Source organism: Ensifer sp. ENS03, from assembly GCF_014852035.1.
Taxonomy (GTDB): domain Bacteria; phylum Pseudomonadota; class Alphaproteobacteria; order Rhizobiales; family Rhizobiaceae; genus Ensifer; species Ensifer adhaerens.
The window spans coordinates 1-228,427 of sequence record NZ_JACVAV010000009.1 but is presented as its reverse complement, the minus strand read 5'-3'; the positions used below and the strand labels follow the sequence as shown (position 1 = coordinate 228,427).

Genomic DNA, 228,427 nt, shown 5'->3' with positions numbered 1-228,427 from the left:
CACGCTCCCGCCTGCTTCTTCGCGATCAAAGCGTTACTCGGCGCGTGCCAGTTCCTGTTCCACGAGGGTCGACCAGAAGGTGGCGCCCGGACCGATCGCGTCGTCGTTGAAATCATAGGCAGTGTTGTGGTGCAGCGCGCCGTCGACGGCGGGGCCGTTGCCGAGCCAGACGTAACAGCCGGGCGCTTCCAGCCCGAAGAAGGCGAAATCGTCGCCGGCGGTCGACGGCGGAAATGACGTCCGGGTCTTCTTGCCGAACACCGCCTGAGCGGCGCTCAACGCCCGGGCAGTGGCATCGGCGTCGTTGACGACGGGCGGAATGCGGCGTTCGAATTCGTAGTCGACGGAAATCCCATACATCTCGGCGGTACCACGCGCGAGCCGGCCGATCTCGGTTTCGAGCTGATCGCGCACTTCGGGCGTATAGGCGCGGGCGGTGCCGCCGATTTCCACCGTATCGGGGATGACGTTGAGCGCCTTCGGGTCGCCGGCGCGCACGGAGCAGGCGCTGACGACGGCTGGCTGTAAGGGATCGACGACGCGGCCGACGATCGACTGCAGCGAGGCAAGGAAGGTGCCGGCGGCCGTCACCGGATCGCGGCCGAGATGCGGCTTGGCGCCATGGGTGCCGACGCCGCGAAAGGTGAGCCGCCAGCTATCCGAAGAGGCAAGCTGCGGACCGGCGACGACGGCCATCTCGTCCGGGTCAAGGCCCGGCATGTTGTGCAGGCCGTAAACCGCGTCGCAAGGGAACAGCTCAAAGAGGCCGTCTTCGACCATACGTTTCGCACCGCCACGCCCTTCCTCGGCCGGCTGGAAGATGAAGTGCACCGTGCCGGAGAAATTACGGGTCTTCGACAGATGGCGGGCGGCGCCGAGCAACATGGTGGTGTGACCATCATGGCCGCAGGCATGCATCTTGCCGGCCTCGCGGGATTTGTAGGGACGGTCGGCGATCTCCGGCATGGCGAGCGCGTCCATATCGGCGCGAAGGCCGATCGAGCGTGTGCCGTTGCCGACCTGCAGCGTGCCGACGACGCCGGTTTTTCCCAAGCCTCGGTGGACCTTTAGACCCGCTTCCTCAAGCCACTTGGCAACGAGATCGCTGGTGCGTACCTCCTCGAAGCCGAGTTCCGGATGGGCATGCAGGTCGCGACGGAAGTCGGTGAGGAAGGTGAGGTCGTCGGCTATTCCGTCTGGCAGGCGCATCGTCAGGCATTCCCATGTTTCATTGCGCGAAGGGCTTGTGAATTCCGCGTGCTTTGCTTGAGCCGCAGCGCCCTTTCGGTTTGATCGAAGTCGCAAACGGTATAGACGAAAACGGCCGGAACCAGAACAGCAAGCCGGCCTTTTTGATCGCCTTTCATTTCGGGCGAAAGCGCGCAGACGAGGACCGGACCGATGCAGCCCCACGACTTCTGGCAGGAAATCTACCCGCCGAAAAGCTTCGATATTCAGGCGGGTTATCGCGATTTCTTCCCGGCGTCCCTCGGCGATGGCAGGCAGATTCTCCTGCCGATCCGTCAACTCGCCGACGGCAAACATGCGCTGGCCTCGCTGATCGTCAATCAGGCGAGCTTTGCTGTTGAGGACGCACTGGCAACGGAACTTGCGGCGAAGCTCGCACCCTATGAGCCCGAAGTCGTCGCCGGTCTGCCGACGCTCGGCCTCACGCTTGCGTCTGCCGTTGCCCGCAAGCTCGGCCATAGCCGCTACGTGCCACTCGGAACGTCCAAGAAGTTCTGGTATGTCGACGATCTCTCCGTGCCGCTCTCCTCGATCACCACGCCCGACCAGAAGAAGCGTCTCTACGTCGATCCGCGCATGTTGCCGTTGCTTGAGGGTAAGCGCGTGGCTCTGATCGATGACGTCATTTCCAGCGGTACGTCGATCCTTGCCGGGCTGACGCTGATGGAAGCCTGCGGCATCGAGCCGGTCGCGATCGGCGCGGCCATGCTGCAGACCGAGCGCTGGCACCAGCCGCTTGCGGACCGTGCACCGCATTGGGCGGAGCGTGTCGTCGGAGTGTTTCAAACGCCCTTGCTTCAGCGGGGTGAAGACGACAGCTGGCGCGCCGCCTGAATTTCTTGGCTTCCGCGCGGCAGCGAAGATAGATTTGTCTATCTGCTCGGGACGTTACGAAAGGACTTGCATGCGGTTCATCAATCCGATCCCTTTCGTCCGCGACATCGATCACTCCCGGGAATTCTACGAGAAGATTGTTGGCCTGACGGTTCGCGAGGATTTCGGAAACTTCGTCCTCTTCGAAGGCGGCTTCGCGATCCATGAAGGACGTTCGCTGGAGCGGACCGTCTGGCGAACAGAGTTTGGTTCGGATGAGCCTTACGGGCGGCGAAATCTGCTGCATTATTTCGAGCACGAGGATGTCGATGCGGCCTTCGCGCGCATTGCGCCGCATGTGGACCTGATCCATCCGGTCGAGCGTCAGGCATGGGGCCAGCGTGTGTTCCGCTTCAGTGACCTGGACGGGCATGCGGTTGAGATCGGAGAGCCGCAGGTGCTGGAATCGCCAATCGACCCGGAGAACCCCTAACTTATTCAGGCGCTGGCTTCATTGAAAGCCAAGGCGCCCTCGCCGTCGCGAAGGCGTCTTGGATTGTGTGCTCTCCTTTAGAGGGCGAAGCGCGGCTTAGTTCGCCGGCCTGACCTGATAATAAACCGTCGACTTCGCGCCGCCCGCCTTGGCGATGGTGTAGACATCGTACGAGGCCTGCGGATCGTTGCCCATGCCGAGCGAGCCTGAAGGCATGCCGGGAACCGCGATGCCGGCGACATCCGGCTTTTCGGCCAGCAGCTTCTTTACCGCTTCGAGCGGTACATGGCCCTCGATGACATAGCCGTCGATGACGGCGGTATGGCAGCCCTCCATGTCGGCCGGAACCGCAAAGCGCGTCTTGATCACCGACATGTCGGCCTCATCGCGCACCTCGACCTTGTAGCCGGCCGCTTCCATTGCGTCGGCCCATTGTTCGCAGCAGCCGCATTGCGGATCCTTGTAGACGGCCATGGTGCCGGTTGCCGCGACGGCGCCCGTCGCAAAGAGGGTGATGCCCGCGATCGTGCCCGCCACGAAATGCCTGCGTAATACGTTCATCGAACATTCCTTTCCATTCTTGCCTGATCTCAGGATTGTGGCGCCCGGGCCGCGCAAAGTCGACCCGGGCAGTTTGTCGCTGCTACTTGATCTCGGTCACGGTCAGCTTGCCGTTGACACGGTCGGCGACGAATTCGATCGACGCGCCTTCCTTGAGCTTGGCAAGCACCGCGTCATCGACGCGGAACACCATGGTCATGGCCGGCATGTCGAGGTTCTTCAGATCCTCATGGTCGATCGTCACCTTCTTGGCCTTGGTGTCGATCTTCTTGACCACGCCCTTGGTGAACTCCGCGGCCTGGGCGGGTAGGGAGAACGTGGCGGTGGAAACAGCCAATGCGAGCGCTGCGAGGAGTTTGCCTACGGTTTTCATGGTTTCATCCTTTCCTGTTTTCTCGGGTTACTTCTTCACTACGTCGAGTGGGCCGTGCATGCCGGCGTCGTAATGGCCCGGCACCAGGCAGGCGAATTCGAAGGTGCCGTCGTTGGTGAACGTCCAGTAGATGTCGCCGGACTTGCCCGGCTCGAGCCGGATGGCGTTCGGGTCGTCGTGCTCCATGTCGGGGAACTTCTCCATGGTGATCTTGTGTTCCTGGATCGTCGCCTTGTCGTCGAGCACGAATTCGTGGGCGAGTTCGCCGGCGTTCCTGATGGCGAAATGGACCGTCTGGCCCTGGCGAACCTTGATGGTTGCCGGGGTGAAGATCATCTTGCCGTCGTCGGTTTCCTTCATGGTGACGCGGATCGTCTGCGTCGACTTCTTGCTGTCGCCGGGCTCGCCGATCGACACCTTGTCGTGGCCGCCGGCGTGGCTGCCGCTGGCGAGCGCCTGGGAGGAAAGGGCGGAGGCGATAACGAGCGCCAGAGCGAGTGCTGATTTCTTCATCGTAATGTTCCTGATGGATTTGAAAGAGGTCATTGCAGTCGGCCGCCCTCTCACGGTTTGGGCGTGAGCACGGTCTTGGCATCCTTGGCCCGCGTCGGTTCCGGCAATGCGCCGGTCCATTCCCAGGCCTGTGTTCCCGGCGGGTTTTCGTACCAGCCGGGATCGCTGTAATCGCCGGCGGAGATGCCTTCGCGCACCTTCACCACCGAGAACATGCCGCCCATCTCCAACGCGCCGTGCGGACCCCAGCCGGTCATCATCGGGATCGTGTTGTCGGGGAGCGGCATTTCCATTTCGCCCATGTCGGCCATGCCGGCCGTACCCATGGGCATGTAGTCGGGCTTCACCTTGCGGATCTTTTCCGCGACCGATTTCTTGTCGGCGCCGATGAAGGTCGGGATATCGTGGCCCATCGCGTTCATCGTGTGGTGCGACTTGTGGCAATGGATCGCCCAGTCGCCCTCGTACTTGGCGTCGAATTCGTAGGCGCGCATGGCGCCGACGGGAATGTCGATCGACACTTCCGGCCAGCGTGCCTCCGGCCGCACCCAGCCGCCATCGGTGCAGGTCACCTCGAAGTCGTAGCCGTGCATGTGGATCGGATGGTTGGTCATGGTGAGGTTGCCGACCCTGACCCGCACGCGGTCGTTCTTGGACACGACCAGCGGGTCGATGTCCGGGAAGATCCGGCTGTTCCAGCACCACATGTTGAAGTCGGTCATTTCCATGATGCGCGGCACATAGGTGCCGGGATCGATGTCATAGGCATTGAGCAGGAACACGAAATCCCGATCGACACGCATGAAGTTCGGATCCTTCGGGTGCACCACGAAGAAGCCCATCATGCCCATGGCCATCTGTACCATTTCGTCGGCATGGGGGTGGTACATGAAGGTTCCGGACTTCACGAGGTCGAACTCGTAGACGTAGGTCTTGCCGGCCGGAATATGCGGCTGCGACAGGCCGCCGACGCCATCCATGCCCGAAGGCAGGATCATGCCGTGCCAGTGAATGGTGGTGTGTTCCGGCAGTTTGTTGGTGACGAAGATCCGCACGCGGTCGCCTTCGACCGCCTCGATTGTCGGGCCTGGCGACTGGCCGTTATAGCCCCAGAGATAGGCGGTCATGCCGTCGGCCATCTCGCGTTCGACCGGCTCCGCGACAAGGTGGAATTCCTTGACGCCGTTGTTCACACGGTGCGGCAATGTCCAGCCGTTGAGGGTGACGACCGGGCTGTAGTCCGGTCCGCTCGTCGGCACGAGCGGCTTCTGGGTCGAGGCATTGTCCATGCTTGCCGCTTCGGGCAGGCCGGAATTTGAGGTTTGGGCCCAGGCGGCGGTCGAAACGAGAGCAGCACCGGCGCCGAGGAAGTTTCTTCTGTTGAACATATCTGATCCTTTTTTGAGTTAGGGCGGGATGCGTACGGAAAACCGCACACACTTTTCCTGCTCCCGCCCTAGTGTCCGGCGCCGGCTTCCGCTGCCGCGGGCGCTGCCGCGCCTCCAGCCGAGCCGCCCGATCCGCCGCCGTGGATTGCGGTCATCAGATCGGCATCGGCCAGCCAGAAATCGCGCTTCGCGTTGACGGAGAGCACGGTCGAATTGACCTTGGCCCTGACGTCGGCAAGCAGCTCGAAGGTGCTGGTGATCATGCCGTTGTAGCTGAGCGTCGCTTCTTCCTCGATCTTGGTGCGCAGCGGCACGACGTTGTTGCGGTAGTGCCGGGCGATGTCGTAGCGCGAGCGATAGGCCTCGTAGGCTGAGCGTGCTTCCGAGCGGATGTTGACCGCCTTTTCCGCCAACAGGTTCGCCGAGCGCATATGGGCAAGCTCGGCCTTGCGCATGCGCGCATTGCCGCTGTCGAAGATCGGGATCACGAATTCGAACTCGAACTGGCCGGTCGTCTCGACCTTGGTGCCATGATCCTCCTTCTCCCGTTCCGCCTCCGCACCGGCGACGAGTTCCAGGTCGGTCACGTAGCGGGTCGCCTCGGTGAGGCTGTAGGACTTGGCCACGGCTTCGAGGTCGAGGCGGGCGATCTGCAGGTCGACGCGGCGCTTCAGCGCTTCGGCCTCGATGCTGTCCTTGCGGGCCAGCGTCTTCGGCATGTTCGGCAGGCGGTTCGGCACCTGGTAGTCGACATCGCTACCCCAGAGACCCATCAGTCGCGTCAGATTTTCCTTGGCAAGACGGGCTGCAAGCCGGGCTTCGGCTGCCTGGCCGGCGAGTTCGGCGTTGAAGACGTGCTCGCGCGCCTGGTTGCCCTTGCCCATGGCGCCGGTCTCACCCAGTTTTGCGGCGAGTTCCGAGGAGGCGTCCGCAGCCGCCTGGGCCTGGTTCAGTTGCGCGACTGTTTCCCATGCGGCAACCGCTTCGATCCAGGCGCGGCGGGTTTCGGCGGCCAGCTGCAGCGTGCTGAGCGCGGCGTTGAGCTGCGCCTGGCGGAAACGCGCGTCGGCGACCGCGATGGTCTTGTCGCGGGTCAGGAGCGCCAGGATGTTGGTGGTGACCAGCCCCTCGATCGCCTTGTAGGCCTGCAGTTCCGGTGTGCCGATCCCGGTGGTGCCGATCGAGACAGTCGGGTTGAGAAACAACGTCGCCTGCCAGGCATCCGCCGACGCGTCGCCGAGATCGGCATAGGCGGCCTGCAGGCCCTTGTTGTTGAGGAGTGCGACCTGAACGGCGGTGTCGGCGTCGATTGTCTTGCGCTTCAGGAGCGCCTTGACCTCGGCATTGACCTTGTCTGCCTGTTCGCGGTTCTGGATCCAGACGCTTTTCTTGGTCGCGGCCGTCGAGACCTTGGCATCCACGGTGGTGAAGCCCGCGTCCTTGGCCGAGTATTCGGTCACGCAGCCGGCGAGCACGAGGGGCAGACCGATGGCTGCCGCGAGGTTGAGCTTGCGAAGCCTCATGACGCGTCTCCCTTGGCGGTCGACTGTTTTTCGTTGAGGGGGCCCCAGGCCTTGGGGCCGGTGGGTTCGCGGTGGGTGTAGCCCGAAATGGGGCTGCGATACTGCGTGCTTCGAATACCGCTCGTGCTATTGGCGGGATCGCCAAGGCTTGAGACCTCGGCAGGCAATGTGGCAGCGCATCCGCCCAGGATGATGGGCAGGAGCGCCATGGAAAACAAACGTTTCATGGTCAAACCTGAAATGTGAATGGCAGAGGCCGGCGATCGACCGGATGAAACCGGGCGGGCCTTGTCGCGGACGGCGCTAGAGGTGGTCGAGCGTCACATCGGACACGCGGAAACCACGGCAACGCTTCGCACCACTGCAGATCCTTCCGTCGGCCAAGACCAACGGAGACCCGCAGCAGCGGTCACGGATTCACGAAATCAGGCTCTTGGGGGACGATGAAGGCCGTCGAGCTCACCGGGGGTGAGCTGCGGGTGCGGGCCGAAATTGCGGATGGAGCGCGGGAAAGCCGGATGGCTTCCGTCGACATCGCCGAGCACCGCCACGGCGGCGCAGAAGGTCTTGCAGCAATCCTTCTTGTCCGACTTGCCGTTTTCCTGTGCCGGCTTCACCTTGCCCTTTTCTAGGCTCGGGCAATGCTCGGTCGCAGCTTGCATCGGATTGGCGGCTGCCTCGATCTGCATCGAGCCGTGCGCGGCCGCATGCATCATGCCGGAGGCGGTGGAAAAAGGCAGCACGGCCAGCGACAAAGCGATCGCCAGCTTCAGCACTATCAGCAAACGCAGATATGTGGTTCGCACCTTCTCCATGATCGATCCGTAGAAACGCCTTTGATTCCTGTCAATGATGCTTGCGCCTGGCGCCGTCACGAATGCGTGAGGCTCCAGGATGCGCACTCGTCGTCACCCGTGCCGCCGGTTGCGGACCGGATCGATGCCGGCCGTACCGAAGCGGGCGGGCTCGGTTGCCTTCGTCGGCGCGTTCGTGGCGTCTGCGAGATCTTCGAGAATGGGACAGTCCGGGCGGCCGTCGCCATGGCAATGGGCGGCGAGATGTTTCAGCGTCCGGCTCATCGCCTTCAGCTCCTCGGCCTTGCGCTCCAGGATCTCGACATGTTCGAGCGCGATCTTCTTGACCTCGCCGCTGGCGCGCTCACGGTCGCGCCAGAGCGCCAAGAGGTCCGCCATCTGCTCGACAGTGAAACCGAGATCGCGCGAGCGGCGGATGAAGCGCAGCGTATGGACGTCGTTGTCGCCATAGTTGCGATAGCCGGCTTCGCTGCGGTCGGCCTGCGGGATGAGGCCGATTGTCTCGTAGTAGCGGATCATTTTCGTCGAGACGCCGGAGGCGCGGGAAGCTTCGCCGATATTCATGATGTCATCCTTTTTACCGCCGTGCGGCCATTCCCTTGAGAATATAAGGGCTCTCCCCGGCTTCCGCCATGCTGGCGAGAGCCGGGGAGACGATCGAACCTAGGCCGCCTGTGCTGCGGCAACCGGGCGAAAGGCCCGAAGCCGCAGGGCATTGCCCAGCACGAAGACGCTCGACAGCGCCATGGCACCGGCCGCAAAGATCGGCGACAGCAAGAGGCCGTAGACCGGGTAGAGCGCGCCGGCGGCAACCGGGATCAGTACCGCGTTATAGGCAAAGGCCCAGAACAGGTTCTCCTTGATGTTGCGGATCGTCGCCTTGGACAGCGCGATCGCATTCGGCACACCCAGGAGATCGCCGGACATCAGCACCACGTCGGCGCTCTCGATGGCGACGTCCGTACCGGTGCCGATCGCCAGGCCGACATCGGCTTCGGCGAGCGCCGGCGCATCGTTGATCCCGTCGCCGACGAAGGCGACCGCGCGTCCGCCTTGCTTCAGCTTCTTCAGAGCCGCGACCTTGCCATCTGGAAGCACTTCGGCGATTACCTCGTCGATGCCGAGCTTGGCCGCGATCGCCTCTGCGGTGCGGCGGTTGTCGCCGGTGATCATCGCGACCTTCAGGCCGAGATCGTGCAGCATGCGGATCGCCTGATGCGTCGTCTCCTTGATCGGGTCGGCAACGGCGATGATCGCCGCCAGCTTGCCGTCGATCGCGGCATAGAGCGGGCTCTTGCCTCCCGAGCCAAGGCGGGCCGCCTGGTCGGCGAAGGCCGACACGTCGAGCTTCAGCTGCGTCATCAGGCGGTCGGCACCGACATGGACGGTCCGGCCCGAGACTTCGGCGCTGGCGCCGAACCCGGGGATTGCTTCGAACCTGGCCGGTTCGGCGATCGCCAGTCCCTTTGCTTTGGCTGCGTCGACGATTGCTTCGGCGATCGGGTGCTCGGAGCGGGTCTCCACGGCGGCGACCAGCGTCAGCACGGTATCACGATCGAAGCCTTCGGCGGTTTCGAGGTCGGTCAGTTCCGGGCGGCCCTTGGTCAGCGTACCAGTCTTGTCGACGGCGATGACGGCGGCGTTGCGCAGCGTCTGCAGTGCCTCGCCCTTGCGGAAGAGCACACCCATTTCGGCGGCGCGGCCGGTGCCGACCATGATCGAGGTCGGGGTGGCAAGGCCCATGGCGCAAGGGCAGGCGATGATCAGCACGGCGACGCCGTTGACGAGCGCGAAGGTGAGCGCCGGATCCGGACCGAAGACCAGCCAGACGCCGAAGGTCAAAAGCGCAATCGCGATGACGGCTGGCACGAACCAGGCGGTGACGCGGTCGACCAGCGACTGGATCGGCAGCTTGGCGCCCTGGGCCTGCTCGACCATCTTGATGATCTGCGCCAGCACCGTATCGGCGCCGACCTTGGTGGCCCGGAAGGTGAAGGAGCCGGTTTTGTTGATCGTGCCGCCGACGACTTCGCTGCCGGCCACCTTTTCGACCGGAACCGGCTCGCCGGTGATCATCGATTCGTCGACATAGGAGTTTCCGTCGAGGACGCTGCCGTCGACAGGAACCCGGTCGCCCGGGCGCACGACGACGGTGTCGCCAGTCTGCACGTCGGACAGCGGCACCTCGACCGTCTCGCCGTTGCGGATGACGCGGGCGGTCTTTGCCTGCAGGCCCATCAGATGCTTGATCGCCTCGGAGGTCCGGCCCTTGGCGCGCGCCTCCAGGAACCGGCCGAGCAGGATCAAGGTGACGATGACTGCAGCTGCCTCGTAATAGACGTTGGCCGTACCGTCTGGCAGAAGCTCGGGCGCGAATGTGGCGACGACCGAATAGATCCAGGCGGCGGAGGTGCCGATCGCGACCAATGAGTTCATGTCCGGCGCCAGGCGGAAGAGGGCGGGGACACCCTTCTGGTAGAAACGCAGGCCCGGGCCGAAGAGCACCAGCGTCGTCAGCGCGAACTGCAGATACCAGCTTTCCTGCATGCCGATATTGTTCATGACGAATTCGTGCACGCCCGGGATGAAGTGCGAGCCCATTTCAAGCACGAAGATCGGCAGCGTCAGGACGCCGGCAATCAGCAACGCGCGCCCAAGCTTTCGCGTCTCCTGTTCGCGCTTCTCGCCTTCGCGGTCGACGCTTTCGTCGCCGGTGATGCGCTTGGCGGCATAGCCGGCAACGCGAACCGCCTCTTCGAGTGCGGCGGCGGTGGCGATGCCCCTGGTTATGCGCACCGACGCGCGCTCGGTCGCCAGATTGACGTTGGCTTCGGTGACGCCCGGCACGGTCTTCAGCGCCTTTTCAATGCGGGCGACGCAGGACGCGCAGGTCATGCCTTCGATGGTGAGCTCGACCGTGTCTTCGGCCGCACCATATCCGGCATTCTCGATCGCCTTGACGATGTCGGCCGACTTGGTGCTGGCATCGAAGCGGACGTCAGCGCGTTCCGTTGCAAGGTTGACCGAGGCTTCGGTCACACCAGGCACAGCGCGAATAGCCTTTTCGACGCGCGCCACGCAGGATGCGCAGGTCATGCCCTCGACGGGAATGCTGGCGCTCAATGCGGCGGCGGACATCGCTTCGAGGTCGTTTGTTCTAATGGGGGTCACAGATCCCATGATCGTGCTCCTTTCTCTGTCTTTTGTCACAACATGGGGCTTCCAACGATGGGAAGGTCAAGGGCGCAAAAGAGATTTCTGCACGCCATCTTCAGAGCGGCTGGGAGAGGTCTGCCACCGCAGCGATAATGGCCCGCGATGCACGATGAAGCCGCCTCGACCAAGTTCAGCCGCGAGGCCCGGCAGGTTTGTCAAAGCGCAGTTCGAATGGCTCCCGGTTTGCCGGCGATCGCAAGGCTGCGACCGTGCTTCGCCTGCCTCTTGCGAGTGAACTGCATCGGATCCATCCTGTAGAAGTTGCGTCCCATAGGGAGGTTAGGATGACGGCTTATAATTGTGTCCGTTTCCGCGTGAGACCCGGTCAAGAGGAACGGTTTGAGCAGCTGTTTCGCAGCGCTGGTCGCGACTTTGAAGGCTTGAGGAAGATGGCGCTCAGCAAGTCAGCGGATGGATCGTATTTCTCAATTGCCGAATGGGAAAGCCTTGAGGCGATCGCCGCGGCACGGCCCATGATGAAGGCGAACCTCGACACGTTCCGCGATACGCTCCTGGAACTCAGCCAGGATCTCGGGGTCACGGACCCGATTTCCGGCGAGGCGATCTTCGAAATGACGCGTTAGAGCAATATGCTGCGCAAGGCGTGACGGCAACAGCTCCGTCGGTTGGTTGACGGGGAGGTCGGCCTTGGCTGCTAAGGTCGCGGACCTGATGACAGTGATGTCGTCGGCTTGCGAACGCGTGGGGCAGCATCAGGACGGGCACGACATCTAGCGCCGGATTTTGGATAGCTTGAGGGCAGAACACTGCGACGAAGGCGCGATGACGGGTTGAGGTCACCGCGGGCAATGGCTATGTCGTGCCGCACACACGCGTCACGAACCATAAGGCCATTCGGAATGATCCCAGACTTTCTCGTTACCCATTCCGGTGGTTTCCACGCCGACGAGCTGCTTTCCAGCGTCATCCTTACGCGGCTTTTCCCTGAGGCTCGCCTCGTTCGCAGCCGGGCGTCGGAATGGCTGAAGCCCGGGGCGGACCGCATCATTTATGATGTTGGTGGCCAGTATGATGCCGGGGCCGGGCTGTTCGATCATCATCAGCGCGGGGCGCCGGTTAGAGAGGATGGCCAGCCCTACAGTTCGTTCGGCTTGATCTGGAAGCATTACGGTCGCGCCTATCTGGCAGCGTTCGGCGTTCCTGAGGCCCATGTGGAGGCGGTCCATGCGGCCTTCGATGCGCGCTTCGTGCTGCCGGTGGATCTGGTCGATAACGGCGCGCTCGACCCCTCCGTGGCCGGCCCCTTGGCGGGGCTGACGCTGTCGGCGCTGCTGGAAACCTTGAAGCCTGTCTTCGACGAATCCGGCCAGGAGGCCGAGGACCGCAGCTTCCATCAGGCCCTTTCGATCGCGCGCGCCTTCGTCGAGGCTGGCGTGTCGCAACGCGCCGCCAAGCTTCGGGCCGAGGCGCTCGTGCTGCAGCAGATCGCCCTTGCCGGTGAGAGCCGAGTGCTCGAACTGCCGCGGGGCATGCCGTTCCGCCCGGCGATCGTGAAAGCTGGCGCCGACCACCTGTTGTTCGTCGTTCATCCGCGCGAGAATGACTGGTGCCTGACGGGCATTCGCAAGGCCGATGAAGGGTTTGAGCTGCGCGCCGATCTGCCGGCTGCCTGGGCCGGCCTGACGAACGGCGAGCTGGAGGCGGCTTGCGGCGTGGCTGGCGCGCGGTTCTGCCACAACGGCCGCTTCATCGCGGCGGCAGCGACGCGGGAGGCAGCACTGGCCATGGCCGAGCTCGCCGTCAAGGAAGCAGTATCGGCGGGCAGCGGTCAGGCCTGAGGAAACTGATGAGCCGACGGCGGCGGCTATGGCCAGTGCGCTGTCGGCAGGATCGCCTGTGACGGGTCACGCCGAAAGCGTGGCCCTGAACTTGCTCGGCGATTGACCGTAGGTTTTTGCAAAAATCCGCGAGAAGTGGCCGGCGTTCTCGAACCCGACTTCGAGCGCGATGTCGATCAACGGCGCCTTCGTCTGCGTCAGCAGATGCTTGGCGCGTTCCAGCCGAAACTTCCGATAGACGAGCGCCGGCGACATTTTCGCCTTGTCCATGAACAGGCGTTCGAGCTGCCGTCGGGACAAGCCGACGGATGCGGCCAGCTCCGGGATCGACAGCGTGTTGTCCGTGTGCTGCTCCATGATGATGAGAGCGGCATTCAGGCGTGGGTCGTTGCTCTCGATCGCCAGCGGTTTTCTCGGCTGGACATGAAGATGCGAGCGGGCCTTGTCGATCTGCAGCACTTCGAGCGCATTTCGCTCGGCTTCCTTGCTGATATGCAGGCGCACGATATGGGCCGCCATGTCGGCGGCACTGCTGCCGCCAGCGCAGGATCCACGGGTGCGATCGAGATTGAAGAGACGGTCCGAACGAACCTTGAGATCGGGGAACCGCTCGCGGAACGCCTGATAATGAAGCCAGCTCACGCAGACGGTGTGCCCCGTCATCAGGCCCGCTTCGGCAAGGACGAATGTCCCAGTACAGAGACCGATCAGAGGCACCTTGCGCGCCGCCGCCTTCTGGAGGAAGCGGACGGTGTCGTCGTCGATCGGCTGTTTGCTGTTGAGCAGGCCGCCGACCACGACGATGTAGTTGAACCCCGCTGGATCAACGAGGTCGGATGTCGGCGCCACCTGCACGCCGCAACTGGAGGCGATGAGATGCCGCGTGTTGCCCAGCACCTGCCAGTCGGCACGGATGCGGCCGGACTTGTCGAGCTCGTCGCTCGCAAGTCGCAGCGTGTCGATGAAGAGCGCGAATGCCGAAAGGGTGAAGGACCGCGCCAGAACGAAGCCGATCTTGAGACGTTCGGGCTGTGTCTCGTTGGATTTGATGGTCGTCGTCATGTGCCCTTCATGCTCGTGCCGCCAAGACCTCCCGTTCCCTATCGAGCATGCTCGGACATATCAGGAGAGGTAGCCGCTGGCGGCCGAGACTTGCCTTTCGCTGTCCATGGGGAGCCTGGGTTCCGTTCTTCCGGCACCCCATGGTGTGGCGCGGGAGGTCGACGCCCGGATGAAGGCGTCTTCGTCCGCATCATAACGAAGAGGACGGGCTCAAATTGCTCTCGTCACGACCTGCGCCGCTACGGTTACGAACATTGCGGCCAGTGTCAGCGCCGCACTGAACCGTGCGACCTTCATCCGCCGTTCGCGCGAGCCGCTCCAATCATACCCCATCACTTCCCTCCCTCCCGACCGGGCCAGAACGCGTTTGCTCGGTCTTCCGACGAACTGCAGGTCTCGCCAAGTCACGGCTTTGAGTTACCCCTCATGCTGCCGCGATGCCGCCGATCGTGTCAAGTTTGCCTCGGCGCGAGCAATGTTCAGGTGCCCGTCATAGCTCTGCGCAAAGGCGGCTGCGCAAAGGAATTTGCTGTTCGAGGGCGCAAACCCCCTAGTTGTGCGGGGAGCCTCTTTCCGCCGTTGTGATAGTTTTCTCTTTGGTGTGATTTTTTAAAGGGAGGGCGAAGAATGCCCGGCACATTCTCTACCGCCGACATGGACGTGATCAAACAGCAGCACGAGGATTGGTGTCGCGCGAACGACACCGACCCGAACAGTCCCGCGGGAATAGAGAAAGCCATGCAGATGCTGGTGAATTATGGCGGCAGCGCCAGCCAGCAACCGTCCGCGCAGCCGCAGAAGGTGCGCGCCAAAGCGCGCGCCTGATCTCCGCATCCACCCACGTCATTTAGCGGTCCGCGCCTGTCCTCGATCGCCTTGAACGAAGGCGCCTGGTCATAGTCGGGTGCGTGGGGCGGGCCTCCTCACGCGCCTGTCGGCGGCGCCGTCGCGATCAGGCGTTGCCCCATCTGCTTGGGGTGCGCACGTCAAAGATGCACTCTCCGAGGGTCAGAGGTTCTCCTTGAGGAGGACCTCTATTCTGATCTTGTCCTGTGCGGCGTGCGGTTCGCGAAAATCCGTTCGCGCGCGCATGATGCGGATGGCACTGCGCACCGCGTGTCCCGGGTCCTGGGCGATGACGGCGTCAACGCTGGCGTCGCGCAGGCCACGTTCGCTGAAGGGGGTGCGTTCGTGGACGACCACCGTGATCTTTTGCAGATCGGTGAAAGATGCGGCGCCCTCGAGCGGGATCCGGGCCTCGGAACTCAACACGTAGATCGCCGCAACCTCTTGATTGTTTTCAAGGACTCGCTGGAGGATCTGGGTGGCCCTGCGCTCGTCGCCGTGGGTTTCGACCGAGGGCAGACATTGCAGGTGAGGGAACTGTGAGTTGACGATATCGTCGAAGCCGAAGCGTCGCTGGATGCTGTCGAGCGACTGCATCGTCTCGGCCACGATCAGGACCTTTCCCGCCCTCTTGCCGACAAACCGGCCGATGATCTTGGCCGCCGTCGCGCCGGCGGCGTAGTTGTCGACGCCGACGAAATCGGCGGTCGGGAGCTTTTCCTGGCCGGACAGAAACTGCACGAACTTGACGCCGCGTTCGATCAGACGGCCGATCGCGTCGCGCACTTGCGGCGATTCCGGCGCCATCATCGCGATCCCGTCGAATTCGTTCTCGTCTATATCTGCGAGGTATTTGGCAACCTTGTGCGGGTCGTCGATCGGGATCTGGACGACGTCAAGGTCGATGAGATCCCCCTTCATCGACACCCGCGCCTCTTCCACCCGGTGGATGAGTTCCGCCAGATAGAGATCGCCGCTCGTCGGCAGCACGAACCGGAACCGGTAGCTCTTGTTGCGGGCAAGGCTGACGGCTGCCGGGTTTCGAATAAATCCAATGCGCTCAATGGCTTCGTTAACACTGCGAACGGCCTTCGGGCTGACATTCGGCCTGTCGTTCAGCACGCGGTCGACGGTTGCGAGGCTCAAGCCCGCTGCCTCAGCAAGATCTTTGGCTGTTGGCCGCATGCGGAACTCCCAGTGTGTATCGTTCCCAATCTACTCCACCAAAATCGCCGCGAAATCAAGAATTGATGTGCGCACCTCAAAAATCGCTTGCGTTGAGGTGCGCACCTCAGTTATGAATCCTTCAGCGAAGAACGCAGGCCCTGAATGCGGCCGCGCCCACCGCTAGTGCCAAGAGGATTTAGGTACGCCAACCGCCCGGTCAGGGCGCTTTCCTTCTGATGGAGGTCAGAAGGTACAAGGGGGAGGAACCCAATGATGAAACGGATTCTGTTGAGCTCGACAGTCATGGTCGGAGCGTATTTTGCCATTGCGGGTGCGTCCGGTACGCACGCTTCCGCAGCCGAACTGACCCTTTGCTGGGCCGCCTGGGATCCGGCCAATGCGCTCGTCGAGCTCAGCAAGGATTTCGAAGCAAAGAGCGGCAACACGATGAAGTTCGAATTCGTGCCGTGGCCGAACTTCGCCGACCGGATGCTGAACGAGCTGAATTCCGGCGGCAAGCTCTGCGATCTGATGATCGGCGACAGCCAGTGGATTGGCGGCGCCGCCGAGAATGGCCAGTACATCAAGCTCAATGATTTCTTCGACAAGGAAGGGATCAAGATGGACGACTTCATTCCCGCAACCGTCATCGGTTACGCGGAATGGCCGAAGAATTCGCCGAACTACTGGGCTCTGCCGGCGTTCGGTGACGTGGTCGGTTGGACCTATCGCAAGGACTGGTTCTCGCGTCCCGAACTCCAGGCGGAGTTCAAGCAGAAATACGGCCGGGATCTCGCCGTGCCGAAGACCTTCGCCGAACTCAAGGACATCGCCGAATTCTTCCAGAAGCGCCAGGTCGACGGCAAGACCGTCTATGGCGCTGCCATCTATACGGAGCGCGGCTCAGAAGGCATTACCATGGGCGTGATGGACGTGCTCTACAGCTACGGCTTCGAGTACGGAAATCCGAAGAAAGCCTATGAGCTCGACGGCTTCGTCAACTCGGCGGACGCGGTCAAGGGTCTGGAATTCTACAAGGCGCTCTACGATTGCTGCACACCGCCCGGCCATTCCGACGCCTACATGTCGGAGGATATCGACGCCTACAAGTCCGGCCAGGTCGCCCTGCAGATGAACTTTGCCTTCACCTGGCCCGGCATCCATGCCGACGCCAATGTCGGCGGCGACAAGTCCGGCTACTTCCCCAATCCTGCTGGTCCGACCGGTGTGCAGTTCGCCCAGCTGGGCGGCCAGGGCATCTCGGTCGTCGCAGCGTCCGACAAGCAGAAGGAAGCGCTGGATTACATCAAGTGGTTCGCGCAGCCTGAAATCCAGAAAAAGTGGTGGGCGCTCGGCGGATACTCCGCGCTGCGCTCGGTGGTCGAGGACCCGAGCTTCGCCACGAGCCAGCCCTATGCGCAGACCTTCCTGGATTCGATGGCAATCGTGAAGGACTTCTGGGCCGAGCCGTCCTACGCCTCGCTGCTGCAGGCCTCGCAGAAGCGCTTCCACGATTACGTCGTTGCCAACCAGGGCACGGCGAAGGATGCGCTCGATGGTCTCTCTGAGGACTGGAAGGACATCTTCGAAGACGAAGGCAAGTATTGACGCAAACACCCGCCGCCTCCCGGCGGAAGCGTCCATGCGGGGCCGGCCGGCCGATCTCTCGCGCCGGCCCCGCATGCCCATTCGTCAATGCCTTAGGGGAATACCATGCTCCATTCTTCGATCGATCGCGCTGCGCACGCGACGCCGCCCGTGCTTGCACGGCGCATCAGAGGGTTGTCGGACCGCGCGATCGCCTGGATCTTCGTCGCACCGTCCATTGTGCTTTTGCTTGCGATCAACATCTTTCCGCTGATCTGGACCGTCCGGCTGAGCTTCACCAATTTTCGCGTGAACCGCCCGAATGAACCTGTTCAGTTCGTCGGTCTGCGCAACTACCTGAACATACTGACCGACAAGGATATCTGGCTGACGATGCAGGCGACGGCCCATTTCCTGATCTGGACGATCGTCCTGCAGGTGCTGATCGGCTTTGCTCTCGCCTATCTCATCAACAAGAAGTTCCGCGGCAATGACCTGTGGACGACCATCATCGTGCTCCCGATGATGCTGAGCCCGGCCGTCGTCGGAAACTTCTGGACCTTTCTCTACCAGCCGCAGATCGGCCTGTTCAATTACGCGATCGGGTTCCTGACCGGAGCAGACCCGTCCAGCTTCTCGATGATCGGCGACACGTCGCTGGCGCCCTGGGCGATCATCATCGTCGACACCTGGATGTGGACGCCGTTCGTCATGCTCATCTGCCTTGCCGGGCTGCGCTCCATTCCGAGCAGCATCTATGAGGCGGCGGAGTGCGACCGGGCCAGCAGCTGGCGCCAGTTCTGGACCATCACCATCCCGATGGTGCTGCCGTTCCTGATGCTGGCCATCCTTTTCCGCGGCATCGAGAACTTCAAGATGTTCGACCTGGTCGTGCAGCTGACGGGCGGTGGCCCGGGCTCGATCACGGAGCTGACGTCGATCAACCTGAAGCGTGAAGCCTTCGAGAAATGGCGCACCGGATACGCGTCCGCCTATGCCGTCATCCTCTTCGTGACCGTCTTCGGCCTTGCGTCGATCTATGTCAAAGCACTCAACAAGGTGAAGCAAAGATGAGCAGCTTTTCTGTAACGGAGCCATCCGCACGGCAGAAGTGGTTCGCAGGCGCCCTGGTCGTGCTTTATGCGGTGATCACCATTCTCCCGTTGCTCTGGATCATCGGAACGGGTTTCAAATCGCCCTCTGACGCGATCGCCTATCCGCCGAAGACCTTCTTCGAGCCGACGCTCGAAGGCTATGTGAACCTCTTCACGACGCGCACTCGCGTTTCGGAAGAACAACTGAAGGAAATGGGCGAACCGAAGACCTGGTACGAGCGTCTCGTTCGCAAGGATGGGCTGATCATCGCCGGCCCGTCGCGGTTCCCGGAGCGCTTCTACAATTCCGTCATCATCGGGTTCGGCTCGACGGTGCTGTGCATCGTGCTCGGAACGGCCGCGGCCTATGCCTTCTCGCGCTTCAAGGTGCCGCTCAAGGACGACCTGCTGTTCTTCATCCTTTCCACGCGCATGATGCCGCCGATCGCGGTCGCCATTCCGATCTTCCTGATGTTCCGCTCGCTCGGGCTGAACGACACCCATGCCGGCATGATCCTGCTCTATACGGCAGTCAACCTGTCGCTCTCGGTCTGGCTGCTCAAGGGCTTCATCGACGAGATCCCGATCGAGTATGAAGAGGCAGCGCTGATCGACGGCTACACTCGCTTCCAGGCTTTCTACAAGGTCGTGCTGCCCCAGGCGGCGACCGGCATCGCGTCGACGGCTATCTTCTGCCTGATCTTCGCCTGGAACGAATACGCCTTCGCCGTGCTGCTCACGTCGGGCACCGCGCAGACCGCACCGCCCTTCATCCCGACGATCATCGGCGTCGGTGGGCAGGACTGGCCGGCGGTAGCGGCCGGTGCGACCCTCTTCCTCGTCCCCGTGATGGTGTTCACGATCCTGCTTCGCAAACACCTCCTGCGCGGCATCACCTTCGGAGCGGTAAGAAAATGACAGCTTTCCTCAACCAGTTGCTCCGCCTTCGCCGTGGCGCATGGGAAATGGTGGCATCGGTGCTCATCGCGCTCGGCGTGGTCATGCTCATGCAGCCAGTGTCGCTCACGCTCTACTCCTTCTCCTTCCTCGTGACGCTGCTTGGAACAGTCATGTTCATCATCGTCAGCCATTTTCCGGAGTGACCCATGGCACAGATCAGAATTGAAAATGTGCGCAAGGAGTTCGGAGCGTTCACGGCTGTTCAGTCTTCGAGCTTCACGGTGGAAGACGGCGAGTTCTTCATGCTGCTCGGCCCATCGGGATGCGGCAAGACGACTACGCTTCGGATGATGGCGGGACTGGAGCTGCCGACGAGCGGCCAGATCTATATCGGCGGCGAAGAGGTCGGCATGAAGCGGGCGAGGGAGCGCGATATCGCCTTCGTCTTCCAGATGTTCGCCCTCTATCCCCACATGAACGTACGCAAGAACATCTCCTATCCGCTCGTCAGCCAGGGGATGAAAAAGGCGGATGTCGCGGCGCGTGTCGCCGAGGTGGCAAAGATCCTCAGAATTGAAGGCATTCTCGACAAGCCGGTCGGCGGGCTCTCGGGCGGTGACCGCCAGCGTGTTGCGCTCGGCCGGGCGATTGTCCGCAACCCGAAGGCCTTCTTCATGGACGAGCCGCTCGGCGCGCTCGACGCGGAGTTCCGCGAACATATGGCGGGGGAACTGCGGGCGCTGCACGATCGCATGGGCGCCACCACCGTCTATGTGACCCACGACCAGCTGGAAGCGATGCAGATGGGTGACAAGATCGTCGTCATGAACCACGGCGTCATCGAGCAATTCGGCCGGCCGCAGCAGATCTACGACTGGCCGGCGACGAAGTTCGTCGCCAAGTTCATCGGCTCCCCGTCCATGAACTTTCTGGAGTTCGAGGGCATGATCGGTATCGGCGGCGACAGCATCGATCTCGGTGGGAAAAAGGTGGCGGTGCCGGCGTCGCGTGAGGGCAGGGCCGGCACGCTGTCGCTCGGTGTGCGTCCCGAGCATGTCCGTTTCGTCGACGACTCCAGCTACAGAGGCCGCGTGATCGCCGTCGAGTATCTCGGCACGACACAGATCGTCACGATCGAAACGCCCAACGGCGAGATCAAGGCGCGCACGCCCTCCAGTCAGGCAGCCCGTACCGACGAGCTTCTCGGTCTCGATTTCAACGCGCGGACCTTGACGCTCTTCAATGCGGAGACGGGTCGTGCTCTTGTCTCCGAAGCCAACGAGGGAGTGCTGCGCCGTGGCTGAAGTCATCCTAAGAAACGTGACGAAGACATTCGGCACCCACACAGCGCTGGACGATGTCTCGATGACGATCCCGGACGGGTCGTTCGTGGTTCTCCTGGGCCCGACAGGCGCCGGAAAGACGACGACGTTGCGCATGGTCTCGGGGCTCGACACGCCTAATAGCGGCGAGATCTTTATCGGCGGGATGTCCGTGCAAGGACTGACGCCGGCGCAGCGCAACGTGGCGATGGTATTCCAGCAATATTCGCTCTATCCGCATCTATCCGTCCGGCAGAACCTGGAATTTCCGCTGAAATCCCCGCTCTTGAAAACGCCGCAGAAGACGATCGACGAAAAGGTGAACGCCATCGCCGAGGTCTTGCAGATTTCGCATAAGCTCGACAACAAGGCGACCGCCTTGTCCGGTGGCGAAATGCAGCGCGTGTCGATCGGGCGTGCGCTTGTCAGAAACCCGCAGATATACCTGATGGACGAGCCCTTGAGTTCGCTCGACGCGAAGCTTCGAGCCGATCTGCGCGTCGAACTGAAGAACATTCAGGCAAAGTCCGGGGCGACGCTTCTTTACGTCACCCACGACCAGATCGAAGCGATGACCATGGCAACGCATATCGGTGTGCTCGAAGAGGGCAGGCTTGTTCAGTTCGGATCACCAAGAGAGGTGTACGAAGCGCCGGTCAGCGTTTACGCCGCGACCCGCCTCGGCCAGCCGCGCATCAACGTCCTGCCTGCCAAGCTTTTTGCGGGCGCGCCGGACAAGGCGCAGTCGATCGGCCTTCGCCCCGAAAATATCGTCCAGGGCGCCGGAGAAGATGCACTCGTGACCCGTGTCGAACATCTGGGCGACCAGACGCGCCTGCATCTCACGTTCAAGCAGCACAACCTCGTGACGGTCACGGACCCCCATACTGGGTTCCGCGGCGGCGAGACTATCAAGATCCAGCCAGACAAGCCGCTCTTCTTCGACGCGGCCGGAATGCGCATCGCTTAGGAGGCGAACATGAATCAGTTTATCAACCGCAAGGAAAATGCGGTTACGGAAGCGATCGACGGGGTTCTTGCCGCATCCGGCGGCGCGCTCAGCCGCCTCGACGGATATCCGCACATTCGCGTCGTCCTGCGCTCCGACTGGGACAAGGGCAAGGTCGCGCTCGTCTCCGGTGGCGGCTCGGGACACGAGCCCGCGCATATCGGCTTCGTCGGCAAGGGCATGCTGACGGCCGCCGTCTGCGGCGACGTCTTCGCATCGCCGAGCGTGGACGCGATCCTCGCCGGTATCCTGGCGGTGACGGGACCTGCCGGCTGCCTGCTGATCGTCAAGAACTACACCGGTGACCGGCTGAACTTCGGCCTCGCGGCCGAACGCGCCCGCGCCTACGGCCTCAATGTGAGCATGGTCATCGTCGATGACGACATCGCGCTGCCGGACCTTCCGCAGGCGCGCGGTGTCGCCGGTACCCTTTTCGTCCACAAGATCGCCGGAGCGCTCGCAGAAAGCGGGGCGGACCTCGATACGATCGCCAATGCGGCGCGCAAGGTCATATCGGGCACGAGCACCATCGGCATGTCGCTCGATACCTGCACCGTTCCGGGTTCGCCGAAGGAACATCGCATCCCCGAGGGCCATGCGGAACTCGGCCTCGGCATCCATGGCGAAGCTGGCGTCGAACAGATTGTGCATTCCGATGCGAGAAGCGCTGTTGCCGCTATGGTCGAGCGCCTGCAGGCGGCGATGGAGGACAAGCCGCACGTGGTGCTCGTCAATAATCTCGGCGGAACGTCTATCCTGGAAATGTCTATTCTCATGCACGAACTCGCCCAGTCGGCGATCGCCGATCGGATCGTGCATCTCGTCGGACCTGCGCCGATGATGACGTCGCTGGACATGCGCGGCTTTTCCGTCTCCGTCTACCCGGCCGACAAGGCCGAGCTGGAGCTGTTGTCCCGGCCCGTGGCGCTTCCGGCCTGGCCAGGCGTGACCGCCGTCAGGCCGGTGAATGTTCTCGCCCTGCCTGATGGCCTGACGCCGATTTCACCTCTGCCTTCGCGGCACGATGCGACGCGGCAGTTCCTGCTTGCCTGCTGCAACCTGCTGATCGATGCGGAAAAGGACCTGAATGCACTCGATGCCAAGTCCGGAGACGGAGACACCGGCTCGACACTCGCCGGCGCCGCACGGGCACTCATTCAGGCCCTCGATCGCCTGCCGCTATCCGACCACACGCAGCTCTTCCGCGCCATCGGGCAGGAGTTGAGCCAGACGATGGGCGGCTCTTCGGGCGTGCTTCTGGCGATCTTCTTTGCCGCCGCCGGGGATGGCGCCTCGAGCGGGCTTTCGATCCGCGAAGCGCTGAAAGCCGGGTTGGCGCGCATGCAGGAAATCGGCGGGGCGCAGATCGGCGACCGCACCATGGTCGACGCGCTTTCTCCGGCACTGGACGCGCTCGACGCGAGCATCGGCGCGGCCTCCAAGGCGGCGCGCGACGGCGCCAATCTGACCGCGACGCTGGTGCGGGCAAGGGCAGGGCGTGCCGCTTACATCAATGCCAAGCAACTCGAAGGGCACATCGATCCCGGCGCCGAAGCGGTCGCTCGCCTGTTCGAGCACCTGGCACGGCATCCGGATATGCTCGGGCGCCAGCCGGAGGGGGCTGCAGCCGTCGCCGGCTGACGGTGACCGAAACATTGCCCTGACAACAAAACGCCCCGGAAAGCCGGGGCGTTTCGTGACGGGAGGTGTCGGAGGGGAGCGTGCGCTCAGAGCGCGCGGCTCTCGTATCCGGCCGCCTTCAGGGCGTCTGCGATCGGCCCTGCCGCTGCGGCGGTCTCGACGCTGACTTCCCGATTGCCGAGATCGACCTTGATCGTTGCCTGCGGGTCGACGCTCAGGATCGCCTTCTGGACGACGCCGGCGCAGTGGCCACAGGTCATGTTGTCGATCTTGTAGTTCTGCATGCTTGTCTCCTTGGTTCGGTTGTGAGACAAACATGGCGTCTCCCACCGTTGGAAGGTCAATAGGCCTTCAAGATATTTGTTCACGGCATTTCCAGTCGCGCGAACGGTGGAAAATACCCCCGCAAGCGTAGGCCAGCAGCCTCTCAAATTCTCCGAAAAATTTGAAAGTCTTTCCTCATCGATCCCGGGAATGGACGGCTAGCGGTCTGCGTCCGGAAGTCGCACAATCCAAAGGCTGTGCAAGAGGCATTCGCGTCGTCCGAAAGAGGGCGGACGATCGCCAGCCGGCACGAAGCCTAAAGCGAAGCGATCGTTCCGGGAACATCCGGGCGTTCGAAATGCACTGGTCGGGAACTGGAGGAGACGGTTTCCCGCTCACTGTCGTTCGGCTGCGTCGTGGTGACGCCGCCAAGGGAGGAAAGATGTTTGAACGACTATTCAAGCTGAAAGAGCATCAGACGACGGCGCGCACCGAGGTGATCGCCGGTATCACGACATTCCTGACGATGTCCTACATCATCTTCGTCAACCCCGACATCCTGTCGAGCACGGGCATGGATAGGGATGCCGTCTTCGTCGCAACCTGTATTGCCGCGGCACTCGGCTCTGCGGTCATGGCGCTCGTCGCCAACTGGCCAATCGGCATGGCGCCGGGCATGGGCCTCAACGCCTTCTTCGCCTTCACCGTCGTTGCGGCGCTTGGCTTCACCTGGCAGCAGGCGCTGGGTGCTGTCTTCATCTCGGGCGTGATCTTCCTGATCCTGACCGTGACGGGGGTCCGAAGCTGGCTGATCGCCGGCATTCCGCATTCGCTTCGAAGCGCGATCGCCACCGGTATCGGCCTCTTCCTTGGCATCATCGCCCTGAAGAACGCCGGCATCGTCGTCGACAACCCGGCAACGCTCGTCGGTCTCGGCGACCTCAAGCAGACTGGCCCGCTACTCGCGATCCTCGGCTTCTTCGTGATTGCCGTTCTGGACTCGCTAAAAGTTCGCGGCTCGATCCTGATCGGCATCCTGGTCGTCACCGTCCTGTCGATGATCCTCGGCGTCAGCGAGTTCAAGGGCATCGTCTCGGCACCGCCGAGCATCGCGCCGACCTTCTTGCAGCTCGACATCATGGGCGCCCTGCACGGCGGCCTGCTGCATGTCATCCTCGTCTTCGTGCTCGTCGAAGTCTTCGACGCTACCGGCACGCTGATCGGTGTCGCCAAGCGCGCCAAACTGGTGGAAGAAGGCAAGCCGAACCGTCTGGGCCGCGCGCTTCTCGCCGACAGCACCGCGATCGTCGCCGGCTCGCTGATCGGTACCAGCAGCACGACCGCCTATGTCGAAAGTGCCTCGGGCGTCCAGGCCGGCGGCCGCACGGGTCTGACCGCGCTCACCGTCTGCGTGCTCTTCCTGGCCGCGCTGTTCTTCTCGCCGCTGGCAGCTGCCGTTCCGTCCTATGCGACGGCCCCGGCTCTGCTCTACGTTGCCGGCCTGATGATGCGCGAACTGACGGAAGTCGAGTGGGACGACCTGACGGAAGCGGCTCCGGCAGCGCTTACAGCACTCGCCATGCCCTTCACTTACTCGATCGCCAACGGCCTCGCCTTCGGCTTCGTCAGCTATGTCGTCTTGAAGGTCTTCACCGGTAAGTGGAGCGTCATCCACCCGGCAACCCAGCTCGTGGCAGCGCTCTTCATCGTGCGCTTCGCGTTCTTCGCCGAATAACGAAAATCGGCCGGGGCATGCCGCCTCGGCCGATCAGAACTTCCCCGTAAGTGCTGGCCGGAGCAACGAAATGTTGCTTCGGCCTTTTTGCCTCGATCTGGCTTAAAGAGCGCAAATCCGAACGGAAAGCCGCTTCACACTTTTCCTGGATTTGCTCAGTATTGCCCGGCGGGCAGATGCACCACAAGGCCGTCGAGTTCAGCCGACACCGTGATTTGACAGCTCAGGCGGCTGCGCTCGTTCGGATTGACGACGCACTCGATCATGTCCTGTTCCTGGAACTCGGGCGCCGGCAGGCGGTCGCTCCATTCGCCGTCGATGTAACAGTGACAGGTGCCGCAGGCGCAGGAGCCGCCGCATTCGGCGGCAATGGCGTCGATGCCGTTCTGCACGGCGGCTGACATCAGCGATTGGCCGATCTCCGCATGAATTTCTTTCGTCGTGCCGTCCGCGTCGATGAAGACGATCTTGGGCATGGGTATTCTCCGATTGCGTATGTTGGTGTCGAGGATATGGGATCAGGCCGGCCGGATGGCGATCTTCAGCCGCTTGGGTCCACGGACAGAAAGACCGCGCTTGTATTCCGGCTCCCGGTCGACGAGTTCGATGGTTGGGAAACGGCGAAGCAGGGTGCTGAAGATGATATCCATGTCGAGGCGCGCGAGGTGGTTGCCGAGACAGAAATGCACGCCGCCGCCAAAGGCGAGATGACGGTTGGGCGTCCGGCCGATGTCGAACGTGTCGGCATTCTCGAACTGCTTGGGGTCGCGGTTGGCGGCGCCATAGAGCAGGCCGAACTTGGTGCCGCGCTCGAAGCGACGGCCGAAGATCTCGATGTCCTCGACGCAATGGCGGTGGAAGAACGGAAGCGGCGACTCGTAGCGGAACATCTCCTGCACGCCGGTCTGGATCAGGCCGGGTTCGCTCCGCAGCCGCGCCATCTGCTCGGGGAAGCGCAAGAGTGCATGCATGCCGCTGCCAAGCACATCGATAGTGGAACCGTGGCCGGCCATCAGGATCAGCATGCAGGTGGAGATGAATTCGTCGAAGTTCATGGCGCCGGTGCGCTCCGCCTCGATCAGCACCGAGATGAGGTCATCCTTCGGCGCCCGCTCACGTTCGGCCTTCAAGGCCGTCAGGTATTCGTAGAACTCGGTCGTATTGCGCTCGGCGAGCTCCTTGCGCGCGTCGGATCGGTCGACGTCGAAGAACTGCACGATGTTTTCCGACCAGATCCGCAACTGCGGACAGTCCTCGTCCGGCACGCCGAGCAGGCGGCCGATGATATGGCCGGGAACATGGGCGGCCAGATCATCGACAAAGTCGATCTCGCCGCGATCGGCGAGGCTATCGATCAGCCGATCGACATAGGCCTGGATCTGGTCGCGGAGCTTCGCAATCATCGCAGGCGTGAATAGTTTGAAGACCTGCTTGCGCAAGCGGTCATGCACGGCACCGTCGCTGTCGAGCAGGCTGAACTGCACGAAACGCTCGTGGTGTGGCATGTCGTGCCAATTGGCGGCGCGCTGCAGTTTTGAGAGCTCTTCCTTGGTCGCGAGGTCTTCGAGCGAGCGCACCATGCGCTTGTCCATGACGATCGCCGAGACGTCCTCGAAGCGCGAGGCAAGCCAGATGTCGAAATCCGCAAAGTAGTGCAGCCCCTCCTTTTCGCGCAGCGCGCGATAGGTCGGATAGGGATCGCGAGCAAAATCCGGGGACAGCGGCGCGAAGGTGAAATTCGCGCCATCGCCATTCGGCGCGGCTTCGGTCATGGGCAATTCTCCGTGCATAAAGCTGCATGATAACGTCACTGCCGTAGCTCTGTGAATGGCGCCTTGTCGCAAGATGATGGACAAAACTCGCATCGGATGCCAGAAAATGGCATGCTGACTGAAAGCGAAGAGATCCATTTCCACACCCCGGCAAAATTCGCAGGTGCGTTTCCCTATCTGGCGCTGGTGGCCGGAAGCCGGACGGCGCGCCCTGACGAGGCGCCGATCCGCAAACGGTTCCACCAGCACGTCTTCGTCTACACAACAGGCGGACGCGGGTTGATCGAGGTGCACGGTCAACGTTTCCCGGCCGAAACCGGCAGTGTTGCCTGGCTCGATACCTCTCAGGCCTATGCGCATAGCTGCGCTGCCGACAGCGAAAGCTGGCGTTATCTCTGGATGGGGATCGAGGGACACGGGCTTGATGCGCTCTACCAGTTTCTCGGCGTGCAGCAGTCGCCATTGTTCGTGCCGAGAGACCCGCGGAGGGCACAGGCGGCGTTCGAAAGTGTGAGCGGATTTCTTGCCGAACGCTCGCCGGCGACGGACGCCCTGTCGAGCGCCGCGATCGCGGGGCTGATGGCGGACATGATCGCGCCACGGCTGATCGGAGCCGAACCGGCCGAGGACAGGTCTGGTGAAGACCGTTTGCTTCAGGTGCTGTCGGTGATGCGCGGCGATCTCGCCAGGCGCTGGACGATCGACGATCTTGCGGCGCTTGCGCGGCTGAGCCCGTCGCAACTCTTTCGTCGCTTTCGCGACATGGTGGGAACGACGCCGATGGACTGGCTGCGCCACGAGCGGATCAACCAAGCGAAACGCCTGCTGGTTGGGCCCGATGCCAAGGTCTCGGCGGTGGCCGCCGTCTGCGGCTATCCGGATCCCTATCATTTCTCGCGCGATTTTCGCCGCGTGACCGGATACACGCCGACGAAATTCCGGCGGGATGGCGGCTATTGAGGCCGCAGCCTTCGTCCGATTTCGGCGGCCAGCGAGGCCCTGGCGCACCGATAACCCGACCGGACGACCGGGTCATGCATTCATTCACACGATCAGGAACGGCTCCTTGAAGAAATGTTCCTCGAGATTGACGCCTTCGCCGCCGCGATCGACCACCGCGAAATCCGAGACGTCATCGAGCGGCGTCAGGATGCCGTGCCAGACATTGCGGGCGATGTTGACGCCCTGGCCCGGGGTGGTCTTGAAGGCGATCGGTTCACTCGGGCCTTCGTCGGTTTCCCGGGAGACGACGATCAGAAACGGATTGTCGCTCAAGGGGATGAAGGCCTGGCTGCCGAGGGGATGACGCTCGACCATGGTGAGTTTCAGCGGCAGAGGATAGGGTACGCCGCGCACCAGGCTGATCATGGGCCGGGCCTTTTCGCCTGTTGTATCGATCTTGGCGAGGTCGTGGTAGCGGGTTGCATTGCCCCCGTTGATGGGGAAGTTGTTGGCATTCTCCGTTTCGATCACGTCACCGAAAGGCGCAAAGGCCTCCCGGGTCAACGGCTGTATGACGATCTCCTTCATGTGACGCTCCTCCGTCCAATGTTGATGGGTTGCCTGGAAGTTTGATCGCTTCGCCTCCTCGGCGAAACGATCTAGATGCCGGCTTTCGCAATACGCCCGAAGACACGCAGCCGGCTGACGCCGCCGTCGGGGAAGATGTTGAAGCGCACGTGGGTTACCGGACCCGCGATCGCGAGTGCGCTTGCTTCATAGGTGTGGATGCTGTCGGCGGCGAGTTTCTGCGGCGGCAGGACCTCGCGCCAGAACATCGACGATGCCGTAATGGATGCGGTCACTTCGCAAGCGTTCGCTCCAAGGTCTGCCGCCTGCAGCGAACAGGCGTCCGGGTAGTTGCCCTTGAAGTGGGCGGTATCGACCACGATCCGGTCGATCTCGCCGCGCGCGGCGAGTTTCACCACGATCCAGTCGTTGCCGGGCTCGCGCCGCCGGCGGGTCTCCCAACCGTCGCCCATGTTGATGCCGCGTCCGGGCGCAAGCAGCCGCTGGTGGCCGTAGTGTCCGTTGGAATAGGCGATGATGCGCCCGCCGAGCAATGATGAGGCCAGATCGACCACCGTGTCGCCGATCGCTGCCCGGTCTAGCGCAGGCGCGCCGTAAACCCGAAGGCGGGCGACGCCGCCGTCGGGATAGATGCGCAAGCGCACATGGCTCCAGACAGAATCCGACCGCGCTTCGAAGTGATGCAGCGCGCTCGGGCCAAGCGGCCGAGGGCAGACCAGCTCCGTCCAGACCGTCCGATCGTCCGGGCCATCCGGTGCCAGGCAGGCGTCGATGGCGCAAGCGCTCGGGTAGTTGCCGGTGAAATGAGCGGTATCAACCTCGAAGCCCCGGATGAGGCCGTTCGTCGCGAGTGCCACGATGGCGTGGTCGTTGCCGGGGCCGCGGCGTCGCCGCGTCTCCCAGCCGTCCATCCACTTGCCGTTCTCGTCATAGACACCGGGATGATAGACCGGCGGCGCGTCCTGCAGCATGCGTTCGAGCGGCGCGAAGAACTCGTCGGTTGCAAAGACCGGCCGCGCGCCGAGACCGGCGGAGGCAAGGTTGATCGCGTTCAGCGCGAATTCGGGCGGGTTCACGCCGTCGATCGTCATCGCGAGACCCTCAGCTCGGCAGCATGTCCTTGAGGCGCAGATAGGCGATCCGCTCCACCTGCCGGCACGCGGTCTCGAACTCCGTATCGCGATCGTTGCCGATCCGGCTTTCGAAGGCGGCGAGGATCTCGTCCTTGCTGCGGCCCTTGACCGCCATGATGAACGGGAACTTGAACTTCTCGACATAGGCGGCGTTGAGCGTGGTGAAGCGTTCACGCTCGGCATCGGTCAGCGCATCGAGGCCGGCACCGGCCTGCTCGTTGGTCGAGCTTTCGGTCAGGCGCTTGGCCTGCGCCAGCTTGCCGGCGAGATCGGGGTGGGCGATCAGAACAGCAAGCCGCTCCTCGGCCGAAGCTTCGCGGAAGACTGCGGAAAGGGCGGCGGCAAGGCCGATCGCGGTGTCGTTGGCCGGCGAAAGTTCGCCCTGGAAGGCGCGCTTCGCGATCCACTTCGAATGTTCGAAGACGCCGCCGAACCTGGCGACGAACGCCTCTTCGCCAAGCCGCGACGGACGATCGTCCCAGGCCTTGTACGGGTAGTTTTCGGCCCAGTGGCGGGCGATATCGACGCGTTTTGCGAGCCACACCTTCTCGTGGCCCTGCACATAATCGAGGAAGCGGGCGAGTGCCGCGGCGCGGCCGGGCCGGCCGACGAGGCGGCAGTGCAGCCCGATGCTCAGCATCTTCGGCGCACCGGCCGTACCTTCGGCGTAGAGCACGTCGAAGCTGTCCTTGAGGTAGCTGAAGAACTGGTCGCCGCTGTTGAAACCCTGCGGCGTGGCAAAACGCATGTCGTTGCTGTCGAGCGTGTAGGGGATGACCAGCTGATGGCGCCCCGCATGCTCATGCCAATAGGGCAGGTCGTCGGCATAGGCGTCCGATACATAGTCGAAGCCGCCGGCTTCCGTCACGAGGTCGAGCGTGTTGTCGGAACAGCGCCCCGTATACCAGCCGCGCGGGCGCTCGCCGGTGACGATGGTGTGCAGCCGGATCGCCTCGGCGATCTCCTGGCGCTCGCGCTCCGGCGAAAAGTCCTTGTGTTCGATCCATTTCAGGCCGTGCGAGGCGATTTCCCAGCCGGCGTCCTGCATGGCGGCGACCTGTTCCGGCGAGCGCTTCAGCGCGGTTGCGACGCCATAGACGGTCGCCGGCACGCCGCGCTCGGTGAACATGCGATGCAGCCGCCAGAAGCCGGCGCGTGCGCCATATTCGTAGATCGATTCCATGTTCCAGTGGCGCTGGCCCTGCCAGGCCTGCGCACCGACGATTTCCGACAGGAATGCTTCGGAGGCTGCGTCGCCATGCAGCACGCAGTTCTCGCCGCCTTCCTCGTAATTGATGACGAATTGCACGGCGATCCGCGCGCCGTCGGGCCATGTGATCTTGAAGTTCGGGCCGTGGCCGTGAAGATCGCGGGGGTATCTCATCTAAGCAGCTCCTCCAGACATTTTCGTCTCTGCATCCAATTTCTAGCGGCTTTTGTTTCGAGCCATTCCCCTCAAAAAATTTGAAAGTCTCGAATGATCCGGTCGCTACCAAGCGGGTGGGAATGCCGGAATACTGCGAGGTGGAAAGCTGACTTCGGGAGGAGCGAAAACTATGCAATCTCAGGGTGGAAACGCCGGCCGTTTGACGACGCACGTGCTGGATACGGCCAGCGGCAAACCGGCCGAAGGGCTGCGCATCGAGCTCTACCGGGTCGATGGCGATCGCCAGACGCATATCAAGTCCGTCAAGACCAATGACGACGGCCGCTGTGACGAGCCGCTTTTGAGCGGCGAGCGCATGCAGACCGGCACCTACGAGCTGCAGTTCCATGCGGGCGATTATCTCGGCGGCGCAGCCAAGCGCGGTGACAACCCGTTCCTCGACGTGATCCCAATCCGCTTCGGCATCGATAACCAGGGCGCGCACTATCACGTGCCGCTATTGCTTTCGCCCTATGGCTACTCCACCTATCGCGGGAGCTGAGCAATGACGATCCAAATCCGCAACACCATCCGCTTCATCCTGAACCACCGCCTCGTCCAACTTGCCGATGTTTCGCCGGTTCAGACTCTGCTCGATTTTCTGCGCATCGACCGCAATCTGAAGGGCACGAAAGAAGGCTGCGCCGAGGGCGACTGCGGTGCCTGCACCGTGCTTATCGGCCGCCTGCTCGACGGCAAGCTCAAGTATGAATCCGTCAATGCCTGCATCCGTTTCGTCGGCTCGCTCGACGGCTGTCATATCGTGACGGTGGATAGTTTGGCGCAGCCGGCTGGCCCGTTGCATCCGGTGCAGCAGGCAATGGTCGACACGCATGCCTCGCAGTGCGGTTTCTGCACGCCGGGCTTCGTGATGTCGCTCTATGGCCTCTGGATGGAGAACTCGAAGCCGTCGATCGCCGAAATCGAAAAGGCGCTGCAGGGCAATCTTTGTCGCTGCACCGGCTATGCCGCGATCATCCGCGCCGCCGAGGCGATCTCGACGATCGGCGACATCGGCAAGGATCCGCTGGTTGCCGAACGCGACCGGATCGCAGGCGAACTGGCAGCACTTCAGGATGGCCGTCGCGTGGAAATCGGCTCCGAGACTGAGCGCTTCATCCTGCCGGGCTCGGTCGATGATTTCGCCGCCGTGCTCGAAGCCAACCCGAAGGCGACGATCGTTGCCGGTTCGACCGATGTCGGCCTCTGGGTCACCAAATTCATGCGCGACATCTCACCGGTCATTCACCTGACCCATCTTGAAGAACTGCGCCGCATCACGGTCGATGCCGACGGCGTGACGCTCGGCGCCGGCGTCAGCTACGCCGAAGCCTACCCCGTTATCGTCGCGCACTTCCCTGAACTGACCGAGCTTTGGGATCGCATCGGCGGCCAGCAGGTCCGCAACATGGGCACCGTGGGCGGCAACATTGCCAACGGCTCGCCGATCGGCGACACCCCGCCGGCGCTGATTGCGCTTGGCGCCGCGATCACGCTGCGCAAGGGCGATCGCCGCCGCACGGTGGTGCTCGAGGACTTCTTCATCGCCTACGGCAAGCAGGACCGCGAGCCGGGCGAGTTCGTGGAAAGCGTGCGCATTCCTTTCGTTTCGGATAAGGCGCGCGTGGCCGTCTACAAGGTGACGAAGCGTCTGGATGAGGACATTACCGCCGTCTGCGGCGGCTTCAACATCGCCTTCGAGGCAGGTCGGGTCAGCGACGCCATCATCGCCTTCGGCGGCATGGCCGCTACGCCGAAGCGAGCCGCTCATGTGGAGGCGGTGCTAAAAGGCGCCGAGTGGAACGAGGAGACGGTCGAGCGCGCTGTCGCAGCCTTCGATCAGGACTTCACGCCGCTCACCGATTGGCGCGCCTCGGCGGAGTACCGCCAACTGGTGGCGAAGAACCTGCTTCGCCGCTTCTATCTCGAAACGCAGTCGAGTGGCGGCCAGCTCCGTCTCGATCGCACCATTGCTGTCGCGGTTTAAGGGAGGAAGCCATGAACGTGATGCAGCCCATCGACCGCATCCGCGGCGGCGTACACGAAAACGAACGGCACGAGTCCGGCCACAAGCATGTGTCCGGAACGGCCGAATATATCGACGATATTCCTGAGCCCCAGGGCACCCTGCACGGCTATCTCGGCCTCTCGCAGCGGGCGCACGCCGACATCCTGTCGATTGACTTTGAGGCCGTGAACGCCAGCGAAGGCGTGATCGGCGTTCTGACGGCCGCCGACATTCCCGGTGAAAACGACATCAGCCCGGCGCACAAGCACGACGAACCGATCTTCGTCACCGACAAGGTGGAGTTCCACGGCCAGCCGATCTTCGCAGTCATTGCCACTTCACGCGAGGCCGCCCGCCGTGCCGCAGCCAAGGTCAAGATCGAATATCGCGATCTGCCGCATGTGACCGACGTGCTCGAAGCGGCTGCCGCCAACTATCCGCTGGTCATCGATCCCTTGAAGCTCGAGCGTGGCGACATCGACGCCGGCTTTGCCAAGGCGAAGAACATTCTCGAAGGCGAGATGCGCATCGGCGGCCAGGACCACTTCTATCTGGAAGGCCAGATCTCGTTTGCCATTCCCGGTGAGGACGACGAGGTGCTCGTCTATTCCTCGACCCAGCACCCGGCCGAGACGCAACACATGGTCGCGACCGTGCTTGGCGTTCCGTCGAACGCGGTCACCGTGAATGTGCGCCGCATGGGCGGCGGTTTCGGCGGCAAGGAAACCCAGGCCAACATTTTCGCCGCCGTTGCGGCCGTCGCGGCCAAGAAATACCGCTGCCCGGTCAAGGTCCGGCCGGACCGCGACGACGACATGAGCGCCACCGGCAAGCGTCACGACTTCCACGTGGACTACAAGCTCGGCTTCGACGACGAGGGGCGCATCGAGGCGGTGGACGCCGTTTTCTCGGCACGCTGCGGTTACTCGGCTGATCTCTCGGGTCCGGTCACCGACCGCGCGCTCTTCCATGCCGACAACTGCTATTTCTATCCGAACGTGCGCCTGCGCTCGCGTCCGCTGAAGACCAACACCGTTTCCAACACCGCGTTCCGCGGTTTCGGCGGCCCTCAAGGGATGGTCGGTGGCGAACGAATGATCGAGGACATCGCCTATGCCGTCGGCAAGGACCCGCTGGAAATCCGCAAGCTGAACTTCTACGGCGGCGAGGGCCGAAACCTCACGCCCTATCACCAGACCGTGGAAGACAACATCATCGGCCGCATTATCGAGGAACTGGAAACCTCCGCGGATTATGCCAAGCGTCGCGAAGCGGTGATCGCGTTTAACCGCGAGAACAATGTGGTGAAGCGCGGCATCGCGCTGACGCCGGTAAAGTTCGGCATCTCCTTCACCAAGACCGAGTACAACCAGGCCGGCGCGCTGGTGCATGTCTATACGGATGGCTCGATCCATTTGAACCATGGCGGCACCGAGATGGGGCAGGGGCTTTATACCAAGGTCGCCCAAGTGGTGGCCGACGAGTTCCAGGTCGATCTCGACCGGATCAAGGTGACGGCGACGACGACCGGCAAGGTGCCGAACACGTCTGCAACCGCGGCGTCCTCCGGCTCCGATCTCAACGGCATGGCCGCTGCCAATGCCGCCCAACAGATCAAGGAACGGCTGGTCAAGTTTGCTGCCGAGCGCTGGAACGTCGCCGAGGCCGATGTCGCCTTCGAACCGAACGTGGTGCGGATCGGAGCGGAACGCTTGAGCTTCAACGAGTTCATCAAGATCGCCTATGGCGCCCGCATCCAGCTTTCGGCCGCCGGTTTCTACAAGACGCCGAAGATCCACTGGAACCGCGCCGAAGGCCGGGGTCGCCCGTTCTTCTACTACGCCTATGGCGCCTCGTGCTCCGAGGTCAGCGTCGATACGCTGACCGGTGAATATCAGGTCGACCGCACCGACATCCTGCACGATGTCGGCCGCTCGCTGAATCCGGCGCTCGATCTTGGTCAGGTCGAAGGCGCCTTCGTTCAGGGCATGGGCTGGCTGACGACGGAAGAGCTCTGGTGGGATGCCAAGGGCCGGCTGCGCACGCACGCGCCCTCGACCTACAAGATCCCGCTGGCTTCGGATCGGCCACGCGTCTTCAACACCCGGCTTGCCGAGTGGTCGGTCAACCGCGAAGAAACGATTCGCCGCTCGAAGGCTGTCGGCGAACCGCCTTTCATGCTCGGCATCTCCGTGCTGGAAGCCTTGTCGATGGCGGCCGCGAGTGTTGCGGAGTATCGTATAGCACCGCGCCTCGATGCGCCGGCAACGCCGGAAAGGGTGCTGATGGCGATCGAGCGGCTGCGGGCGGCCGCACGGCAGAAAGGGTAAGAGGGGCTGATTGTCATGGTGGCGAGCCGCGAGGATATCAGGGACTTTCTCCGACGCGAGCGCGACTGCGTGCTTGTGGAGGTGACCGGTGCCGCCGGTTCGACGCCACGCGATACCGACGCCTGGATGCTCGTCGCCGCCGATAGCCTGTTCGGCACGATCGGCGGCGGGCAACTCGAATACATGGCGATCGACCATGGCCGGCGGGCGCTGAAGCGCGGCGACGCGCCGGAGGCGATGACGATCCCGCTCGGACCGGAGATCGGCCAGTGTTGCGGCGGGCGCGTGGCGCTTGCCTTTACACGAATCGATCGGGAGAAAGCCGCCATGCTGATTGAACGCAGCGACCTGGAAATCGCCAGCCGGCCGCATGTCTATGTCTTCGGCGCGGGCCATGTCGGCGATGCACTGGCGATGGCGCTCTCCCTGGTGCCGGTGCGCACCGTTCTCGTCGATACCCGCGAGAACGAGCTTTCGGCCGTTGCCGACATTCCCGGCATCGAGACCTGCCTGACGGCGATGCCGGAGGCAGTGGTGCGCGACGCGCCTCCCGGCAGCGCCTTCGTCATCCTCACCCATGACCACGCGCTCGACTTCCTGATCGCGTCAGAAGCGCTTCGCCGCGACGATGCCTCCTATGTCGGCATGATCGGCTCGAAGACGAAGCGCTCCACTTTCAAGAACTGGCTGTCGCGCGAGATCGGTCGACCGGACCTCTTCGACCGGCTGGTCTGCCCGATCGGCGGCACGACGGTGAAGGACAAGCGGCCAGCGGTGATCGCTGCGCTTGCCGCCGCCGAAGTCATGGCGGCTGCGCTCAATTTTCGCCAGCCGGTGCAAGCGGACATCTCGCGTCGGCCGGCTGCCGCCAAGCTTGCTCGCTAGCAAATCCGCCCGTCAGCGGAGCGCCGTTTCGCCCCGGTGCGCACCGTTGAGGTGGAGCGCAAAGCCGTTGATGCGCGGGTCGCCGACCTCCGGTCGGAGTTCAAGCGTCGGGATCGCATAGTCCCCGCCGTTCTGCCGGCGATAGGGAATGGGCGCAGTTGTCGCGAGCGTGTGCATTCTTTCTTTCAGTTGATCCGCTGTGGCTTGAAAACCAGCGTCGTCAAGGCTGTCGACGCGGTAGGCGACGAACGGCGGGAGCACGTCGTAACCGGGATAGAAGAGGATCCCGTGGTTGATCGGGAAGAGCAGGTCGTCGATCGGCCCGTTCACGCCCCGCGGCGAATAGTGCTCCTCCCAGCCGCCCGTCGTCACGACAAGCATGGCGCGTTTGCCGGCCAGCGTTCCCTCGCCGAAGCGCCTGCCCCAATATTTGTCGCTGTGCTCGCCGACGCCATAGGCAAAGCCGTAGGCATAGACGCGATCGACCCAGCCTTTCAGGATCGCCGGCATTGAATACCACCACAGCGGAAACTGCAGAATCAGCGCGTCGGCCCAGAGCAGCTTTTCCTGCTCGGTCTTGACGTCGGCGGTCAGCGTATCGGTGGCAAAGGCCTCCTTCGACGCGCGGCTCGGCTTGAACCGGGCATCGGGGGCAAGGGCCGGAAAATCGGCGCGACCGATCTCGGACTTCCATCCCTCGGCATAGAGATCGGTGACACGAACCTCATGGCCTTCCGCCTCAAGCGTCTTGACGGCGATATCGCGCAGCGCGCCGTTCAGTGAACGCGGTTCGGGGTGGGCATAAACAAGCAGAACTTTCATGGTCGATATCCTCGGTGCCATCAACTGAGACTCTAGGTAGACCGCCCCATCCCTATGCGGTAGATATTCGAAATGCATAGGATCATGCCGAAAAATGGATAAATCTGATGTTACGCTTGAACGCATGCGCACCTTCGTGCGCGTCGCCGAGCGGGGCAGTCTTTCGGCTGTTGCGCGTGAGTTCGGCATCGGCCAGTCGACGGTGACGCGGCAGCTGCGAGAGCTCGAGGAAGCGATCGGCGTGCCGCTGCTTAGCCGCACCACCCGTCGCGTCACGGTGACCGACGAAGGCAGCCGTTACTACGCCGATAGCGTCCAGATCCTGCGACTGGTAGAACAGGCCGGCGACGAAGCGCGCGGTGCGCGTGGGGCTGCTGCCGGTACCATTCGTGTGTCCTGCACGTCCGCATTCGGAGTGCTGCATGTTACCCGGCTGATCTTTGCTTTCCAGGACAGGCATCCCGACATCGGCGTCGATCTGAGCCTGACCGACGAGCGCATCGACCTCGTGCGGGAAGGCATCGACGTCGCGTTGCGGCTCGGGCCGCTTAGCGACAGCTCCATGAAGCTTAGGCCGCTTGGGCGGAGCCGGCGTCTTCTGGTGGCTGCTCCGGCCTACCTGGCCGCGCGCGGATTTCCGCGCGCCCCAAGCGACCTCTCGGCGCATGAGGGGATCCGCATGTCGAACATTGCCGGCAGTGACAGGCTCAACTTCGAAGCCACAGACGGGCGGCATCTGTCCGTGCCCTTCGGTGGACGCCTTCGCATCGATCATGGGCTTGCTGCACGTGAGGCCCTCGTCGCCGGCCGGGGCATCGCGCCTGCCCACCGATGGCTCGTCGACGATCTGATCGAGGCCGGCCTGTTGGTGCCGCTGCTTCCGGACTATTCATTGCCTGCGGTGCCGCTCAGCCTGCTGATCGTGCCGGAACGCTCTGGCATCGCCCGTGTTCGTCTGTTGGTTGATTTCCTGGTCGAGGCGATCGGCAACCTTCCGGGGATCGAGAGGTCCAGGGCCTAGCGGCCTCGGCCGTCCGCCAGCTGCGACAGCGTGATCCCTAACCCGAATGGATCGGTCGCATGACCCGTGCGCCGTAAGCCATACCACAAATGTGTCGCTTACCCTTTGCTTCCGGATCTGTCTATCATCAGTAGTTTCTAAAATAAGGTTGACGCTGAGGTCGACCTTAGCGGAAGTAACGCGTCCAGGATTTTCTTTAGTGCTTTTCAGACGAATCGCGTTTTACGCAATTGCACAGAGACGGGGACGCATCAGATCGGGAGACGACTATGAAGAAACTGACGCGTGCTCTGCTCTTGTCCACGGCATTCGCGGTGCTGACGCACTATAGCGCGCCGTTCATGATCGGCGTTGCCCACGCCGATGGGGGTACTACCGGTGGTGAAGGCAGCACGGGCGGCACCGGTGGCGACGGCGGGACTGGCGGCACCGGAGGAACCGGTGGTGATGGTGGTACGGGCGGTGATGGCGGTACGGGTGGTACCGGCGGTGACGGTGGAACGGGGGGCGATGGCGGCACGGGCGGCACCGGTGGTGATGGCGGCACGGGCGGCGATGGTGGTGGCACCGGCGGCGATGGCGGTGGCACCGGTGGTGACGGTGGTGGCACGGGCGGTGATGGCGGCGGCACCGGTGGCGATGGCGGCGGCACGGGCGGTGACGGTGGTGGTACGGGCGGCGATGGCGGCGGCACTGGTGGCGATGGCGGCGGCACCGGTGGCGACGGCGGTGGTACCGGCGGCGATGGCGGCGGCACGGGTGGTGATGGTGGCGGCACCGGTGGCGATGGCGGCGGCACCGGCGGTGACGGCGGCGGTGGCGGCAAGCCCAAGCACGCCAACAACGGCTTCGGCAACGGCGGCGGTGACGGCGTTCCCGGCAAGTCGAAGCACAGCGACGTGAAACGCTGATCTCTGAAAAATATTGAGGGCGCGCCGCATCGGCGCGCCTTCTTTCTTTTGCAAACTACTTTGAGATCGCCCCGTGCCGGGCGAAAGAATCGGCTCTCCGTCGATAGGAGCCGCCGGCAGCCCCCGGCGATGCCTAGGGCGGGCAGTCTTGCTCCTTGGTCCAGGCCGAAACGGCCGGAAGACGAATGGTCAGGCCAGCATTCCGTTGATCAGGCGCTGACAGCGCTCGGCCATGTAATCGATCATCAGTCGCACCTTCGGGTCCTGGAACCGCTTGTGCGGATAGATCGCCGCAAGCTGCACGCTGAGCGGCGGCGTGTCGACGAGGATCGGCACGAGTGCGCCGGAATTGATATGCGCCTTCACCTCGAACAGCGGCTTGTTGATAATGCCGCGGCCGTCGAGCGCCCACTGCGTCAGCACGTCGCCGTCGTCGGAATCATAGGGTCCGGTGACTTCGAGCTTGCGCACGCCTTCCATGGTCTGGAGCGTCCAGAAATACTCTTTCGAACCGGGATACCTGAGCAGCAGACAGTCGTGCTTGTCGGCGATGAGTGCGTCGGGCGTCTGAGGGATGCCCCGCTTCTCGAAATAGGCAGGCGCACCGCAGACAACGCGCTCGCAATTCATGATGCCGCGCATGCGCAGGTTCGAATCTTCGAGGATGCCGAGCTTGAAGGCGACGTCGACGCCTTCCGACAGGATATCGACATTGTGGTCCGACAGGCGAAGCCGCACTTCGATGTCGGGATACTTGTCGTGAAACTCCGGAATGCCGGATGCAATCAGCCGCCGACCTATCCCCAAAGGAGCGGTAATCTTCAGCGCGCCCTTCGGATTGCGCGAGAGATCGGCGATCGCATTTTCTGCTTCGTTGACAGCCTCGAGGATCTTCACCGCGCCGTCGTAAAAGACGCGACCGTGCTCCGTCGGGGTCAGCTTGCGCGTCGTCCGATTGAACAGGCGAACGCCCATATGACGTTCCAACTCTTTGATTCTATTGCTTGCAACCGCCGGCGTCACGCGCTGGTCGCGACCCGCTGCCGACAGGGTTCCAAGCTCTACGACGCGTACGAAGACGCGCACATTGTCCAGATAAGACATGCCTCCGTCCCACTCCTTCAGGCTCTCTCTAGCCTATCCATTCCGTCGCTATTTTATAGATTTTTTTGAAAGTGTTGGTGAAGCAGCGACGTTCCCGCGACCTCCAGCAATGACACATAATGGTCCGAGGAGAAATGGGAGAATTTCATGTACGACTATGCCATCGCCTGGGATTGGCTGACCTTTGCCGTGAGATGGCTGCACGTCATCACCGCCATTGCATGGATCGGTTCGTCCTTTTACTTCGTCGCCCTCGACCTCGGTCTGAAGAAACATCCCGGCCTGCCGGCCGGCGCCTATGGCGAAGAATGGCAGGTGCACGGTGGTGGCTTCTACCACATCCAGAAATACCTGGTTGCCCCGGCCAACATGCCGGAGCACCTGATCTGGTTCAAATGGGAGTCCTATGTCACCTGGCTCTCCGGCTTCGGCATGCTCTGCCTGGTCTACTACGCCGGCGCCGACCTCTATCTGATCGACCCGAACGTGCTCGACGTCTCGAAGCCGGTGGCAATCGCCATCTCGCTCGGCTCGATTGCCTTCGGCTGGCTCGCCTATGATACGATCTGCAAGTCGCCCTTCGGTCGCGACAACACCCGACTGATGGTGCTGCTCTACTTCATTCTGGTCGGCATGGCCTGGGGCTACACGCAGCTCTTCACCGGCCGCGCAGCCTTCCTGCATCTCGGTGCGTTTACCGCAACGATCATGTCGGCCAACGTCTTCTTCATCATCATTCCGAACCAGAAGGTGGTCGTCGGCGACCTGATCGCTGGCCGCACGCCCGACGCCAAGTATGGCGTGATCGCCAAGCAGCGCTCGACCCACAACAACTACCTGACGCTGCCGGTTCTCTTCCTGATGCTGTCGAACCACTATCCGCTGGCGTTCGGTACCCAGTACAACTGGATCATCGCCTCGCTGGTCTTCCTGATGGGCGTGACCATCCGCCACTATTTCAACACCCGTCACGCGAACAAGGGCAACCCGACCTGGACCTGGCTGGTCACTGCGCTGCTCTTCGTCGTCATCATGTGGCTGTCGACCGTGCCGAAGATTCTTACCGGCGGCGAGGAGGCGAAGATTTCCGCCGCGCAACAGCCGTTCGTCACCGCGGAAGCCTTTCCGAAGGTCCGCGACACGGTGCTTGGCCGCTGTTCCATGTGCCATGCCAAGGAGCCGGGCTGGGAGGGCATCGTCGTCCCGCCGAAAGGCGTGATGCTCGAGACCGACACTGAGATCGCCAATCACGCGCGTGAAATCTACCTGCAGGCCGGCCGCAGCCACGCGATGCCGCCCGCCAATGTCACCGGCGTATCGGACGAGGAGCGGCAGCTGCTCGTCGCCTGGTACGAATCCGTCGTGAATGGAGGAAAGACCCAATGACCGATCTGCTGATCCGCGGCCGTGTGCTGACCTTCGTCGAGGAACCAAAGGGCATCGACGACACCACCTCCTATCGCTACTTCGAAGACGGCGCCGTGCTCGTGCGCGGCGGCAAGGTCGCCGATATCGGCGATCATGCCGATGTCGCCCGTCGTGCCGGTGCCGGCGTCAAGGTCGCCGACCATCGCCCTCATCTGGTGTTGCCAGGCCTGATCGATACGCATCTGCATTTCCCGCAGACGCAGGCGATCGCCTCCTACGGCGCCCAGCTTCTCGAATGGCTGAACACCTACATTTTCGTCGAGGAGCAGAAGTTCCGCAAACCGGAGCATGCCGACTTCATCGCCGGCCGTTTCCTGGATGAGCTTCTGGCGAACGGCACGACGACGGCGGCCGCCTATTGCTCGGTGCATCCGGAGAGCGTCGACGCCTATTTCGGGGCCGCTGAAGCGCGCGGCATGCTGATGATCGGCGGCAAGGTGATGATGGACCGCAATGCGCCCGATGCGCTGCGCGACACGGCGCAGCAGGGCTATGACGAGACGAAGGCGCTGATTGCCAAGTGGCACGGCCGTGGCCGCGCGCACTACGCTATCAGCCCGCGCTTTGCCATCACCTCGACGCCGGAGCAGATGGAGGCGAGCCGCACGCTCGTCGCCGAGCATCCGGAGTGCTACGTCCAGACGCATCTCTCTGAAAACAGGGACGAAATCGCCTTCGCCACGTCGCTCTATCCGGAAGCGAAGGACTATACCGACATTTACGCGCGCTACGATCTGCTGACGCGCAAGACCTTGCTCGGCCACTGCATCTATCTGAGCGACCGCGAGATTTCGGTACTCGCCGAAACCGGTGCCGTCGGCAATTTCTGCCCGACCTCGAACCTGTTCCTCGGCTCGGGTCTCTTCGATCGCGATCGCTTCGACAAGCTCGGCGCCCGCTGGTCGGTCGCGACCGATGTCGGCGCCGGCACCAGCTTCTCGATGCTGGAGACGATGGACGAGGCCTACAAGGTTCTGCACCTGCAGGGCCAGCGGCTGACGCCATTCAACTCCTTCTACCGCATGACACTCGGCAACGCCCGGGCGCTCGATCTCGACGACCGTATCGGCTCGCTGCATGTCGGCGCCGATGCCGATATCGTGGTGCTTGATAGCCGCGCCAAGCCGTCGATGGACTTGCGCATGCGGGTTGCCGGTTCGCTTGTCGAGGAACTCTTCATCCTGCAGACGATGGGTGACGACCGATGCGTGGCCGAGACCTATGTCGCCGGCAAGCCGATGAAGGGAGCTGCACGCGCTGCGAAGGACGCAGCCACCTCGGCAGTAAAGAGCCTCGAAACGGCCTAAGGCGCGTCCGCCCCTGCTGGCTCGCCAGCATTGCTTATTATAACGCCGCGTGTCCGGATCGGACGCGCGGCGTTTCAGTTGGTCGGGGTTTAAAGCTCTTCCGGTCGCTTGCCGCCCATCGCCTTGGTCAGCGCATCCGCGCGTTCGCGCACGATGGGGCCGAAGGTTGAGAGCTTCTGATCGCTGACGCGGACCGACGGGCCCGAGATGGATATGCCGGCGATCGTTTCGCCATATTCGTTGAAGATCGGAGCGGCGACGCAGCGCATGCCGAGCGTGTGCTCCTCGTCGTCGACCGACCAGCCGCGGTGGCGGATCTCCTGGATATCCTTCAGCAGCGCCGGCAGCGTATCGCGCGTCTTGTCGGTGAAATGCGCGAGTTCGCGACCGTGGAGCAGTTGGGCGATCTCCTTGTCGGACCAGGTGGACAGGATGGCCTTGCCGATGCCGGAGGCATGAACCGGACCGCGGCGGCCGGGACGGAAGAAAGCGCGCATCGGCGCGTGGCTTTCGACCTGCGAAATGAAGACGACGTCGCCGCCTTCCTCGATGCCGATATTCGCCGTCTCGCCGCTTTCCTCCATCAGTCCTTTTAGAAACGGCCGACTGATGGTGCCGAGCTTGCGGAAGCGCAGATAGGCGTTGCCGATCTCGAACGCCTTCAAACCGACTGTCCAGGCGCCCGTGTCCGGGTCGTGCATCACCATGCCGTGGCCGGCAAGCGTTGCCAGCAGCCGGTGCACGGTCGACGGCGCCATGCCGGTCTCGTCGGCGAGCTGGGTGAGGGTTGAGCCGTCGCCTTCGGCCACGACCGTCAAAAGGGCGAGACTGCGATCAAGCACCTGGACGGATGAAGGGGCGGCGTTCTCGCCCGCCTTGCGTCCGCGTTTTCCCCTGCCGTTGCCGTCCATAAAAGCCTCTCTGCAAATCACGTGTCTCGCCCATCATCCTCTATCAGGCCATGCCGCGATTTTCTCCGAATTATTGAAAATCTTTATTTCCACATGATGGAAATGAATTCCATTTGCGTGTTGCGTATCGACGATAATGGATTATTGTTTCAGGAAATTGGAGGAGTTCCCATGGCTAAGATGCGTGCCGTTGACGCGGCTGTTATTGTTCTGGAAAAGGAAGGCATCGACTGTGCCTTCGGCGTACCGGGTGCCGCCATTAATCCGTTCTACTCGGCGCTGAAGGCGCGCGGCTCGGTTCGTCATATCCTGGCGCGCCACGTCGAAGGCGCTTCCCACATGGCCGAAGGCTATACGCGCGCCAAGCACGGCAATATCGGAGTCTGCATCGGCACGTCGGGCCCGGCCGGCACCGACATGATCACCGGCCTCTATTCGGCCTCGGCGGATTCGATCCCGATCCTCTGCATCACCGGCCAGGCGCCGCGCGCCCGTCTCGACAAGGAAGATTTCCAGGCTGTCGATATCGCCAAGATCGCAGCACCGGTCACCAAGTGGGCGGTTACCGTCATGGAGCCGGCGCTCGTTCCCTTCGTCTTCCAGAAGGCGTTTCACATCATGCGCTCCGGCCGTCCCGGCCCGGTGCTGATCGACCTGCCGGTCGACGTCCAGCTTGCCGAGATCGAATTCGATCCGGACACCTACCAGCCGCTTGAAGCCTACAAGCCGAAGGCGACGCGGGCCCAGGCCGAGAAGGCGATCGCGATGCTGAACGAAGCGGAACGCCCGCTGATCGTTGCCGGCGGCGGCATCATCAACGCCGATGCATCGGACCTTCTGACAGAATTTGCCGAAATCACCGGAATTCCGGTTATTCCGACGCTGATGGGCTGGGGCACGATCCCGGATGACCATCCGCTGATGGCCGGCATGTGCGGCCTGCAGACCTCGCATCGCTACGGCAATGCCAACATGCTCGCCTCCGACTTCGTGCTCGGCGTCGGCAACCGCTGGGCAAACCGCCACACCGGCAACGTTCCGACCTACACGGAAGGCCGCAAGTTCGTTCACGTCGACATTGAGCCGACGCAGATCGGCCGCGTTTTCGCGCCCGATTTCGGTATCGTCTCGGATGCCGGCGCTGCGCTGAAGCTCTTCCTCGATGTCGCGACGGAATGGAAGACGGCGGGCAAGCTGCGTGACTGGTCCGCCTGGGCGGAAGAGTGCCGCGAGCGCAAGCGCACCATGCTGCGCAAGACCCACTTCGACCAGACGCCGCTGAAACCGCAGCGCGTCTATGAAGAGATGAACAAGGCCTTCGGCCGCGACACCTGCTACGTTTCGACCATCGGCCTCAGCCAGATCGCCGGCGCCCAGTTCCTGCACGTCTACAAGCCGCGCAACTGGATCAATTGCGGCCAGGCCGGACCGCTCGGCTGGACCTTGCCTGCGGCCCTCGGTGTTCGCGCTGCCGATCCGGACCGGACGATCGTGGCACTCTCAGGCGACTACGACTTCCAATTCCTGATCGAGGAACTGGCTGTCGGCGCCCAGCACAAGCTGCCTTACCTGCATGTGGTCGTGAACAATTCCTATCTCGGCCTCATCCGCCAGGCGCAGCGCGGTCTCAACATGGACTTCGAAGTCAGCCTCGCCTTCGACAACATCAACGCGTCGGGCGATGCGGAGAAGGGTTACGGCGTCGACCACGTCGCGGTTGCCGAAGGTCTCGGCTGCAAGGCGATCCGGGTGCGCAGTCCGAACGAGTTCCAGGAAGCCTTCGACCGGGCGCGCGCGCTGATGGACGAGCACCAGGTTCCCGTCGTCATCGAGTTCATCCTCGAGCGCGTCACCAACATCTCCATGGGCGCCGACATCAATGCAGTCGTCGAGTTCGAGGAACTGGCGCTGCGCGGCGAGGACGTGCCGACCGCGATCACGGCCCTGCTCGACTGAGCCTTGAATGACTGAGGAGATGCGGGCGCTCCGCCGCCCGCATCGCTCACAAGACAAACACAAGGAGGAAACATCGCATGGCGAAGTTCGCTGCGAACCTGACAATGCTGTTCAACGAGGTGCCGTTCCTCGATCGTTTCGCCCTTGCTGCCAAGGCCGGCTTCGAGGGCGTGGAATATCTGTTTCCCTACGAATTCGAAAAGGTGAGCCTGCGCGCAGAGCTTCAGCGCCATGGCCTGACCCAAGTTCTGCACAACCTGCCGGCCGGCAACTGGGCGAGCGGCGAACGCGGCATCGCCATCCTGCCTAACCGGGTCGACGAGTTCCGCAAAGGCGTGGCGAGCGCCATCGACTACGCGACGGCGCTCGACTGCAAGCAGGTCAACTGCCTGGTTGGCATCGCGCCTCACGGTGTCTCTGAACAGGTGCTGCGCGACACGCTGGTCGCCAATCTCAAGCTTGCTGCAAGCGAACTCGGCAAGCAGGGCATTCGCCTGCTCATCGAACCGATCAACGACTTCGATATTCCGGGCTTCTATCTCAACACGGTCGAGCAGGCGGCTTCGATCATTGAGGAGGTCGGCAGCGACAACCTGTTCATCCAGTACGACCTCTACCACCAGCAGCGCACGCAGGGCGAGTTGATCGGCACCTACAAACGCTTTGCCGATCGCATCGTTCATGTCCAACTTGCCGACAATCCGGGCCGCAACGAGCCGGGCACCGGCGAGATCAACTATCCCTTCGTCTTCGACGCGCTGGAAGCGGCCGGCTACGACGGCTGGATCGGTTGCGAATATAAGCCGCGCACCACGACTGCCGAGGGCCTTGGCTGGCTCGGCGCCGAGCGCCAGCGCACCCAATCCGCAGACATCATCAAGATCAGGAGCTAAACACCATGGCAACAATCGGTTTCATTGGACTGGGTATCATGGGCACGCCGATGGCGCGCCACCTGCAGGATGCCGGCCACACCATCGTCACCTCGAAGTTCGTCATCCCGCCGCGCCAGGAGCTGCTCGACAACGGCCTCAAGTTCGTCGACTCGCCGAAGGCGTTGGCCGAAACCGTCGACACCATCATCCTGATGCTGCCGGATACCCCTGAGGTCAAGGATGTTCTCTTCGGCGAAAACGGCGTCGCCTACGGTCTTTCCAAGGGCAAGCTCGTCATCGACATGAGCTCGATCTCGCCGATCGAGACGAAGGAATTCGCCAAGAAAGTTCGCGAGACCGGTGCCGAATACATCGACGCCCCGGTTTCCGGCGGCGAAGTCGGCGCCAAGAATGCTTCGCTCTCGATCATGGCGGGCGGCGCCCAGGAGAGCTTCGACCGCGCCCTGCCGCTCTTGAAGTTGATGGGCAAGAACATCACGCTCGTCGGTGATTGCGGCGACGGCCAGGTCACCAAGGTCGCCAACCAGATCATCGTTGCGCTGACGATCGAAGCGGTCTCGGAAGCGCTTGTCTTCGCCTCCAAGGCGGGTGCTGATCCGGCGCGCGTCCGCGAAGCGCTGATGGGCGGCTTTGCCTCCTCGCGCATTCTCGAAGTTCACGGCGAGCGCATGATCAAGCGCACCTTCGATCCGGGCTTCCGCATCTCGCTGCACCAGAAGGACCTCAACCTGGCTCTCCAGGGTGCCAAGTCGCTCGGCATCTCGCTGCCGAACACGGCGGCAACGCAGGAACTCTTCAACAACTGCGCAGCCAACGGCGACAGCGGCCTAGACCACTCCGGCCTCGTCCGGGCGCTGGAGCGCATGGCGAACCACCAGGTTGCCTAAGCAATTCCAGGGAACGTGCGAAGCGGTTTTCCGTTAGGAATTGCGCCGCTTTGAAAAGATCAGGCGACGACCTTAAATGCGCATGACTCGTCCGGCGTCCCATTGTGCCGGACCGGTCATGCGTCCGGGCGGCGGTTGGAGGAACCGCCGCCCGAGACTTTCATGCAGTTCCAACCGCGATTTGCGCTGGGATGACATATAAGGATGGAGCGACGCGACATCCTCCAGGGGGAGACCAATGCCAACCATCACCGATCCACGCCGTTTCCTCGAAGCGCTGTTCACCTCGGCCGTTGCCGCGGCTGATCCGGAGAAAGTGATCGCGGCCAACCTGCCGGCGCGACCGAAGGGGCGGACGGTGGTGGTTGGGGCCGGCAAGGGTGCGGCCCAGATGGCAGCCGCCTTCGAACGCCATTGGGATGGTCCGCTCTCGGGCGTGATCGTCACCCGCTATGGCTATGCTGCCCCATGCGAGACGATCGAGGTGCTGGAAGCGTCGCACCCCCTGCCTGATGAAAACGGTTTACTGGCCTCGAAGCGCTTGCTCGCCGAAGTCGGCGGCCTGACGGCGGACGATCTTGTCGTCGCGCTCGTCTGCGGCGGTGGCTCGGCGCTTTTGCCCTCGCCACCACCCGGCTTGACGCTGGAAGACGAGATCGCCGTCAACCGGGCGTTGCTTGCCTCCGGCGCGCCGATCAGCGCCATGAATGCCGTGCGCAAGCACGTCTCGATGATCAAGGGCGGTCGGCTGGCTGCCGCGGCCTATCCGGCCAAGGTCGTTTCGCTGATCGTTTCCGATATTCCGGGCGACGATCCGGCGCTGGTCGCCTCCGGCCCGACACTGGCGGACGCCAGCACGCGCGAGGATGCGCTGACGCTGATCGAGCGCTACAGTCTGAACCTGCCGGCAAAGGTTATGGCGTGGATCAATAGCCCGGAAAGCGCCGCGCCATCTCCTGATGACCCGCGTTTTGCCCGTAACGAAGTCCGGCTGATCGCATCCGCATCCGTCTCGCTCGAGGCCGCGGCTGCAGAGGCGCGTGCCGCCGGCATCGACGCGATCATTCTTTCCGATGCGATCGAGGGCGAGGCGCGCGACGTTGGCGGTGTGCATGCGGCGATCGCCCGGGAAGTCGTCGGCCGCGGTCGACCGTTCACCAAACCGGTCGTCGTTCTCTCGGGCGGCGAGACGACCGTCACCATCCGCGGCAAGGGCAAGGGCGGACGCAACAGCGAATTCCTGCTGGCGCTGGCGCTCGGCATCGACGGTGCCAAAGGGGTCTCGGCGCTGGCCGCAGACACCGACGGCATCGACGGCTCCGAGGACAACGCCGGCGCTTTCGCCGACGACACCACCATCGCCCGCCTCGCGGCGCAACGGCTGGATGCCGCGACATTCCTGCAGAAGAACGACAGCTGGTCGGCGTTCGATGCGCTCGGCGATCTCTTCAAGCCGGGGCCAACGGGCACCAACGTCAACGACTTCCGCGCCATCCTGGTGCAGTGATATCCGCGCGGCGGGTGTGTAGCCTGCCTGTCGTTATACACTTCACGCGAAGTGGCAACTGACCGAGCCATAAGCGCCGAAATCGGCGACGATCGTGTCGCCGTTCCTGGCTTCGAGCGTGCGGATGAAAGAGCCTGAGAGAACGATCTGGCCGGGCTCGATCGCGTCGCCGCATTGCGCGAGACGATTGGCGAGCCAGGCGATGCCGCGCGCCGGATGGTTGAGCACACCGGCCGCAAGTCCCGTTTCCTCGATCACCGCATTGCGCGAGACGATCGCCCCCATCCAGCGCATGTCGACCGTATCGGGGCGCACGGCGCGGCCGCCGAGGATGAGGCCGCCATTGGCGGCATTGTCGGCGATCGCATCGACGAGGATGCGCGCCTTCTTTGTTTTCGGATCCGTGCGGACGATCCGGCTGTCGAGAATTTCCAGCGCCGGCATGACATAATCCGTGGCGTTCAGGACCTGGACGATGTTGACCCGCGGGCCTTTGAGCCCGGTTTTCATGATGAACGCGATCTCCGCTTCGACCCGTGGCTGGATGAAGCGATCGGCGGGTATGCTTGCGCCGTCGTCGAACAGCATGTTGTCGAAGAGCACGCCGGAATCGGGCGTGTCGATGCCGAGCGCCTGCTGCATGGCATTGGACGTCAGCCCGATCTTCCAGCCGATGATGCGGTGGCCGTCGTCGCGTTTGCGCCGGACCAGAGCCGCCTGGATCGCATAGGCGTCGTCGACCGTCATTTCGGGATGCTTGAGCGACAGGAGCCCGATCTGTTTTCGATCGCGTTCGGCCTGATGCAGGCTTTCGGCGGCCTTGGCGATCTCGGTTGCATTCAGCATGGCGCCCCCCGACTTCAGCGCCCTTAAGGATACACCAAGGTCGGACCCGGCGCGCGCACCGTCTTTGGGCGATCAGATCGGCTGACTTGCCAGCATCAGGCCGAGGCCGATGAGGATCGAACCGCAGGTGCGCGGAACAAGATTGCCGGCGCCACCAACCAGCCGACCGAGCGTGAAGGAGGCGAGGAAGACGGCCGCGATATCGGCGACCGACAGGGCAAGGTTCACCAGCAGGCCGAACATCAGGAACTGCAGCGACATCGGCATCGCCACGGCCGGATCCACGAACTGCGGCAGGAAGGTCACGAAGAACAAGGCGGTCTTGGGATTGAGGACCTCCACCACGATGCTGTCGCGCAGGACGCCGGGTTTCGCAGCCTCGGCGTGGGCGGCATGTTTGCCGACCCCGAGCAGCATGGTCGCGCCGAGCCAGACCAGATAGACGGCGCCGGCAAGCTTGATCGCCCCATAGAGAAGCGGTGCATGGTGAAGCAGGGCGGCAAGCCCGAGCGCCGCGGCGGCGATGTGGATGTAGCAGCCGATATGAATGCCGAGCGCCGCCAGGAGGCCGGCCTTGCGGCCATGCGCCAACGTCTGCGCCGTCATATAGAGAATGGCAGGACCCGGCATGAAGGCGAAAATCGCCGTTGCCAGTGCGAACGAAATCCAATGCTCCAGCGACGGCATGGGGGCTCCTCCCGAAATAGCCGGAACGCCCCCGGGCCGACGTCTTGGCGTCGAACCATCTCGGTGGCGCGATAGAGCGGGAGAACTACGCTTGGTTGTATCCGATTGACATACGGCAGGTGCCGTATTTCGGCGTTGTGGCAGGATCGCCTGTTTTGCCGTGGTTAAGGGAAGGTGACTTCCGGAAAGACCGGCGAGGACTGCGATATCAACCGATCGGCAGGCCGATGCGCAGCGCATAGGCCGCGATCTCTGCCGTGTTGTGCAGACTGAGCTTGCGCATCAGGTTCTCGCGATGCTTGCGGGCCGTGAGCGGGCTGATACCGAGGCGATCGGCGGTCTCGCGCGCGGTCAGCCCCTGGGCGGCGAGAGAGAGGATCTGCATTTCGCGGCGGGTGAGGGGGATGGGGGAGAGCGCCGTATCGGTTGTCGGCGGCGGCTGGTGGCTGCGGGGATCGTCGATGGCGAAACGAACCGATTGGCTGAGATAAATTTCGTTTCGCAGCATTGCGTCGAGTGCTGCATTCAGTTCGGCCGGGTCGCCGGTCTTCGTCAGGTAACCGCTGGCCCCGGCGGCGATCACGGCCCGCACGGTTCGCGGCTCGATGTTTGCGGTCAGCGCCAGGATCTTCATGCGCGGCGCGACCGCCCGGAGTTCGTTGATGAACTGCACGCCGGCAACCCCCGGCATGCCGAGGTCGAGGATCACCAGATCAGGACTGCTGGCGCGAACGATGGTCGTCAGCGTCTCGCCGTCGGCCGCTTCCGCAACCACCGATACGTGGTCCATGGTGGAGAGCAGCAGCTTCAGGCCCTCGCGAACGATGGCGTGATCGTCTGCCACCACGATCGTCAGCAGTTTGCGCATGTAAGCAATCCTTCATCGAAATCGGCAATTCTCCGCGGACATGGCGTTGCATCGAGACAGGAGCGGCAATGGAGACTCGCGAACACCTGCAACCTCTCCTGATAGGCTTATTATTTCGTCAATCTTACGCGGTGCTTTTTGCCAATTTCGCAATTCCACTGCTGGTTGCTTATGTCCTGCGCGATCTTGTGTCGCGGGATCTGCTGTTTTCATGGGGTGCCGCACTCTATCTGCTGACGTTCGCGCGCATTCTTCTCGACTGGCGATATCGGCGTCAGACCGATGAAGGGCGGACGCGGGACTGGCGGCGATGGGCCTGGCGCTTCACGCTGCTTTCGTGGGTTTCCAGCGGTCTCTGGGGCGCGCTTGGCTGGTTTGCCTTCCATCCGGACGAGCCGCAGACGCTTGCCTTCGTCTGCATCGTGATCACAGGCATTGCCAGCGGTGCGGTGCCGTCGCTGTCTGCCTTTCCGCTCGCCTATGCCGGCTCGCTGGTTGCGATCCTCCTGCCCTTCGCGATCCGCTGCTTCCTCGGCGAAGGGCCGATCTACGACACCTATCTGATTTTCACCATCTGCCTCTTCGGCGTCGACCTCTACTACAGCCGCGTCACCCACAGGACGCTTGCCGAAACGGTGCGGCTGCGTTTCGAGAATCTGTCGCTGATCACCAGCCTTGAGGCAGAGCGCGACAAGGCGCAGAGCGCCGATCGCTCCAAGTCGCGGTTCCTCGCTGCCGCAAGCCACGACCTGCGTCAGCCGATCCACGCCCTCAGCCTTTTCACCTCGACGCTCGCAGCACTCGGTCGCAACGGTGACGTTCCGGCCAAGAACGCCCGCGACCTCGCCGATCGCGCGCGCTCGGTTATCGGCAATCTCGGCGGTCTGCTCGACGCGTTGCTCGACATTTCCAAGCTTGACGCGGGAATCGTGACCGTCGCGCGAGAACCGGTGTCCCTACGGCGACTGTTCCACGACCTCAAGGCGGAGTTCTCCGGCATTGCGAAGGACCAGGGCCTCGGATGGCGCGTGGTGATGACGGATGTCTGGGTCGATACCGACCCGATGATGCTGAAGCGTGTCCTCGACAACCTCATTTCCAATGCGTTCCGTTACACACGGACCGGCAAGGTGCTGATCGGTTGCCGACGCCGCGGTGCGGCGGTGGAGGTGCAGGTCTGGGACACCGGTGTCGGCATCCCCGATTCAGAGCAGGAAGCGATCTTCGAGGAGTTCGTGCAACTGCAAAATCCTGCACGCAACCGGGCGCAGGGGCTCGGGCTCGGCCTTGCCATCGTGCAGCGTACCGCCGCTCTGCTCGGCCACCCGATCAAGGTAGTCTCGACGGAGGGTCGCGGTTCGATGTTTTCCATCACTTTGCCGGTGGTCGCGCCGCCTTCGCTGGCAAAGCCCGGACGCGCCCATCCGACCGCTGCGACGCAGCAAGGGGGTATCGTCGTCATCGACGACGAGCGCGACGCGCTGGATGCGACGGCGCTGTTGCTCCGCACGCTCGGCTATGCGGTCTATGCCGGGCGTTCGGCTGCCACGGCCCGAAAGGAGCTGGCGAAGGCTGCGCGCCTGGGAGAGGCGCCGGTCGATCTTGTCATCACCGATTACCGTCTCGAGGCCGGCAAGACCGGGATCGATGCGATCCGGGAGATCAGGGCCCATCTCGGGCGGGAGGTGCCGGCGCTGATCCTTTCCGGCGATACGTCGCCGACACGGCTGAAGGAAGTGACCGCAAGCGGCCACCGTCTTCTCCACAAGCCGCTCGATGCGGTGCGGTTGGAGGAGGAGATCGAAGCGCTCCTCGCCGAGCGGGCTGAAGACGCGGCACGCGAGATCCGCACTGTTACTCGATGAAGACGCGCACGCTGGCGGCGCGGCCGACGGAATCGATCACCGTCAGCGTCGAATAGCCGGCACCATCCGGTTGCCACTGCGTGACCCGCCGGCGGGTGAGCTCCGGCAGAGGCTTGCCATTGGCAAGCCAGCGGAACGGCGCGCGTCCGCCCTGGAGCTTGAGTGTCAGCGGCGAAAGCGCCTGATGGTTCGCACTGAGCTCGACGCGTGCGCCCTCGGGCGGAAACACGATCTGCGGTGCCGGCTCGCGGGCCGAAGCGTTGACGAGGCCGCTTGCCGTCAGCGAGAAGCGGCGCTGGCTGATCGGCAGTTCGGCTTGAGAAATGCGGATCGCGCCGGCCGGCGCATCGGGCAGCGGCGTGATGCCGAAGCCGGATTTGGCGAAGCCTTCGAAGAGAATGGGGGCGGCGCTGCCATAGCCGGTGAGGCCGGGAACCGCCCCATTGTCGGGCCGTCCGACCCAGACCCCGAGCACATGGCGGCCGTCATAGCCGACCGACCAGGCATCACGGTAGCCATAGCTGGTGCCGGTCTTATAGGCGATGCCGCGCTGGCGACTGCCAGCGGGCGGCAACACGCCGGAGAGCGCGTCGGAGACATTCCAGACGGCGACCGGCGAAAGCACCGGTTCCGCTTCGATCAGGCCCGCCTTGCCCTCAACGCCGTCGCCGAGCCGGAGGGGGAAGCCGCGATTGGCAAGCGCCGCATAGAGCTGCACGAGATCGCGCAGGGAAAGTCCGACGCCGCCAAGACCGATCGCAAGGCCGGGTGCTTCGCCGGCAGGAAGTGCCGGCTTCACCTCGCCGCGGCGAAAGCGCATCATCAGCTCGGCCGGGCCGACCGCGTCGAGCAGGCGGATCGCCGGAACGTTCAGAGACAATTGCAGCGCCTCGCGCACGCTGACATCGCCCTGGTAGCTCATGTCGAAGTTGCGTGGGCGGTAGCCGAAGAAGTCCGCCGGCCGGTCCTCGATGATCGTCTCCTGGCTGACGAGCCCTTCTTCGAAGGCAAGGCCATAGATGAAGGGCTTGAGGGTAGAGCCCGGTGAACGCGTGATGCGCGTCATGTCGATCCAGCCGGAGCGGCTCGCATCGAAATAGTCGGCCGATCCGACCGAAGCGACGATCTCTCCGGTCTTCGCATCGGCCATCACCATGGCGACCGAAACCTTCGGTCCGAGCTTGGCTGCCCCTTCCTTTGCCACGGCTTCGAGGTTGCGCTGGACGGCAAGGCGCAAGCTCGTCTCATGCCGAACCGCCTTCGGATCTTTGCGCAACGCCCGTTCGGCGAGGTGCGCGGCATAGGCCGGGAGTTGCAGCCGGCGCGACGGAACGGACGTGGCGATCGCGCGTTCCGCTTCGCCGTCGCCAATCACGTCAGCAACGGCGAGACGCGTCAGCACCCGTTCGCGGGCGGCGACAGCGGCGGCATGGTTGCGGTCCGGGCGGCGCTTCTCCGGCAATTGCGGTAGTGCCACGAGCAGGGCCGCTTCGCCGGCCGTCAGCCGTTTCGGCTCCTTGCCGAGCCAGGAGAGGCTCGCGGCGCGCACGCCCTCGATATTGCCGCCATAAGGCGCATGGGTGAGATAGAGATTGAGGATCTGGTCCTTCGATAGCCGTCGCTCGATCTGGATCGCGCGTGCGATTTGCAACAGCTTGGCGGTTATCGAGCGCTGCTGCCGCGGCTCGATCAGCCGGGCGACCTGCATGGAAAGCGTCGAGGCGCCCGAGACGATCCGGCCATTGCTGACGAATTGAAGCGCGGCGCGGCCAAGCGCCAGGATATCGACGCCGGAATGCTCCTCAAAACGCTGGTCTTCGTAGGCGATCAGCATCTTCAGGAACTGCGGATCGACATCGTCGACCGTGGTCTTCAGTCGCCAGAGGCCATCCGGCGTTGCGAAGGCGCGCAAGAGCTGTCCGTTGGCGTCGTCCACCTCGCGCGAGACGACGTCCGCCTCCGCAAGCGGCGGCGGGAAGGCCTCGTCAGCCTTTTCGATCGCAAAGCCCGTCAGCCCCGTCACCAGCAGGCAGACGGGCAAGGCGATCAGCAGTTTGCGCCCAATCGACATGATCTTGCCTATTGCGCGGCCAGCACCTCCATGCGCCCGGTCGCGGTGCGGGCCGAAAGCTGCGGCCGGTACATGTCCTCGACAGTTGCGGCCGGATGGTCATAGGTGCCCGGCGTTACCGCGCGCACGACATAGGCCAGCGTGACCTCGCGGCCGGCGCCGATGCTGCGGTCGAGTGCTGCGACGAAGCGGTCGTTACGGAACTCCGTATGGGTCGCGGTGATTTCGCCGAGCCACTCGAAATTGCTGAGCTGGGCACTGTCGACGAGGCTCGGATTGTCGATCTGGAAACCGGCCGGCAGCAGGTCGGTGACCAGCACGCGCGACGGCCAGTCGTTGGCCTCCGTGACTTTCAGCACGACGACGTAGCGTTCGTTCTGCCGCGCTTCCATGACGTTCGCCTCGGCTCCGTCGAGCGTGTAGTAGGTGCGCTCGATGGTGAAGCCGTCGCCGCCGGCCGAAAGCGGCTGGGCGGGGGCGGCGACCGTGGTGACCACGGCCGAAACCGGATCGGCACCCTGGTTGCGGATCACCACCGGGTGGGTGATGAGCGCGTCGCCGGTCATCTGGGCGGCATAGCTGCCGGACTTCGATGCGCCGTTGACGTCGAGCGCCATGTCCTCGTCGCCATTCTGGATGGCGCGGGCGGCAAGCAGCATCCAGGCCTGTTCCTGGGTGCTGGTATAGGTCTTCTGTTCCCATTCGCGGGCGACCATTTTTGATAGCTCTGGAACGATCGGCGGGACCGGTCGGCTTTCGGCCGCAAGCGCCAGCACCGCCGCGCCGTCACGCAGCGACGAGCCGTAGTCGGAGCGCGACAGGCTGACATTGACGAGGCCCGTCGACATGTTCGCCGCGTTGGCAAACGTGTCCTGCGCCCCTTGAGCATCGCCATACAGCGAAAGCGCTGCGGCGATATGAGCCTTGGCGAGCGGCGTCGGGAAATCGTTGATCAGCGTGTTTGCGTAATAACGCAGGTCGTTGATCGCCGCCTTGCGATTGCGGGCAAGCACGTAGAGCGCATAGGCGATCTCGTTGCCGCGATCCTTGGCGTTGGTGTCGTAGCTGACGCCGTTCTGCAGGTTTTCCAGCGCCTGAACCATTGCGGCCTCGGGCACGTCATATTTCTGCTCGCGGGCGCGGGTCAGGAAGTCGGTGACATAGGCGTCGAGCCAGAGGTCGCCGTAGCCCGGCCCCCAAAGCCCGAAGCTGCCCGACGAGGACTGGTTGGAGAGCACGCGGTAGATCGCCTCCTGCACCCGTTTCGTCACGCCCTCGTCATCGGCAAGGCCGGACTGCTTGGCGAGTTCGCTCAGGTAGAGCAGCGGCAGCGCGCGGCTGGTCGTTTGCTCCGTGCAGCCATAGGGATAGCGATCGAGGGTCATCAGCAGTGCCGGCATATCGAAGGCGGCAGAGCGGGTGACGCTGAGGTTGACGGAAGCGCCCTGCAGGATGCTGTCGGCGAGCAACTGCCCGTCGACCGTCAGGCTGCTTCCTGGCGCGATCGAAACCACTTGTCGCTGTGTCACCGGCAGGGTTGCCGGACGCACGAGCAGGTCGAGCGACTGCTCGAGCGAAAGGCCGTTGGCGCCGGTCAGCGCCACGGTGACGACGCCGTTGCCGGGATATTGCCCGACGACCGGCAAGGTGATGGAGGAGCGACCGCCCTGGTCCAGGGTGACCGTGCTGCCCGTCCCCGGTTGCTCGACCGTGGCTTGGCCACTGGTCGTCACATGGATCTGGTAATCGCCGGCCGGTGCGTCGGTATTGGCGATATCGAGCCTCAGGTCTGACCGGTCTCCGGGCGCCAGGAACCGCGGCAGGCTGGCGGTAACGACGACGGGGTCGCGGATCACCACGTCGCGCGTGGCGTGGCCGACACCGGATTTCGTCCAGGCAACGGCCATCAGTCGCGCCGTTCCGTTGAACTGCGGGATGTCGAAGCTGACGGTTGCCTTGCCGTCGCCGTCGAGCTGTACCGGTCCTTCGAAGAAGGCGACCAGCTTTTCCGTGGGCGGGCTGCCCTGAAGCGCGACCTGGCCGCCATCGCCGCCGGTGCGCAGTTTTCCGGTCGCGCCGAGCGAGCCGTCGATCAGGCGACCGTAAAGGTCGCGGATTTCAAGGCCGAGCTGTCTCTGGCCGAAATACCAGGCTTCCGGGTTCGGCGGCTCGTAGCGGGTGAGATTGAGAATGCCGACATCGACGGCGGCGATCGTCACATAGGCTTCCTCATTGGCACCGGCACCGGCGACCTGGAGGCTGATGTCGAGCGGCTGGCGCGGCTCCATCTTTTCGGGCGCGTTAAGCGTGACGGCGAGCTTGCGCTCGGCCGGATCGACGGTGAGCCATTTGATGCCGATGGCGCGCATCGGCATGCGGCTTTCCTGGGCATCGCCCGGCCGGTAGAGCGTGGCGGTGACATAGGCGCCGGCGCCCCAGGCGTCGGTGACCGGCAATTCGACTTCGCCGCCTTCAGCCGCAATCGATACCGTCTCGGTCGTGATCAGGTTCTCTGTGCCGACGGTGACCAGCAGTTCGCCGGCAAAACGCGGCGAGACCTTCAGCTTGGCCGTGTCGCCGACCGCATATTTTTTCTTGTCGAGCGCGATTTCCAGGCCGTCAGGCGTTTCCGTCGAGGTGGCGGCGACATACCAGCCGGCGTCGAATTCCACGCTCGAAGTCGGGCCATCGACCGCGGCCGTCTCGACTTCCAGGCGATAGCGCCCCCAGCCGACGGGCACGGAGATATCGCCGCCGTCTTCCGTCAGGTCGACGCTGCCGTTGGCCACCTGTTTGGTGGTAACGACGGGCTCGTATTTCCAGGCGCTGCCGTCGCGATACCAGTGATAGTTCCGTTCGACGCTGATCAGCTTCCAGAGGAGCCCCTGCATGGCGACCTTGCTGCCGGCCGGATCGACGGCGATGACGCGGAACTTGCCGACGGAGTTTTCGGCGAGCTCACCCTCGAATTCCGGCTTGATGCCGAGCATCGGGCCCTCGGCGCGCACCGGCAGTTTCAGCGAGCGCTCGACGGCGCGGCCGCCGGCTTCACGCATGCGAACGGTCACGGTGGCATTTAGCAGCTGCGTGGTCGAGGGCACTTCGTCGATGAGGACGTCGAAGCTGGATTTGCCTTCCTCGTCGAGCGACGAAAGCTCTTCGAGCGGCAGGCGCGTGTCTTCGCTCGCCTCTTCGTCGGCAAGACCGAAGGAATAGCCCTTGAAGGCGGCGTTTTCGCGCGTCGGCTTGATCGTCACTTCGCCTTCAAGTTCGAGGCCGGCAGCCGGTGCGCCATAGAGATAGCGCCCGTCGACTGCCACGCTTGCCGTCTCACCGACGGCGATTTCCTTGGCGTCGCTGGTGAGATCGAATTCGGTGCGATCCGGCACGAAGTCATCGATCAGGAACTGCTTCTCGCCGATCGCAGGCGACTTCGGGTCAGTGAAGATCTGCATCGTCCAGGTGCCGCGCATGGCGTTTGCCTGGGTGTCGAGGTCGAGCGTATGGCCGCCGAGCTTGCCGCCGGCACTGGTCATGCGGCGATATTCGACACCATCCGGGCGGAGGAAGACGAAGGTCAGCGGCAGGTTCTCGATCGCCATGCCGTCAACGTCACGGGCAAGCGCTGCCGCATGCACGGTTTCGCCGGCACGATAGATGCCGCGCTCGGTCCAGGCGAGAATGTCGATGGCGCCAGGAGCCGCGCGCCCGGTGACGCCACGATCCGAAAGGTCGAAGCCGGCGCGGCTCATGTCGAGGAAGACATAGTCGTCCTCGCCCTTCTTGGCGGTGATGACGGCGGGCGTGAGCCCGGCCGTGCCGCGGATCAGGCCAGCTGTGAAGGTCACGCGGCCGTCATCATCGCTCACCGCCGTGCCGAGGATCTCGTTGTTTTTGGCGACGAGCTGCAGTTCGACGCCTTCGATCGGCTCGGCAGTCGCAAGCGAGCGCACGAAGACGTTCAGCCCGTCTGTGCCGGCATAGGTGGAGATGCCGATATCGGAAACGACGAACCATTGCGTCGCGCGCGCATCCCATTCCTGGCTGATACCGGTGGTCGGTGCGGCGGTGAGGACGTAGACGCCGGGCTTGCGTTGAGGCAGTGCCTCGTCGACCGGGAAGCTTGTGACGACCTCTTTGTTGACGTCGCGCTCGATGTCGATCGAGCCCTGCCAGACGAGTTCGCCGATCTCATCCTCGATGCGCTGGGCGCTGTAGCCGTCGAGCTGGGTCAGGAACTGCGAGCTCTGCAGCACCTGGGCGATGCTGCGATCGCCGACGCGGTAGAGTTTCAGCTTGGCGCTGTCGGTGTTGACGGAAACGAGCGGGATGCCGCGGCGCGCGGTCGACGGCAGCACGAAGCTGTCGCCGGTGAAGCGCACCATTTGGGCGCGGTCCGCGACATAGATATCGAGGGTGACGGGCGCTTCGAGCATTTCGTCGACGGTGGACGGCAGGCCGGCGCGAAGGGTCAGCTTGTAGCGCTCGCCATGCGATAGGCCTTCGATGCAGATCTGGTCGCCCTTCGCCTCAAGCGCCTTTGGCGCAGCACCATTGACGGTGACGAAGGAGGCATAGTCGGCGCCGCTCTTCAAAAGCTGCTCGGAGAACTGCACGCAGGCGCGCGGCGTCGCAGCGTCGGAATCGATCGTATGTTCGACGACGCGGAACCCCTTGCGCTGCTTAAGGTCGAGATAGGCTGCCTCGACCGATTTTGCCTTCACCAGTTCCAGGCTCGCCTTGTAGGCGTTCAGTGCGGCGCGGAAATTCTCGGCGCCTTCCAGCGATTTGGCCATGACGGCAAGCGCATGCGCCCGGCTCTCGGTGGTGCGGGTCAGCTCGTAGCCGTTGATCGCGGCGATCGCCGCCTGGATCGATACGCTTGAATTGTTGGTGATGCGGTTCGCGGTTCGCGCCGCCTCCAGCCAGAGTTCGGCGTCATCAGGATTGATCGCCAACGCGCCCTGGAAGGCCTTCAGCGCATTTTCGATATTGCCCATGCCGGCCTGGCCGCGTGCCATGTCGATGAGCGTATTGACGCCCATGCCCTGCTGATCGTCGGCAAGGGTAAGATTGGCCTTGGTGTTGCGGGCGTCCTGCAGCAACTGATCCGACAGGAATTTCAGGCGCGGCGGCGCCCCGATGTCGGCTTGTGTGACCTGCGGCTGCACGACCTTGCCGGCGATGGCGCCGGGGAAGGTGTTGAGCTGGTTATAGTCGGACTTGAGGAAGCACCACTTCACCTTGGGATTGTAGGTGAAGGCGCGGCAGGCCTGGTCCGCGATGCATGTCTGCTGGCATTCGTCGAGCGAGACGTTCTGTTCGGTCCTGAGGTCGAAACCGAAATAATCGCCGTCCTGAGTGATCTCGATCTGCCGTCCACTCTCCTGGGCAACGGCGGGGATGCCGGCGGTCAAAAGCGACAGGAAGAGGGTGGAAAGGCCGAAAAACGCGCGCACAGACATCAAGTCCTCCCAACGCTGCCGGTCTCGATAGAGGCTTCACTTTTCAGGCTTCCGCCCCGCTTGTCAACCGGAGAGCAGTCGACGTGCGGCGCAATTTCAGCGGGAGCACTGCTGTGAAGGATCGAACATCGATCCGGAATGAAACACGATAAAACGATATGTAAATCAAACTATTATGACGGTCGGCCAAAGCCGCGGGAGAAACCGCGCCGCTAGCCTCGTTGTTCTCTCAGGAAGACGGTCAGCGAGCGACCGGCATCGAGGATATGATCGCGCGTCAAGGCGCTGGCCCGCTCGGCGTCGCGCGCCACACAGGCATCCAGGATCGCCTTGTGTTCGCGGCGCGCGCGCGCAACGCCCGAGGTTAGCGTCAGCTGCGCCCGCAGGTAACGGTCGATGCGATCGAGAGAGGCGCGAACGATCTGTAGGTAATAGGGGCGACGTGCTGCCTCGTAGAGGCTGTAGTGGAAGTTGCGGTTGATTTCGCCCCAGCGGTCGGAATTTTCCTCCTGCTCGAATTCCTCGCAATGCTGGCGTGCAAGGTCCAGCGTACGGCGGTCGAGACTGGGTACGGCAAGCCGAATGACCTCCGCCTCGATCAGTGCGCGGAACTCGAAAATCTCCTCGATTTCCTCAATCGAGAGGCCGGCGACAACGGCGCCCTTATAGCGCTCGGTGGTAATCAGCCCATGCTGCTCCAGCCGTGAAAGCGCCTCGCGCACCGGAATGCGGCTGGTGTTGAACATCTGGGCGATGTGGTCCTGGCGCAGGTTCTCGCCTTCGGCGAGGTCGCCTTCGATGATCGCCTTGCGCAAGGCCTCATAGACGATATCGGCCGCTGAGGCGGCTTGCCTGACATCGACGGCGTCGAGTTTCATCCTGTTCAAACCCCGCTGGCCAAGCCCCTCGGCACGGCGAATTCGGAAGCGTTTTCGCGCTGTTGGTCAACGGTCATAGGTCCAATCCGGGCGCCGGGCAACAGAGCTTTGGAAAGTAGGCGCGACGATCTCGTCGCCGGAACCGGAAATCGTCTGACGGAGGAAAGGTCTCTGATGAAGCGGAGCGGCAGAGCGTGATATGGTCGAGCTGCGAAGCCAGCCTTGTCTTGGAAACCTCTCGTGGTGTTACCAATGCCGCTCGTTTACAGGCCCGCTCGAGCCGACGAATTGGCTGCGACCGATGCACTGGTCGTCTCAAGCATCAACGATCTTACCATTCGGCACGGCTTCGGCCCGATGGCGGCGACAAGCCCTCCCAATTTTCAGCTTTTTTGCCTTAGGGACGATCCGGACGGCCTCTGGGTGGCCGAAGAGGGCGGGGGCATCGTCGGATGCGCCTGGAGTTGGACTTGCGGGGATCTCTGGTTTCTCGCCCAGTTGTTCGTCGATCCCGCTCAACAGGGCCGGGGCATCGGAAATTCGCTGCTGGAACGAACTCTGGAACATTCGCGCAAGTCAGGCGCAGCCCACAAGGCGCTGATCACCTTCACCTTCAATCGGGTGTCGCAGGGGCTCTACATGCGGCACGGCTTCTTTCCGCGCACGCCGATCTATTTTTTCGATGCCAGGCGAGAGGCAATGCGGATGTTGCCGGAGACGGTCCTGCGCGCCGTGCCGATCGAACCCGATGCAGCGACCATGGAGACGCTGGCGACGGTCGATCGCTGCGCCATCGGCGTATCGCGGGACAAGCATCATCGCTACCTGCTTGGCGATCTGGCAACCCGAGGGTTTCTGTTTTACGCCGGCAGCGATCCTGCCGGATACGGCTATATCGGCGCCAACGGGCACATCGGCCCACTCGCCGTCCTGTGGCCCGACCATGTTCAAGATGCCTTCGCGGCCGCGTTGCGATTGGCCGCCGCGGGCACGTCTGAGAGGATTTGGGCCTTCTTGCCCGGGGCATGCGACGGCGCTTTGAGCCTTGCGGTCAATCAGGGGATGCGGATCACGTTTCCAATGCTGCTGATGGCGTCTCCCGGTTATGGCGACTGGACGCGCTATCTGCCCCGCAATCCGGGGTTCATGTGAGCTCTTGAGGTGTGCTCGAGGCGCTTCCATGTCGCTGATCGAACTCAAAGCGCAGCTATTTCGACGTCGCTGCCGACAAGCCGGTCGGCGGACTGTCACGGCGTACGTTTGCAGGCCTCTCTGGCCGGATTTGGATTATGAGTATTTTCAGATTGTATATTGGATCCAATTTTTCTAATAGTCGTTTCGTCGACGGGCGACGCCATCGCGTCACCCGGTGAAATGGGGGAGCGGCCGCAAGTGAAGGGCGCGCCCGGGTGGCGTCCGTCCACCGTCACGGAAGGAGAAAGCGCATGCGCAGCAACAAGGTCGTTCATATCGTTTCCTGCCACGCGGAAGGGGAAGTCGGCGACGTCATCGTCGGCGGTGTCGCGCCGCCGCCTGGAAACACGCTCTGGGAACAGCGCCGCTTCATCGCCGAAGACCAGACGCTGCGCAATTTCGTGCTCAACGAGCCGCGCGGTGGCGTCTTCCGCCACATCAATCTGCTTGTGCCGCCGAAGGACCCGCGCGCGACCATGGGCTTCATCATCATGGAGCCCGAAGATACGCCGCCGATGTCCGGTTCGAATTCGATCTGCGTCTCCACCGTTCTGCTCGACAGCGGCATCGTACCGATGCAGGAGCCGGAAACGCGCATGGTGCTGGAAGCGCCCGGTGGACTGGTCAACGTCGTTGCCGAGTGCCGCAACGGCAAGGCCGAGCGCATCACCGTCACCAACGTGCCGTCCTTTGCCGACAAGCTCGACGCCAAGCTTGAAGTCGAGGGTCTGGGCACGTTGACGGTCGATACCGCCTATGGCGGCGACAGCTTCGTCATCACCGACGCTCGCGCTCTTGGTTTCTCGGTGACGCCAGACGAGGCGCGCGAGCTTGCCGAAACCGGTATCAAGATCACCCGCGCGGCCAACGAACAGCTCGGCTTCACCCATCCGGAAAATCCGGAATGGGATCATATCTCCTTCTGCCAGCTGACGATGCCGGTCGAAGAAAAGGACGGCATTCTGCATGGCCGCAACACGGTGGTCATCCAGCCGGCCAAGCTCGACCGCTCGCCGACAGGCACCGGCTGCTCGGCGCGCATGGCGGTGCTGCACGCGCGTGGGCTGATGAAGGTCGGCCAGCGCTTCAGCGGCCACTCCATCATCGACTCGACCTTCAATTGCCGCATCGTCGGCGAAACGACGGTCGGCGGACGCCCAGCGATCGTGCCTGAGATCTCCGGACGTGCCTGGATCACCGGCACGCACCAGGTGATGCTCGACCCGGCCGATCCGTGGCCAGCCGGCTACCGCCTTGCCGACACCTGGCCGCGCAAGCAGTAAGGTCTGCCTTTGCGGGCCGCCTCGTTGCGGCCCGTACCTTTCGGCCCAGGCCTTTGGATTGTTCTGCCGGTTCAGTCTTCCTTGATGATCCGGGTGGTGCCGACCCAGAGTTCGCGGGCCGGTCCCGCGCCGACATTGCGGGCGCGGTGCGGCAGCGAGGCGGGGAAGTGCAGCGTGTCGCCGGCCTTCAGCAGATAGTCCTTGCCATCGATCTGGTAGAGCATCTCGCCCTCGATCAGGTAAAGGAAGTCCTCGCCCTCGTGGCTGGTCAGTTCCGACGCATAGCCCGGCGGCATATGGGTGATGCAGCCGTTGAGCGCCGCGCCCGGAAAGCCGCGTTCGATCAGTTCGTAGACGCGCTCCTTGGTCTCGACATTGTAGCCGGGGCGTTCCCCTGCGTGCGAGACCATCGAATGCGAATGCTGCGGCGGCTGCGACAGGAAGGTGTCGACGCTAGTGCCGAGCGCATTGGCGACGTTGTACAGCGAGATTAGCGACGGGGTGGAAATGCCGCGCTCGATCTGGCTGATGAAGCCTTCCGTCAGCCCGGCCTCGCGCGCCACGTCCTTCATGGTCTTGCCGATTTCCTTGCGGCGGGCTCTGAGCATTTGCCCGAGCGAGGCGGGTGTCGAGGCTTCCGGGAGGGAGGCGCCTTCATGGGCTCCGGGCGCCTCTTCGATCTTCAGGGGCATGACTTTCTTTCCGCTTGACTCACGTCTATCGATGTACTTTAGTCCAGCTAAAGTTGGTTCGGCAAGCCGATCAGATCGTATGCCAGCCTTCTTGAAAAGGGGAACTACAAGAACGTCTTCGCGGCAATCCGTCGGCGGCAAAAAATACTAAGAAAAATTGGATCCAATATCCAATAAACGTGTTCAGCGCGCGATCGATGTCGGCTGCGGTCAAAAGGAGGAGTGAGATGAAACCTATATTGCCTATTCTGCTCGGCACGACGCTGGGTCTGCTTGCGGCCACCTCGGCGTTTGCGATCGAACGCGGTGGCGCGATGACATTCGCCCGCTACGACGACTCGACCGTCATCGATCCCGTTTACGCCGACCGCAATCCCGATCTCTGGATGGTGAACGGTCTCTACGAAACGCTGCTCCGCAACGGTCCTGATGGTTCGATCGTGCCGGGTCTCGCCGAGGCTCACGAGGTTTCGGCAGATGGCAAGACCATCACCCTGACGCTTCGAAGCGGCCTCAAGTTTTCCGACGGCTCCGACCTTACCGGCGCCGACGTCGTCTTCTCGCTGGATCGGGCACGCAATGCCGAACTCGGCCCCTGGGCGGGGCTGCTCGGCGCAGTCGACGCGGTCACGGCCGATGGCAACAAGATCACTGTGTCGCTGAAAAATCCCGACCCGACGATCATCTCGATCCTTGCAACTTTCAACACCGGCATCATGCCAAAGGCAGCCTTCGAAAAGGCGGCCGGCGCGACCGACCAGGAAAAGGCGCGCGCCTTCTTCTCGGCTGGTCCGGTGACATCGGGGCCCTTCGTCATGAAGAGCCATGTGCAGGGCTCGAGCATGAGCTTCGAACGCAACCCGAACTACTGGCGCCAGGGCGAAGACGGCAAGCCGCTGCCCTATCTCGACCGGGTGGAATTCCTCGTCATTCCAGATGACGCGACCCGCATCCTCAAGCTTCAGGCCGGCGAAGTCGACGCCGCCGAGTTCATTCCGTTTGCCCGTGTCGGCGAGCTCGGCGCCGATCCGAACCTGAAGATGGAGCTCTTCCCCTCGACCCGCATCGTCTACGCGCCGATCAATACGCGCGAGGCGAAGAAGGACGGCGCGAAGAACCCGCTTGCCGACGTCAAGGTGCGCCAGGCGCTGAACTATGCGACCGACAAGAGCGTGCTGATCAAGCTCGTGACCTTCGATACCGGCAAGCCGATGACCTCGCTGATGTCGGCTGCGACGCAGCTGCATTACGGTCCGGCGCCGCTTTACCCCTACGATCCGGAAAAGGCCAAGCAGTTGCTGTCGGAAGCCGGCCTCAGCGGCGGCTTCGAGGTTAAGCTCACCACGCTTGCCGGCAGCGCCGACGATGCAACATTGTTTACCGCACTTCAGCAGATGTGGGCGCCACTCGGCGTCAACCTCAAGGTCGAGCAGGTCGACAACCCGACCCGCGGCGAGAAGAACCGGTCCGGCGATTTCGACATCCATACGTATGGCTGGGCGAACGACGTCAACGACCCGGCGCAGGTGACCGGCTGGCTCGGCTATTACAAGCAGCGTCAGGCCGTCGGCACCGGCTGGAACAACCAGGAATTCAACACGCTGTTCGAGGCCTCCAACGTCGAGACCGATCCGGCCAAGCGCAAGGACGAATACAAGCGCATGCAGGAGATCTACGCGGCCGAGGCACCGTTGCTCTTCCTGTTCGAAACGCCGTTTGCCGTCGCCGTCTCGAAATCGATCGAAGGCTACGTCCAGACGCCGCTCGGCGCCAATGACTTCTCTGAAGCCTGGCGCGCCGACTGATAGCGGAACGATCTGCGAAAACCGGGCGGCAAGCCGCCCGGTTCTCCGTTGAAGGTTGGAACCATGCCCCCACTTTCCTATCTCGTGGCACGGCTGCTGCAGATCATCCCGACGTTCCTGTTGGTGATGATCTTCATCTTCCTGCTCGTGCGCCTTTTGCCGGGAGATCCGGCCATCGCCATGGCCGAGGCCAAGGCGACCGATGCGCAGCTTGAACAGATCCGGCACAATCTCGGTCTCGATGAGCCGTTGCCGGTGCAGTTCCTCGTCTTCGTCAAGAACACGCTGACCGGCGATCTCGGCCGCTCGATCATGTTGAAGGCCCCGGTGACCGAGGTCATTCTCAGCCGGTTGCCGACGACGATCTTCCTGGCGCTCTATGCGGTCGTGCTCGCTGTGTTCCTCGCCGGGCCGCTCGCCTTCCTTGCGGCAGCGCGCGTCAACAGCCCTGTCGATGTCGCCATCCGCAGCGTCTTTCAGGTCGGTCTTTCCATGCCCGTCTTTTACATCGGGCTCCTGCTGCTCACCGTGCTTGCGGCGCAGTTGCGCTGGTTTCCGGTCGGCGGCTACGGCAAGACCTTTTTCGCCAATCTCTATCACCTGATCCTGCCCGCACTCAGCGTCGCGCTCTATACGTCGGCGATCATCCTGCGCAATCTGCGCGCCTCGCTGATCGAGGTGCTCGACGCCGACTATGTGCAGTTCGCGCGGGCCAAGGGCCTGTCGCCGCGCATCATCATGACCCGGCACGTGTTGCGCAATGCGCTCGTTTCGACGGTCACTCTGCTGGGGTTGTCGATCGGCAACCTGATGAGCGGCACGCTGGTGACCGAGACGGTTTTTGCCATTCCTGGTGTCGGCCGGCTGATGCTGGAGGCGATCTTTGCCCGCGACTATCCGCTGATCCAGGGCCTGACGCTCACCTTCGCCGTGCTCGTCTCCGTCGTCTTCCTCTTGACGGATGTCGTGCAATCCTGGCTCGATCCGAGGCTTCGCCAATCATGACGGTCCTGACTCTCACCCATTCGCGGACACGGGGACGGCTCGCCGCCTTTCTGGCACGCGCCTTCGCCCGTCCTTCTTTCGTGATCGGCATTGTCATTCTCGGCCTGTCGCTGGCGCTTGCGGTGTTCCCTCAGCTCTTTGCTCCTTACGACCCGCTTGCCTTCGACCTCCAGGCGATCCAGCAGGGGCCGAGCCTTGCGCATCCCTTCGGCACCGACAATTTCGGCCGCGATGTGCTCTCGCGCGTCATCTGGGCCTATCGCGTCGACATGCAGATGGCCTTCTTCGCGACGATCTTCGCGCTTTTGATCGGCCTCACCGTTGGCGCCTTCGTCGGTTACTACGGCGGCATTGCCGACGTGATCTTCGGCCGTTGCGTCGACGCGATCATCACCTTTCCCTTCCTGGTGCTGGTGATCGCGATCGTCGCGGTGCTGGGCCCTGGCCTCGTCAACATGTATGTGGCGATCACCGCGGTGAACTGGGTCTATTACGCCCGGCTGACGCGCGCCGAAATCATGGCGCAGAAGGCCAACGACTATGCCGCGGCCGGCCGGGTTCTCGGCTACTCCGATCGCCGCATCATCTTCCGCCATCTGCTGCCGAACGCGATCTCGCCAATCCTCGTCTATTGGATGACCGATATGGCGCTCGCGATCCTGCTCGGCTCGTCGCTCGGCTATCTCGGCCTCGGCGCACAGCCGCCGGCTGCCGAATGGGGCGTCTTGATCGCGGAGGGCCGCAACTTCCTGATGACGGCCTGGTGGATGAGCCTGATGCCCGGCATCGCCATCGTTCTGACCGGGCTCGGCTTCAGCCTCGTCGGCGACGCGCTGGCCGATCTGCTTCGGCCGAAGGGGCGCTGAGATGAAAAGCACAGAAAAACCGGTCGTGCTCGACGTCAGGCACCTTCGAACCGAGTTCGGCCCGCAAGATCGCCCACTGGTCGCGGTGGACGACGTCTCGTTCCAGGTGGGGCAGGGCGAGATCCTTGGGCTGGTCGGCGAATCCGGCTCGGGCAAGAGCATCACGCTGCGCTCGATCCTCGGCATCATCCGGCCGCGCGGCCGGGTCGCCGGCGAAATCCTCTGGAACGGCCGCGACCTCGTTCCGCTCGACGAGGCGCGTCTCCGGCGCATCCGCGGCCGCGAGATTGCGATGATCTTCCAGGAGCCGATGTCGTCGCTCAATCCACTGCTGACGGTCGGCCTGCAGATCCAGGAAAACCTCGTGGCGCATACGAACCTCGACGCAAAAGCGCGGAAGGCACGCGCGATCGAACTGCTCGACCTCGTCGGCATCCCCGGCGCCCGCAATCGTCTCGACGATTTCCCGCACGAGTTCTCCGGCGGCATGCGCCAGCGGGTGATGATCGCCATTGCGCTTGCCTCCAATCCGAAGCTGCTGTTGGCCGACGAGCCGACGACGGCGCTCGATGTCACCATCCAGGACCAGATCCTCAGGCTCATCCAGTCGCTGAGCCGCGATCTCGGCATGGCGGTGATCCTCGTCACCCATGACATGGGTGTCGTCGCCGAGACCTGCGATCGCGTGGCCGTCATGTATGGTGGCAGGCTTTGCGAAGTCGGTACGACGACGGATGTGATCGCCGACGCGCGCCATCCCTATTCCTTGGGGTTGTTGCGCTCGATCCCGCGCGACGTTGCGCCGCGAACGCCGCTCTATTCGATCCCCGGCGCGCCGCCGGCGTTGAACGCGCTTCCAGGCGGCTGCGCCTTCAGCGCCCGCTGTCCGGTCGCAGGACGCGAATGTCCTGACATTCGGCCAGCGCTCGAAGTGATTGGTTCGTCGCGGCTCGTTGCCTGCCATCATCTTGAAGATGCCCAAGCGCATTTCGGACCGCGGGAGGCGGCGCAATGATCATGCCCACTTCAGCAAGCACAACGCCTTTGCTTTCGCTGCGTGCGCTGTCGATCCAGTTCGAGAAACGGCGCTCGCTGTCCGACACGCTCGCCCGCCGTCCGCAGCAGGTCGTCTCGGCGGTCAACGGCATCGATCTCGATGTGATGCCCGGCGAGACGCTCGGGATCGTCGGTGAATCCGGCTGCGGCAAGTCCACGCTTGCGCGCCTGATCGCCGGCCTGCACCGGCCGACATCAGGCGATATCCTGTTCGAGGGCGAGAGCGTCGTCGGCCTCAAGGGGGCACGGCGGCGCGCCTATAACCGGCGCGTCCAGATGATGTTTCAGGACCCCTATACCTCGCTTAACCCCCGCATGACCGTGCGCGATACCTTGCGAGAGGCGATCACGGTGCATCGCATGCGCGATGGAGCGGCGATCGATCGTCGCGTCGACGAGCTGCTGGATCTGGTGCGGCTGCCCGAAGGGGCCGCGGATAAGTTCCCGCACGAGTTCTCCGGCGGCCAGCGCCAGCGCATCGGCATTGCGCGGGCGCTGTCGCTGGAACCGACTTGCCTGGTCGCCGACGAACTCGTTTCCGCGCTCGACGTTTCGGTGCAGGCGCAGGTCGTCAATCTCCTGATCGAGCTTCAGGACGAGTTGGGGCTGACAGTGCTGTTCGTTGCCCACGACCTTCGTCTCGTACGCCATGTCTCGCACCGCGTCGCCGTCATCTATCTCGGCGCCATCGTCGAAATCGGCCCGTCGGAGGCGCTGTTTTCGAAGCCGATGCATCCCTATTCCAAGGGACTGCTTGCTGCCGCACCGTCGCTTGACCCGGGCGCCAGGCGTCGCACGCCGGCACTGTCGGGTGAGCTGCCGAGCCCGCTCGCCATCCCGCCCGGCTGCCCCTTCCACGTGCGCTGCCCGCACGCGACCGAACGCTGCCGCCGCGAAAAGCCGGCGTTGCGCCCGGTCGGATCGGGCATGACCGCCTGCCATTTCGCCGAGACGATCGGCGGCGCCTCAAACTCCACTCGATAGGAAAGACATCATGGATACGAGAGCAAGGCCGGATATCTCCGGCCGCATCGGCGCGCTGCGGCGCAAACTTGCGGAAGCGGGGCTCGACGGCTACGTCGTGCCGCGCTTCGACGAACATCAGGGCGAATACTGCGCGCCACACGACCATCGACTGGCCTTTGTCACCGGCTTCACTGGCTCGGCCGGCGTGGCGATCGTCATGCGCGACCGCGCCGCGATCTTCGTCGATGGTCGCTATCAGGTGCAGGTGCGCGACGAAGTGGATCTCGGCACCTTCGCGATCGAACACTTCTATGACGCACCGCTCAAGGATTGGCTGAAGAACAATCTGCGCAACGGCGAACGCGTCGGCTTCAATGCGATGCTGCTGCCGTCCACCTGGGATGCGGATTGCAGCCGCTCGGTCGAGCTGGCGGGTGGCGTCTGGACGCCTGTCGACGGGGATCTTGTCGACGCGATCTGGACCGACCAGCCGGAAAAACCGCTCGGCAAGATTACCGCCTTCCCGGTCGCCAATGCCGGCGAAAGTGTTGGAGAGAAGAGGCGCCGCATCGCCGCCATGCTGGCGGAGCAGGGGGCCGATCTTTTGATCGAGGCGCAGCCGGACAATATCGCGTGGTTCCTCAATGTCCGCGGCCGCGACGTCGCCTTCAACCCGATGCCGCAGTCCTTCCTGATCTTCGACCGCGCCGGGCAAACGGAGTGGCTGGTCGATCATCGCAAGCTTCCGAACGACCTCTCGGACTTCGAGCTTGACGATGTTGCCATTGCCGAGCCTGGCAAGCTGCTCGACCGCGTCAGGGCGATGGCGGCCGGACGCACGGCGCTGATTGATCCCGGATTTGCCCCGTCGGCCACGGCCCATGCCACACGTGCCGCAGGTGGCACCGTGCAGCTCGCGAAGAGCCCGATCACGCTCGCCAAGATGCACAAGAACGCGACCGAGCTCTCGGGCTTCCGCGATTGTCACCGTCTGGACGGCGCCGCCTGGGTTCGCTTCTTTGCCTGGCTCGAGCGGCACGCCGCCGAACGGGAGGCGAGCGGCAAACCGGTGACCGAACTGGAAGCGGAAGAGCGTATCCTCGCCTATCGCCAGATGGCCGAAAGTTTCGTCGAGCCGAGCTTCCGCTCGATTTCGGCAGCCGGCGGTCATGCCGCCATGTGTCACTATGCAGCCACCGAGGCGAGCAACGGGCTGATCCGCAAGGACGGTGTCTATCTGCTCGATTCTGGCGGGCAGTATCTGACCGGCACCACCGATGCCACGCGCACGACGGCGATCGGTCCGGTCAGCGACGAGATCCGGCGGGCCTACACGGCCGTCCTTAAGGGGTTGATCTCTATGGCATCGCTGAAATTCCCCAGGGGAAGCTTCGGCCACCAGCTCGACGCCTTTGCCCGCCGCCCGCTCTGGGATCTTGGTCTCGACTATGACCACGGCACCGGCCATGGGGTCGGTCACTTTCTCTCGGTCCACGAACAGCCGCAGCGCTTCGATCGCCGCGTCAACGAGATCGAGTTGAAGCCGGGCATGGTGACGACGATCGAGCCGGGCTACTACAAGGCCGGCGCCTACGGCATCCGCATCGAAAACCAGGTGGAGGTGGTCGACGACGGCGACGGTTTCCTGAGCTTCCGCAGCCTGACGCTGGTGCCGATCGATCTGCGGCTGGCCGATTTCGGCTTGCTCACGGCGGCTGAGCGGACCTGGATCGATGCCTATCACCGTCGCGTCGCGCAGGAACTGGACGGCTTGCTTGAACCGGAGACGGTGGGCTGGCTTTCCGACCGGACGGCTCCGATCAGCGCGTGATAGCGCCTCGTCCGCTTCTTCTCGCGGATTAATATGACGACAGTGGAGCGGCGGGCCGGTAGGTCCGCCGTTGTCATTTCTTGGCGATGGGCTCCCCGGCCGCGATCAGGTCGCTTTCAATCAATGTGACTCCTCTTGCTTGGGGGAGATAGTTTGTGATATTTTTCACAAAACCTGTTCACGCCATGAACGGCTGCAGAACTCGTCGGACACGGAAGAAATCATGGTCAGCCGCAAGACAGCCCGCATCATCCAGCTCGCCGATGCCCTTTCAGGACGGAGAGTCTTGCACTTGCGCGACGCCGCGGCCCTGCTCGGCGTCTCTGAAATGACGATCCGTCGTGACGTTGCCGACAATCCCGGCCAGTTTGCTTTTCTCGGCGGACATATCGTGCCGGCGTCGGAGATCGAAGGCGATGTGCCCTACGAGCTGGCACGCGAGGCCGACAGCCACGCTGCCGCCAAGCGCGAGGCCTGTGTCCACGCGGCGCGCCATATCCGCCCGGACGAGACGATCTTCATCGATTGCGGCACCACACTCGAATATCTCGTCGACCTCGTTCCCGAGAATTATTCAATAACAGCAGTATGTTATTCCCTGAACGTGGCAGAGAAGCTGACCCATAAGCCGAATGTCCGGATCGTCATGCTTGGTGGCGTCTATCACCCTTCGTCTGCGTCTTTTTCCGGCAACTCCGGTCTGGAGACTCTCGATTCGCTCGGCATCAACGTCGCATTCCTGTCGGCCGCCGGCATCGATCCGGCGCGTGGTGCGACCTGCGTGCATTTCCACGAAGTGTCGGTGAAGCAGAAGGTCATCTCGCTGGCGCGCGAGAGCCATCTGGTCGTCGACCTCAGCAAGATCGGCAAGCTGAAGCCGGCTTTTTTCGCGCCAATCGGCGTTTTTCGCTCTATCATCACCGAAGAGGGTGAAACGCAGCTGCCGGGCCTGTGAAGGCGGCATCCGCAAAAATATTACGAAATCGTCAAAACGGCGGTGTCTCGCTTGACACTCTCTGTTCTTGATGGAATAGTCACAAAAATTCGATAGAAAAATAACAAAAATGAGTTCTCGGCGGCTGTGCTCGAGTGCGGCTGGTCGTGACAGGGAGTTCAAGGAGCCATCGCTTGGAAGACCTTGCTGTGAAAACTGGCGCGCCGAAGGCCGCGCATTCGCCGGCGGCGGGCCATAACTGGCCGCGCAACAACGGCATCGATCTCGATCTTGGCTGGGTGCTGGACCAGCGCGTCAACCTGTCTGCCGCTGAGCGCCGTGTTGCGACGCTTCCCGGCCGCCGGACGGTCAAGAAGGACGCGCAGGCCGCCTGGCTTTTGAAGGCGGTTACCTGCATCGATCTGACGACCCTCAACGGCGACGATACGACCGAGCGCGTCAAGCGCCTCTGCGCCAAGGCCCGCCAGCCGGTGCGCCAGGATCTGCTCGATGCGATCGGCATGGGCAGTCGCGGTATCACGACCGGTGCCGTGTGCGTCTATCATCGTTTCGTTTCCACCGCCGTCGAGGCGCTCGAAGGTTCCGGTATCCCGGTGGCAGCCGTCTCCACCGGTTTTCCTGCCGGCCTGATCCCGCATGACGTGAAGCTGCGCGAGATCGAAGCCTCTGTCGCCGATGGCGCCAAGGAAATCGATATCGTCATCACCCGCGAGCATGTGCTGACGGGCAACTGGCAGGCACTCTATGATGAGATGCGCGATTTCCGTGCCGCCTGCGGTGACGCTCATGTGAAGGCTATTCTTGCGACCGGCGACCTGAAGACGCTGCGCAACGTCGCGCGCGCTTCGCTCGTCTGCATGATGGCTGGCGCCGATTTCATCAAGACCTCGACTGGCAAGGAAGGCGTCAACGCCACGCTGCTGGTGACGCTCATCATGCTGCGCATGATTAGGGCCTATCAGGAGCAGACCGGCCTCAAGGTCGGCTACAAGCCGGCGGGCGGCATTTCTGCGGCAAAGGACATCCTGAACTACCAGTTCCTGATGAAGGACGAGCTCGGGCGCGAATGGCTCGAGCCGGATCTCTTCCGCATCGGCGCATCGAGCCTGCTTGCTGATATCGAGCGCCAGCTCGAACACCACGTTACCGGCGCCTACTCGGCCCTCAACCGTCACCCGATTGGATGATCCCGATGACTGTCGCAAGGTATTTTGACGAAATGTCCTATGGTCCAGCACCGGAAGCCGACACGGAAGCCCGCCAGTGGCTGGCGCGCCACAAGGGCGAATTCGGCCACTTCATCAACGGCGCCTTCGTCGCCTCCGCGTCCGGCAAGACCTTCGAGACGAACGAGCCGGCAACCGGCAAGCTGCTCGCAAAGATCGCGCTCGGCGGTGCCAAGGATGTTGACGATGCCGTCGCCGCTGCCCGCAAGGCGCAAGCCGCCTGGGCGAAGCTGCCGGGCCATGCCCGCGCCCGCCATCTCTATGCGCTCGCCCGCGTGATCCAGCGCCATGCGCGCCTGATCGCCGTGGTCGAGGCGATCGACAACGGCAAGCCGATCCGCGAAACCCGCGACATCGACGTGCCGCTGGCCGCCCGCCACTTCTATCACCATGCCGGCTGGGCGCAGCTGCAGGAAACCGAATTTGCCGATCAGGTTCCGGTCGGCGCCGTCGGCCAGATCATTCCCTGGAACTTCCCGTTCCTGATGCTCGCCTGGAAGGTCGCGCCCGCTCTGGCGCTCGGTAACACGGTGATCCTGAAACCGGCGGAATTCACGCCGCTGACGGCGCTGCTCTTTGCCGAACTGGCCGCTGCAGCAGGTCTTCCGGCCGGCGTGCTCAACGTCGTTACCGGCGAAGGTGAAACCGGCGCGCTGATTGTCGAGCATGCGGACATCGACAAGATCGCTTTTACCGGCTCGACCGAAGTCGGCCGCCTCATCCGTGAGCGCACCGCCGGCACCGGCAAGTCGCTGACGCTCGAACTCGGCGGCAAGTCACCCTTCATCGTCTTTGACGACGCTGATATCGACGGCGCCGTCGAAGGCGTGGTTGACGCCATCTGGTTCAACCAGGGCCAGGTCTGCTGCGCCGGCTCGCGCATCCTCGTGCAGGAAGGCGTGGCACCGCTGTTCTACGAGCGCCTGAAGCGCCGCATGCAGACGCTGCGCGTCGGCCATCCGCTCGACAAGGCGATCGACATGGCAGCGATCGTCGCGCCGGTGCAGTTGCAGCGGATCGAAGACCTGGTCGCCAAGGGCGTCTCCGAAGGAGCAGCGCTGCATCAGCCGAAGATCGAACTGCCGCAGGGCGGCAGCTTCTATCCGCCGACCCTGCTCACCGGCGTGCAGCCGACCTCGATCGTTGCGACGGAAGAGATCTTCGGCCCCGTCGCCGTCTCCATGACCTTCCGCACCCCGGAAGAGGCGATCCAGCTTGCCAACCATACGCGCTACGGCCTTGCCGCCAGCGTCTGGAGCGAGACCATCGGCCTGGCATTGCATGTCGCGGCCAAGCTCGCCGCCGGTGTGGTTTGGGTCAATGCGACTAACCTCTTCGATGCGTCTGCCGGTTTCGGCGGCAAGCGCGAATCCGGCTTCGGCCGCGAGGGTGGTCGCGAGGGCTGCTACGAATATCTGAAGCCGAAGGCTTGGGCCGGCCGCAAGCCGCGTCCCGCCGCCGTCGAACCGGCATTGAAGCCCGTGGCTGGCGATTTCGCCATGCCTGACGTCGACCGTACCGCCAAGCTTTTCATCGGCGGCAAGCAGGCACGGCCGGATGGCAACTATAACCGCAACGTGCTCTCGCCCAAGGGCAAGGTGCTTGGCGAGGTCGGCGAGGGCAACCGCAAGGACATCCGCAACGCAGTCGTCGCAGCGCAAGCCGCATCCGGCTGGTCGTCGGCAACGACGCACAACCGCGCGCAAATCCTCTACTACATCGCCGAAAACCTGAGTGGCCGTGCGGGCGAATTCGCCGATCGGATCGCCGACATGACCGGCGCGTCTGCGGCCAACGCCAAGGCGGAAGTCGAAGCCTCGATCGCACGCCTCTTCACCTATGGCGCCTGGGCCGACAAGTACGAAGGCGCGATCCACCAGCCGCCGCTTCGCGGCGTAGCACTTGCGATCCCCGAGGCGATCGGTGTCGTCGGCGTCGTTTGCCCGCCGGAAGCGCCGCTGCTTGGCATGATCAGTCTGGTCGCGCCGCTGATCGCCACCGGCAACCGTGTCGTCGTGGTGCCGAGCGAACAGCATCCGCTGGCGGCCACCGATTTCTATACGGTGCTCGAAACATCAGACGTCCCGGCCGGTGTCGTCAACATCGTCACCGGTTCGACGATCGAACTGGCAAAGACGCTCGCAAGCCACAACGACGTGGATGCGCTCTGGGCTTTCGGCTCGGCGGAACTTTCGACCCTCGTGGAGAGGCTCTCGGTCGGCAACCTGAAGCGCACCTTTGTCGACTACGGAAAGGCGACGAACTGGCTCGATCGCGAGGCGGCAGAAGGCCCGGCCTATCTGCGCCGCGCGACGGACGTCAAGAACATCTGGATCCCCTACGGCGAGTAGGAGAGCCACCACGCGCGGGGCGGGGGGAGCCGGCCCGCGCTGTGGGACAAGTGAACAGTAGGGAGACGCGTTCGCCTGCAAGGGGGAATGCATTGCGCGCCACGGAAACCGGAGCGCGCCAGGAGGAGGACTGTATGCTGAAGAATATCGATCCGGCGCTGAACGCCGATGTGCTGCACGCGCTCAGGTCCATGGGACACGGCGACACGCTGGTCATTTCCGACACCAACTTCCCGTCCGACGCCATTGCCCGCAAGACCACGCTGGGCACGCTGTTGCGCATCGACAACGTCTCGGCCGCGCGTGCCGTCGAAGCGGTGCTTTCCGTGCTGCCGCTCGATACGCCGCTGCAGCCTTCGGCCGGGCGCATGGAGGTGATGGGTGCGCCCGACGAAGTGCTGCCCGTGCAGCAGGAAGTGCAGGCGGTAATCGATCGCGCTGAGGGTAAATCGGCGCCGATGTACGGCATCGAGCGCTTCAAGTTCTACGAGGAAGCCAAGAAGGCCTATTGCGTCATCACCACGGGCGAGACGCGCTTCTATGGCTGCTTCCTCTTCACCAAGGGCGTCATTCCGCCCAAGACCTGACGGACCGCGCGGTCGCCGCGCGGCACGAGACGACAGATGAAATCGCGAGAGATTGCCTGGGCACGCCGCTTTGCTTGCGGTGCGGTCGCAGGGGGAGGCTTGAATGAAGACTGGTGTTTCGATCCTTGGCATCTTCGTGGCCGACACGGCCTATCTGGCGCGGCGCATGCCGGTTGTCGGTGAAACGATTACCGGCAGCGGCTTTTCCGTCGGGCCGGGAGGCAAGGGCTCGAACCAGGCGGTCGCCTGTGCTCGGGCGGGAAGTCCCGTTTCCTTCATCTCCAAGCTCGGCCGCGACACCTTTGGCGAGATGGCGCTGCGCACCTATGCCGAGGCCGGCGTGACGCCGAAGATCGTTGAGATGGACGATCTGCCTACGGGGGCTGCCTTCATCTATGTCAACGACCAGAACGGCGAAAACGCTATCATCGTCTATCCGGGAGCCGCCGGCTCGATCGGGATCGACGATGTCGAGGCCGCGCGCGAGACGATCGAAGGTTCGCGCATCTTCGTCACCCAATTGGAGCAGCCGGTGGCCGCCGCTCGGCGGGCGCTCGAAATTGCCCATGCGGCCGGCGTCATCACCGTCTTCAACCCGGCACCGGCCGAAGCCTTTCCGGATGCGATCTATCCGCTCTGCGATTATCTTGTGCCGAACGAGACGGAAGCCGCAGCCATCGTCGGTTTTGCGCTCGCCACGGAAGACGACGTTCGTCGTGCCGGTGACGCGATCCTGAAGAAGGGTGCGAAAACGGCGCTGATCACGCTCGGTGAACGCGGCGTGCTCTATCACAACCACGAGCAGTCGGTGCTGGTGCCGGCGATCGCCAGCGGGCCGGTAATCGACACGACCGGGGCGGGGGACGCTTTTGTCGGAGGCTTCTCCGCAGCGCTCGCCCGCGACCTTTCACCGGTTGACGCTGTACGCTTCGGCTGCGCCACCGCCGGCATCGCGGTCACCCGCCGCGGCACCGCGCCCGCCATGCCGACGCTTGCCGAGATCGAGGCGCTGCTTGCGCGCGGGGCGTCCGCATGACGCGCAACGACCCGATCAAGCACTTCTTCATCTGGCCGGCGCTGATCATCGTGCTGATGATCTCGATCTTCCCGCTCGTCTATTCGCTGACGACCAGCTTCATGAGCATGCGGCTGGTGCCGCCGACGCCGGCCCGCTTCGTCGGCTTCGGCAACTATCTCGATCTCCTGCAGAACCCGCGGTTCTGGCATGTGGCGGGAACGACGACGCTGATCGCCTTCATCTCCGTCGGGCTGCAATATGTGATCGGCCTTTCGGTGGCGTTGGCGTTGAATTCAAGAGTGCCGGGAGAGGGCATCTTCCGCGTCAGCTTCCTGCTGCCGATGCTGGTGGCGCCGGTCGCCGTCGCGCTGATCGCCCGCCAGGTGCTGAACCCGACGATGGGCCCGCTCAACGAGCTGATGACGGCAATCGGGTTCCCCAACCTGCCGTTCCTCACCCAGACCAGCTGGGCGCTCGGCTCGATCATTGCCGTCGAGGTCTGGCAATGGACGCCTTTCGTCATCCTCATGCTGCTTGCCGGGCTACAGACCTTGCCCGACGACGTCTACGAGGCGGCCGCGCTCGAAAATGCCACGCCCTGGCAGCAGTTCCGCGACATCACCTTTCCTATGCTCCTGCCGATCTCGGTTGCCGTCGTCTTCATCCGGCTGATCGAGAGCTACAAGATCATCGACACGGTCTTCGTCATGACCGGCGGCGGGCCGGGGATATCGACCGAGACGCTGACGCTGTTTGCCTATCAGGAAGGCTTCAAGAAGTTCAACCTCGGCTACACCTCGGCGCTTTCGTTCCTGTTCCTGATTGTCATCACAGTCATCGGTCTCGTCTATCTCGCCATCCTCAAGCCCTATCTGGAGAAGCACAAATGAGCGTGCGCACTCTCAAAGGGAAACGGCGCTGGCTGGCGCTCGGCGGCTGCCTCGTCTGGCTCGCCATCACCTTCTTTCCGCTCTATTGGGTGCTGATCACCTCGTTCAAGACGCCGATCGCCGTCGTCGGCGGGCCGACCTATCTGCCCTTCGTTGATTTCGAACCGAGCTTGACGGCCTGGAGCGAGCTGTTGTCGGGCCAGCGTGGCCAGTTCTTCAACACCTTCCTGGCCTCGACAATCATCGGCCTTTCGGCGTCGATCGCCGCGACCTTCATCGGCGCCATGGCAGCCTATGCGCTGGTGCGCTTCACCTTCCGCTTTCGCCTGCTCTCGGCACTGATCTTCGTGGTGATCGCCTTCGGCGGCTTCCTGCTCGGCCGCCATGTGCTTGGCTACGGCCAGGGCATCTCGCTGGTCTATGCCTTTGTCGCAGCGCTCGCGCTTGCGGTGATCTCGAGCCGCTTTCGCCTTCCGGGGCCGGAACTTGGCAACAACGACATCGTCTTCTGGTTCGTCAGCCAGCGCATGTTCCCGCCGATCGTCGCTGCCTTTGCGCTCTACCTGATGTACACCGAGATGGGCAAACTCGGCTTCAAGCTGGTCGACAGCTATATCGGCCTCACTTTCGCCTATATCGCTTTCTCGCTGCCGATCGTCATCTGGCTGATGCGCGACTTCTTCGAGGCGCTGCCGGTGGAGGTCGAGGAGGCGGCGATGGTCGACAACGTGCCGTCGTGGCGGATCTTCTTCGGCATTGTGCTGCCGATGTCGAAGCCGGGTCTGATCGCCACCTTCATGATCACGCTCGCCTTCGTCTGGAACGAGTTCCTGTTCGCGCTGTTCCTGACCAACTCCAAATGGCAGACGCTGCCCATTCTCGTTGCCGGCCAGAACAGCCAGCGCGGCGACGAATGGTGGGCGATTTCCGCTGCCGCCCTCGTTGCCATCATTCCGATGATGGTCATGGCCGGGCTTTTGAGCCGGCTCATGCGCTCCGGCCTGCTTCTTGGAGCGATCAAGTAACCAACCGCTTTGGCATGCATTCATTCACAGGGAGGATAGAATGAGGAAATTGCTACTGGCATCTGCATCTCTCGCCGCACTCGCATCGGGGAGCGCGGGAACGGCGCTCGCCTGCGACCCGGACTACACCGGCGTCGAGCTGACGGCGACCACACAGACCGGTCCTTACATTGCCTCGGCGCTGCAGCTTGCGGCCAAGGGCTGGGAGGAAAAGACCTGCGGCAAGGTCAAGGTCGTCGAGTTCCCGTGGTCGGAGCTCTATCCGAAGATCGTGACCTCGCTGACCTCTGGCGAAGACGCTTTCGACGTGATCGCCTTTGCACCGGCCTGGGCCCCTGATTTCACCGACTTCCTGTCGGAAATGCCGGCCGACATGCAGAAGGGCGCCGACTGGGACGATATCGCGCCCGTCTACCGCGAACAGCTGATGGTCTGGAACGGCAAGGTGCTGTCGCAGACGATGGACGGCGACGCCCATACCTACAGCTACCGCATCGACCTCTTCGAGAACGCCGACAACCAGAAGGCCTTCAAGGAAAAGTACGGTTACGATCTGGCGCCGCCCAAGACCTGGAAGCAGTATCTGGACATCGCCGAATACTTCAACCAGCCCTCGAACAACCTCTGGGGCACGGCGGAAGCCTTCCGGCGTGGCGGCCAGCAATTCTGGTTCCTGTTCAGCCACGTCGCCGGTTATACCAGCCACCCGGACAACCCGGGCGCCATGTTCTTCAACCCGGAAACAATGGATGCGCAGGTCAACAATCCCGGCTGGGTCCGTGGCCTCGAGGAATACATCCGCGCCTCAAAGCTCGCGCCGCCGAACGCGCTGAACTTCTCCTTCGGCGAAGTGAACGCCGCTTTTGCCGGCGGCCAGGTGGCGGAATCGATCGGCTGGGGTGATACCGGCGTCATCGGCGCCGACCCGAAGCAGTCGAAGGTGGCCGGCAATGTCGGCTCGGCATCGCTGCCGGGATCGGACGAGATCTGGAACTACAAGACCAAGGAGTGGGACAAGTTCGACCACGTCGTCCAGACCTCCTTCATGGCCTTCGGCGGTTGGCAGGCCGCGGTTCCCGCGACCTCGACCAAGCAGGAAGCGGCCTGGAACTACATCCAGTATCTGACGAGCCCGGCCGTCTCGGGCCAGGCGGCGATTGCCGGCGGTACCGGTGTGAACCCTTACCGCATCTCGCACACGACCAATCTCGATCTCTGGTCGAAGATCTTCTCCGAGCGTGAGGCGAAGGAATATCTTGGTGCGCAGAAGGAGGCGGTGACCGCCAAGAACATCGCGCTCGACATGCGCCTTCCCGGCTACTTCTCCTATACCGAAGTGCTGGAGATCGAGCTTTCCAAGGCGCTTGCCGGCGAAGTGACGCCGCAAGAGGCGCTCGATAGCGTCGCGGAACAGTGGAACAAGCTGACCGACGAGTTCGGCCGCGACAAGCAGCTTGCCGCCTATCGCGCCTCGATGGGCCTGCCGCAGCAGTAACGAACCCACGCCCGCCCCGAAACGATCGGGGCGGGCGCCACCGTCCCCGGCGAGACCGGGCACAGACAGCATCAGAGGCTACAGCATGTCACAGGTCCGATTGCAGCAGATCACCAAGTCCTTCGGGAGCGTCACCGTCATTTCGCCGCTCGATCTCGACATTGCCGATCGTGAGTTCGTCGTGCTCGTCGGTCCCTCCGGCTGCGGCAAGACGACGACGCTCAGGATGATTGCCGGCCTCGAAACTGCGACTTCGGGTTCGATCCGGATTGGCGATCGCGACGTGACCGATCTCAGACCGGGCCTGCGCAATTGCTCCATGGTGTTTCAGAATTACGCGCTCTATCCGCACATGACGGTCGCCGAGAACATCGGCTACGGCATGAAGGTGCGCGGCACGCCGAAGGCGGAGATCGAAAAGGCGGTAACGGATGCCGCTCGCATCCTCAACCTCGGCGCCTATCTCAATCGCAAGCCGAGCGCACTTTCGGGCGGCCAGCGCCAGCGCGTGGCGATCGGCCGGGCGATCGTACGCCAGCCGGATGTCTTCCTCTTCGACGAGCCGTTGTCGAACCTAGATGCCAAACTTCGCATCGAAATGCGCACCGAAATCAAGCTCTTGCACCGGCGTCTTCAGACGACTGCCGTTTACGTGACCCACGATCAGGTGGAAGCCATGACCATGGCCGACCGCGTCGTCGTCATGAACCAGGGCCGCATCGAGCAGGCGGCCGATCCGATCACGCTCTATGAGGCCCCCGCCAATCTTTTCGTCGCCGCCTTCATCGGTGCGCCGAGCATGAATTTCCTCGAGGGGCGGCTGGAGCGCGGCGATGGAGGGATGCAGTTCATAGCGGATGGGGACGTGGCCGTGGCTATCCCGGAAAACCGCGCCGAAAAACTCGGCGCCTACGTCGGAAAAGCGGTCGTGCTCGGCATCCGGCCGGAACATACGATGGCGACGGACGCCAATGCGCCAACAGTCAGGCTGATCGTGCGCGATATCGAACCGCTCGGCCCGCATACGCTGGCTCTTGGCCGGGTCGGGCCTGCCGCTTTCACGGCGCAGGTTCACGCCGCGTCACGCATCGGCCCCGACGATCAGATCGCGGTGCCGATCGAGACGGAGAAAATGCATTTCTTCCTGAAGGAAACCGGTGGGGCGATCGGCCGCTGAGCGGATGGATGGCCGAAGGCGATGACGCCTCCGGCCTGCTGTCTTACTTCTTCTCGGCGCGTGCTGCGGCGAGGAAGGCGAGCTTCGCCGGCAGCTCCAGGTGCTTTGAGAGTGCCACGCGCTCCAGCGTGTAGTGATGCTCGACGTCGAGGCAGTTGACGGTGCCGAGCAGCTCGCCGCCGACAACGACCGGGATGTTGGCAACCGAGCCGCAGCCGAGCGACCAGATCGTCTCGTGGTCCGGGAAAACCTTGGCGATATCGGCGATGGTGTTGGCGACGAAGGTCTGGTGCGCCTTGTGCACGATGTCGAACCAGCTGTCGTAGCGGATCGGCTTGGTGCCCGAGGTCGGGTACTCCGCGGGGTGCGAGGTGTAGGCGCGGCGCGCGACTTCGTTGACCATATCTACGGTCATGATGGTGAAGAGCTTGGCGCCGATCACCTGGCGGCTAAGCGTCTGCAATGCGGTCCATACCGCATCGGCATCGGTGGTCTTGGCAATGGCCGCGTCGAATTCCGCCAGCGCGGCAGCGATCTGTTCACTGTTCATGCTATGTCCTTGGGGTTACTCGATATCTTAGAAGGGGACAGACGATAAATCGTCGGTGTTGTCCCATCCTAGTTGGCATGCGCGGCGCTGATCTGCATCAGCTCGCGCGAATAGGGATCCTTGAGGTCACCGCGCTTGAGGTCGGCGACATCGGCAATCTCGACGATCCGGCCCTGGCGCATGACAGCGAGGCGATCGCAGAGGAAGGAGACGACCGCCAGGTTGTGGGTGACCATCAGGAAGGTGAGGTTCTGCTCGCGCCGGAGGCGCTTCAACAGGTTGAGGATTTCGGCCTGGACCGAAACGTCGAGCGCGGATGTCGGCTCGTCGAGTAAGAGCACCTTCGGCTTCAGCATCAGCGCCCGGGCGATTGCCACGCGCTGGCGCTGGCCGCCCGAGAGCTGGTGCGGAAAGCGGAAGCGGAACTTGCGATCGAGGCCGACCGAGGTCATGACCTCCTCGATGCGGGCGTTGCGGTCGCCGATGCCGTGGATCGTCAGCGCTTCGCCGAGCGTGGCGTCGACCGTCTTTCGCGGATGCAGCGAGCCGTAGGGATCCTGGAACACCATCTGGCACTGACGCGAAAAGGCGCGGTCGATGCCGTGGCCGCGGGGCGAGCCGAGCACGGTGATCTCGCCGGTCCATTCCGGCGCGAGACCTGCGATTGCCTTCAGCACCGTCGATTTTCCCGAGCCGCTTTCGCCGACAAGGGCAAAGCTCTCGCCGTCGGCGATATCGAGATTGACGTTGTGGGTGATCTGCACGTCGCCGTACGAGATGTCGAGGTTCTTCAGAGAGAGCGCGGTCATGCCTTGGCCCATGCGCTGCGGTCGAGCACCGGCAGCTCGTCCCGTGTTTCATCGAGGCGCGGAATGGAGGCGATCAGCCCGCGCGTATAGGGGTGCTTGGCCGCCATCAGTTCGCCGGCCTTGCATTCCTCGACCACCTCGCCGGTGTTCATCACGAGGATGCGGTCGCAATAGCTGGAGACGAGATTGAGGTCGTGGCTGATGAAGATCAGGCCCATGCCCTTGCGTTTCACCAGTTCGTCGATGATGTCGAGCACCTGGGCCTGGACGGAAACGTCGAGCGCCGAGGTCGGCTCGTCGGCGATCAGAAGGTCCGGCTCGGGGATCAGCATCATCGCGATCATCACGCGTTGGCCCATGCCACCGGAGACTTCGTGCGGGTAGAGCTTGGCGACGCGTTCCGGATCTGCAATGCGCACCGATTCCAGCATCGTAAGCACGCGCGCGTTGACCTCGCGGCGCGGCAGCTTCTGGTGCGTCAGCAACGCTTCGGCGATCTGCTCGCCGATGGTCATGACCGGGTTCAGCGAGAACTTCGGGTCTTGCATCACCATGGAAATGCGGGCGCCGCGGATGGCGCGCATCTGCCGCTCGGACTGCTTCAGGAGGTCGACGCCGTCGAAGACGAGCTTGTCGGCGGTGACCCGACCCGGTGCCCGGATCAGCTGCAGGATCGAGCGACCGGTCATCGACTTGCCCGAGCCGCTCTCGCCGACGATGCCGAGGCGTTCGCGGCCGAGGGTGAAGGAGATGCCGCGCACGACTTCGAGATCACCGCGGGGCGTCGGGAAGGTGACGCGCAGGTTTTCGACTTCGAGAAGATTGCTCATCAGCGCTGCTCCCCGCTCTTCGGATCGAGCACGTCGCGCAGGCCATCACCGAGGAAGCAGAAGCCGAGGCTAACGAGAATGATGGCAAAGCCGGGCATGGTCGCGACCCACCACTGATCGAGAATGAAGGAGCGACCGCGCGAGATCATCGCGCCCCATTCGGGAAGTGGCGGCTGAGCGCCAAGTCCGATGAAGCCGAGACCGGCAGCCGTCAGGATGATGCCGGCCATGTCGAGCGTGACGCGGACAATCATCGATGAGGTGCAGAGCGGGAGCACGTGGCCGAGATTGACCCGGAGGCTCGACGCGCCGAGCAGACGCACCGCCGAAATGAATTCGGAGTTCTTGAAGGTCAGCGTCTCCGCACGAGCGACACGGGCATAGCCGGGCCAGGAGGTGATCGCGATGGCGATGATCGCGTTCTCGATGCCGGGGCCAAGGGCTGCAACGAAGGCAAGCGCCAGGATGAGCTTCGGCAGCGACAGGAAGATATCGGTAATGCCCATCAGGATACGGTCGACCCAGCCACCGAAATAACCGGCGGCCACGCCGATCACCAGGCCGGCGGGGGCTGCGAGCACTGCAACCAGCGTGACGATGGCCAGCGTGATGCGTGAACCGTAGACAACGCGGGACCAGATGTCGCGGCCGAGTTCGTCGGTTCCCATCCAGTGGGCAGCACTCGGCGGCAGCAGGCGTTCGCTCAGCGACTGGCGCAGCGGATCATGGGTGGCGAGCCACGGCGCAAAGAGCGCGGTCAGCACCAGAACGAGGATGATGACGGCGCCGACAACGGCGAGCGGATTGCGCATCAGCGCGCCGAAGATGCGATAGAAGCGCCCGAGGCGCGCCTGCATCGGCGAGGCGGGGCTGTCGTCGATCAGCCAGTCGCGAAGTGTGGTCATGGTCGCTCCTCCCTTAGCGTGCACGCGGATCGAGCACGCGGTAGAGCACGTCCGAAATCTTGTTGATGCCGATGAAGACCGCGCCGATGACGAGGGTCGAGCCGAGCACGGCCGACATGTCGGCATTGAGCAGAGCGACGGTCAGGTAGTTGCCGATGCCGGGCCAGGAGAAGATCGTCTCGATCATCACGGAGCCTTCGAGCAGGCCGGCATAGGACAGGCCGATAACGGTGATCAGCGGCACGCGGATCGGCCGGAAGGCATGGCGCCAGATGACCAGGCGCTCCGGCACGCCTTTGACCCGGGCGGTCGTCACATATTCCTGGCTCAGCTGGTCGAGCATGAAGGAGCGCGTCATGCGGGCGATATAGGCGAGCGAGAAGAAGCCGAGGCAGGACGCCGGCAGGATCAGGTGCCAGACGGCGTTGCGGAAGATCTCCCATTCGCCAGCAATGATGCTGTCGACAAGGATCAGGCCCGTGACCGGCGACACCATGCCGTCGTAAAAGATGTCGACACGGCCGGGGCCGCCGACCCATTTCAGCTTCGCGTAGAAAATCGCCAGGCCGACGAGACCGAGCCAGAAGGCAGGCACCGAATAACCGAGCAGACCGATGACGCGGATGCCCTGATCGAGCCAGGAGCCACGGCGGGCGGCGGCAAAAACACCGAGCGGCACGCCGATCAGCACGCCGAGCATGATGCCGAGCGTCGCCATTTCGAGTGTTGCCGGGAAGACGCGAGCGAGGTCCTCGATAACCGGCTTGCCCGTCGAAACCGATGTTCCGAAATTGAAGGTGGCGACGTCACGTACGTAGCTGACGAACTGCGTGATCAGCGGCTGGTCGAGCCCCATTTCCTGGCGCACGCGCTCATAGACGGCGACGGGTGCGCGGTCGCCGACGACAGCCAGAACCGGGTCGATCGGCACGATGCGGCCGATGAAGAAGGTGATTGCGAGCAGGCCGAGGAAGGTTATCGCAAGCGTTACCAGGAAGCCTGCCAGTGAAAGAAGGCGCTGCCGTCCCCGACTGGGTCTGGCGGCGCGGCGCGCCGGCGCTGCTGCTGTCGTGCTGTCGTTTGCCACGTGGCGTCACCATCCCTCTTCGCTTGCGGTCTCACTTGTCGATACCGCAAAAATTTGCTTGGAGTATATAAATAAGTTTGCTTAAATCAAAAAAATTTTACTGGGGCGGAAACGGGAGGAATAACCGCTGTGAGCGATCCGTCAGAGGATACGCAGGCCGCTTCGGGCAAATCGGCCGGGGCAGGGCAGCCGAAGGTGGGCGCGCTGGTGCGTGCGCGCCGCCGGCAGATGCATATGACCCTGCAGACGCTCAGCGACGCAGCGGGCGTTTCGGTCGGCTATTTGAGCCAGATCGAGCGCGATCTTGCCATGCCCTCGCTCGGCACACTGGCCCAGATTGCGCAAGGCCTGGGCGCCGAACTCAACCATTTCATCCTGGCACCGGCGATCGACACCGGGCTTTCGCGCGCCGAGGGGCGCATGGTGTTTTCGGTCGGCGGCTCGCCTGTTTCCTATGAGCGCATTGGCGCGGATTTCGCCGGCAACCAGCTTTCGAGTTTCGTCATCACCATTCCGCCGGGGCATCGCTCCGAGGTCTTCAGCCATGAGGGCGAAGAGCTCGTCTACATGCTCGAAGGCGAGATCCTCTTCGGGCTCGATGGCGACGACACCATGCTTTCGCCTGGCGACGGCCTGCACTTCCGCGGCATCCAGCCCCACTACTGGTGGAACAAGACAGACGCACCCGTGCGGTTGATCTGGACCGGCACCCTGCCGCTCTTCCGGCCCCGCGCTTCCCAATCCAACGAGACCGGTCAGCCGCAATCGGCGCTGAAGCCGGCACCGACAAAAACCAAGCCTCATCGAAAATAGGAGAATGATGATGAGAATGTTCAAGGCCGCGGTCTTCGCGGCGTCCCTGATGATGAGCGTGGCGCCGGCCGCACTCGCCGAAACGCCAGCCGATGTGTTGGTCGTTGCCCAGAATATCGACGACATCGTCAGCATCGACCCGGCCGAGGCCTACGAGTTCTCCTCGGGCGAATACGTCACCCAGACCTATGACCGCCTGGTGCAGTACGATGCGCCCGACGTGAAGAAGCTGGCGCCGGGTCTTGCCTCCGAATGGACGGTCGACGATGCGGCAAAGACGATCACCTTCACGCTGCGTGATGGCGTTACCTTTTCCTCCGGCAATCCGCTGCGTGGCGAAGACGTCGTCTACTCCTTCAAGCGCGTCGTCGTTCTCAACAAGGCGCCGGCCTTCATCCTGACGCAGCTCGGCTGGACGCCCGAAAACATCGACAAGATGGTGACCGCCGAAGGTAACAAGGTCACGGTCAAGTATGACGGCGACTTCTCGTCGGCCTTCGTTCTCAACGTTCTCGCCGCTCGCCCGGCTTCGGTGATCGACGCGGAAACCGTCAAGGCCAACGAGGCCGATGGCGACTTCGGCAATGCGTGGCTCAAGGCCAATTCGGCCGGCACCGGCCCGTTCGTGCTCAAGGCCTTCCGCGCCGGCGAGCTGCTCAACCTTGCGAGCAACCCGAACTACTTCGGCGGCGCTCCTGTTATCAAGGGCGTCATCATCCGTCACGTGGCCGAAGCCGCAACCCAGCAGCTGATGCTGCAGACCGGCGACGTCGACATGGCGAAGAACCTGACCCCGGACCAGGTTTCGGGTCTTGAAGGCAAGGACGGCGTGAAGGTCGAATCCTATCCGCAGGCCGCCGTACACTTCCTGTCGTTCAACCAGAAGGACGCGGCACTGCAGCCGGAAGCCGTCTGGGAAGCCGCCCGCTACCTGGTCGACTACAAGGGCATGACCGACAGCTTCCTCAAGGGCCAGATGGAAGTTCACCAGGCCTTCTGGCCGAAGGGCTTCCCGGGCTCGCTCGACGAGACCCCCTACAGCTACGACGTCGAGAAGGCGAAGAAGATCCTGGCCGATGCCGGCATCAAGACGCCGATCAAGGTGACCCTCGACGTCATCAACTCGACGCCGTTCACCGACATGGCGCAGTCACTGCAGGCGTCCTTCGCCGAAGCCGGGATCAACTTCGAGATCATCCCGGGCACCGGTAGCCAGGTCATCACCAAGTACCGCGCGCGCACCCACGAAGCGATGCTGCTCTATTGGGGCCCGGACTTCATGGACCCGCATTCGAACGCCAAGGCCTTCGCCTATAACGAAGACAACGCCGACGACAAGTATCAGTCGACGACCACCTGGCGTAACGGCTGGGCGGTTCCGGCGGAACTCAACGAAGCGACCAAGGCAGCCCTCAAGGAAGCCGATCCGGCCAAGCGCGACGCGCTTTATGTCGACCTGCAGCGCAAGGTGCAGGAAAAGTCGCCGATCGTGATCATGTTCCAGGCCGCGACCCAGGTCGCGATGAAGGACAAGGTCGAAGGCTACGTCAATGGCGCCATCTCGGACTATGTCTTCTACCGCCTGGTGAAGAAGAACTGATCCGCCAGCGATCGCCCTTGCGCCGATGAGAAAAAGGCGCACATATCAAAACGCCCTGGGCCTTCCGGCCCGGGGCGACGTGTTTCTACCGATCGGTTTGATAAGTTCTGGGAAGGTTTTACGACATGGCGGATGTGAAGGTGAGAACGCGGGAAACCGGTGCGACGGCTGTGGTCGGCAAGACCGGCTTTCCGCATGTGACCTCGGTCACCGGTGGTGAACTCGATATCGTCACCGGCCCGTCGCAGGCGGGCTACGGCCCGCTCGATCTGCTCTATGCGTCGCTCGCAAGCTGCCTGGTGCTGAGCGCCCGCATCGCCGCCAGCCGTTTTGGCGTGCTCGACCGGCTGACGGAAGTGAGTGCCAAGGTGACGGGCGAGAAAGCCCATGACGAGCCGTCCCGCGTCGCAAAATTCAACATCGTCTTCGACATCAAGGGTGATTTTGACGACACGGTCCGCCATGCGATCGCGGAAGCCGCCGAAAACGAGATCTGCACCGTTAGCAATACGATCCGCGGCAATCCGGAATTCGTGACCGAGTTTGCCCACTGACGTTCATTGGGTCTCAGCGTCCAACAAAAGGGCGGGCTGCCATTGGCAGCCCGCCCTTTTCGATGCAACTGGCAGAAGGACTCAGGCCGGTTGCGGCGTAAGCGCCTCCGGTTGACGCCGACCGATCGTCAGCACCAGCAGGGCCGCGACAATGCAGAGCATCCCGGCGGCAATCAGCGCCGGCGTATAGGTTTCAAGCGACGTCCGGCTGGCGCCTGCGAGGAAGGTCGCACTGGCCGCACCCAGCTGGTGACCGGTGAAGACCCAGCCGAAGACGAGGGCGGCGCGTTCCGGACCGAAGCGTTCGGCCGAAAGTTTCACCGTCGGCGGTACCGTCGCGACCCAATCCAGGCCGTAGAAGATCGCAAAGATCGACAGCGTGTAGATGTTGAAGCCGCTGAACGGCAGGAACATCAGCGACAGGCCGCGAAGGCCGTAGAACCAGAAGAGCAGCCAGCGGTTGTCATAACGGTCCGAGAGCCAGCCGGAACCGATGGTGCCGATCAGATCGAATACGCCGATCAGCGCCAGCAGGCTGGCTGCTGCGACGGGGGCAATACCAACATCGCCGCAGATCGAAACCCAATGGGTCTGGATCAGCCCGTTGGTGCTGAAGCCGCAGACGAAGAAGGTCGCAAACAGCACCCAGAAGGTGTTGGTCTTGGCGGCGTCGGAAAGCGCCCGGATCGGTGCCATCAGCAGTTCCCCGAAGCTCTTCGCCTTCGGCGGCGCCGCCACCATTTGCTTGCCGCCGAAGGGCGCAAGGCCAAGGTCCCCAGGGCGATCCTGCATCAGAAGCAGGACCAGGGTGAAGGCCGCAAGCAGGATGACGATGATCAGCGTCAGCGCCGAGCGCCAGCCGATCGTTTCGGTGAGAGAAGCGAGCAACGGCAGGAAGACCAGCTGGCCGGTGGCGTTGCTGGCGGTCATCAGCCCGACGACGAGCCCGCGCCGTTTGTCGAACCAGCGCGTTGCGACCGTCGCGCCGAGCACCAGCGCCGTCATGCCGGTACCCACGCCGAGCACGACGCCCCAGATCGCCACCAGGTGCCAGAGTTCCGTCATGTAGAACGAGGCGGCGATGCCGGAGATGATCAGGATCAGCGCCGTAGACACGACCGGGCGCACGCCGAAATGGTTCATGAACGAGGCTGCGAACGGACCGAGCAGACCGAAAAGGCAAAGCCGGATGGCGAGCGCCAGCGAGATTTGCGCATTGGTCCAGCCGAATTCGGTCTCGAGCGGTTTGATGAGCACGCCGGCCGAGCCCATGGCGCCCGCTGTCGAAAGCATGACCAGGAAGGTGACGGCGGCGACAGCCCAGCCGTAGTGGATATTGCGTCTGGCAAGATAACGCGCAAGCGCCGGACCGAGCATCGTCGACTTCCTTTCGTCGGTGTTTTTAGGGCGTGCGACAGCGCTGCGCGGGCTTTCGGAGCGCAGGTCGCAGATTGAACTGTTGTTTGGCAGTTTTCTGCCGGTTCCTGGCAGCTTAGGCTGCCCGGATTCTTCTGGCCTCAAGTCGCAGACTGCGACCAGAAAGTTGGTCTGGAAACGAGGCGCTAGAGCGCCAGCAGCAGGTCCTCCAGCTGGGCGGCGGCGTCGGCTCCCAGCCGCGCCTCGATCTTGTCCTGAGCGGCCTGCCAGAGCGGCGCGCCGTCAGCCAGTATCCGGTGGCCGCTCTCCGTAAGCTCGACAATGGCCTCCCGCTGATCCTTTCCGCTTCCAGTTGCGGTCAATCCCATTCCCTCCAGCACTTTGACGTTGCGGCTGACCGTCGATCGCTCGAGTTCGATCTTGCGGCCAAGCTCGGTCATCGAGATCGGTTCATCGCGCGCGATGTGTCGAAGCAGGCTGAACTGGGCAAGGTTAAGACCAATCGGCTGCAGCGCGTCGTCATAGACTGACGTCACTCGCCGGGTGGCTTTGCGTAAGAGGGCACAATAGCAACGAGACATAATGTGTGTATATACACGCAAGCGATCGACGTCAACCGTTTCTTGGTGTGAAGGCGCTGTTCGAAGCGATCAGCGGTCCAAGCGAAACTGAAGAACGTGGTTGGGGTAAGCCTTGTCGCCGATCGTGAAATGGGTTTGTCCCGCCATCTCAAAGCCACTCGCGAGGTAGAAGGCCGTGGCTTTTTCGTTTTCGGCGTTCACCGCCAGCCAGGTGCCTGGCTGGCCCGTGTCCAGGCAGAATTGCAGGCCGGTCTTCAGGAGCGCCTTGCCGAGGCCGCGACCATGGTGACGGGGCTGGACATAGAGCGTCGTGATTTCCAGGTCGGAGGCGATATCGACCGGTGCCGGCGAATTCGCGGACATGCGCAAGAAGCCGTCGATACCGACAACGTTCTGCGAAACCCAGACGGTCTCGTTGCGGTCGCCCAGAATTTCTTCGAAGCGCGCGGTGGTAAAGTGCTGCAGCGCATAATCGGCAAAGAATGCGTTGACGCCATCCCTGATATACGTGTTCAGCCAGACTTCCAGGCTGATCGCCGCAAGGCTTGACGCATCCGCGACGGTCGCGCGCCTGATTGTCATATCGTTTGTCACGCTGCTCTTCACTGTCTCAATCGACGAAGGGTTCCAGTTCCTTGTCGAACTCCACTTCGACGACATTGTTGAAAAGCGCCGTCGCCACCATGATACCGGAGAAAGCGACGAGGTCGACCAGCGCCTTGGCGTCGTAGCGTGCCTTGAGGCCAACCCAGATTTCCTCCGTAACGGCATTGCTGTCGGCGACGATGGCGCGGCCGAACGCGATCAGGCGCTGTTCGTCTTCGCTCGGCACGTCCGTGTGAAAATCGATGCCGGCATTGGCGAAGGCGCGACGAAAGAAGCCCATGGCGATTGGGGATTTCATGGCCTCCGAAATGGAATGGGAGAGGAACCAGATCGCCCTGTCGTCGAGGGTAGGGCGTAGTTCCTCGCGGAGCGTGAACCATTCCGCATAGATCCGGTGCGCGACCGGCGAATGTAAAAGCGTGCGCTTCATGTTGGTCATGCGGCCACGCACGCGCACCTCCTCGTCGTGGGCGGCGCGGATTTCATCCGAGGCGGTGTCGTAGTCGATCTGGGGGATATGGCTCATGGTCATGCCTGTCTTGGTCGTGCGCGAGCTGCGCAGATGATGGGTAGGAGCGTCAGACGGTGCTGAGCAGAATGCTCGTTTCGCTGTTCGACACGCCCTCGACGTCGCGCACTTCGCGCAGGATGCGGTCGAAATCGCTGAGGCTGTTGGCGCGGATTTCGGCGACCAGGTCCCAACCGCCGTTGGTGGTGTGCAGGGCATAAAGTTCCGGCAGGCCGCGCAGGTATTTGATCACCTTGGTGGTGTTTCGGCCGCTCACCTCGATCATCATGATCGCACGGATGGCGCGATCGTCATAATCCTGCCGCACGCGCAGCGTGAAGCCCAGGACCGCGCCGCTTTCGAGCAGCCGGTCGATGCGAGTCTGCACGGTCGCCCTCGATATGCCGAGCACCGCAGCGATCTTGGAGTAGGGCGCGCGCCCGTCTTCTCGCAGGAGCGAGATGAGCTGGTGGTCGAGGTCATCGAAGATATGCATGAAAGGTGTATATTACGATTGCGCAAATTGCTCAATATGTCCTGTAATTTTGCGCAGGTTTAAAATTTCAACTCACTTCTTGCAAGCCTAGGCTGACTTCATCGAATTTCTCCGATGGAGTTTTAAACGTGGTTCAGTATGTCGGTGTCGGCAACGTAATCGAGCTGGTCAAATCGATCGGCATTGAGACGTTTCTTGTGGGTCTTGCGGAATACATCGAAGACGATTTCCGCCGGTGGAACGTTTTCGAAAAAACTCCGCGGCTGGCCAGCCACTCGAAGACCGGCGTCATCGAGTTGATGCCGACCTCGGACGGCGAGCACTACGGCTTCAAATACGTCAACGGCCATCCGAAGAACCCCAATGTCGGCCTGCAGACGGTGACCGCCTTCGGCGTTCTTTCCGACGTCAGCACCGGCTACCCCTGTCTCGTTTCCGAAATGACGATCATGACGGGACTGCGCACGGCGGCGACATCGGCGCTTGCCGCGAAGTACCTCGCACGTCCTGATGCCCGCTCGATGGCGATCATCGGTCTCGGCGCCCAGTCCGAATTCCAGGCGCTCGCCTTCCGCGCCCTTCTTGGCGTCAAGCGCCTTCAGGTCTTCGATATCGATGCGGAAGCCGCCGCCAAGTTCTGCAACAACCTCTCGGATATGGACTTCGACATCGTCGTCGCAACCACGGCGGAAGAAGCGGTTGCTGGCGCGGACATCATCACGACCGTCACGGCCGACAAGCGCAATGCCACGATCCTCTCCGACAACATGGTGGGCGCCGGCGTTCACATCAACGCCGTTGGCGGCGATTGCCCCGGCAAGACGGAGTTGCAGGGGGACATCCTGCGCCGCGCCGACGTCTTCGTCGAATATCCGGAACAGACCCGCATCGAGGGCGAGATCCAGCAGATGGCGCCGGACTTCCCGGTCACCGAACTCTGGCAGGTGATTGCCGGCGAGGCCGAAGGCCGTCGCTCGAGCGCCCAGATCACCATCTTCGATTCCGTCGGTTTTGCTACCGAAGACTTCTCGGCCCTGCGCTTCCTGCGCGACAAGATCCAGGGTACCGCATTCTACACCGAGCTCGACCTGACGACCCAGCCGGACCATCCGCGCGATCTCTACGGCCTGTTCCGGCAGCAGCCGGCGGTCCCTGCCGAGCGGAGTGCCGCATAACATGAAGAGACTGTCCGTACAGGCGCCGAAGGGCGTCGTGATGATCCGCCCGCACCACTTCGGCCCCAACCCGATGACGGCCAAGGACAATGCCTTCCAGGCGACCGACGCGGCGCGCCAGCCGACTGCGATCGCCAAGGCCGCCTATGACGAAGTCAGCCGCATGGCCGACGGGCTTTCGAACGCCGGCGTCGCAGTCCATCTCTTCGAAGACGAGACGACGACGCGGCCGGACTCGGTGTTCCCCAACAACTGGTTCTCGACCCATTCGGGTGGCCATGTCGCGATCTATCCGATGTATTCGGAAAGCCGTCAAAGCGAGCGCCGCTCCGACATCATCGAGATGCTGAAGAACGAGTACCGCGTTCAGGACGTGATCGATTACTCCGGCCTTGAAAAGGACGGCGTCTATCTCGAAGGCACGGGCGCCATGGTGCTCGACCATATCGGTCGCGTCGCCTATGCCGCACGTTCCAACCGCACCAATGAAGTGGCGCTAGAACGCTTCTGCACCCACTTCAATTTCGAGCCGATGATCTTCGGCGCGGTCGATCGCCAGGGCAACTCGATCTACCACACCAACGTGCTGATGTGCATCGGCACCGAGTTTGCGCTGATCGGCACGAGCATGATCCCGGATCTCGCCCGTCGCCAGGAGATCTGCTTGCGGCTTGAGGAAACCGGCCGCCAGGTCATCGATCTGACGCTGGAGCAAATCGAGAACTTCGCCGGCAATGCCATCGAACTCGACGGTGCCGATGGCCGCGTCGTGGTCATGTCGGCTCGCGCGCTCGCCTCGCTCCGCGCCGACCAGATCAAGGCGCTCGAAGTCTCTGCCCGTGTTCTCGCCTTCGACGTTCCGACCATCGAGCTCGCGGGCGGCTCCGTGCGCTGCATGCTCGCTGGCGTTCACCTGTCACGTCGGGAAAACGTGAACAAGCAACCGCTTTACGCCGCCATGTCCGATCGATAGAAGCACCTCATCCAAGCCAAAGGTACTACAAATGTCGCAGTCACGCCCCGTCTACCAGTTCAACAACATCATCGTCCGCACCCCGTCGAAGTCGGTCGTCAACGGCCTTCGCGCCGATGACCGCGGCAACCCCACCTTCGAAGGTGTAAAGGCAGAACACGATGCCTATATCGCGGCGATGAAGGACGCGGGCGTCAAGGTGACGGTGCTGCCGGCGCTCGAAGCCTTCCCGGACTCGATCTTCGTCGAAGATCCGGCGCTGGTCTTCACCGAAGGCGCGATCCTCTTGCGTCCGGGTGCCGAAACCCGCGTCAAGGAAACGCCGGAGATCGAGCCGACGCTTCGCGCCATGTTCGAAACGGTTCTCGATCTGCCAGGCACCGGCTTTGCCGATGGCGGCGACGTTCTGACCACCCGCGAAAGCGTGATGATCGGTCTTTCGGCCCGTACCAACAAGGTTGGCGCCGAAGCACTTCAGGCCTGCCTGACCAAGCTCGGTCGCAAAAGCGAGATCGTCGCCACGCCTGAAGGCGTGCTGCACTTCAAGACCGATTGCTCGCTGCTCGACGACGAGACCGTGCTTTCGACCGCGCGCCTCGCCAAGTCCGGCGCCTTCGAGCGCTTCAAGCAGGTGATCATTCCCGAAGGCGAAGAGCCGGCAGCGAATGCGCTGCGCGTCAACGACGTCGTCATGGTCGGCTCGGACTTCCCGCGCACGATCGAGATGCTCGACAAGCTCGGCTACAAGGTCGTGCCGATGAAGACGACGGAGATCGGCAAGATCGACGCAGGTCTTTCCTGCATGTCGCTACGCTGGTTCAGCAACACGCTCTGACCCGACGCAATCCCCGAGGAGGAACATTATGAAGACGTTGAAGACCGCCCTGTTCGCAGGGATCGCCCTTTCCATGGCTGCCGGCAGCGCGTTTGCCGAGGAGACGCTGCGCCTCGGCATGACGCCGGAGCCCTACATGCCCTTCACCCAGGTGAACGCCGGCGGCGAGTGGGAGGGCCTTGAAGCCGATCTCTCCCGCGCGCTCTGCGAGAAGATGGCCGTCAAGTGCGACATCAACCAGATGGCCTGGGACGGTCTCATCCCGTCGCTGAAGGAAAACAAGGTCGATTTCATCATCGGCGCCTTCTCGATCACCGACGAGCGCCGCCAGGTCGTCGATTTCTCGACGCCCTATTACACCGAAGGCACGTCCTTCGTTGGCTCCAAGGGTGACACGAGCGAGATCAAGACGGCCGACGCCGCCGACGGTTCTGGCAAGATCATCGACCCGGCAAGCGTCGAGGGCAAGATCATCGGCGTGCAGACGTCGAGCGTGCAGTCGGCCTATGTCGCCAAGTACCTGACCGGCGCCGAAGCCAAGAGCTACGACACCGCCGACAACTCGGTCGCCGACCTCATCGCCGGTCGCGTCGACTACGTGCTCATCCCCGACCTCTACATCCAGACCTTCCTGAAGACGCCTGAAGGCGCCGACTACGAGGTCAAGGTCGAAGTGCCGAAGAACGTCACGCTCGGCGAAGGCGTCGCCTATGCCGTCCGCAAGGGTGACGCTGCGACCCTCGACAAGGTCAATGCCGGCCTTGCCGCGCTCGAAAAGGACGGCACGACGCAGAAGCTCGTCGACAAGTGGATCTTCGGCAAGAAGTAAACCGAATTTCGGAGGGCGGCGGCCAGCGTCGCCGCCCTCATTCGCCAAAACCGGCCGCAGCGCCGGGGCACCATCGCAGCAACCGCTACAGCCACCTTGCCCGCACCGATCGGGCAGCGGCGTAGGGGCTGACGAGACAATCGGGAACAGGTAACGACGGATGGACTATTACTGGCAATTGCTTGCCTGGGGCGGCGAGGGCTGGGGCGACGATTTCGCCTGGGGCCTGGTGATGACCCTGCAGGTCTCCGTGGTCGCCTATGCGGTTGCGGTTCTCTTCGGCTTCCTGGGCGCTGCCGGCAAACTGTCGAAGCACCGGATCCCGCGTTTCCTTGCCGATATCTACACGACGGTCGTGCGCTCGCTGCCTGAGTTGCTCGTCATCCTGCTTCTCTATTTCTCGGTCGCGAGCGGTGCCGAGCGGCTGTTGAAGCACTTCGGGCTCGTTGCCGAAACCTTTCAGTTCAGCTCGTTCTGGGCGGCGATCATCGCGCTCGCCTTTGTTTCCGGCGCCTTCATGACCGAGGTGCTGCGCTCGGCCTTCCTCTCCGTGCCGCCGGGCCAGATCGAGGCGGCGGTTTCGATCGGCATGAACAGGCGCAAGGTCTTCACCCGCATCATCTTCCCGCAGATGATGCGCCACGCGGTCCCCGGCATGGGCAATCTCTGGCTGTCTATCACCAAGGAAAGCGCCATCATCAGCGTGCTCGGCTCCTTCAGCGAGCTGCTCTACACGGGCTATCGCGCGGCGGCAGGCACCAAGCAGTACATCTTCTTCTACGGGCTGACGGCCATTCTGTTTCTGGCAATTACGCTCGTTTCCGTCCTGGTGATCGCCCAGATCGAGCGCCGCCTCAATCGGGGGCACAACTGATGGAAACGATCTCCAACGTCGTCGGCTTCCTGCCGGCGCTGATCAAGGCGACACCGCTCACGCTGCTTCTGACGGCGGTCGCCGGCGTCTTCGGCCTCGTCATCGGCACGCTCGTGGCGCTCGCCCGGCTTTCCGGTCGCCGCGTGCTTTCGGTTCCGGCCTATGTCTTCACCTTCGCCTTCCGCGGCACGCCGCTTCTGGTGCAGATCTACCTGATCTATTACGGCCTCGGGCAAATCCTACCCGGCACCTGGGTGCGCCATAGCTTCCTCTGGCCCTATCTGCGTGACGGCCTGTGGTATGCGATCTTTGCACTCAGCCTCAACCAGGCTTCCTACAATGCCGAGGTCATCCGCGGCGCGATCAAGGCGATCCCGCGCGGCCAGATCGAGGCGGCAAAATCGATCGGCATGCGCTCGTCGATGGTCCTGCGCCGCATCACCCTGCCGCAGGCGTTCCGCTCGTGCCTGCCGGTTTTGACGGGTGACCTGATCATCCTGCTGAAGACGACGTCGCTTGCCTCGACCATCACCATTCTTGAGGTCATGGGCACCGCCCGCATGCTGCAGCGCCAGTCGCTGCTGATCTTCGAACCGCTGATTGCCGCCGGCATCATCTATTTCACCGTCGTGTTCATCCTGACGCGCATCATGGGCGTCGTCGAGAAGCGGCTCACGCGCTACCGCACGGCGAAGGCATAAAGAGGAGACGCGCCACGGCGCGCGAGAGGAATGAACATGGTCGCATCAGCGCTTTCGGTGAAGAACATTCACAAGAGCTTCGGGTCCGTCGAGGTGCTGAAAGGCGTCTCCTTCGAGGCGAAGTCCGGCGACGTCATCTCGCTGATCGGCAGCAGCGGCTCGGGCAAGAGCACGCTTCTGCGCTGCATCAACTATCTGGAGACGCCGGACGAGGGCGAGATCTCCGTCTCGGGCGAGGTGATCCGCACCGTCAAGGGCAAGGACGGCAAGTTCCATGCAGCCGACAAGCGGCAGCTCGAACATATCCGCACGCGCCTCGGCATGGTGTTCCAGAGCTTCAACCTCTGGTCCCACAAGACCATTCTCGAAAACATCATCGAAGGGCCGATCCACGTGCTCGGCATGACCAAGAAGGATGCGATCGGCGAAGCCGAACTGCTGATGGAGAAGGTCGGCATCACGCCCAAGCGCGACCATTATCCCAATCAGCTCTCGGGCGGTCAGCAGCAGCGCGCGGCAATCGCCCGCGCGTTGGCAATGAAGCCGGAAGTGATGCTCTTCGACGAGCCGACCTCGGCGCTCGATCCGGAACTCGTCAACGAGGTGCTGCTCGTCATCAAGAAGCTTGCCGAAGAGGGCCGCACCATGGTGATGGTCACCCACGAAATGTCACTCGCCCGTGATATCTCCAGCGAAGTGATCTTCCTGCACAAGGGTTTGGTCGAAGAACGCGGCGCCCCCCAGCAGATGATGCGTGACCCGCAATCGGCGCGCCTGCGCCAGTTCCTGCAGATGGCTTGAGGAGGCCCCGATGCGCGACACCAATTTTTCCGAGTTCCTGCCCGAACTCGTCGATATCCGCCACAAGCTGCACGAAATGCCCGAGATCGGCCTTTCCGAGGTGAAGACCTCCGAGTTCGTTGCGGAACTGCTGCAGTCCTGGGGCTTCGAGGTCACCCGCGGTCTTGCGACAACCGGCATCGTTGCAACGCTGAAGCGTGGCAACAGCAACCGCGCCATCGGCTTTCGCGCCGACATGGACGCGCTGCCGATGCAGGAGGAAACCGGTCTTGCCTATCAGAGCAAGCATCCGGGCGCGATGCATGCCTGCGGCCATGACGGTCATACCAGCATGTTGCTCGGGGCTGCCTGGGCGCTGTCGAAGGACGAAAGCTTCAACGGTACGGTTCATCTGATCTTCCAGCCGGCCGAGGAAAACTTCGGCGGCGGCAAGCTGATGATCGAAGACGGCCTTTTCGAGCGCTTCCCTTGCGAGCGGGTCTATGCGCTTCACAACTGGCCGGGTCTTCCAGTCGGCCAGTTCTCCAGCCGCGCCGGTGCCATGGCGGCATCGATCGACGTGCTGACGCTGACGATCAAGGGTAAGGGCGGCCACGGCGCCCAGCCGGAACTGACGGTCGATCCGGTCGTCATCGGTTCCAGCGTGGTGATGGCGCTGCAGACGCTGGTGTCGCGCAATGTGTCGCCGCACCAGCCGTCCGTGTTGACGGTTGGTTCGTTCCAGGCGGGTTCGGCCTCGAATATCATTCCGGATACCGCAGTGCTGGAAATCAGCATGCGCGCGATGGATCCTGTTGTCCGCAAGCAGTTGCAGGAGCGCGTCGAGCAGGTCGCCCGCCTGCAGGCGGAAAGCTACAACGCCGAAGCCGTCTTTGACTGGCAGGTCGGGTATCCCGCGACGATCAACGATGCTGAGGCGGTCGAGGATGCGCGTGCGGTGATCGCCGACACATTCGGCGCGGATGCCTATGTCGAACTGCCCGAGCCGCTGATGGGCAGCGAGGACTTCTCCTTCCTGCTGGAAAAGGTGCCGGGCGCCTATGTGCTGATCGGCAATGGCGACAGCAGCGGGCTGCACACAACCCGCTACGATTTCAACGACGACATCCTTGAGCGCGGCGCGACCTATTTCTACCAGCTCGCACGCGCAGCGCTCGTTTAAGCGCGCGGCATCAATTGCCCGGCCGTTCAGGTGGCCGGGTGCAGGTCGCCGAAGACCGTCGGGATCAGTTCCGACACGGTTGGGTGGATATGAACTGCGTGCGTGATCGTCGTGTAGGGCTTGCCCGCATACATCACGTCGAGGATGCTCTGCACTGCCTCGTCGCCGCTCGTTCCGAGGATCGATGCACCGAGGATCTCCTTGCTGTCGGCGTCGACGATCACCTTCATGAAGCCTTCAGTCTCGCCCTTTTCCACGGCGCGGCCGACGCGGGTCATCGGCCTCGTACCGATGAGCAGCTTGCGCCCCGACTTGCGCGCCTCGGTCTCGGTCATGCCGGCGCGGCCGAGCGGCGGATCGATGAAGAGGCCGTAGGTTGAAATGCGATCGCTGACCTTCCGCGCCTCTCCGTCGAGCAGATTGGCGGCGATGATCTCGAAGTCGTTATAGGCCGTGTGGGTGAAGGCGCCGCGACCGTTGCAATCACCCATCGCGAAGATGTGCGGCACGTTGGTCTTAAGCGTCTCGTCGACTTCAACATAGCCGCGGGCGTCAGTCTTGACGCCGCTCCGGCCGAGATCGAGGTCGTCCGTGTTCGGCCGGCGGCCGGTTGCCAGCAGCAGGTGAGAGCCGACGATCTCGGGTGCGCCCGCCGTGCAATCCACGCCGGCGACGACATCGTCGCCGCTCCTGGCAAAGCGGATGCATTCGGCATTGAGGCGAAACTGGATGCCCTCTTTTTCGAGGATCGCGAGAATGGCGTCTGAAACGTCCGCATCCTCCCGGCCGATTAGCCGCGGCCCCTTCTCGATTACGGTGACCTCGGAGCCGAAGCGACGGAACATCTGCGCAAACTCGAGTCCGATATAGCTGCCGCCGACGACGATCAGGTGGCGGGGCAGGGTGTCGAGATCCATGATCGAGACGTTGGTGAGATAGGGCACCTCCGCGACACCAGGGAAATCCGGGGTTGCGGCGCGTCCGCCGACATTCAGAAAGATCTGGTCGGCCGAGAGCAGCGCGGCGCCGACTCGGATCTCATGCGGGCTTTCGAAGCGCGCATGGCCTTCGAAGACTGTGCAGTTCTCCATGCCTTTCAGCCAGTTTTCGATGTTTCCCCGGGACGTGAACCGCACCGTGTCCTTGCGCGCCATGACGCGGGTAAAGTCGATGGTGATGGGACCGGTCGTCACGCCATAGTCCGCGCCCCGTCGCGCCAGATGCGCGGCATAGGCGCTCGCGACCATCGCCTTGGTCGGCATGCAGCCGGTGTTGACGCAGGTGCCGCCGAAGTGCTTGCGCTCGATCAGCGCGACGGTTTTGCCCGCTGCCGTCAGCCGGCCGGCAAGCGATGGGCCGGCCTGGCCGGCACCGATGATGATTGCGTCGAAATGTTTCGTCATGAGACCGAGGACACCACCCAGAGTGCGAGGAGAACGGCAACAGCATCCTCGAGAAGGGCGATCGGCAGGTCCTTGCCGCCGATGGCCGCGACGAGGCGCTTGCGGGCTTCATAGCCGCCGAGCGTGCCGATGACGGCACCGATGACGCCGGCGACCAATCCTTGGAGCATAGCATGTCCGGTCAATCCGAGCGCGGCCCCGCAGAACGCGCCGCTGACGATGCGGGCGCCGAACTGTTGCGGCACCTTTCGGCTCGGTGTGCTCGGCAATTGGTCGGTGACGAACTCAACTAGGGCCAGGAGGCCGAAGATGTAAGGTGTGAAGCGAAAGCCCATGAAGGCCGCCCAGGTACCGCTGAGCGGCAGCCATCCCGCGGCTGCGCCAATACTGACGGCGGCGGGTGCGGTCATGGTGCGCAGGCCAGCGACCACGCCGATAATGAGCGTCAGAAAATAGATCGACATCGTGTCCCCGAACGTTCGCCGGGCGAACCCAAGCCACCAGCCCCCAAGCGGTTCGGGTCGAGCGGCATCGCAACCAAGAGTGAAAGCGGATGTTTCTGGCGGGCCGCGATCAGAGTGGCCGACAACGCCGGCGATTGCAACGCCCAATCAGCTACCGCCATAAACGGTAGTCTATGCTTTCGATCGTGTTTATCAATGTAGGAAAATATTCGCCTGCCACAGTCTCTGGATGCAACCCTATTTTTTGCCGGGGGCTGACATATATGGAATGGCTTGCCCCGACGGAGCGGACGTTCCGTGATCAAACTTGCGCATCGAAATCCGAGGAGAAACCTATGCGCCTGACCAGACTGCTTATCGGAACTGCCCTTGCCTTGACCTTGACTGCCGCGGCGGCGAGCGCCGATGTGGTCGTATCCTCGAAGATCGACACGGAGGGCGGGGTGCTTGGCAACATCATCCTTGCCGTGCTCAACGCCAACAACATCAAGACGGTCGATCGCGTCCAGCTTGGGGCGACGCCGGTCGTACGCAAGGCGATCACCGCCGGCGAGATCGACATCTATCCGGAATATACGGGCAACGCCGCCTTCTTCTTCGAAAAGGCCGACGATCCGGTCTGGAAGGATGCTGCCAAGGGTTACCAGACGGCCAAGAAGCTAGACTACGATGTCAACAAGATCGTCTGGCTGACGCCATCGCCGGCCAACAACACCTGGGCGATCGGCCTGCGCAAGGAAGTCGCTGACGAAAACAAGCTGAAGACGCTGAGCGATTTCGGCAAGTACATCGCTGGCGGCGGCAAGGTCGTGCTGGCGGCGTCGTCGGAATTCGTGAATTCGGCCGCCGCACTGCCGGCGTTCCAAACCACCTACGGCTTCACCTTGAAGCAGGACCAACTGATCACGCTTTCCGGCGGTGATACCGCGGCGACGATCGCGGCCGCGGCAAACCAGACGAACGGTGCGAACGCAGCCATGGTCTATGGCACCGACGGCGGCATCGCCCCGTCCGGCCTCGTGGTCCTGGAAGACGACAAGGCCGTCCAGCCCGTCTATCAGCCGGCCCCGATCATTCGCGAAGCGGTGCTCAAGGAAAACCCGCAGATCGAGGAACTCTTGAAGCCCGTGTTCGAGAAACTGGACCTGGTGACGCTGCAAGACCTGAACGGTCGCGTGCAGGTCGGCGGCGAACCGGCCAAGGCGGTCGCCGAGGACTTCCTGAAGAAGAACGGCTTTCTGAAATAAGTTGACGGAGATCCGGGACGCTGGTCGGATGGCTGGCGTTCCGGGGATAGGCCTGCAGGTGCCGGAGATGCGCCGGCACAGGCGGGGAGGGAATGTGGTTTGAAAGCACTCCGCTTTGACAAGCTCGGAGCGATCATTGCGGCCCTGGCGCTCGGCGGCGCCTTCATAGCGCCTTTTGCAACGTTTCGTGCCAACCGTATCGTCGCCGGTGAGGTCAAGTCGGTGGCCGACGCCCTGCCTGCGGGGTGGAGTGCCGTGCTGCTGGGCATCGTGGTCTGCGCGGTCATCGTCGCGCTGGTCCGATCGCCCGCTTACCTGCGTCTCGCTGCCGCCTTTGTCGCGCTCGCCGCGCTGGCGCTCGGCATCGGCGTTGCCGCCACGCATCTGACACCCGAAGCCAACACCTATGCCCGCGTCTCGCCGGCTTCGGGCTTCTGGATCATGCTCTTTGCCTTCGGGCTGCTCGCTGCCGACGCCTTGACGCGACTGCGCCCGGCGCCCTTCGTGCGCATCGTCGTTCTCGCCGTCGTGCTGGCCTTTGCTTCGGCCATCCTTCTCGCCGGCGCCTGGGACGGCCTGTCGATTCTCAAGGAATATGCAAGCCGGGTGGACACGTTTTGGGCGGAGGGCCGCAAGCATGTGACCCTGGCGCTCGGTTCGCTCGTGGCTGCGACCCTCGTCGGCATCCCGCTCGGCATCCTCTGCCACCGCGTCACGCGGCTGCGCGATGGGTTGCTCGGCGTCCTGAACGCGATCCAGACGATCCCGTCGATTGCGCTCTTCGGCATTCTCATCGCGCCGCTCGGCTGGATCGCCCTCCATGTGCCGGGTGCGGCTGCCATCGGCATTCGTGGCATCGGTGTTGCCCCGGCCTTTGTTGCGCTCTTTCTCTATTCGCTGCTGCCTGTCGTCGCCAACACCGTCGTCGGTCTGGCAGGCGTTCCGCGGGACGCGAATGATGCCGCGCGTGGCATCGGCATGACCGATTGGCAGCGGCTGGTCGGCATCGAATTTCCGCTGGCCTTCCCGGTGATCCTCACCGGCATCCGCATCGTGCTCGTCCAGAATATCGGCCTTGCGACCATTGCCGCGTTGATCGGCGGCGGCGGCTTCGGCGTCTTCGTCTTTCAGGGCGTCGGTCAGACCGCGATGGACCTCGTGCTGCTCGGCGCCGTCCCGACGGTCGTGCTGGCGTTCGCCGCGGCGATCGTGCTCGACGCGGTGATCGAGATGGCCACACCCAACACCAGGCAGGCAGAGGCCGCATGATCGAGATCGAGAACATCACCAAGCGATATGGCGAAAGCACCGTTGTCGACGACGTCAGCCTGACGATCGCGCCGCGCACCGTCACCGTCGTCGTCGGCACCTCCGGCTCCGGCAAGACCACGCTCTTGCGCATGGTCAACCGGCTGGTTGAGCCGACCTCGGGCGCGATCCGTCTCGATGGCGAGGACAATCGTTCGCTGCCCGGTTATGAGTTGCGCCGGCGGATCGGCTACGCAATCCAGGGGCACGGTCTGTTTCCCCATTGCACCGTCGCCCAGAACATCGCGACCGTGCCGACCTTGCTCGGATGGGAACGGGCGCGCATCGATGCGAAGGTGGAAGAACTCCTGCGCCTTTTCCAACTCGATCCCGCAGATTTCGGTCCACGCTTCCCACACGAGCTTTCCGGCGGCCAGCAGCAGCGCGTGGGCGTTGCCCGGGCGCTTGCCGCCGAGCCGAAGGTGCTCTTGATGGACGAGCCCTTCGGGGCGCTCGATCCGATCATCCGCGCCAAGGCGCAGGACGACCTGCTTGCCATCCAGAAACACTTCCAGACGACGATCATTCTCGTCACCCACGATATGGAAGAGGCCTTTCACCTCGCCGATCGCATTGCCGTCATGGACAAGGGCAAAGTGGTGCAGTACGCGACCCCCGCCGAAATGCTGCTGAAACCGGCCACGCCCTTCGTCGAAAGCCTGATCGGGACGGGCGAACGGCCCTACCGCCTGCTCGCGATCGCGCCGGTCTCGAGCGCGGTTGAGCCCGGGGCCGCCGAAGGCGCGCCGATATCGAGCGATGCCAGCCAAAGGGAAGCCCTGGCCGAACTCCTCTGGTCCGGACGAGATGCGTTGCCGGTGGCAGGTCCCGACGGCGCCGTAATCGGCAGGGTCAGCCTGGAGGGGTTGGCCAAACGCGCGGCCGGTCCAGCCTGATGCCGAAGCTCGCCACTCTCATTCGCATCGCGGTTTTCCTGGTTCTCGTCGCGTTCCTGCTGCAGCCCCATTGGTTCGAGCCGCTGCTGCGGCCGCTGGTGCAGGACAACGCCCCCGTCATCTACAACCAGGGAAGCCTGCTGCAGCTGACGTTCTTGCATCTGCGCACGGTGGCGCTGGCGGTGGCAGCGGCCGCGCTGGTTGCGCTTGCGCTTGCCATTCTCGTCACGCGCACGTCCGGAGCAGAATTCCTGCCGCTGTCGCGCAGCCTGGTGAATATCGGTCAGACCTTTCCGCCCGTCGCGGTTCTTGCGCTCGCTGTTCCGATCTTCGGTTTCGGCGAAAAGCCGACGCTGATCGCGCTTTTTCTCTATGGCCTGCTGCCGATTTTCGAGAATGCGCTGACGGGGCTGACGACCTTGCCTTCCTCCGTCATGGAGGCGGCGCGCGGCGCCGGCATGACCAGCGGCCAGCGGCTTCTCAAGATGGAGTTGCCGCTGGCGATGCCGGTGATCCTGGCGGGTATCCGGCTTTCGGTCGTCATCAGCCTGGCAACCGCCACGATCGGATCGACGGTCGCCGCAAAAACACTCGGCGAAGTAATCATCGCCGGGCTGCAATCGAACAACCTTTCCTTCGTCGTCCAGGGCGGCCTGATCGTCGCAACGCTTGCGGTGCTTTTGCACGATGGGTTGCAGGCGGCGGAGCGGAAGCTTGCCGCGCGGATGGGGCGCTAGGCGCAGGCGGTGGAGATGCGCAACCGGGCAATCGGCCGGCTGTCTCAGCAAACTGCCGTTCCCCGTGTTAGGATGGCCGATGCTCTACCGCGGCGCCAAAAGTCCTATTGTCAGGGACATGGGTGGATTCAAGGTCAGGCTCAACATGCCCGGCTGGCTGTTGCCATGGCCGCGCGACCATGGCTACGGACCGCTCGCGATGGTCGCTGAAACGATATTGGATCCTGGCAGGCTGGTCGCCATGCACGAGCACAGGAACGACGAGATCCTGTCATGGGTGCCGGAAGGGGTCATGCGCCACGACGACCGGGCGACCGGCAGACTGGTCACCGATCGCGCGCATCTGATGGTGATGAACGCCGGGCAAAGCTTCTGGCATTCGGAGGAAACCTTGTCTGGTGATCCTCCGCTGCGCATGCTGCAAATTCTCGTGCGCCCCCATAGCGTCGATCTCCCGCCAAACATTCAGTACGGTCCGATCGAGCCGGCGCCCCTCAATTGCTGGCGGCATCTCGTTGGGGCCGAGGGGGAGGGAGCGCCATTCTACTTCCGCAACGCCATCGATTTCTTCGATCTCAGGCTCGAGGCGACGGCAAAGGTGGCGTTTCCCCGGAAGGAGGGGAGGCACCTTTACTTCTATGTGTTCTCCGGTTCGGTGGAAGTCGGGGGCGTCCGGTTTGACGAGGGAGATCAGGGGCTCCACCAGTCGGACGGACCATTGGACCTCGTCGGCATCGGCAACGCGCTGATCGTCGCGTTCCTGATCGATCCGCGGGCGCCGGCAGCGCGCAAGGGGACGGTCGGCGATCATCCCAAGATCCCGTCACCCGTTCTGGCGCGGACCTTGCTGACACTGCTACGCTTGCGCGATCGTCTCCGACGGAGGAGCTAAGTGGATCAGCGACCCCTCACGCAACGTGCAGTGGTCTGGACCGCTTTCCTCCTGCCGTAGAGTTGCGATGCGTGCACCCTTCTTGGTTGTCTGTAGAATGCCTGCTTTGTCGGCATTTGCCTGAGGTATGAAAATGAATTTCACAATTTTACAAAATATGCGGATTTGAGTTGACGGCCTGAAAAAACTGTCCCAGTCTGCGAAAATAAATTACGCCAAAAGGCAGGGGAACAGGACGAGCATGAAAGTTGGCATCATCGGACTCGGATTCCGTTTGGGTTATCTCGGCTATGTCTTCAAGGCCATGGACGAGAGCTTCGAAATCGCCGGATACGTCGATCCGAACCCGGCCGGTCTGGCCACGCTCACCGAAAAAGGCATCTCGCCTGGCAAGGCCTACGCGACGCCCGAAGAACTGATCGCCAACGAGAAGCTCGATCTCCTGATGATCGGCTCGCCCAACCACATGCACCTCGACCACATCCGGATCGGCCTTGAAGCCGGCCTGAAGGTCTTCAGCGAAAAACCGATCGTCACCACGATCCAGGAAAGCCTGGAACTCGCAGCGCTGATGGCGAAGTTTGGCCATGAGCGGCTGATGGTCGGTCTCGTGCTGCGCTACGCGCCGATGTACCGCGACCTCCGCCAGGCGCTTGCCGAAGGCAAGCTAGGGCAGGTGGTCTCGATCGAGGCTTCCGAGCACATCGAGCCCTACCATGGCGCCTTCTTCATGCGCGACTGGCGCCGCTACGAGCGCTATTCCGGCAGCTTTATGCTGGAGAAATGCTGCCACGACCTCGACCTCTACAATGGCGTCGTCGGAGCCCGGCCGGAACGCGTCGCAAGCTTCGGCGGCCGCAAGAGCTTCATCCCTGCCAACGACCCGGCCCGCGAAGGCATCAACGACCTCGAACTCTTCCATCGCAAGCCGAGCGGCTGGATGGGGTCCGACAAGGTCTTCGACAGCGACGGCGACATCATCGACTACCAGGTGGCGATCGTCGAATACGCCAACGGCGTCGGCATGAACTTCCACACCAATCTCAACGTGCCGGATCAGTTCCGCCGCTTCTGCATCATGGGCTCGCGCGGCATGGCCGAGGGCGATTTCATCCGCGGTTACTTCGACGTGCACGAGATGCTGACCGGCAAGAAGGTCATCGAGAACAAGTACAAGGCCACCGAACTGTCGCAGCACTATGGTGCCGACGAGCAGATGGCAACCGACATCATCGGCCACGTCCGCGACGGCCGACCTCTGCCGGTTTCGACGCGCGATGCGCTGGAAGCCGGCATTCTGGCGCTCTCCATGGACGAGGCTCGGCGCAAGAAGAGCGTCATAGACCTTCGGCCCATATGGGACCGTTTCGACGAAGCCCTGCATTCCCGCGCGGCGTAAGGGGAGGCGACGGATGAGTGTTCAACGCAGCACAGTCATCTTCGCCTGGATCCTGCTTCTTCCTGCTGTTCTTTACGTCACGGTGATCGTCGCCTATCCGCTGGTCGACACCTTCATCCTGTCGTTTACGGACGCGTCGCTGAAGAAGACGACCAATTGGGTCGGCTGGACCAACTATGACAAGATCTTCAACGAGACCTTCGCCGAGGTCATCTTCCGGACCTTCATCTGGACGTTTTTTTCGGTGTCGATCAAGATGATCATCGGCGTTTTCGGCGCAACGATGCTGAACGCGGCCGTGCCCGGCCGGGCGCTTTTCCGCCTGCTCACCATGCCGCCATGGATCGTGCCGATGGCCATCGGCATCTTCATGTGGGGCTGGATGTACAACGGCCAGTTCGGGATGATCTCCGGCGTGCTGCAGAACATGGGGTTGTCGAACGGGCCGATCGCCTTCCTCGCCCGCGGAGAGACTGCCTTCTGGGCGACGATCATCACGGACGTGTGGATCGGCGTGCCGCTAGTGACGCTCTATATGCTGGCAGCCATGCAGGCGATCCCGCAGGATCTCTATGAGGCCGCGTGGACCGATGGGGCAGGGCGTTTCTATCGCTTCCGCCGCATCACGTTGCCTCTGCTCGTGCCGTCGCTGATCACCATGTCGATGCTGTCGCTGATCGCGACCTTCAACTCGTTCGATATCATCTGGATCCTCACCCAGGGTGGACCCAACGGTGAGACGACGACGATGATCATCGACACCTATCGCACCGCGATCGGGTCGAAGAAGTATGGCGAAGGGGCAGCGCGCGCCGTGCTGATCTGCATCTTCCTGTCGATCTTCTGCTTTGCCTATTTCCGGGTGACGAGCCGCCTTTCTCAGGGGGAACAGAAATGAGCCAGCCTGCCCTGATCAATCGCTACCGCTGGTACGAGCTTGTCGGAATCTATGCCGGTATCTTCGTGTTCCTGTGCTTTATCCTGGCGCCCTTCGTCGAGGGCTTTCTGGTGTCGCTGAAGCCGCTCGGGCTGCTGTTCTCGTCACCCTATCGCTTCTGGCCGGAAAACGGCTCGTTCGCCGCCTACTTTACGATGTGGGAGAGCGTGCCGGGCTTTGCCCGCTACATCTTCAATTCCTTCTTCATCTCCACCATCGTCACGGCCATCGTGCTGGTGCTGGTCATACCCGCTGCCTATGCCTTCGCCCGCTTCAACTTCCGTGGCGCCGGCGTGCTTTTGGGGGCATTCCTTGCCGTCAACATGTTTTCGGGGGCGGTGCTGCTGATCCCGCTCTTCCGGCTGATGCGCACCTTCGGCGTCCTCAACACCTATCTGGCCATGATCGTGCCGGGCGTTGCCTTCCTGATCCCGTCGGCGATCTGGCTGTTGCGCACCTACATGATGCGCATCCCGCGTGAACTGGACGAGGCCGCCTTCGTCGACGGCGCCAGCCACTTCTATACGCTGCGCCGGGTGATCCTGCCGATCGCCATGCCCGGCATCACCGTGGTGGCGATCACCACCTTCATCGGCGCCTATGCCCAGCAGTTCATCTACGCGCTGACCTTCAATTCCAAGAGCGAATACATGCCGCTTCCCGTCGGGCTGTTTGCCTATTTCGGACGCCAGGAAGTGGTCTGGAACGAACTGATGGCGGCAAGCTTCGTCGGCATCGCGCCGGCTGTCGTCGTGATCTTCCTCTTGCAACGCTATCTCGTCAGCGGGCTCACCGCGGGCGCGGTGAAACAATAAGACTTAAGTCAACCACCAGAGAACGGGAGCATAAAAACGTGTCTATTCAATTCAAGACGGGGGTGCTCGCCCTTGCCCTGCTCGGCTCGACCGCGCTGGGCGCCGTGACCGCCAAGGCGGCCGACCAGGAGATCAGCTGGATCTACTGCGGCGACACCATGGATGCGGTCCACCAGAAGTACATCAAGCAGTGGGAAGAGAAGAACCCGGGCTGGAAGGTAACGCCTGAAGTCGTCGGCTGGGCCCAGTGCCAGGACAAGGCAACGACCCTTGCCGCCGCCGGCACACCGGTCGCCATGGCCTATGTCGGGTCGCGCACGCTGAAGGAATTTGCACAGAACGACCTTATCGTTCCCGTGCCGATGACGGACGACGAAAAGAAGACCTACTACCCCAACATCGTCGATACCGTGACCTTCGACGACAACCAGTGGGGCGTTCCGATCGCCTTCTCGACCAAGGCGCTCTACTGGAACAAGGACCTGTTCAAGCAGGCCGGCCTCGATCCGGAAACGCCGCCGAAGACCTGGGCTGAAGAGATCGAATTCGCCAAGACGATCAAGGAAAAGACCGGCATTGCCGGTTACGGCCTGCCGGCCAAGACCTTCGACAACACCATGCACCAGTTCATGCACTGGGTGTACACCAACAACGGCAAGGTCATCGACGGCGACAAGATCGTCATCGACAGCCCGCAGGTGCTCGCAGCGCTGCAGGCCTACAAGGACATCACGCCTTTCTCTGTTGAAGGCGCCACCGCCTACGAACAGAACGAAATCCGCGCCATCTTCCTTGACGGCAAGGTCGGCATGATCCAGGCGGGCTCGGGTGCCGCAACGCGCCTGAAGGAAACCAAGGTCAACTGGGGCGTAGCACCGCTGCCGCTCGGCCCGGAAGCAAAGGGCGAGGGCACCTTGCTCATCACCGACAGCCTGGCGATCTTCAAGGGCTCGGGCGTTGAGGAGAAGGCGATCGAATTCGCCAAGTTCATCACCTCGCCAGGACCGCAGGGCGAATACGAGCTTCAGGGCGGCGCTGGCCTGACGCCGCTGCGTCCGTCGCCGATGGTCGATGAGTTCGTCAAGAAGGATCCCTATTGGAAGCCGTTCATCGACGGCATCACCTATGGTGGTCCCGAGCCGCTCTTTACCGACTACAAGGGCTTCCAGAACGTCATCATCGAGATGGTTCAGTCGGTCGTGACCGGAAAGGCTGAGCCGGCCGACGCCTTGAAGAAGGCGGCTTCCAGCCTCGAAGAGTACAAGTAAGGCCACCGGGGCCGCGCGCCGACAAGATCGGTTCGCGGCCCCACCTAACTCTGCTATAAATGAGCCGCTTCTCGCCGGTGGCCGGAGACAGTTTCTTGGGACAGCTCAATCTCAATCGGGTTCAGAAATTCTACGGGACGTTCGAGGTGCTGAAAAGCATCGATCTCGAAGTCAGGAACGGTGAGTTCGTCGTTTTCGTCGGGCCCTCCGGTTGCGGCAAATCGACCTTGCTCAGGATGATCGCTGGTCTCGACGAGACCAGCTCGGGGGACATCCTGATCGAGAACAAGCGCGTCAACGATCTGCCGCCGGTCAAGCGCGGGATCGCCATGGTCTTCCAGTCCTACGCGCTCTATCCGCACATGTCGGTCTTCGAGAACATCGCCTTTCCGCTTCGCGTGGAAAAGATGGCCGAGGAGAAATTGAAAGCCAAGGTGGAGCATGCCGCGCGCATCCTGCACCTGGACCAGCGGCTGCAGCAGAAGCCGGGCATGCTTTCGGGCGGCCAGCGCCAACGTGTCGCGATCGGGCGGGCGATCGTGCGCGAGCCGAAGATCTTCCTCTTTGACGAGCCGCTCTCAAACCTCGATGCGGCCCTTCGGGCCGACATGCGCATCGAACTGGCGAAACTGCACCGGCAACTGAAAGCAACGATGATCTACGTCACGCACGACCAGGTCGAGGCGATGACGATGGCGGACCGGATCGTCGTTCTCAATGCCGGTGAGATTGCCCAGACGGGCGCGCCGCTGGAGCTCTACCACAAGCCTGCCAACACCTTCGTTGCCGGCTTCATCGGCAACCCGAAGATGAACTTCCTGCCGGTCACCTGCAAGGGCGTCAGCGATGCCGGCGTCGAGGTCGACTACAAGGGGCAGACGGCGGTCATCCCCGTCACCCCGCAAAGCGGCCTTGCCGGGCGCACGCTGACGCTTGGCGTGCGGCCGGAGCACATCATGCTCGGGTCCGGCGACCTGACCCTCAAGGTGACGCCAACGGTCATCGAACGGCTCGGCGCCCATACGGTTGCCTATGCGGCTATCGGTGGTGAGGGCGAGAACTTCTGTGCCATGCTGCCGGGAACAGCAGCTGTGCGACCGGAGGAGACCATCCAGACAGGTATCAAGGCAGCCGATTGCCACCTGTTCGACGAGGCTGGCCTCGCGCTCGAACGTCGCGTCGAGTTGACCGACATCGATATGGGCGTGCTCGACCCCGCGGCTGCCTGACGTCGTCGAAGGCAGGATCATGGTCTCGGCCAATCAGGGCGCGGCCAGTGCTTGGCCGTTGTGGCTGGATATCCGGCAGCTCTACCTGTAAGGATTGCCCGTCGCCGACGCCCTCTATTCAAAGGCGATCAAGCGCACTTGGATAGAGCATCATGACGCTTGGCCGTTATACGGAACTTCCCCATCTGGCCGACGCCAATGCCGGGATCGAAGCCGTCTGGGCGTCTGTCAGTCGCAACGAGGGCAGCTACCGGGTCCTGCCGGATGGGCGATGCGACATCATCCTCCGATTTACGCTGAACGCCCTGCCCCTCTGCGAGCTGACGCCGATCGTGACCGGTCCAACCACGGGCTATTACGATGTTCCGCTGGAACCCGGCGCCGCCTTCGTCGGCGTGCGCCTGCGGCCTGGCCATTTCCAGAGAATTCTGGGCCTGGAGCCGATCCGGTTGCACGGTGACGCCCTGATCGGCGCAGCGGCTCTGGGTCAATGGCCCGACATGGCCGCCCTTTGCGTGCCGGCATCGGACCAGCAGGAGCTTGCCGGCCGCCTGGTGCGGTTTGTCCGCAAGCGTGATGCCGAGAGCGACTTTGAGGTGGCGCCGCTCGGCCGCAACATCATAAGCGCGCTGCACGCCTCCGGCGGGCGGCTGCGCATCGCCGAGCTTGCCGCGATGCACGGTGTCTCCGAGCGCACCGCCAGGCGCATTCTCCTTCGCGCAACTGGGCTCACGCCGAAGGCGTTTGCCGCCATCATCCAGTTTCATCGTGCATTGCGGCTGTTGCGGGATCACTATCTCAGTCCTGCGGATGCCGCGTTCGAAGCCGGTTTCGCCGACCAATCCCACATGACCCGCGTCTTCCGGCGCCTGGGCGGGTTCTCGCCGGCGCGCTTGCCCGAAGTCACACTGGTGACGATCTCGGACTGATGTCCGAATTGTTCAAGATCAGAGCCTGGCAATGAATGATGATCGCCCGCAACCCTTCGCGCTGCTTCGGGTAGCGCGCTTAGCGCGTTGCCGACTTCGGCGGCGAGTAACCCTTGGAGACGAACCATGGCCGTCCGTTTCGGATACACAATCCTCTATGTTCCCGATGTGCCGGCAACGGTCTCGTTTTATGAGGCTGCCTTTGGTCTGAAGCGCAGGTTCGTACACGAAAGCAGCCTCTATGCGGAGATGGAGACGGGTGTGACGGCTCTGGCCTTTGCCAGCGAAACCATGGCGGAGCTGAATGGTCTTGCTGTTCGCGCGAACCGCAGGAGCGATCTTGCCGCCGCGTTCGAAATCGCGCTGGTCTGCTCTGCACCGCACGAGGCCTATGAAAAGGCTGTTTCGGCCGGAGCATCGCCGGTGAAGCCGCCGGAAGAAAAGCCGTGGGGGCAAGTGGTCGGCTATGTTCGCGATCTCAACGGCTGCCTTGTCGAACTCTGTTCCGCCACGCCCGCCTAGCCGCCCGGCCCGACCACGCAACCCACGAACGCCATGACTCAGGAGGAGCCCACCTGTGCGCCCGACCACTGCCTCGCCCTGCATCACGACCACCCAGATTGCCGCGTCGCGAGACTTCTATCAGACATATTTCGCCGCACGGCTGACGTTTGACTGCAGCTGGTACATCAGCCTGGAACTCGGCCAAGGCCTGTCCCTCCAGTTCATGGAACCGCAACAGGGGCAGCCTGTGTGCAACACCGAAGGCCTCACCTACAATTTCTGCGTCGCAGACGTCGACGGCGAGTATAACCGGATCAGGGCAGCAGGCCTTGCCCCGGCGTTGCCGATCGAGGATCACCCATGGGGAGATCGTGGCTTCGCCGTAAAGGATCCGAACGGTGTCCTGCTCTATATCTACTCAAATCGCGAACCCGCGCCGGAGTTCAAGCCGTTTGTCATCGCTTCGGGTGCGGCATGATGGATGACCGGATCCAGACCCTTCTGCGGGAGATCGAGCTTCATCGCGGCGATCAGTTCGTGATCGTCACCCGACTACGGGAAATCGCGCTTGCCTCGGGCCCTGCAGTCACCGAAGAGGTAAAGTATGGCGGCATCCTGTTTTCGTCCAAGGACAGCTTCTGCGGCGTCTTTTCCTACGCCCAACACGTGACGCTGGAGTTTAGCCGGGGCGCCGCTTTGCCCGATCCACATGCCGTCCTGGAGGGTTCAGGCAAGCTTCGCCGCCACATCAAGCTCCTGGGCCCGGCGGATATAGATGAGAAACAAGTCGCGCTATACATCAAGATGGCTCGCGAGGCTGCCGATCGCTGAAGGGTCGGTTGCGCCCGGCGACGGTGCCGCAAACCTCAGGCCGCGCCCTTCTCGGTTCCGTGCGGGTTGTCGACCTTCGGCCAGATGTTCTTCGGCGCGCGCTTGTAGTCGGTCTTGGCGGGATTGTTCGGGTAAGGCGTGCCGGCCGAACAATAGAGGATTTCGGACGCGATCTTGGAGAACGAGGCGTAGAAGTGGTTGGTCGACTTGATGACCAGGATCTTCTTGCTTGTCGGGTCGATGCCCATCACCGAAAACAGGCTTGGATCGAAGCTCTGCGCGCGGGTCGAGTTGAGGATGATGTCGATGCCTTTGAAGCGAATGTGGGCCGCATCGCCGAAGGGGGCGAAGCTCTCGCCGAAGCGCATCTCGGCGTCGCGCACCAGCTTGACCACCTTGACCGTGCCATCGACCGGATTGCCGGTTCCCGGCGCCGACTTGGCGCCGAAGCGCAAGGGGATGTCGGCGCCTTCGCCGGCCGCCATGCAGATCTGCACCGCCATCGGGTCCCAGATCGTGCCGACCGCAACGTCGGTTGCGCCGCGAGCCAGCAGTTCTTCGAGCAGAACTGTCGCGTCGCCGGCCGTACCACCGCCCGGGTTGTCCCAGACATCGGCGATGACGACGGGACCTTTGGTTGCTGCGAGTGCCTCATCGACCGCCTGCCTCTCGTCGATCTGCGGCATGATGAAGGTGCCGCGGTGGGAGAAGAGTTCCAGACCCAATTCCCGTGCGAGGCTCGCGCCTTTCTCCGGCTTGCCGTCGGTGACGGCGAGCAGCTTCGTTCCCATTTCCGGGACGTCGCCGGCCATGAAGCCGTGGATCACGGAGAGCGAAAGCACGTCTGCGTCTTCCTTCTCGATCCGCATCAGCTTGTCGACGAAGGAGCGCATCGGATCGCGAGATGTCGGGTAGACGTCGATCATCCGACAGTCGAAGATCGACATGACGGGCGTGATGCGGCCTTCGAGCGTGTCGACAGCGATCTTCCAGAGGTCCTCCGCGCGGTCGACGAAGTCGGTGTGCGGGAATTCCTTGAAGTAGACGAAGAAGTTCGATGCGGCGGCGCGGTTGGCCGTCAGGTGGCTGTGGGGATCAAGCTCGGCGCAGACGAGGATATCGGGACCGACGATCGCACGGACGCGCGTCAGCAGGTCGCCTTCGGGGTCTTCGTAGCCGTCGGCGACCATGGCGCCGTGCAGGCCGAGCACCACGGCATCGACGGGCATGGCGGCGCGCAACTGGCCGAGGATCTCGTCGCGCAGGCACTCATAGGTCTCGCGGTTGACGAGGCCAGCCGGGTCCGCCCAGGTCGCGGTTCCCTCGATCAGTTCCCAGCCCTTCTCAACGCAGACGCGCCGGCCGACGGTGATCGGCGCCGTGCAAAGCGTCGGTGTTTCCGGGTGTTCTCCCGGCGGGGCGTAGAGCGAGGCTTCGAAGGCCCGGCGGTCGATGCAGATCGGGGAGAAGGTATTGGTCTCGGTCGCAAGCGCCGCTGTGAAGATCCGCAATGCCGTTGCCTTTTCTATTGCGTCACGCCTGCAGCGCCGCTCATCCGGCCGGATGTGCTAAGGTCGCTGCGGGCTCTAAGTCTGGCGCATGATTTTTCCCGGATGCATGGCGATCCAGGAAACTACGCGGAAGCCGCGCCCATCGGGTTCGGCAGGTAGCCGGTAAAGCCGGCAATCTTCCAGCGTCCTTCGTGCAGACGGCAGTAATAGACCGTCTGCCATTTCAGGATGTCGACGCTGCCGTCCGTCTTCTTCAGGCTGCCATCGAACTTCTTGCGCGCCAACGCCTGGTCACCGTTGATCTCGATGTCCTCGAGCGTCGTCGTGGTGAAGATCGCCGTGCGCGGGTCTTCGGCGAAGCTCTGTGTCGCGAAATCCTGCGCCTGGCGCAGCCACTCTTCGCGATAGGCGGCCAGCGACGGGAAGGTCAGCCGCCAATTGTCCGGATTGGTTTCGCGGCGGCCGTCGATGCCGATGAAGCTCTCCCCGACGAAATCGTCTGCAACCATCGACCAGTCGGCTGCCAGAAAGGCAGTGATGTCGCGGGAGACCAGCATCTCCCAGATCGAGTGGCGTGCAGCATCGGAAGAGGGGAATGGATTGAGAAAAGGATCCCGCATATTCGCGCCCTGGATTGAAATTCTTTTCATGAATGGCGTTTTTCGCTAGCCAAATTCGGCTTTCTATGGTCACTTGTCAACGATCAAAGAAAATAATTTGCAAGAAGGCTCATGATGACGATCAAGCGCTATGGTGCGGAACAGGTCGGCGCTGGCGGCAAACCTTTGCCCTTCGCGCGCGCTGTCGAGGCGGACGGCTGGCTCTATGTCTCTGGTCAGGTTGCCATGGAAAACGGCGAGATCATCGAGGGCGGGATCATCCCCCAGACCCACAAGACGATCGCCAATGTGATGGCCATCCTGACGGAAGCCGGCTACGGTCCGGAGCATGTGGTTCGTTGCGGCGTCTGGCTCGACGATCCCAGGGATTTCTGGACATTCAACAAGATCTACCAGGAGTATTTCGGTGCTCATCCGCCGGCGCGGGCCTGCGTCCAGTCGTCGATGATGGTCGATTGCAAGGTCGAGATCGACTGCGTCGCCTATAAGCCGAAAGAAGGCTGATCCTGGAGCGGGAGCGGTTTTCTGCCCGCATCCCGCTCTCACTCGTGATCCGAAGCAAGGCATAAGCGGGCGATGGACATCTTCGCGACATTGCAGGAAGAAAAGGGGCGGCTCTCCCAGTCGGAAAACCGCATCGCCGATATTCTCCTGAACGATTTCGAGTTCGCGGTAAACGCCTCCATCATCGAGCTCGCGAGCAAGGCGGACGTTTCGCCGCCGACCGTCACCCGCTTCTGTCGGCGGTTGGGTTGTGACAGCTTCTCCGACTTCAAGGTGCAGCTCGCGCGGACCGCCTATATCGGCATGCGCTACCTGAAGCCCGAGCCGAAGAGCCGGGAGACCGGCGATGTCGCCCAGGACATCATCACCAAGTCGCAGAACGCGCTGTTTCTTCTGCATCGCTCGCTCGATCTCGCCGCGATCGAGCAGGCGGTCGAGCGGATTGCCTCAGCGGAAATGATCTACGCCTTTGGTTCCGGCGGCAATTCGTCGATGATCGCCGGCGAGCTTCAAAACCGGCTCTTTCGTTTCGGCCTGCGCATCACATCGAGCTCGGATCACAGCATGCAGTTGATGATGACGGCGGCGGCCCGGCCGACGGACGTGCTGATCGGCTCCTCCTTTTCCGGCCGCAACGCCGAACTCGTGCGCGCCTTCACGCTTGCGCGCGAACTGAAAGTGCCGACCATCGCGCTGACGCAGAGCGGCAGCCCGGTGGCCACCGCTGCCAGCATCACCGTTCCGGTCGATCTGCCCGAGGGCAACAATATCTACCGCCCCACCTCCACCCGCATCGCCTATCTGGCGCTGCTCGACATCCTCTCCAGTCTCGTCGCTTATCGGGTTCAGCCGCAGGCGACAGCCACACTTCGGCGCATCAAACAGCAGCTGGTGACCCACCGCGACGGTGACGACCGCCAGTTGCTCGGAGACTGACGTGCCGCGAAAGGTCAACGCATGACGCAATCTCTCGCGATCGTCACCGGCGCCGCCGGCGATATCGGCCGTGCTATCGCCCGCAAGCTTGCCGACGACCATGACGTGGTTCTGCTCGTCGACATCGATGCGGAGGCCGCCGAAAAGGCAGCGCGGGCGCTTGGCGACGGCAAGCGCTTCGTCGCAGTCGCCTGTGACGTCACCAATGCCGAAAGCGTGGCGGCGATGGCAGCGAAGGCCGCAGAGAAGGGCGCTGTCCGCACCCTCGTCAACAATGCTGGTGCTGCCCGTGCCGTCAGCCTGCACGACACGACGCCGGAGATCTGGCGCATGGACAATGCGCTGAACCTCGAGGCGGCCTTCCTCACTTTTCGCGCCGTCGAGGACATGCTGAAAGAGACCCACGGCTCGGTCGTCAACATCGCCTCGGTCAACGGCATGAACGTCTTCGGCCATCCGGCCTATAGCGCCGCCAAGGCCGGGCTCCTGCACCTGACCCGGCTGATTGCGGTCGAATACGGCAAGTTCGGCATCCGCTCGAATGCGGTGGCACCCGGCACGGTTCGCACCCAGGCCTGGGAGGCGAGGGCGGCATCGAACCCGGATGTCTTCGAAGAGGCGCGCCGCTGGTATCCGCTGCAGCGCATCGTCAATCCGGATGACGTCGCCAATGCCGTGCATTTTCTCGCAGGCCCGCTCGCGGCCGCCATTTCGGGCGTCTGCCTGCCTGTCGATTGCGGCCTGACCGCCGGACAGGCTGAGTTGGCCCGCACGTTCTCGCAATCAAACCACTACTGACATAGAGCATTCTGGAGGAAGAGCATGCACCCGGTTTCCTACCGTCTCGAGGCGTCCTGGCAGCCGGATGGCGGGCCGTTCGGGCGGTTTACCTTCACGCTGTTCAATTTCTCCGGCGCGCCACTTTCCGGCTTCAGGATCGTCTACACCTCGCTCACCCGGGTGATCGATCCCAAGGCCTGCGACAATGCCGTGTTCCTGCGCCGTAACGCCAATTTTCACGAATTCGCGCCGCCTGCGGGGCTGACGATCGAAAACGGCGGGAGCTGGACCTTCACCGTCAGCGGCCTGCACCGCAACGCGCGCCACTGCACCGACGGTGCCAAGTCCGCCTATCTGACGCTTGCCGATGGTGGTCACGTGCCGGTCGCTGTCTCCGATCTGTTGCTTGAAAATGCCGTCAGTGAACCGCCGCCGGTGCGGCTACCGGACGGCAAGCTCGATCAGCCCTATGCGTTGCAGCCCTGGCCAGCGAAGCTTGAGCTTCGTCCTGGAGACGGTTTTCCAGTGGTGCTCTATCCGGCGGTCGGCTCGACGGGCGAGGATGTCGCTGCCATCGATACGGTTCTGGCGATGTACCATCGGCTGTTCCCTGCGGGCCACGCCCCCTTCAGCCTGGCAGCCTCGAAGCAGGGGCGGGCGATTGTCTTTACCGCCGACGCTGGTCTTAAGGCTGAGGCCTATCGGCTCGACCTCTCTGAGACCGAAATCCGGCTTAGCTTTGGCGGCAGCGCCGGCCGGCAATATGGTTTGACCAGTCTGGCCCAGCTTCTGGATGGGGCACGCAACCATCCGGAAAAGTTCCGCTTTCCGGCGAGCGGCAAAATTTCGGATGCGCCGCGTTACAGCTGGCGCGGTTGCCATCTCGACGTCTCCCGCCAGTTCTACCCGACGGCGGATGTGGCGCGGCTGATTGACATTCTCGCCTGGTTCAAGCTCAACGTTTTCCACTGGCACCTGACCGACGACGAGGCCTGGCGCCTGGAGATCAAGGCCTACCCGCAGCTGACGACGCTTGGCGTCCTGCGCGGGCCGGATGAGCCGCTTCTGCCGCAGCTTGGTAATGGCGCTGAGCCTGTCGGCGGCTTCTACAGCCAAGCGGACGTGAGGGCGATCGTCGCGCAGGCGACGGCGCTGCATGTCGATGTCGTGCCGGAGATCGATATCCCTGGCCATAGCACGGCGACCTTGGTGGCGCTGCCGGATCTGACAGACGGTCAGGAGGCCCCGGAGAGCTACCATTCGGTTCAGGGCTATCCCAATAACGCGCTCAACCCGGCCGTTGCCTTTACCTACGAGTTTCTGGAGAAGGTCCTCGACGAAATGGTCGAGCTTTTCCCGAGCGCCTACATCCATATCGGCGGCGACGAAGTGGCGAACGGTTCTTGGCTCGCTTCGCCGCTGGCCAAGAAGCTGATGGAGCAGGAGGGCATCTCCGGCACCTTCGCGCTGCAGTCCTATTTCCTGAAGCGGGTGAAGCAGATGTTGACGGCGCGTGGCCGCAAGCTCGCCGGCTGGAACGAAGTGGCGCATGGCGGCGGTGTCTCGACCGAAGATACGCTGCTGATGGCCTGGGAGCGGCCGGAGGTCGGCATCGAGCTCGCCCGCGAAGGCTATGACGTGGTGATGACCCCCGGCCAGGCCTATTACCTCGACATGGCGCAGGCCGATGCCTGGCAGGAGCCAGGTGCAAGCTGGGCCGGCACGGCGACACCCGCCCACACCTACGGCTACGAGGCCGAGGGCGAATTCCCGGACGAGCTGAAGGCCCGCCTCAGAGGCGTGCAGGCGTGCATCTGGTCCGAGCATTATCTTTCGCGCGGCTACTTCAACCGGCTCGTCTTCCCGCGGCTTCCGGCGATCGCCGAGGCGGCATGGACACCGAAGTCGGCGAAGGACTGGCTGCGCTTTGCGGCCATCGCGCCGCTCAGCCCGAACCTCTGAGAGGAACGCTCATGCGCATCGCCGTTGGTGGCATCCATACCGAATGCAGCACCTATTCGCCTGTTCTGATGACAGAGGAAGATTTTCGCGTTCTGCGCGGCCAAACGCTGCTGGACGCCGAGTACTTCAGTTTCATGAAGGCCGAGGGTGTCGAGCATCTGCCGCTTTTGCATGCCCGCGCCGTGCCCGGCGGCCCCGTGTCGCGCCCAACCTACGACGCCTTCAAGGCCGAGTTCCTCGAAATGCTGCGTGACGCGCTGCCGATCGACGGGCTTTATCTCGCCATGCATGGCGCCATCAAGGTCGACGGGATGGACGACGCCGAAGGCGACTGGATCTCCGCCGCCCGCGCTGTCGTCGGTCCCAATTGCCCGGTGGCGGCGAGCTACGACCTGCATGGCAATGTCAGCCAGGAGATCATCGACCAGCTCGATATTTTTGCCGCCTACCGCACCGCGCCGCATATCGATACGCCGGAGACCATGACCCGTGCCTGGTCGATGCTGGTATCTGCGCTGAGAGACGGGACGCGCCCGGGCATCGCCTGGGCACCGGTCCCGGTCCTGCTTCCCGGCGAATGCACCTCGACCGAGGACGAGCCGGCAAAGTCGCTCTACGTGCAACTGCCCGAGATCGATAAGCGGCCGGGCGTTCTCGATGCCAACCTGATGGTGGGCTACGTCTGGGCCGACGAGCCGCGGGCGACCGCCTGTGCGGTCGTAACGGCCACCGACAGGGCGGCGGCCAAACGGGCAGCGGAAGAGATTGCCGCGGGCTACTGGTCGGAACGTCGAAACTTCCGCTTCGGTCCGGTCACCGGACCGCTCAACGAAATGCTGGATATCGCCGAGCGGGCGACGACGACGCCGATCATTCTTGCGGACTCCGGCGACAACCCGACCGGCGGCGGCGTTGGTGATCGCGCAGACGTGCTGAAGGCGCTGCTCGCCCGCGGCTGGCGGGGCGCGTTGATCGCCGGCATCACGGACCTGCCGGCGGTCGAAGCCTGCTTTGCCGCTGGGGTCGGCGAAACGTTGATGCTCAAGATCGGCGGCAGCCTCGATCCGGCAAGCCCCCGTGCGGAGATGCTGGCCGAGGTCGTCACGCTGGATGATCCCGGGCCTGCGAAAGAGCGGCAGGCGGTGGTGCGGGTCGGCGCGATCGATGTCGTTATCGCGGCACGGCGCAGGCCCTACCACAACATCGAGGACTTCCGGCGGCTGGGCCTCGACCCTGAGGCGGTGCGGCTGCTCGTCGTCAAATCGGGCTACCTGTCGCCCGAACTGGCGCCGATCGCCAACCCCAACCTGATGGCCCTGACTGAAGGGGTCGTCAATCAGGACATCCAAGGGCTCGCGAGCCTCCGCCGTCAGCGGCCGGCCTACCCCTTCGATCAGGACTTTTCCTTTGAACCCGTCGCCCGCTTTTCGGCGCGTTGGTCGAGCGGCGCCTGAGACATGCTTCGCACATTTCCTACCCGAGTTTCGGGTAGGGGCTTCCCTCAAAGCACCGCGCGTCGTTCGACGCGCATGGGCGCTGAAACGCCTTAGCCTTCCGCATAACACCGTCCTTAAATCGATCACAATTTAAGCGATTGTGCGATATCCTCCACCCGCTTCGCGGACACATTCTAGCATGACCTCCACCATTCTCAGCGCCATGCGCAACCCGGCCATGCGGATCAGCATGCTGGCAATCTTCCTGTTCGGGTTTGCCGGTGCGGCCACCTCGCCCTACCAGTCCGTCGTCGGCATCAACGAGCTGGGGCTCAGCGATGCCGTCTATTCGCTGCTGATCCTGCTTGCCTCGACGGTGAACGTCATCGTCAGTGTTTCGATCGGCATTCTGGCCGATCGCGTCGGCAACTACCGGCTGCTGATGTCGACGGCGATCTTTTTCGGCGTTGTCGGCTACGGCATCGTCTATGTGCTCCCGCATCAGATGAGCTTCGTCGTTAGCGTCTTGTTGCTGTTGCCGATCTACGGCGCGGTCTACACGCTGCTCTTTGCCAATGTGCGCAGCATCGCCCGGCGGATGAGCGGCCATGACGCCGCCTCGCTCACGACGGGCGCCCGCGCGGCCATATCAGTGTCCTGGGTTCTGGTGCCAGGACTGGTCGGCTTTGCACTCGCCGGCGGCGACAGCATGCTGCCGGCCTATCTGCTCGCCTGTCTCGGCTGCCTCGCCAATCTGCTGATCGTCTATTTTAAACTGCCCAACGAAAGCGGGGCCGACGCATCGCTCGGCAAGCGGCTTTCTTACTGGACGTCTTTTCGGGAGATCCTGGCGCCAGGGATTTTCCTGCGCGTCATCGCCGTTGCGATCATCACCTCGTCGCTGCACGTCAACGCCGCCGTGCTGCCCCTGATCATGACTGACGAGATCGGCGGCAGCGTCACCGATATCGGCATCATCGTTGGGATCGTCGCTTTCCTCGAAGTCGTGTTCATCTTCGTCTGGGCGCGCATCCAGCTGAGCCTTGTTCCATTCAAGGCGCTGGCGCTCGGAACCGCGATCTACATCGGCTACATGGTGCTGCTCGGCTTCTCGACGGCGACCTGGCAGATCTACGCGCTCACCTTGATCAGTGCCTTTGGTGCCGCCGCGTTGATCACGATCCCGATCAGCTACCTCCAGGACCTGATTGCCGACCGCCCGGGCCTCGGAAGCTCATTGCTCGCCGTGAACCTCTTCCTGAGCGGCGGCCTTTGCGCCGGGCTTTTTGCGCTCGGCACGCGGATCAGCGACTATTCGGGCACGGCGCTGCTTGGCGGCGCCGCAGGCCTTGCCGGGCTGGTGCTGCTGCTCGCGCTCGACGGCGATAAAACAGGGAAGAAAACATTCCGCCGCTCGTGAATTAGTCCCAGGGCTCATCGACAAAACTGCAGGTGAACTTTGTCTGGTTGTCCTGGAGACATCTCTTCTTTTGATCGGCGAGGATCATGATCCTCGCGAAGAAGCGCGAAAAGTCGGCCTTGCTGGAGGTAAACGTGGCTATCCCCAAAGCGTGCGCCTGGGCCTGCGCCACGCAGGTCGCCAATTCCTGATCGGGGACATCGCTGTTTGCAACGATGACAGCGCGGTCAAATCGCCCTTCCGCGGAATAGTTCACGGCGGAAGCGCAATTTGGTACGCCAGTTGCTGCAGTATCGTTCAGCAGCCGCTCGTAGTAGGGGTCGAAGCCGAAATCTTCAATTTTGCTGACGTCGACCCGGCCATTCTTGACGACATCCTTTCTGAAGATCACGCCGATGGTGTTTCTTCCGAGGCCCGGTTGGGCCTTGGTCTCAATTCCGGCGGCCATGGCGATCATTTGAATTGTCGAGAAGACCACGTCCCTCTTCTTGGTCTCCCCTTGGCTCATTCCGACGCCAATAAATTCCGGGAAGGCGGTAAAGTGCCGTTCTCCGTTGCGAACAGGGCCGAAGAAACTCACGTTTTGAGCGACCGCAGACGAGGCAACAAAGACGCTCGCAAGAAGCCCGGTGGCAAACATAAGATGTCTAATGGTTCTTCTCCCGTACCCGCCCCAGCGCATGAAGCCTTCTCATAAAAAACCAGCGCTCGCGTGAGCGAACAGAGATGTTCTGCAACGCGTCGCCAGCAATGCGATGGCATCTCGATTTTTCTAGCATTGCTATCAACAGCTGCAAGGCGCCGGAGCGAGGAAGACGCAGTCCTGACGCTAGTCTCATCAAAAAGTGATTGGGGCGCCTTTCGGCGCCCCAATCAGTATGTCCGTGAGTATGTCGGTCGAGAGCGGATCAGTTGCCGAGAATGCCCGGCAGGCGCAGGCCCTTTTCCTTGGCGCAATCGAGCGCAATGTCGTAGCCCGCATCGGCATGGCGCATGACGCCGGTTGCCGGGTCGTTCCAGAGCACGCGTTCGAGGCGCTTGGCCGCATCGTCGGTACCATCGGCGCAGATGACGACGCCCGAATGCTGCGAGAAGCCCATGCCGACGCCGCCGCCGTGGTGCAGCGACACCCAGGTGGCGCCCGATGCGGTGTTGAGCAGGGCGTTGAGCAGCGGCCAGTCCGAAACAGCGTCCGAGCCGTCCTTCATCGCTTCGGTCTCGCGGTTCGGCGAGGCGACCGAGCCGGAATCGAGGTGGTCGCGGCCGATGACGACCGGCGCCTTCAGTTCGCCGTTCTTGACCATTTCGTTGAAGGCGAGGCCGAGGCGGTGGCGATCGCCGAGGCCGACCCAGCAGATGCGCGCCGGCAGGCCCTGGAAGGCGATGCGCTCACGTGCCATGTCCAGCCAGTTGTGCAGGTGCTTGTTGTCGGGAAGCAGTTCCTTGACCTTGGCGTCGGTCTTATAGATGTCTTCGGGATCGCCGGACAGGGCCGCCCAGCGGAACGGGCCGACGCCGCGGCAAAAGAGCGGGCGGATATAGGCCGGAACGAAGCCCGGGAAGGCAAAGGCGTTTTCGAGGCCTTCTTCCTTGGCCATCTGGCGGATGTTGTTGCCGTAGTCGAAGGTCGGGATGCCCATGTCCTGAAAGGCGATCATCGCTTCGACGTGGTCGCGCATCGAGGCGCGCGCGGCCTTTTCGACGGCCTTCGGATCGCTGACGCGCTTCTCCTTCCACTGGCCCATGGTCCAGCCCTTCGGCAGGTAACCGTTGACCGGGTCGTGCGCCGAGGTCTGGTCGGTGACCATGTCGGGACGGATGCCGCGGCGGACCATCTCCGGCAGGATTTCGGCGGTGTTGCCGAGCAGGCCGACGGACTTGGCTTCGCCGTTCTTCGTCCAGCGGGCGATCATCTCCATCGCTTCGTCCAGCGTCTCGGCCTTTTCGTCGAGGTAGCGGGTGCGCAGGCGGAAATCGATCGAGTCCGGGTTGCATTCGACGGCCAGGCACGAAGCGCCTGCCATGACGGCGGCGAGCGGCTGGGCGCCACCCATGCCGCCGAGGCCGCCGGTCAGCACCCACTTGCCCTTAAGGTTGTCGCCATAGTGCTGACGGCCGGCTTCAACGAAGGTTTCGTAAGTGCCCTGAACGATGCCTTGCGTGCCGATATAGATCCACGAGCCGGCCGTCATCTGGCCGTACATGGCGAGACCCTTCTTATCCAGCTCGTTGAAGTGATCCCAGGTCGCCCAGTGCGGCACGAGGTTGGAGTTGGCGATGAGAACGCGGGGCGCATCCTTGTGGGTGCGGAACACGCCGACCGGCTTGCCCGACTGCACCATCAAGGTTTCGTCGTCGTTGAGGTCCTTTAGCGTCTCTACGATCTTGTCGAAATCGGCCCACGTGCGGGCGGCACGACCGATGCCGCCGTAGACGACCAGCTCGTGCGGGTTTTCCGCGACGTTCGGGTCCAGATTGTTCATCAGCATGCGAAGCGGCGCTTCGGTCAGCCAGCTCTTGGCATTGAGCGTGGTGCCCTGAGGGGCGCGCACGTCGCGAATATTGTGGCGCGGATTGTTGATGGTCATGCCTCGCTCCCTGTCAGTGTCTTGAGGTCAAATGCGATGGTTTCGATGCGGTTCAGGATCGCACCCAGCGGCTTTCGCAACAGGGCGGATCGTGTGGCGTCGAGCGCGAAAGGCGGCTCTTCAGCGGCGAGATGGGTCGATTGCGCGAGCTCCATCTGGATGGCATGCACGCCGGTTTCCGGGCGGCCATAGTGGCGGGTGGTCCAGCCGCCCTTGAAGCGGCCGTTGAGAATGCTGCTGTAACCTTCCGCAGCGGCAGCGATTGCGGCCGTCGCCTTCTCGATGTCAGGCGCGCAGGTCTTGCCCATGTCGGTGCCGATGTTGAGATCCGGCAGCTTGCCTTCGAACAGGAACGGAATGCGCGAGCGGATCGAGTGGCAGTCATAAAGCACGACCACGCCATGGATCGCCTTGACCCGCTCGATCTCGGCGGCAAGGGCCGCGTGATAGGGCGCATGGAATGACCGGAGCCGTTCGGCGATATCCGCTTCAGTCGGTGCCTCTCCGTCCTTCCAGATCGGCTTGCCGTCGAAGTCCGTTTCCGGGATCAATCCGGTCGTGTTCTGGCCGGGATAGAGGCTGACGCCCTCGGGATCGCGGTTGGCGTCGATCACGTAGCGGTGGAAGGTGGCGCGAACGACGGTCACCTCCGGCAGCAGGCCATCATAAAGTTGATGGATATGCCAGTCGGTATCGGCGAGGATCCGACCGTTATCGTTCAGCCGATCCCAGATCGCAGCCGGCACGTCGGTGCCGGTATGCGGAAAGCCGAGAATGACCGGCGAGTTGCCTTGTCTGACTTCGACGACCGCCATTTCAGGCCTCCAGGCTTGGCAGGATGCCGGCGGAGACGGCGGCGTTCAGACGGCCCGAGGCGATGAGGTCGCCGGCGGCCTTGAGGTCGTTGGCCATGTAGCGGTCCTCTTCGATCGTCGGCGAGACGGCGCGAAGGGCGGCAGCGGCCTTCTGTAATTCAGGGCTCGTGGCGAGCGGCGCGCGGAATTCGACGCCTTGGACGGCGGTCAGTGCTTCGATGCCGACGATTGAGAACAGGTTCTCGGTCATCTGCAGCAGGCGGCGCGCGCCGTGGCAGGCCATGGAAACGTGGTCTTCCTGGTTCGCCGACGTCGGCGTCGAGTCGACAGACGCCGGATGCGAGAGCTGCTTGTTCTCCGACATCAGCGCCGCCGAGGTGACTTCCGCGATCATCAGACCAGAGTTCAGGCCCGGCTTCTTGGCGAGGAAGGCCGGCAGGCCGTAGGAGAGAGCCGGGTCTACGAGCAGCGCGATGCGGCGCTGCGAGATCGCGCCGATCTCGCAGACGGCAAGGGCGATCTGGTCGGCGGCAAAGGCAACCGGCTCGGCGTGGAAGTTGCCGCCGGAGACGACCGAGTTGTCTGAAAGAACGAGCGGGTTGTCGGTGACGGCGTTGGCTTCGGTTTCAAGCACGCGGGCGACCGAGCGCAGCAGATCGAGGCAGGCGCCGTCGACCTGCGGCTGGCAGCGGATGCAATAGGGATCCTGCACGCGCTCATCGCCTTCGATGTGGCTTTCGCGGATTGCCGAGCCGGCAAGCAGCGCGCGGAGAGCCGCGGCCGTATCGATCTGGCCGCGATGACCGCGCAACGTATGGATATCCGGATGGAAGGGCGCTGACGAGCCCATGGCCGCATCGGTCGACATGGCGCCGGTGATGAGTGCCGCCTGTGCGGCACGATGGGCGCGGAAGAGACCGGCGAGTGCCAGCGCCGTCGACGTCTGGGTGCCGTTGATCAGCGCAAGGCCTTCCTTGGCGGCCAGCACCACCGGTTTGAGGCCGGCGGCGGACAGCGCTTCGCCGCCGGACATGCGACGGCCTTCGAAATAAGCTTCGCCGTGGCCCATCATGACTGCGGCCATATGGGCGAGCGGGGCGAGGTCGCCGGAGGCGCCGACCGAGCCCTTTTCGGGAATGACAGGGATGACGCCCTTTTCGAGCATGGCTTCGATCAGCCGCACGAGTTCGAGGCGGACGCCGGAGGCGCCGCGACCGAGGGAGACGAGCTTCAGCGACAGGATGAGGCGAACGACGTTCTCGGCGAGCGGCTCGCCGACTCCGCAGCAATGTGACAGGATCAGGTTGCGCTGCAGCGTTGCAACGTCGGCGCTGTCGATCTTGATCGAGGCGAGTTTGCCGAAGCCGGTGTTGATGCCGTAGACCGGCGCGTTACCGGCGACGATCTCGGCAATGCGGGCGGCAGCCTTGTTGATGCCGGCGTCAAAGGACGGATCGAGGCGGGCCGGCTCGCCGGACCAGTAAATGGTTTCGAGATCGCGGAGGGGCACGGAGCCCGGGTGTAGAGTGATGGTCATTGACCGATCCTTTGCCCTCTAAAGATGCGTTCATGAAGCGGATTGAAGCCGATGCGGTAGACGAGCTCGGCCGGATCCTCGATGTTCCAGATTGCCAGATCGGCGGATTTTCCGACTTCGATCGTGCCGGTTTCGGCCAGTAGGCCAAGCGCGCGGGCGGCTTCGCGCGTCGCACCGGCAAGGCATTCGGCAACCGTCAGCCGGAAGAACGTCGCCGACATGTTCATGGTGAGAAGCAGCGAGGTCAGCGGCGAGGTGCCGGGATTGCAGTCGGTGGCGATCGCGATACGCGCGCCGGCATCACGCAAAGCCTGGACCGGCGGCAGGCGCTCTTCGCGCAGCGCATAGAAGGCGCCGGGCAAAAGCACGGCGACCGTACCTGATTTGGCCAGGGCCGCAGCCCCTTCGGCGTCGAGATATTCGAGGTGGTCGGCCGAAAGCGCGCCGTAGGAGGCCGCGAGCTTTGCGCCGCCAAGGTTGGAGAGCTGTTCTGCGTGCAGCTTGACCGGCAGGCCGAGTGCCTTGGCGCGGTCAAAGACGCGGGCGATCTCGGCAGTCGAAAACGCGATGCCCTCGCAGAAACCGTCGACCGCATCGACCAGGCCTTCGGCATGGGCGGCGTCGAGGCCGGGCAGCACGACATCGGTGACGTAGTCATCGTTGCGGCCCTTGTAGTCCACAGGCGTTGCGTGTGCGGCGAGATAGCTCGTCATAACGCGCACCGGCCGCAGCGTTTCGAGTTTGCGGGCGGCACGCAGCATGTTGAGCTCGGCCGTGACGTTCAGTCCGTAGCCGGATTTGATTTCGACGGTCGAGACGCCTTCGGCAAGAAGCGTGTCGAGCCGCGGCAGGGTGCTTTCGACAAGCTGGTCGACGGTCAGCGCATTGGTCGCCTTGACCGAGGAAACGATGCCGCCACCGGCACGCGCAATCTCTTCATAGGTGGCGCCTTCGAGGCGCATCTGGAATTCGCGGGCGCGGTTGCCGCCATGAACGAGATGGGTGTGGCAGTCGATGAGAGCGGGCGTCACTACGCGGCCCTCGTAGTCCGTCGCTTCAAGGCTGCGTGCGAGGTCGGCGGGCAGTCCGCTCTCCGGCCCGGCATAGGCGATACGCCCATCGACGACCGCAACGGCCGCATTCTCGACGAGGCCAAGACCGTCAACGGTTTCGCCAAGCGTCACGAGACGCACATTGCGCCAGATGCCGGATGTCTGCCTGCGGGTCGAGAGTTCGTTCATCAGGTCGCCTCCACTGAATATAATGTATATACATATTAATTCGCTCCACAAGGGGAAATTTATGGAGCCTGCGGAAAAGGAAAGGGTGATCGGCCGAGTGAAACAGAACGGGGGCTTTGAGGAGATGACCGTAGAACTCTGATTTCTCGGGAATTTCTCACCCCGGGTTCGTCATCACCGCAGGCAAAAAGAAAAGGCCCCGAGCCATGAGGTTCGGAACCTTTGTCTGTGTCCTTGGAATGGGGATCGCGACGCGTGCCCGCGAGCCGAAATCCTGCCGGGCCGCGAAAACAGATCACGCTAAACCGCGTGATCCGCCTTAGTGCGCAGCCGTTCAACCACCTCGACGAAGCGATTTCCGGCAATGTCGAGGCGACCGCTGTTGTCGATCACGCTGACATCCGGGCCTGAGGTCACGTCTGGAGCCTGGCGGCTGAGGCGTCGCAAAACTTCCTCTTCACTTTCGCGGCCGCGTTCGGCAAGCCGCTTTGCAAGCACAGGCGTCTCGGCTGTAACAACGACGACGGCGATCTCGCCGAAGGCTTCGCGGAACGCCGGCAGGGCACCACGGCTGCCATTGACGATCGCCGTCATGCCGTCCCTGACATTCCTGAGCACGACGACGGGGATGCCGTATTTCAGCCCATGCGCATCCCAGAAAACGGCGAAGGCGCCGTCCTTCTGCATCTCGACGAACTCGTCTTCCGAGACGCTTTCATGTACCTCACTGCCGGCATCCGACGGACGGGTAATGACGCGGCGGACGAAATGCACGTCGTGACAATCCGCGAAATGCCGGGCGGCAAAGCCCATGACGCTGTCCTTGCCGGCGCCGCTCGGTCCAACAACGACGACAAGCGCGCCGCCCTGGTTGTTCGCGCTCATGCGACACGCCGTCCTTCGCGCCAGACGGAGCGCACGACCGGGATGCCTTCCTTGCGATGGACGCGAGCGATATCGGCGCGAAGGCCGACGCCGATGCGGCCGCGGTCATCGAGACCGACGGTACGCGCCGGCGTCGACGTCACCATGGCGATTGCCTTTGGCAGGTCGACGGCGTCGAGTTCGTCGGAGAGCACGAAGGGGGCGTGGATCAGACTGAAGGGCACATAGTCCGACGACAGCACGTCGAGCACGCCGCGCTCGGCGAGATCGCGGGCGGCGATGTTGCCGGAGTGCGACTTGCCGCGCACGATGTTCGGCGCGCCCATCAGAACGCTGAGGCCCGCGCGGTGCGACGCCTCGGCGGCCTCGAAGCTCGTCGGGAACTCCGCAAGCTTGATGCCGAAGCCGATCGATTCCTCGACGTGGTCGATGGTCGCGTCGTCATGGCTGGCGATCGTGATGCCGCGGGCCGCACAGGCCTCGGCGAGCGCGGTGCGGTGCGGACCGGCATACTTGGCCGACAACGCCTGCTGCCGCTCGACGAAGCGCGCGAATTCTTCGTCCGAGAAGCCGCGCTTGGCTTTATAGTAGAGCGTGTACTGGTCCATCGTCTGGAACTGGCGCTGGCCCGGCGCATGGTCCATCAGCGAGACGAGCTTGACCTGCGGATCGTTCTGGAAGTCCTCGTAGTGTTCGAGCACGTCGGACGTTGAAACTTCGCAGCGCAGGTGGATCAGGTGATCGGCGCGAAGGCGACCCTCTTCCTTGGCCTGGGCCAGCGCGTCGGCCATGCTGCGCATCTCGCCCTTCTGGAAGCCGCCATCCTCGTCGGAGCCGAGACGCAGGCAGTCGAAGACCGTGGTGATGCCGGAGGTGACCACCTGTGCGTCATGGGCCTGGATTGCCGCGATCTTCAGCCAGCGCACGCCCGGGCGCGGCGAGTAGTGGGCTTCGAGGTGGTCGGTGTGCAGCTCGATGAGGCCGGGGATCAGATAGTCGCCTTCAAAGTCCTCGCCGCTGGCAACCGTGCCCTCGGAAATGTCGGCAATCTTGCCGTCGCGGATCAGCACCGAACCGTCGAGGATACTATCCTCGAGGACGATGCGGGCGTTGGTCAAAACCTGTTCTTTGCTCATCTCATGCGATCTTTCGTTGGGTGTCGCTGCCGAGCGGCAGCAGGGAGCGGACAGTAAAGGGTGCGCCGCGCTCCGGTTCGACGAAGAGCGCGACTGACGTGACGTGAAGTGGCTTGCCGATATGCTCGGCAAAGGTGGTTTCGAGCGCGGTACGCATCACGCCGCTGGTTTCCGTGGGCACCGGGCCAGTCAAGGTCAGGTGGAACTGGAACTCTTCGAAAACATAGGGATAGCCCCATTCTTTGAGGTAGCGCCTCTGGCGCTCAGGCAGGCTGTTTGGCTTGCGGCGGGCAAAGTCGGCGTCCGACAGCGGCGCGCGGAACGGGTCGAAGCGGTGAACGGCGTCTTCGGCCAAATCCAGCAGGTCGACGCAAGGCGCGGACGGCACGAGTCCGAAGAACGGGCCCAACTGGTGCAGCACGATTTCGGGGATCTCGAACGGGTCGAGGTCGGCGGCAAAGCACTCGAAAATACTTAGGAGCTCGTCTTCGTCCCGGCCTTCGGCAAGCTCGAAGGGAGCCTTCAGCGTACCGTGGAAACCGTAGCGCCGCGGGTCAGCCGTCAATGTGCGTTGCGTCTCTTCGTCAATCCCGGCGATCGTCGGAAGCGTGAGGTCCTCACCGGTAAAGGCGTCGCGCCCCAGCCAACGGGACGCGACCTGCGACAGCCGGTCGTCCGCCGGCGGCGCGAAATAGATGGCATAACGCACGGTCTTCACTTTCTTATAGCGACCGGCCCGCCAGGGCGGCGGGTCGATTGTTTGCGGGGATGCGATGCGCAGCTAGCCGATTTCCATGACAACATCATGATGGCGGACACGCAAATGCTTGGCTGTCGTCAATGTGCCTTGCTGCCCATCAGGCGCGAACGGCACGCGTTCGAGATGCTGTCGAAAATAAAGACAACCAGCAAGATCAGAAGCACCATATAGGCGACATTTTCCCAATCGGAATTGGTACGCATCGCTTCCCAGAGTTTGAGGCCGATACCGCCGGCGCCGACGGCGCCGATGATCGTCGCCGAGCGAGTGTTCGATTCCCAGAAGTAGAGCGCCTGGCTGGCAAAAACCGGCAGCACCTGCGGAAGCACGCCGAAGCGCTGCACGGCAAGCGGCGTCGCTCCGACCGACTTCACGCCCTCGCGCTGCTTGTCATCGATGTTTTCCAGCGCCTCGGAATAGAGTTTGCCAAGCGTACCGGTGTCGGTGAAGAAGATCGCGGAGATGCCGGCAAGCGGTCCGGGGCCGAAGGCGCGGGTGAAGAACAGTGCCCAGATGAACATGTCCACCGACCGCAGGAAGTCGAAGAAGCGCTTGACCACCTGGTTGGTCAGGAAGCTCGGCGTGATGTTTCTGGCGGCAAGGAAGCAGAGCGGGAAGGCGATCAGCGACGCAAAGAGCGTGCCGACAAAAGCCATGACGACCGTCTGCAACAGCTTCGTCCAGACGTCCAGATGCTGCCATTCGGCGTTATAGAGGATGTTGTTCCAGGCGAGCGAAAGGTTCGAGCGGGTCGGGTCGATCTGTTCGCCGGATGTGATGAGCGCGACGACCTCGCCATAGCTTTTGCCGAAGAAGGGCGAGTTGGTGTCGAACAGGAAGTTCGCCCAACCGAAGAAGCGGTTGCGGACGGAAACCTCGTCGCCTTCCACTTCAGCCCACCCGGTGGCGCCAAAGGCAAGCACGATCTTTTCGCCGGGCCGCTTCTGTGTCGCCCAGGCGGGCAGTTGGCCCTGCGGCCTCACCGTGTCGACGCCGTCTACGGTCATAACAAACGTGTCACCGCCATGGGTAGCCTTCACCAGGCCATCGGCGATCTCGATCCTGGTCGAGCGGTCGTAGGTTACGACGACGCGCGTCAGCACGTCTTCCGTCCGGGTTTCGATACGGTTCTGCGTTTCGGCAGCGGCTGTGCCACCGAGCGCGGAGCCGGGCGCCATGAAGCTGAACGACGAGCTTGCCTTCGGCTTGACCGCCTGCGCGGTGGAGGCCGGTATCTCGACCTGGCGCGTCACCGTCTGCCTGTCGAGCTCCACCCAGTCCGGATTGGGATTGGGCCCGAGCGGCGAATTGCGCTGATAGTTGAGACGCATCGTACGGTCGGGGGCGACGTGGATTTCCGGGCGTACCTCATAGGAAACCCAGTCGGCCAGGTAGGTGCCAGCGATGCCCCAATTGGCATTGCCGAGCACGTGGCCGATCGAGAAGAACCACCAGCTGAAGATGAGGTAGACGACGACGCCGCCGGCGATGGCTGCGGTGCGCACGCGGCTGGAGGTCGAGGATTTGAGGAGGTCGGGATGGCGGCTCGCGATCGCGTCCATTTCCATCGGGTTCAATCGTGTGGTCGTGGTCATGGTACGCACCTACTGGGCAAGCTGGAAGGCCTGCTCGCCAACGAGGCGGCGGCGAAGCCAGGCGGAAAACTGGTCGACGGCAAAAATGGTCGCAAACAGCAGGAGGACGATTGCAAGGGTCTTGGCCTGGTGTCCCTGGCCGATCGAAAGGCGCAGCAATTCGCCGATGCCGCCGCCACCGACGGCGCCGATGATCGTCGAGGCGCGCACGTTGATCTCGAGGCGTAGCAGGAAATAGCTGGTGAAATTGGGCAGCACCTGCGGCACCATGCCAAACCAGACACGCTCGATCCAGTTGCCGCCGGCAGCCCGCAGGCCCTCGTCCGGCTTCATGTCGGCGTTTTCGACCACTTCATAAAAGAGCTTGCCGAGCGCGCCGATCGTGTGGATCGAGACCGCGGCGATCGCCGGAATGGGGCCGAGCGAGAGGATCGCGAGGAAGAAGCCGGCGATCACCACCTCCGGAAAGGCCCGGAGCACTTCCATGATGCGGCGAACGATGCCGCGGATCCATGGATTGGGCATCAGGTTGCGCGCGGCAAGGAAGCAGAGCACGAAGCCGAAGGCCGTACCGATCACCGTCGAAAAGATCGCGATGTTCACGGTCTCCAGCATCTTGTGCACGTATTCGGGGATGTAGAAGCTTTCGGTCAGGTACAGCCGGCCCTCGGGGTAGTTGTACTTGAAGCTGCCATCGTCATAGGGCGAGGGCAGGTCGAACATGGCGCGGAAAATTTCTAGCCCGTCGCGCGGCGCGAGATCGCCGACGAAATCGAAGAAATGCGGCAAACGGTCGAAGAACTTGCCGGCATTGGAATCGTTGGCGAACCAGAGCGAGCCCGATAGCGCCAGGAGGAGAACGCCGAAGCCAAGCCAGGAATAGAGCCGGCGGCGGGAACTGAGTTCCTGCCAGTGACGCTCGATGACGGCGCCGTTGTCGCTCAGATGTCGCGGGAGCAGGGAAGTTGCCATGACCGTTCCGGCTTTCGCCGGCCTCTTGAGCATTTCCAAGTAAAGTGCGAAGCGGTTTTCCGCCCCGGAAATGCGTGAAAACAATGCGGCGAAGGATGCGAAAGCACCCCTTCAAACAGGGAAACGCTGGCCGTTTGGGCGGCCAGCGTTCCCGAGTGGTGCGGGTCTATCAGCCGCCGATCGTCGCCTTGCGGGCGTCGATGATCGGCTTGTAGAAGTCGGCGTTGACTTCGGTGTAGCCGGTGAAGTCACCGCCCTGGATGGCCGAGAAGCAGGCCGCATCGGTCTTCGGCAGGTCCAGCATGAACTGCTTGAACTTCGCCTTCATGTCGTCGTTCATCGTGTTGCGCACGACGATCGGGCCGTTCGGGATCAGCGGCGACTTCCAGAGCTCGACTAGGTCGTTCATGTCGAGGATGCCCTTGTCGACCATCTTTTTCAGGTTGCCCGAGGTGTAGCCGTCCTTGAATTCGCCGACGCCCGAGCCGAAGGTCGTGCCGGCATCGAAGGTGCCCTTGACGACTTCGAGAACGAGGTTTTCGTGACCGCCGCCGAAGCCGGTTTCACCGAAGAATTCCTTGACCGGGGCGCCGATCGCTTCCGGGAGCGTGACGAGCGGGACGAGGTAGCCCGAGGTCGAGTCCGGGTCGGCGAAGCCGAGCTTCTTGCCCTTCAGGTCTTCGATCTTGGTGATGCCGGAATCTTTGCGGGCAACCATGATCGAGTGGTAGCCGGTCGAACCGTCGGTCTGAACGGTCGTCAGGATCGGCTCGACGGCGTCAGCCTTGGCGAGGTAGATCTTGGCGTAGCCGGAAGCGCCGAGTTCGGCGTAGTCGAGCGTGCCGCCGAGCAGGCCCTGGATGACGCCGTCATAGTCGGCGGCCGGGAACAGCGAGACCTTCTCGACCCCAATGGCGGCCGGCAGCTTGTCGACCAGGCACTGGAAGTTGCGCAGGCGGTCGGCTTCGTTTTCGCCGCCGAGGATGCCGATGCGGAATTCCTTCAGGTCTTCAGCCTGGGCGTGGCCGACGAGGGCGAGGAGCGCTACGGCGCCCAGAAGAGCTTTCTTCAGCATAAGGTTCTCCCGTGTCCGGCTTGGCCGGATCCTATTGGGTTTCAAAGAGGTGCCCTTGACGCGGGCTTTCGATCATGGCGGGCGTCAGATGCCGGCCAGTGCCAGCGGCTTGAGGCCGGCCGATGCCGTTTCTTCCTGCGGTACTGCCGCCGGAATGTTGATGCTGGTGGAGGTCATCGATTCCTCGATGCCTGTGTCGGCGCCGTAGATCTCGGCAACCGCTGCCGCGGTCAGATCCTTGGGTTGGCCGTCGAAGACGACGCGGCCATGCGCCATGCCGATGATGCGTTCGCAATAGTTGCGGGCGGTATCGAGCGTGTGGAGGTTGGTGATCACCGTGATGCCATCGCGCTCGTTGATATCGCGCAGCGCATCCATGACGATCTTGGCGTTCAGCGGGTCGAGCGAGGCGATCGGCTCGTCGGCAAGCAGAACCTTCGGCTGCTGCATCAGCGCGCGGGCGATCGCGACGCGCTGCTGCTGGCCGCCGGAAAGCGTGCCGGCCGGCTGGAGCGCGGTCTGCTCGATGCCGAGGCGCTCAAGTGCGCCGATCGCCATGATGCGTTCTTCGCGGGTAAACATGTTGAGGATGCTCAAGACGGTCGAGCGGTGGTTGAGACGCCCGAGAAGCACGTTGGTGAGCACGTCGAGGCGCGGCACCAGGTTGAACTGCTGGAAGATCATCGCGCAGTCGCGCTGCCAGGTGCGAAGGGCAGCACCGCGCAGCGACGAAACTTCCGTGCCATCGAAGACGATCGAGCCGGACGACAGATCGACGAGGCGGTTGATCATACGCAGAAGCGTCGACTTGCCGGCGCCCGAGCGGCCGATCACGCCGACCATCTGGCCTTGCGGTATGTCGAAGGTAACCGAACTCACGGCTGTCTTCTTGCCGAACTGGCGGGTTACATTCTTCAACTGAAACATGTCTAGCAGGTCCTCTTCCGGGGAGACCGGTCATCGGTATGACCCTGCCATATCGGCGCTTCATGAAGCCGGAATGTCAGTTTGTTGTAAGTTCTGTTACAGTTCACAGCCCCGCATGTTTGGTTAACAAATTTGAATGGCTGCGCGCAGGCGCCTGCGCTCCCCGTCAACTTCAAGGGGCGCGCATCAACATCGAGCGGATATTTGTGGTCGGAGCCGCCGTCGCGGCGCAGGACCGGCGCAGTCGCTAGCTCTGTGGACCGGGGTCCAGCGTCGCGCCGGGAACATAGAGCGCAATCGGCCGGATCTCGTAGATCGCGGTCGGATTGGAGCGGCGCAATTCGCGCGCGGCGTCAACTGCCGCGTCGATGGCCGGGAAGTCGACGACGTAGAGGCCGAGCAATTGCTCCTTGGTTTCGGCAAAGGGGCCATCGGTGACAATGCCTTCGCCCTTGCCCCTCAGCGTCACAGCACCTTCGGTAGGCCCGAGCCGTGCGGCCGGGCCAAAGGCCTTCTGCTGGACGAACCGGTCATGAACTTCAAGCAGGTCGGACATCAGCGCTTCGTCCTCCTCCTCGGTCCAGGATTCGACGACGCCTGCTGTATGGTAGGCCAAGATTGCGTAATACATGAACCGTCCTCCCGCGCGTATTCCTGTCAGGTTTTGCCGGCCGCATCAACGCCTCGTCGTGCGGACGGTGTCACCGAGCGTGCCACCGGAGTGGGGCGCGTGTTCAGCGGATCAGCCCCAGGCCGCCGCTGCCCAGCGACAGGCCTGCCTGGCAATCCGAGAACGGCGCTTGATCTCGCCGCGGGCTGCTGCGTCGCGGGCCCTCCAGACGAGGCCGCGGGCGAGCGAGCGGGCAACTTCGCGCCCGGGTGGATATCTTCGGCTGAGCGCGCGCAGGCCTTCATCGATCGCGGCATTGCCGAAGACCTCGTCACAGTCGTGTTTCGACCCCGCCGCGGCCCGCAGTATCGTGCTGGGCGTGGCCTTCCTCGCCTGCGGCCAACTCTGCTCGGGCTAGCGTTCCAATCGAGCCGGGCTGAACTTTGCGGCATCGAGGCCGGTCGCTTCGAAGGCCTCGGGCGCTGGTGCACCCACGAGGAGGCTTGCGGCGAATGCGCCGAGCGCCGGTGAGGTGAGGATGCCGTAGCCGCCCTGGCCGGCGAGCCAGAAGAAGTCCGAACGCTCGCGGGTAAAGCCGATCACCGGAAGCTTGTCCGGCGAGAAGCTGCGCATGCCGGCCCAACTCTTGAAGATGCGGCGCACCGGCACGGTCGTTGCCTCCTCGACGTAGTGCGCAGCCCAGGCGACGTCGATCTCCTCCGGCTGGACGTCGGCCGGATCGCACGGCGTTGCGTCGGCGGGCGAGGAAAGCAGCCGCCCGCCTTCGGGCTTCATATAGAAGTCTTCATCGATCTCGTTGATTTCGGGCAGCGTCAGCGCGTCGATGCCTTCGGGCAGGTCGACGGTGATTGCGGTGCGGCGATGCGGCACGATGCCGATGGGGGCGACGCCGAACGATTGTGCGACGGGATCGGCCCAGCCGCCGGCAGCATTGACGATCGTCTTTGCACTGACTTCGCCGGCACTCGTCGCCAGCACCCAGCGGTCGCCGTCCCGGCGCGGCGCCAGCACGTCCGTGCGCTCGATAATTACCGCGCCATGGCGGCGCGCGCCCCGGACGTAACCCTGCAACAGGTTCTCGACTTCGATGTCCCAGAACTGCGGATCGTAATAGGCCGCAGCCACATAGTCGCGGCGCAGGATCGGCACACGCGCGATCGCCTCGTCGACGGTCAGCCGTTCAATTTCGGCGTTGGCACGGCTCTCCGCGGCAAACACCTCTTCGAACCGGGCAACTTTCTCGGCATTGGCGATCATGACGCCACCGCGCTGCTTTAGCAGCGCGACGTCCGAGAAGCCTTCGGGCGGATTATCGAAAAAGCTCTTGGATATCGCCGCCAGCGCACAGACCTCCGGCGCGTTATAGCGCAGCACGAACTCTGCCGCCGAGCGGCCGGTGCTGTGATAGCCGAGCCCTTCTTCCCGCTCGATCACCACGACGGAGCGATGCGGTGCCAGGAAATAGGCAAGCGACAGGCCGGCGATTCCACCGCCAATGATCGCCACGTCGTAGTCTTGCATGTCCGCCTCCGTTGGTTGTCGGCCGGACCATAGGCAAGGCGTCATCTGTGTTCAAATTTATAACTGGAAAGGTGGCTATCAATCCTGATGATGGTCAGCCCGATCGTCGAGGCAGTGGTCCAGCGGCTCCGTATCGGCCACATGGGCAAGAAATGCGGCTTCTGCCGGATTGAGGATCGCATTCGGATTGGAGATGCGGAAGACATCGGTGGTGGGCAGATCGCTATAGGGCGGCAGCTGCCACAGTTGGCCCGCCGCGACGGCTGGCGATGCCAAGTGATCCGGCAGCATGCCGATGCCGACATTGGAGGCGATCAGCCGCATCACCTCCTCGACATTGCAGGAGACGGCGCGGACCTGCTGGCCAAAAGACCCGATCGCGCGCACGGCGGTTACCGAGTTCATGTGCTGGCCGCCCAAAACGTCGGCGATGAAAGCGATATAGGGATTGCCCCTGAGGTCGTTGAAGTCGACGCCTTCGACCCCGAAAAGCGGATGGCTTCTGCCGCAATAGAGCGCATAGCGCTCGCGCACGTGAAACCGCCTGTTCAGCCAGTCGGGAATGTTGCCGTCGCATAGGCCCATGGTCGCAACATTGCGCTCGACGGCGCTCAACACATCCACGGTAGTTGCGACCGTGACCGACAGCGTGACCTTGGGGTGCAGGCGAAAGAAGCTTTCGAGCTTGCGGTCCCAGGCGGGATTATGCGCGTGGCTGACCGAGTGGATGTTGAGATGGCCGGTGATCTCCTCGCCGGCGGTTTCAAGAACATTCGGCAGGCGGATGACGGCTGCGAAGATATCGCGGCACTGCGCATGCAGGCGCGCACCGGCGTCGGTCAGGTTGAAACGCCCGGGACGCCGGTCGATGAGTTTCTGGCCGACGGTTTGCTCCAACCGCTTCAACGCCATGCTGACGGCCGGCTGTTGCAGGAGCAACCGGTTGGCGGCGGCCGTGATGCTGCCTTCCTCGACGAGCACGACGAAGGTGCGCAGCAGATTCCAGTCGAGATTGTGGGCGAAGCGTTCGAGGCGGTCATTGGCCATGGTCGTGGCTTGCTTCTGATCTCTGGCGTTGAACTGGCCCTTTGTTCTGCAAGGAGGGAAGCGGAGCGAAGGACGTCCGTTCTTGTCGTCATATTCCAGCGAATTTGCAACATGGGCTGCTCGATGGCGAACGAGGGGCCATTCCCCGGACGCATGAGGCGGTGCCTCAATTTCGTTTGAAACGGCATGCACCCCTTGCGATAACGTGAGCCGAATAATCCGATGGGAGAGAAACATGGCCGGCAAGACGCAATTTCAATGGGATGATCCGTTCCTCCTCGACGATCAGTTGACCGAGGACGAGCGTATGATCCGCGACACCGCGCGGGCCTATGCGCAGGACCGGCTGCAGCCGCGCGTCATCGACGCCTACCGCGAAGAATCGACCGATCCGGAGATCTTCCGCGAGATGGGCGAGCTCGGTCTGCTCGGCGTCACCGTTTCCGAAACCTATGGCGGCGTCGGCGCTTCCTACGTCGCCTACGGCCTCGTTGCTCGCGAAGTCGAGCGCGTCGATTCGGGCTACCGCTCGATGATGAGCGTGCAGTCGTCGCTGGTGATCTATCCGATCTATGCCTATGGCTCCGAGGAGCAGAAGCAGAAGTACCTGCCGAAGCTCATCAGCGGCGAGTGGATCGGCTGCTTCGGCCTGACCGAGCCGGACGCCGGTTCTGACCCGGCCGGCATGAAGACGCGCGCGATCAAGACCGAGAGCGGCTACCGCCTCGTCGGCTCGAAGATGTGGATCTCTAACGCACCGATCGCCGATGTCTTCGTTGTCTGGGCAAAGTCGGAAGCGCACGGAGGCGCCATCCGCGGTTTCGTGCTCGAAAAGGGCATGAAGGGTCTTTCCGCCCCGAAGATCGCCGGCAAGCTGTCGCTGCGGGCGTCGATCACCGGCGAAATCGTCATGGACAATGTCGAGGTCGGCGAAGAAGCGCTGCTGCCGAACGTCGAGGGTCTCAAGGGTCCGTTCGGCTGCCTCAACCGTGCCCGCTACGGCATCTCCTGGGGTGCGCTCGGCGCTGCCGAGTTCTGCTGGCATGCGGCGCGTCAGTACGGTCTCGATCGCAAGCAGTTCAACCGGCCGCTGGCGCAGACGCAGCTCTTCCAGAAGAAGCTTGCCGATATGCAGACGGAGATCACGCTCGGCCTGCAGGGGTCGCTGCGCGTCGGCCGCCTGATGGACGAAGGCCGTATGGCCCCGGAAATGATCTCGATCGTCAAGCGCAACAATTGCGGCAAGGCGCTCGACATCGCCCGCATGGCCCGCGACATGCACGGCGGCAACGGCATCTCAGAGGAATACCAGGTCATGCGCCACATGGTGAACCTCGAGACCGTCAACACCTACGAGGGCACGCATGACGTCCATGCGCTGATCCTCGGTCGCGCCCAGACCGGCCTTCAGGCCTTCTTCTGAGCGGTGCCGTCATGGAAACGCCGCTGAAGGGCATTCGTGTCCTGGAACTGGCCCGCATTCTGGCGGGCCCATGGATCGGCCAGACGCTGGCCGATCTCGGTGCCGACGTCATCAAGGTGGAAAGCCCGGCCGGCGACGACACCCGCACCTGGGGCCCGCCCTTCGTCGCGGGCGAGGAAGGCGAGAAGCTCGACGCCGCCTATTTCCACGCCTGCAACCGCGGCAAGCGCTCGGTGGTGCTCGACTTCACGACCGAGGAGGGGCAGGAGGCCGTGCGCCGCCTTGCCGCCCAGTCGGACGTGCTGCTTGAGAACTTCAAGGTCGGCGGGCTTACGAAATACGGGCTCGACTACGAGAGTCTGAAGAAGATCAATCCGCGGCTGATCTACTGCTCGGTCACTGGCTTCGGCCAGGATGGTCCCTATGCGCACCGCGCCGGCTACGACTACATCGTCCAGGGCATGAGCGGCATCATGGATCTGACCGGTGAGCCCGATCGCGAGCCACAGAAAATCGGCGTCGCCTTCGCCGATATCTTCACCGGTCTTTACGGCGTGATTGCCGTGCAGGCAGCCCTTGCTCAGCGCGAGCGCACCGGCGAGGGGCAGCAGATCGACATGGCGCTGCTTGACTGCATGACGGGCGTGCTTGCCAACCAGGCGCTCAATTTCCTCGTCTCGGGCAAGGCGCCGCGCCGGCTCGGCAATGCGCACCCGAACATCGCGCCCTATCAGGTCTTCCCCACCTCGGACGGTCACCTGATCGTCGCTGTTGGTAACGACCGGCAGTTCGTGAAGTTCTGCACCCTGCTCGGGCGTTCGGATCTTGCGACCGACGAGCATTATCTGACCAACGCGCTTCGCGTGCAGAACCGGGACACGTTGACGCCGGAACTCGCCGCCGAAACCGCGAAGATCGAGCGCGACACGCTGTTGAAGTTGCTGGAGGACGCAGGCGTGCCCGGCGGACCGATCAACACCGTTGCCGACGTCTTTGCCGATCCGCAGATCGAGCATCGCCAAATGCGGGTGGATACGCCGCATTCGGGGGCCGCTGCCGGTACGTCGCCCGGGGTCCGGACGCCGATCCGGTTTTCGGCCGCCGAGCTTGCGCTCGAGCGTGGCGTGCCGCGGCTTGGAGAGCATACGGCCGAGGTGTTGGCCGAAATCGGGATGGACGCGTCGAAGAGCGATTAACGCAACGTGAGACGCTGAGTGTCTCGTTGAGGCCTGACCTGAAGAAAATAGCGAAAGCCCTGGAAATCGGAGAGATTTCCAGGGCTTCTTTGTTAAGCCTTGAGGGCGCGATCAAAGACGCGCGACAGCCGTTCGGCGAAGCCGCGCGGGTCCTGCGGCTTGTCGCCATCGAGCACGCGCGCCTGGTCGAGCAGGAGTTGGACGGCGTCCGTGCGGAACGCCGTATCGCCGGCGGGGCTCGCGGCCATGGCGGTGATCAGAGCGTGGCTCGGGTTGATCTCAAGGATCGGCTTGGGGGCGTCGTCGAGACGGCCAGCACCTTGCAGCATCTTTTCGAGCTGGCGGTCGGGGCCGTGTTCGGGTGCCACCAGGCAAACGGCGCTTTCCGTCAAGCGGTCGGAGGTGCGCACGTCCGAGACGGACGCACCGAGCGTCTCCTTGGCGAAAGCGACGAAGTCGATGACCAGCTGGCTGGCCTGCGGCGCTTCTTCCTTGGCCCCCTCGGTCTTGGCGATGGCGCTGAGATCGGCCGCACCCTGCGTGATCGACTTCCACGGCTTTCCGTCGAAATCGGGCGCGGATGTGACCCAGAAGCTATCGACCGGATCGGTCAACAGCAACACCTCGATCCCGCGGGCGCGAAAACCTTCGAGCTGTGGTGAGGCCTTGAGCTGGGCGAGGTTGTCACCGGTCAAGTAATAGATCGCCGACTGGCCGTCCTTCATGTCCTTGACGTAATCGGCAAGGCTGCGCTGGCTCTCATCCGAAGTAGTGGTGCGGAAGCGCGACAGCGCCACCAGCTGCTCGCGGCGCTCGTAATCCTCATAGATGCCTTCCTTCAGCACGCTGCCGAAGTTTTCCCAGAGCTTGTCGAAGGTCTCTGTCTCGTTTTCCGCAAGCTTCTCGATCGCCGTCAGCACGCGATTGGTGACGCCCTTGCGGATGCTGGCGAGCAGCGGGCTTTCCTGGATCATCTCGCGCGAAACGTTTAGCGGCAGGTCCGACGTGTCGACGAGGCCGCGCACGAAACGCAGGTAACGCGGCAGCAATTCCGCTTCGTCGGTGATGAAGACGCGCTTGACGTAGAGCTTCATCCGGCCCTTGCGGTCCGGGTCGAACAGATCGAATGGCTTGGAGCCGGGCACGAAGGCAAGGGCCGTATATTCATGGCGGCCTTCGGCGCGGAAATGCACGGTCAGCGCTGGGTCGTCATACTGGCCGGCGACGCCGCGGTAGAAATCGGCATAGTCTTCCTTGCTGATCTCGCTCTTCTGCTTGGTCCAGAGCGCGGTGCCGTCCCCGACCTGGACAGGCTCGGCATCGGGCTTTTCGAGAATCGAGATAGGCACCGGCACGTGGCCGGACTGGTCCTTGACGATGCGCTCGACGGTCCAGCGCGACGTGTAGGTCTTGGCGTCTTCCATCAGGTGCAGCGTGATGCGTGTGCCGCGCGCCGGGGCGTCCGCAAGTTCGGCTGCGGAAACGGTGTAGCTGCCCTTGCCGTCGGACGACCACAGGAAGGCATGCTCCGAGCCGGCGCGGCGCGAAACCACATCGACCTTGTCGGCGACCATGAAGGCGGAATAGAAGCCGACGCCGAACTGGCCGATGAGCTGCGCGCCCTCCTTGCCCTGGGCGGCTTCAATGCGCTCCATGAAGGCGCGTGTGCCCGAGCGGGCGATGGTGCCGAGCGCTTCGACAAGCTCGTCGCGACCCATGCCGATGCCGTTGTCCTCGACGATGAGCCGGTTGTTTTCCTCGTCCAGCGTCAGGGTGATGCGCGGGGTCGGGTCGCCCGCCAGAAGCTCCGGCGAGACGATCGCCTCATAACGCAGCTTCTCGCAGGCATCCGCCGCGTTCGAAATCAGTTCGCGGAGGAAGACGTTCTTGTCGGAATAGACCGAATGCACCATCAAATGGAGCAGTCGCGCCACATCGGCTTCGAAGACATGTTTCTCTACGGACATTTCGGTTTCGCTCATTGCCTGGCAACTCCTTTGGGTTTCGCCCCAATTGGCAAGCTGTGTCCTGAATTTCAAGGCCCGACTTGCGCACTCCCCATTTCTGGACAATGCTGCACTGCGAAAGATCACTCAACACCAGCGAAACGATGCTTCTTCAACGGGGTCGAAGGCGAGGAATTCGCAAGGGCGACAAGTCGCCGTAACACTCCGCTGTTATGTTCCTGCGACCCGGACAGATGGTCCTGGGTCATCATGCCGAGTTCATATCGCGCTCTGCCGCCAGTCGATTTGACTAAGGTCAATGCGCGACAAATTGCGTTGCTCTATTGGCCTTGGCGACGGGGCTGACCTTCAATCGCACCGAGGAGTGGACATCATGCCCAAGCATTCCACGAGCCCGACAATCCCGACTTTCGCAGATGCCTATTCCTTTTCGCTCGATGCCTGGCAACGTTCGATCCTTTTTCTCGATGTCATGCGTCAGCGCGGCGCGCAATACGAGGAACATCGCACGCAGACCGCGCCGAACGTGCTGGAGTTCGAGGCCCAGCTTGTTACCGATGGGCGCACGCTCGCCCGGCCGGTGAACTATGCGCTGGTCAGCATCGTTCCGCCCGAGGGCGTCACGGTCGATCCGACCAAGCGTCCCTTCGTCGTCGTCGACCCCCGGGCCGGCCACGGCCCCGGCATTGGCGGCTTCAAGGCCGACAGTGAAATAGGTGTCGCGCTGAAAGCGGGCCATCCGTGCTACTTCATCGGCTTCTTGCCGGATCCGGTTCCTGGACAGACGATCGAGGACATCGCACTGGCCGAAGCCGGCTTTCTCGAAACCGTCATCACCCGCCATCCGCAAGCGGACGGAAAGCCCTGTGTGATCGGAAACTGCCAGGCGGGTTGGGCGGTCACGATCGTCGCCGCGCTGCGTCCCGAACTCTTCGGCCCGATCATCATTGCCGGCGCACCGCTGTCCTATTGGGCAGGCGTGCACGGGCAGAACCCGATGCGCTATTCCGGCGGGCTTCTCGGTGGCAGCTGGCTGACGGCGCTGACCGGCGACCTCGGCGGCGGCATATTCGACGGTGCCTGGCTGGTGCAGAATTTCGAGAACCAGAATCCGGCCAACACCCTCTGGACCAAGCAATACAATCTCTATTCGAAGATCGACACGGAAGCCGCGCGCTACCTCGGGTTCGAACGCTGGTGGGGTGGCCACGTCACGCTCAATGCCGAGGAGATGCAGTTCATCGTCGACGAACTCTTCGTGGGCAACAAGCTTGCCGCGGGCGAAATCCGAACATCGGACGGCACGGCGATCGACCTTCGCAACATCCGCTCGCCGATCGTGGTCTTCTGCTCCAAGGGCGATAACATCACCCCGCCGCAGCAGGCGCTCGACTGGATCCTCGACCTCTATGACAGCGTCGACGAAATCCGGGCCTACGGCCAGACGATCGTCTACACCGTCCACGAGACCGTGGGACATCTCGGCATTTTCGTCTCCGCCGGCGTCGCGCGGAAGGAACATGACGAATTCGCCTCCAACATCGAGTTGATCGACGTGCTGCCGCCTGGGCTTTACGAGGCGGTGCTGACGCCGGCGAGCGAGGCGGCCGAGGGCAGGGCGCTCGTCTCCGGAGAATGGCTGATGCGCTGCGAGCCGCGCACCCTCGAGGACATCCGCGCGCTTGGCGGCAACGACATCGAGGATGACAGGCGTTTCGCCACCGCGGCGAAGCTTTCGGAGATCAATCTGGCGCTCTATCGCACCTATCTGCAGCCGATGGTCAAGGCAGCGGCAACGCCGCCCGTGGCGGAGGCGATGCGCAACATGCACCCGCTGCGTCTGCAATACGCGCTTTTCGGGCCCGACAACCCCTTCATGGCCTGGACGTCGGCGCTCGCGGACTATGTCCGTGAAAACCGCGAACCTGCTGCCGCCGGCAACCCGTTCATCGGCTGGCAGGAGGCGCTGTCGCAGCAGATCGTGGACGGGTTAGAGACCTGGCGACGGACGGCTGAATATCTTTCGGAGCAAAGCTTCCACGCCATCTACGGCGCTCCGACCCTGCAAGCGGCACTCGGCATCGACACCAACTCAGACCAGCCGCCGCGCAAAGCGGAGAAGAGCCTCTTGCACCGCGAGCTCGTCAAGGCGCGGATCGCCGAACTCAAGGCCAGAATGGCCGTGGGCGGAACCTGTGAAGGTCTTGCCAGAGCCCTGACCTTCGTCGGCATGGCGCGCGGAGGCGCGGACGAACGCGGCTTCGAGGCTGTGCGCCGGCTCCGGCTTTCCCATCCGGAAGCAAAGCAACTGAGCCTGGCCGACTTCAAGACCGTTATGCGGGAGCAGTATTTCATGCTGCTGATCGACGAGGCTGCGGCGCTCGCCGCTCTTCCGAAGCTGCTACCGGAGGCGGTCGAGGAGCGTCGCAGTGCCTTTACGGCCCTTCGTGAGGTACTGGAGGCATCCGGAGCCGTGACGGGCGTGGCTGCCGAGCGGTTGCAGCAGGTTGCCGCGCTCTTCCGCCTGGACAGCGAGCCGCCGGTTCCGATCGCGGCGGGCAAGATCATTCGCAATCGCACCGCTACCTGATGGGGGAGTATCGACGTGTCCGAGGTAACCGAACTGACGATTGAGCAGTCCAAATACGATCTCCTGATTGCCACCGCGCGAGACGAAACGCCGGCGGTCACCATTGTCGCGCATCCCTGCGACGAGACCTCTCTGCGCGGTGCGTTGGAGGCCGCGCAAATGGGGCTGATCGCACCCGTTCTCGTCGGGCCAGAGGCAAAGATCCGCAGCGTGGCCGCCGAACACGGCCTCGACCTCGGTCGGTGCGAGATCGTCGACGCGCCGCATAGCCATGCGGCCGCGGCGAAAGCGGTGGCGATGATCCGCGAGGGTCGCGGCGAGCTGCTGATGAAAGGCAGCCTGCATACCGACGAACTGATGAAGGAGGTCGCGGCGTCGGCGACCGGGCTCAGGACCGATCGAAGGATCAGCCACGTCTTCATCATGGACGTACCGGGGCATTCAGAGACGCTCTTCATCACAGACGCCGCCATCAACATCTTTCCCGACCTCGAAGCCAAGCGCGACATCGTGCAGAATGCCATCGATCTCTGGGTGACGATCGGCCTCGGCGAGCCGCGCGTCGCCATTCTTTCTGCGGTCGAAACGGTAACGACGAAGATCCCGTCAACGATCGAGGCGGCAGCACTCTGCAAGATGGCCGAACGCGGCCAGATCACCGGCGGCCTGCTCGATGGTCCGCTTGCCTTCGACAACGCGATCGACCCGGAGGCAGCAAGGATCAAGGGCATCACGTCGCCCGTGGCCGGCCGCGCCCAGATTCTGGTGGTGCCGGACCTTGAGGCGGGCAACATGCTCGCCAAGAACCTGACGTTCCTGTCCCATGCCGACGCTGCCGGCATCGTGCTTGGAGCGCGCGTGCCCATCGTGCTGACGTCGCGGGCGGACTCCGTGCGCACGCGCCTCGCCTCCTGCGCGGTCGCCGCGCTCTATGCGGCGCGCCGGCGGACCTCGCAAGTTGCGGCGGTATGACCATGGATGCGCTTCTCGTCGTCAACGCCGGCTCGTCGAGCTTGAAGTTCCAGGTTTTCGGGATCACGGATCAAGGGCTCGAACGCCAGATAAAGGGCCAGATCGGTGGCATCGGCACGCGTCCCCGCCTGCAGGCGAAAGCGGCCGACGGCACCATTCTGACCGACAAGAGCTATGATGCCGACGTCGTTGGCGATCTGCCGGCGGCGATCGCGGCGGCACGCGACTGGTTGCTGACGCTCGAAGGCTTCACCTTACGGGCGGTCGGCCACCGCGTAGTACATGGTGGCCCCGATTATGCGGCGCCGGTGCTGATCGATGCGAACGTCCTTGATCGCCTCGCGAGCTACCAGGATCTGGCACCGCTGCACCAGCCCAACAATCTTGCTCCGATCCGTCAGGCGATGGCGATCAATCCGGATGTACCGCAGGTCGCCTGTTTCGATACCGCCTTCCATCATGGCCACCCGGAAGAGGTGAACTGCTACGCCATGCCGCGCAGCTTCTATGAGGATGGTGTGCGGCGCTACGGCTTCCACGGCCTTTCCTATGAGTACATTTCAGAGCGTCTGCGGGATGTGGCGCCTGCGGTCGCAGGTGGTCGCGTCATCGTCGCCCATCTCGGCAGCGGCGCCTCTATGTGCGCCTTGCGCGATGGTCACAGCATCGAGAGCACCATGGGCTTCACCGCGCTCGACGGCCTGCCGATGGGAACGCGGCCCGGTCAGCTCGATCCAGGCGTCGTGCTCTATCTGATCCTGCAGCGCGGCATGAGTGCCCAGGCCGTTTCCGACCTGCTTTACCACGAGGCCGGCCTCAAGGGGCTCTCCGGCGTCTCGAACGACATGCGCGACCTGCTTGCAAGCGCGGATCCCCATGCCAAGCTCGCCATCGACCACTTCGTCTATCGCTCAGGGCTCAATGTCGGGATGCTTGCAGCCGCGCTCCGTGGCATCGACGCCTTGGTTTTCACGGCGGGCGTCGGGGAGAACTCCGCGCAGATCCGCGCCCGCATCGCCGAGAACATCGCCTGGCTCGGGGCCGAACTCGACCCAGCCGCCAACGAGGCCGGCGCGACGCTGATTTCGACGCCTTCGAGCCGCGTTGCGCTTTACGTCATCCCGACCGACGAGGAACTGATGATCGCCCGCCACACGCTTGCACTGCTTAAAACCCGCGCAGCCTGATCCATCGGAGACAATTGATGTCCATTCCTGTCGCAAAGGCCAAACTTCTCGATGGTCGCAAGGGCCTGATCGTCGGCATTGCCAATGATCGATCGATCGCCTGGGGCTGCGCCCGTGCCTTCCGCGCTTTCGGGGCGGAGGTGGCGGTCACCTATCTGAACGACAAGGCGAAACCTCACGTCGAACCCCTGGCGCGTGAAATCGAAGCGCCGATCTTCCTCCCGCTCGACGTGGCCGTGCCAGGGCAAATGGAAGCGGTGTTCGAGGAGATCGAGAAGACCTGGGGTGAACTCGACTTCGTCGTCCATTCGATCGCCTTTTCGCCGAAGGATACGCTCGGCGGCCGCGTCGTCGATGTCCCGCGCGAGGGCTTCCTGAAGACTATGGACATTTCCTGCTGGTCCTTCATCCGCATGGCGCATCTCGCCGAGCCGCTGATGAAGAACGGCGGCACGCTCTTCACCATGACCTATCATGGCTCACAGGTGGTGGTGGAAAACTACAACATCATGGGTGTCGCCAAGGCCGCACTCGAAAGTGCCGTCCGATACCTCGCCTCCGAACTCGGCCCGAAGGGGATCCGCGTGCACGCCATCTCGCCTGGCGCGCTGGCGACGCGCGCCGCTTCCGGCATTCCGGAATTCGACGCGCTACTCGAAAAGACCAAGGTCAAATCGCCGAGCCGCGAGCTGATTGACATCGACGACGTCGGCGCGGCCACCGCCTTCCTTGCGCATGACGCCGCCCGCCTGATCACGGGCCAGGTGCTTTATGTCGACGGCGGCTACCACATCATCGACTAGCCGCCGGGTCTCCGCATGGGTCAGATATTGCCCATGCAGAGATACTTCATCTCGAGATAGTCTTCGAGCCCGTGGCGGGAGCCTTCGCGGCCAATGCCCGATTGCTTGATGCCGCCGAAGGGGGCGGCTTCGGAGGACATGCGGCCGGTGTTGATGCCGACCATCCCGTATTCCAGTGCTTCCGCCACATGCCAGACGCGCTTCAGATTTTCGGCGTAGAAATAGGCTGCAAGACCGTAGATCGTGTCGTTGGCTTCGGCGATCACCTGCTCGGCGGTCTCGAAGCGGATGATCGGGGCGATCGGACCGAAGGTCTCTTCCTGGGCGACGCGCATGTCTGTCGAAATGCCTGTTAGCACCGTCGGCTCGAAGAAGGTGCCAGACGTGCCGATCCGGTGGCCGCCGGCGCGCACCTTGGCACCCTTCGAAACGGCGTCGGCGACATGGGCCTCGATCTTTTCGATCGCGTGCTTGTCGATCATCGGTCCGATGGTGATATCAGGCGTGAAACCGTCGCCGACAGTCAGCTCGGCGACGCGCCGGACGAACTTTTCGGCAAAGGCGTCGTGCACGCCCGCTTGCACATAGATGCGGTTGGCCGAGACGCAGGTCTGGCCGGCATTGCGGAACTTCGCCTGGACAGCGCCATCGACCGCCTCGTCGATGTCGGCGTCGTCAAAGACGATGAAGGGGGCGTTGCCGCCAAGCTCCAGGCTGACCTTCTTGATCTGGTCGGAGCATTGCCGCATCAAAAGCCGACCGACCTCGGTCGATCCGGTGAAGCTGATCTTGCGCACCTTCGGGTTGCTGCAAAGTTCGCGGCCGATTGCAGCGCCTTCTGCGGCATAGAGCAGGTTGACGACACCGGTCGGGAAGCCTGCCTTTTCGGCGAGCAAGAACATCGCGCCGGCAACGAGCGGTGTCTGTTCGGCGGGTTTCAGCACGATGGTGCAGCCGGCGGCTAGCGCCGGCGAGATCTTGCGGGCGACCATCGAGGCCGGGAAATTCCACGGCGTGATCGTGCCGACGACGCCGACGGGCTGCTTGATCACAAGCATGCGGCGGTCGTTGGCCGGGGCGGGGAAGGTTTCGCCATAGATGCGTTTCGCCTCTTCCGCATACCACTCGACATAGGCCGCGGCATGCAGCACTTCACCCTTCGATTCGCCAATCGGTTTCCCCATCTCGGCCGTCAGGATGGCTGCAAGGTCGTCGGCATGCGCGACGATCAGGTCGTACCAGCGGCGAAGCACGGCACTGCGGTCTTTGGCAGGCTTTGCCGCCCAGAGAACTTGCGCCTTGGCCGCAGCTTCGATTGCCGCATGGGCTTCGTCGATGCCCATATCCGGCAGCGTCGCCAGCTTTTCGCCGGTCGATGGATTGAAGACGTCGAAGGTTGCGCCAGCCCAATTCTTGCCGGCCGTGGGGATGGAATGAAGCGAAGCGAACAGGTCGGCGTCGCGCAAGTGCTTGGTCAAGGCGGGGGTCAAGGTCATGGCGGGCATCCTCCGGCGATGGCCTGCCGCGAGACGGCAGGCCCGCTTTTGCTTGTTCTTGCGGGTGCCGATCAATCCCGGCACCCGAGCATTGCGCGTCTGAATTGGCGCGCAGCACCTACAGCGCCGCGCATCCCTCAGGATGCGCTAAGGCCGCCATAGCACTTTGAATTGCTGCATAATTTTGCCCTCAAGTCGATCCTGAATTGAGGAATTATGCACCGGGCAACCCGCGTTGCTGGTCGCCCGGTCGAGGATCAAGCACGCGCTGCGAGGATCGACGCTTCGAGAATGTCGAGCGCTTCGGCGAAGACTTCGTCCTGGATGGTGATCGGCGCCAGGAAGCGGATGACGTTGCCGTGCACACCGCAGGTAAGCAGGATCAGGCCCTTTTCCAGAGCGATCAGGCGCACCTTGTTGGCAAAGTCAGCGCTCGGCAGGTTGGTCTTCACGTCGTTGAACTCGACGGCGTTCATGAAGCCGGGGCCGCGGATGTCGGCGATTTCGGGCGCCTGCTCGCGGATTGCGGCAAGCCGCTGCTTCAGCCGGCCGCCAAGCTGCTCGGCGCGCTCGCAGAGCTTCTCCTCAGCGATAACGTCAAGGACGGCGTGCGCTGCGGCGATGCCGAGTGGGTTGCCGCCATAGGTGCCGCCAAGGCCGCCCGGCGCTGGAGCATCCATGACTTCGGCGCGGCCGGTAACGGCGGCAAGCGGGAAGCCGCCGGCAAGGCTTTTCGCCATGGTGATGAGATCGGGCGCGACATCATGGTGGTCCATGGCAAACATCTTGCCGGTACGGGCAAAGCCGGTCTGAACTTCGTCGGCGATCAAGAGAATGCCGTGCTGGTCGCAAATTTCGCGCAGCGCCTTCATGAAGGCGGCAGGCGCCGGATAGAAGCCGCCTTCGCCCTGCACGGGCTCGAGAATGATCGCGGCGACGCGACCCGGATCGACGTCGGCGGCAAAGAGCTTCTTCAGCGCAGCGAGCGACTGTTCGGTGGTGACGCCGTGCAATTCGATCGGGAAGGGGGCGTGGAAGACGTCGCCCGGCATCGCGCCGAAGCCGACCTTATAGGGAACGACCTTGCCGGTGAGCGCCATGCCCATGAAGGTCCGGCCGTGGAAGCCGCCACTGAAGGCGATAACCGCCTGACGGCCTGTCGAGGCGCGGGCGATCTTGACGGCGTTTTCCACGGCTTCGGCGCCGGTGGTCACGAAGATGGTCTTCTTGGCGAAGTCGCCGGGCGTCAGTGCATTGAGGCGCTCGGCGAGATGCACGTAGCATTCGTAGGGAACGACCTGGTGGCAGGTGTGGGTGAAGCGATCGATCTGCGCCTTGACCGCCTCGATCACCTTCGGGTGGCGATGGCCGGTATTGACGACCGCGATGCCGGAGGCGAAGTCGATGTAGCGATTGCCTTCCTTGTCCCAGATTTCCGAATTTTCCGCGCGGTCGGCGTAGATCTGGGTGGTCATACCGACGCCGCGCGAGATGGCGGCGTTCTTGCGGTCGGGGAGGCTGGTCATGGCGCGTTCCTGTCGTCTGGAGTTAATATATTGCATTTTTTCTGCAAGTTTATTGTGGAAGTGGTACACCTTTCACTGTCGATTGCAAATCAAATTTGGTGATCGAGACACCACGGTTGCTGATGCGCCGTTCTTGTCAGATCTCGATCGCGGCGGCTAAGGTTGCGGACACGCCGGAATTGCAAGGATTCGGGCAGCGCCGCTGGGCGGTAAAGGGAAATTGGAATGGGCGCAGTGCGCTACAAGGTCGCTGAAGCGGCGCGACTGGCGGGGGTTTCCGCCTCGACGCTGAGGCTATGGGAGACGCAAGGTCTCGTCGTGCCCGAGCGCTCGCCGACGGGGCATCGGCAGTATACCGAGAACGATCTTGCCCGATTGAAGCGCATCTCCTGGTTCCGGGCCGAGCGTGGTCTCAATCCGGCTGCGATCCGTGAGGCGCTGGACGCCGAAGGGGCTGCGGACGACCAGCCCCCATCGGCGACGAGCGACGGGCCTGAAAACCAGATCGGGCGCAAGCTACGCAGCCTCAGGCACGCCGCCGGCAAGACGCTGGAGCAGGTCGCCGGCGAGATCGGCATCGCCGCCTCGGTGCTCTCGACGCTGGAACGCACGTCGCAGGGCGTCTCGGTCGCTGTGCTGCACAACATCGCGGAATTCTTCGGAACCACCGTTTCCAGCCTTGCTGGTGAAGAGGAGGCGGATACGCGCGCCGTCGTTCGGGCCGGCGAATGGCGGACATGGCCGCGCACGACCCCCGGCGTCACGGTGCAACTGCTTGCCGATGGCCGCAACCAGATGGATTGCCACCGCTTCGTGCTGGAGCCGGGCGCGTCCAGCGAAGGCGCCTACGGGCACGAGGGCGAGGAGTTCGTCTATGTGCTTTCCGGCCGCGTCGAGTTCATTCTCGACAGCGACCAGTTCTACGATCTCGGTGTCGGCGACTCGCTCTATTTCGAGAGCAAGAGGCGACACGCCTGGACGAACCGGCATGACGGCGAAACCGTGCTGCTCTGGGTCAACACGCCGCCGACGTTCTAATCGTCGGCCGATCACGCGGCATTCCCAATTGAAACGAAATCGGCGCGCGGTGCGAATAGAACCGCGCGCCGATCGGTGTTGTGAGCCTAGGCAAGCCGTCTGCTCCCCGATCCGGTGGCCCGGAGCGGGGAGGGATTGTCGGATCAGCCGGCCGCGTAGCGCTTTGCCATTTCCGGCAGGCGCAGCGTGCGGATCTTCGAGGCCTTGCCAGCGGTGCGGAAGGCTTCGAAGCGCTCCTTGCAGACTTCGGTCATCAGCGCGGTTGCCGGCTTCAGGTAGGTGCGCGGGTCGAAGTTTTCCGGGTTCTCGGCGAAGTTCTTGCGGATCGTGCCGGTCATGGCGAGGCGCAGGTCAGTGTCGATGTTGACCTTGCGAACGCCGAGCGGGATCGCCTTCTGGATTTCCGAGACCGGAACGCCCCAGGTCGGCTTCATCTTGCCGCCATAGGTGTTGAAGAGATCCTGCAGATCCTTCGGCACCGACGACGAGCCGTGCATGACGAGGTGGGTGTTCGGCAGCTTCTTATTGATCTTGGCGATCGTTTCGATCGACAGGATGTCGCCATCGGGCTCGCGGGTGAACTTGTAGGCGCCGTGGCTGGTGCCGATGGCGACGGCCAGTGCGTCGACGCCGGTCTTGGTGACGAAGTCGAGCGCCTGCTCCGGATCGGTCAGCAGTTCTTCACGCGACAGCTTGCCTTCGAAGCCGTGGCCGTCTTCCTTGTCGCCGGCGCCAGTTTCGAGGTTGCCGAGGCAGCCGAGTTCGCCTTCGACCGAAACGCCGGCCGCATGTGCAATCTTCACGACTTCTGCGGTGACGGCGACATTGTATTCATAGCTGGCAACGGTCTTGCCGTCCTTCTCCAGCGAGCCGTCCATCATGACGGAGGTGAAGCCGTTGGTGATGGCCGAAATGCAGGTCGACGGCTGGTCGCCGTGGTCGAGGTGCAAACAGACCGGGATATGCGGGTATTCTTCCGCCGCGCCGAGGATGAGGTGGCGCAGGAACGCGTCACCGGCGTAGGAGCGGGCGCCACGGCTTGCCTGAAGGATGACCGGACTGTCGGTCGCATCGGCGGCGCGCATGACGGCCTGAATGTATTCCAGATTGTTCACATTGAACGCCGGCAGCGCGTAGTCGTTCTCCGCCGCATGGTCGAGCAGTTGCCGCAATGTGATCAATGCCATTCGCTATCTCCCTTTGGATACTCGGTGCAACCTATGCGGCGCACCACAAAAACAATCCGGCCGTTGAACCGCACGAAATGCATCGATGGCAAAGTCGATGGCCGGCTTTTTCGTGCGGCGTGACGGCGCGCGCGAATTGGTCGCGCCCACCGAAGTCAGGCGCACAATAGTTCATCGAAGTGGTTTGACAACCGGGCAAAAGGCAGGTTGCCAGAGGTCGAAACTCGCTTCAATCGATTTTACTGTGGACTGGATGCAACACCTTCAGTGTGAAGTGTTTTCACTTTCTGGTGGTGCCTGAGAGGAGGGGGAGCCGAGGGCAGTGAATGCAACCATTGGGCGCTGGTTTTGTCTGCTACACCACCGCGGTGGATGCCCTCTCGGAAACAGTCTGTCGACAGGAGGTGAACGTCTCGCAAGAAGATTGCGGCAACGCCCCTCTTTCTTTGCGCAGATTACGTAAACTGCCGCTAAAATTCACAAACTTTGCATCGCGGATGATTCGAGGCCCAATCCGGCCGACAAAAAGCGCGGACCTAAAACGTTGCAGTAGATTTCGCAAAAATGCCCTGTTCACGTCATATGCCCGTCGCAAAGGCGACGAAAAGAATCGCAAACAAAATACAACCTATGGGATAGGTCGATTCCCCTCCTATAGATAAAGATGCAGACAGCCGCAGAATCCGCCTTGCGTTCGCGAACGATTTGCACTTCTCTCCTGCGATCACAAACCCAAAACAAGGGGAAGGAGAGAAACAAAATGGCATCACTGAAACTCAACCTCCGCGCTGCCGCGCTGATTGGCTCGCTGCTCATCGGAGCAAGCCCGGCACTTGCCGAAGCTGTCCTGCATCGCGGCAACGCAGGTGAGCCGCAGACGCTCGACCAGCACCACACCTCGATCAACATTGAAGCGTTCATCCTCAAGGACCTCTACGAAGGTCTGACGATCTATGACGCCTCTGCCAAGATCGTCCCCGGTGTTGCTGAGACGTGGGAGCTTTCGGACGATGGCACGGTCTACACCTTCAAGCTGCGCGCCGATGCAAAGTGGTCGGACGGTTCGCCGGTAACGGCTGAAGACTTCGTCTTCTCCTTCCGCCGCGTCGAAGATCCGAAGACGGCTGCCGGCTACGCCAACATTCTCTTCCCGATCAAGAACGCCGAAAAGGTCAACAAGGGCGACCTGCCGACCGATCAGCTCGGCATCAAGGCGATCGACGAAAAGACCGTCGAAATCACGCTCGAGCGTCCGACCCCGTTCTTCCTGGAGCTGCTCGCACACCAGACGGCACTTCCGGTCAGCAAGGCCAGCGTCGAAAAGAACGGCGCGGACTTCGTCAAGCCGGGCGTCATGGTATCGAACGGCGCCTTCACGCTGCAGGCCCACGTTCCGAACGACAGCCTGACCGTCGTCAAGAACGCCAACTACTGGGATGCGGCCAACGTCAAGCTCGACAAGGTCATCTTCTACCCGATCGACGACCAGGCGGCTTCGGTTCGTCGTTTCGAAGCCAAGGAAATGGACCTCGTCTACAACTTCTCGGCTGACCAGATCGACCGTCTGCGCACGTCCTATGGCGAGCAGGTCCATGTCTCGCCGTCGCTTGCGACCTATTACTACGCCTTCGACACCCGCCAGGAGCCCTATAGCGACGTTCGCGTCCGCCAGGCTCTCTCCATGGCCGTCGACCGCGACTTCCTCGCCAAGGAAATCTACGCCGGTTCGCAGCTCCCCGCCTATTCGATGGTTCCTCCGGGCATCGAGAGCTACGGTGAGCCGTCCAAGGCCGAGTTCGGCACGCTGTCGCAGCTCGACCGCGAAGACAAGGCCATCGCCCTGATGAAGGAAGCCGGCTACGGCGAAGGTGGCAAGCCGCTCGACATCGAGCTGCGCTACAACACCAACCCGAACCACGAGCGCGTCGCAACGGCTGTCGCCGACATGTGGAAGAACACCTTCGGCGCCAAGGTGTCGCTGGTGAACCTCGACGTGTCCTCGCACTACGCCTACCTGCAGGAAGGCGGCAAGTTCAACGTTGCCCGCGCCGGCTGGCAGGCTGACTACGCGGATGCCGAGAACTTCCTGGCGCTCAGCGTCGGCTCCAACAAGACCTTCAACTACGGCCATTTCGAAAACGCCGAGTTCGACGGCCTGATGAAGAAGTCCTACGACGAGCAGGATCCGGCCGCTCGCTCGAAGCTGATGCATGAAGCCGAAGCGCTGCTGATGAAGGAACAGCCGATCGCTCCGCTTCTGACCCAGGCCGACCTGTGGCTGGTTGCCAGCCGCGTCAAGGGCTGGGCGGACAATGCTCCGAACGAGCACCTCAGCAAGTTCCTGAGCATCGCCGAATAACGAACAGAGACGACGCGCGGTCATAAGGTCGCGCGTCGCCTCCGGAGCACGTCCATGATTTCCTTCATCCTTCGCCGATTGGCGAGTGCGGTGCCGACCTTGTTTATCGTCGTCACCATTTCGTTTTTCTTGATGCGGTTCGCCCCTGGTGGCCCCTTCAACCTCGAGCGTCCTCTTCCGCCACAAACGATGGCGAACCTGATGAAGACGTACCAGCTCGACCAGCCTCTTTGGCGCCAATACACGCACTATCTCAGCAATGCGGTGACCGGCGACTTCGGCCCGAGCTACGTCTACAAGGACAACAACGTCGCTGAATTGATCGGCAAGGGTCTGCCCTATTCGATGGAACTCGGCTTCTACGCGTTGCTTATTGCGCTGATCGGCGGCGTCACCGCCGGAACGATTGCCGCGCTTCGGCAAAACAGCGTCCTCGATTTCACCATCATGTCGTTTTCGACGATAGGGGTCACCGTGCCCAACTTCGTCGTCGGCCCGGTGCTGACACTGGTCTTTGCGATCGTGCTCGCATGGCTGCCGGCCGGTGGTTGGGGGGATGGATCGCTGCGCTTCCTGATCCTGCCGATGATCGCGCTGGCGCTGCCGCAGCTTGCGGTTTTTGCGCGGCTCACGCGCGGCTCGATGATCGAGGCGCTGCATACCGACCATATCCGAACGGCCAAGGCCTATGGCCTGCCATCGCGAACGGTCGTCGTTACCCATGCGATGCGTGGTGCGATGCTGCCGGTCGTGTCCTATCTCGCGCCCTGTGCTGCGGCCCTTCTGACCGGCTCGGCCGTCGTTGAGACGATCTTCACCATCCCGGGCGTCGGTCGCTACTTCGTCCTTGGCGCCATCAACCGTGACTACACGCTGGTGATGGGCACAGTTATCCTCGTTGCCATCTTCGTCATCGTTTTCAATCTCCTGGTCGACATTCTCTACGGCCTGCTCGATCCGAGGGTTCGCCATGACTGATATCGCCCAGACCCCGGCGGCGACGCCGGAAACAAAGGGGCGCAGCCTCTTCCAGCTCGCCGCCATGCGCTTCAAGCGCAACCGTGCCGCCATGGCCGGCTGCTTCATGCTGGCGCTTATCGCGCTGTTCTCGTTCCTCGGTCCGTTCTTCGTCCCGCACACCTACGATCAGGTGTTTCCGTCCTACGTCTCGATCAGCCCGAGCCTGGAGCCGCGTCCAGATACGTCGACGCTTCAGGACGTGATGGAAGGCGTCGCCACACGGGCACGCGTCACGCTCAAGGAGTTCAATCTCGAGGGTGAAACCTTCACCGCGACGATTACTTCCGAACAGCCGATCGATTCCCGCGCCACGCGCTACTTCGACCGCGCCAACGAATTCCGCGACACCCAGGTGGTGGCAACGGAAAACGACGGAAAGACGCTGAAGGTGACCGGCCAGGTCGACCGGGAATACTTCCCCTTCGGCACGGATTCCAACGGCCGGGACCTCCTGGTTCGCGTCATGCTCGGCGGCCAGATCTCGATCGCCGTCGGCCTGCTTGCGAGCCTCGTGTCTCTCGGGATCGGCGTGGTCTACGGCGCGACATCGGGCTACATCGGCGGTCGCGTCGACAACGTCATGATGCGTCTGGTTGAGATCATGTATTCTCTGCCCTTCGTGTTTCTGGTCGTCGTTCTCGTCGTGTTCTTCGGGCGCTCGTTCATCCTGATCTTCCTGGTGATCGGGGCAGTGGAATGGCTCGACATGGCCCGTATCGTGCGCGGTCAGACATTGGCGTTGAAACGTCGAGAATTCGTCGGCGCCGCGCAGGCGCTCGGTCTCACGGATTGGCAGATCATCCGCCGGCACATCATCCCCAACACGATTGGCCCGGTCATCGTTTTCGTGACCGTCGTCGTGCCCAAGGTGATCCTGCTCGAGAGCTTCCTCTCCTTCCTCGGCCTCGGCGTTCAGGCGCCGCTGACGAGCTGGGGGGCGCTGATCTCGGAAGGCGCAAACAACATCCAGTCGGCGCCATGGCTTCTGATCTTCCCGGCCATCTTCTTCGTCCTGACGCTGTTCTCGCTGAACTTCGTCGGCGACGGCCTGCGCGACGCGCTCGACCCGAAGGATCGCTGACATGGCAGATACCAAGGAAACCATCCTGGCCGTTCGCGGTCTCAAGGTGAACTTCTCGACGCCTGATGGCACGGTCGAAGCGGTCAAGGGCATCGATCTCGATGTGCGCACCGGCGAAACGCTCGCGGTCGTCGGCGAGTCCGGCTCCGGCAAGAGTCAGACGATGATGGGCATCATGGGTCTGCTTGCCAAGAACGGCACCGTGACCGGCTCGGCAACCTACCGCGGGCAGGAGCTCGTCGGACTGCCGGCTAAGGCCTTGAACCAGGTCCGCGGCGCGAAGGTCACCATGATCTTCCAGGAGCCGATGACCTCGCTCGATCCGCTCTATCCGGTCGGTCGCCAGATCGCCGAGCCGATCGTTCACCACCGCGGCGGCACGTTCAAGCAGGCGCGGGCGCGCGTGCTCGAACTGCTGGAGCTCGTCGGCATTCCGGAACCGGCGCGCCGCATTGACAGCTATCCGCACGAGCTATCGGGCGGCCAGCGCCAGCGCGTGATGATCGCGATGGCACTTGCGAACGACCCGGATCTGCTGATTGCGGACGAGCCGACGACGGCGCTCGACGTGACGATCCAGGCACAGATCCTCGATCTCCTGAAATCGCTGCAGAAGCGATTCGGCATGGCGATCGTGCTGATCACCCACGACCTCGGCATCGTCAAACACTTCGCCGACCGTGTCGCCGTGATGCGTCGCGGCGAAGTGGTTGAAAAGGGCACGACGGCCGACATCTTCGAACGGCCGCAGGCCGACTATACGAAGATGCTGCTTGCCGCCGAACCGAGCGGCCGCAAGGCGTCTCCGCCCGACAGTGCGCCGATCATTCTTGAAGGTCGCGACGTCTGCGTCGATTACCAGATCGGTGGCGGCCTCTTCCGCGGCGGCAAGTCCGTCTTCCGTGCGGTCGACAGCGTCAATCTGCGCCTGAAGGAAGGGCAGACGATCGGTGTCGTCGGCGAGTCCGGTTCGGGCAAGTCGACGCTCGGCCGCGCGCTTCTTCGGCTCCTGCCGAGCAGCGGCCACTACCGCTTCGGCACGACGGATATCTCCGGCTTCGACCGCGGGCAGATGCGGCCGCTGCGGCGCACCCTGCAGCTCGTCTTCCAGGATCCTTACGGCTCGCTTTCGCCACGGCGCACCGTCGGCGAAATCATCACCGAAGGCCTGCACGTGCACGAGCCCGAGCTCACCCGCGCCGACCGCGACCGCCGGGCGTCGGAAGCGTTGAAGGAAGTGGGGCTCGATCCCGCCTCCCGCAACCGCTATCCGCACGAGTTCTCGGGCGGCCAGCGCCAGCGCATCGCCATTGCTCGTGCCATGATCCTGAAGCCCAAGGTCGTCATCCTCGATGAGCCGACGTCGGCGCTCGACCGTTCGGTCCAGGGGCAGGTGATCGAGCTGTTGCGCGACCTGCAGCGCTCACACGGGCTCTCCTACATCTTCATCAGCCACGACCTTTCGGTGGTGAAGGCGATGTCGGACTACGTGATCGTCATGAAGAACGGCAAGATCGTCGAGGAAGGCGAGACCGATGCGATCTTCGAGGCGCCGAAGCAGCCCTATACCAAGACGCTGATCGGCGCTGCCTTCAACGTTTGAGCAGGCACAGGCCTTCAAAATTTAGCGGGGACGCGAGCGATCGCGTCCCCGTTTTCGTTCGCGGGCTCGGAAACGTCAGGTCTCGTTCTCTGCGGAGAAATCGGAAGCGACGAGTTTCTTGTCGAGCCCGAACTTCTGCATCTTCTCGTAGAGCGTCTTGCGCGAGATGCCGAGGGTCTCGTAGACCGGCTTCAGCGCGCCGCCATGGGCGGCGATTGCGCTGGCGATGAGGCCTTTTTCATAGGCCGCCACCTTGTCGGCAAGGCGGTTGCCGTTTTCCGATCGCGCGCTGTCGTCGGGAGCCGCATCGAGCCCGAGCACCAGCCGCTCGGCGGCATTGCGCAACTCGCGCACGTTGCCCGGCCAGTCGCGCTCGGCGATTTCGGCCAGCATCGATTGGGAGATCTCCACCTCATCCCGGCCGTAGCGAGCGGCCGACTCCCTGACCAGTTGCAGAAAGAGCAGCGGAATGTCGGCGCGCCGCTGGGCAAGCGAGGGGACGCGGAGCGTCGCGACGTTGAGGCGATAGAGGAGGTCCGCCCGGAAGCGCCCGGCGGCGACTTCCTTTTCGAGATCGACCTTGCTGGTGGCGATGAAACGGACGTCGAGCGGGACCTGCTCGTTCGATCCGAGCCGGGTGATGACGCGTTCCTGCAGCACCCGCAGAAACTTAGCCTGGAGGTCGAAGGGCATCGAGCCAATCTCGTCGAGCAGGATCGTACCGCCGCGACCATGTTCGAACTTGCCGTAGCGCGGACGGATGGCGCCGGGAAAGGCGCCGGGCTCATGGCCGAAGAGCTCGCTTTCGATCAGGTTTTCGGGCAGTGCGGCGCAGTTGATAGCGATGAACGGGCTGTTGGCGCGGGTGCTCAGATCATGCAGCGTGCGGGCCAGCACCTCCTTGCCGACGCCGGTATCGCCGATGATCAACGTATCGGCATCGGCCGCGCCGAGCGCGCGGATGCGGTAGCGCAGATCGACCATGACCTGGCTTCGACCGGGCAGCCGCTGTTCGATGTCGTCGCGCTTGCCGGCAACCGCCTTCAGCCGGCGGTTTTCAAGAACGAGCGCGCGCCAGTCCAGTGCCCGGCGGATCGTGCCGGCGAGCATCTGCGCTGCGAAGGGCTTCTCGACGAAGTCATAGGCGCCTTCGCGCATGGCCCGGACCGCGAGTTGCACATCGCCATGGCCGGTGACGAGGATGACCGGTACCTCCGCATCGATTTCGCGGATGCGCTGCAGGAGGGTCATGCCGTCCATGCCCGGCATGCGGATATCGCTGATCACCACGCCAGGAAAACTGTAGCTGATGAATTCGAGCGCGTGTTCGGCGGCCGAGAAGGTATCGACGCGGAAACCGGCCAGCTCGAGCGCCTGGGCGCTCGAATGGCGCACATCCTCTTCGTCATCGACGAGCAGGATCCGGCTCTCGATCATTCGGCGGCCTCCCGGGCATTGCTGTTTTCGGCAGCGAGTTCGATGCGGAACTCGGCGCCGCCTTCCGCAAGGTTAGTGGCGACAAGGCTTCCGCCGAAATCCTTGATAATGTTATAGGAAATCGAAAGGCCAAGGCCCAGCCCCTTGCCGACGCCCTTTGTGGAAAAGAATGGGTCGAAGATACGTTCGGCAATCGCCGGCGCAATGCCGGGGCCGCGGTCGCTGACGGTCAGCACGACTTTGCCGTCTTCCTGCTTCGCACGCAGGCGGATGGTGCGGTCGTCAAGGCCCTCGACGGCATCGGCGGCATTGGAAATGATGTTGACGAGCACCTGCTGCAGGCGGACCGAGCCGGCCCGGACGACGAGCGGTTCGTTGCCGAGATCGATGTCGATGGTCGCCGCCGCCGCCTTCAGCCGAACCGACACGATCTCCATCGTGTCGCGCACCACTTCCTCGACCGGGACCCGCCCGAGTTTCTCGTTCGGTTTGCGGGCGAAATTGCGCAGGTGCTTGCTGATCGCCGCCATGCGGTCGACAAGCCCGGAGATGCGGCGGATATTGTCCGTCGCCTCGTCGGACCGACCCCGCTCGATCAGCAGTGCGGCGCTGTCAGCATAGGTCTTGGCGGCGGCGAGCGGCTGGTTGAATTCGTGCGAGAGGGCGGCGGACATCTGCCCGAGCCCTGCCAGTTTTCCGGCCTGGATCAGATCGGCCTGCGTCCGTCGCAGTTGCTTCTCCGTCAGCCGCCGTTCGGCGATCTCTTCCTCGATCTGGCCGTTGACGCGGGCAAGGTCAGCGGTGCGTTCGTCTACGCGGCGTTCCAGCTCGGCCTGTGCTTCCGCCTGCATCGACAGGCGCTCGTTGAGCCGCGCGCGCCGCTGGAGAATGATGGCGACGCCGAGACCGGCAAGGCAGAGCAGAAGCAGAGCGGCGATAACAGTCGTCAGCGCCTGTGTTCGCACCGACGCGGTGTCGACCAGCACATTCACCGTCCAGTCGGCGTCGGGCATCCGCTGCGAAAGCATAAGGTATTCGCGGCTTGAGTTTTCGGCCGAGACGGTGAGGAAATGACGGTCGGACGAAACGCGCTCCGACACGGGAAGGGCATGTACGGTCGCATCGGCGTAGCGCCTGGAGGCCTCGGTTCGTGCAAGCCGGTCCGACGTCAGCGGCAGGATCGACGCGTAGCGCCATTCCGGATCGCCGGACATGAAGACGATGCCTTCCGGGTCGGAGACGAAGATCTTGTACTCGCCGCCCTGCCAGGACGCTTCGATGCGCTCGACATCGACCTTGAACACCATGACGCCGCGGATCTCGTTGCCGACCCGGATCGGGGATCCGAAAAAGTAGCCGCGTTTCAACGACGTGGTTCCGAGTGCATAGAACCGCGATTGCTCGCCGCGAAGCGCTTCCTGGAAGTAGGGCCGGTAGCTGAAATTCTGCCCAACGAAGCTCGTCGGCCCGTCATAGTTGCTGGCGGCGATGGTGTTGCCATCCGGCGTGATCACGTAGATGTCCGAGGACTGCAACAGGCCGTTGATGTCCTTGAGGTAGCTGTCGACGGCCTCCCGCAGTCGCCGGTCCCGTGGGCGGGTGACGAGCTCGCGGACATCGTCATGATCCGCGATCAGTGCCGGCAACGCCTGGTAGCGGTTGAGGTGGCCGTCGAGCGCGGTGACGGCGAGGCGCAGCGCCGTGGTCGCCTGAGCACCTGCCTCGCGCAAGTAGCTGTCGGTCGTGACCGCATAGCCTTTCCATGCCAGCATGGCTGCAAGCAGCGGCAACAGCAGGAACGCAAGGACCAAGCGATGTTTCACAGATATGCGCGCCCCTCCTCGCGTCGTTGCAGCAGATGCCGCCCGCCGATCTTAAGCATCGGGGCGAGGGCTCACAAGTCGCCGCTGCAACTCGCTTCTGTTGACGAGTTTTAGGTGTCGTCAACGATCTGTTGACAATGCGTTTGGTTGCGGCCGTCTTTCGCCGAGAAGCGGATAGGCGCATCTAAGACCCAACGGAGCGCCCGGTGGCGCCGGAAGAAAGGATCACGGCAATGCTCAATCAGATCAAGGGTCTGCATCACGTCACCTCGATGGCGGACGATGCGCGCGAGAACAACCTGTTCTTCACCAAGTCGCTCGGCCTGCGCCGTGTCAAGAAGACGGTCAACTTCGACTCGCCGGATGTCTACCACCTCTATTACGGCGACGAAGCCGGCACGCCTGGTACCGTCATGACCTATTTCCCGTTCCCGCAGATGCCGCGTGGCCGCGCCGGTACTGGCGAAGTCGGAACCACCGTCTTCTCCGTGCCCGAAGGTTCGCTCGGTTTCTGGAAAGAGCGGCTGGCGACGCTCGGCGCCACCGGTCTCAAGGATGAAGAAACCTTCGGTGAAAAGCGCCTGAACTTTGCCGGTCCTGATGGTGACGGCTTTGCGCTTGTCGAGGTCAGGGACGATGGGCGCACGCCCTGGACGGAAGGCGGCATTTCCGCTGATCATGCGATCCGCGGGTTCCATTCGGCAGCACTGCGCCTGCGTGACGAAGGTGCGACGGCGGAACTTCTGAAGTTCATGGGCTACGAAGAACTTGACCGCAAGGATGGTGTAACTCGTCTAATCGTGCCCGGCGGCAACGATGCCCGCGTCATCGACCTCGAAACGATGCCGAATATCGGCCGCGCCTCGCAAGGGGCAGGCTCGGTGCACCACATCGCCTTCGCGGTCGATAACTGCGAAAAGCAACTCGAGGTGCGCAAGGCACTGATGGACACGGGCTATCAGGTGACGCCGGTCATCGACCGCGATTACTTCTGGGCGATCTATTTCCGCACGCCGGGCGGCGTCCTGTTCGAGATCGCGACAAACGAGCCTGGCTTCGACCGGGACGAGGACCTCGCCCATCTCGGCGAGGCGCTGAAGCTGCCGCAGCAGCACAAGCACCTGCGCCCGATCCTCGAAAATCACCTGCAGAAGATCGACTAAGACGCCAAGAAGGCTCGCCGCCGCGGCGAGCCTTCGCTACCCGATCTTGCACAGGTCGGTTCACAGTTTCGTCGAAACCGTGAAGCCAACGCTTTGAAATCAGGCAGGTTCGCACGAGGCTTCGACCCGTCGGAGGCCTGCCCCAGGAGACAAAAATGGTAGATCATGGCTATGTTCACAAGCTGAAGGCCGGAAAGCCCGGCCAGCCGATTTTCTTCGTGTTCCACGGGACCGGCGGTGACGAGAACCAGTTCTTCACTTTCGCATCCGAGTTGCTGCCCGACGCGACGATCGTTTCGCCACGAGGCGACGTTTCGGAATTTGGCGCCGCACGCTTCTTCAAGCGCACCGGCGAGGGTGTCTACGATATGGCCGACCTTGCTCGCGCCACCGAAAAGATGACGGGCTTCGTCAAGGCGCTGGCTACGGAGCATCAGGCTTCTCAGGTGATCGGCCTTGGTTATTCCAACGGCGCGAACATCCTTTCCAATGTGCTGATCGAAGGTGGTGTTTTCGACAAGGCGGTGCTGATGCATCCCTTGATCCCGTTCCGCCCGAAGGACAGTGCGGGGCTGAAGGGGCGTGGCGTCCTGATCACCGCCGGCGAGCGTGACCCCATCTGCCCGGCACCGCTGACCCAGGCGCTCGCGGACTTTTTCCAGGGGCAGGGCGCGGCAAGCGAGATCGAGTGGCATTCGGCCGGGCACGACATCCGCCAGAATGAAATCGCGGCGATCGCGCGCTTCCTGAAGGATTGATCACTCCAGCCGGCGACGGAAGAGCCAGGAGGCGGCCGAGAGGGTGACGATGGCGATCAGAAACAATGGGATCGTCTGTCGCGCCACCTCGACCGCCGGAATGTCCTTGAGGAACACGCCCTTCACGATCACGAGGAAGTAGCGCAGCGGATTGACATAGGTGATCGGCTGCAGCCAGGAGGGCATGTTCTCGATCGGCGTGGCGAAACCCGAAAGCAGCATCGCCGGCACCATGAACAGGAACGCGCCGAGGATCGCCTGCTGCTGCGTCATCGACAGGGCAGAAATGAACAGGCCGAGGCCGACGACGGAGGCGAGGTAGAACACCGCGCTGCCGTAGAGCAAAAGCAGCGAGCCGCGCAGCGGCACGCCGAAGATGAATACGGCCGCCAGGATGTAAATGGTGATGTGGAAGAGGCCGATCATCATCGGCGGGATCAGCTTGCCGATCAGGATCTCGTGGGTTCGAAGCGGCGAGACCATCAGTTGATCGAAAGTGCCGAGCTCCCGTTCGCGCGCGATCGATAGCGCCGTGACAATAAGACCGATCAACAATGCGATGCTGGCGACGAGGTTCGGAACCATGAACCACTGGTAGGTAAGGTTTGGATTGAACCAGTTGCGGGCAACGACGGTGACCGCCCCCGATGCCATGCGCTTGCCGGCGGGCGTCTCGGCGGCAAGCGTGCCGACGATACGGCCGAGATAACCGGAGACGATCTGCGACGCATTGGAGCGGCGGCCGTCGAGGATGACCTGCACCTCCGCCGGCCGGCCGGCCTCGATATCGCGCGAGAAGGTGGGGCCGATTTCGATCGCCGCAATGACCTGCTGGGTGTCGATCGCCAGGCGCACCTTCTGCTGACTGTCGGTGAAGCGGATGCTTCGGAAGGTTGGCGAGCCGTCGATCCCCTCGATCAGATCCTGGCTCCAGTGGCCGTTGTCGCGGTTCAGCACCAGCACGTCGATATTCGTGACCTCCAGCGTCGCAGCGTAGGAGAACACCAGAAGCTGCAGGATCGGCGGTACGATCAGCACGGTGCGCCCCTTGGGGTCGCGCAGCACCGCCAGCAACTCCTTGACGATCAGGGCCTTCAGTCTCGTCCACCACATGTCAGCCGATCCTCTTGCGGGTACTGCGGGCGGCGAGCGCGAAGAACACGCTGCCGATCAGGAGCATGGCGGCAATGGACTTGCCGAACATCGGCCAGATGTCGCCAGCCAGAAACACCGTCTGCAGGCTCGGGATCAGATAGCGCGCCGGCACGATAAAGGTGATACACTGGATGACCGTCGGCATCGAATTGATCTCGAAGAGAAATCCCGAAAGCAGAAAGGCCGGAAGAAACGCCGAAATCAGCGCGAGCTGCGAGGCGAGGAATTGGTTCTTGGTCGCCGCCGAAATCAACAGGCCCTGACCGAGCGCCGGCATCAGGAAAGTCGCTGACAGCGCGTAGAGCGCTGCGACCGAGCCGCGAAAAGGAACGCCGAAGAGGAAGACGGCAAGGAGGACGCAGAGCGTCATCGAGGTGAGCCCGAGAATAAAATAGGGCAGCAGCTTGCCGGCAAGGAGTTCGGCTGCCGAAACCGGCGTCGCCATCATCGCCTCCATCGTGCCGCGCTCCCATTCACGTGCAACGACGAGCGAGGTGAGCAGCGTCCCGACCAGCGTCATGACGATGGCGATCGAGCCCGGCACCAGGAAGTTCCGGCTGGTCAGCTCCGGGTTGAACCAGAAGCGCTGCTCGGCCGAGATCGCCGGCGGCCGGCCGGCGCTGTCGCTCAACCGCTGGCGCTCCCAATTGGCTACGGTCGCCTGCGCATAGTTCTGGACGAAGTTCGCGGTGTTGGGATCGGAGCCGTCGACGAGCACCTGCAAGGCGGGGTGCCGACCGGCCGAGTAGTCGGCCACGAAGCTCTTGGGGATTACAACGATGCCGCGGACCCGGCCAAGCACTAGGTCTTCCTCGAACTCGCGGCGGTCCCGACCGACCGCCACCGTGAAATAACGCGAGGCCTGAAATCCCGCAGCAAGATCGCGCGTCAGCGGGGCCTCTTCTTCGACGACGAGGCCGATGCGGGTCTGCGTCGTGTCGAGCGAAACACCATAGCCGAAGAGAAACAGGAGGATCATCGGCAGCACGAAGGCGATCAGGATGCTGCTCGGGTCGCGAACGATCTGATAGCTTTCCTTGCGCACCAACGCGGCAAAGCGTCTGGCTCTCGTGGCCCGGCCCTCGGTCGTTGCGGCGCGCGCGCTCATGCGGCCTCCTTCTCCTCCGAGCCTTGAACCAGAGCGATGAAGGCATCCTCCATCGTCGGGTCCGGAAGCTCGGGGCTAGCGACCTGCGCCTTCAATTCGTCCGGTGAGCCGAGCGCGATCGACCGGCCGCGATAAATCAGCGAAATGCGGTCGCAATATTCGGCTTCGTCCATGAAGTGGGTGGTGACGAGTACGGTGACGCCCTTTTCGACAAGGCCGTTGATGTGGGTCCAGAATTCGCGCCGGGTGATGGGGTCGACGCCGGAGGTCGGTTCGTCGAGAAACAGCGCTTCCGGTTCGTGCAATACGGCGCAGGCGAGTGCCAGACGCTGCTTGAGGCCGAGCGGCAGATCTTTCGCCGACATGTCGAGCAGGCGGGCGAAGCCGAAGATTTCCGTCATCAACTGGATGCGTTCGCGTTTGCGCGCGCCGGCAAGACCGTAGACGCCGGCAAAGAAGCTGAGGTTCTGGCCGACGCTCAAATCGCCGTAGAGCGAGAATTTTTGCGCCATGTAGCCCAGCCGGTTGCGTGCTTCCGCTGCGTCTCGCCGTAGATCGAAACCGGCGACGCGGCCTTCGCCGGCTGTGGGCTTCAACAGCCCGCACAGCATCTTGAAGGTCGTGGATTTGCCGGCGCCGTTCGGGCCTAAGAGCCCGAAGATCTGGCCGCGTGGTATGTCGAAGGCGATCGCATCCGCGGCGGTGAAATCGCCGAAGCGTTTCGTCAGTCCGCGCGCTTCGATGACCGGCCGTTCGTCGTCGGTCGGGAAGGGGGTCTGGGTTTCCGCGAGCTTGGAGCGGCCGCCGGGGCCGCCGCCCAACATGTCGATGAACGCATCCTCGAAACGTGGCGTGGTGGTCGCCACGCCCGATGCGGACGAATGTCCGCCCGGGGATGGCGGTTTGGTCCCTGGCTTCATGACCAGGCGGATCGCTTCGCCCTGGATGACCCCGTCGACGACATCGTCGTCGTCGAGATAGCTTGCGAGCTTCTGGCGCCGCCCATGGGTAATGCCGGAAACCTTGAAGACGCGATCGGCAACCCTGGCGGTCAATTCGGCGGGACTGCCCGTGAACAGGAGCTTGCCTTCGTTCAAGAGCAGAACGCTGTCGCAGGCCTCCGCCTCGTCCAGATAGGCCGTAGACCAGACGACGCCGATGCCTTCCTTCGTCAGGTTTTCGACCATCTTCCAGAGATCTCGGCGCGAGATCGGGTCGACGCCGACGCCCGGTTCGTCGAGGAGAAGCAGCCTCGGCTTGCGCAGCAGGGCGCAGGCAAGGCCAAGCTTCTGCTTCATGCCGCCGGAGAGCTTGCCGGCAAGGCGGGTGGTGAAACGCTTGAGGTCGGTAAATTCGAGCAGTTCGTCGAAGGTCGCTGCGCGCTCGCCAAGCGGCAGGCCGCGCAGATCGGCGTAGAGATTGAGGTTTTCCTGAACGGAAAGGTCCTCATAGAGGCCGAAGCGTTGCGGCATGTAGCCGATGGCCGCCTGGATATCGGCAGCATTCGCCACCGTATCGAAACCGAGAACCTCGACCTTGCCTTCGTCCGGCACCATCAGCCCGGTCATCAGACGGATCAGCGTGGTCTTTCCGGCGCCATCCGGGCCGACGAGCCCGGTGATCCGCCCGCCCAAGATTTCGCCAGCGATATGGTCGAGCGCCGGCGGGGCATCGCCGAAGCGCTTGACCACATCCGCGATGCGAACGAACGGCACCTCGTCGCTCATTGCGCGGCTCCAGCCTTTTCCGGCAGATGCACGGTCACGGGCATGCCCTGCCGGAGATCGGGGCCCGGCTTGTCGACCACGATGCGCAGGCGGTAAACGAGATCGGTGCGCAGTTCCGGCGTTTCCACCGACTTGGGCGTGAATTCGGCGACCGGTGAAATGAACCCGACCTTCGCCTTGTAGCGGTGGTCCGGGGCGCTGTCGGACGTGACCTCGACGGCCATGCCGGGATGCACCCGGCCAAGGTCCGGTTCCGCCACATAGGCGCGCACCCAGACGGGTTCGTTCAGCGAGACGACGTAGACGGTGTCGGAAGGCGCGACGATGGCACCAGCCTCGCGCACCCGCGACAGGACCGTGCCGGCGCTCGGCGCGAACAGTTGGGTATCGGCAAGCGAGGTGCGGGCGCTTTCGAGCTTGGCTTCGGCGGCAAGCACCTGCGCCTGGGCGGCTTCAATATCCTCGATCCGGCTTCCCTCTTCGATGAGCGCCAAGGCCTCGCGGGCGGAGGTGGCGCGCGCTGCCGCTGCCGCCCTGTTGGCATTCGCCTCGTCGAGATTGGCCTGGGAGATGGTGCCGTTCGGGCGCAATTGCCGGGCGCGTTCATAAGCGAGATTGGCGTTTTCGAGATCGGCCAGACGTTCCTCATGGGTCGCGCGCGCCTGGGCGATCTCGGTCGGGCGTGCCCCCGCCCTCAGTTTTGCAAGGTTGGCCCTGAGCGCACCGAGATCGGCCTGCGCCGCGGCGACCGCCTGCTCGAACGGGACGGCGTCCAGCGTCGCCAGAACGTCCCCGGGCTTGACCACGTCTCCTTCGTCGACGCCAAGGCTTGCGATGCGGCCGCTGACGCGGAAGCCGAGTGAAACCTGCCGAATGTCGACATTGCCGTAGAGCACCGAGGTCTGCTCCGTGCCGATCCAGCCGAGCCGCTGCGGCACGTCGAACCACCAGGCACTGGCCGCGGCTCCGGCAAGCAATACAAGGGCTACTGCCGGCTTGTTCATGACCGGTCCTCCCGCTTGCTTCCAATGGTCGCGACCAGCTCGGCAGCATGTCGGCGCAAGAGGTCGAGCTCGTCAGGACCGACCGCCTGCCATTTCATCTGCCGAAGCACGGCTGCGTGGGCCATGCGGAAGACCAGGATGCTGCCGACGAAGGACAGGGTTTTCAGCCGCACCTGTTCCGATTGAGGAGGCTCGCCAAGGATGGTGGCAACCAGCCTGGCGGCCATGCCGATCATCGGGCCCATGACGTTGGAATAGACGCGCTCAAAGGCTTCCGTCGGCTCCATCTGTTCGCGGATGATGAAGCGCGCCCAGCTTTCGGACTGGCGGCTCACGAAGAGGGCGACCATGTGCTGCGCCAGCTGGGTGAGCATGTCGCGGGCTTCCTGGGGTTCCAACGGCTGGCCTTGGCTGTCGAGGTGGGCAAGGCGAGCAAGAACCGCGTTTCGAAGGTCTGCGACGTGGTCGATGATGATCGAGGCAAGGTGCTCCGCAGCGGCGATATGGAGGCCTTCCTTGCCGCCGAAGTAATAGGGGATTGCCTGGAGGTTCACGCCTGCCGTTTCGGCGAGCATGCGAGTGGTTGCGCCGTCAAAGCCGTAGCGGCCAAAGACGTCGATGGAACTGGTCAGCAGTTTCTCGCGGGTGACATCTCCGCGGTCCTGCTTGGTCGGACGGGGCGAGGTTTCTTTTTTCATGACATACTGAAATTACATCATTCCATTGAATAAGTCAATCGAATGAATTTACGTGACGGATGACGACATGCCTTGCATCGATGAGGTCGTGTTGCAGAATGCAAGTCGCACAAAGGCGCACACCGGTTTTGCCGTGGCGCTCTATTTTGCGGGCGAGGAACCTCCGGTGAACCTTTTGGCCTAAGCGACGTCGCGCTCTTCGCCCCGTTCGAGGCGGCGCTGAAAGAGGGCGGCGATGAGATCCGATTGGGTGACGACGCCGAGCAGTCGGTTATCCGGATCGACCACGGGCATATGGTGCAGCCCCATGTCGGACATCGGCGGCACGAGTTTGGCGATCATGGTTTCCGGCAGGGCGGATTGCACCTTGCGGGTCATGATGTCGGATACGAGCCGTGGTGTTTTCGGCCCGAAACCGATAACGTTTCCGAGCCGCTGGCGGATGCCGCCCTGCGGTGTGAGCATTGCGTGTTTCATGAAATCGGTTTGCGTGACGATACCGACGAGGCCGTCCTTTTCAGTCACGACCGGTAGCGCCTTGATGTGATGATTGATCAGGGTCTGCCAGGCCTGGCGCAAGGTCGTCTCGGGCGTGGCCGTGGCGACGTCGCGCGACATGATCTCGGCGCAGGTGATTTCGCCGGAGCGGCGGTTGAAGGCGCGGATCTGCGCCTGGTGGATCAACGCGTCGAGCTCTTCGGGACTGACGTCGACCACTTCACCATATTGGGCGAGAACGGCCTGCAGGTCTTCGGGTACGATGCCGAGCCTGTGCGTCGGCGCGGGGTCGCTCGTTCCATGCAGCGTCGGCGCCTGCGCAAGATGCGGGTAGCGGCGACCGGTCACGTTGTTGAACGCCAGCGCGATCAAGAGGATGACGACCGAATTGATGGCGACCGGAGACAGGACGAACCAGTAGCCCGCCTCGTGGATCGCCGGGCCACCGAGCACGGCGGTCAGCGCAACCGCCCCGCTCGGCGGATGAAGGCAGCCGAGCAGCAGCATGATCGCGATGGCGAGCCCGACGGCGACTGCGGCTGCGACGACCGGATCCGGGATCAGCAACGCCGCGGTCACGCCGATCAGCGAAGAGATGGTGTTGCCGCCGACGATCGACCAGGGCTGGGCGAGCGGGCTGGCCGGGGCGGCAAAGAGAAGGACGGCCGAGGCGCCCATTGGCGCGATCAGCAGCGGCAGGCTGGCGCCCGCCCCGAGGGCATAGCTGCTGATCAAGCCGGTAAGCAGGATGCCAAGAAGAGCGCCCAAAGACGCACGCAGGCGTTCCAGATGGCTGATCGGAACGAGCGATGGGATGAAACGCTTGATGTACGCGCGGGCCTTCGACATGGAGCCTCTCGGGAGGGGAGGTACGGACTTGGGCACGCCATTAGCACATGGCGCAGCATTGGGCATGAAATCCGCATCCAAAAACCGGCGTTGGATTGAAATATATGCATCGCGCCTAAAAAATGTGCGATGCACACGCGGGCGCGTGCTGTCCCTGTCGTCGGGCTCGTCAGCCCGACAGGGCGGCGGAAAAATCGATCGAGAACCGGGTGCCACGGCCAGGCGTCGTATCGACCGCGACGGTTGCCTGGTGCAATTCGCTGATACGCCGCACGATCTTCAGGCCGAGGCCGAGCTGCCCGGAGCTTTTTACATAGCCGAGGTCTTCGTTGTGCTCCGGAAGGTCTATCAGCCCCTTGCCGTCATCCTCGACAGAGACGACCGGGCCGGGGCCACAGGTCAGGACGATCCGGGTTCCCGGCGGGTTGTGCTTGACGGCGTTCTCGATGAGGTTGCGCAGCATGTTTTCGACGAGCGCCGGAATGGCGGTTATCTGTGGCGTGCCTTCGTCTACGAATTCGAGGGACTTGTCGTGGTCGAAGACGAAAGGTGCAATCGCCTCCGCAACGGCGGCGCCGATCTGAGACAGGCTGGTGCGCTGGTAGGCGGAGGGATCGACGGCATCGGCGCGCGCGAGCGAGGTCAACTGCTCCAGAATATGGGTGAGTGCGTCCAGGTCGCGCTCCGCATTGCGCGCCCGCGGGTCGTCGATGCGGCTCAGTTCCATCTTGGCGATCGACACCGGTGTGCGGATTTCATGGGCGATCGACGACGAGAACAGCTTTTGCGACTGGATGAGATCGGCAACCCGGGTCAGCATCCGATTGACTGCGGTGACGAGACGGGCGATTTCCTGCGGCATCCGCGTCAACGGCAGGCGCGCATTGCTGTCGCGCGGGTCGAGGGCGTCGGCGGCCTGCGCGGCCATGGCGACCGGCCGCAAGGCGCTGCGCACCGACCAGATCGTCGCGCCGATCACGAGACAGAACATTAGCGTCATCGGCACGATCATCGAATCGAACATCTCGTGCAGCAAGGCGCCGTACATGAAGCCGTTCGGATCGTTGAGGATCGCGAGTTCGACCAGGACGACCAGGCCGCCCCGTTCGAAAGTCTGGCCGCCGGCAACGCTGAAAGGTTTGCCCGGCGCGATCAGGCGTTTCCAGAATTGCGGCGCGTCGACGTTGAGCGGCAGGAAGTGCTGGGCACATTCGGCCGTGCAGTTCGAATGGATCATCTCGCCGGACGCAGTGCGGATACGCAGGAAAATCGCGCCGTTGTCGTCGGACCGGTCGAGATAGCGTTCGCGCACGTCGCGATTGGGCTCGTAACGCGCCACGCCGTCGCGCACCTGGACATACTCGATCAGGTTTTCGGTTTCCTGCTGCAGCATGAGCACGCTCAGCTTGTCGTCGTCGAACCAGTAGTCGGCGAAGACGACGCCGATCTGGATCGCCATGGCCAACAGCGAGAAGGCGATGATGCGGCGGGCTACGATACCGATCAGGGAAGGGTTTCGGCTCCTCATGGAGCTTGCCTGAGGAGGTAGCCGATGCCGCGCACCGTCTCGATCTGAACGCCGCTATCGAGCGGCTGCAGGCGTTTGCGCACCCTTGAAACAGCCAGTTCCAGGGCATTGGGCGTGACTTCCTGGCCATATTCCGAAAGGGCCGTTTCGAGCTTCCGCTTCGGCACGACGCGACCGACCTCGCGCATCAGGATCTCGATCAACGACCGCTCGCGCGGCGGCAAAGGCACCACCGTGCCGTCGCAGGTGAGGTCGGCGGTTGCCGGGTCGTAGCGCAATGTCCCAGCTTCCAGTACCGGCTGTACGGCCTGGGGATTGCGCCGCAGCATCGCGCGACAGCGCGACAGCAGCTCGCGATGGTGGAACGGTTTTACGAGATAGTCGTCGGCCCCGGCGTCGAGCCCGGCGATGCGCTCGTCGACAGAGCCCTTGGCCGTGATGATCAGCACCGGCAGCCCGGGATACTCCAGGCGGACGCGGCGAAGCAGCGACAGGCCGTCGCCATCGGGCAGCCCGAGGTCAAGCAGCACCAGGTCATGCTCGCGCGCCGCGATCGCCGTTTCGGCATCGGCCACGCTTGAAACCGCATCGAGGCGCCAGCCCGCATCCCGCATGGTTTCACCGACCAGTTCAACCAGTCGCGGACTGTCTTCGACCAGGAGCAGGCGCATTGATTCGTCTCGATATTACAGGGCCACCGCCGACCATATGGGCTTTCGCCGGGACTGCCAACTGCCTGCGCGACACCTACCAGCGCGCGTATCGGCGCAACAATGAGCAATCTTGACGGGGTTTGGACAGCTTGTCCGTCGTATCTCAACGGCTGAGGGGGAGGCTGCAACCTAGCAGGTGGCCGCCACGCGGCCTCCATCTCGATTGAATGCCCGTGCCTGCAACGCCCTTCCCAGGCGCTCTTGCAGTCACCGCAGGAGACTACAGTTTTGAGATTTTCAGGTATTCGCCGCCCCGAAATCGGCAGTATTGCGCTCAGCGCTCTTGTCAGTGCCTATCTGCTCCTTGCCACCAACAAATCCTTCTGGACACACACGGTCGCCTATTTCGACGATTCCCTCACGGCGCGTCTGTCTTTCAGCGCGGCTCTGTGTCTGCTGACCTTCGCAGGCCTGACGCTGGCCTCCGTCAAATATGTGATGAAGCCGGTGATGATCTTCCTGATCATGGTATCGGCCGCCGCCTCCTACTTCATCGATACTTTCGGCGTCATCATCGACAAGGACATGATCGGCAACGCGGCGGTGACGACGCAGGCCGAAGCCAGCCACCTCCTGACCGGCAGTCTGGCGACGCATCTGCTGCTTTACGGGGTACTTCCGTCGCTGCTGGTGATCTGGTTCAAGCTCCGCTACCGGCCCTTCCTGTCGAATGCTGCGGTCAACCTGGCGGTGATCATTCCCTGCCTCCTCGTCAGCGGGGGTCTGGTCTACGCGAACTTTGCAAACGTCGCCTACGTGATCCGCGAACACAAGGACCTGATGAAGCGGTTCAACCCGACGGGGCCGGTTTCGGCTGCCGTGCGATATGCATCCTCGACCTATAAGCAGCGCAACATCGTCGTGCAGCCACTCGCAACCGATGCCCGACAGGGTGCGCGGATTGCCGCTGCCGGCAAGCCCGTCGTTGTCGTCGTCGTTGCCGGCGAAACCGCGCGCGCGATGAACTTCTCGCTGAACGGCTATGGGCGCGAGACCAATCCGGAACTCAAGGCTCTGGGCGTCGTCAACTACACCGACACCACGAGCTGCGGCACGGCGACGGCAACGTCGCTCCCCTGCATGTTCTCCGTCTACCCGCGTGATGAGTACAGCGACTGGAAGGCGCGCTCGACGGAAAACCTCATGAACGTGCTGACGCGCGCCGGTGTTTCGACCACCTGGTGGGACAACAACACCGGCAGCAAGGGCATTGCCGATCTCATCAACTTCGCCAGCATGACCGACCAGAAGAACAGCCCGCTCTGCAAGAATGGGGAATGCCTGGACGAGATCTTCCTCGGCGAGCTCGACAAGAAGCTCTCGGCGACCAAGAAGAACAGCGTGATCGTACTCCACCAACTCGGCAGCCACGGACCGTCCTATTACCTGCGCTATCCCGAGAAGTTCCGGCGTTTCACGCCCGATTGCCGCACGCCCGAACTGATGAAGTGTTCGGTTGAAGAAATCACGAACGCCTATGACAACACGATCCTCTACACCGACTACGTGGTGGCGAGTGTCGCCCGGTTGCTGGAAAAGCATCAGGACCAGATCGCCGGCGCGATGATCTATATGTCCGATCACGGCGAGTCGCTCGGCGAGAACGGCATCTATCTGCACGGCGCGCCCTATGCCATCGCCCCGCGCGAACAGACGCAGGTGCCGTTTATCGCGTGGTTCTCGAAGCCCTACCAGGCGGCAATGGGTGTCGATACGGCGTGCCTCGCCAAGGATACGGCGCAGCCGAAATCCCACGACAACCTGTTTCATACCGTGCTCGGCATGATGAATGTCGAGACCAAGGTCTACAAGCCGGGCCTTGATGCCTTTGCGAGTTGCACGAAGAAGCCGGGCGGCGGGTCGGCGTTCCAGGCCGCGGATACGACCAACGACTTGCCGGCAAGCCCCGTGCGTTCCTCAGGGTTTCCAGGCGCCCTTTAACGGCCCGTAAATTTGTCCACGGTCGGAACAAAACCCGGCCTCGACGCTTCCTTGAACACACACCCCGATTTCGTTCCCGCCACGGCAGAGACCGCCAACGCGGCCTCGGCCCTTCGGGACAGCCCAAGGAAGGAGAGGTTCGATGCGCATCGTCGGCCTGCAGGTCACAGCCGAAAGAGCCGGTCGCTCAGGGTTCACCGTCGAATTCATAGGCGACGGCGATGAGGTGGTGACAGTGATGTGTCCCCAGGACAAGTCCGGATCCCTCAACCGGCTGAACGCGATCGCGAAGGCAAAGGAAATTCTGCATGCGGCCATTGCGGCCGACGAAACGGTCGCGGCCGCCGGCGACCAGGCAGGGGTGCGTCGCGGCACCCTGCCGAACGCGCGCCGGGCGCATGATCGCGATGCGATGGAAGAGCAACTCGACGAAGGGCTCGAGGATACTTTTCCGGCAAGCGACCCGGTGTCGATCGCCAGCTCGACCATCGCCAAGGGCCATTCCCGACGCTGACATCAGGACGGCACAATAGTGGCTCCCGAGTGCGGGCATTTTGCCCGTCGCTCCTTACACGGCGGCCCTCGTTCTTAATTGTCGCACGGGTCCGCGTCGCGGCCGCGGCATCTTGCATCCTTTCCGCAAAAGGCATGTTATAGCGCCTTGATCTGGCGATATTTTCGGCCTCGAACCGGCCGGCGCCCGCTATCGGAATTTGGAGAGTGAATGCATGGCCGTCCGGCATCTGACGTTCGCCGTCGGCGATATTCACGGCTGCCTCGACCAGCTGCGCGCGCTGCTGGATGAAATCGAAGACTATGCGCCAACGGGGCGGGTGATCTTTCTCGGCGACCTGATCGACCGGGGGCCGAACAGCCGCGCCGTCATTGAACTGATCATGGCTGGTCCGACGAAGCCCGGCTGGACCTGGCTGACCCTCAAGGGCAACCACGAGGAAATGCTTTGGGGTGCCAGCAGTGGTGAAAGCGATGTCGACTGGTGGCTGGTCAACGGTGGCCGCGAGACGCTGATCTCCTATGACGGCACGGTTCCCGGGCGGCACCTGAAATGGATCAAGGAGCTGCCGACGATCCTGGTCGAGCGCTTTCGCATTTTCGTTCATGCGGGCGTCGACGACACGCGGCCGCTGGAACAGCAGGACGACGGGGTTTTCCTCTGGATCCGGCCGCCCGACGACTATTCCGGCGAGTACTGGGGCCGGCACCTTTGTCATGGCCACACGCCGAGCACGGCCAATCCGCGCACGGTCGGAAACCGCACCAATGTCGATTCCGGCGCGGTGTTCAGCGGCATCCTCTCCTGCGCCATCTTCGACGACGATCAGGCGGGTGGGCCGATCGACTTCCTGACGGCGAGCAAGGCTGCCTGGCGCGTCGAGTGAGCGTTAGCATCGGCGGCGTAAATGGCATTGTGCGGGCGGCTCTCCGGTAGTAGGTGTGGCTTCTCCGCTGGGCGAAGCCTTTGCCGCCCGTCTCATCATCTCAGGGGATTGCCTTGGACGCCGCGCCTTCATCCGTTTTCACGAAGAATTTTGCTGCCCTCCTGTTCGATATGGATGGCACGTTGCTGAACTCCATGGCCGTGGTCGAGCGTGTCTGGGGCGCATGGGCGGAGCGCAATGGTCTCGACCCAGTCGAGTTTACCAAAACCGTACATGGCGTGCGCGCCGTCGATACGATCCGCAATCTCGAGCTGCCGGACATTGATCCGGAGAAGGAAGCCTACGACCTGGCGCTGGCCGAGATCGCCGACGTTGAAGGTATTGTCGAGATCCCCGGTGCGGTTGATTTCCTGAATTCTCTGCCGCCGGAAAGGTGGGCGATCGTGACGTCCGCGCCGCTGGATCTCGCCGTGCGCCGTCTCGCGGCCGCCGGCATTCCGACGCCCCAACTGATGATCACCGGTGAGGATGTTTCCATCGGCAAGCCCGATCCACAGGGCTACCGGATGGCGGCCGAGCGGCTGGGCGTGCGTGCGGAGGATTGCCTGGTGTTCGAGGACGCACCGGCCGGAATTCTGGCCGGGCTCGCAGCCGGGGCCGATGTCGTCGTCGTCACCGGTGCGCATGCGGCCGCCGAGGGAACGCCGCACATGACGCTTGCCCGCTACCACGACATCGCGGTGGAGCGCGCAACAGACGGCACGGTATCACTGCGCCGGACCGCTTGAAAACCCGTCGATGAGAACGGGAGGCCGAGTGCGGACCTCCCGTCATTCGCGTCGCTGGTTTAGGCGTTGAGCCAGCATTTCGTCAGCGCGTGCCCGCCCATCAGTTCGCCGTTCGGATCATCGATCCAACCGCCGACCTTGTCGTTGGTCGCGTCGATATAGTTGTTGAACATCGGTACGATGACGCCGCCTTCGTCGCGCAGCATCATCGCCGCCTGATGATAGAGTGCCTTGCGCTTGGCGTTGTCGAGTTCACCACGCGCCGCAAAGATCAGCTTGTCGAAGTCCTCCCGGAGGAAGCGGGTATCGTTCCACTCGGCCTTGGAGAGATAGGCGATCGAATAGACCTGGTCCTGCGTCGGCCGCCCTGTCCAATAGGACATGCTGAAGGGCTGCTTGTTCCAGACGTCCGACCAGTAGCCGTCGCCCGGTTCGCGCTTCAGGTCGATGGTGATCCCGCATTTGGCGGCGCTCATCTGGAAGAGTTGCGCCGCATCGACAGCGCCGGGAAAGGCGACATCGGAGGTCCGAAGCAGAACCGAGCCGCTGTGCCCGGATTTCTTGTAGTGGAACTTCGCCTTGTCCGGATCGAAGACGCGCTGCTCGATATCGTTGTCGAACAGCGGATAGCCCTTGATCATCGGCGTGTCGTTGCCGACGGTGCCATAGCCGGCGAGCACCTTTGCCACCATCTCCTCGCGGTCGACGGCATATTTCAGCGCCAGGCGCAGGTCGTTGTTGTCGAAGGGCGCAGTGTTGCAATGGGCGATGAAGACATAGTGACCCTTGCCCGGCACATTCCGTATGACGACGCCGGGAAGGCGACTGATCAGGGCGACCACCTTGGGCTCGATGCGGTTGATCATGTGGATCTGGCCGCTCTGGAGGGCCGCGGTCCGAGCGGTCGAGTCATTGATGACAGCGATTTCGATCTGATCGGCATGGCCGCGCTCGGCCGAGCCCCAATAACCTTCGTGCCGCTCTGCGATATGTTTGACGCCCGGCTCGTTGGACACGACCTTGTAGGGGCCGGTGCCGATGCCCGCCGTCGGGTCGTCCTTGCCGCCGTTCGGCTGGATCATCAGGTGGTAATCGCTGACGATATAGGGCAGGTCGGCATTGGGCGCGCGCAGCGTGATGACCACGCTGTCGCCATCGACTTTGATCGTCTCGAAGTCCTGAACGAAGGGCAGGGCCGCAGACTTGGAGTCCGCGTCGCCATGACGCTCGAACGTCGCCACCACGTCGGCCGGGGTCAGCTCCTTGCCGTTGTGGAAGGTCACGTCCTTGCGGATGTTGAAGCGCCAGGTCTTGGCGTCCGGCGTCGCCTCGTAGGCTTCCGCAAGCCGGTACTCGATCTCGCCCGTCGGCGAGACTTCGACGAGCTGTTCGCCCCAGCAGCGCCCGAGCGTGTAGGGGACCTGACTTGCCCAGGTTGCCGGGTCCAGGCTGTTCGTCGATTCCCCGCCGACGAGGCCCGCCTTGAGTGTTCCACCCTTGACCGGCCCTGCGGCGCGGGCCGCTTGGCCAAGCAGCAGGTTCGCCGAGGCGGCGGTTATCCCGAGTGCCGCGGCGCGTCCGAGAAACTCCCGTCGCGACAGCCGGCCCGCGGCAACCTGCTTGCTCATGAATTCCAGTTCAATTGGCATGTCTTACTCCCTCTCTTGCAAGACCCACCCGGTGTAACCGGTATCGTTGCAGATATTGGAGGCAGATGCCGCGCCTGGTGTGTTGCCGCGCGACAGATGGTGGCGCAGATCGGCGAAAGAAAGTCGTATTCTCGACCGAATAGTTGAGGCGCCGTCACCCCTTGCGGGCGTAGCGTTGCAGGATCGCGGAGATATCCGGCTCGGTCTTGTCGGTGTCGAGTTCGGCGCGAAGCTCGACCGCGTCGAGGTGTTCGAGCATGATCCGTTCCGCCGTGGCGGTGTCGCGCGATTGCAGGGCGCGGATGATCTGGACATGCTCGTCGACGGCACATTCCGGCGAATGCAGCCGCGCGAAGCGAGCGAGGATCAGCGAACAGCGTGAGACGATCTCGCGGACGAACCGCGTCAGCGCCTGTGAGCCCGTAAGCTCGGCAAGCAGGATGTGAAACTCGCCAGCGAGCCGGATCGAAAGCGGGCCGTGATCTGTAAGCGCCGTCTCCTCCTGCCGGACATGCTGCTGTAGCCGCTTGACGCCGGCGGCGTCGAGATCGGCGACGAGCCGTCGGATCACCTCGGCTTCGAGCATGCGTCTCAGTGCGAAGATGTCGCGGGCTTCCTCCAATGTCGGCTCGGCCACGCAGGCGCCCTTATTGGCGCGTAAATCGACAATGCCTTCTGCGTTGAGCCGGACCAGGGCCGCCCGAACGCTGGTACGGCTGACCTTGAAATGGTCGGCGATCGTATCTTCGGAAAGTTTCGTTCCGGGCCTCAGGGCCTGTTCCAGGATCGCCTGGCGCAAAAGCTTGTAGACCACTTCGCTGCGGCTAGATTTCTCAGACAAGGTTGCCTCCCCAACGGGCCGATCGGGGACCGGCCGAACATGTCCCTTGTCTTCGATAGCGCCCGTCCAAATGGTCGTCAATATTGTATACAATAATGTTGATGTTTGTATTCTCTTGTCGTATGCAATTGCAGGCGCCGACAAACAAGACCGGTGCCGGCCGGTTCGGGAGGAGGCGTGCGGAGAGGACCGCGCGACCTGAGAAGGCCTGAAAGGGAACAGCCAATGGGAGGGAATTCATGAACAGCAGGATTCTGCAGCTCTGTGCGACAGTTGCCGGCATCGCCGTCGGCCTGGTGGCCGCGACCGCTGCCAACGCCGCGACGACGCTCGAAACCGTCAAGGCCCGCGGCAAGCTGATCTGCGGCGTCTCGATGAGCACGCCGGGCTTTGCGACGGCCGATGCCAAGGGTCACATGGAAGGCTTCGACGTCGATGTCTGCCGCGCCGTGGCGGCTGCCGTATTCGGCGATCCGGAAAAGGTCGACTTCGTCCTGACCAACATCAATACGCGCTTCCAGGCGCTTCAGTCCGGCGAGATCGACATGCTGTCGCGCCAGACGACCATGACCTTTTCGCGCGAAACCTCACTCGGGCTCGATTTCGGCCCGACCGTGTTCTACGACGGCCAGGGTCTGATGGTGCCGAAGTCGCTCGGCGTCAGCAGCGCCAAGGAACTGACCGACGCAGCGATCTGCACGCTGCCGGGCACCACGACCGCCCAGAACCTCAGCGACTTCTTCCGTACGATCGGCGGCAAGTTCGAGCTGGTCGTCTTCGAAAGCCCGGACGAAAACCGCAACGCCTTCTTCTCCGGCCGCTGCGAGGCGATCTCGTCCGACCGTTCGGACCTTGCCTCGATCCGCGCCGTTGCCAACAACCCGGACGATTACGTCGTGCTGCCGGAAACGATCTCAAAGGAGCCGCTGGCGCCGGCCGTTCGCCAGAACGATTCCAACTGGCGTGACATCGTCTCCTGGTCTGCCTGGATGCTGATGGCTGCCGAAGAGCGTGGGATCACCCAGGCCAATGTCGACGAGATGACCAAGAGCGAGGATCCGGAGATCCAGCGCATGCTCGGCGTCAGCGAAGAACTCGGCAAGATGCTGAACCTCGACAACAAGTGGGGCTACAACATCATCAAGGGCGTCGGGAACTACGGCGAAGTGTTCGAGCGCAACCTCGGCACCAAGACCGCGCTTGGCCTGACGCGTGGCCCGAACACGCGCTGGAGCGAAGGTGGCCTGCTCTACGCACCGCCGTTCCGTTGAGAATCGACGGGCCCGCGCGTTTCGCTCGGGTCCACGTCTCCACATGGTGCCTAATCGGCCCGTGGAGAGTGCGCGCGGTATGCCGCCGTACTATAAACGATAGAAATCGATCAAGTTATGATCTTGGGTCGCGCCGGCCCGAGATCATTGTGCTCCAAGGGACGGGTGCCGATGCCCCTGTTTTATGACGCGCGCATTCGCGCCTATCTCTATCAAGTGATCGCCGTCGGCGTCGTGCTGCTCATCGCCTGGGTGATGTTCAGCACCGCAAGCGCCAATCTTGCCAAGCAGGATATTGCGACCGGTTTCGGCTTCCTGGCGCGCCAGGCCGGATTTGTCATTACCGAATCTGCCATCACCTATGAGCCGACGGATACGATCGGCCGCGCGATCCTCGTCGGCATCACCAACACGGTCAAGGTTTCGCTGCTCGCTGCCCTGTTCGGCACTGTTCTCGGGCTGTTGGTCGGCATCGGGCGGCTGTCGCACAATCCGGTGTTGTCGCGGCTGATGCTTGCCTATGTGGAAGCGCTGCGCAACGTGCCGCTGCTGCTTTATCTTCTGCTCTGGTATTCGCTGATCATCTCCGTGTTTCCGCCAGTCAAGCAGGCGATCGAGATGCTTCCCGGCGTCTTTCTCTCGAACAGCGGCCTGGTCACGCCGGCGCTGCACTGGCAGAGCGGTTTCGCTGCGCTGGTCACGGCCTTTGTTGTCGGCGTCGCTGCCGCCGTCGTTACCGCGCGCATTCTCGGCCGCCGCCGCATCGTAACCGGCAAGGAGCGGCCGATTGCCCTGTTCGCGACGATCGCGTTTCTGCTGCCGCTCGCCGCAACCATCCTCTTCGCAAACATCTCGGTCACCTGGGATGTGCCGGAACTCGGCCGCTTCCGCCTGAGCGGCGGCTATCATTTGCGCCCCGAATTCGTGGCGCTTCTGCTAGGGCTGACGCTCAGCGTGTCGGCCAATGTCGCGGAAATCGTTCGCGCCGGCATCCAGGCAGTCAGCAAGGGGCAGTGGGAAGCGGCGACGGCTCTTGGCCTGTCGCGGGCACGCACGCTGAAGCTCGTGATCCTGCCGCAGGCGCTGCGCATCATCATTCCGCCGCTCACCAACACCTATCTGACCGTGTTCAAGAACAGTTCGCTCGCGATCGCCATCGGCTATCCGGATCTGGTGATGGTCTCAAACACGATTATGAACCAGACGGGCCAGGCGATTGAAGCCATTGCCATTTTCATGGGCGTCTATCTCGGCCTGTCGATCCTGATCTCGCTGGTGATGAACTGGTACAATGCGCAGGTCGCGCTGAGGGAGCGCTGAGCCATGACACAGGTCGACACCCTCGTGAGCAATGCGACGCTTGCGCCGAGCCGCGAAGCGCCACCGGCATCGCGCAGCCGCTGGTTCAGCGCCTATTTCGGCACGCCCGGCAATGCGCTGATCACCATCCTTTGCCTCGGCACGGTCTTTGCGCTCGCCAAGCTCGCAATCGGCTGGCTCTTCGTCGACGCCACCTTTGTCGGCACGCCGGCGGAATGCAAGGCGACCAGCGGCGCCTGCTGGCCGTTCCTCTCGGCGAAGATGCGCTACATCTTTTTCGGCTTTTATCCCTTTGAAGAGCAATGGCGTCCGCTGACGGCGATGCTTCTGTTTCTCGGCGCCTGCCTCGTCTCGATGATGCCGAAGGTCTGGGGGCGGGGACTGCTGATCGCCTGGGTCGCCGTCGTCCTGCCGGTGCTCTATGTGCTGATGGCGGGCGGCTATTTCGGCCTCACGGTCGTGCCCACGACGCAATGGGGCGGGCTGCCGCTTTCCTTCATGCTCTCCTTCATCGGGCTTGCCTGCGCGCTCCCGCTTGGCATTGCGCTGGCGCTCGCCCGCGCATCGAGCCTTCCGGCAATCCGCGTCCTCGGCGTCGGCTTCATCGAGATCGTGCGCGGGGTGCCGCTGATCAGCATCCTGTTCATGGCGACGGTCATGCTGCCCCTGTTCATGCCCAATGGCATCACCATCGACAAGCTCGTCCGGGCGCAGGTGGCGATCATCCTCTTTGCCGCCGCCTATATCGCCGAGATCGTGCGCGGCGGCCTGCAGGCGGTTCCCAACGGGCAGGTCGAGGCCGGCCATTCGCTGGGTCTGCATTACTGGCAGATCATGCGTAAAATCGTGCTGCCGCAGGCGCTGAAGAAGGTCATTCCGCCCTTGGTCAGCCTGTTCATCGGCTTCTTCCAGGATACAACGCTGGTGACGATCGTCGGTCTGCTCGACTTCCTCGACACCGTCCGCACCGCCATGCGCGACCCGCAATGGCAGGGCATCGCGGTGCTGGAGGGCTATGTCTTCGCGGCTGTTGTATACTTCATTTTCAGCGCTCTCATGGGGGCTTACAGCCGTTTCCTCGAGCAATATTTCAGGACCACGCATGACTAAAGAGATCCACGTCATCCGCAAAGCGCATACGCTCGTCGCCTTCGACCGCAAGCTTAATGGCCATGTCTATCTCAACGACGCCGACGTCGCCTATGACGAGAAGGGCTTCGTGCATGTCGGCGGCCACTATGACGGTCCGTTCGTCAGCGAAAGCTCCGGCCGCGACCGCATGATCCTGCCGGGCTTCGTCAACGTGCATTGCCATTCCGGCGAGGAGCCGATCTCCAAGGGCATCTTCGAGGACATGGGGACGGCAGCGCTCTGGGGCAACGCGCTCTACGAATACTCCAACCTTCTGGAAATCGATGACGATGCGATTGAGGCGTCGCTGACGGTCATGGTCGGCGACCTGATGCGTAGTGGCGTCACCACGCTGCTCGATATTGCCGGCCCGCATGCGAGCTGGCTGCCGACGCTTGCCAAAAGTGGTGCACGCGCCTTCGTCGCGCCGGGTTTCCGCGAAGCGCAATGGCACGTCGAAGACAGCCATCGTCTTGACTTCCGTTGGGACAGGGCGCGGGGACGCGATGCCTTTGCGCGAGCGCTTGAGGTCGTCGATACTGCGAATGCGCACCCATCGGGACGCCTTGGCGGCGTCGTCGCACCGTCGCAGATCGAGACCTGCTCGCCGGAACTGCTGCAGGATGCGGTGGCGGCAGCGCGTCAGCGCGGCATGCCGATCACCATTCATGCTGCCCAGACCATGACCGAGCACGAAGAACTCTTGCGCCGGCACGGGCTGACGGCCGTACAATATCTCGAAAAGCTGGGTCTGCTCGGCAAGGACCTGATCCTTGGTCATTGCATCTTCGTCGACAGCCATTCCTGGACGCGACAGCGCACGGAGATCGACTTGCGTCTGCTCGCCGATCGCCAGACGACCGTCGCCCATTGCCCGGTCACCTTCTCGCGCAGCGGCATGGCGCTGGAATCGGTCGGCCGCTACCGCCGCGCCGGCGTCAACGTCGCGCTCGGAACCGACAGCTATCCGTTCAACATGCTCGAAGAAATGCGCCAGGCGATGATCTGCGCGCGGCTCTCGGGCAAGTCCGTCTTCGACGTATCCACCAGCGACATCTTCGAGGCGGCGACGACCGCCGGCGCGCGGGCACTTGGCCGGGACGACATCGGCAGGATCGCCGTCGGCTCGAAGGCGGATTTCCTGGTGGTCGATCTCAGGCACCACGCCATGCAGCCGGTCTACGACCCCTTGCGCAATCTCCTGCATTGCGCGGCCGAGCGGGCGATCGAGCGTGTCCACGTGGACGGCACTTGCGTCGTCAGTGATGGCCGCCCGACCTTGATCGATTATGACGGCGCGCTCGCAAAGCTCCAGGAAGCGCAGGACTACGCTTGCCGCAAGGCGGCTGAGAACGACACGAAGGGTCGCGCAATGGGGACGCTTGCGCCGCTCTCACTCCCGCGCAGGTAATTCCGGCCGCGGTCCGTCAGGACAGAAAGCGGTGTGCGGCGAAGAGGCAGATCAGGACTGTCGCCGCCGCGCCCGCCAGCGCGCCAAGACGCCTTTCGAGGAAATCCCGGATCTCTTCGCCGAAACGGCGCAGCAGCCAGGCGAGCAGGAAGAATCGCGCGCCGCGGGCAATGATCGCCGAGACGATGAACAGGCCGAGATTGATGTTGGCGGCGCCTGAAAGGATGGTCACGACCTTGATCGGCGGCAGATGCGCCAGGCCCGAGGTGACGAGCAGCAATGCCAGCATCTCACTGTCGACCGAGGCCTTCAGATGCTCGAAGGTGTCGAGCTTGCCGTAGAACTCGAGCAATGGCCTTGCGATGGTGTCGAAGGCATAATGGCCGAGATACCAGCCGGCGATGCCGCCAAGTACCGAGCAGACCGTCGCCACGAGCGCATAGCGCCAGGCCCGTTCCGGGCGCGCCAGCGCCATCGGGATCAAGAGAAGATCGGCCGGAACCGGGAAGATCGAGCTTTCCACAAAGGCAATGATGCCAAGCCAGACAATGGCGGTTTCCCGTGTCGCGAGCGACATTGTCCAATCGTACAGGCGTCGGAGCATGAGGTGCGGTTCTCTGTTGGCCCGGGGTCCGTTTACGGGCCCCAAGGCTCGTCTATAGGCCAGAGAGCAGGGTGTAAATGTGGCTGACTTCTGTATTTGAGACAATTCTCACGAGAAGCCGTGCCGGTATTATTGGGCAGCCGCCATGCGCGCGTAGCGCCCTGGCGGTTGCCCGACATGGCGGCTGAAGGCCGTGCTGAAGGTGCTTGCCGAGCTGTAGCCGACATGTTCGGCGACGGCGGCAAGATCCAGTTCGCGTTGCCGCAGCAGGTCCTTGGCGATCGCCATGCGCCAGACGAGCAGATACTCCATCGGTGGCACGCCGACGGCGCGCGTGAAGCGCTCGAAGAAGACGGAGCGGGACAGTGCGGCCTCGTGCGCCAGCTCCGCCACGGTCCAGGGATGGGCGGGATCGGCGTGGATCTGGCGAATGGCCACCGCCAGCCGCGCATCTCCCAGCCCGCGCAACAGGCCGGGTGACGCGCTCTCCCCTTCAATTGATCGAAGCGCCTCGACAAGCATCACTTCCACAAGGCGTGCGAGAACCAGGTCGTGGCCCGGGCGCTCGTCGCGTGCTTCTTCGCCCACAATGCGGACGAGCGTCGAAAGCCGTTCTATCCCGCGTAGATGCATCAATGCCGGCAGCAGCGAAACGAGCAGTCCGGCGTCGGGCGAGTCGAGGACGAAATAGCCGCCGAGCAGGCGCACGTCCGGTTCGCCGTCCTGCCTGCCATGGCGAACTTCGCCGACCGGTGACGGCGCCGCCTTGGGATCGATGAAGGTCGGGTGAACCGGATCGAAGCCCGAGATGGTGAAGCCGGGCGTGCGAGGCAACAACACGAAGTCGCCCGCCTGCAGCGTCACCGGCGCCTCGCCATCGACTGCCAGCCGGCACGATCCCTCGATGGCGGTACAAAAGCTCGGATGACCGAATTCGGAGTAGCGAACCGCCCAGCGGCCGGCACCGCTGATGCCTTTGGTGAACACTGTGCGTGGGCGGAGAAGCTGAATAAGCTGCGAGAGGGGATCGGTCATTTCAGGATGCTAGCAAATAAAATCAGGACTTCAAGCCGTAGAACGTCCGCAGTCCGCGCAGTACTCCGTTTCCATCGCAACCACGAAGGATACCGCTATGAAGACCGTACTGATCACTGGCTGCTCTTCCGGCTACGGGCTGGAGACTGCGCGCCGCTTTCATGCCGAAGGCTGGAGCGTGATTGCCACGATGCGCTCGCCCCGACACGATATTCTGCCGAATTCGAAGCGGCTTCGTTTGCTGGCACTCGATGTCACCGATCCCGACAGCGTCTCAGCCGCCATCGCGGAAAGCGGTCCGATCGATGCGCTCGTCAACAATGCGGGCATCGGCGTGGTGGGTGCCTTCGAGGCAACGCCGATGTCCCATATCCGCAAGGTCTTCGACACCAATACCTTCGGCGTGATGGCGATGACCCAGGCGGTGATCCCGCAGTTCCGTGCTCGCCGGTCCGGCGTCGTCGTCAACGTCACCTCCAGCGTGACGCTTGCTTCCATGCCGCTGGCTGCCGCCTATACCGCCAGCAAGACGGCGATCACTGGCTTCACCGGTTCGCTTGCCCACGAGCTTGCCGCCTTCGATATCCGTGTCAAGCTGGTCGAGCCAGGTTACGCGCCAACCACGCGCTTTGCTCACAACACGACGATGCGGGTCGAGGACCTGATCCCCGAGGCCTATGCCGAATTCGCAGCGCCGATCTTCGCCCAATTTGCAGCACCGTCTCTGGTGACGACCGAGGCCGACGTCGCGGAGGCCGTCTGGCAAGCGGCGAACGATTTGTCCGGCCAGCTCCATTTCCCGGCCGGCGACGATGCGGTGGCGCTGGCACAGGCAGGCTGACGTACCTGAACTCAACTGCGCGTCTTCAGGCGATCTCGGGGTAGCCGAGACGATGCGCGAACCGCGCCAGTTCCGCCACAGGCTCGTAATCGGCATCCGACAGAACCGCGAAGTCTTTTAGGGAAAGCACAGCGCGGGCCTCAGCCAAATGGGGCTCCGTGATCGCCCGTCCGAGTGAACTGCGCAGCAGCAAAAGCTCGTCGTCCGAGGCGTCGCCGCGGGTGACGAGAGGCAGGCCCGGCGTGCTGGCGGTGGCGGTCAAGACCCGCAGACCGGCCACGCGTTCCGGATCAAAACGTTGCGTGTTGCCATAGGTCACGCAGTCGATGGCGGCCACGTCGGCAGTGCCCGATGCAACCGCATCTATGCTTGCCAAATGGCTGCCGGTTTCGGCAACAGAGGAGAAGAACCGGCCATTGCGGCTGCGGGGCGCGATCGCGGCGCGCAACAGGTTGGTTCCGGAATTGCTGATCGGATCGTTGATGGCAGCCCGTGTCCCCCGGAGATCTTCGAGGGAACGGACCGGTGCGTTTGCTCGCACGATGACGAAACTGCACATGTCGGGCCCGTTGCAGCCCGGGTGCCCGTAGACCGGCGTAGCGACAAGGCGAACCTTGCCGCGCAAATGTCGCACGTAGGGATAGCCGCAGGTTTGCGCGAGCAGCAGCGCCGGATGAAGCCAGGCATCGGCATGATGGAGGACGGCGTCCAATCGGTCGGGCACATCCGTCAGGCCCTCGCGCCGCAGGTCGTCGCGCAGGAACGCCCAGAGCGTTGCCGTTGCGGCCGCGAGCGGCTGAGGGCTGACATACATCGCAAGGCTGGCTATCCGCATGGTTTCCCCGCGCTCCATGAGCACTCCCGCCATGGCGTAAAATGCGTTCGGCGAAGCGTCAAGGCCGTGGTCGCGGCGCCAAAGCGGTGGCAGCCATGCGTCTGGATGGCGGCGCCGATGTGCGGTGCTAGGCCGTGCGGCGAAGGCCAGCCCGCTCCACCGCGGCCGTTTCAGATCGACGTCCGCTGGATGTCGTGCGGAAGCGCTCGACCAGATCGAACAGGCCGGATGCCTGGCCTGAGAGCCTGTGGGTCATGGCGGTGCTGTCCTCGACCATCGCATTGTTCTGCTGGGTCACGGCGTCCAGCGACAGCATGGTCTGGTTGATGTGCTGCAGGTCGGTTGCCTGGTTGCGCGCGTCGCCCGCGATCTGCAGCGTCTGCTCGTTGATCGCGTGGATCTGACCGGAGATTTCGTCGAGCGCGTCGCCAGCGGCCCTGACGAGAGAAACGCCCTTCGCCACTTCCTCGGCCGACGCGGTGATGATCGCCTTGATCTTCCGGGCGGCCTGCGCCGACTTCTGCGCGAGTTCCCGCACCTCATGGGCAACGACCGCAAAGCCCTTACCCGCTTCGCCGGCACGCGCCGCCTCGACCCCTGCGTTCAGCGCCAGGAGGTTGGTCTGGAAGGCGATATCGTTGATCGTGCCGATGATCTGAGAGATGGCGACCGATCCCTTCTCGATCTGGGCCATGGCGCAGACGGCGTTCATCACCACCTGACCCGAACGATCGGAACTCGCCTTGGCAGCGGCGGCGATCGTGGTTGCGGATGTGGCGTGTTCTGCGGTGCGGCCGATGGTGGCGGTGATTGCGCCGAGCGCCGCGGTCGCTTCCTCCAGCGTCGCCGCCTGATGTTCGGTGCGCTTGGCGAGTTGGCCGATGGCGTCGCGCATCTCGCCGGTTTCGCCGTCGATCTCGGCGCTTCTCGCCTTCACGTCACCGAGCGTGACCGCCAGGCTCTCCAGCGACAGGTTGAAGTCCGAGCGCAGGCGATCGAAGCCGGCGCCGAAGGGGCGGTCGATGCGGGCCGTCAGATCGCCGTGGGACAAGCGTTCGAGCCCCGAGGCCAGCATTTCGACGGCCTCGTTGATCTGGCGCGATACCTCGGCCTGGGTCGTCTCGCGGCCGTGCCGTTCCTCCTCGATCATGGTTCGCGTCTCCGCTGCCTCGGTTTCGAGGCGGGCACGGTCGCGAAGAGCGTCCCGGAAAACAAGGACGGAGCGGGCCATGTCACCGATCTCGTCCTTGCGGGTACCGCCAACACCGCTGATCGTCGTGTCGCCATCGGCGAGCCGGCTCATGTCGCGGACGAGACCGGTAATCGGGTGTGTCAGTCGGCGCGAGTACCAGATGGAGATCGCCAGCGCAGCCGCGAGGACGGCAAGCGCGGTCGCGAGCGTCCAGTTGCGCAAGGCGGTAACCGCGGAAAAGGCCTCCCGCGAGGTCATGACCGCAGCAATGGTCCAGCGCGTGCCGAAAGCATCAAGGTTGGTGGCCGCCATCTGGGCTTCCTCGCCGCGGAAATCCGCAAGCCTGCTGCTGACGATGCCGTCTTCCGCCGGCTGCTCAACCACGATCCGGGCCTTCAGCATATCGTTGCCGGGTGTGGCGGCGCTGTCGGCGAGGAAGAACCCGTTACCGTCGAGCAAAATCGTTTCGCCGGTTTCGCCAAGGCCCGTGCGGTTGCCGACGATTTCGCCGATGCGCCCATCCGGCATTTCAAGGATCAGCGTGCCGATCTTGCCGTCAATCGATTCCAGGGGGATGGCGACGAACGCAGCGGGGCTGCCGCCAAGCGGGGCATAGGCTTCGTAGGACGCAAAGGCGAGCTTGCTCTTGTCCGTTCCCTCGGCCGTTTCCCGGAAGACGCGGCCAAGCCCGGTGTCCTTCCAGGCCACGTCCTTGAGGCTGACGCCAAAATCCCCTTTCTTGTTGAGGGCGTATACGACATCGCCGCTGAGATTGGCGAGCAGCACGTCGCGATAGCCGTGGGCTTCGGCGAAGCGCCGGAAGAACGGGTGATAGCGCGCATGCAGCGCGTCGTAGTCGTCGACGCCGGCGGAACTGTAGAGGGCGCGCTTGTCTTCGGCGTTGGGGTTTTCCGCCAGGTAGCGGCGCTGCAATTCGCTTTCGGTCTTTTCCCCGAACTTGGCGGCTGCGCCATTGAGGTCGGTTAGCGCCTTGGCGACGGACTTCTGTGCTTGCAGATTGCGCAGGTCGTTTTCCACGGTGGTGAGGTAATGGCGTAGCTCGTTGCGGCGGGCATCGGCGAGCGCCTCCAGCTTTTCGATTGCCGCGCGTGACGAGAGATTGCCGCTGACGGTCAGGCTGGCAAGACTGGTGGCAGCAATGGAAAAAGCGGCCAGAGCCGCCGCAGCGAGAGGAAGCTTCGCGGACAAACGCATAACAATCACCGGACGTGCAAGGGGAGGAGGCCATGCCGAAGGCTGGTCGCGACGCCTCATGCGTCCGGCGGAAGGGCTTCCGCGCGGAGAGTTATACGGTCTCACGTTACAGCTTGATGACAGCTGGATGACATCGCCAAAGTTTGCCGTGAAGAGCGACGGCTCTATCTCGGCAAGGCGCCTGTCAGGAAAATGTCGGCGCAGCTTTCTGCTCGCGCCGTGATCGTCGCCTCGTCGATGGTGCCAAGGCAACCCATCATGACGGCGCGTTGCGGCTCCATCGCCATCATGCCGCGCAGCATGCCTGCGGTCAGACGCGGGTCTGCCAGCGCGAGCCGGCCGTGGGCCACCTGCGTCCTCAGCCATCGCTCCAAGGTGGCACTTGTCCGCTGGATCGCCTGTTCCCAGAAGGTGGCAGCAACTTCCGGAAAGCGTTCTGCCTCGGCGAGCACCAGGCGGATGATCGCGATCGTGTCGTGCGAGAGCACGAGATGTCCGTAGGCGGCAAGCAGGTGCACCAGGCCACCCCTTACGCCCAGATCTTCCAGGTTCTCTTCATCGGCTTCCAGTACGAACTCGGCGATCCTGAGGGAGATGACGCGCTCGAAGAGATCGGCCTTGGTGGGAAACAGCCGATAGAGTGTCTTGGTGGAAACGCCGGCATTCTGAGCTATGACGTTGATGTTCGCCGCCTCGTAGCCGAAGTCGCAGAATTGCCGTTCGGCGGCGAGGACGATCACCTGGCGCGTCTCGTCGTCCGGTCGGACCTGGGGACGGCCGCGGGAGCGTCGCGGCTTCTGCTTTTCGATCATGGCGGCTTTCCAAATTCATCGAGTTTTTAGGTGAGCCGAGTTGAGAAAGCAATTGTTTTCCGAAATTTCTGTGCCGCGTGTCCTGGCCGTGGCGGATATTGCGACCTTTGCGAACACGTTCTAGCTTTGCTGCATGGCGACGTCGAAACTCACGACCTATCGTGCGAAGCGGGACTTTTCCCGGACGCCGGAGCCTGCCGGAAGAAGTGGCGCGGAGGGCAATCGTTTCGTCGTGCACAAGCACCATGCCACTGCCGATCACTATGATCTCAGATTACAGGTCGGCGACGTGCTGAAAAGCTGGGCGGTCCCCAGGGGGCCGTCGCTCAACCCCGCCGACAAACGGCTGGCTGTCGAGACCGAGGATCATCCGCTCGACTACGTCGACTTCGAGGGCGTCATCCCGGAAGGCGAATATGGGGGTGGACCGATGATCGTCTGGGACACCGGCGTCTGGGCACCGATGGACGATATCGAAAAGAGCCTGAGAACCGGCGCGTTCAAGTTCCGTCTAGCCGGCGAAAAGCTCAATGGCGGCTGGATGCTGACGCGGCTGAAGCCGAAACCGGGAGACGACGACACGCGCAACTGGCTGCTGTTCAAAGAGCATGATCCAGCCGCCGATCCTGATGTCGACGTTCTGACGGCACGCCCGGAGAGCGTGAAAAGCGGGCGGCGCATCGAAGAATTGGTCGAGCCGCCAACGAAGCCGGCGAAAGCGGCGAAGCCGGCCGTCCTCAAGCCCGGCTCGTTGCCGGGCGCTGTGAAAGGTCCGAAGCCGCAGCGAATCGAGCCGCAGCTCGCCAGCCCGACCCCGAAACCGCCCGGGGCCTCACCGGGAGAACAGACCTGGCTGCACGAAATCAAGTTCGATGGCTACCGCACGATGGCGGATCTCTCGGATGGTTCCGTACGGCTGATCACGCGCAGCGGGCTCGACTGGACGAAACGCTACGGCGATCTGCCAGACGCATTCCGCAAGCTGCCTTGTCGGGAAGCGATGATCGATGGCGAGATCGTCGCTCTCGACGACAAGGGCATCAGCCGCTTCTCGCTGTTGCAGGAGGCTCTTTCATCCGGGACCGATGGCAAGCTCGTCTTCTATGCCTTCGACATCCTCCATCTCGACGGCTGGAATCTCGCCGAAGTTCCGTTGGAAGAGCGCAAGGGTCTGCTGGCTCAGCTGCTTGAAGGGCAGATATCGAGCCGTTCCGCCATTCAGTTCAGCGACCATGTGGAAGGCGACGGGCGCGGGCTCTACGATCAGGCGGCCGAGCTGGGGCTGGAAGGGATCGTATCAAAGCGTGCCTCCGCACCCTACCGCAGCGGACGCACCCAGACCTGGACCAAGACCAAAGCGCTCAAAAGCGAAGACTTCGTGATCGCAGGCTACACCGTCTCAGAGGCGGCCGAGGGGCTGGCGGCACTGGCGCTCGGGGAGTGGATGGGCGGCGAGCTGCACTACCGCGGCAAGGTCGGCACCGGCTTCGATGCGGCGACAGCCAAGCAATTACTCGCCCGGCTGCAAGCCTTGCGCGGGGGTGAGACCGCGCTGGACGGTGCGCCCAAGGAAATCCTCTGGGTGCGGCCGGTGCTATCCGCCCGCATCCACTACTCCAACCGCACGACCGACAATGTCTTGCGGCATGCGGTGTTCAAGGGGCTTCGCGATGTCGAGCTTTCGGCCCCGGCGACGGCGCCGCGCAAGCGGCTGATCACGGACGCCGACCTGGCGACGATCCAGGTGACCAACGCCGACCGCCGGGTGTTCGGAAGATCCGGACCGACCAAACTCGACATTGCCGTCTACTATGCGCTCGTCGGCGATTTCATGCTGCCGCATATCCTCGGACGACCGGTGTCGCTTTTCCGCTGCCCGACGGGGAAGCGGGCCGATTGCTTCTTCCAGCGCCATCCCTTCACCGGCATGCCGCCCTCCATCGTCAGCTTCAACGCGACCAATTCCGAGGGCGAGAGCAAGTCCTTCCTCTCGATCGAGGGCACGAAGGGTTATCTGGCGCTCGCTCAGTTCGGCGTGATCGAGCTTCATAGCTGGGGTTCGCGGCGCACGCGCTTGGAGAAGCCCGATCGCGTCGTCTTCGATCTTGATCCCGGCGAGGGGATCTCGTGGCGCGACGTGGTCGAGGCAGCGGTCCATATTCGCGGCGAGCTGGAAGCAATCGGCCTCGTTCCTTTCGTCAAAACGTCTGGCGGCAGCGGCATCCACGTCGTGGTGCCGGTCAAACCGAAGCTGGACTGGAAGAAGACACACCAGGCAACGAGCGCGATAGCGACGCGGCTGGCGGCGACCGCACCCCAGACCTTCACCACGACCATGGGCAAGGAAAACCGCGTCAAGCGCATCTTCATCGACTTCCACCGCAATGCCCGCAGCCATACGGCGGCCGCTCCCTATTCGCTGCGGGCACGCACCAATCTGCCGGCTTCGGCCCCGCTTCAGTGGGCGGATCTGGAGACTATCGACGCTCCGGAGGATTTGAACTATTCTTCGCTGCCTGGACTTCTGGATACTTTCGGCGATCCCTGGGCGGATATCGACGACTTTGCCAAGGATCTGCCGCTTCTGTCCGAAACGAGGACGTAATGCGTTTGGCCGCGTAGGAGACATCAATGGCGCCCAGGGCAAGTTGGAAAGGTTATCTCAAACTCAGTCTCGTCAGTTGCCCCGTTAGGCTCTATCCGGCGACCAGTTCGAGCGAGCGCATCAGCTTCAATCAGTTGCACAAGGACACCCATAACCGGATCAACATGAAGCCGGTCGACCCGGAACTCGGGCTCGTCGAGCGCTCGGATCTGGTCAAGGGCTACGAATACGAGGACAAGAAGTACATCATCATCGAGGACAGCGATCTCGACAGCGTCAGGATCGAATCCAATCACACGATGAACATCGAGGCCTTCGTCGATGAAGGCTCCGTCGACGTGATCTACCAGGACGCGCCCTATTATCTCGCGCCCGACGGCGCGATGGCCGAGGAAACCTTCGTCGTCCTGCGCGAAGCGCTGAAAAAGAGCGGCAAGGTGGCGATCGCGCGCCTGGTGCTTTCGAGCCGTGAACGCGTCGTGACCATCGGCGCGCGCGAAACCGGAATGTTCGTCTGTACGCTGAGAAACCCGAGCGAAGTGCGCGGAACCGCTGAATATTTCGGCAATGTACCCGTTGGTCATCCGGACCCTGAAATGCTGCAGCTTGCCGAAGCCTTGATCCAGCAGAAGATGACGGTCTTCGACCCGAAGAACTATGAGGATCGTTATGAGATCGCGCTGATGAAGATGATCCGCGAGAAGCTCAAAGGTCATAAGCCGATCATTGCGGCAGCCCCTGAGCGCGGCAATGTCATCAACCTTATGGATGCGCTGAAGGCGAGCCTGTCGCAGTCGAAGCCGCCTGCAAAGAGCAAGCCCAAGGCCGAGCCGGCAGCCAAGCAAACCACCAAGGCGGCAGCGCCAGCCAAGCGGACGGCGGCAAAGCCGGCCGCGAAGAAGAAAGCCTGATGGCTGTTGCAGGCCAGACATTCGGTATCGTCGGGGCGTTGTCGGCCTTCCCGCGCCGGCTTGTGGCGCGCGAGGTCGAGCGCCAGCACGGCCACGTGCGTCGCGGCGTGACGCGCCAGACGACCTATCTGGTGTTCGGCCGCAGCCTGCTTGCCAAATCGAGCGAGGCGGAGATCGAAGCCCGTTTCGATGCCGAACATTCGTCCGGGCGGTGGCTTATCAGCGAGAACGGCTTTCTTCGCCTTTTGGGGTTGATGTCGGTGCCGGCTGCGTCCGCGCTTAGTCGCCAGTCGCTGATCGATCAGGCGAGGCTCTCGCCGCGCATCTTCGACTTGCTCTCCCTGTTCGACGCTTTCGAGCATGGCAGCGAGCCCTACTCGTTCCGCGACCTCATCCTCGCCAGGAAATATGCCGAGCTGATTGCCAGCGGCGCGAGTTGGAGCGCGATCGCCCGGTCCGTTCATCGCTCCGGACCGGTCGCCTCGTTGACGGCGCTTTCGCTGCACCACGGTGGCACCGATGCGATCTATGCCCGCAGCGCCGAGGGCCTGAGCGAGCTGAATGGGCAATTGCTCTTCGATCTCGACACACCCGACGATGCCGCCCTGGAAGATCTCTTCGATCTGGCCGAGGAGGCGGAAGCCAATGGCGACTACCTGGAGGCTGCGGCCTTCTATCAACGCTATCTTGCCATGGACCGGACGGATTCGGTCGCGGCCTTCAACCGCGCCAATTGCCTGAAGGTAGCCGGACGGGAGCTAGATGCGGCCCATGATTACGCCCGCGCCATCAAGCTCGATCCATCCTTCGTCGAGGCCTGGTTCAACCTCGCGGGGCTGATGAACGAACGGGGGCGGATCGACGCCGCGCGCAGGCATCTCGGGAAGGCGATCGAGATCGACGGCGACTATGCCGACGCCGTCTTCAACTTGGCGAAACTCGAATTCGATGCCGGCGATCTCGCGGAGGCGAAGCGTTGGTGGACCCGCTATCTCGAACTCGATAGCGATAGCGAATGGGCGCGAACGGCGGAGCGCGGCGTGCAATATGTCGACCTGCAGAGCCGCCCGAGAACAGGCTGATATGGGCGACAAATTTCTCTTCGACGGACCCGACGATGCCGCGGTCACCATCCTTCTTGCCCATGGCGCCGGCGCGCCGATGGATTCGGCTTCGATGACCGCGACCGCAGGGGCGCTTGCGACGGCAGGCTTTCGCGTTGCACGCTTCGAGTTCGGCTATATGGCGGCAAGGCGCACCGTTGAGGGGCGCAAGCCGCCGCCTCGCGCCGACACGCTCAATCCGGAATATCTCGCCGCCATCGAGGATCTGGACGTCAAAGGCCCACTTATCATCGGCGGCAAGTCGATGGGGGGACGCGTCGCGAGCATGATCGCCGATCCGCTGCATGCGGCCGGCAGGATCACCGGGCTGCTCTGCCTCGGTTATCCCTTCCATCCGCCAGCCAAGCCCGAGCAACTGCGCACCAAGCACCTGGCCGGCCTCAAGACGCCGACGCTGATCTGCCAGGGAACCCGCGACGAATTCGGCACGCGCGAGGAAGTGCAGAACTACGTGCTTTCCGATGCGATCGAAGTCCTGTGGCTCGAGGACGGAGACCATGATCTCAAACCGCGCAAGAGCATTTCCGGCTTTTCGACCGCCGATCATTTAAGGACCTTGGCCGATGCGGTGGCAGCCTGGGCTGCCCGGCTGACACGCTGATCCGATCGCCGGAATGAAGATCGCCACCTTCAATATCAACGGCATCAACAGGCGGCTCGACAACCTGATCGCCTGGCTGGGCGAGGCGGAGCCGGACATCGTCTGTCTGCAAGAGTTGAAGGCGCCCGATCGGCAGTTCCCGCGCTCGGCGATCGAAGCGGCCGGCTACGGCGCCGTGCGGCAGGGACAATCCGCGTGGAACGGTGTCGCGATCCTCGCCCGAGACAGCGAGCCGGTGCTGACCCGTGTCGGGCTCGACGGCGACCCGTCGGATGCCGAGGCGCGCTATATCGAGGCTGCCGTCAGCGGCATCCTGGTCGCCTGTCTCTACGCGCCCAACGGCAACCCACAGCCAGGCCCCAAGTTCGTCTACAAGCTTGCCTGGCACGAGCGTCTGGCCAAACATGCCGCCGAACTCTTCGCCCTAGATCTGCCTGTCGTGCTTGCCGGCGACTACAACATAGTTCCCGAGCCGCGCGACATTTACCCGACAACCTCCTACGACGACAATGCGCTGGTCCAGCCCGAAAGCCGCGCCGCATTCGGCGAACTTCTCGACCAGGGCTGGCTCGATGCGCTGCGCAAGATCCACCCGAAGGACCAGCTTTTCACCTTCTGGGACTATCGCCGGAACCGTTGGCAGCGCAACGCGGGGCTTCGGCTCGATCATATGCTGCTCAGCCGCAAGCTTTCTCGCAAGCTTACCGGTGCCGGCATCGACCGGGAGGTTCGTGGCATGGAGGGTGCGAGCGATCATGCGCCGGTGTGGATCACGCTCCGCGATTGACCTGACAATGCTGCGGGGAGACTGCACGTCCATGCGCGACGGTGATACTGTTTCGCCTCGAACGCCGCTATTCGCAGCCGCGATCCGGGGTAAACCCCGTCCGGCCTAGCGGCTGAATGCGGTGACCGCGACATTCAGCCTGGTCAACACGAAGGAGAACCGCATGAAAATCAGCGCGCGCAACCGCCTCAAGGGCAAGATTGTCGAAGTCATCAAGGGCGCCACCACCGCCCATGTCCGGATCGACGTCGGCGGCTCGATCGTGACTGCAGCGATCACCAACGAGTCGGTCGACGAACTTGGCCTGAAGGTCGGTGGCGAAGCCTATGCGGTCATCAAGGCCTCGGATGTCATGGTCGGCATCGACTGATACGCTTGCGGCAAGGGCGCGTGGATCGACCGTCGCGCCCTGCCAAATCGCGACCGGATCACGCCTTCTGGCAGTAATGCGCTTTGCCGTCGCCGGTCTCGAAGTCGCCGCGTTGCGGCGGCGCAATCGGCTTGAACAGCGTCCGGTCGGGCTTCAGATCGATGAGTGGCGTACCGTCGAGGCAATCAAGGCCGCGCACGAGAAGGCTCGAGCCTTCCACGGCTTCGAGCTTGACGATCGAGGTGCCGATCGGGTTCGGCCGAACCGGCGAGCGCAGTGAAAATGTTCCGTGCACTTCGCCGTTGCTGGCTGGGCTTTGCAACACCAGATCGCGCCGCGAACGGTCGAGCCAGTAGAGGATTTCCAGCCGCTCGAACGCCTCCACGCCTTTCAGCGCCAGGACCCAGGGTTCGAAGATTTCGATACGGCAGACCGGGCCGTCATGCCGACCCTGGCGAGGGGTTTCCATGCGCGAGGTCCAGGGCGTGGAAATGCGGCCGATAAAGACGAGACCGGCGTCGGTTGCCGCGGGCGGTGCCACGGTCACCTCGTTCTCACGGATTTCGTTCTGGCGGACCATGGTCAGTTCCTTTCCTTATAGAGGGGGTGGTGAGGCGCGGCGCACAGAGACGGGCGTCGCTGCCGTCGATCGAGCCGATCACCACATCGATGTCGTAGAGTTGTTTGAGAGCGGCGGGCGTCAACACGTCCTTGGGTAAGCCGAGCGCGATGAGTTTCGAGGCGTGGAGAAGGGCGACGCGGTCCGCGACCAGGAAGGCGTGATCCGGATTGTGCGTCGAAAGCACCACCGAAAGCCCGCGTGCCGCCAGCGCTCGGACATGCGAAAGCACCCGCATCTGGTTGCCATAGTCGAGATTGGCGGTCGGCTCGTCCATGACGAGGATGGCGGGTTCCTGCGTCAGTGCGCGGGCAATCAGCGCCATCTGGCGTTCGCCACCGCTGATCTCGGTATAGGGGCGCATGGCAAGGTGGGCCACGCCGAGGCCGCCGAGGGCTTCCATGGCAATCCGACGGTCGCGAGTGCCAGGCGATGAGAACGGCGCGAGGTGAGGGGCTCGCCCCATCAACACCACCTCCAGCACTGTAAACGGGAAAAGTGCCGCATGCGCCTGCGGAACATAGGCGATCTGCCTGGCGCGTTCGCGCCGCGACCAGGCGGAAAGCGGTCGACCGTCCAGGAGAATATCGCCGGCCTTGACCGGCAGGAGACCGAGGACGGTCTTGAACAGCGTCGTCTTGCCGGCGCCGTTGGGGCCAAGCAGGGCCAGAACCTCGCCGGTTGCGAGCGACAGGGAGGCATTCTCGCCTACCGTGCGTCGGCCATAGCCGAAGGCGAGATTCCTGATGTCCAGCGTCATTGCCAGGCCCTCCGGCCGGAGGCGAGCAGCCATAGGAAGAAGGGCGCACCAACGGCAGCGGTCAGGATGCCGAGCGGCACTTCGATGAGCGCGATGCTGCGCGCCAGCATGTCGACAACAAGCAGATAGGCAGCACCAGATATCATCGAGGCCGGCAGCAGGCGGCGGAAGTCCGGGCCGACCAGCATGCGCGCGATGTGCGGGATGACGAGGCCGATCCAGCCGATGACGCCGCTGACGGAGACGGCCGCCGCAGTGATCAGCGTTGCCGCCGCGATCAGCAATGCGCGGGTAAGACGCGTGTCGACGCCCAAGGTCTGGGCTTCCTCGTCGCCGAGCGTCATCAGGTTCATGCGCCAGCGAAAAAGCACCAGCGGCACCAGCCCGATCAAAAGCGACGGCAGGATCGAAACGACGTCGAGACGCGTGATCGCAGTGAGGCTGCCGAGCAGCCAATAGGTGATCGCCGGCAACTGGTCATAGGGATCGGCGAGGATCTTGATCAGCGATATGCCCGCACCGACGAGGGCGCCGATGGAGATCCCTGCCAGAACGAGCGTCAGGGCCGGATCGCGTCCGCGGATTGCCATGCCGACGGCATAGACGGCGGCGACGGCGAGCAGCCCGCCGGCGAAGCTGATCGCCTGGATTGCCGGGACCGGCAGCGACAGAAAGATGCCGATGACGGCGCCGAGACTGGCACCGCCGGAAACGCCAAGGATATCCGGCGAGACGAGGGGATTGCGGAAAAGCCCCTGATAGGTGGCGCCGGCTGCGGCAAGTGCTGCGCCGATCAGGATCGCACCCGCCACCCGAGGCAGCCGCACGTTCCAGAGCACGGTTGAAAGAACGGGGTCGCTCGACTGTCCCGATAGGGCCGCGTGCAGCGCCCCGGCGATCTCCGACGGGCCGGCATATTTGCCGACCGACATCGACACCAGGGCGAGCAGGAGGAGGGGGCCGACGAGGAGCCAGAGATTGCCCTTGCGCCCGTCGGCCAGCATGCCCGATGTTTCCTGCCTCCGGTTCATTTCGAAGCCGGCACCGCCCCCTTCAGGAGCGTGGCCACTTGTTCGTCCGCCAGGTCGACCTGGTAGAACAGCTTGTAGAAATCGCGGGTCTCAGCCTTCAGGTCCCCCTTGAAGCGGTCGGGATAAAACAGCTTCTGCAGCCAGACGACGCCGATCACTCGGTTGATCGCAGGCGGCGAGTCGAACCAGCCGTAAGGCAGGGACGGCGCGGTGAAGACTCGACCGGTCGTGATTGCCTTCACGTCGGCCCAGAGCGGGTCCTTCTTTGCCGAGGCTGCGAACTTTCCGCTGGCTGCGATGATGACGTCCGGGTTCCAGGAGAGAATCTGTTCGAGCGACACCTGGGTCAGGCTGCCCTTGCCGGCTGCCGCCGCGACGTTTTCGGCGCCGACGGCTTCCAGGATCTCGACATTGATCGAGCCGGAAAGCCCCGTTTCTAGCCCTTCCGGGCCGCGGCCATAATAGACGCGCGGCCTTTGATCGGCCGGTATCATGGCGAGACTGTCGTTCAGATCCTTGATCCGCTGGTCGGCATAGGTTGCGAGCGTTTCGGCGCGTTCGGCCACGCCAAGCAGCGCGCCGACGTCGCGCAGCGTCTTGCCGCTATCGGCGAAGCGTCCATCGATCAGCACGTAGGGAATGCCGGTCTGCGCCTGCACCTTATCGGCCAGCGAGCGGTAGGTGTCGTTGACGGTTCCAACGTCGAGGATGATGTCCGGCTTGGCGGCAAGCACCGCCTCGACGTTGGCGCTGCCGCCCTTGCCCGTGAGTTGGCCATAGGTCGGCAGGTCGCGGACCGACGGTAGCAGATATGCCTTTTGCTCCTCCGTCGGCTCGCGCACCCAGCCGGCGAGCTTGTCCGGCGCCAGAACATAGGTGAGGACCGAGGCCGGCGGGCCGGCAGCAAGTACGCGGGTGATGGTATCGGGAACCTCAACCGTCCGCCCTGCGGCATCGGTGATCGTACGCGCCTCGGCGGCGCCTGAGGCAAGGCCGAGCACGGCTGAGAAGATTATCGCAAGAGATTTCAACATGAAGGCCACGATAGCGAGAGGGATCGGTCAGGCCGCACTATGGCATGTCGTTATATTTCATGGAATATATTGATTGCGCGATTTGCGACGATCGGGAGCCACCCTGATGCACTGAGATACAATTCCGCTCCTGTCGGAAACATCCGCGATACGTCGCGATGGTCCTCTGCCGCACGTGACAAGCGATCTGTGCCTCGGGCATCGATCCCATGCGGAGAGACGGTGATGATCCTCTTTGTTGTAGCCTATCTTGCCGGCGTGCTGACGATCGTCAGCCCGTGCATCCTGCCCGTGCTGCCATTCGTGTTTGCCCGCGCCGGCCAACCCTTTTCCACCAGCATTCTTCCGATGCTGCTCGCCAAGATCGTGACCTTTGCGGGTATCGCCTCGCTTGCAGCCCTAGGCGGCAACTGGGCGGTGCAGGCGAACGCCTATGGCCGCTACGCAGCGATCGTGATGCTCGCAGTCTTCGGCGTGACGCTGCTCTCGACGCGGGCTGCCGCCTTTGTGACCGGTCCGCTCGTGGAACTCGGCAACCGATTGTCGAGAAAGGCTGCGACCGGGGAGAAGGGCAGCATCGGCGGCTCGATCCTGCTTGGCGTTGCGACCGGATTGCTCTGGGCGCCCTGCGCCGGACCGGTGCTCGGTCTGGTGCTGACCGGGGCGGCGCTGAACGGCGCGAATGCGCAGACCACGCTGCTGCTTGTGGCCTATGCGGCCGGTGCTGCGACCTCGCTGGCGCTCGCCGTCCTGGCCGGTGCCAGAGTATGCGCGGCGATGAAGCGCTTCCTCGGCCTTGGCGACCGCATCCGCCAGGGTCTCGGCGTCGCGGTGCTCGCCGGTGTTGGCGCGATCGCGCTGGGGCTCGACACCGGTCTTTTGGCGCAGCTTTCCTATGCCAGCACGTCGGGCGTCGAACAGTCGATCCTCGATCGCCTGCGCAGCGGTGCTTCGCCCGTGGACGTCGCAAGCACCCGCATGACCCTTGCCGCAAAGGATACGCGACAGGCGGCCTATCGCAGCGACCTTCCGGTGGAAGGGCAATTTCCGTCGCTCGACGGCGCGGTTCAGTGGCTGAATTCGAAGCCGCTGACGCCGGCCGAGCTTCGCGGCAAGGTCGTTCTCGTCGATTTCTGGACCTATTCCTGCATCAACTGCATCCGTACCATCCCTTACGTTCGGGCCTGGGCGGAGAAGTACCGGGACCAAGGTTTGGTCGTCATTGGCGTGCACGCCCCCGAATTCGCCTTCGAAAAGCAGATCGGCAACGTCGAGAAGGCGGTGCGCGACTTCAAGATCACCTATCCGGTGGCGATCGACAACAACTTCGCCATCTGGCGCGCCTTCTCCAACAGCTACTGGCCGGCCCACTACTTCATCGATGCCGAGGGGCAGATCCGCTACACCCATTTCGGCGAGGGCGACTATGAAGGATCCGAGCGGGTGATCCAGGATCTGCTGGCGGAAGCCGCCGGCAAGAAGAAGGCCGAAGGCGATCTGGTCAAGCCGAATGCTGGGGGTGCCGAGGCCTCGCCGGACCTGGCACGCCTCGGATCCGGCGAGACCTATGTCGGTTATGCGCGCGCCGCAAACTTCGTCTCGCCCGAGGGCGTCTCGGCCAACACGTCCGCGCGGTACACGGTCGGCAAACCGGGGCTCAATGAATGGGGGCTGACCGGCAACTGGACGGTCGGCGCCGAAGAGGCGCGCCTCAACGAGGCCGGCGGCGGCATCACCTACCGGTTCCGCGCGCGGGACCTGCACCTGGTGCTCGGCACTGGCGCCGGCGGCAGGCCGGTCCCGTTTCAGATAACCATCGATGGGGTGGCGCCGGGCGCGGACCATGGCGCGGATATCGATGCGGCCGGCAAAGGTGCCGTTACGGGGACGCGTCTTTACCAACTCGTCCGCCAGTCCGGAGCAGCCCGGGAGCGGACCTTCGAGATCCGCTTTCTCGCACCCGGCGCAGAAGCCTTCGTTTTCACCTTTGGATGAGAGTTTGCCATGAGCGACAATGAAAAACGGCGCGGGCGCACTTGGTCCGCCTTCGCGCGACGCCTTCTCGTCGCCGCGACCATGGTCGGTGGCGGATTGACCTTCGTTCTCAACGGGCCGCCGTCGGCGGCACAGGAGTCCAGGCCTGTGCCGAAGGCGCTCCACGATATCGCGCCGACGGCCGGCCGCCAGACGGCGGTCTTTGCCGGCGGTTGCTTCTGGGGCGTGCAGGCGGTGTTCCAGCACGTGGCTGGCGTCGCGAGCGTCACGTCAGGATACGCGGGCGGCAGCGCCGCGACGGCGACCTACGAAGAGACGGAGACCGGCGCCACAGGGCATGCCGAAGCGGTGGAGATCACGTTCGACCCGAAGCAGGTGAGCTACGGCAAGCTGCTCGAGATCTACTTCTCCGTCGCTCATGATCCGACGCAGCTTGGTGGGCAGGGACCCGATAGCGGACCGCAATATCGATCGGCGATTTTTCCGCGCGATGAAAAGCAGGCGAAGGTTGCTACCGACTATATCGCGCAACTGGATGCGAGCGGCGTTTTCAGCCGCCCGATTGCGACGACCATCGAGGACGGCAAGACCTTTTACCCGGCCGAGGCGTATCACCAGGATTACGTCTACAACAATCCCGGCCTGCCCTATGTGGTCATCTACGAGAAACGGAAGATCGGCGCACTGCATCGTCTGTTTCCGGGCCTCTATCGGCAGAAGCCGGTGCTTGTGGCGGACAGCGCTTCTTAGCTGATGAGGTGCCGTGAGGCCTCCCGAAGGGGCTCACCAGTTCGGCCCTTTACACAAGGATACAGTTTCGCGGCCGGCTGCACGCACCCGCGATACGTCCAAGAGACACTCTGGCCGCGAGCACGTTTCGAGCCTTCGGCGACGAAACGCCGCTGCTGACATCAATAAAGGAAGGAGCCGTCATGCGTATCTTCGCGACAGTTTTCGCCATCGCCGCGCTCGCGGCGGCACCATGCGCCTGGGATAGCGACCCGAGAGAACCCTCGCTTCTTGCCGCACTCGTCTCCGGATCCGGATCCGCAACGGTTGCTGAGAAGGGAGCAGGATTGCTGCAAGGGGCGCCGCACGAGGAGCTTGCCGATCCGTTCTTCGACTGACGATAGTACCGCCGAGACGGGCGGCCCGAACCTTTGATGCCAATCAACCTGGAGGAAAGTGACATGCTGGAGAAAACGAGAGAGCGCCAGACGACCGGGGCTCGGACAGTATTTGTCAACGAGTTGACCAACGGGATACTCGACCCCGCCGAGCCGATGCTGGGGCCTGTCGCCGATGGCGGTGTCATCATCGCGAACACGGCGCCCGGATGTTGGGGGCCGATGATCACGCCGGAGATCCGCGGCGGACATGAGGTGACGCGCCCTGTGGCGGTCGCGGGCGCTGAAGTCGGCGACGCCGTTGCCATTCGGATCCGATCGCTGATCGTCACGTCCGCGGCGACGGCCTCGGGCAACGACGAGGTGGTGGCTGGTCGCTTCAACGGTGATCCCTTCTGCGCGGCCGTTTGCCCGGGCTGCGGCACGGAATGGCCGCGCACGCGCGTGGAGGGCATCGGCCAGACTGCGATCCGCTGCGAGAAGTGCGGCGCAGACGCGACGCCCTTCATCTTCACCAACGGCTACACGATCGCCTTCGACGATGAGCGCCAGGTGGGGCTGACCGTCGGCAAAGCGACTGCCGAGACCTTTGCCACGGATGCGGAACGGCTGCTGGCCCTGCCGGACGGCTCGATCCAGCATCCGATCCTGACCTTCGCGCCAGCGGACCTCATCGGTGTTGCCACAAGGCTTCGGCCATTCCTCGGCCAATTGGGCACGACGCCGTCGAAGGCGATGCCGGACTCGCACAATGCCGGCGATTTCGGCCAGTTTTTGACCGACGCACCACATGCTTACTCCCTGACCGCGGACGAACTCGTCCAGCATAAGACTGACGGCCACATGGACGTGAATACCGTGCGGGAAGGCGCGATCCTGATCTGCCCGGTCAAGGTGCCGGGTGGTGGCATCTATATGGGGGACATGCATGCCCTGCAGGGCGACGGCGAAATTGCCGGCCATACCTGCGACGTCGCCGGCACGGTGACGCTGGAGGTCCATGTCATCAAGGGGCTCAATATCGACGGGCCGATCCTTCTGCCGGTGCTGGAAGATGTACCGTTCCTTGCACGTCCGCTTGACGAGGCGGAACGAACGCGGGTGGCGGCACTTGCCCGCAAGCACGGTGTCCGAGAGGTCGAAGCTGACGCCCCGGTCACCTTCATCGGCACGGGCGCGAACCTCAACGATGCGACCACGAACGGGCTGGAGCGGGCGGCGGACCTGCTCGGTCTCAGCGTTCCCGAAGTGATGAACCGGGCAACGATCGCAGGTGCAATCGAGATCGGCCGCCATCCGGGCGTGGCGCGGGTAACGTTTCGTGCCCCGCTCAACCTGCTCGACGCAAAGGGCATCGGCGCGTTCGCGCGCAGTCTCTACAATCTCTGAGCCTCCTGTATTTTCAAGGACCTGTACTTTCAAGGAGTTGCTTGCAGACGATAGCGGGGCCGACGTCATGTCGGCCCCGTTTCGCTTTCTGACGCTAAGGCGCAGCGGCAGAAATCCCAGGGCATTTCGTATCGGTTTGCCGCCGTCCGCGGCCGTTCAAACATTGCGATACACAGACGCCGCTTCCGAACACATCGCGGATACACAGCACACGCATGGTCACGGCGAAATTTGGTTCGCGTCCGCCCAGGCGGGCTATGTCCTGAAAAGACGGAATTACGACATTTGAGACGCGATCTTTCGGCCGTACCATCGAGGCTCCAACCCAAGCAAAGGAGCTTGAAATGAGCAAATCAAAAGGCACTGCACTGATCACCGGTGCTTCGTCCGGTATCGGCGCGATCTATGCTGACCGCCTGGCACATCGCGGATATGACCTCATTCTCGTCGCGCGCAACCGCGTACGCCTCGACGATCTAGCCCGCCGGCTGGCGGACGAAACCGGCCGCGCCATCGAAGTCGTCGCCGCGGACCTCGGCAACAGGGATGATGTCAGGCGGGTCGAGAAGATCCTCGAAAGCGATGCGAGCATCACGATGCTGGTCAACAATGCCGGGGTCGGCGCGACGGCGCCGCTGCTCGCCTCCGATGTCGACAAGATGGACGAGATGATCACGCTCAACGTCAGCGCGCTGACGCGGCTGACCTATGCGGTGGCACCCGGATTTGCGGCGCGCAGCACTGGCACGATCATCAACATCGCCTCGATCGTCGGCGTGGCGCCGGAAGTTCTGAACGGCGTCTATGGCGGCACCAAGGCCTTCGTCCTGGCCTTCACCCTGTCGTTGCAAAAGGAACTTGCCGAGAAGAATATCCGCATCCAGGCCGTGTTGCCGGGTGCGACCGCCACCGATTTCTGGGGCATTGCCGGCACCCCCATCGAACACGTGCCGAGCGAGATCGTCATGCGCGCCGAGGACATGGTGGACGCGGCACTTGCCGGCCTCGACCAGGGCGAAGTGATCACTATCCCAGCGCTGCCGGATGCCGCTGACTGGGCAGCCTATGAGGCCGCACGGCAGAAGCTGATGCCGAACCTTTCCAGGAAAACGCCGGCCGCTCGCTACCGTATCGGGAGCTAGCGCCCGCTCACCTTCCGGCAACCTCCCAACCCGGACTTTCGAGGCGGTTCCTCGCCTCGCCAATCGAACCAGGAGAATGATGATGTTCAGACGTTCCATGCCCATTGTCCAAAACCGCCGACTGGCCGCCTTGGCATTGTCGGGCGCGATCGCGATCCTGCTTCCTCCGCTCGCCGCTCAAGCGGCGGGCGTCTCCGCCGGCGGCGACGTCCAAATCACGTCGGCTGCCAAACCGGCCACGGACGAATCCATCCGCCCTTTCCAATTCCACGCCAGTGATGCCGCACTTGCCGACCTCAAGCAGCGCATCGCGGCGACCAAGTGGCCGGATCGCGAACTGGTGGCGGACGGCACCCAGGGCGTGCGGCTTGCCACCATGCAGAAGCTCGCCGACTATTGGGCAACAAACTACGATTGGCGCCGCGTGGAGAAGACACTCAACGACCTGCCGCAGTTCGTGACCAACATCGACGGCGTTGACATCCACTTCATTCACGTGCGCTCCAAGCATAAGAACGCGATGCCACTCATCGTCACCCACGGCTGGCCGGGCTCGATCATCGAGCAGTTGAAGATCATCGATCCCCTGACCAATCCGAACGCGCATGGAGGCACGGAAGCCGATGCTTTCGACGTGGTCATCCCCTCGCTTCCCGGCTACGGCTTCTCCGATAAGCCGACAGAGCGCGGCTGGGACCCTGTCCGGATCGCGCGCGCCTGGGCAGTGCTGATGCAGCGTCTCGGCTATTCCCATTACGTCGCGCAGGGTGGCGACTGGGGCGACGCTGTTACCGAGCAGATGGCGCTGCAGCAGCCGGCGGGCTTGCTCGGGATCCACACCAACATGCCGGCGACCGTGCCTGACGAGATCCAGAAGAGCCTCGATGCCGGCCAGCCGGCACCAGCGAACCTTTCGGCCGACGAGCGCCGCGCCTATGAGCAGCTCGACTTCTTCTACCGGAACGGGCTGTCCTATGCGCAGGAGATGAGCAAACGTCCGCAAACGCTTTATGCGATTGAGGATTCGCCGATCGGGCTTGCGAGCTGGATGCTCGACCACGATGCCCGCAGCTACGAGTTGATCGCCCGCGTCTTCGATGGCAAGCCGGAAGGGCTGACGCGCGATGACGTGCTCGACAATGTCACGCTCTACTGGCTGACCAATACCGCCGTGTCGTCGGCACGGCTCTATTGGGAAAACAAGCTTGCCTTCTTCCAGCCGAAGGGCGTGCAGATCCCGGTGGCCGTCAGCGCCTTCCCGGACGAGCTTTATCAGGCACCAAAATCCTGGGCGGAGAAGGCATTCCCCAAGCTCATCCATTATAATCGTCTCGCCAAGGGCGGGCACTTTGCAGCCTGGGAACAGCCGCAAGCCCTAGTCGACGAGTTGAGGGCTTCATTCAAGTCACTGCGTCAACCGAGCTGACAGGAAGAGGCGTGCGAAAGCGCGCCCCACCGTCGCAACAAAGGAGAAGTGTCATGACAGGTGCAGATAGCAACAACAGAGCACCATCGGTCGATCTGAAGTTCGAGGTCGCCGTCATTCCGGTCGCGGATGTCGATCGCGCCAAAAATTTCTACGGTCGCCTCGATTGGCGGCTCGATGCCGACTTTCCCGTCGGCGATGCGTTTCGCGTTGTGCAGTTCACTCCCCCGGGCTCGCCGGCATCGATCCACTTCGGCACCGGGCTGACCTCGGCTACGCCCGGTTCGGCGAGCGGCCTCTATCTGGTCGTTTCGGATATCGAAGCCGCGCGTGCGGAACTCGTCGAACGGGGCGCCGAGGTCAGCGACATCTTCCACCGCGAGGGCCCCGGAAAGCCAGCGATCAGCGGACGCGATCCCGCGCGCCGCAGCTACCGCTCCTATGCCACCTTCAGCGACCCCGACGGCAACGGCTGGCTGCTGCAAGAGGTGACCGAACGTCTGCCCGGGCGTGTGGATACCGAGGTGACGGACTTTGCTTCCGTCGGTGACCTTGCGGGGGCCCTGCGTCGCGCTGCCGCCGCCCATGGCGAGCACGAGAAGCGCAACGGTGGTGAGCACGACCATAACTGGCCGGATTGGTATGCGGCCTACATGGTGGCCGAACATGCGGGCAAGCCGCTTCCCGAATGAGCGCCGGCCATGACCGTCGCGTTTCCTCCATGGCGTAAATCTGCTATAAGCGGCCATTCCAGACAGAGTCGGACAGGGGTGGTGTGAGATGCACAGGATCGGCTACGTCGTCTTTCCGGGATTTCAGCTCATGGGGTTCGCGGCGGTCACCGCCTTCGAGATCGCCAACCTGACGCTTGGCGAACCAGCCTATGCGATCGAATTGCTGTCGGAGGCCGGCGGCGAGATCAAGGCGTCCGCCGGCTTCGGCGTGCTCACGAAGGCCTTCGACGACGCGGTCTATGACACCGTCATGTTCGGCGCGGGCGCCGTGATCGAGCCGGTAACGCCGGGACTCGCCGCCTTCGCGCGCCATGCCTTGGAGGTCTCGCGCCGGGTGGCAGCCCCTTGCACAGGCGCCTTCATCCTCGCCGAGTCCGGACTGCTCGACGGTCGTCGCGCCACGACCCATTGGGTGTTCGCCCGTCAACTGCGCGAGCGATTTCCCGAGGTCAAGGTCGAGGAGGATCGTATCTTCATCGTCGATGGCAGCGTGTGGACCTCGGCCGGCATGACGGCAAGCATTGATCTCGCGCTGGCGATGATCGAGAAGGACCATGGCGAGGATGTCGCCCGTCAGGTGGCACGCAAGCTCGTCGTCTATCACCGGCGCGCCGGCGGCCAGTCGCAGTTTTCCGCCCTGCTGGAACTCGATCCGAAGTCGGACCGCATTCAGAAGTCGGTCAATTACGCCAAGGCCAACCTGCGAAACGTCCTCTCGGTAGACGAACTCGCGGACGCCGCGGGCTTAAGTGCGCGCCAGTTCAGTCGCGCCTTCCGTTCGGAGACCGGCCAGTCGCCGGCAAAAGCGGTCGAGCATCTGCGGGTGGAAGCCGCGCGGCTCTTGATGGAGCAGGGGCGTCACTCGATGGACGTGATTGCCGAGCAGACCGGTTTTTCCGATAGCGACCGCATGCGCCGGGCCTTCCTGCGCACGCTCGGGCAGCCGCCCCAGACGATCCGACGCAATGCGCGCGAAGGCGTTGCCTGACGGTAATAACCTGCCTTGAAAATGCGATTGTATCGCCGTGTATCCAGCCCCTGCGGTTTCTACACGTGCTTTCAATAGGACGCCGCCAAGCACACGCCCCAGATACACCAGCACTCCATTTGTGATGCCAGTTCAGTTCCCCGGAGGGTAGTCAATGTCGGACGAAATCAACCACCCGCGCCGTCGTTTCATCGGCGCAATCGCACTCTCGCTGGCGGCAACGCAGTTCGCATCGGCTGGCGCGGTCAGAGCGCAAGCGGGAGCCGGTGAGGCGCCGCGCCTACCCGCCGTCGCCCCGGGCACGAACAAGTCCTTCCCCGTCCTCAAGCAGATCGATGCGGGCGTGCTCAACGTCGGCTACGCCGAACTTGGCGCCAGCGATGCTCCTGCCGTGATCCTGCTGCACGGCTGGCCCTATGACGTTCACACCTATGTGGACGTGGCGACGGTGCTCGCCAATGCCGGCTATCGCGTCATCGTTCCCTATCTGCGCGGCTATGGCACGACTCGGTTCCTGTCCGCCGAAACTCCAAGGAACGGCCAGCAGGCTGTGATCGCAACGGATATCATTGCCCTGATGGACGCGCTCAAGATCGAGAAGGCGGTCATCGGCGGCTGCGACTGGGGTGCGCGAACCGCCAACATCATCGCGGCCCTGTGGCCCGAGCGCTGCAAGGCGCTGGTCTCCGTCAGCGGCTATCTCATCGGCAGCCAGGAGGTGAACAGGAAGCCACTTTCGCCGCAGGGCGAGCTTGCCTGGTGGTACCAGTTCTACTTCGCCACCGAGCGGGGCTATGAGGGCTACAAGCAGAACCGAAAGGAATTCGCCCGGCTGATCTGGAAGCTTGCCTCGCCCAAGTGGAACTTCGACGACGCCACTTTCGACAGGAGTGCCGAGGCGCTTGAAAACCCCGATCATGTCGATATCTCGATCCACAACTACCGTTGGCGGCTCAGCCTGGCCGAGGGGGAAGCACAGTACGACGACCTCGAAAAGCGGCTGGCGCAGTTCCCTACCATTACCGTCCCGACCATCACGCTTGAGGGCGACGCCAATGGCGCGCCGCATCCCGATCCCGCCGCCTACGCCAAGCGTTTTTCCGGCAGATACGAGCATCGGCTGCTTGCCGGCGGCATCGGCCATAACCTGCCGCAGGAGGCGCCGCTCGCTTTTGCCGAGGCAATTGTCGCCGTCGATCGTTTCTAGTTTTTCTCCCGCAGATTGCGTGGAGGCGCGGGGATCCGGTTCGCCGGCCCCGCGTTTTTTTGTGCGCGGTGATTGGAGACAGGGCCCGCCGGATGCGGCGCCGCGTCATGCTGGTGTGGCGCAATGGGCGACAACCACTTTCGGATGGACTTCGTATCAGCGTGTATCGGCGCCGGCACCTGGGCAGGTTTCCATACATTTTCGGGCGTCGATGAAACATCCGATACATTTTGAGGGCGCCAGATGCGTCTCGACAGTCGCAGGGCAATCGGGCCCGGACGGCAAACCTGTTGAAAGGAAAACACCATGAGCGCAGCTGAAAAGGTACTCTACACCGGCAAGACCCACACGACCGGCGGCCGCGACGGCGCTGCCCGCAGCGACGACGGACGCCTGGACACCAAGCTTTCCACGCCCGGCAGTTCCCGGCCGGGGACGAACCCGGAGCAACTTTTTGCCGCCGGTTGGTCCGCGTGTTTCATCGGCGCGATCGGTCTGGCGGCTGGCCAGTCGAAGGTCGCGCTTCCCGCCGACGTCGCCGTTGATGCCGAAGTGGATCTGCTGAACCGCGACGGCGGCTACTTCCTGAAGGCACGGCTGAATGTCAGCCTACCGGGGATCGACGCCGACGTCGCGCGTCGGCTCGTCGATGCCGCGCACCAGACCTGCCCCTATTCCAAGGCGACCCGGGGCAACATTGACGTGACGATCAATCTCGTCTGATCAGCACTACCTCTTGTCACCTCCGGAGCGGCGACCATCAGGGTCGCCGCTCTTTTGCATCGGCCATGGGCGTGGCCGAGCCCGGCAAGCCTATTCTTCTTGAGCTTTTGATCTCAATCGTGACATTAGGAAAATAATATATGCGATTGTTTTATATCGCATTATACGGCGTTTTATGAAACTCCTCTCTACTGAGGGCGGATCACCAGCTCGCCCAAAAGGCCGCCGCCGTCACGATTGCGCAAGGTCAGAGACGCGTTGATGGAGACTGCCAACTGCTGGGCGATGGCGAGACCAAGTCCGGTCCCGCCGGTCTCGCGATTGCGGGAATCCTCCAGCCGGACGAAGGGTTTCAAAACGGCGCCCAGTTGATCATCCGGGATGCCCGGCCCGCGGTCGAGCACGCTGATAACCACCGTATCGTCAGCAAGCCGCCGTGCCTCGATCTCGGCGCTGCCTGCGAATTTGAGCGCGTTGTCGACGAGGTTGGTGAGAATGCGCCTGAGCGCCTGCGGCCGGGTTGTGACCGTGCCGCCATCGATATCGCTGGCGCTGACGGACTTGCCGGTGTCCTGATAATCGTAGACGAGGCTTTCAATAAATGAGGCGAGGTCGACGCGCGTCGATTTCTCGACATTGCCGTGGGCGCTGCGGGCATAGGCAACGCCTTCTTTCACCAGGCTTTCGATCTGGCCGAGGTCTTGGATCAGCTTCTCCCGATCGGCGAAATCCTCGGCCATTTCCGCGCGCAGCTTCATGCGGGTGATCGGCGTCTGCAGGTCGTGGGAAATGGCTGCAAGGATCTGGACACGTTCTTCAAGATACTGGGCGATGCGGTCGCGCATGGCATTGAAAGCGGTTGCCGCATAGGCGACCTCCGTCGGGCCGGTCTCACTGAGCCGCGGCGTGTTGCGGTTTGGGTCGAGCGTGTCGGCCGCTGCGGCAAGGTTGACGAGCGGGCGGACGGCCTGCCGCATGGCAAACCAGCTGCAGAAAAGCAGAAGCGCGAGTTGCGCCAGCAGCACGTAAGGCAGCCAGTCGGCGAGCGGCATTACCCCCTTGGGATAGACGTCGATCGTCAGCGGCGAGCCGTCGCTCAATGTCAGATGCGCCTGCACGTGGCGGCGATCGCCGGGGATCGTCTCGATGGTGACCGGATATTTCGGGCCAGTCGCGCGCTGGATGTTGGCGGAGAGCTCCGCGGTGGCCGGATCGACCGACGCGTTGCCGGGCACGCCCGGTCCGAGAATGAAGCCGTAGTTGTCGCGGCTGAGGCGATTGAGCCAGGAGGCACGCTCGTTAGCGGGCAGGCGGTCGAGGATTGCGATCGAGGTCGCTATGTCGTTTTCGAGCGTGTTGAACATGACAGACTTGGCTGACATGTAGCGCTCGAAGAACAGAACTGTGAACGACATCACATGTGCGATGGCGAGGCCGGCCAGCAGAATAACAAAGAGCCGCGCCCTGAGCGTGCGCGGCCATAGTCGAAAGCCTCTTTCAGCAGCGTTCGCGGTCATTCGCGCGCCTCCACGATCTCGATCGGCACCGAGAAGACATAGCCTTCGCTGCGCACCGTCTTGATGTAGGCCGGCTCGCGGGCGTCGTCGCCGAGTCGCTGGCGGACCCGGCTGACGAGCAGGTCGATCGAGCGGTCGAAGAGATCGGCCTCGCGGCCTTGCGTGAGATTAAGCAACTGGTCGCGGTTGAGCACGCGCTGGGGGTGGTCGATGAACACCTTCAGCAGCCGATACTCCGCTCCGCTCAGCGCGATCACGGTGCCATCAGCATCGATCAGGTGCCGCGCCGTCGTGTCGAGCTTCCAACGGCCGAAGCGCAGCAACTGCCCGGCCTCCGAAATCTGCAGGTTGGGCGGCAGCATGCGCGCGCGCCGAAGCACGGCCTTGATGCGGGCCAGCAGTTCGCGCGCGGAGAATGGCTTGGAGAGATAATCGTCGGCACCCATTTCGAGCCCGAGAATGCGATCCATCTCGTCCGAGCGGGCGGTCAGCATGATGATCGGGATCGCTTTATGCTTGCCGGCGCGCAGCTCGCGGCTGAGCACCAACCCGTCGTCGCCCGGCATCATCACGTCGAGGACGATCAGATCGACGGTATCGCCTTCGAGGAAGCTGCGCATCTGTCGCCCGTCGGCGACCGCGGTCGCGCGCAGGCCGTTTTTCTTCAGGTAGCTCGACACGAGTTCCCGGATCTCTCGGTCGTCGTCGACAATCAGCACATGGTCGATATGCTCCATCGAGCAAACTCCTCAAGTCGGTTTGGCCTTCGCATGGTGCCGCCGCTTCTGGGCGAGGGGGCTGTGCCACTTGCTCTGTCTGGTTGACGCTCTGGATATGTCGTCGGTGTGTTCGCAACATCCAGACTTGCATGCGAATGTAATGCAAGCGCCTGCAGATACATTTCGACACAATTTCACAAAGGAAACCCGCCGCTTGCTGTCAAGCGGCGGGTCGTGGGAACTGTGGCTGATCGCGTCAGGCTTTAGCTTTTGCAGCAAGCTGCGCGCGATACTGGGCGGTGGGCAGGCCGCCCCAGCCCCAATTGTCGAGGTCGACTTCCTCGATGACCACATAGGTCGATTCCAGCGGCTTGTTGAGCACGTCGAGCAGCACTTGGCTGACGCCTTTGATGATCTCGGCCTTTTCCTCCGCCGTCACCGTTTGACGCTCCGGCGTGGTGCCCTCGCGGGTCACCTGAACTGTTACGATCGGCATTGCCGTCTCCTTTCTGGAACTTGATGGCACCCAAGCTGCCGCGTTTGTTTGGAGAGTTACGGGCCTACCAGCGTCCGGCGTTCTGGCCGCCGTCCACATGCAGGATCTCGCCCGTTACGAAGCCGGCACCCTCCAGGTAGAGAACTGCGTCGACGATATTGCGGATCTCGCCCATTCGTCCGACCGGGTGAAGTGTCGAAAGCGCCGCATGCGTTTCCGGCGCGTGCATCGGCGTCTTGATGATGCCGGGCGAAACCGCGTTGACGCGAACGCCTGAAGTCGCGAATTCGATCGCGAGCGCCTGGGTTACCGAATTCAGGCCGCCCTTGGTGATGGAGGCAAGCGCGGCGGGCACGCCGGCGATCGGCTGGTTGACGAGGCTGGTGGTGATGCTGACGATGTGGCCGGAGCCCTGCTTCAGCATCTCGCGGGCGGCGTGCTGGGTAATATGGAAGAAGCCGGCGACATTGACGCTCATGTTCAGGTCGTAGTCTTCCTGGGTGAAGTCCGTGAACGGCTTGGCGGTGAAGACGCCGGCATTGTTGACCAGGGTGTCGATGCGGCCGAACCGTTCGAGGCCCTGGCGCACGACGCGCTCGGCGGTCTCGGGATTTCCGATATCGCCTGCAACGGCGAGGATGCCCGCATCCGCGCTCTCCCTAATCGAGCGCGACGTGGCGATGACACGGTAGTTGCGATCGCGGTAGGCCTGCACCAGGGCGGCGCCGATACCCTGCGATGCACCGGTGATGATGGCGACCTTCTGTTCGTTGCTCATGGATGTGATCCTTCTTCGATTGCAACGGGCGTTCGTGCAGCCCGTCCCTTCGCCCTCGGCGTTGGTGCAATCAGATTTAGACCCATCCGATCTGTGCGAGAATTGACGACAATCGGCAGTCAATAAACCGAAATTCGGCATAATCAGTCAAGCGTGCCAGCTTCCATCGCCATGCGTGCGAACTCGGTCCTGAGACGCGGCAAGGCGAAATCCGCGAAGGCGCGAACTTTGGGAACCGACATGCGGCCCTGCGGTGCAAGAAGATGAACCGGCATCGGCGGATGCTCGGCATCGGCCAGCACGATCTTCAACTGTCCGTCGTGGACATGGCGCGCGACATGGTAGGAGTAGAGCCGGGTAAGGCCGGTGCCCGCAACGGCGGAATCGACCGCTGCGCGCACGCTGTTGACGATGTAGCGCGGCGTGAACTGTACCGTGCGCGGGATCAGCGAACCTTCGGTCGGCGTAAAGGTCCAGGAATCAAGGCCGAAATTGGTGAAGGCGACGATCTGGTGCTTGGCGAGGTCTGCCGGCTCGTCGATGCGGGGATGACTGGCGAGATAGCGTGGGGAAGCGACGACGACGCGCCTGATATCGCCGCCGATGCGTGTTGAGATCAGCGAAGAATCCGCGAGGTGCCCTATGCGCAGCGCGATATCGACGCCTTCGTCGACAAGGTTCACGAAGCGGTCGAGCAGCAGCAACCTGGCCGAAACCGCCGGGTAGAGATTGAGGAAGTCGTCGAGGATCGGGCGCAGCATCTCTTCACCGAGGATCGGCGGCGATGAGATCGTTACCGTGCCGCGCGGAGCCGCGCGCTCGCCGCCTGCGAGCATATCGGCCTCTTCGAGATCGACCAGCACCCGCCGGCAGGCGGCTGCATAGCGCTGGCCCGCTTCACTGAGTTTCAGCGAGCGGGTCGTCCGGTGCAGCAGTTCGACACCGACATGGGCTTCGAGCAGGTTCAGCGCGCGGCTGACGGCCGTTGGCGATCGCTTCAGCCGACGGGCCGCACCCGCAAGGCTGCCTTCGTCAATCGCCGTGACGAAGACCTTCATCGCATCGATACGATCCATTCTGCCGACTTTCGCAAGAGATGACGTCAATCAGCAAGAATTCGTCTGCAAGACGGCGGAAGTAAAGGGCCGACAGCACTGCATAGGAGAGTGCTGTAACTTCTGAGCTACGCCGGAAAGAGGCGAGCGATCAAATCGGACGCGGAGCCCTGCCAAAGCTCGCCCTTGCCGGTTCCCGACCACAAGGACAGAAAGTCTGGCGACCCCTTCGCGGTGGACGCCGCTCTGATGTCACGCGTGAACTTGTTCTGGGCCGGAAAGGGCATTACGGCGGCGGCATCCACCTCGTTCATGAAACGGTTTTCGACGCCGCGCGCAAACCGGCCGGAAAAGGCCCGCGTCGTTCGCGTCTTCCGCTCCGTGCCCTCTAGCGCCGCGCGATAGGGGGCCGACGTCCCAGCTTCGGCGGTCTTGAGGAAGGCCGTACCCATCTGCACGGCGCTGGCGCCTTTTGCGAGAACGGCTTGGATGTCGGAACCCGTCATGATCCCCCCCGCGGCGATGAGCGGTACCTTGACCTTTCCCAGGCTCCAGGCGAGCAGGTCTTCAAGGCCGATTTCGCTGTCCTCGGCGGACGGGTCGAAGATACCTCGATGCCCGCCGGCCTCGTATCCCTGCAGCGTGATGGCATCGACGCCGCTCTCTTCGAGTGCCAGGGCTTCCTCGGGCGTCGTTGCCGTGCCGATGATCAGCATTCCTGCGTCACGAGCAGCGCGCATGTGCTCGGCGGGCAGAACGCCAAAGACGAAGCTCAGCGCCGCAGGCTTTGCCCGCAGCACCGCCTCGAACTGCGCGTCGAAATCCTCTTCGTAGGGCGCTGCAAATTCCGGCGTGGGCAGGCCGAGTTCGACGCGGTATCCCGCCGTCGCGCGCCGGGCGCGCTCGAGCGCCGCGGCGTCGATCTTCGGCTGCGGATGCTGGATGAAGAGGTTTATGGCGAAGGGACAATCTGTCCGGGCACGCACGGCCTGGGCGAACTCTACGATCGCCGGCGGGCTCGAATAGGCCGCGCCGATCGAGCCGAGCGCGCCGGCGGCGGAAGAGGCTGCCACGAGCGCCGGCGACGAAGGACCTCCGGCCATCGGCGCGACGATCAGGGGATGTCTCAGGCCGAGTTTCGAAAGGGTGCCCTGCATAGTCGTGTCCTCGCTGCGTGTTGCCTGCCATCTGGCAGCGCTGCAGAGGTAGGGTGAGCGGTTACGGACGCAAGGGCAGGCGCCACAGTTTACCCGAATATCTTGTGGGTCGCTCGCGGCAGGTATGGCGGAGGCGATGGCCCCCTCGGGACCGTCGATCGCGCGGCAACTGTTGCAACACAGTCGGTTGACTGGCACTGTCGCTCGGTGGCGAGAGACCTTTCCAAGGAGCCCGCGATGTCGCGACAGACGGACAAGCAAGAGACACTTCCGAGCCTTGTCGAACACTACCGGCCCGTGCAGCTGAAGGCCGTGCTTGCGGCTTGCGCAATAAAGCACCGCGAGCCTCCGCCGCCATTACCGGAGGAGCGCCACTACGGATCGCAATTGCCGGAGGGATTTCACCTGCCGCAATCTGTCTACGACGACTGAGCGCCGGCTCCGCCCTCAGTTCGTTGCCAGCGTCCAGGCCATGCCGGCGAGCGCGCAGGCAAGCAGCGTGGTTATGACCGACACATTGAAGCGGAAGATCGCCACGCCGGCCGCGAGCGTCAGCAGCAGTGACGGCAACACCAGCGACCCTAGGACCGGAATATCGAGCGCCAACGGCCCGAGCGTCCAGGGGGCGACTTCGGCAAACAGCGTGTGCAGGCCAAACCAGACCGCAAGGTTGAGGATGACCCCGACGACGGCGGCGGTGATCGCCGACATGGCGCCGGTCAGCGCGACGTTGTTGCGCAACCGCTCGATGAAGGGCGCGCCCAGGAAGATCCAGAGAAAGCAGGGAACGAAGGTGACCCAGGTCGTCAGCATCGCTCCGAGGGTCGCAGCCGCCATGGGCGAAAGCGTGCCGGGATCGCGATAGGCACCCATGAAGCCGACGAACTGGACGACCATGATCAGCGGCCCAGGCGTCGTCTCGGCCATGCCGAGCCCGTCAAGCATCTCGCCCGGCTTCAGCCAGCCGTAGTGCTGCACCGCTTCTTGGGCGACATAGGCAAGTACGGCATAGGCGCCACCGAAGGTGACCACCGCCATCTGGCTGAAGAAGAGGCCAATCTGGCTGAAGACGTTGCCCGTGCCGAGAATGGCGACGAGCAACGCCAGCGGCACCAGCCACAGGGCAAGCAGGATCGCCGAGATCCGCAGCGACCAGGCGAGGTTCGGGCGCGCATGCGCGGGAATTTCGTCGCCGAGCACGGAGTCTTCGTCCTTGAGCACCGGACCCGTGCTGGCCTTGTGGCCTCCGCCGATGCGAAAGAAATCCGAGCCGGAACGTGCACCGATGTAGCCAAGCACCCCGGCTGCAAGAATGATGAGCGGGAAGGGGACCCGGAAAACGAAGATGGCGATGAAGGCGGCTGCGGCAATGCCGATCATCACCTTGTTCTTCAGTGCTCGCCCGCCGATGCGGAAGACGGCCTGAACGACGACCGCGAGCACCGCGGCCTTCAGACCGAAGAAAAGGCCCTCGACGACCGTGACATTGCCGAAGGCGGCGTAGATGTAGCTCAGGCCCAGGATCGCGAGGAACCCCGGAAGCACGAAGAGGATGCCGGCGACAAGGCCGCCGGCGGTGCGATGCAGGAGCCAGCCGATATAGACGGCAAGCTGTTGCGCCTCGGGTCCCGGCAGAAGCATGCAGTAGTTGAGCGCGTGCAGGAAACGGTGTTCGCCGATCCAGCGCTTTTCATCGACCAGGATGCGGTGCATGACGGCGATCTGTCCAGCCGGCCCGCCGAAGCTCAGCGCCGCAATCCGCGCCCAGACCCGGACCGCTTCGCCGAAGGAGATGCCGTGGCTTTCCCGTTGCCGCGCCGGTCCCGGCGCGGCCCTGTCCGCAATGTCGGTCATCTCAGGCGTCCTTCTTGGCCGAGGGCCAGTTGTGGGTCTCGTTGGTAGCATCCCGGCACCAGCGATAGAAGGCGTCGTAGAGCAGCATACCGGCGTCCAGCTGTTCCAGATCGTCCGCATACATGCGCGAAAGCCCGAGCGAGGCAGCAAGCAGGCCAGAGGCCTCCGGCGCGAGTTCCAGGCGGGCGGTATCGGCAGCCCGCACGATCCTGGCGAGCCGCAGCAACGGGGCCGTGGCAAGCCCGAATTCCTCGACCATGACGTCGAAGGTGCAGCGCTCGCCGCGGTGGCTCCAGCGCACGGGCGCGTCGATGTCGAACGGTGTCGCCCGGAAGCGCTCGCCGACCATCTCCACTTCCGACGGCGCTACGTAAAGGAAAACGGCATGCGGATCGACGAAGCGCCGGATCAGCCAGGGGCAGGCGATGCGGTCGATCTTCGGCCGCGCCCGGGTGACCCAGACCGTGTGCCCTTGGGCGTTCCGTTCCGGTAGAGCCGAAGACGGCACGGCGGGGCTGCCGCCTTCGACCCACGCCTCGAACCCGCCTTCGAGCACATCGGCGGAGATGCCGGCATTGCGCAGCCAGGCGGCAACGCCATGGCTGAGCTTCTTGCCCTGCTGGCAGATGACGATCGCCGACGCTTTGTCGACGTCGTGTGTCCAGTCCTGCACAGTGCGATAGTCGCGCCGGGCGGATCCCGGGACGAGACGTGGATCGGCGTCGAAGTCCTCGTCGACGCGAACGTCGATCAGCGCGGGACAGTTCGGCGTGCCGATGAGGCGAGCGAGTTTTTCCGATGATATTTCGAGATACGACGACATGACGCGTCCTCCGGATGAGCGGTTCTATGGACGCGATGCTTCGGCTGGCGCCTCATGGGGTGATCGCACCCCCATCCGCGAAGTTTGCCGCCGTTGGCCGCACGCTGTCAAGCCGCGCTTCGGCGGCGACTTTACGGGACATGGCGAAAGCGCTTCGCACTGAGGCGTGATCCGAGGCAAACTACCGAAGGATTGTTACAGGTCTTTGGCGGCAGATCTCAGTTACCGTCAAGGAAGCGACCTGAGTGCCGAAGGTCACACTCAGGTCGCGGAGAACGGCATTCGGGCTATTTGCCGGCCTCGTTGGCTGCGGCCTCGATGACGCCCGCAACCTTCTCCGGTTGCGACGCAAAGACAGCGTGGCTGGCCTTGATTTCGGTCACCTGGCTGCCGGCGCGCTTGGCCATGCTTCTCTCCAGGTCCGGGTTGATGGCGCGGTCATCGGTCGCGACGATCGACCAGCTTTTCTTGGTGCGCCAGGCGGGGTCGCCGACCTTGGCGGCGAAGACCTCCTTGGCGGCAAGGACCTGCGATTTCGCCGCAAAGGCCGCCTCCGCCGCAGGCAAATCGGCGGCGAAGTCGGCCGGAAACGCCTTTGGGTCGAGATAGAGATACTTGCCGTCCGGGGTTTCGCGCACGCTCATGGCGGCCGCAGGTTTCGATCCGGCGAGCGCTGCAAGGTTTTCGCCCTTGTCGGGCTGAAAGGCGGCCACATAGACCAGGCCTTCGACCTTGCTATGGTGTCCGGCCTCGGTGATGACCATGCCGCCATAGCTGTGGCCGACGAGCAGGGTCGGGCCATCCTGGAGATCGAGGATGCGGTTCGTCGCCTCGATGTCCGCGCCGAGCGACGTCAGCGGCTCCTGGACGACGGTCACGTTGAAGCCGCGGCGCCCGAGGATTTCGGAGGCTTCTCTCCAGCCGGAACCGTCGGCAAAAGCGCCGTGAACGATGACGATGTTCTTGATCTCGGCTGCTTGCGCTGCGAAAGCGACGACGCTTGTCGCCAAGGCAAGCGCGATGGTCGGGAGGATGCGGTGGTTCATGCGATCGTTCCTTCTTCTGTTCGTGAGGCAACGATCGCAATCTGTTCAGGCGAGGTATCCCGGATGTGTCGGTCTTCGCCGCAATATGTACCGCATTGTAGCGGCTCAATCTCGACGCCATGGCGAGAGGCCGAAGCGCGGTCTTTCACCCTGCGTGGCAAGGTACAGAGGCACACCGCGCGAAGGCGCGCTACGATTCAACCAGGATCACAAGCGATGACGGCACAACCCCGTCATAGGCCATGGCGTCCACCGCAGCCTGGCTTTGCATCGCCTGCGAGAGGGCGCCAATATCGGGAACATCCATCATGACGGCCACGCGCGTCGGGTCCTTTGGGTCGACGAAGGTCCGGATGTTGGTGATGCCGAGCGCGCCGAAGAGTTCCTTGCGTCTCGGCGATTTCAGCCAGTGATCGGCGCCTTTGGTAATGTTGTGATGGGCGATGATGGTCGGCATCGGATCCTCCCTCTTTTGACGCTGTGCACCGGCGTCGCAACTTTCCCGGCGCATCCGCGTTCCTTCAACGGAACGGCCTGAAGGCCGGGCTGTCAATTAGCCCGTCAGAGGTAGGCGCGTTTTTTCTCTGGCAACTTGAAGGAAGAGGTTCATGCCGAAATTTATCACCATCGGATACGGCGATCGCGTCGGCTACGATCGCACGGCGGCAGTGGTGCGCGATGCGGCGCATGCGCATGACGCGCGACTTCAGGCCGATGGCGTGTTGATGGGGATTGCCGGCGCGCCCGTGCAGGTGCGCAATGCGGATGCGGCGCGGGTCGAAACCAAGAATGGTCCGTTCCTGTCATCCCCGTTGCCGGTGGCCGGTTTCGCGGTGATCGAAGCGGCCGATCTCGACGAAGCCATCGCCCTGGTTTCGCAGACACCCTGCGCCGTTGCTCACGGCGTGGTCGAAATCTGGCCGCTTAAACTTCCTTAGGGAGTCGCCCAGGAGACCTGAGCGGCGAGCATGGATTCGGCCTCATCGGCCGTCTGGCGCTGGGATTCCGTGGCTCCGGCCGGAGCGATCTTCATCTCCGGTCGACCTTCCCTGAAGATCTTCCACTTTGTCGGTCGGAAGGCGATGCGGCTGTGGTCGCCGGCAGCGGCGCGCTCGGGCGAGAGTTCGATCTCGACATGCGGATGGTTGCGGCCAAGGTCGAGTTCGAGATGACGGGTGCCGGCAACCCGGCGGCTGGCGGCAACGAGGCCGGCAAGGCAACCGCCGGAGCCGTCGACCAACTCGATGTCATGCGGGCGGAAGTGCAGTTTCGCGGGGCCGTCGGGCTCGGACGGGGCGCGCAGCCCGATCGGCCGATCCTCGAACCAGATCTCGCCGTTCTGCAGCGTAACATTGAGGCAGTTCGACTGGCCGATGAAGCCGTAGACGAAGGGCGAGACCGGATGGTCGTAGATCTCGTCGGGGGTGCCGACCTGTTCGATCACGCCCTTGCTCATGACGACGACGCGGTCGGCGAGCTCCAGCGCCTCGTCCTGGTCATGGGTGACGAAGATCGTCGTGTGGCCGGTGCGGTCGTGAATGTCGCGCAGCCACTTGCGCAGTTCCTTTCGGACCTGCGCGTCGAGCGCGCCGAAGGGCTCGTCGAGCAGAAGCACGTTCGGTTCCACCGCCATGGCGCGGGCGAGCGCCACGCGCTGGCGCTGGCCGCCCGAGAGCTGCGCCGGATAGCGCTTGTCGAGGCCGGAGAGCTGCACGAGGTCGAGCAGATCGAGGGCGCGCTTGCGGATCTCGGCCGACGGCGGTCTGCGGTTCGACGGGCGGACCTTGAGGCCGAAGGCGACGTTGTCGAGCACGGTCATGTGGCGGAACAGGGCATAGTGCTGGAAGACAAAGCCGATGTTGCGCTCCTGCACGGTCTTTTGCGAGGCATCCTCGTCGCCGAAGAAGATCGTGCCTTCGGTCGGGCTTTCGAGCCCGGCAACGAGACGCAGAAGTGTGGTCTTGCCGGAGCCGGAGGGGCCGAGCAGCGCGATCAGCTCGCCGGAGCGGATGTCGAGCGAGACGTCGTCGAGCGCCGGGAAGCGGCCGAATTCCTTGCGGATGTTGTGAACGCGCACGTCCATGA

At 63.1% G+C, this 228,427-nt stretch carries 208 protein-coding genes; 115 read left to right on the top strand and 93 right to left on the bottom strand.

What is annotated here, in order from left to right:
• Nucleotides 1-33: 33 nt before the first annotated feature.
• A complete protein-coding gene (locus IB263_RS26625) occupies nucleotides 34-1,209 on the bottom strand; it encodes a M20 aminoacylase family protein (protein ID WP_060586142.1) in 1,176 nt (391 codons plus the stop codon).
• Nucleotides 1,210-1,365: 156 nt separating this feature from the next.
• On the opposite strand from IB263_RS26625, the gene IB263_RS26620 reads away from it, so the two are divergent.
• On the top strand, nucleotides 1,366-2,082 hold the full coding sequence (locus tag IB263_RS26620) for a phosphoribosyltransferase (protein WP_371814219.1): 717 nt from the start codon (nucleotides 1,366-1,368) through the stop codon (nucleotides 2,080-2,082).
• Between the two features lie 70 nt (nucleotides 2,083-2,152).
• Nucleotides 2,153-2,554, top strand: coding sequence for a VOC family protein (locus tag IB263_RS26615; protein WP_060644310.1), 402 nt, complete (start codon nucleotides 2,153-2,155; stop codon nucleotides 2,552-2,554).
• Nucleotides 2,555-2,650: 96 nt separating this feature from the next.
• Here the strand turns inward: IB263_RS26615 and IB263_RS26610 are convergent, their stop codons facing one another.
• From IB263_RS26610 to IB263_RS26570, 9 genes are all read right to left on the bottom strand, one after another.
• Nucleotides 2,651-3,115 (bottom strand): DUF411 domain-containing protein, encoded by a 465-nt coding sequence (locus tag IB263_RS26610; RefSeq protein WP_034799270.1) that lies wholly within the window; start codon nucleotides 3,113-3,115, stop codon nucleotides 2,651-2,653.
• 82 nt (nucleotides 3,116-3,197) lie between these two features.
• Nucleotides 3,198-3,488 carry a copper-binding protein gene (locus IB263_RS26605; RefSeq protein WP_060644311.1) on the bottom strand — a complete coding sequence of 97 codons (291 nt, stop codon included), beginning with the start codon at nucleotides 3,486-3,488 and terminating at the stop codon, nucleotides 3,198-3,200.
• A gap of 27 nt (nucleotides 3,489-3,515) precedes the next feature.
• A complete protein-coding gene (locus IB263_RS26600; RefSeq protein ID WP_034799273.1) occupies nucleotides 3,516-4,001 on the bottom strand; it encodes a plastocyanin/azurin family copper-binding protein in 486 nt (161 codons plus the stop codon).
• Between the two features lie 50 nt (nucleotides 4,002-4,051).
• Complete coding sequence (locus tag IB263_RS26595) at nucleotides 4,052-5,389, bottom strand: multicopper oxidase family protein (protein WP_060644312.1); 1,338 nt, start codon at nucleotides 5,387-5,389, stop codon at nucleotides 4,052-4,054.
• 68 nt (nucleotides 5,390-5,457) lie between these two features.
• Nucleotides 5,458-6,912, bottom strand: a complete 1,455-nt coding sequence (locus IB263_RS26590; RefSeq protein ID WP_089043734.1) for a TolC family protein — start codon at nucleotides 6,910-6,912, stop codon at nucleotides 5,458-5,460.
• Nucleotides 6,909-7,139, bottom strand: coding sequence for a hypothetical protein (locus IB263_RS26585; protein ID WP_060644314.1), 231 nt, complete (start codon nucleotides 7,137-7,139; stop codon nucleotides 6,909-6,911). The genes IB263_RS26590 and IB263_RS26585 overlap by 4 nt, the downstream gene beginning before the upstream one ends.
• Before the next feature lie 198 nt (nucleotides 7,140-7,337).
• The gene (locus IB263_RS26580) at nucleotides 7,338-7,727 is read right to left on the bottom strand and encodes a hypothetical protein (RefSeq protein ID WP_060644315.1); all 390 of its coding nucleotides are present in this window, start codon (nucleotides 7,725-7,727) and stop codon (nucleotides 7,338-7,340) included.
• 93 nt (nucleotides 7,728-7,820) lie between these two features.
• Nucleotides 7,821-8,291, bottom strand: coding sequence for a Cu(I)-responsive transcriptional regulator (gene cueR / locus IB263_RS26575; RefSeq protein ID WP_034799282.1), 471 nt, complete (start codon nucleotides 8,289-8,291; stop codon nucleotides 7,821-7,823).
• Between the two features lie 99 nt (nucleotides 8,292-8,390).
• On the bottom strand, nucleotides 8,391-10,865 hold the full coding sequence (locus tag IB263_RS26570) for a heavy metal translocating P-type ATPase (RefSeq protein WP_192439261.1): 2,475 nt from the start codon (nucleotides 10,863-10,865) through the stop codon (nucleotides 8,391-8,393).
• A gap of 362 nt (nucleotides 10,866-11,227) precedes the next feature.
• Between IB263_RS26570 and IB263_RS26565 the strand changes: the two genes are divergently transcribed.
• The gene (locus IB263_RS26565) at nucleotides 11,228-11,527 is read left to right on the top strand and encodes an antibiotic biosynthesis monooxygenase family protein (protein WP_060644317.1); all 300 of its coding nucleotides are present in this window, start codon (nucleotides 11,228-11,230) and stop codon (nucleotides 11,525-11,527) included.
• Between the two features lie 276 nt (nucleotides 11,528-11,803).
• Nucleotides 11,804-12,742 (top strand): MYG1 family protein, encoded by a 939-nt coding sequence (locus tag IB263_RS26560; protein WP_060644318.1) that lies wholly within the window; start codon nucleotides 11,804-11,806, stop codon nucleotides 12,740-12,742.
• Between the two features lie 66 nt (nucleotides 12,743-12,808).
• Here IB263_RS26560 and IB263_RS26555 read toward each other — a convergent pair whose 3' ends face one another.
• Complete coding sequence (locus IB263_RS26555; RefSeq protein ID WP_089043737.1) at nucleotides 12,809-13,804, bottom strand: GlxA family transcriptional regulator; 996 nt, start codon at nucleotides 13,802-13,804, stop codon at nucleotides 12,809-12,811.
• 627 nt (nucleotides 13,805-14,431) lie between these two features.
• Between IB263_RS26555 and IB263_RS26550 the strand changes: the two genes are divergently transcribed.
• Nucleotides 14,432-14,629, top strand: coding sequence for a hypothetical protein (locus IB263_RS26550; RefSeq protein WP_034799295.1), 198 nt, complete (start codon nucleotides 14,432-14,434; stop codon nucleotides 14,627-14,629).
• A gap of 183 nt (nucleotides 14,630-14,812) precedes the next feature.
• Here IB263_RS26550 and IB263_RS26545 read toward each other — a convergent pair whose 3' ends face one another.
• Nucleotides 14,813-15,835, bottom strand: a complete 1,023-nt coding sequence (locus IB263_RS26545; protein ID WP_060644319.1) for a LacI family DNA-binding transcriptional regulator — start codon at nucleotides 15,833-15,835, stop codon at nucleotides 14,813-14,815.
• Between the two features lie 255 nt (nucleotides 15,836-16,090).
• On the opposite strand from IB263_RS26545, the gene IB263_RS26540 reads away from it, so the two are divergent.
• The 7 genes from IB263_RS26540 (at nucleotide 16,091) to IB263_RS26510 (ending at nucleotide 23,370) form a co-directional block, all read left to right on the top strand.
• Nucleotides 16,091-17,425 (top strand): ABC transporter substrate-binding protein, encoded by a 1,335-nt coding sequence (locus tag IB263_RS26540; RefSeq protein ID WP_034799738.1) that lies wholly within the window; start codon nucleotides 16,091-16,093, stop codon nucleotides 17,423-17,425.
• Nucleotides 17,426-17,530: 105 nt separating this feature from the next.
• Nucleotides 17,531-18,478 (top strand): carbohydrate ABC transporter permease, encoded by a 948-nt coding sequence (locus tag IB263_RS26535; RefSeq protein ID WP_043613808.1) that lies wholly within the window; start codon nucleotides 17,531-17,533, stop codon nucleotides 18,476-18,478.
• Nucleotides 18,475-19,416: a carbohydrate ABC transporter permease gene (locus IB263_RS26530; RefSeq protein ID WP_043613810.1), complete on the top strand. Its 942-nt coding sequence runs from the start codon at nucleotides 18,475-18,477 to the stop codon at nucleotides 19,414-19,416. Before IB263_RS26535 ends, IB263_RS26530 begins: the two co-directional genes overlap by 4 nt.
• Nucleotides 19,413-19,601, top strand: coding sequence for a hypothetical protein (locus IB263_RS26525; RefSeq protein WP_034799314.1), 189 nt, complete (start codon nucleotides 19,413-19,415; stop codon nucleotides 19,599-19,601). The genes IB263_RS26530 and IB263_RS26525 overlap by 4 nt, the downstream gene beginning before the upstream one ends.
• Before the next feature lie 3 nt (nucleotides 19,602-19,604).
• Nucleotides 19,605-20,702 carry an ABC transporter ATP-binding protein gene (locus IB263_RS26520; RefSeq protein WP_060601486.1) on the top strand — a complete coding sequence of 366 codons (1,098 nt, stop codon included), beginning with the start codon at nucleotides 19,605-19,607 and terminating at the stop codon, nucleotides 20,700-20,702.
• Nucleotides 20,695-21,690, top strand: coding sequence for an ABC transporter ATP-binding protein (locus IB263_RS26515; RefSeq protein WP_034799319.1), 996 nt, complete (start codon nucleotides 20,695-20,697; stop codon nucleotides 21,688-21,690). Before IB263_RS26520 ends, IB263_RS26515 begins: the two co-directional genes overlap by 8 nt.
• A 9-nt stretch (nucleotides 21,691-21,699) precedes the next feature.
• Nucleotides 21,700-23,370 carry a dihydroxyacetone kinase subunit DhaK gene (locus IB263_RS26510; protein ID WP_034799333.1) on the top strand — a complete coding sequence of 557 codons (1,671 nt, stop codon included), beginning with the start codon at nucleotides 21,700-21,702 and terminating at the stop codon, nucleotides 23,368-23,370.
• 86 nt (nucleotides 23,371-23,456) lie between these two features.
• Here IB263_RS26510 and IB263_RS26505 read toward each other — a convergent pair whose 3' ends face one another.
• Nucleotides 23,457-23,654 carry a heavy-metal-associated domain-containing protein gene (locus IB263_RS26505; protein ID WP_034799336.1) on the bottom strand — a complete coding sequence of 66 codons (198 nt, stop codon included), beginning with the start codon at nucleotides 23,652-23,654 and terminating at the stop codon, nucleotides 23,457-23,459.
• 422 nt (nucleotides 23,655-24,076) lie between these two features.
• On the opposite strand from IB263_RS26505, the gene IB263_RS26500 reads away from it, so the two are divergent.
• The gene (locus IB263_RS26500; RefSeq protein ID WP_034799339.1) at nucleotides 24,077-25,369 is read left to right on the top strand and encodes an NCS2 family permease; all 1,293 of its coding nucleotides are present in this window, start codon (nucleotides 24,077-24,079) and stop codon (nucleotides 25,367-25,369) included.
• A gap of 155 nt (nucleotides 25,370-25,524) precedes the next feature.
• Here the strand turns inward: IB263_RS26500 and IB263_RS26495 are convergent, their stop codons facing one another.
• Nucleotides 25,525-25,845 (bottom strand): 2Fe-2S iron-sulfur cluster-binding protein, encoded by a 321-nt coding sequence (locus tag IB263_RS26495; RefSeq protein ID WP_034799342.1) that lies wholly within the window; start codon nucleotides 25,843-25,845, stop codon nucleotides 25,525-25,527.
• Between the two features lie 42 nt (nucleotides 25,846-25,887).
• Complete coding sequence (locus IB263_RS26490) at nucleotides 25,888-27,141, bottom strand: cytochrome P450 (protein WP_089043741.1); 1,254 nt, start codon at nucleotides 27,139-27,141, stop codon at nucleotides 25,888-25,890.
• A 111-nt stretch (nucleotides 27,142-27,252) separates the two neighbouring features.
• Between IB263_RS26490 and IB263_RS26485 the strand changes: the two genes are divergently transcribed.
• Entirely contained in the window at nucleotides 27,253-28,101 is an 849-nt protein-coding gene (locus IB263_RS26485; RefSeq protein WP_168711205.1) for an AraC family transcriptional regulator, read from the top strand.
• Nucleotides 28,102-28,185: 84 nt separating this feature from the next.
• Here the strand turns inward: IB263_RS26485 and IB263_RS26480 are convergent, their stop codons facing one another.
• From IB263_RS26480 to puuE, 3 genes are all read right to left on the bottom strand, one after another.
• The gene (locus tag IB263_RS26480; protein WP_034799348.1) at nucleotides 28,186-28,671 is read right to left on the bottom strand and encodes an ureidoglycolate lyase; all 486 of its coding nucleotides are present in this window, start codon (nucleotides 28,669-28,671) and stop codon (nucleotides 28,186-28,188) included.
• Nucleotides 28,672-28,742: 71 nt separating this feature from the next.
• On the bottom strand, nucleotides 28,743-29,762 hold the full coding sequence (gene alc, locus IB263_RS26475; RefSeq protein WP_089043743.1) for an allantoicase: 1,020 nt from the start codon (nucleotides 29,760-29,762) through the stop codon (nucleotides 28,743-28,745).
• Nucleotides 29,763-29,772: 10 nt separating this feature from the next.
• Complete coding sequence (gene puuE, locus IB263_RS26470; RefSeq protein ID WP_060521702.1) at nucleotides 29,773-31,188, bottom strand: allantoinase PuuE; 1,416 nt, start codon at nucleotides 31,186-31,188, stop codon at nucleotides 29,773-29,775.
• Between the two features lie 172 nt (nucleotides 31,189-31,360).
• Between puuE and uraH the strand changes: the two genes are divergently transcribed.
• Genes uraH through xdhC form a run of 4 tightly spaced genes read left to right on the top strand, consistent with a single transcriptional unit; the run spans nucleotide 31,361 to nucleotide 36,453 of the window.
• Complete coding sequence (uraH, locus tag IB263_RS26465) at nucleotides 31,361-31,732, top strand: hydroxyisourate hydrolase (RefSeq protein ID WP_034799357.1); 372 nt, start codon at nucleotides 31,361-31,363, stop codon at nucleotides 31,730-31,732.
• A 3-nt stretch (nucleotides 31,733-31,735) separates the two neighbouring features.
• The gene (gene xdhA, locus IB263_RS26460) at nucleotides 31,736-33,217 is read left to right on the top strand and encodes a xanthine dehydrogenase small subunit (RefSeq protein WP_089043744.1); all 1,482 of its coding nucleotides are present in this window, start codon (nucleotides 31,736-31,738) and stop codon (nucleotides 33,215-33,217) included.
• A gap of 11 nt (nucleotides 33,218-33,228) precedes the next feature.
• Nucleotides 33,229-35,568, top strand: coding sequence for a xanthine dehydrogenase molybdopterin binding subunit (xdhB, locus tag IB263_RS26455; RefSeq protein ID WP_089043745.1), 2,340 nt, complete (start codon nucleotides 33,229-33,231; stop codon nucleotides 35,566-35,568).
• 18 nt (nucleotides 35,569-35,586) lie between these two features.
• Nucleotides 35,587-36,453: a xanthine dehydrogenase accessory protein XdhC gene (gene xdhC / locus IB263_RS26450; RefSeq protein WP_089043827.1), complete on the top strand. Its 867-nt coding sequence runs from the start codon at nucleotides 35,587-35,589 to the stop codon at nucleotides 36,451-36,453.
• 12 nt (nucleotides 36,454-36,465) lie between these two features.
• Here xdhC and IB263_RS26445 read toward each other — a convergent pair whose 3' ends face one another.
• The gene (locus tag IB263_RS26445; RefSeq protein WP_089043746.1) at nucleotides 36,466-37,275 is read right to left on the bottom strand and encodes an NAD(P)H-dependent oxidoreductase; all 810 of its coding nucleotides are present in this window, start codon (nucleotides 37,273-37,275) and stop codon (nucleotides 36,466-36,468) included.
• A 94-nt stretch (nucleotides 37,276-37,369) separates the two neighbouring features.
• Between IB263_RS26445 and IB263_RS26440 the strand changes: the two genes are divergently transcribed.
• Nucleotides 37,370-38,296: a LysR family transcriptional regulator gene (locus IB263_RS26440; protein WP_089043747.1), complete on the top strand. Its 927-nt coding sequence runs from the start codon at nucleotides 37,370-37,372 to the stop codon at nucleotides 38,294-38,296.
• A gap of 269 nt (nucleotides 38,297-38,565) precedes the next feature.
• Complete coding sequence (locus tag IB263_RS33995) at nucleotides 38,566-39,207, top strand: hypothetical protein (protein ID WP_206615364.1); 642 nt, start codon at nucleotides 38,566-38,568, stop codon at nucleotides 39,205-39,207.
• A gap of 189 nt (nucleotides 39,208-39,396) precedes the next feature.
• Here IB263_RS33995 and IB263_RS26430 read toward each other — a convergent pair whose 3' ends face one another.
• Nucleotides 39,397-40,311 carry a LysR family transcriptional regulator gene (locus IB263_RS26430; RefSeq protein ID WP_034799367.1) on the bottom strand — a complete coding sequence of 305 codons (915 nt, stop codon included), beginning with the start codon at nucleotides 40,309-40,311 and terminating at the stop codon, nucleotides 39,397-39,399.
• A gap of 147 nt (nucleotides 40,312-40,458) precedes the next feature.
• Here IB263_RS26430 and IB263_RS26425 point away from each other — a divergent pair, with 147 nt between their 5' ends.
• Nucleotides 40,459-41,697: a urate hydroxylase PuuD gene (locus IB263_RS26425; RefSeq protein ID WP_089043748.1), complete on the top strand. Its 1,239-nt coding sequence runs from the start codon at nucleotides 40,459-40,461 to the stop codon at nucleotides 41,695-41,697.
• Complete coding sequence (guaD, locus tag IB263_RS26420) at nucleotides 41,694-43,046, top strand: guanine deaminase (RefSeq protein WP_034799372.1); 1,353 nt, start codon at nucleotides 41,694-41,696, stop codon at nucleotides 43,044-43,046. Before IB263_RS26425 ends, guaD begins: the two co-directional genes overlap by 4 nt.
• 89 nt (nucleotides 43,047-43,135) lie before the next feature.
• Here guaD and IB263_RS26415 read toward each other — a convergent pair whose 3' ends face one another.
• A complete protein-coding gene (locus IB263_RS26415; protein WP_034799375.1) occupies nucleotides 43,136-43,957 on the bottom strand; it encodes an IclR family transcriptional regulator in 822 nt (273 codons plus the stop codon).
• 171 nt (nucleotides 43,958-44,128) lie between these two features.
• On the opposite strand from IB263_RS26415, the gene gcl reads away from it, so the two are divergent.
• The 4 genes from gcl to IB263_RS26395 all read left to right on the top strand — a co-directional run bounded on the left by gcl (nucleotide 44,129) and on the right by IB263_RS26395 (nucleotide 49,203).
• Nucleotides 44,129-45,913, top strand: coding sequence for a glyoxylate carboligase (gene gcl, locus IB263_RS26410; protein ID WP_034799378.1), 1,785 nt, complete (start codon nucleotides 44,129-44,131; stop codon nucleotides 45,911-45,913).
• Nucleotides 45,914-45,990: 77 nt separating this feature from the next.
• A complete protein-coding gene (gene hyi, locus IB263_RS26405) occupies nucleotides 45,991-46,806 on the top strand; it encodes a hydroxypyruvate isomerase (RefSeq protein ID WP_060530281.1) in 816 nt (271 codons plus the stop codon).
• A 5-nt stretch (nucleotides 46,807-46,811) separates the two neighbouring features.
• Nucleotides 46,812-47,696, top strand: a complete 885-nt coding sequence (locus IB263_RS26400; protein WP_034799385.1) for a 2-hydroxy-3-oxopropionate reductase — start codon at nucleotides 46,812-46,814, stop codon at nucleotides 47,694-47,696.
• Nucleotides 47,697-47,934: 238 nt separating this feature from the next.
• Nucleotides 47,935-49,203 (top strand): glycerate kinase, encoded by a 1,269-nt coding sequence (locus IB263_RS26395; RefSeq protein ID WP_034799388.1) that lies wholly within the window; start codon nucleotides 47,935-47,937, stop codon nucleotides 49,201-49,203.
• Nucleotides 49,204-49,245: 42 nt separating this feature from the next.
• Here IB263_RS26395 and hpaH read toward each other — a convergent pair whose 3' ends face one another.
• The 3 genes from hpaH to IB263_RS26380 form a co-directional block, all read right to left on the bottom strand.
• A complete protein-coding gene (gene hpaH / locus IB263_RS26390) occupies nucleotides 49,246-50,049 on the bottom strand; it encodes a 2-oxo-hept-4-ene-1,7-dioate hydratase (RefSeq protein ID WP_034799390.1) in 804 nt (267 codons plus the stop codon).
• 72 nt (nucleotides 50,050-50,121) lie between these two features.
• Nucleotides 50,122-50,736, bottom strand: a complete 615-nt coding sequence (locus IB263_RS26385; protein ID WP_060586168.1) for a LysE family translocator — start codon at nucleotides 50,734-50,736, stop codon at nucleotides 50,122-50,124.
• 208 nt (nucleotides 50,737-50,944) lie between these two features.
• On the bottom strand, nucleotides 50,945-51,604 hold the full coding sequence (locus tag IB263_RS26380) for a response regulator transcription factor (RefSeq protein WP_034799397.1): 660 nt from the start codon (nucleotides 51,602-51,604) through the stop codon (nucleotides 50,945-50,947).
• 68 nt (nucleotides 51,605-51,672) lie between these two features.
• On the opposite strand from IB263_RS26380, the gene IB263_RS26375 reads away from it, so the two are divergent.
• The gene (locus IB263_RS26375) at nucleotides 51,673-53,469 is read left to right on the top strand and encodes an ATP-binding protein (RefSeq protein ID WP_060586170.1); all 1,797 of its coding nucleotides are present in this window, start codon (nucleotides 51,673-51,675) and stop codon (nucleotides 53,467-53,469) included.
• Here the strand turns inward: IB263_RS26375 and pbpC are convergent.
• The 3 genes from pbpC to IB263_RS26360 form a co-directional block, all read right to left on the bottom strand.
• The gene (pbpC, locus tag IB263_RS26370; RefSeq protein WP_060586173.1) at nucleotides 53,459-55,540 is read right to left on the bottom strand and encodes a penicillin-binding protein 1C; all 2,082 of its coding nucleotides are present in this window, start codon (nucleotides 55,538-55,540) and stop codon (nucleotides 53,459-53,461) included. The two genes, IB263_RS26375 and pbpC, sit on opposite strands and share 11 nt — an antisense overlap.
• An 8-nt stretch (nucleotides 55,541-55,548) precedes the next feature.
• On the bottom strand, nucleotides 55,549-60,999 hold the full coding sequence (locus IB263_RS26365; protein ID WP_060601568.1) for an alpha-2-macroglobulin family protein: 5,451 nt from the start codon (nucleotides 60,997-60,999) through the stop codon (nucleotides 55,549-55,551).
• A 218-nt stretch (nucleotides 61,000-61,217) separates the two neighbouring features.
• Nucleotides 61,218-61,883 (bottom strand): GntR family transcriptional regulator, encoded by a 666-nt coding sequence (locus tag IB263_RS26360; RefSeq protein WP_051659493.1) that lies wholly within the window; start codon nucleotides 61,881-61,883, stop codon nucleotides 61,218-61,220.
• 252 nt (nucleotides 61,884-62,135) lie between these two features.
• On the opposite strand from IB263_RS26360, the gene IB263_RS26355 reads away from it, so the two are divergent.
• Together IB263_RS26355 and IB263_RS26350 are read left to right on the top strand one after the other, a co-directional pair.
• A complete protein-coding gene (locus tag IB263_RS26355) occupies nucleotides 62,136-63,035 on the top strand; it encodes a GNAT family N-acetyltransferase (protein ID WP_060601477.1) in 900 nt (299 codons plus the stop codon).
• A gap of 293 nt (nucleotides 63,036-63,328) precedes the next feature.
• Nucleotides 63,329-64,360, top strand: a complete 1,032-nt coding sequence (locus IB263_RS26350) for a proline racemase family protein (RefSeq protein ID WP_060586175.1) — start codon at nucleotides 63,329-63,331, stop codon at nucleotides 64,358-64,360.
• A 71-nt stretch (nucleotides 64,361-64,431) separates the two neighbouring features.
• Here IB263_RS26350 and IB263_RS26345 read toward each other — a convergent pair whose 3' ends face one another.
• A complete protein-coding gene (locus tag IB263_RS26345) occupies nucleotides 64,432-65,052 on the bottom strand; it encodes a helix-turn-helix domain-containing protein (protein ID WP_082566307.1) in 621 nt (206 codons plus the stop codon).
• 227 nt (nucleotides 65,053-65,279) lie between these two features.
• Here IB263_RS26345 and IB263_RS26340 point away from each other — a divergent pair, with 227 nt between their 5' ends.
• From IB263_RS26340 to IB263_RS26270, 15 genes are all read left to right on the top strand, one after another.
• Nucleotides 65,280-66,857, top strand: coding sequence for an ABC transporter substrate-binding protein (locus IB263_RS26340; protein WP_060586177.1), 1,578 nt, complete (start codon nucleotides 65,280-65,282; stop codon nucleotides 66,855-66,857).
• A gap of 63 nt (nucleotides 66,858-66,920) precedes the next feature.
• Entirely contained in the window at nucleotides 66,921-67,862 is a 942-nt protein-coding gene (locus IB263_RS26335) for an ABC transporter permease (protein WP_060601471.1), read from the top strand.
• Nucleotides 67,859-68,728, top strand: coding sequence for an ABC transporter permease (locus IB263_RS26330; protein WP_034799417.1), 870 nt, complete (start codon nucleotides 67,859-67,861; stop codon nucleotides 68,726-68,728). The genes IB263_RS26335 and IB263_RS26330 overlap by 4 nt, the downstream gene beginning before the upstream one ends.
• A 1-nt stretch (nucleotide 68,729) precedes the next feature.
• On the top strand, nucleotides 68,730-69,743 hold the full coding sequence (locus IB263_RS26325) for an ABC transporter ATP-binding protein (RefSeq protein ID WP_060518295.1): 1,014 nt from the start codon (nucleotides 68,730-68,732) through the stop codon (nucleotides 69,741-69,743).
• A gap of 2 nt (nucleotides 69,744-69,745) precedes the next feature.
• On the top strand, nucleotides 69,746-70,768 hold the full coding sequence (locus IB263_RS26320) for an ABC transporter ATP-binding protein (RefSeq protein ID WP_063894882.1): 1,023 nt from the start codon (nucleotides 69,746-69,748) through the stop codon (nucleotides 70,766-70,768).
• 10 nt (nucleotides 70,769-70,778) lie between these two features.
• Nucleotides 70,779-72,581 (top strand): aminopeptidase P family protein, encoded by a 1,803-nt coding sequence (locus IB263_RS26315; protein WP_083523539.1) that lies wholly within the window; start codon nucleotides 70,779-70,781, stop codon nucleotides 72,579-72,581.
• A gap of 223 nt (nucleotides 72,582-72,804) precedes the next feature.
• Nucleotides 72,805-73,536: a DeoR family transcriptional regulator gene (locus tag IB263_RS26310; protein WP_060601463.1), complete on the top strand. Its 732-nt coding sequence runs from the start codon at nucleotides 72,805-72,807 to the stop codon at nucleotides 73,534-73,536.
• Nucleotides 73,537-73,709: 173 nt separating this feature from the next.
• Nucleotides 73,710-74,723: a deoxyribose-phosphate aldolase gene (gene deoC / locus IB263_RS26305; protein WP_060530293.1), complete on the top strand. Its 1,014-nt coding sequence runs from the start codon at nucleotides 73,710-73,712 to the stop codon at nucleotides 74,721-74,723.
• Nucleotides 74,724-74,728: 5 nt separating this feature from the next.
• Nucleotides 74,729-77,113: an aldehyde dehydrogenase family protein gene (locus IB263_RS26300; RefSeq protein ID WP_060586188.1), complete on the top strand. Its 2,385-nt coding sequence runs from the start codon at nucleotides 74,729-74,731 to the stop codon at nucleotides 77,111-77,113.
• Nucleotides 77,114-77,247: 134 nt separating this feature from the next.
• On the top strand, nucleotides 77,248-77,700 hold the full coding sequence (locus IB263_RS26295; RefSeq protein WP_060518285.1) for an RbsD/FucU family protein: 453 nt from the start codon (nucleotides 77,248-77,250) through the stop codon (nucleotides 77,698-77,700).
• Nucleotides 77,701-77,803: 103 nt separating this feature from the next.
• Nucleotides 77,804-78,736 (top strand): ribokinase, encoded by a 933-nt coding sequence (gene rbsK / locus IB263_RS26290; RefSeq protein WP_060586191.1) that lies wholly within the window; start codon nucleotides 77,804-77,806, stop codon nucleotides 78,734-78,736.
• Nucleotides 78,733-79,608 (top strand): carbohydrate ABC transporter permease, encoded by an 876-nt coding sequence (locus IB263_RS26285; protein WP_034799444.1) that lies wholly within the window; start codon nucleotides 78,733-78,735, stop codon nucleotides 79,606-79,608. The genes rbsK and IB263_RS26285 overlap by 4 nt, the downstream gene beginning before the upstream one ends.
• The gene (locus IB263_RS26280) at nucleotides 79,605-80,633 is read left to right on the top strand and encodes a carbohydrate ABC transporter permease (RefSeq protein WP_034799447.1); all 1,029 of its coding nucleotides are present in this window, start codon (nucleotides 79,605-79,607) and stop codon (nucleotides 80,631-80,633) included. The genes IB263_RS26285 and IB263_RS26280 overlap by 4 nt, the downstream gene beginning before the upstream one ends.
• 40 nt (nucleotides 80,634-80,673) lie before the next feature.
• Nucleotides 80,674-82,128 carry an extracellular solute-binding protein gene (locus IB263_RS26275; protein ID WP_192439248.1) on the top strand — a complete coding sequence of 485 codons (1,455 nt, stop codon included), beginning with the start codon at nucleotides 80,674-80,676 and terminating at the stop codon, nucleotides 82,126-82,128.
• Nucleotides 82,129-82,213: 85 nt separating this feature from the next.
• The gene (locus IB263_RS26270; protein ID WP_113079848.1) at nucleotides 82,214-83,305 is read left to right on the top strand and encodes an ABC transporter ATP-binding protein; all 1,092 of its coding nucleotides are present in this window, start codon (nucleotides 82,214-82,216) and stop codon (nucleotides 83,303-83,305) included.
• Between the two features lie 43 nt (nucleotides 83,306-83,348).
• On the opposite strand, the gene IB263_RS26265 is transcribed toward IB263_RS26270, so the two are convergent.
• From IB263_RS26265 to IB263_RS26245, 5 genes are all read right to left on the bottom strand, one after another.
• On the bottom strand, nucleotides 83,349-83,855 hold the full coding sequence (locus tag IB263_RS26265) for a hypothetical protein (protein WP_060586193.1): 507 nt from the start codon (nucleotides 83,853-83,855) through the stop codon (nucleotides 83,349-83,351).
• A 68-nt stretch (nucleotides 83,856-83,923) separates the two neighbouring features.
• Nucleotides 83,924-84,664 carry an ABC transporter ATP-binding protein gene (locus IB263_RS26260; protein ID WP_060586295.1) on the bottom strand — a complete coding sequence of 247 codons (741 nt, stop codon included), beginning with the start codon at nucleotides 84,662-84,664 and terminating at the stop codon, nucleotides 83,924-83,926.
• Nucleotides 84,661-85,494 (bottom strand): ABC transporter ATP-binding protein, encoded by an 834-nt coding sequence (locus IB263_RS26255; protein WP_034799458.1) that lies wholly within the window; start codon nucleotides 85,492-85,494, stop codon nucleotides 84,661-84,663. Before IB263_RS26255 ends, IB263_RS26260 begins: the two co-directional genes overlap by 4 nt.
• Entirely contained in the window at nucleotides 85,494-86,399 is a 906-nt protein-coding gene (locus tag IB263_RS26250; protein ID WP_034799460.1) for an ABC transporter permease, read from the bottom strand. Before IB263_RS26250 ends, IB263_RS26255 begins: the two co-directional genes overlap by 1 nt.
• Nucleotides 86,400-86,412: 13 nt before the next feature.
• Nucleotides 86,413-87,486 (bottom strand): ABC transporter permease, encoded by a 1,074-nt coding sequence (locus IB263_RS26245; protein ID WP_051659494.1) that lies wholly within the window; start codon nucleotides 87,484-87,486, stop codon nucleotides 86,413-86,415.
• Between the two features lie 129 nt (nucleotides 87,487-87,615).
• On the opposite strand from IB263_RS26245, the gene IB263_RS26240 reads away from it, so the two are divergent.
• The 3 genes from IB263_RS26240 (at nucleotide 87,616) to IB263_RS26230 (ending at nucleotide 90,453) form a co-directional block, all read left to right on the top strand.
• Nucleotides 87,616-88,299 (top strand): helix-turn-helix domain-containing protein, encoded by a 684-nt coding sequence (locus IB263_RS26240; RefSeq protein ID WP_034799462.1) that lies wholly within the window; start codon nucleotides 87,616-87,618, stop codon nucleotides 88,297-88,299.
• A 10-nt stretch (nucleotides 88,300-88,309) separates the two neighbouring features.
• A complete protein-coding gene (locus IB263_RS26235; RefSeq protein WP_060518279.1) occupies nucleotides 88,310-89,899 on the top strand; it encodes an ABC transporter substrate-binding protein in 1,590 nt (529 codons plus the stop codon).
• 125 nt (nucleotides 89,900-90,024) lie between these two features.
• Nucleotides 90,025-90,453, top strand: coding sequence for an OsmC family protein (locus IB263_RS26230; RefSeq protein ID WP_060518277.1), 429 nt, complete (start codon nucleotides 90,025-90,027; stop codon nucleotides 90,451-90,453).
• 81 nt (nucleotides 90,454-90,534) lie between these two features.
• Here the strand turns inward: IB263_RS26230 and IB263_RS26225 are convergent, their stop codons facing one another.
• From IB263_RS26225 to IB263_RS26205, 5 genes are all read right to left on the bottom strand, one after another.
• Nucleotides 90,535-91,830 carry an MFS transporter gene (locus IB263_RS26225; protein ID WP_034799465.1) on the bottom strand — a complete coding sequence of 432 codons (1,296 nt, stop codon included), beginning with the start codon at nucleotides 91,828-91,830 and terminating at the stop codon, nucleotides 90,535-90,537.
• Nucleotides 91,831-92,015: 185 nt separating this feature from the next.
• Nucleotides 92,016-92,411 carry a MarR family winged helix-turn-helix transcriptional regulator gene (locus IB263_RS26220; RefSeq protein ID WP_034799468.1) on the bottom strand — a complete coding sequence of 132 codons (396 nt, stop codon included), beginning with the start codon at nucleotides 92,409-92,411 and terminating at the stop codon, nucleotides 92,016-92,018.
• A 69-nt stretch (nucleotides 92,412-92,480) separates the two neighbouring features.
• On the bottom strand, nucleotides 92,481-92,993 hold the full coding sequence (locus IB263_RS26215) for a GNAT family N-acetyltransferase (protein WP_192439247.1): 513 nt from the start codon (nucleotides 92,991-92,993) through the stop codon (nucleotides 92,481-92,483).
• Nucleotides 92,994-93,021: 28 nt separating this feature from the next.
• Entirely contained in the window at nucleotides 93,022-93,543 is a 522-nt protein-coding gene (locus IB263_RS26210) for a hypothetical protein (protein WP_034799759.1), read from the bottom strand.
• Between the two features lie 52 nt (nucleotides 93,544-93,595).
• Nucleotides 93,596-94,021 (bottom strand): Lrp/AsnC family transcriptional regulator, encoded by a 426-nt coding sequence (locus IB263_RS26205; protein ID WP_034799473.1) that lies wholly within the window; start codon nucleotides 94,019-94,021, stop codon nucleotides 93,596-93,598.
• Nucleotides 94,022-94,113: 92 nt separating this feature from the next.
• On the opposite strand from IB263_RS26205, the gene IB263_RS26200 reads away from it, so the two are divergent.
• The 8 genes from IB263_RS26200 to IB263_RS26165 all read left to right on the top strand — a co-directional run bounded on the left by IB263_RS26200 (nucleotide 94,114) and on the right by IB263_RS26165 (nucleotide 101,371).
• Nucleotides 94,114-95,196 carry an ornithine cyclodeaminase gene (locus IB263_RS26200; RefSeq protein WP_060530301.1) on the top strand — a complete coding sequence of 361 codons (1,083 nt, stop codon included), beginning with the start codon at nucleotides 94,114-94,116 and terminating at the stop codon, nucleotides 95,194-95,196.
• A 1-nt stretch (nucleotide 95,197) separates the two neighbouring features.
• Nucleotides 95,198-96,169 (top strand): citrulline utilization hydrolase CtlX, encoded by a 972-nt coding sequence (gene ctlX, locus IB263_RS26195; protein ID WP_034799479.1) that lies wholly within the window; start codon nucleotides 95,198-95,200, stop codon nucleotides 96,167-96,169.
• Between the two features lie 31 nt (nucleotides 96,170-96,200).
• Nucleotides 96,201-97,004, top strand: a complete 804-nt coding sequence (locus tag IB263_RS26190; RefSeq protein ID WP_034799482.1) for a dimethylarginine dimethylaminohydrolase family protein — start codon at nucleotides 96,201-96,203, stop codon at nucleotides 97,002-97,004.
• 28 nt (nucleotides 97,005-97,032) lie between these two features.
• Nucleotides 97,033-97,833, top strand: a complete 801-nt coding sequence (locus IB263_RS26185; protein ID WP_034799485.1) for a transporter substrate-binding domain-containing protein — start codon at nucleotides 97,033-97,035, stop codon at nucleotides 97,831-97,833.
• 160 nt (nucleotides 97,834-97,993) lie between these two features.
• Nucleotides 97,994-98,707 (top strand): ABC transporter permease, encoded by a 714-nt coding sequence (locus IB263_RS26180; RefSeq protein WP_034799489.1) that lies wholly within the window; start codon nucleotides 97,994-97,996, stop codon nucleotides 98,705-98,707.
• Nucleotides 98,707-99,408 (top strand): ABC transporter permease, encoded by a 702-nt coding sequence (locus IB263_RS26175; RefSeq protein ID WP_060586196.1) that lies wholly within the window; start codon nucleotides 98,707-98,709, stop codon nucleotides 99,406-99,408. The genes IB263_RS26180 and IB263_RS26175 overlap by 1 nt, the downstream gene beginning before the upstream one ends.
• Before the next feature lie 36 nt (nucleotides 99,409-99,444).
• A complete protein-coding gene (locus IB263_RS26170; RefSeq protein WP_090426603.1) occupies nucleotides 99,445-100,209 on the top strand; it encodes an ABC transporter ATP-binding protein in 765 nt (254 codons plus the stop codon).
• 10 nt (nucleotides 100,210-100,219) lie between these two features.
• Nucleotides 100,220-101,371, top strand: a complete 1,152-nt coding sequence (locus tag IB263_RS26165; protein WP_060586197.1) for a M20 aminoacylase family protein — start codon at nucleotides 100,220-100,222, stop codon at nucleotides 101,369-101,371.
• A 26-nt stretch (nucleotides 101,372-101,397) separates the two neighbouring features.
• Here IB263_RS26165 and IB263_RS26160 read toward each other — a convergent pair whose 3' ends face one another.
• Nucleotides 101,398-102,774: an FAD-containing oxidoreductase gene (locus IB263_RS26160; RefSeq protein WP_034799502.1), complete on the bottom strand. Its 1,377-nt coding sequence runs from the start codon at nucleotides 102,772-102,774 to the stop codon at nucleotides 101,398-101,400.
• Nucleotides 102,771-103,238, bottom strand: a complete 468-nt coding sequence (locus IB263_RS26155) for a membrane protein (RefSeq protein WP_034799505.1) — start codon at nucleotides 103,236-103,238, stop codon at nucleotides 102,771-102,773. Before IB263_RS26155 ends, IB263_RS26160 begins: the two co-directional genes overlap by 4 nt.
• A 335-nt stretch (nucleotides 103,239-103,573) precedes the next feature.
• On the opposite strand from IB263_RS26155, the gene IB263_RS26150 reads away from it, so the two are divergent.
• The 14 genes from IB263_RS26150 to IB263_RS26085 all read left to right on the top strand — a co-directional run bounded on the left by IB263_RS26150 (nucleotide 103,574) and on the right by IB263_RS26085 (nucleotide 116,230).
• A complete protein-coding gene (locus IB263_RS26150; protein WP_060586199.1) occupies nucleotides 103,574-104,485 on the top strand; it encodes an ABC transporter substrate-binding protein in 912 nt (303 codons plus the stop codon).
• Nucleotides 104,486-104,584: 99 nt separating this feature from the next.
• A complete protein-coding gene (locus IB263_RS26145) occupies nucleotides 104,585-105,754 on the top strand; it encodes an ABC transporter permease (RefSeq protein ID WP_060586201.1) in 1,170 nt (389 codons plus the stop codon).
• On the top strand, nucleotides 105,751-106,689 hold the full coding sequence (locus tag IB263_RS26140; RefSeq protein WP_192439246.1) for an ABC transporter ATP-binding protein: 939 nt from the start codon (nucleotides 105,751-105,753) through the stop codon (nucleotides 106,687-106,689). Before IB263_RS26145 ends, IB263_RS26140 begins: the two co-directional genes overlap by 4 nt.
• Nucleotides 106,689-107,426, top strand: coding sequence for an ABC transporter permease (locus IB263_RS26135; protein ID WP_192439245.1), 738 nt, complete (start codon nucleotides 106,689-106,691; stop codon nucleotides 107,424-107,426). Before IB263_RS26140 ends, IB263_RS26135 begins: the two co-directional genes overlap by 1 nt.
• A 79-nt stretch (nucleotides 107,427-107,505) precedes the next feature.
• A complete protein-coding gene (locus IB263_RS26130) occupies nucleotides 107,506-108,318 on the top strand; it encodes a pirin family protein (RefSeq protein WP_060601434.1) in 813 nt (270 codons plus the stop codon).
• Between the two features lie 241 nt (nucleotides 108,319-108,559).
• A complete protein-coding gene (locus tag IB263_RS26125) occupies nucleotides 108,560-109,717 on the top strand; it encodes a Gfo/Idh/MocA family protein (protein WP_034799520.1) in 1,158 nt (385 codons plus the stop codon).
• A 13-nt stretch (nucleotides 109,718-109,730) separates the two neighbouring features.
• Complete coding sequence (locus IB263_RS26120; RefSeq protein WP_034799524.1) at nucleotides 109,731-110,615, top strand: carbohydrate ABC transporter permease; 885 nt, start codon at nucleotides 109,731-109,733, stop codon at nucleotides 110,613-110,615.
• Nucleotides 110,612-111,469: a carbohydrate ABC transporter permease gene (locus tag IB263_RS26115; protein WP_034799530.1), complete on the top strand. Its 858-nt coding sequence runs from the start codon at nucleotides 110,612-110,614 to the stop codon at nucleotides 111,467-111,469. Before IB263_RS26120 ends, IB263_RS26115 begins: the two co-directional genes overlap by 4 nt.
• 38 nt (nucleotides 111,470-111,507) lie before the next feature.
• On the top strand, nucleotides 111,508-112,737 hold the full coding sequence (locus tag IB263_RS26110; protein ID WP_034799533.1) for an ABC transporter substrate-binding protein: 1,230 nt from the start codon (nucleotides 111,508-111,510) through the stop codon (nucleotides 112,735-112,737).
• A gap of 95 nt (nucleotides 112,738-112,832) precedes the next feature.
• Complete coding sequence (locus IB263_RS26105) at nucleotides 112,833-113,966, top strand: ABC transporter ATP-binding protein (RefSeq protein ID WP_060586206.1); 1,134 nt, start codon at nucleotides 112,833-112,835, stop codon at nucleotides 113,964-113,966.
• A 152-nt stretch (nucleotides 113,967-114,118) separates the two neighbouring features.
• Nucleotides 114,119-114,895 (top strand): helix-turn-helix transcriptional regulator, encoded by a 777-nt coding sequence (locus tag IB263_RS26100; RefSeq protein WP_060586208.1) that lies wholly within the window; start codon nucleotides 114,119-114,121, stop codon nucleotides 114,893-114,895.
• Between the two features lie 126 nt (nucleotides 114,896-115,021).
• On the top strand, nucleotides 115,022-115,417 hold the full coding sequence (locus IB263_RS26095; RefSeq protein ID WP_060601431.1) for a VOC family protein: 396 nt from the start codon (nucleotides 115,022-115,024) through the stop codon (nucleotides 115,415-115,417).
• Nucleotides 115,418-115,472: 55 nt separating this feature from the next.
• The gene (locus IB263_RS34770; protein WP_034799545.1) at nucleotides 115,473-115,877 is read left to right on the top strand and encodes a VOC family protein; all 405 of its coding nucleotides are present in this window, start codon (nucleotides 115,473-115,475) and stop codon (nucleotides 115,875-115,877) included.
• Nucleotides 115,874-116,230: a DUF1801 domain-containing protein gene (locus IB263_RS26085; RefSeq protein WP_034799548.1), complete on the top strand. Its 357-nt coding sequence runs from the start codon at nucleotides 115,874-115,876 to the stop codon at nucleotides 116,228-116,230. Before IB263_RS34770 ends, IB263_RS26085 begins: the two co-directional genes overlap by 4 nt.
• Nucleotides 116,231-116,265: 35 nt before the next feature.
• Here IB263_RS26085 and IB263_RS26080 read toward each other — a convergent pair whose 3' ends face one another.
• Together IB263_RS26080 and IB263_RS26075 are read right to left on the bottom strand one after the other, a co-directional pair.
• Nucleotides 116,266-117,741: a M81 family metallopeptidase gene (locus IB263_RS26080; protein WP_060586211.1), complete on the bottom strand. Its 1,476-nt coding sequence runs from the start codon at nucleotides 117,739-117,741 to the stop codon at nucleotides 116,266-116,268.
• 122 nt (nucleotides 117,742-117,863) lie between these two features.
• Nucleotides 117,864-118,361, bottom strand: coding sequence for a hypothetical protein (locus tag IB263_RS26075; protein WP_034799555.1), 498 nt, complete (start codon nucleotides 118,359-118,361; stop codon nucleotides 117,864-117,866).
• A gap of 114 nt (nucleotides 118,362-118,475) precedes the next feature.
• Here IB263_RS26075 and IB263_RS26070 point away from each other — a divergent pair, with 114 nt between their 5' ends.
• The 6 genes from IB263_RS26070 (at nucleotide 118,476) to IB263_RS26045 (ending at nucleotide 125,399) form a co-directional block, all read left to right on the top strand.
• Nucleotides 118,476-118,865: a RidA family protein gene (locus IB263_RS26070; RefSeq protein WP_034799761.1), complete on the top strand. Its 390-nt coding sequence runs from the start codon at nucleotides 118,476-118,478 to the stop codon at nucleotides 118,863-118,865.
• A gap of 72 nt (nucleotides 118,866-118,937) precedes the next feature.
• The gene (locus tag IB263_RS26065; RefSeq protein ID WP_034799558.1) at nucleotides 118,938-119,801 is read left to right on the top strand and encodes a MurR/RpiR family transcriptional regulator; all 864 of its coding nucleotides are present in this window, start codon (nucleotides 118,938-118,940) and stop codon (nucleotides 119,799-119,801) included.
• A gap of 21 nt (nucleotides 119,802-119,822) precedes the next feature.
• Nucleotides 119,823-120,599: an SDR family oxidoreductase gene (locus tag IB263_RS26060; RefSeq protein ID WP_034799561.1), complete on the top strand. Its 777-nt coding sequence runs from the start codon at nucleotides 119,823-119,825 to the stop codon at nucleotides 120,597-120,599.
• A 24-nt stretch (nucleotides 120,600-120,623) separates the two neighbouring features.
• Nucleotides 120,624-122,543: a beta-N-acetylhexosaminidase gene (locus IB263_RS26055; protein WP_034799563.1), complete on the top strand. Its 1,920-nt coding sequence runs from the start codon at nucleotides 120,624-120,626 to the stop codon at nucleotides 122,541-122,543.
• Nucleotides 122,544-122,554: 11 nt separating this feature from the next.
• Nucleotides 122,555-123,997 (top strand): M81 family metallopeptidase, encoded by a 1,443-nt coding sequence (locus IB263_RS26050; protein ID WP_034799565.1) that lies wholly within the window; start codon nucleotides 122,555-122,557, stop codon nucleotides 123,995-123,997.
• A gap of 181 nt (nucleotides 123,998-124,178) precedes the next feature.
• The gene (locus IB263_RS26045; RefSeq protein WP_060530310.1) at nucleotides 124,179-125,399 is read left to right on the top strand and encodes an MFS transporter; all 1,221 of its coding nucleotides are present in this window, start codon (nucleotides 124,179-124,181) and stop codon (nucleotides 125,397-125,399) included.
• A gap of 1 nt (nucleotide 125,400) precedes the next feature.
• On the opposite strand, the gene IB263_RS26040 is transcribed toward IB263_RS26045, so the two are convergent.
• The 15 genes from IB263_RS26040 to IB263_RS25970 form a co-directional block, all read right to left on the bottom strand.
• Nucleotides 125,401-126,039 carry a hypothetical protein gene (locus IB263_RS26040; protein ID WP_034799569.1) on the bottom strand — a complete coding sequence of 213 codons (639 nt, stop codon included), beginning with the start codon at nucleotides 126,037-126,039 and terminating at the stop codon, nucleotides 125,401-125,403.
• A 268-nt stretch (nucleotides 126,040-126,307) separates the two neighbouring features.
• Nucleotides 126,308-127,981: a urocanate hydratase gene (hutU, locus tag IB263_RS26035; protein ID WP_034799763.1), complete on the bottom strand. Its 1,674-nt coding sequence runs from the start codon at nucleotides 127,979-127,981 to the stop codon at nucleotides 126,308-126,310.
• A gap of 2 nt (nucleotides 127,982-127,983) precedes the next feature.
• Nucleotides 127,984-128,802: an N-formylglutamate deformylase gene (hutG, locus tag IB263_RS26030; RefSeq protein ID WP_034799571.1), complete on the bottom strand. Its 819-nt coding sequence runs from the start codon at nucleotides 128,800-128,802 to the stop codon at nucleotides 127,984-127,986.
• Between the two features lies 1 nt (nucleotide 128,803).
• Entirely contained in the window at nucleotides 128,804-130,339 is a 1,536-nt protein-coding gene (gene hutH, locus IB263_RS26025) for a histidine ammonia-lyase (protein ID WP_034799573.1), read from the bottom strand.
• Complete coding sequence (hutI, locus tag IB263_RS26020; protein WP_034799575.1) at nucleotides 130,336-131,580, bottom strand: imidazolonepropionase; 1,245 nt, start codon at nucleotides 131,578-131,580, stop codon at nucleotides 130,336-130,338. The genes hutH and hutI overlap by 4 nt, the downstream gene beginning before the upstream one ends.
• A 300-nt stretch (nucleotides 131,581-131,880) precedes the next feature.
• Nucleotides 131,881-132,465 (bottom strand): phosphonate metabolism protein/1,5-bisphosphokinase (PRPP-forming) PhnN, encoded by a 585-nt coding sequence (phnN, locus tag IB263_RS26015; protein WP_034799577.1) that lies wholly within the window; start codon nucleotides 132,463-132,465, stop codon nucleotides 131,881-131,883.
• Nucleotides 132,462-133,601, bottom strand: coding sequence for an alpha-D-ribose 1-methylphosphonate 5-triphosphate diphosphatase (locus IB263_RS26010; protein ID WP_034799579.1), 1,140 nt, complete (start codon nucleotides 133,599-133,601; stop codon nucleotides 132,462-132,464). Before IB263_RS26010 ends, phnN begins: the two co-directional genes overlap by 4 nt.
• Before the next feature lies 1 nt (nucleotide 133,602).
• Nucleotides 133,603-134,310: a DUF1045 domain-containing protein gene (locus IB263_RS26005; protein WP_034799581.1), complete on the bottom strand. Its 708-nt coding sequence runs from the start codon at nucleotides 134,308-134,310 to the stop codon at nucleotides 133,603-133,605.
• A gap of 128 nt (nucleotides 134,311-134,438) precedes the next feature.
• On the bottom strand, nucleotides 134,439-135,956 hold the full coding sequence (gene phnE, locus IB263_RS26000; RefSeq protein ID WP_060518221.1) for a phosphonate ABC transporter, permease protein PhnE: 1,518 nt from the start codon (nucleotides 135,954-135,956) through the stop codon (nucleotides 134,439-134,441).
• Nucleotides 135,957-135,965: 9 nt separating this feature from the next.
• Complete coding sequence (gene phnE, locus IB263_RS25995) at nucleotides 135,966-136,928, bottom strand: phosphonate ABC transporter, permease protein PhnE (RefSeq protein WP_060518329.1); 963 nt, start codon at nucleotides 136,926-136,928, stop codon at nucleotides 135,966-135,968.
• A 169-nt stretch (nucleotides 136,929-137,097) separates the two neighbouring features.
• Nucleotides 137,098-138,003: a phosphonate ABC transporter substrate-binding protein gene (gene phnD, locus IB263_RS25990; protein ID WP_034799586.1), complete on the bottom strand. Its 906-nt coding sequence runs from the start codon at nucleotides 138,001-138,003 to the stop codon at nucleotides 137,098-137,100.
• An 84-nt stretch (nucleotides 138,004-138,087) separates the two neighbouring features.
• On the bottom strand, nucleotides 138,088-138,930 hold the full coding sequence (gene phnC, locus IB263_RS25985; RefSeq protein ID WP_034799588.1) for a phosphonate ABC transporter ATP-binding protein: 843 nt from the start codon (nucleotides 138,928-138,930) through the stop codon (nucleotides 138,088-138,090).
• Nucleotides 138,931-139,177: 247 nt separating this feature from the next.
• Entirely contained in the window at nucleotides 139,178-139,561 is a 384-nt protein-coding gene (locus IB263_RS25980) for a YciI family protein (protein WP_060601428.1), read from the bottom strand.
• A gap of 393 nt (nucleotides 139,562-139,954) precedes the next feature.
• Nucleotides 139,955-141,082, bottom strand: a complete 1,128-nt coding sequence (locus IB263_RS25975) for an FAD-binding oxidoreductase (protein WP_060601424.1) — start codon at nucleotides 141,080-141,082, stop codon at nucleotides 139,955-139,957.
• A 78-nt stretch (nucleotides 141,083-141,160) separates the two neighbouring features.
• Nucleotides 141,161-142,129, bottom strand: a complete 969-nt coding sequence (locus tag IB263_RS25970; protein WP_060601421.1) for a LysR family transcriptional regulator — start codon at nucleotides 142,127-142,129, stop codon at nucleotides 141,161-141,163.
• A gap of 235 nt (nucleotides 142,130-142,364) precedes the next feature.
• Between IB263_RS25970 and IB263_RS25965 the strand changes: the two genes are divergently transcribed.
• Nucleotides 142,365-143,552 carry an acyl-CoA dehydrogenase gene (locus IB263_RS25965; RefSeq protein WP_034799596.1) on the top strand — a complete coding sequence of 396 codons (1,188 nt, stop codon included), beginning with the start codon at nucleotides 142,365-142,367 and terminating at the stop codon, nucleotides 143,550-143,552.
• A gap of 11 nt (nucleotides 143,553-143,563) precedes the next feature.
• Nucleotides 143,564-144,748: a CaiB/BaiF CoA-transferase family protein gene (locus IB263_RS25960; RefSeq protein ID WP_060601419.1), complete on the top strand. Its 1,185-nt coding sequence runs from the start codon at nucleotides 143,564-143,566 to the stop codon at nucleotides 144,746-144,748.
• A 92-nt stretch (nucleotides 144,749-144,840) separates the two neighbouring features.
• Here IB263_RS25960 and htpG read toward each other — a convergent pair whose 3' ends face one another.
• Nucleotides 144,841-146,730, bottom strand: a complete 1,890-nt coding sequence (gene htpG / locus IB263_RS25955) for a molecular chaperone HtpG (protein WP_060518207.1) — start codon at nucleotides 146,728-146,730, stop codon at nucleotides 144,841-144,843.
• Nucleotides 146,731-147,088: 358 nt separating this feature from the next.
• Here htpG and IB263_RS25950 point away from each other — a divergent pair, with 358 nt between their 5' ends.
• From IB263_RS25950 to fabI, 4 genes are read left to right on the top strand one after another with little or no spacing between them, the layout of a single operon-like run.
• Complete coding sequence (locus IB263_RS25950; RefSeq protein WP_060518205.1) at nucleotides 147,089-149,305, top strand: DUF3141 domain-containing protein; 2,217 nt, start codon at nucleotides 147,089-147,091, stop codon at nucleotides 149,303-149,305.
• A 15-nt stretch (nucleotides 149,306-149,320) separates the two neighbouring features.
• Nucleotides 149,321-150,277, top strand: a complete 957-nt coding sequence (locus IB263_RS25945) for a phosphate acetyltransferase (protein ID WP_060601417.1) — start codon at nucleotides 149,321-149,323, stop codon at nucleotides 150,275-150,277.
• Between the two features lie 2 nt (nucleotides 150,278-150,279).
• A complete protein-coding gene (locus tag IB263_RS25940) occupies nucleotides 150,280-151,464 on the top strand; it encodes an acetate/propionate family kinase (RefSeq protein WP_060601414.1) in 1,185 nt (394 codons plus the stop codon).
• Between the two features lie 17 nt (nucleotides 151,465-151,481).
• Complete coding sequence (fabI, locus tag IB263_RS25935) at nucleotides 151,482-152,267, top strand: enoyl-ACP reductase FabI (protein WP_034799607.1); 786 nt, start codon at nucleotides 151,482-151,484, stop codon at nucleotides 152,265-152,267.
• A gap of 20 nt (nucleotides 152,268-152,287) precedes the next feature.
• On the opposite strand, the gene IB263_RS25930 is transcribed toward fabI, so the two are convergent.
• Nucleotides 152,288-153,763 (bottom strand): NAD-dependent succinate-semialdehyde dehydrogenase, encoded by a 1,476-nt coding sequence (locus IB263_RS25930; protein ID WP_060601412.1) that lies wholly within the window; start codon nucleotides 153,761-153,763, stop codon nucleotides 152,288-152,290.
• Nucleotides 153,764-154,020: 257 nt separating this feature from the next.
• Nucleotides 154,021-155,289: a 4-aminobutyrate--2-oxoglutarate transaminase gene (locus IB263_RS25925; RefSeq protein WP_112974754.1), complete on the bottom strand. Its 1,269-nt coding sequence runs from the start codon at nucleotides 155,287-155,289 to the stop codon at nucleotides 154,021-154,023.
• 225 nt (nucleotides 155,290-155,514) lie between these two features.
• On the opposite strand from IB263_RS25925, the gene IB263_RS25920 reads away from it, so the two are divergent.
• A complete protein-coding gene (locus tag IB263_RS25920; RefSeq protein WP_060601409.1) occupies nucleotides 155,515-156,327 on the top strand; it encodes a MerR family transcriptional regulator in 813 nt (270 codons plus the stop codon).
• Between the two features lie 143 nt (nucleotides 156,328-156,470).
• On the opposite strand, the gene fba is transcribed toward IB263_RS25920, so the two are convergent.
• On the bottom strand, nucleotides 156,471-157,514 hold the full coding sequence (gene fba, locus IB263_RS25915) for a class II fructose-bisphosphate aldolase (RefSeq protein WP_034799614.1): 1,044 nt from the start codon (nucleotides 157,512-157,514) through the stop codon (nucleotides 156,471-156,473).
• A gap of 760 nt (nucleotides 157,515-158,274) precedes the next feature.
• On the opposite strand from fba, the gene IB263_RS25910 reads away from it, so the two are divergent.
• Genes IB263_RS25910 through IB263_RS25895 form a run of 4 tightly spaced genes read left to right on the top strand, consistent with a single transcriptional unit; the run spans nucleotide 158,275 to nucleotide 163,577 of the window.
• Nucleotides 158,275-159,873: a peptide ABC transporter substrate-binding protein gene (locus tag IB263_RS25910; protein ID WP_034799615.1), complete on the top strand. Its 1,599-nt coding sequence runs from the start codon at nucleotides 158,275-158,277 to the stop codon at nucleotides 159,871-159,873.
• A gap of 54 nt (nucleotides 159,874-159,927) precedes the next feature.
• Nucleotides 159,928-160,851: an oligopeptide ABC transporter permease OppB gene (gene oppB / locus IB263_RS25905; protein WP_034799616.1), complete on the top strand. Its 924-nt coding sequence runs from the start codon at nucleotides 159,928-159,930 to the stop codon at nucleotides 160,849-160,851.
• Nucleotides 160,844-161,974 (top strand): ABC transporter permease, encoded by a 1,131-nt coding sequence (locus IB263_RS25900; protein WP_034799617.1) that lies wholly within the window; start codon nucleotides 160,844-160,846, stop codon nucleotides 161,972-161,974. The genes oppB and IB263_RS25900 overlap by 8 nt, the downstream gene beginning before the upstream one ends.
• 1 nt (nucleotide 161,975) lies before the next feature.
• On the top strand, nucleotides 161,976-163,577 hold the full coding sequence (locus tag IB263_RS25895; protein WP_060530325.1) for an ABC transporter ATP-binding protein: 1,602 nt from the start codon (nucleotides 161,976-161,978) through the stop codon (nucleotides 163,575-163,577).
• A 75-nt stretch (nucleotides 163,578-163,652) separates the two neighbouring features.
• Here the strand turns inward: IB263_RS25895 and IB263_RS25890 are convergent, their stop codons facing one another.
• On the bottom strand, nucleotides 163,653-165,014 hold the full coding sequence (locus IB263_RS25890; RefSeq protein WP_060586231.1) for a sigma-54 dependent transcriptional regulator: 1,362 nt from the start codon (nucleotides 165,012-165,014) through the stop codon (nucleotides 163,653-163,655).
• Entirely contained in the window at nucleotides 165,011-166,837 is a 1,827-nt protein-coding gene (locus tag IB263_RS25885) for a sensor histidine kinase (RefSeq protein ID WP_060601401.1), read from the bottom strand. The genes IB263_RS25890 and IB263_RS25885 overlap by 4 nt, the downstream gene beginning before the upstream one ends.
• A 233-nt stretch (nucleotides 166,838-167,070) precedes the next feature.
• Between IB263_RS25885 and IB263_RS25880 the strand changes: the two genes are divergently transcribed.
• Both IB263_RS25880 and IB263_RS25875 read left to right on the top strand, forming a co-directional pair.
• Nucleotides 167,071-168,000: a VOC family protein gene (locus tag IB263_RS25880; protein ID WP_192439244.1), complete on the top strand. Its 930-nt coding sequence runs from the start codon at nucleotides 167,071-167,073 to the stop codon at nucleotides 167,998-168,000.
• 155 nt (nucleotides 168,001-168,155) lie between these two features.
• Complete coding sequence (locus IB263_RS25875; protein WP_192439243.1) at nucleotides 168,156-168,758, top strand: alpha/beta hydrolase; 603 nt, start codon at nucleotides 168,156-168,158, stop codon at nucleotides 168,756-168,758.
• On the opposite strand, the gene IB263_RS25870 is transcribed toward IB263_RS25875, so the two are convergent.
• The 8 genes from IB263_RS25870 to IB263_RS25835 all read right to left on the bottom strand — a co-directional run bounded on the left by IB263_RS25870 (nucleotide 168,759) and on the right by IB263_RS25835 (nucleotide 177,996).
• Nucleotides 168,759-169,871 (bottom strand): ABC transporter permease, encoded by a 1,113-nt coding sequence (locus tag IB263_RS25870; RefSeq protein ID WP_192439242.1) that lies wholly within the window; start codon nucleotides 169,869-169,871, stop codon nucleotides 168,759-168,761.
• A 1-nt stretch (nucleotide 169,872) separates the two neighbouring features.
• Nucleotides 169,873-171,021, bottom strand: a complete 1,149-nt coding sequence (locus IB263_RS25865; RefSeq protein ID WP_060518183.1) for an ABC transporter permease — start codon at nucleotides 171,019-171,021, stop codon at nucleotides 169,873-169,875.
• Complete coding sequence (locus tag IB263_RS25860; RefSeq protein ID WP_089043787.1) at nucleotides 171,018-172,748, bottom strand: ATP-binding cassette domain-containing protein; 1,731 nt, start codon at nucleotides 172,746-172,748, stop codon at nucleotides 171,018-171,020. Before IB263_RS25860 ends, IB263_RS25865 begins: the two co-directional genes overlap by 4 nt.
• Entirely contained in the window at nucleotides 172,745-173,752 is a 1,008-nt protein-coding gene (gene hlyD / locus IB263_RS25855; RefSeq protein WP_192439241.1) for a secretion protein HlyD, read from the bottom strand. The genes IB263_RS25860 and hlyD overlap by 4 nt, the downstream gene beginning before the upstream one ends.
• Nucleotides 173,749-174,450, bottom strand: coding sequence for a CerR family C-terminal domain-containing protein (locus IB263_RS25850; protein WP_060530327.1), 702 nt, complete (start codon nucleotides 174,448-174,450; stop codon nucleotides 173,749-173,751). The genes hlyD and IB263_RS25850 overlap by 4 nt, the downstream gene beginning before the upstream one ends.
• A 180-nt stretch (nucleotides 174,451-174,630) precedes the next feature.
• Nucleotides 174,631-175,797, bottom strand: a complete 1,167-nt coding sequence (locus tag IB263_RS25845) for an HPP family protein (protein ID WP_060601381.1) — start codon at nucleotides 175,795-175,797, stop codon at nucleotides 174,631-174,633.
• A 169-nt stretch (nucleotides 175,798-175,966) separates the two neighbouring features.
• Complete coding sequence (locus IB263_RS25840) at nucleotides 175,967-177,325, bottom strand: HAMP domain-containing sensor histidine kinase (protein ID WP_060601380.1); 1,359 nt, start codon at nucleotides 177,323-177,325, stop codon at nucleotides 175,967-175,969.
• Complete coding sequence (locus IB263_RS25835) at nucleotides 177,322-177,996, bottom strand: response regulator transcription factor (RefSeq protein ID WP_034799630.1); 675 nt, start codon at nucleotides 177,994-177,996, stop codon at nucleotides 177,322-177,324. The genes IB263_RS25840 and IB263_RS25835 overlap by 4 nt, the downstream gene beginning before the upstream one ends.
• A 270-nt stretch (nucleotides 177,997-178,266) precedes the next feature.
• Here IB263_RS25835 and IB263_RS25830 point away from each other — a divergent pair, with 270 nt between their 5' ends.
• The 4 genes from IB263_RS25830 to IB263_RS25815 all read left to right on the top strand — a co-directional run bounded on the left by IB263_RS25830 (nucleotide 178,267) and on the right by IB263_RS25815 (nucleotide 182,167).
• On the top strand, nucleotides 178,267-179,979 hold the full coding sequence (locus IB263_RS25830; protein ID WP_060601378.1) for a phosphoethanolamine transferase: 1,713 nt from the start codon (nucleotides 178,267-178,269) through the stop codon (nucleotides 179,977-179,979).
• 142 nt (nucleotides 179,980-180,121) lie between these two features.
• On the top strand, nucleotides 180,122-180,493 hold the full coding sequence (locus IB263_RS25825; protein WP_060601375.1) for a hypothetical protein: 372 nt from the start codon (nucleotides 180,122-180,124) through the stop codon (nucleotides 180,491-180,493).
• 214 nt (nucleotides 180,494-180,707) lie between these two features.
• A complete protein-coding gene (locus IB263_RS25820) occupies nucleotides 180,708-181,379 on the top strand; it encodes a metallophosphoesterase family protein (protein ID WP_110818870.1) in 672 nt (223 codons plus the stop codon).
• Between the two features lie 113 nt (nucleotides 181,380-181,492).
• Nucleotides 181,493-182,167, top strand: a complete 675-nt coding sequence (locus tag IB263_RS25815; protein ID WP_083523538.1) for an HAD family hydrolase — start codon at nucleotides 181,493-181,495, stop codon at nucleotides 182,165-182,167.
• A 59-nt stretch (nucleotides 182,168-182,226) separates the two neighbouring features.
• Here IB263_RS25815 and IB263_RS25810 read toward each other — a convergent pair whose 3' ends face one another.
• Both IB263_RS25810 and IB263_RS25805 read right to left on the bottom strand, forming a co-directional pair.
• A complete protein-coding gene (locus IB263_RS25810; protein WP_110818869.1) occupies nucleotides 182,227-183,816 on the bottom strand; it encodes an ABC transporter substrate-binding protein in 1,590 nt (529 codons plus the stop codon).
• A 154-nt stretch (nucleotides 183,817-183,970) separates the two neighbouring features.
• On the bottom strand, nucleotides 183,971-184,657 hold the full coding sequence (locus tag IB263_RS25805) for a GntR family transcriptional regulator (RefSeq protein ID WP_034799636.1): 687 nt from the start codon (nucleotides 184,655-184,657) through the stop codon (nucleotides 183,971-183,973).
• A 239-nt stretch (nucleotides 184,658-184,896) separates the two neighbouring features.
• Between IB263_RS25805 and IB263_RS25800 the strand changes: the two genes are divergently transcribed.
• The 4 genes from IB263_RS25800 to IB263_RS25785 all read left to right on the top strand — a co-directional run bounded on the left by IB263_RS25800 (nucleotide 184,897) and on the right by IB263_RS25785 (nucleotide 189,790).
• The gene (locus IB263_RS25800) at nucleotides 184,897-185,928 is read left to right on the top strand and encodes an amino acid ABC transporter substrate-binding protein (RefSeq protein WP_051659497.1); all 1,032 of its coding nucleotides are present in this window, start codon (nucleotides 184,897-184,899) and stop codon (nucleotides 185,926-185,928) included.
• 171 nt (nucleotides 185,929-186,099) lie between these two features.
• Nucleotides 186,100-187,248, top strand: coding sequence for an amino acid ABC transporter permease (locus IB263_RS25795; protein WP_110818868.1), 1,149 nt, complete (start codon nucleotides 186,100-186,102; stop codon nucleotides 187,246-187,248).
• Nucleotides 187,249-187,251: 3 nt separating this feature from the next.
• Nucleotides 187,252-188,358 (top strand): amino acid ABC transporter permease, encoded by a 1,107-nt coding sequence (locus IB263_RS25790; protein WP_083523537.1) that lies wholly within the window; start codon nucleotides 187,252-187,254, stop codon nucleotides 188,356-188,358.
• The gene (locus IB263_RS25785; RefSeq protein ID WP_113553967.1) at nucleotides 188,351-189,790 is read left to right on the top strand and encodes an amidohydrolase family protein; all 1,440 of its coding nucleotides are present in this window, start codon (nucleotides 188,351-188,353) and stop codon (nucleotides 189,788-189,790) included. Before IB263_RS25790 ends, IB263_RS25785 begins: the two co-directional genes overlap by 8 nt.
• A gap of 16 nt (nucleotides 189,791-189,806) precedes the next feature.
• Here IB263_RS25785 and IB263_RS25780 read toward each other — a convergent pair whose 3' ends face one another.
• Entirely contained in the window at nucleotides 189,807-190,394 is a 588-nt protein-coding gene (locus IB263_RS25780; protein ID WP_034799640.1) for a YqaA family protein, read from the bottom strand.
• Nucleotides 190,395-190,523: 129 nt separating this feature from the next.
• Nucleotides 190,524-191,429, bottom strand: a complete 906-nt coding sequence (locus IB263_RS25775; RefSeq protein ID WP_110818866.1) for an AraC family transcriptional regulator — start codon at nucleotides 191,427-191,429, stop codon at nucleotides 190,524-190,526.
• A 97-nt stretch (nucleotides 191,430-191,526) separates the two neighbouring features.
• Between IB263_RS25775 and IB263_RS25770 the strand changes: the two genes are divergently transcribed.
• Nucleotides 191,527-192,270: an SDR family oxidoreductase gene (locus tag IB263_RS25770; protein ID WP_034799642.1), complete on the top strand. Its 744-nt coding sequence runs from the start codon at nucleotides 191,527-191,529 to the stop codon at nucleotides 192,268-192,270.
• Between the two features lie 25 nt (nucleotides 192,271-192,295).
• On the opposite strand, the gene IB263_RS25765 is transcribed toward IB263_RS25770, so the two are convergent.
• The 3 genes from IB263_RS25765 to IB263_RS25755 form a co-directional block, all read right to left on the bottom strand.
• Nucleotides 192,296-193,105, bottom strand: a complete 810-nt coding sequence (locus tag IB263_RS25765) for a phosphate/phosphite/phosphonate ABC transporter substrate-binding protein (protein ID WP_060586255.1) — start codon at nucleotides 193,103-193,105, stop codon at nucleotides 192,296-192,298.
• Nucleotides 193,106-193,232: 127 nt separating this feature from the next.
• Nucleotides 193,233-195,512, bottom strand: coding sequence for a methyl-accepting chemotaxis protein (locus IB263_RS25760; RefSeq protein WP_110818864.1), 2,280 nt, complete (start codon nucleotides 195,510-195,512; stop codon nucleotides 193,233-193,235).
• A 164-nt stretch (nucleotides 195,513-195,676) separates the two neighbouring features.
• Nucleotides 195,677-196,324 carry a TetR/AcrR family transcriptional regulator gene (locus tag IB263_RS25755; protein ID WP_060601360.1) on the bottom strand — a complete coding sequence of 216 codons (648 nt, stop codon included), beginning with the start codon at nucleotides 196,322-196,324 and terminating at the stop codon, nucleotides 195,677-195,679.
• A gap of 133 nt (nucleotides 196,325-196,457) precedes the next feature.
• On the opposite strand from IB263_RS25755, the gene ligD reads away from it, so the two are divergent.
• From ligD to IB263_RS25725, 6 genes are all read left to right on the top strand, one after another.
• Nucleotides 196,458-198,929, top strand: a complete 2,472-nt coding sequence (ligD, locus tag IB263_RS25750) for a DNA ligase D (RefSeq protein WP_110818863.1) — start codon at nucleotides 196,458-196,460, stop codon at nucleotides 198,927-198,929.
• A 26-nt stretch (nucleotides 198,930-198,955) separates the two neighbouring features.
• Nucleotides 198,956-199,840, top strand: a complete 885-nt coding sequence (locus IB263_RS25745; RefSeq protein ID WP_034799645.1) for a Ku protein — start codon at nucleotides 198,956-198,958, stop codon at nucleotides 199,838-199,840.
• Entirely contained in the window at nucleotides 199,840-200,922 is a 1,083-nt protein-coding gene (locus IB263_RS25740; protein WP_060601354.1) for a tetratricopeptide repeat protein, read from the top strand. The genes IB263_RS25745 and IB263_RS25740 overlap by 1 nt, the downstream gene beginning before the upstream one ends.
• 1 nt (nucleotide 200,923) lies before the next feature.
• Nucleotides 200,924-201,565 carry an alpha/beta family hydrolase gene (locus IB263_RS25735; protein WP_034799647.1) on the top strand — a complete coding sequence of 214 codons (642 nt, stop codon included), beginning with the start codon at nucleotides 200,924-200,926 and terminating at the stop codon, nucleotides 201,563-201,565.
• Nucleotides 201,566-201,578: 13 nt separating this feature from the next.
• Nucleotides 201,579-202,352: an exodeoxyribonuclease III gene (gene xth, locus IB263_RS25730; protein ID WP_034799648.1), complete on the top strand. Its 774-nt coding sequence runs from the start codon at nucleotides 201,579-201,581 to the stop codon at nucleotides 202,350-202,352.
• A 163-nt stretch (nucleotides 202,353-202,515) separates the two neighbouring features.
• Nucleotides 202,516-202,722, top strand: coding sequence for a molybdopterin-binding protein (locus tag IB263_RS25725; RefSeq protein WP_034799649.1), 207 nt, complete (start codon nucleotides 202,516-202,518; stop codon nucleotides 202,720-202,722).
• 58 nt (nucleotides 202,723-202,780) lie between these two features.
• Here IB263_RS25725 and tsaA read toward each other — a convergent pair whose 3' ends face one another.
• From tsaA to IB263_RS25705, 4 genes are read right to left on the bottom strand one after another with little or no spacing between them, the layout of a single operon-like run.
• Nucleotides 202,781-203,302 (bottom strand): tRNA (N6-threonylcarbamoyladenosine(37)-N6)-methyltransferase TrmO, encoded by a 522-nt coding sequence (gene tsaA, locus IB263_RS25720; RefSeq protein ID WP_060601348.1) that lies wholly within the window; start codon nucleotides 203,300-203,302, stop codon nucleotides 202,781-202,783.
• The gene (locus IB263_RS25715) at nucleotides 203,277-204,101 is read right to left on the bottom strand and encodes an ABC transporter ATP-binding protein (RefSeq protein ID WP_060601344.1); all 825 of its coding nucleotides are present in this window, start codon (nucleotides 204,099-204,101) and stop codon (nucleotides 203,277-203,279) included. The genes tsaA and IB263_RS25715 overlap by 26 nt, the downstream gene beginning before the upstream one ends.
• Complete coding sequence (locus IB263_RS25710) at nucleotides 204,098-205,105, bottom strand: iron ABC transporter permease (RefSeq protein ID WP_060601341.1); 1,008 nt, start codon at nucleotides 205,103-205,105, stop codon at nucleotides 204,098-204,100. Before IB263_RS25710 ends, IB263_RS25715 begins: the two co-directional genes overlap by 4 nt.
• 23 nt (nucleotides 205,106-205,128) lie before the next feature.
• Nucleotides 205,129-206,166 carry an iron ABC transporter substrate-binding protein gene (locus IB263_RS25705; RefSeq protein WP_060601338.1) on the bottom strand — a complete coding sequence of 346 codons (1,038 nt, stop codon included), beginning with the start codon at nucleotides 206,164-206,166 and terminating at the stop codon, nucleotides 205,129-205,131.
• A 225-nt stretch (nucleotides 206,167-206,391) separates the two neighbouring features.
• Here IB263_RS25705 and IB263_RS25700 point away from each other — a divergent pair, with 225 nt between their 5' ends.
• The 10 genes from IB263_RS25700 (at nucleotide 206,392) to IB263_RS25655 (ending at nucleotide 216,897) form a co-directional block, all read left to right on the top strand.
• Nucleotides 206,392-208,161, top strand: a complete 1,770-nt coding sequence (locus IB263_RS25700) for a cytochrome c biogenesis protein DipZ (protein WP_192439240.1) — start codon at nucleotides 206,392-206,394, stop codon at nucleotides 208,159-208,161.
• 9 nt (nucleotides 208,162-208,170) lie between these two features.
• A complete protein-coding gene (gene msrA, locus IB263_RS25695) occupies nucleotides 208,171-208,911 on the top strand; it encodes a peptide-methionine (S)-S-oxide reductase MsrA (protein ID WP_110818859.1) in 741 nt (246 codons plus the stop codon).
• Between the two features lie 182 nt (nucleotides 208,912-209,093).
• Nucleotides 209,094-209,288 carry a hypothetical protein gene (locus tag IB263_RS25690; protein ID WP_034799659.1) on the top strand — a complete coding sequence of 65 codons (195 nt, stop codon included), beginning with the start codon at nucleotides 209,094-209,096 and terminating at the stop codon, nucleotides 209,286-209,288.
• 63 nt (nucleotides 209,289-209,351) lie between these two features.
• Nucleotides 209,352-210,677 carry an acetamidase/formamidase family protein gene (locus tag IB263_RS25685; RefSeq protein ID WP_060601328.1) on the top strand — a complete coding sequence of 442 codons (1,326 nt, stop codon included), beginning with the start codon at nucleotides 209,352-209,354 and terminating at the stop codon, nucleotides 210,675-210,677.
• A gap of 344 nt (nucleotides 210,678-211,021) precedes the next feature.
• Nucleotides 211,022-211,819, top strand: coding sequence for an SDR family oxidoreductase (locus IB263_RS25680; RefSeq protein WP_060601325.1), 798 nt, complete (start codon nucleotides 211,022-211,024; stop codon nucleotides 211,817-211,819).
• Nucleotides 211,820-211,916: 97 nt separating this feature from the next.
• The gene (locus IB263_RS25675; RefSeq protein WP_134887929.1) at nucleotides 211,917-213,245 is read left to right on the top strand and encodes an epoxide hydrolase family protein; all 1,329 of its coding nucleotides are present in this window, start codon (nucleotides 211,917-211,919) and stop codon (nucleotides 213,243-213,245) included.
• 53 nt (nucleotides 213,246-213,298) lie between these two features.
• Nucleotides 213,299-213,937 (top strand): VOC family protein, encoded by a 639-nt coding sequence (locus IB263_RS25670; RefSeq protein WP_134887927.1) that lies wholly within the window; start codon nucleotides 213,299-213,301, stop codon nucleotides 213,935-213,937.
• Nucleotides 213,938-214,025: 88 nt separating this feature from the next.
• Nucleotides 214,026-214,967: a GlxA family transcriptional regulator gene (locus IB263_RS25665; protein ID WP_134887926.1), complete on the top strand. Its 942-nt coding sequence runs from the start codon at nucleotides 214,026-214,028 to the stop codon at nucleotides 214,965-214,967.
• Nucleotides 214,968-215,121: 154 nt separating this feature from the next.
• Nucleotides 215,122-216,174: an alpha/beta fold hydrolase gene (locus tag IB263_RS25660; protein WP_134887925.1), complete on the top strand. Its 1,053-nt coding sequence runs from the start codon at nucleotides 215,122-215,124 to the stop codon at nucleotides 216,172-216,174.
• Between the two features lie 306 nt (nucleotides 216,175-216,480).
• The gene (locus tag IB263_RS25655; protein ID WP_034799671.1) at nucleotides 216,481-216,897 is read left to right on the top strand and encodes an organic hydroperoxide resistance protein; all 417 of its coding nucleotides are present in this window, start codon (nucleotides 216,481-216,483) and stop codon (nucleotides 216,895-216,897) included.
• 188 nt (nucleotides 216,898-217,085) lie between these two features.
• Here the strand turns inward: IB263_RS25655 and IB263_RS25650 are convergent, their stop codons facing one another.
• The 6 genes from IB263_RS25650 to IB263_RS25625 all read right to left on the bottom strand — a co-directional run bounded on the left by IB263_RS25650 (nucleotide 217,086) and on the right by IB263_RS25625 (nucleotide 222,619).
• Complete coding sequence (locus IB263_RS25650) at nucleotides 217,086-218,414, bottom strand: HAMP domain-containing sensor histidine kinase (protein WP_060518122.1); 1,329 nt, start codon at nucleotides 218,412-218,414, stop codon at nucleotides 217,086-217,088.
• Nucleotides 218,411-219,151, bottom strand: a complete 741-nt coding sequence (locus IB263_RS25645; protein ID WP_034799675.1) for a response regulator — start codon at nucleotides 219,149-219,151, stop codon at nucleotides 218,411-218,413. The genes IB263_RS25650 and IB263_RS25645 overlap by 4 nt, the downstream gene beginning before the upstream one ends.
• 238 nt (nucleotides 219,152-219,389) lie before the next feature.
• On the bottom strand, nucleotides 219,390-219,629 hold the full coding sequence (locus IB263_RS25640) for a 4-oxalocrotonate tautomerase family protein (protein ID WP_034799678.1): 240 nt from the start codon (nucleotides 219,627-219,629) through the stop codon (nucleotides 219,390-219,392).
• 64 nt (nucleotides 219,630-219,693) lie between these two features.
• Nucleotides 219,694-220,407, bottom strand: coding sequence for an SDR family NAD(P)-dependent oxidoreductase (locus IB263_RS25635; RefSeq protein ID WP_192439239.1), 714 nt, complete (start codon nucleotides 220,405-220,407; stop codon nucleotides 219,694-219,696).
• A 143-nt stretch (nucleotides 220,408-220,550) separates the two neighbouring features.
• Nucleotides 220,551-221,483, bottom strand: coding sequence for a LysR family transcriptional regulator (locus tag IB263_RS25630; RefSeq protein WP_060518118.1), 933 nt, complete (start codon nucleotides 221,481-221,483; stop codon nucleotides 220,551-220,553).
• Nucleotides 221,484-221,590: 107 nt separating this feature from the next.
• Nucleotides 221,591-222,619 (bottom strand): nitronate monooxygenase family protein, encoded by a 1,029-nt coding sequence (locus IB263_RS25625; RefSeq protein WP_034799685.1) that lies wholly within the window; start codon nucleotides 222,617-222,619, stop codon nucleotides 221,591-221,593.
• 237 nt (nucleotides 222,620-222,856) lie between these two features.
• Between IB263_RS25625 and IB263_RS25620 the strand changes: the two genes are divergently transcribed.
• Nucleotides 222,857-223,051 carry a hypothetical protein gene (locus tag IB263_RS25620; RefSeq protein ID WP_034799687.1) on the top strand — a complete coding sequence of 65 codons (195 nt, stop codon included), beginning with the start codon at nucleotides 222,857-222,859 and terminating at the stop codon, nucleotides 223,049-223,051.
• Nucleotides 223,052-223,066: 15 nt separating this feature from the next.
• On the opposite strand, the gene chrA is transcribed toward IB263_RS25620, so the two are convergent.
• The 4 genes from chrA to IB263_RS25600 form a co-directional block, all read right to left on the bottom strand.
• Nucleotides 223,067-224,473, bottom strand: coding sequence for a chromate efflux transporter (gene chrA / locus IB263_RS25615; protein ID WP_034799690.1), 1,407 nt, complete (start codon nucleotides 224,471-224,473; stop codon nucleotides 223,067-223,069).
• Between the two features lies 1 nt (nucleotide 224,474).
• Nucleotides 224,475-225,296 (bottom strand): sulfurtransferase/chromate resistance protein, encoded by an 822-nt coding sequence (locus tag IB263_RS25610; RefSeq protein ID WP_034799692.1) that lies wholly within the window; start codon nucleotides 225,294-225,296, stop codon nucleotides 224,475-224,477.
• Nucleotides 225,297-225,583: 287 nt separating this feature from the next.
• Nucleotides 225,584-226,342, bottom strand: coding sequence for an alpha/beta hydrolase (locus tag IB263_RS25605; RefSeq protein ID WP_034799694.1), 759 nt, complete (start codon nucleotides 226,340-226,342; stop codon nucleotides 225,584-225,586).
• 190 nt (nucleotides 226,343-226,532) lie between these two features.
• Nucleotides 226,533-226,799, bottom strand: a complete 267-nt coding sequence (locus tag IB263_RS25600; protein ID WP_034799696.1) for a hypothetical protein — start codon at nucleotides 226,797-226,799, stop codon at nucleotides 226,533-226,535.
• A gap of 151 nt (nucleotides 226,800-226,950) precedes the next feature.
• Here IB263_RS25600 and IB263_RS25595 point away from each other — a divergent pair, with 151 nt between their 5' ends.
• Entirely contained in the window at nucleotides 226,951-227,280 is a 330-nt protein-coding gene (locus IB263_RS25595) for a YciI family protein (RefSeq protein ID WP_192373307.1), read from the top strand.
• On the opposite strand, the gene IB263_RS25590 is transcribed toward IB263_RS25595, so the two are convergent.
• Entirely contained in the window at nucleotides 227,277-228,425 is a 1,149-nt protein-coding gene (locus IB263_RS25590; protein WP_064817028.1) for a sulfate/molybdate ABC transporter ATP-binding protein, read from the bottom strand. The two genes, IB263_RS25595 and IB263_RS25590, sit on opposite strands and share 4 nt — an antisense overlap.
• Nucleotides 228,426-228,427 lie beyond the last annotated feature (2 nt).

Coding starts and splice junctions, on each gene's coding strand:
- IB263_RS25660 (WP_134887925.1), top strand. CDS start 215,122: ATGTCGGACGAAATCAACCACCCGCGCCGTCGTTTCATCGGCGCAATC.
- rbsK (WP_060586191.1), top strand. CDS start 77,804: ATGAAGACTGGTGTTTCGATCCTTGGCATCTTCGTGGCCGACACGGCC.
- IB263_RS25760 (WP_110818864.1), bottom strand. CDS start 195,512: ATGCGTTTGTCCGCGAAGCTTCCTCTCGCTGCGGCGGCTCTGGCCGCT.
- phnC (WP_034799588.1), bottom strand. CDS start 138,930: ATGTTTCAGTTGAAGAATGTAACCCGCCAGTTCGGCAAGAAGACAGCC.
- IB263_RS25980 (WP_060601428.1), bottom strand. CDS start 139,561: ATGTATTACGCAATCTTGGCCTACCATACAGCAGGCGTCGTCGAATCC.
- IB263_RS25700 (WP_192439240.1), top strand. CDS start 206,392: ATGATCCTCTTTGTTGTAGCCTATCTTGCCGGCGTGCTGACGATCGTC.
- IB263_RS26505 (WP_034799336.1), bottom strand. CDS start 23,654: ATGCAGAACTACAAGATCGACAACATGACCTGTGGCCACTGCGCCGGC.
- IB263_RS26280 (WP_034799447.1), top strand. CDS start 79,605: ATGAGCGTGCGCACTCTCAAAGGGAAACGGCGCTGGCTGGCGCTCGGC.
- IB263_RS26490 (WP_089043741.1), bottom strand. CDS start 27,141: ATGACCGAAGCCGCGCCGAATGGCGATGGCGCGAATTTCACCTTCGCG.
- IB263_RS26500 (WP_034799339.1), top strand. CDS start 24,077: ATGTTTGAACGACTATTCAAGCTGAAAGAGCATCAGACGACGGCGCGC.
- IB263_RS26175 (WP_060586196.1), top strand. CDS start 98,707: ATGGAAACGATCTCCAACGTCGTCGGCTTCCTGCCGGCGCTGATCAAG.
- IB263_RS25790 (WP_083523537.1), top strand. CDS start 187,252: ATGACACAGGTCGACACCCTCGTGAGCAATGCGACGCTTGCGCCGAGC.
- IB263_RS25685 (WP_060601328.1), top strand. CDS start 209,352: ATGCTGGAGAAAACGAGAGAGCGCCAGACGACCGGGGCTCGGACAGTA.
- IB263_RS26585 (WP_060644314.1), bottom strand. CDS start 7,139: ATGAAACGTTTGTTTTCCATGGCGCTCCTGCCCATCATCCTGGGCGGA.
- hutH (WP_034799573.1), bottom strand. CDS start 130,339: ATGACCATCACTCTACACCCGGGCTCCGTGCCCCTCCGCGATCTCGAA.
- IB263_RS25925 (WP_112974754.1), bottom strand. CDS start 155,289: ATGACCAGCCTCCCCGACCGCAAGAACGCCGCCATCTCGCGCGGCGTC.
- IB263_RS25640 (WP_034799678.1), bottom strand. CDS start 219,629: ATGCCGATCGTAACAGTTCAGGTGACCCGCGAGGGCACCACGCCGGAG.
- hlyD (WP_192439241.1), bottom strand. CDS start 173,752: ATGAACAAGCCGGCAGTAGCCCTTGTATTGCTTGCCGGAGCCGCGGCC.
- IB263_RS26255 (WP_034799458.1), bottom strand. CDS start 85,494: ATGAGCAATCTTCTCGAAGTCGAAAACCTGCGCGTCACCTTCCCGACG.
- IB263_RS25650 (WP_060518122.1), bottom strand. CDS start 218,414: ATGACCGCGAACGCTGCTGAAAGAGGCTTTCGACTATGGCCGCGCACG.
- IB263_RS26610 (WP_034799270.1), bottom strand. CDS start 3,115: ATGAACGTATTACGCAGGCATTTCGTGGCGGGCACGATCGCGGGCATC.
- IB263_RS25715 (WP_060601344.1), bottom strand. CDS start 204,101: ATGACGCTGGACATCAGGAATCTCGCCTTCGGCTATGGCCGACGCACG.
- IB263_RS26480 (WP_034799348.1), bottom strand. CDS start 28,671: ATGAAGGAGATCGTCATACAGCCGTTGACCCGGGAGGCCTTTGCGCCT.
- IB263_RS25780 (WP_034799640.1), bottom strand. CDS start 190,394: ATGCTCCGACGCCTGTACGATTGGACAATGTCGCTCGCGACACGGGAA.
- IB263_RS26530 (WP_043613810.1), top strand. CDS start 18,475: ATGAGCAGCTTTTCTGTAACGGAGCCATCCGCACGGCAGAAGTGGTTC.
- IB263_RS26345 (WP_082566307.1), bottom strand. CDS start 65,052: ATGCCCCTGAAGATCGAAGAGGCGCCCGGAGCCCATGAAGGCGCCTCC.
- IB263_RS25675 (WP_134887929.1), top strand. CDS start 211,917: ATGCCCATTGTCCAAAACCGCCGACTGGCCGCCTTGGCATTGTCGGGC.
- IB263_RS26335 (WP_060601471.1), top strand. CDS start 66,921: ATGCCCCCACTTTCCTATCTCGTGGCACGGCTGCTGCAGATCATCCCG.
- phnE (WP_060518329.1), bottom strand. CDS start 136,928: ATGGCAACTTCCCTGCTCCCGCGACATCTGAGCGACAACGGCGCCGTC.
- IB263_RS25865 (WP_060518183.1), bottom strand. CDS start 171,021: ATGAGCGCGCGCGCCGCAACGACCGAGGGCCGGGCCACGAGAGCCAGA.
- phnN (WP_034799577.1), bottom strand. CDS start 132,465: ATGAGCGCGAACAACCAGGGCGGCGCGCTTGTCGTCGTTGTTGGACCG.
- htpG (WP_060518207.1), bottom strand. CDS start 146,730: ATGAGCGAAACCGAAATGTCCGTAGAGAAACATGTCTTCGAAGCCGAT.
- IB263_RS26485 (WP_168711205.1), top strand. CDS start 27,253: ATGCTGACTGAAAGCGAAGAGATCCATTTCCACACCCCGGCAAAATTC.
- IB263_RS25875 (WP_192439243.1), top strand. CDS start 168,156: ATGGTAGATCATGGCTATGTTCACAAGCTGAAGGCCGGAAAGCCCGGC.
- IB263_RS25620 (WP_034799687.1), top strand. CDS start 222,857: ATGTCGCGACAGACGGACAAGCAAGAGACACTTCCGAGCCTTGTCGAA.
- IB263_RS26425 (WP_089043748.1), top strand. CDS start 40,459: ATGTACGACTATGCCATCGCCTGGGATTGGCTGACCTTTGCCGTGAGA.
- IB263_RS26265 (WP_060586193.1), bottom strand. CDS start 83,855: ATGAACAGTGAACAGATCGCTGCCGCGCTGGCGGAATTCGACGCGGCC.
- xdhA (WP_089043744.1), top strand. CDS start 31,736: ATGACGATCCAAATCCGCAACACCATCCGCTTCATCCTGAACCACCGC.
- IB263_RS25705 (WP_060601338.1), bottom strand. CDS start 206,166: ATGTTGAAATCTCTTGCGATAATCTTCTCAGCCGTGCTCGGCCTTGCC.
- IB263_RS25765 (WP_060586255.1), bottom strand. CDS start 193,105: ATGCGGATAGCCAGCCTTGCGATGTATGTCAGCCCTCAGCCGCTCGCG.
- guaD (WP_034799372.1), top strand. CDS start 41,694: ATGACCGATCTGCTGATCCGCGGCCGTGTGCTGACCTTCGTCGAGGAA.
- IB263_RS25890 (WP_060586231.1), bottom strand. CDS start 165,014: ATGATCGAGAGCCGGATCCTGCTCGTCGATGACGAAGAGGATGTGCGC.
- IB263_RS26495 (WP_034799342.1), bottom strand. CDS start 25,845: ATGCCCAAGATCGTCTTCATCGACGCGGACGGCACGACGAAAGAAATT.
- IB263_RS25800 (WP_051659497.1), top strand. CDS start 184,897: ATGAACAGCAGGATTCTGCAGCTCTGTGCGACAGTTGCCGGCATCGCC.
- IB263_RS26520 (WP_060601486.1), top strand. CDS start 19,605: ATGGCACAGATCAGAATTGAAAATGTGCGCAAGGAGTTCGGAGCGTTC.
- IB263_RS25725 (WP_034799649.1), top strand. CDS start 202,516: ATGAAAATCAGCGCGCGCAACCGCCTCAAGGGCAAGATTGTCGAAGTC.
- IB263_RS25610 (WP_034799692.1), bottom strand. CDS start 225,296: ATGTCGTCGTATCTCGAAATATCATCGGAAAAACTCGCTCGCCTCATC.
- IB263_RS26160 (WP_034799502.1), bottom strand. CDS start 102,774: ATGACGAAACATTTCGACGCAATCATCATCGGTGCCGGCCAGGCCGGC.
- IB263_RS26360 (WP_051659493.1), bottom strand. CDS start 61,883: ATGAAACTCGACGCCGTCGATGTCAGGCAAGCCGCCTCAGCGGCCGAT.
- IB263_RS26570 (WP_192439261.1), bottom strand. CDS start 10,865: ATGTCCGCCGCCGCATTGAGCGCCAGCATTCCCGTCGAGGGCATGACC.
- IB263_RS26375 (WP_060586170.1), top strand. CDS start 51,673: ATGGAGACTCGCGAACACCTGCAACCTCTCCTGATAGGCTTATTATTT.
- IB263_RS26070 (WP_034799761.1), top strand. CDS start 118,476: ATGACGATCAAGCGCTATGGTGCGGAACAGGTCGGCGCTGGCGGCAAA.
- IB263_RS26170 (WP_090426603.1), top strand. CDS start 99,445: ATGGTCGCATCAGCGCTTTCGGTGAAGAACATTCACAAGAGCTTCGGG.
- IB263_RS25820 (WP_110818870.1), top strand. CDS start 180,708: ATGGCCGTCCGGCATCTGACGTTCGCCGTCGGCGATATTCACGGCTGC.
- IB263_RS26220 (WP_034799468.1), bottom strand. CDS start 92,411: ATGTCTCGTTGCTATTGTGCCCTCTTACGCAAAGCCACCCGGCGAGTG.
- IB263_RS25930 (WP_060601412.1), bottom strand. CDS start 153,763: ATGACCTTGACCCCCGCCTTGACCAAGCACTTGCGCGACGCCGACCTG.
- IB263_RS25595 (WP_192373307.1), top strand. CDS start 226,951: ATGCCGAAATTTATCACCATCGGATACGGCGATCGCGTCGGCTACGAT.
- IB263_RS25840 (WP_060601380.1), bottom strand. CDS start 177,325: ATGAGGAGCCGAAACCCTTCCCTGATCGGTATCGTAGCCCGCCGCATC.
- IB263_RS25670 (WP_134887927.1), top strand. CDS start 213,299: ATGACAGGTGCAGATAGCAACAACAGAGCACCATCGGTCGATCTGAAG.
- IB263_RS26250 (WP_034799460.1), bottom strand. CDS start 86,399: ATGACCACACTTCGCGACTGGCTGATCGACGACAGCCCCGCCTCGCCG.
- IB263_RS25825 (WP_060601375.1), top strand. CDS start 180,122: ATGCGCATCGTCGGCCTGCAGGTCACAGCCGAAAGAGCCGGTCGCTCA.
- IB263_RS26590 (WP_089043734.1), bottom strand. CDS start 6,912: ATGAGGCTTCGCAAGCTCAACCTCGCGGCAGCCATCGGTCTGCCCCTC.
- IB263_RS26525 (WP_034799314.1), top strand. CDS start 19,413: ATGACAGCTTTCCTCAACCAGTTGCTCCGCCTTCGCCGTGGCGCATGG.
- IB263_RS26445 (WP_089043746.1), bottom strand. CDS start 37,275: ATGAAAGTTCTGCTTGTTTATGCCCACCCCGAACCGCGTTCACTGAAC.
- IB263_RS26115 (WP_034799530.1), top strand. CDS start 110,612: ATGAGCCAGCCTGCCCTGATCAATCGCTACCGCTGGTACGAGCTTGTC.
- IB263_RS26535 (WP_043613808.1), top strand. CDS start 17,531: ATGCTCCATTCTTCGATCGATCGCGCTGCGCACGCGACGCCGCCCGTG.
- ligD (WP_110818863.1), top strand. CDS start 196,458: ATGGCGACGTCGAAACTCACGACCTATCGTGCGAAGCGGGACTTTTCC.
- IB263_RS26045 (WP_060530310.1), top strand. CDS start 124,179: ATGACCTCCACCATTCTCAGCGCCATGCGCAACCCGGCCATGCGGATC.
- IB263_RS25755 (WP_060601360.1), bottom strand. CDS start 196,324: ATGATCGAAAAGCAGAAGCCGCGACGCTCCCGCGGCCGTCCCCAGGTC.
- IB263_RS26300 (WP_060586188.1), top strand. CDS start 74,729: ATGACTGTCGCAAGGTATTTTGACGAAATGTCCTATGGTCCAGCACCG.
- IB263_RS26540 (WP_034799738.1), top strand. CDS start 16,091: ATGAAACGGATTCTGTTGAGCTCGACAGTCATGGTCGGAGCGTATTTT.
- IB263_RS26400 (WP_034799385.1), top strand. CDS start 46,812: ATGGCAACAATCGGTTTCATTGGACTGGGTATCATGGGCACGCCGATG.
- IB263_RS26185 (WP_034799485.1), top strand. CDS start 97,033: ATGAAGACGTTGAAGACCGCCCTGTTCGCAGGGATCGCCCTTTCCATG.
- IB263_RS26210 (WP_034799759.1), bottom strand. CDS start 93,543: ATGAGCCATATCCCCCAGATCGACTACGACACCGCCTCGGATGAAATC.
- IB263_RS26155 (WP_034799505.1), bottom strand. CDS start 103,238: ATGTCGATCTATTTTCTGACGCTCATTATCGGCGTGGTCGCTGGCCTG.
- IB263_RS26190 (WP_034799482.1), top strand. CDS start 96,201: ATGTCGCAGTCACGCCCCGTCTACCAGTTCAACAACATCATCGTCCGC.
- IB263_RS25880 (WP_192439244.1), top strand. CDS start 167,071: ATGCTCAATCAGATCAAGGGTCTGCATCACGTCACCTCGATGGCGGAC.
- IB263_RS25795 (WP_110818868.1), top strand. CDS start 186,100: ATGCCCCTGTTTTATGACGCGCGCATTCGCGCCTATCTCTATCAAGTG.
- IB263_RS26595 (WP_060644312.1), bottom strand. CDS start 5,389: ATGTTCAACAGAAGAAACTTCCTCGGCGCCGGTGCTGCTCTCGTTTCG.
- IB263_RS26125 (WP_034799520.1), top strand. CDS start 108,560: ATGAAAGTTGGCATCATCGGACTCGGATTCCGTTTGGGTTATCTCGGC.
- IB263_RS33995 (WP_206615364.1), top strand. CDS start 38,566: ATGAAGAAACTGACGCGTGCTCTGCTCTTGTCCACGGCATTCGCGGTG.
- phnD (WP_034799586.1), bottom strand. CDS start 138,003: ATGCTGAAGAAAGCTCTTCTGGGCGCCGTAGCGCTCCTCGCCCTCGTC.
- IB263_RS26385 (WP_060586168.1), bottom strand. CDS start 50,736: ATGCCGTCGCTGGAGCATTGGATTTCGTTCGCACTGGCAACGGCGATT.
- IB263_RS26510 (WP_034799333.1), top strand. CDS start 21,700: ATGAATCAGTTTATCAACCGCAAGGAAAATGCGGTTACGGAAGCGATC.
- IB263_RS26120 (WP_034799524.1), top strand. CDS start 109,731: ATGAGTGTTCAACGCAGCACAGTCATCTTCGCCTGGATCCTGCTTCTT.
- alc (WP_089043743.1), bottom strand. CDS start 29,762: ATGACGATCGACGGCGTGAACCCGCCCGAATTCGCGCTGAACGCGATC.
- IB263_RS25965 (WP_034799596.1), top strand. CDS start 142,365: ATGGCCGGCAAGACGCAATTTCAATGGGATGATCCGTTCCTCCTCGAC.
- IB263_RS25970 (WP_060601421.1), bottom strand. CDS start 142,129: ATGGCCAATGACCGCCTCGAACGCTTCGCCCACAATCTCGACTGGAAT.
- hutI (WP_034799575.1), bottom strand. CDS start 131,580: ATGAACGAACTCTCGACCCGCAGGCAGACATCCGGCATCTGGCGCAAT.
- IB263_RS26320 (WP_063894882.1), top strand. CDS start 69,746: ATGCCCACTTCAGCAAGCACAACGCCTTTGCTTTCGCTGCGTGCGCTG.
- IB263_RS26580 (WP_060644315.1), bottom strand. CDS start 7,727: ATGGAGAAGGTGCGAACCACATATCTGCGTTTGCTGATAGTGCTGAAG.
- xth (WP_034799648.1), top strand. CDS start 201,579: ATGAAGATCGCCACCTTCAATATCAACGGCATCAACAGGCGGCTCGAC.
- phnE (WP_060518221.1), bottom strand. CDS start 135,956: ATGACCACGACCACACGATTGAACCCGATGGAAATGGACGCGATCGCG.
- IB263_RS25690 (WP_034799659.1), top strand. CDS start 209,094: ATGCGTATCTTCGCGACAGTTTTCGCCATCGCCGCGCTCGCGGCGGCA.
- IB263_RS26230 (WP_060518277.1), top strand. CDS start 90,025: ATGGCGGATGTGAAGGTGAGAACGCGGGAAACCGGTGCGACGGCTGTG.
- hpaH (WP_034799390.1), bottom strand. CDS start 50,049: ATGCTGAATGCAACCGAGATCGCCAAGGCCGCCGAAAGCCTGCATCAG.
- puuE (WP_060521702.1), bottom strand. CDS start 31,188: ATGAGATACCCCCGCGATCTTCACGGCCACGGCCCGAACTTCAAGATC.
- IB263_RS26440 (WP_089043747.1), top strand. CDS start 37,370: ATGGATAAATCTGATGTTACGCTTGAACGCATGCGCACCTTCGTGCGC.
- IB263_RS26350 (WP_060586175.1), top strand. CDS start 63,329: ATGCGCAGCAACAAGGTCGTTCATATCGTTTCCTGCCACGCGGAAGGG.
- IB263_RS25950 (WP_060518205.1), top strand. CDS start 147,089: ATGCCCAAGCATTCCACGAGCCCGACAATCCCGACTTTCGCAGATGCC.
- IB263_RS26550 (WP_034799295.1), top strand. CDS start 14,432: ATGCCCGGCACATTCTCTACCGCCGACATGGACGTGATCAAACAGCAG.
- IB263_RS26340 (WP_060586177.1), top strand. CDS start 65,280: ATGAAACCTATATTGCCTATTCTGCTCGGCACGACGCTGGGTCTGCTT.
- IB263_RS26135 (WP_192439245.1), top strand. CDS start 106,689: ATGCCGAAGCTCGCCACTCTCATTCGCATCGCGGTTTTCCTGGTTCTC.
- IB263_RS25895 (WP_060530325.1), top strand. CDS start 161,976: ATGGCAGATACCAAGGAAACCATCCTGGCCGTTCGCGGTCTCAAGGTG.
- fba (WP_034799614.1), bottom strand. CDS start 157,514: ATGGCATTGATCACATTGCGGCAACTGCTCGACCATGCGGCGGAGAAC.
- IB263_RS26275 (WP_192439248.1), top strand. CDS start 80,674: ATGAGGAAATTGCTACTGGCATCTGCATCTCTCGCCGCACTCGCATCG.
- IB263_RS26615 (WP_060644310.1), top strand. CDS start 2,153: ATGCGGTTCATCAATCCGATCCCTTTCGTCCGCGACATCGATCACTCC.
- ctlX (WP_034799479.1), top strand. CDS start 95,198: ATGAAGAGACTGTCCGTACAGGCGCCGAAGGGCGTCGTGATGATCCGC.
- IB263_RS25810 (WP_110818869.1), bottom strand. CDS start 183,816: ATGCCAATTGAACTGGAATTCATGAGCAAGCAGGTTGCCGCGGGCCGG.
- IB263_RS26325 (WP_060518295.1), top strand. CDS start 68,730: ATGAAAAGCACAGAAAAACCGGTCGTGCTCGACGTCAGGCACCTTCGA.
- IB263_RS25655 (WP_034799671.1), top strand. CDS start 216,481: ATGAGCGCAGCTGAAAAGGTACTCTACACCGGCAAGACCCACACGACC.
- cueR (WP_034799282.1), bottom strand. CDS start 8,291: ATGAATATCGGCGAAGCTTCCCGCGCCTCCGGCGTCTCGACGAAAATG.
- IB263_RS25770 (WP_034799642.1), top strand. CDS start 191,527: ATGAAGACCGTACTGATCACTGGCTGCTCTTCCGGCTACGGGCTGGAG.
- IB263_RS26100 (WP_060586208.1), top strand. CDS start 114,119: ATGACGCTTGGCCGTTATACGGAACTTCCCCATCTGGCCGACGCCAAT.
- IB263_RS26565 (WP_060644317.1), top strand. CDS start 11,228: ATGACGGCTTATAATTGTGTCCGTTTCCGCGTGAGACCCGGTCAAGAG.
- oppB (WP_034799616.1), top strand. CDS start 159,928: ATGATTTCCTTCATCCTTCGCCGATTGGCGAGTGCGGTGCCGACCTTG.
- IB263_RS26150 (WP_060586199.1), top strand. CDS start 103,574: ATGCGCCTGACCAGACTGCTTATCGGAACTGCCCTTGCCTTGACCTTG.
- msrA (WP_110818859.1), top strand. CDS start 208,171: ATGAGCGACAATGAAAAACGGCGCGGGCGCACTTGGTCCGCCTTCGCG.
- IB263_RS26050 (WP_034799565.1), top strand. CDS start 122,555: ATGCGCATCGCCGTTGGTGGCATCCATACCGAATGCAGCACCTATTCG.
- IB263_RS26545 (WP_060644319.1), bottom strand. CDS start 15,835: ATGCGGCCAACAGCCAAAGATCTTGCTGAGGCAGCGGGCTTGAGCCTC.
- IB263_RS26165 (WP_060586197.1), top strand. CDS start 100,220: ATGCGCGACACCAATTTTTCCGAGTTCCTGCCCGAACTCGTCGATATC.
- IB263_RS25645 (WP_034799675.1), bottom strand. CDS start 219,151: ATGGAGCATATCGACCATGTGCTGATTGTCGACGACGACCGAGAGATC.
- IB263_RS25600 (WP_034799696.1), bottom strand. CDS start 226,799: ATGCCGACCATCATCGCCCATCACAACATTACCAAAGGCGCCGATCAC.
- IB263_RS26285 (WP_034799444.1), top strand. CDS start 78,733: ATGACGCGCAACGACCCGATCAAGCACTTCTTCATCTGGCCGGCGCTG.
- IB263_RS26140 (WP_192439246.1), top strand. CDS start 105,751: ATGATCGAGATCGAGAACATCACCAAGCGATATGGCGAAAGCACCGTT.
- IB263_RS26355 (WP_060601477.1), top strand. CDS start 62,136: ATGCCGCTCGTTTACAGGCCCGCTCGAGCCGACGAATTGGCTGCGACC.
- IB263_RS25850 (WP_060530327.1), bottom strand. CDS start 174,450: ATGAAAAAAGAAACCTCGCCCCGTCCGACCAAGCAGGACCGCGGAGAT.
- IB263_RS26075 (WP_034799555.1), bottom strand. CDS start 118,361: ATGCGGGATCCTTTTCTCAATCCATTCCCCTCTTCCGATGCTGCACGC.
- IB263_RS26310 (WP_060601463.1), top strand. CDS start 72,805: ATGGTCAGCCGCAAGACAGCCCGCATCATCCAGCTCGCCGATGCCCTT.
- IB263_RS25775 (WP_110818866.1), bottom strand. CDS start 191,429: ATGACCGATCCCCTCTCGCAGCTTATTCAGCTTCTCCGCCCACGCACA.
- IB263_RS26270 (WP_113079848.1), top strand. CDS start 82,214: ATGTCACAGGTCCGATTGCAGCAGATCACCAAGTCCTTCGGGAGCGTC.
- hyi (WP_060530281.1), top strand. CDS start 45,991: ATGGCGAAGTTCGCTGCGAACCTGACAATGCTGTTCAACGAGGTGCCG.
- IB263_RS26315 (WP_083523539.1), top strand. CDS start 70,779: ATGGATACGAGAGCAAGGCCGGATATCTCCGGCCGCATCGGCGCGCTG.
- IB263_RS25605 (WP_034799694.1), bottom strand. CDS start 226,342: ATGAACCACCGCATCCTCCCGACCATCGCGCTTGCCTTGGCGACAAGC.
- tsaA (WP_060601348.1), bottom strand. CDS start 203,302: ATGGTCCGCCAGAACGAAATCCGTGAGAACGAGGTGACCGTGGCACCG.
- IB263_RS25680 (WP_060601325.1), top strand. CDS start 211,022: ATGAGCAAATCAAAAGGCACTGCACTGATCACCGGTGCTTCGTCCGGT.
- IB263_RS26060 (WP_034799561.1), top strand. CDS start 119,823: ATGACGCAATCTCTCGCGATCGTCACCGGCGCCGCCGGCGATATCGGC.
- xdhB (WP_089043745.1), top strand. CDS start 33,229: ATGAACGTGATGCAGCCCATCGACCGCATCCGCGGCGGCGTACACGAA.
- uraH (WP_034799357.1), top strand. CDS start 31,361: ATGCAATCTCAGGGTGGAAACGCCGGCCGTTTGACGACGCACGTGCTG.
- IB263_RS25785 (WP_113553967.1), top strand. CDS start 188,351: ATGACTAAAGAGATCCACGTCATCCGCAAAGCGCATACGCTCGTCGCC.
- IB263_RS25940 (WP_060601414.1), top strand. CDS start 150,280: ATGGATGCGCTTCTCGTCGTCAACGCCGGCTCGTCGAGCTTGAAGTTC.
- IB263_RS25740 (WP_060601354.1), top strand. CDS start 199,840: ATGGCTGTTGCAGGCCAGACATTCGGTATCGTCGGGGCGTTGTCGGCC.
- IB263_RS26055 (WP_034799563.1), top strand. CDS start 120,624: ATGCACCCGGTTTCCTACCGTCTCGAGGCGTCCTGGCAGCCGGATGGC.
- IB263_RS25910 (WP_034799615.1), top strand. CDS start 158,275: ATGGCATCACTGAAACTCAACCTCCGCGCTGCCGCGCTGATTGGCTCG.
- IB263_RS26010 (WP_034799579.1), bottom strand. CDS start 133,601: ATGAGCAAAGAACAGGTTTTGACCAACGCCCGCATCGTCCTCGAGGAT.
- IB263_RS25900 (WP_034799617.1), top strand. CDS start 160,844: ATGACTGATATCGCCCAGACCCCGGCGGCGACGCCGGAAACAAAGGGG.
- IB263_RS26205 (WP_034799473.1), bottom strand. CDS start 94,021: ATGCATATCTTCGATGACCTCGACCACCAGCTCATCTCGCTCCTGCGA.
- IB263_RS26560 (WP_060644318.1), top strand. CDS start 11,804: ATGATCCCAGACTTTCTCGTTACCCATTCCGGTGGTTTCCACGCCGAC.
- IB263_RS26225 (WP_034799465.1), bottom strand. CDS start 91,830: ATGCTCGGTCCGGCGCTTGCGCGTTATCTTGCCAGACGCAATATCCAC.
- fabI (WP_034799607.1), top strand. CDS start 151,482: ATGTCCATTCCTGTCGCAAAGGCCAAACTTCTCGATGGTCGCAAGGGC.
- IB263_RS25870 (WP_192439242.1), bottom strand. CDS start 169,871: ATGTGGTGGACGAGACTGAAGGCCCTGATCGTCAAGGAGTTGCTGGCG.
- IB263_RS25975 (WP_060601424.1), bottom strand. CDS start 141,082: ATGCAAGACTACGACGTGGCGATCATTGGCGGTGGAATCGCCGGCCTG.
- IB263_RS26215 (WP_192439247.1), bottom strand. CDS start 92,993: ATGACAATCAGGCGCGCGACCGTCGCGGATGCGTCAAGCCTTGCGGCG.
- gcl (WP_034799378.1), top strand. CDS start 44,129: ATGGCTAAGATGCGTGCCGTTGACGCGGCTGTTATTGTTCTGGAAAAG.
- IB263_RS26380 (WP_034799397.1), bottom strand. CDS start 51,604: ATGCGCAAACTGCTGACGATCGTGGTGGCAGACGATCACGCCATCGTT.
- IB263_RS26085 (WP_034799548.1), top strand. CDS start 115,874: ATGATGGATGACCGGATCCAGACCCTTCTGCGGGAGATCGAGCTTCAT.
- IB263_RS25920 (WP_060601409.1), top strand. CDS start 155,515: ATGGGCGCAGTGCGCTACAAGGTCGCTGAAGCGGCGCGACTGGCGGGG.
- IB263_RS26415 (WP_034799375.1), bottom strand. CDS start 43,957: ATGGACGGCAACGGCAGGGGAAAACGCGGACGCAAGGCGGGCGAGAAC.
- IB263_RS26040 (WP_034799569.1), bottom strand. CDS start 126,039: ATGTTTGCCACCGGGCTTCTTGCGAGCGTCTTTGTTGCCTCGTCTGCG.
- IB263_RS25960 (WP_060601419.1), top strand. CDS start 143,564: ATGGAAACGCCGCTGAAGGGCATTCGTGTCCTGGAACTGGCCCGCATT.
- IB263_RS25845 (WP_060601381.1), bottom strand. CDS start 175,797: ATGTCGAAGGCCCGCGCGTACATCAAGCGTTTCATCCCATCGCTCGTT.
- IB263_RS26235 (WP_060518279.1), top strand. CDS start 88,310: ATGAGAATGTTCAAGGCCGCGGTCTTCGCGGCGTCCCTGATGATGAGC.
- IB263_RS26065 (WP_034799558.1), top strand. CDS start 118,938: ATGGACATCTTCGCGACATTGCAGGAAGAAAAGGGGCGGCTCTCCCAG.
- IB263_RS26600 (WP_034799273.1), bottom strand. CDS start 4,001: ATGAAGAAATCAGCACTCGCTCTGGCGCTCGTTATCGCCTCCGCCCTT.
- IB263_RS25590 (WP_064817028.1), bottom strand. CDS start 228,425: ATGGACGTGCGCGTTCACAACATCCGCAAGGAATTCGGCCGCTTCCCG.
- IB263_RS26625 (WP_060586142.1), bottom strand. CDS start 1,209: ATGCGCCTGCCAGACGGAATAGCCGACGACCTCACCTTCCTCACCGAC.
- IB263_RS25630 (WP_060518118.1), bottom strand. CDS start 221,483: ATGGATCGTATCGATGCGATGAAGGTCTTCGTCACGGCGATTGACGAA.
- IB263_RS26395 (WP_034799388.1), top strand. CDS start 47,935: ATGCCAACCATCACCGATCCACGCCGTTTCCTCGAAGCGCTGTTCACC.
- IB263_RS26605 (WP_060644311.1), bottom strand. CDS start 3,488: ATGAAAACCGTAGGCAAACTCCTCGCAGCGCTCGCATTGGCTGTTTCC.
- chrA (WP_034799690.1), bottom strand. CDS start 224,473: ATGACCGACATTGCGGACAGGGCCGCGCCGGGACCGGCGCGGCAACGG.
- IB263_RS26555 (WP_089043737.1), bottom strand. CDS start 13,804: ATGACGACGACCATCAAATCCAACGAGACACAGCCCGAACGTCTCAAG.
- IB263_RS25745 (WP_034799645.1), top strand. CDS start 198,956: ATGGCGCCCAGGGCAAGTTGGAAAGGTTATCTCAAACTCAGTCTCGTC.
- IB263_RS26430 (WP_034799367.1), bottom strand. CDS start 40,311: ATGTCTTATCTGGACAATGTGCGCGTCTTCGTACGCGTCGTAGAGCTT.
- IB263_RS25665 (WP_134887926.1), top strand. CDS start 214,026: ATGCACAGGATCGGCTACGTCGTCTTTCCGGGATTTCAGCTCATGGGG.
- IB263_RS25835 (WP_034799630.1), bottom strand. CDS start 177,996: ATGCGCCTGCTCCTGGTCGAAGACAGTCCGCGACTGGTTGAACTGGTC.
- hutG (WP_034799571.1), bottom strand. CDS start 128,802: ATGGCGGTCGTCGAAGTCAGACAAGGCAACTCGCCGGTCATTCTCGGC.
- pbpC (WP_060586173.1), bottom strand. CDS start 55,540: ATGTCGATTGGGCGCAAACTGCTGATCGCCTTGCCCGTCTGCCTGCTG.
- IB263_RS26180 (WP_034799489.1), top strand. CDS start 97,994: ATGGACTATTACTGGCAATTGCTTGCCTGGGGCGGCGAGGGCTGGGGC.
- IB263_RS25735 (WP_034799647.1), top strand. CDS start 200,924: ATGGGCGACAAATTTCTCTTCGACGGACCCGACGATGCCGCGGTCACC.
- IB263_RS25625 (WP_034799685.1), bottom strand. CDS start 222,619: ATGCAGGGCACCCTTTCGAAACTCGGCCTGAGACATCCCCTGATCGTC.
- IB263_RS25635 (WP_192439239.1), bottom strand. CDS start 220,407: ATGAGCAACGAACAGAAGGTCGCCATCATCACCGGTGCATCGCAGGGT.
- IB263_RS26260 (WP_060586295.1), bottom strand. CDS start 84,664: ATGACCGCGCTCTCTCTGAAGAACCTCGACATCTCGTACGGCGACGTG.
- IB263_RS26330 (WP_034799417.1), top strand. CDS start 67,859: ATGACGGTCCTGACTCTCACCCATTCGCGGACACGGGGACGGCTCGCC.
- IB263_RS25860 (WP_089043787.1), bottom strand. CDS start 172,748: ATGAGCGACGAGGTGCCGTTCGTTCGCATCGCGGATGTGGTCAAGCGC.
- IB263_RS26295 (WP_060518285.1), top strand. CDS start 77,248: ATGCTGAAGAATATCGATCCGGCGCTGAACGCCGATGTGCTGCACGCG.
- IB263_RS26095 (WP_060601431.1), top strand. CDS start 115,022: ATGGCCGTCCGTTTCGGATACACAATCCTCTATGTTCCCGATGTGCCG.
- IB263_RS25710 (WP_060601341.1), bottom strand. CDS start 205,105: ATGCTGGCCGACGGGCGCAAGGGCAATCTCTGGCTCCTCGTCGGCCCC.
- IB263_RS26130 (WP_060601434.1), top strand. CDS start 107,506: ATGCTCTACCGCGGCGCCAAAAGTCCTATTGTCAGGGACATGGGTGGA.